The following is a 230,686-nucleotide window of genomic DNA, read 5'->3' on the forward strand; positions in this document are numbered from 1 at the left end:
GCCAACTTCCGGGATAAAAGTCTCCGTGAAGGAGGGTTTTTCCGGGAGCCAAATACCGCTCTCCAAGTGCCTCGATGACCATTTTTAGGTTTTGATCCTGCTTGAATTTCAAACTCAATTTCTGAAGTCCGGGCTGAACGGTATCGAGATCGAAACCATTTTCCTTCAAAAAAGGAAAATTGAAGATATGCTCATGATTAAGCCTTCTCATGGAAAGATTGTCTGGAAAGTCATTTACAGGAAGCGCATGAAGCAAATTCAAGAAATGAACAAGCTGATCCACTTCATTCAAACTCAGTCTTTTTTCTTCGGAATAGATATCAGAAAAATCTTTGCCGATTCCCAAGTCCTCAGTGAGCAACAAGTGATTTTCCGGATCAAAGCCCAAGATCTGTGGAACAAAATCTAGCATAGCCCCGGAATCGTTCAGGACTTGATAGAACAGATGCTCAACTTGGATTCGATCGATCGGAGCGGGTATTTGGGGGAATTTTTTAACAAAAGGTTTGGATTGCTTAAAGATAACAGACCGCTGATTGGTCTTTATCCTGAGCACCAAGTTCATATTTCCCGGACCGGCGATACTGATTTCCTCTACCTTTTCCCCACTCTTCCAGAAGCGGAGATCTTGAATCTCTATTGGTGTACTATGTTCTGATAATTCTATCATAATTCAATTGCAAGGTTTCAAAAGTAAATGCTTTGGCTTCATTTCGAGGCAAATTCTTCAATTTCTTGGCAATTGTCTGAGGAACGGCAAGTATGCCTCTTGACAAAAATCTTATTTTTGAAAACAGAAAAACTAAACCCAAATATGTTCGGACTACACAGATCCCTTTTTACAGAAGAGCACGACCTGTTCAGGCAAAGTGTCAGAGATTTTATCGCCAGAGAAATTGTCCCCAACAATGCCCAGTGGGAAAAAGACAAAATGGTCAGCCGGGAATCCTGGTTGAAATTTGGTGAAAATGGCTTTTTGGGCATGCAGGCCCCTGAGGAACTCGGAGGATTGAATATTCAGGATTTCCGGTACAATGCCATTTTGATCGAGGAAATTGGACTGAGTGGTTGCTCCGGTCCAGCCATCGGCTATCCTTTGCACAGTGATATCGTGATGCCTTACATTCTTCACTATGCGACTGAGGAAGCCAAGAAGAAGTATATACCCAAAATGATTACCGGGGAATACATCGGTGCTGTGGCCATGACCGAACCCGGGGCTGGTTCCGATCTTCAGGGCATGCGGTCTACAGCCGAGGATAGGGGAGATCATTACTTGATCAACGGCTCCAAGACCTTTATCACCAATGGATATCTTTCTGACGTCGTGGTCGTTGCAGCCAAAACTGACCCTTCCAAAGGAGCTAAAGGCATCAGTTTGTTTTTGGTAGACAGGAATATGAAGGGATTTTCCAAGGGAGTTCCTTTCGAAAAAGTGGGACTTCATGCTCAGGATACCTGCGAGTTGTTTTTTGAAGATGTAGTAGTCCCCAAAGAGAATCTCCTTGGGAAAGTAGGTGACGGCTTTAAGTACCTCATGACTGAGCTTGCCCAAGAACGGCTGGTCGTGGCTTTGTCTGCAGTGGCATTGGGAGAGTTTATGCTGATTTCCACCTTGGACTATGTGAAGCAGAGAAAAGCCTTTGGAAAAAGTATTTCTGATTTCCAAAATACCCGATTTAAACTGGCTGAAATGACAGCAGCGCTTGAGCAAGGGAGAATCTATTGCGATTACCTGGTTCAGCTGCACAATGAAGGCAAGCTGGATTCAGCCATGGCCTCAGCGGCCAAATACAACATGACCGAACTCCAGTGCAAGGTGGCCGATGAATGTGTGCAGCTTCATGGAGGATATGGCTACATGTGGGAATATCCTGTGGCCAGAGGTTGGGCAGATGCTCGAGTCCAAAGAATATATGCGGGCACCAATGAAATCATGAAAGAACTCATCGCAAGAAAAATTCTGAAGTAAGTTTCAAACACTTGGTGATACAATGGATTTTTAAGTAATTGATCCTCGTAAAAACCCAAAACCCACCCAAACCAATGAGCGATTACCCTTGGCTTAAGCAATATCCTGCCGCTGTGGATAAAGAAGTCAACTACCAGGCCTATTCCAGTGTCACCGAGCTGTTTGAAGAAAGTGTAAAAAAATATGGTCCAGCTATAGCCTATGAATGTATGGGCAAGACGCTGACTTTTGATCAACTGAACCAGTTGAGTGCAAATTTTGCCAATTACCTCACCCAAGTACTGAAGCTGGAGAAAGGCTCCCGAGTGGCGATTCAGATGCCGAATATCCTTCAGTATCCTGTAGTCATGTTTGGTGCTTTGAGAGCAGGAATGGTCGTAGTGAATACCAATCCACTCTATACTCCTTCGGAGATGAAGCATCAGTTCAATGATTCCGGTGCGGATGTGATTGTAATTGTGGCCAATTTTGCCTCCAATCTGGAGAAAATTCAAAATGAAATCTCAGCCAAACACGTCGTCGTTACCGAATTGGGCGATCTGCTTAGTGGACTGAAAGGAACCATCGTCAACTTGGTGGTGAAGCACGTGAAGAAAATGGTGCCTCCATTTTCCCTGAAAAACTCAGTCACTTTCAAGCAGGCTATCTCCAAAGGATCAGGATTTACCTTCAAACCGGCTACCTGTACCTTGGCTCAACCTGCCTTTTTGCAATATACAGGAGGTACCACAGGTGTATCCAAAGGAGCTGAACTGACCCATGGAAATATTGTCGCCAATATGCAGCAGATTTCCGCTTGGATGAAGCCTCAACTCAGAGAAAGAGAAGAGATCGTTATCACTGCTTTGCCTTTGTATCACATCTTTGCTTTGACTGTCAACTGTCTTGCCATGCTAAAGATTGGTGCTCATAATGTACTGATTACCAATCCGAGAGACATGAAAGCATTCATCGGTGATTTAGCTAAAAAACGCTTCACGGTGATTACCGGTGTGAATACGCTTTTCAATGGCCTACTCAATCAGGAAGCCTTCAAAAGTCTGGATTTCTCCGGATTGAAAATTGCAGTAGGGGGAGGAATGGCCGTGCAGCGGGCTACAGCGGAAAAGTGGAAAAGCATTACAGGAGTACCGCTTGCAGAAGGATATGGTTTGACCGAAACTTCCCCTGTAGCGACTTGTAATCCTATAGACGGCACAGAACGTATCGGTACAATCGGAGTGCCACTTCCCAATACAGAAGTGATGATCGCCGATGATCAGGGCAATCCTTTGTCAATCGGAGAGCGTGGAGAGATCCTCATCAAAGGACCTCAGGTCATGAAAGGCTATTGGAATCGTCCTGAGGAAACCGCCAATGTTATGCACGGGGAGTGGTTCAAATCCGGAGACATCGGGGTGATGGATGAGGATGGCTTCGTGAAGATCGTGGACCGTAAGAAAGAGATGATCCTTGTGTCAGGTTTCAATGTATATCCCAATGAAGTGGAAGATGCCGTAGCTTCTTGTCCTGGAGTTTTGGAAGTAGGGGTAATTGGAATGCCTGACCCTAAGTCAACGGAGAAGGTCGTGGCCTATGTGGTTCAAAAAGACGGTTCCTTGACTGCAGAGAAGGTGATTGCTCATTGCAAAGGTTCGCTAACCAATTACAAAGTTCCTAAGGAGGTTTACTTCACGGATGAGCTGCCTAAGTCCAACGTGGGGAAAATCCTCCGCAGGAAAATCAAAGAAGCCCATATCGAAAAAGTAGGAGAAAACGGATAAACAGAAAAACTAACCTAATCCTAAACTCATAAAACCGCGTTTTCGCGGTTTTTTTGTTTCCTTTGTGCTCTTTGATCAAAAGCAAGTCACTCTAAATCAAATCATACAAAATCTCTAAATCCTATTTTAATTTTTGACTGAATGAACTGGCAGCTTTTTAAAGACGCGATTTTGGGCAAGGAGCAGGATTTTACCCGTCTTTCCCTTCGCACAGCAATTTTCATACTTGCCATACCCATGATTTTGGAGATGATGATGGAGTCGGCCTTTGCAGTGGTGGATATTTTCTTTGTAGCCAAACTGGGAGAGTTTGCCATTGCTACGGTCGGGCTGACCGAATCTGTGATCGTATTGACCTATGCTATTGGATTTGGAATCAGTATGGCAGGTACTGCCTTGGTATCCAGGCGATTTGGGGAAAAAGAGTATCATGAGGCGGGCTCTGCCACTTTTCAGCTTTTGATTGTCGGAGGTGTGATTTCCGTCTTTTTGGGAATAGGAGGCTGGATCTTTGCGTCTGATTTATTGACCCTGATGGGAGCGGAGGAAGCCGTAGTAAAATCCGGAACCAACTACGCGAGGATTGTTTTCGCAGGGAATACAGCCATCATGTTGCTTTTCTTGATCAACGGAGCCTTCAGGGGAGCAGGTCAGGCGCATCATGCGATGCGCTCGCTTTGGATCGCCAATGGGCTGAATATCGTGCTGGACCCCCTTTTTATTTTTGGGCTGGGTAGTTGGGATGGATTTGGACTGGATGGAGCAGCGATTGCCACTACCTTAGGCAGAAGTGTCGGAGTGGTTTATCAATTGTACCATCTTTTTAATGGGAAGCATCGACTCAAAATCATTCGTGAAAACCTGAAAGTGAAGTGGGAAACCATCCGAAAGATCATTGATCTGTCCTTGGGCGGGATGGGGCAATTTCTCATTGATTCGCTTTCATGGGTAGCCTTAACCCGGATGAACGCAGAGTTTGGCTCGGCTGCATTGGCAGGTTATACAATCGCATTTCGGGTGTTGATATTTACTATTTTGCCAGCCTGGGGACTTTCGGGTGCTGCAGCTACCTTGGTTGGGCAAAATTTGGGTGCGAAGAAGCCCAGGCGAGCCGAACAGGCTGTATGGCTGACTACCCGATACAATGTGATCTTTATGGCATCAGTTACAGGGATTTATGTTCTGTTTAGCAAGCAGTTGGCGGCCATTTTCACTGATATTCCCGAGGTGAGGGATGTTGCAGCCCAAGGGCTTTGGGTCATCGCATTGGGCTATGTTTTCTTTGCGGTTGGAATGGTTCTAACCCAGGCTTTCAATGGGGCAGGAGATACCAAAACCCCCGCTTGGATCAATACCGGCGTTCTACTTGGAATGGAAGTTCCTTTGGCTTATTTTCTTGCTTTTCCTATGGGAATGAAATATCTGGGAATATTCATAGCTATCGCATTTTGTCATTCTTTCCATGCTTTGGTTTCTTATTACTTTTTCCGTCAGGGAAAATGGAAGAAAATGGAGGTGTGAAAAAAAAGCCTTCCTGGAACTCAGGAAGGCTTTTTGTTATCTGGTGATCAGGTATATCTTGTGATTGTTGTGTTCAAGAAGAAGCTCTGTTTTCTCCAGTAGGACTCCAAATTCCTTTTGGATATCTTCTCTTTCTCCATAGAATTCGGCTTTTACTTTCAGCTCTTTATCAACCAGGATTATGGTGGGGAATTTCTTATCCAATCCCTCAATTTCTAGCTTGATTTCTACTGATTCGGGTTGGTTGTTGGGTTGATTGGCAAAGGTATTCTGGCTAGTTCCTAAGCTCATTCCCAAAACCAAAAGAGCGAAGCCCATTTTTTTCAGCATTTCGTTTCGGATGATTTTCATGGTTTAATTAAGTTTGAAATAGTTGGTTAGTAATACTAACTACCCAAACGAAAAGAGAACTTCTGGGTTAATTAATTTTACTTATTTTTAAAATAAAATTCTGTTTATTATCAATTTTTCAGAGAAAATATTTAATTATATTGAGATAATTTTCTTAAATAAAAAATAAAATTCTGTTTTTTAAGAAATTCGATTAATTAAAATTTCTTCTCTAATCCGGACTCCAATTCAGAAAAAAGTTTGGAAATCAATCCAAGATTTTCATCTGAAGGATCCTTACCTCGGAAAGGGGCCGATCCTGTCGATTGGTCGGAACGGATGCGATGGAGTCGATTACTTCCATTCCCGAAATGACCTCCCCAAATACCGTGTAACTTTGATCCAAATGTGGGCTTCCCCCCAGTTTGCGGTAGATTTCTTGGTGAGAGTCCGGGATTTGGTAGGCTTCAAAATCTTGGTAATTCTCTGCGATTTGATTCCATTTTGCCTGTAACTGAATCGCAAGGAGCGAATCACGCTGAGTTCTTGCCTGCTCTAGAGAATCCAAGAGCGGTTTGTTTTTCGGATCATTGACTGCATAGTGCCTGGACAAAAACTGATTGATTCTTCCCTGATTATGCTGAAGAAGGCTGTCATTTTGGATTTTTCCCTGGACAATGTAAAACTGAGTACTGCTGGAGACTCTTAGTGGATTATTGGTACGTGCGGCTCCGATAGCCCCTTTCTTGTGAAAATACTCCGGTCTGATTTCCGCCGGGAGCGTGTAGGGTAGGTCCGAACTGCCCAATCGGGCTGTAGAATCCGCACTTTTACTTTGGGTATCACCTGTCTGGATCATGAATCCTTCGATAACCCGATGAAAGAGTAAGCTGTCATAAATCCCTTCATTGACCAGTTTGATAAAGTTGTCCCGATGAATGGGAGTCTCGTCGTAAAGGAGTAGGACCATGGTACCGTAATTGGTCTTCATTTCCACTTTGATCGGGTCAGAATTTATCGGTAGCCATTGAAATTCCAGTACCAATAGTATTAGTAGGCCACTGAGAAAATTTAGAATTGAGGTCATGATTTACTGATTTATATCAGGGAATTGGGTGATCTTCTTTGGGATTATTCTCCGGCAATCTAGCCAACTTGTCTTAGATCTAAAAAGCGAATTGGCGTGGCAAACAAGGAAAATGCTTTTTTCAAAGAGGTAGGAGAAATCGCACGATTTACAGCCCGATTCTTCAAGGAAGTTTCCAAGCCTAAGCAGGAATGGGAGGAATTTATTAACCAATGCTACTGGATTGGTTACAAAACATTTACGCTGGTAGGAATCACCGCTTTTATCATGGGTTTGGTACTGACGATTCAGTCGAGACCTACTTTGGTGGAGTTTGGGGCAGAATCCCTCTTGCCCTCGATGGTTTCTGTGTCCTTGGTCAGGGAGATTGCTCCTGTCATTACAGCTTTGATCTGTGCGGGTAAAATCGGCTCTGGCATAGGGGCGGAGTTGGGATCCATGCGGGTGACTGAGCAGATAGACGCGATGGAAGTCTCCGGTACCAATCCATTCAAGTACCTTGTGGTGACCCGGGTTTTAGCTTCCACGGTGATGGTCCCCATTCTGTCTAGCTTAGCTATAGCGATTTCCCTCTATGGTGGGTATTTGGGAGCCAATCTGAAAGGGGATGTTTCTTGGTCTTTGTTTTGGTATCAGGCGTATAAGGTGCTCATTTATGGAGATTTTATCCCGGCTATGGTCAAGACGATCTTCTTTGGATTTGCCATAGGTATTGTGGGTTGCTACAAGGGATATACTTCCCAAAAGGGTACAGAAGGAGTAGGAAGATCAGCTACCACTGCCGTGATCGTAGCTTCTTTGATGGTATTTATTCTGGATTTGATTGCGGTGCAGATTGCTGATGTATTGGGATTGACATGAGTCCTATGGAGAAGGAAAAAGCTATAATTGAAGTAAAAGATCTCAATAAATCCTTTGGGGAAAATCATGTTCTCCGGGACTTTTCTCTTTCTCTTTTTGAAGCGGAAAATTTAGTGATTCTTGGAAAATCCGGCTCAGGTAAATCTGTATTGATCAAGTGCATCATTCGGCTCATTGAACCGGACTCCGGGGGAATAATTGTATTAGATCAGGATATCAGCGAATTGGATCAGGATGAAATGGACATGCTCCGTGCAGATGTGGGTTTTCTCTTCCAAAGCAATGCGCTCTATGATTCGATGACAGTCAGGCAAAATCTGATGTTTCCTCTCAGAAGACACTGGTCCAAAGAAGAACGGGCAGCTAATGCAGAAACTGCTGTAAAAGAAGCTTTGGAGGATGTGGGACTAGCCCATACGATTGATATGATGCCTGCGGAGCTTTCCGGAGGGATGAGAAAGCGGATTGCCTTAGCTAGGACGCTGATTCTCAAGCCTAAAATCATTCTCTACGATGAGCCTACTACCGGTCTTGATCCCATTACGGCCAGAGAAATCAGCGAGTTGATGAACAGTATACAGGCCAAATACAATACGGCGGCCATTATCATATCCCATGATATGAATTGTATCAAAAAGACAGGAAACCGGATCATCATGCTGATTGATGGGAAAAATTATGCGGAAGATCAATTTGAAAATCTATTGAAACACACCGATCCCAAAGTCAGGGATTTCTTTGAAGGACTATGAAAAGCGATAAAAAAATAGACAACACCAAATTGGGAATAATCGTCATTGCCGGGCTGTTGTTTTTGGTTTTTTCCCTCTACATGATCGGAAGAAATCAGAATATTCTCGGCGCATCCATGAATGTCTACGTGGAGCTCAAAGATGTAAATGGCCTCTTACCGGGCAATAATGTTCGCTACAAAGGAATGAACGTAGGTACCGTGGCGGATATCGAAATGCAGGATCCCGAGCTGATTCGAGTCCGGCTGTTGATTAAGAAAACCATGGCTCCCTATATTCTTGACAATTCCCAAACGACGATCAACACGGATGGACTGATGGGAAACAAAATCATTCATATCCATCCTCAGGAAGGTCACGGAAATCCAATTGCGGAAGGGGTAGTCCTCTATCCTTTGGATCAGGTGGGCACAGAAGATATGCTCAAAAAGCTCAATGATTCGGGTGATTATTTGGAAAGAACCTTGATGAACCTATCTGAAATTACTGACAAACTCAATGAGAATGAGGTGCTTTGGAAATTCATTTCTGATTCTCTCTTAATTTCCGAGGTGAAGAATGCCGTTCGATCATTTACTCAGGCCGGAAGCAATGCCGCTGAAATGGCAAAGGTAGGAAAAGAACTATTGCAGGAGATTGAAAGTGGAGATGGATTGACCTCTGCATTGATTTCAGATTCCTTACTGACTGAAAGTGTTGAACGTACACTCACGCAAATGGAATCTACCACCCATGAAGCTAATGAGGCCCTACAGCAAGTCAGACTTCTCCTCAAAGATGTGCAAGAGGGGCAGGGGACGGTCGGAATGTTGATGAAGGATTCTCTATTCCGGGAAACTTTGATTCAGACCATGATCAATCTGGAGCAGAGTACGGAGAGCTTCAATACCAATATGGAGGCGATGCGGTCCAATTTTCTGTTCAGAAAATATTTCAAAAAGCAGGAAAAGGCCCAAAAAAAGGTCGAGAAGGCCAAAGAGAAATCCAATTAATCAAAAAAAACTCCGGGTTGTGCCCGGAGTTTTTGATTTGGTTAGGGCTAGAAGGCTAAGGCCGCCAGCCCAAGTTTGGATTTGAGTGGGTTGATCCCTTTGAGGACGCTGCCCAGGTATTTATCGGCCAATCCACTTCCCAAAAGATTGGTAAGGAATCCCATGCGCTTATTTTTCAAGTCTAGAATACTCGCTTTTTTCTGATCATCCGATCCGGATCCACCGGTGATTTTGAACAATTGGTCCACAAAGGACTTGTTGTTGGCTTTGAGCTTGGTGGTTTGATCACCGGTCAGATTAAGACCTGAGGTATTATCTAAGATGCCAAGAACCTGCTTGGAGAGGTCAGCTCCACCTACATTGGGGATTTTTGGAACCTGAGCTTGAGCTGAGATTACTACTCCGAAAAGGAAAAGTAAGAGGAAGAGAGTTTTTAAATTTTTCATAGTTAAAACTTTTAAAGAGATTCTAAAATAAGAATTACAATCCAGAAGTAATGATGTCAGTGTTCATATTAGCCAAAATCAAAGAATTATTGGCAGCCTTCCGCATGGTCAATCCATTTGCCATCCAAGCTCAGATAGCCTCCCATGCAATCGGCAGTCATGCAGGAGTGGATAGGTAAAATTCCTATTAAATCCCCAATCTGAACCTGATTCAAGAGGGTAGAAGATGCCTTTACGATCCCGTGTTCTTGGGAAATACCTTTCAGGTAAGACCGTTCAGGCAAAAGGGACCATCCCTTTTCATGAACTGAGACCACTTCTCCAAAATTTTTATTGCCTGAAGAATCCAATAAGACATCTTTGGCGAGATGCACTCCACCTCCATGAACCAATATTTCCCCTCTTTCCCGATTAATATCCACCACAGGCACAGCTAAACACACAGCGATATCTTCCTTGGAGCAGCTACCCAGTTCCGCTTGCATGAGGTCAAAAAAGACAAAATTCCCCGGCCCAAGTTCATCCACATCTCCAAATTCCTCCATGACTGAACAACCCGGAGTATCTCCCAGTCGGGTGACCAAGTCAGGAAATTCGCTGAGGTATTTGGTTTTGAGCATTATCAGTGCATCTATGCTTTGCCTATAAATTTTCTGCTTGTCAGGCGTGTAATAAGTATGGCCCGGGTGGAGATAAAATCCCCGAAATTTCAGCTTATCGCCGGACTTTGCAATCCTCAGGATTTCCTCAATAGTGCCAAAATCAGATACATGTACTCCCGTTCTTCCATACCCAGCGTCGATTTCTATAAAAAATCCGACCTGATTGGTAAGTTGATCAGCTAGTTTCTGAGCGGTGATGGGATTGACGATTTGGACTGAAAGCGCTTGGCCCTCAGCCAATTTATCCAGCTTTTTTACCTCCCGAATATTAAACGGAAAGGCAATATGAATAGTATCCCAACCTTGGCCGCAAAGGTATTCGGCGAGCTTGATGGAGGAGGCGGTGACTTCACTGATCCCATAGTCTTTTGCCCAATTGCCTATTTCATGTGATTGAGCAGTTTTCCAATGCGGTACTAGCCTTTTCCCTTTTGCAGCTGCCTTATCAGCCATTCTTTTGATGTTGGCCCGGGTGATTTTTTCGTCGATAAGTAAAGTAGGGGAAGAGATTTGGTCTAAATAGGACATGGGGCTTGGGTTGAAATTTAATATTAAAGCCAAAAGGTGGTTTTTTCAAAAACAAATACGGCTTCAAGAAAAGAAAACCGAAACCGGTAACAAGACCACTGATTATCCTGCCAATATTCGGTTTCGGTTTATTTGTGAGTTAGTGGAACTTGCTTGTAGATTGCCTTCTATTTGAAAAGCCCTTTTCCCATATTCATCAATCCGCCGAGATCCATTCCCCCGCCTTTTCCACCTCCGAGTAGAGATCCAAGAATATCGGCACCTCCGGAACCTGGACCACCTTTTAGGGCTTTGACGACGGAATTCATGATGTCCTCATTAGCCTGAGGGGCTTCATTTATTCTTTGGTTGAAGAAATTCATAAGCAGCGGCAAAGCTGTTTTAGCCAAACTCATAGCCTGCTCGCTGGAAATCCCAAGCTTGTCCATCAGCCCTGAGGATAAGTCTCCGGCGAGATTTTGAATGACAGGACTCTGAGGGTCTGTGTCATTTCCAGAAAACATTTCCTTGATAGGTGAAAGATCTCCGGATTGGGTTTTATTTTTCAAAAGAGACCCGAAAGTGTCCTCAATTGCACTAGCCGCTCCAGGCGAACTGTTCATTCCTGACTGGGAAAGTAGGTCCTGCAAGGGACCATCAGCCATTTTTAATAATTGATCGATCATAAGTGTAAAAGTTTGTGTCTGATAAAAATGTAAATTCTATAAGCTATATCCAAGTTAAGATGATGATAATAAATTTAAAAACGAGGAGTTTAGTGTTAAGTTTTTTCGGACCAAGAAAAACTTAACATACATTTTTTGGATATTATACAAACATGAACTTAATATTACCGAAATGTTAATAATTAATCATAATTAATGGAATTAGCCTTAATTCTGATCTTCGGTTCTTTGCTATTGACCGAGATGATCAGAAGATGGATGAGAGTAAAAAAATAATGGTAAAAGTTGGTTTATCACCCGGTTAGGTATGATTTCATACCTGACTAAAAAAGCGCAATTTTCTGAATTGCGTTTTTTTTTGGATTATTTCGGGGATTCTTTTCTCCTTAATCAAGATTTTCTTCAAAATTCCAAATGCAATAAATTTTTTCTTTTTGGCCAAAATCCTTTCCTTTTTTATTGTGATCGACGGATTCACCAAATTCTTTTTTTATTCCAAAATATATGTCCGTTTATCCTTCTTTTCAGGATCGGCTCGATCAGGATGATGAATGGTTTTTTGGCAAGGTTTTAGAAAATAGGGCCGGAATGAAATTAAAACTAATTTCTCTGCTTTTGATTCTGACCGCTTGGAATCAAGTTTTTTCTCAGGAACTGAGCGCTTACAAAGGAGGATATACCTTTGAGGGACTTAGGGGAGTGGGTGAATTTACCTATTACCTGACCGATAAAAATGAACCCATCCTTCATGGAGATTTCTCTTTTTCCTATCAAGCGATGGATAGCAGTTCACAGCAAAATCTGATGAAGCTTAAAGTCGATGGTACTTTCCAAGACTACAAAAAGGACCAAACTTGGATCTACGCTGAGGAAAAGCACAGGATCAGGATTCTGGATGTGAAAAACCGGGAATTGGTGGGAGAAATCGAAAGCAAACTTTTGGATTGGAGAGCCAACTATGATCAGGGTATTCTCAACGGACCAGCTTCTTTTCGGGAAAGAATTTGGCTTGGGGAGCGCTATCAGGATATTTTCCTTACAGAAAACCTTCAATTCAAAAAAGACTTCCTTTCCGGCAGGGTGGAATTTAGAAATCTTGACCCTTTGGACACTTACCAAATTCAGGGACAAGTCAACGGAGAAGGGCTGATGGATGGGGTCTGGGAATTTGGTTATCAAGAGGATGGAATCTCCATTAGGGAGATACGGAGATATGAAAAGGGCTTCTTAATCGGCTTGCAGAAGGTCAATGAGCTTTCAGGTGAAAAGATCGATGAAGTGGTCTTTTTTCAGGCGATTTCGAAGTTGGATCAACTCAATCGGGGCGAAAAGGTGGATTTTACCCCTTCAGCTCAGTTTTTTGGATTGACTTTCAATGATGGATTTGTGGAAGAGAGCAAGGAATATCGGCAGCAATACCAAGGCACCCGCCTCTTGGAAGATGCGCTGAAGCGGATTCTAAAATGGGATGAATCCCGCTTTTTTTCCCAAGGAAAACTGATTAAGTCTCCGATTCAGACTCGGCGGTTTCGATACGAAGTAAGTGACGAGGATCAGAAAATCTATCAAAACTCTATCGAAGCCTTTGAGCAACTTCAATCCTACCTTGAACTGATTAAGTCTTCTGACTTTTTGGAACTGAACAAGAATTCCGAAAAATCTCTTGCTGAGGCTTATGCTTACTTGCAATACCTTGATTCTAGACTAAATCAAATGGAGAAGATCATAGAATTGCTCAGGACTGACGAGATTTTATATTTTGATCCTTTATTTTTTGAAGAAGTTCAAGATGAGTTTTTCCCTGATAGCATTCAGCTTGAATACCAGTTCGAAGAAATCGCCCATTCGCAGGTCTTGGACTATACAGAATCGGCTGAAGCAAAAAAACTTTCCCATGCCCTTCAAGCCTACCTAAACAATGAACTGTCTTACTTTAGAAGCTTTGACCAAAAAATCTCCGAAAGTCAACAGAGATTTCGTCAGACCAAGGACTTGACCGGAATTCAGAGGGCTATTTTGAAGGAAAAATCGAAGTTGGACAGCAGCTTCATCAAGTCCGAAGCAACCAATTCCCGCCATCGCCAATTGATGGACCAAGTGTATCAGAATATTGGTAAAAAGCAGTATCAGGAGCTTTTAGATGAGTTTAATCAGGCAGTAAGCTTCGAGGCAAAAGCTGTACAGGGAGACCGATTGGTTGAACTTTTGCAGTTTTTGAATAGAATTCCTGATGACTTGGAAGAGGCCTCATTGCTACAGGAAGAGCTGAAGAGCCTGTTTACAGAAAAGACCTTTGACCCCTTCACTTTTGAGACGGACTTTGAAGTCATCCGGCAAAAGCCAGTGTACGAAGCCCTGCTAGTTCTGACAGAGTTCGAATTGGACCAAATCCAAAATGCCTCAGATTTTGAAGATGTTGAGCAGAATCTGGTTGAGCTCAATGCCTTAAAAATCCAAGCCAGAAAATTACGTGGCTTAGATACCAGAAAACTGGAACGAGAGCTCAATAAAGCAGGCAAAAACATCAACCAAATCAAAAAATTACTTTCGCTATGAGCCACTTCAGTTGGAAAATTGCCTGCCTTGTGGTTGGGCTGGGAATGGTCTTGCTAAGCGCTGGAGAGGGAAAAGTGCATGCGCAAAATGATACGGAAGATCCGGAGCGGGTGATCTCTTCAAGAAGTGAATTGTGGACTGGCCTCTACACCAAGTACCGAATCGGGGAGAAGTTGTATTACTACGGAGAATATCACGTCCGAACCAGAGATCAGTTGGTCCAAAATATGGCGCAAGTATATCTTCGATTTGGGCTTTCCTATATTTTTGATAAAAGTCTGGAAGTCACGGGAGGCTTTGTATTGCCATTTTATTGGGCTCCACCGGAATATCAGGAGATCGAAGAGCCTTTTGATAACATTATTCCTCAGTATCGCCTTTGGCAGCAATTACTTTTTGTACAGTCCATTTCGCGAGTAAAAATTTACCACCAAATCCGAACGGAACAGCGCTGGAGAAGGGACTGGATTGAGGATTCTCCCTTTTTGCTCACCTTCAGATGGAGATATAAGCTTTCGGCATATGTTCCTATAAATAGTACTTCTTTGCAAAAAGGGACGATCTTTGGCTCTTTCAACAATGAGGTATTCATCCAATCCGGAAAGACCATTGTAAGAAATCCCTTTGAAGAAAACCGGACTTTTCTGGGTTTAGGTTACATCCTGAATGAAAATCTGCAGTTCCAAGGAGGCTATACGTTCAGCTTTCAGCAGCGTCCCTCAGGAATCAATTACAATAACAGGGGGTTGGTCAGACTTTCGGTTTACCATACGCTGGATTTGACCAAAAAGAGAAAAAGTAAGGCGCAGTTTCAACCTGTATTCTAAATCATAGATTAATTCCAGCCTAATTTCAGGCGATCAAGGACCTGTAGGGGGAGTACTTTCTCCAAAAAAGGATCCTTGGCATGATATTCCAAAAAGAAAACCTGATCCCCGGAACTGGAAGCTATGAGGGTATTTTTCAAATCAATGTAAAAAAGCCCTGAATCCCGGTCAAAAGCCACTTCCTGACCTTGGTAATTCTGCTGAAAACCCTGGAATAATTCGCGGATTTCCCTCTCTGAATCAAAGAGTTCAGGTGCAGGACGAATCTGCATGATCAGGGAATAGTCTACAGGAATGTAGCTGGTATCCGCATGGATCAATTCCTTTTTGATACTCGTAATCCTCGGCTCTATAAAGGTGATCTGAAGGCCTTGCTGATTGTCCATCTGCCGGTAAACCTGCAGAAGGAGCTCCTTGGGAACCTGTAGAAAATACTTGGGATTGACCATGCTGATCAGCGTATTCCAATCTTTCGTCTCCATGGCCTGGAGATAGCGTAAGGTTTCGCTTTCCACTGCTGTTTTTTCCTGCTGTCCCATACTGGTTAGTGGCAGGTAAATCAGGGCAAATAGAAGCAGCAGGTGATTTCTCATGGATTTTGGGCAGCTAGGCCAGTCTGATTTAGTTAAAATCCCCGGAATAAAGAAGACTTGGAAGAAAATTGAACAGAAAATGGAAGGAATAAGGGGAGATTTTTGGAGTAATTCTTCTAAAAAGCAAGTTTTAAATAAATCACTTTTCAAAAACCTCCCGGATGGCTTCCAAATAATCAAATCCGTGCCCTTCGGTCGGTTCGATATAGTTGCCTTCCAGATACTCGTTCCAGCAGCAGATCATGACCGTGTTTCCATTGGTAGAGCGGTATTTTCTTGAAACTTGCTGGGCTTCCTTCAATTTGGCCGTGAAGCTGGATTTATCACTGTGCACCTTATCCTTGTAGGGCTCGGAAGGGAATCCGCTTTGCTGAGGCCAAGTACCTCCTGCGGGCCGCATATCCCAACCCATGGCTACCGGAACCTGATATTCAAAATCAGGATCAGCTGCAAATTTCTCACTCCACATCTTCCAATGCCCCCGGTAGGTCTCTCGCATATCGGAGTAGGAGCGATTGTCTTTCTCCATAAAGTTGTGATAGACATAAGCAGTCATCCCTTCAAATCCCATTGATTTGAGCCGGGGCACGTATTCTTGGAGCAACATCTTTTTTTGGTATTCTCCGCCTTCCCATGGGCGTGAGGGGTTTTTGGCTTTCCAAAGGGTAGGAAGTCCATAGGTTCGCTCTCGCTCTAACATAGGGCCTGCGGTCACCGCGATGAATTTAATTCCCGGAAGCTTGGCTTTTTTGGCTACAGCTTGGGAAAGGTCCAAGAGATCTTTTAGACCCAAGCCGTAAAAAGCAGCTCTCGACTCGGCATCCTGTGGGAAGTAGAAATAGACTATGGGTCTGCCATCTTCATCTCTTAGGTAATCTCCCCGACTGAAATACTGATCGATCCACAGTTGGGTGATTTTTTCGTGGACTTTCAGATACAATTCTTTATCCGGCTTTTCACCTTCGTAATTCGCTTTTCGGGCCAATTCATCCGGTGCACCCACTTTCAGCCACAGCATCCAGCGCTCATGGCTATCGTCACACCAGTTGATTGCAAACTTCATCTGCTGTTCTTTAGGAAGCTTGGCATTTTCAGCCAAAAGGACTTCTAATTGGTCGCCCCATTCTACCAAACCGGGCACCGCCACTCTTCCGTCCCGATTGGTGTCGATCTTCCATCCTTTGGGGTAATAGATTTTGGATTGGGGGCCAAAGTACAGGTGGTAATAATAGTGCCTTCCAAAAAACCAATCGTAAGCGAAGAAGTCGATTCCATATTCCTTCATGTACTGAAGTTGCTTTCGGGCCACTTCAGGATCGGTTCGATTGTAGAAGCCTTTCAGTTCTTTGATCGGTTTGCGATCCAGGTAGGGTCCTTCGTAGGGGTATCTCGCATTGTATACTCTTCCTTCGGGTCCCCAAATTCCTGTATTCTGGAGGCTAGCGCAGTTTTTAGGATCCTGAAGGCAGGACCAAAAGCTGTCCCGATCCACATTGGGGTCAGGGGAGGTATTCCAAGAGGGCATAAAATAGACGCCTACCTGTTCTCCTGACTCCTTTTGGGGGATTGAAGTTAAATTGGCTATGGGATTGATTCCAGCCGAATGATGAACTGCTTGAAAACTGCTTTGCCTTTGGCAGGAAGCCGAAATAAGGGCAACAAAGAAAAAGGCCGACAATTGAAAAATCCGATTCATAAGACTTAGTTTAAATTACTTAAGCTCAATATAGAAAAATGCAGGAAAAGCTAAAGGTTTACTTTAGGTCTTTCTTCAGAATCAAAATCCTTCTGTATTCAGGGAAAATCCGCTCAAAATCCAGAGTATATGCCAAAACTTTCTGAAATCCCATTTTCTCATAGAATCGTTTGGCCTGTACCTGACAGTCCATCGACTCCAGCCAAATGGAATCCAGTTGGTTTTGCTTTGCAATGGTTTCACAATGGTCCAATAGAGCCTGCGCAATGCCCTGGCCATGGGCTTCCTTGTGCAGATAAAGCCGATGAAGCTTCATCGCATTTGGGATTTCGATTTCTCGGGGAGAAAAGGGAAAGTCATATTTCAGAATTCCAATTTTTCGTTCTTGCCATTCCACAAAGAAATAGTGGGTTCTCTCCCGGGAAAGTTCTTTTCTAAGGGTATGCCGATTGTAAATCAGGTTGACGTACCAATCTCCTCCATCTTCCCAAACGTATCGATAAGGGGCCTTGTATACCTCATCCATAAGCGTAAAAAGCAGGGGTTGATCCTCCGTTTGGATTCGGCTGAGGGAGAGTTGATGGTTGAGAAAAATCGGTTTATCCATCTCCGAAATTAGGAAAAAACTAGCGCAGTTTGTCCACCATTTCTTTGGTCATTTCATCAGCATAGGTGCCATAGGAATTGACCAATACACCCTTGATTTCCCCATCAACAGAGGATATGGCAAAAAGAATGGCTTCATCCGAGGGATTGGTGTTGCCTTCGAATCGAAAGGTTTGGTCTACCTCAAATTGATTGGGCAGCAGGCAGACATCTCCGCAAATCAGGCTGTCAAAGCGGATATTGAAGTCTTCTGTGTAGCCTTCTTTTCTGAGTTTTTCGAGAGTTTCGACTAGAGTGGGTTCGTAGTTGGGCATTGATTTATTGGTTTAGTGAATAAAAAATTTACGAAGAAAAAAGGTGTAAAAAGAAAAAACCACAGACTTTTGGCCTGTGGTTTTACACTTTTAAGATAAGATTTACTTCCTCGCCAAAGCTCTTTTTGCAGCCTTCACGATATTTTCGGCATTCAGACCGTATTTTTCAAGCAGTTGGGTAGGAGTGCCGGACTCGCCAAAGCTGTCATTTACACCCACATATTCAAGCGGTGCCGGATTGTGGCGTGCCAAAGTTTGAGCGATGCTGTCGCCCAAGCCTCCATTGATCTGATGCTCTTCGGCAGACACGGAGCAACCGGTCTTTTTCACCGATTCCAAGATCGCTTCTTCATCCAAAGGTTTGATCGTGTGAATGTTGATGACCTCGGCATGAATTCCTTCTTCGCGAAGCATGGCTTCTGCTACCACTGCTTCCCATACCAAATGTCCAGTAGCAAAGATGGTGATATCCTTCCCGTCGATCATTTTCCAGGCTTTCCCGATCTCAAACTTCTGAACTGCAGGCGTGAAGATAGGCCAGCTTGGTCGTCCAAACCTCAAATACACCGGGCCTTCGTGCTCAGCAATCGCCAAGGTCGCTGCCTTAGTTTGGTTGTAGTCGCAAGGGTTGATTACGGTCATGTGAGGGAGCATTTTCATCATGCCCAAGTCCTCCAAAATCTGGTGAGTTGCACCGTCTTCTCCCAAAGTCAAACCTGCGTGCGAAGCACAGATTTTCACGTTTTTGTCGGAATAGGCGACGGATTGGCGGATTTGATCATAGACACGACCGGTGGCAAAGTTGGCGAAGGTGCCCGCGAAAGGAATTTTTCCTCCCAAAGTCATCCCCGCTGCCAAGCCAATCATATTCGCTTCGGCAATTCCAGTCTGGAAAAAGCGATCCGGAAATTCCTTCTGGAAATCGCCCATTTTTAGGGAACCGATCAAGTCCGCACAAAGGCCGACCACATTAGGATTTTTTCTTCCTGCTTCGAGGAAGCCGTCACCAAAACCGGAACGGGTATCTTTTTTCTCTGTATAGGTAAATTTTAAGTCTAAGCTCATCTTCTTGTCTTTTGGGATAGGAAATCAATAATCACCGAGGGTTTCTTCCAATTGACCCAAGGCCTTGGCCAATTGCTCGTCGTTTGGAGGGGAACCGTGCCATTTGTGCGTGCCGACCATAAAGTCCACGCCATAGCCCATTTCGGTGTAAAGCAGATTTATGACAGGTTTTCCTTTTCCAGAAAGGGACTTTGCCTTTTCCAAGCCTTCCAAAACAGCTTTCATATCATTTCCCTCCTTGATTTCATTGACTTCCCAACCAAATGCTTCCCATTTGGCTTTCAGATTTTTCAGGTCCATCACTTTGGTAGTCGGACCGTCGATTTGCTGACCATTGTAATCTACCGTGGCAATCAAATTGTCCACTCCATAGTGTGCTGCATACATCGCGGCTTCCCATACTTGGCCTTCCTGAAGTTCGCCGTCACCCATTAGAATGTACACAAGCTTGTCGTCTCCGTTGAGTTTTTTGGCCTGAGCTGCACCCAAGGCTACGGAAAGTCCCTGTCCCAAGGATCCTGAGGCTACCCGGATACCGGGGAGATGCTCGTGGGTAGCAGGATGACCCTGAAGTCGGGAATTGATCTTTCTGAAAGTTTTCAGTTCCTCAACCGGGAAATACCCGCTTCTTGCGAGAACGGAATACCATCCTGCAGAAAGGTGACCGTTGGAAAGGAAGAAAAGATCTTCACCCTTTCCGTTCATTTGGAAATCAGGATTGTGGTGAAGCTGATCAAAGTAGAGAGCTACAAAGAATTCTGCACATCCAAGCGGTGCACCGGGGTGGCCGGACTGAACGGCATGCACCATTCTCAGTACATCCCTGCGCAGCTGTGTGCAGATTTTTTGGAGTTGTTCAATTGATTGTTTTTCCATTAGCTGGGGGTTTATTTTAGGATTTGAGCAGTGTGGTTTTTGGTGTCGACTTTGGCGATCACCTCGGCAATTTTCCCCTGCTCATCAATCACGAAGGTCGTTCTGGCTGTGCCCATATACTTACGTCCGTACATGGATTTTTCCACCCAAGTACCATAAGCCTCGTGCACCTTAAGATCTGTATCCGCGATCAAAGGGAAGGGGAGGTTTTGCTTTTCTATAAATTTCTTGTGGGATTTTTCATCATCCGAACTGATTCCCAAGACTACATAGCCTGCTTTCAGTAGGGCATCGTAGTTGTCTCTTAGGTTACAGGCTTGGGCAGTGCAACCCGGAGTGGCATCTTTCGGATAAAAGTAAAGGACTACTTTTTTGCCTCGGTAATCGGAAAGCTTGATGGTTTCGCCTGTTTCAATTTTTGCTTCGAAATCTGGGGCCATTTGGCCTGCTTCTAGTGACATAAAATTTTGATTTTAGAATGGAACAAAGATTTAAGGAATCGTCGATCGATACTCGGCAACATTCCCTGCCATATCGGTGACTTTTAGTAAAACTGCCCCTTTCAGCGGTTGTTTATCTTTTGTTTCAGACCAAATGACGGCCTGTTTGTGTTCGTAGCGCATTAGCACCCATTTGCCATCAACCCAAGCCTCAAAACTTCGGATTCCGGACAGGTTGTCTTTGATGGTAAATCTCATGCCTTGCCCATTGACTCGGATAGGAGTAATCGTCGGATTTACCTTATCCTCAGCCAAAACAAAACTACCAAAATTTCTGGTTTTGAAGCGGATTTGACCGGCTTCCCATTCTCCTCCAGCAAAGGATCGGGAACCATTGGGAGAGCGGAGGTAAACGTGGGTTTTGGTTTTGTCTCCGGTGTATCCGCTCACATCCCACAGCAATTCGATTGGGTTCCAAAGGTATTCGGTCGTTTCTTGAAGCCTCAGTACCGGAGCATTTGCAGGTCCGGAATGAGACGCCCTGAGGTATAAATCTTGGAGAAGGCTGTTTTCTTCAGTTTTCACAGTAAGCTTTGACGTAGCCAAAAGAAACTCCTGACCCAAGGGAATATGCCCGACCAAATCAGGAATGTAAATCTCTGAACACAGGTCAATTTTTTCAGGAATTCCGAATCTCAAGTCCCAAAGGTAAGTTCGGCTTTGTGCATCTTGATAGGCCGGGAGGATTTCGTAGGATTGATTCCCAATGAAATACCTTGCTAATCCACCCTTGTCACTTTGACGAACTTTGATTTTCATCACATTTCGGAAATAGCTGACCTGAGGAGTGGAAGGAGACGCTCCGTCGGCAATGGTCGAATCCAAATCTGCACCGGTGAGCGTCAATTTGACAATTCTGGTATTTTGATAAGCGTCTTTCAGCCGAATTTGGAGATTTTTCTTTTCACCGGAAGCTACTTCAAATACGCCTGTCGCCGGATCGGCAGGGCTGAGGTAATCATACTTCAGCTCAGGCTGGAAATACAGTTTGGTAAAGCGATTTTGATGGGTGTGCAATAAAAATTGACGGGTGAAATTGTAGTCTATTTTGTCCACCAAAAGAGAAAAAAGCGAGCTTGAGTCATCCACCACTTCGAAAAGTGGGAATCCGTTTTGGTTGCTGGCTCCGTCCAGTCGGTCATAGCTTTGGATTTCCAGTCCCACTCGGCCCGTCACTCGAATGGTCTCGGGAATCCGGTATTCCGAACCAGAGAGAACTGGGGTAAGTTCGATTCTTTGATATTTCCCATTGACGCGGCTATCCAGCTCCAGCGGCACAATGGCTATTTTTTGGGGAGTAGGAGGGGTTGTATCCAAGATTTCAGAGAATCCAGCCAAAAGCGGATCCATGGCTCGATCCAAGCTGTCCCGAATTTCAAAGTGTAGGTGAGGGCCGCCGGAGCTTCCGGTATTTCCTCCATAAGCGATCAATTCCCCTTTTTTTACGGGGATTTCACCTATGGCCGGATAGACTTCCAGCTCGTTTTGCTCTGCCTCATACATTTTGGCCACCATCCAGTCATGCAACTTGGGGACAAAATTCCTCAAGTGCCCATACAGCGTGATATGTCCGCTGGGGTGCTTGAGGTAAATAACATTTCCGTAGCCGAAAGAGGAGATTTTGATCCGATGAACCCAACCATCCGCCGCAGCATAAATCGGCTCTCCCTCGGCACCTCCAAACTTAAAGTCCAAACCCGCATGGAAGTGATTGGGACGGAGTTCGGAATAGTTACCGGAAAGGTAATTTCTACCTCCAGGCTTTACCGGGGAGCGGAAATAGCCTTTCTCAATCTGTTGGGAAAAACTAGTGAAAGGAGTGGATATGCTGAGTACAAAAACGAGGAAAATCAGCTTTTTATACATCAATTCAAAGATTGCTTCACTGCGTTCGCAATGATGTTTATTCAAAAAAAGCTTACTTAACTTCAAAATCGAGCATTTTTTCATTTCCGATAAATCCAGTCAGATGATCTCCGATTTTTACGGGACCTACTCCAGCCGGGGTTCCGGTATAGATCAAATCTCCCTTCTTTAGAGTGAAAAACTGGGAGATATAGGAAATAATGGTGGCGAAGTCAAATAGCATCAAGCTGGTGTTTCCTTTCTGCTTGAGTTCTCCGTTAATTTCCAGATGAAAGTCGATGTCTTTGAGGTCGACAAAATCAGAAACTGGTTTGAAATCGCCGATTGGGGCCGAACCGTTGAAAGCCTTGGCAATTTCCCAAGGCAGGCCTTTGGCTTTGCATTGATCTTGAAGATCCCGGGCTGTAAAGTCAATTCCCAAGCCGATTTCTTCGAAATAGCGGTGTGCAAATTGAGGCTGAATGTATTTGCCTTCCTTAGAGATTTTGAGGACAAGTTCGACTTCGTGATGGATATTTTCAGAAAAATCGGGGTGAAAAAAAGGAGCTCCACCTTTCAGCAGTGCGGTATCTGGCTTGAGAAAGACGACAGGTTTTCCGGGTTTTTCGTTTTTGAGTTCTTCGATATGGGCGGCATAATTTCGGCCGATGCAGATGATTTTCATGGATTCAGGTTCAAAAATTCAGGTCTCTATTTGACTGCGTGAAAATAAAAATTCCCTGCCAACAATCGGGATAAATCGTGCAGGGAATTCAATTAAATTATGAATGGTTTAATCCACTGCCTGAAGCATCATCAGGGTCTTTTCCTCCTCATCCAAAAAGTAGAGGAGGCCTTTGTCAAACTTGTACTTTCTGATTTTCTCCAGGGCCTTTCTCATGTCTATTTCGACTTCCATATCCGGACAGGCCATCATCGTGGTAGCTCCGGGACCCAAAGTGATTCTTGATTGGTCTTCCACCACCAAACTTCCTCTTACCGTATTGCAACCCATTTCTCCAAAGTAGGTGCCGGCCGATACATTCAGCTCAAAGGTCAGCGCATTTCCGTTCTTGAAGGATTTGGGGTCCTGAAATCTACCCACATAGACCACTTTCCAGATATTCGTAAGAGCCAATCGCTTGTCCGCTTCTTTGCTTAGGACTTCTACCAGTTTGTAGCTCAAGGAAGAGGCATCTGCGGGAATGGGCTTGGGCTTTTCAGTAATTTCCACTTTCACCCGATACAAGTTTCCGGGTTCGTAGCTGAAGCCCTCGATCTGATCATAAAAAAGCTCCCATTTGCCGCTTTCTATTGTTTCGGTTTTTTGGATTTGAAAACAGGTCATGGGACCTACTCCCATGCAATCGACTTTGGCAGAATTGATCCACCAAGTTTCTGTAGGGGCTGTGTTTTCGACCTCACTTTTTTCTTCAGATTTACAAGAAGCCATAGCTAAAGCTAAGAACTGGAGGAAAATAAGTAAGGTCTTCATGGGCTTAGAAATTGATTTTTTTGACTTCTTCCAAAAGCTTCTCCGTCCAGCGGGTATAAACCAGTCCGGATGGATGCAAGCGATCGACGGCCATCATTTCTTCCTGACCGCCGATTTGCCGGTATTCCTCTGTAATATCGATAAATCTCACCTCATATTTGTCGCAAATCGCCTTTTTTGCCCCATTGTAGGCATCGATTTCTGAGGCTACCTTTACCTGATCTGTATTTCTAGCCTTAGCAAAACCGGTCACTCCCCAGTCTGGAATAGAAAGCACCACGACATGCTCCTGATTTCCTCGGGCAAATGCAATGGCCCGCTGAAGCATGGCTTCAAAGTCTTTCTCATAGTCAGCCACGGGCCTTCCTCGGTATTGATTGTTTACCCCAATGAGCAAAGTGACCAAATCATAGCCTTCGGCTGAGGTCTCGGCAGCCTGAATTCCTGCTTCCAGTTCATCCACAGTCCAACCTGTCTTAGCGATGATCTTGGGGGGAAAGAAATACTGACCTCCGAGGGAATTCAGTCGGCTGACCAACTGCATGGGATAGCGTTCGTTTTCTTCCACTCCTTCACCTATCGTGTAGGAGTCACCCAATGCGAGATAGCTTAGAGTTTTCAGTTCCATGGGTTCGTCGGTTTTGCACTGAAGGAAAAGGAATAAGGAGAAAATGATGGAAATAAGGTGGGGAAACATGCCAATTTGAAATTTAGATTTTCGCAGGTTTTTAGACTTCACTTTTGCTTAAGCAAATACTGATTCAAGTAAAGACAAACTTCCCTCGTCGGCATTGAGTTTGACCTGTGCGCCTACAGGAAGAATAAACTGCCTGGGTACGTGTCCAATCATCGCTCCGGAATAAGCAGGGATATTCAGTGGCAAAACGTATTGATCCAGAATCTGATCTACAGTCAAACTCCCATAGCCTCCTCCCGGATCGCAATCGGTGCATTGCCCGAATACAAATCCCTTTATTTGGGATAGTGTACCATTGAGCTGAAGGGTACTCATCATCCGATCTATCCGATAAGGATCTTCTCCGATATCTTCTATGAATAAAATAGAGTTTTGAAAATCAGGATAATAGATTGTTCCTGATAAAGCTGCTAATACAGTCAGATTCCCTCCCAAGAGTTTGCCTTCTGCTGTGCCTCCTTTCAAAGTTTGAATCCGGTTGGACTTTTGCACCAGCTCATCGCCTTTACTTCCCTCGTTGACATAGCTTACTTTTTCCCGGTTGAAAAATACCTTTTCAAACTGTCGCACATTGAAGCTATTCCAGCTGCCTGAGCCATTAGGCCCATGAAAGGTGATCAAACCAGCCTGACTCTGTAAGGCACAATGCAGTGCCGTGATATCCGAATAGCCCAAGAGTGGTTTTGGATTATTTTTCACCAAATCATAGTCGATCATGGGAAGAATTCGTGCAGCGCCAGAACCCCCACGTATGCAGATAACTGCTTTTACTTCGGGGTCAGCAAACATGGCATTGAGGTCTGCTGCTCGCTCCTCGTCTGTTCCTGCCAGATGTCCAAACCGGTTTTTCAGATTTTCTCCTAATTTGACTTTAAGCCCAAGTCCTTCCATGGCTTCTTTGGCGTAGGTAAACTCCATGCGGTTTGCTGTGGCTGCTGCAGGAGAAATAATGCCTACGGTGTCCCCTTTTTGTATCCCTTTGGGAAAAAGGGTTGGGGTTTGTTTATTGTTTTTGATGTCAAAACTTAGAAATGGAGCTGAAGCCGCCGCGAGGCCGAAAGATTTGAGAAAGCTGCGTTTGTTCATTCGGGTTAATTTTGAGCTGAATTTACTCTGTTTTTTTTAACCGAAGGAGGACGATCCGGTCAATTGGAAATGACTTCTTTCTTTTTTATATCTGAAAGCAATCTTTCCAACTCTTCCATTATTGGTTTGATCGTTCGGTCATATTTTTTCAATCTTCTCCTGATGCTAAAATTCATCATGACCATAATGATAATGGTTAGGGCCAAATGAACTGCTATTCTCATTTCCAAAGAAAAAGGAGCAAGCAGGACGTAATAGGAAACATTCAGCGCTATTGCCAAGAGAAGGGCATAATAATACATGTAGGTTCCGGCTATTTTGTATCGTTGTCGAAGTTTTGCCAGTTGTGTTTCGAGGTACTTTTGGTTGGAAAGGCTTTCTGAGTTGTCACTAGGCATTAAAGTAGACCTGAAACTCAACCAAACTACCCAAAGCATAGCTACTGCTATTACCAATAAACTAAACAGGATGGCTTTGCTTTCTGCCCAAGGCATCGCTATAAACAGAAATGCCAAAGTAACAGGTGTAATTATCGCGATTGAAATCCTCTCTTTTCGCTGTTTTTGTTCCGTTTTTTTAAGTCCGGAAATCAATCCTTGGATATCAAAGTCTTTTGCCTTTTGACTTTGCCAGAGCTGCTGTATATCGTTGAAGTTAGTTTCCATGAGGTTGAGGGTTAAGTTTTTGAGTGAGCGCAGTTTTGATTCGGTTGACTTTTACAGCCACATAGTTTTCGCTAATGCCGCTGATCTCGGCGATTGATTTGTATGGGGTGCCTTCAAGTAGCAGAGTTGCGATGATCCGATCCAATTCAGGAAGTGAGGAAATGGCCTTATAGAGCGCATTAAGTTGATTTTCCTTTTCTTGAGTAAAACTCTCCGGTTCGGCTAGGTCTAGGTTTTCAGGAAAATCAGTCTGCTGAATGGCTTTTTTCTTTTCCTTGGCAGTATGCGTTAATGCCGTATTGTAAGCGATTCGGTAGATCCAGGTGCTGATTTCGCTTTCCCCTTTGAAACTCTCCAAGTGTCTCCAGATTTTGATCAGGATTTCCTGAAAAAGGTCCTTAGCCAGTTCTTTTTCCCGGACAAAGCCAAGACAAAGTCGGTAAATCTTGTCTTTGTGGTCTAGGTAAAGGGACTCAAATTGAGCTTCTTTCTGAGTTTTCATTGAAGAAATGCGCTGAGTTTTTCCATAAACCATTCCGGATTGTCCCACATGATAAAGTGGTGGGCAGAGGGTGCCATTTCAATTTGGACGTTTTCAGCCAATTGGTATTGATCGGAGAAGGTTTTTTTCACGCTTTCTTCGGTCAAGCCATAATTTTTACCCGAGGCCCAAGCTCCCAAGACCAAAATGGGAGTTTTTACTTCCGCCAATTCATCTCTGAAGTCGGTAGTCATCAACTCGTAGAATGCCTCCGCTGTGGTATTTCGGTCGCTTTGCATGGACCACTCTACCGCGAGGGGGAGTTTTTGCTCGTTGATGGTCATCATGGGCATGGTGGTTTTTTGCTGGGCGAGGTACTGTTCCGGACTTTGGGAAAGCATGATTTGCTTCATTTGGGAGGCCATTTCTATCATGTTTTCTTCAGTGGCAGCAGGATTAAAGGCAGCGGAGTAAAAGGGAAAGGAGTCGACGATAATGGTTTGCTGAATGTGGTTGGGGAGGCTCCGGGAGAGCCTGAGCGAGAGAAATCCGCCCAAGCTGTGTCCGATTAGCGTGACTTTTTCTTTTTGTTCCAAAATGTAATCGGTAAGCAGTTTTTCCATGGTTTGCAAAAATCCCTCAGGCATATCCATAGCAGGATTGTTGCCGAATCCCGGAAGGGTAAGGATGTGGCATTCGTAGTTTTGGGAAAGTTGGGCAACGGTTTCCTCCCAAACTTCACCCGAGGAAGCCAAGCCGGGAATCAAAATCAATTTGGGACCTTTGCCCACGATTTGGCTTTGCAAGCCTTGTGATTGACCAGTAGTCAAGGATCCGAAAATCAGCAGGTAAAGAAGAAATAACTTTTTCATGGTTTGTTTTTTCTTCTTTAGACCAGCTCCTCTTTCTTTCCTTACAGTGTTGGAGAAAAATTTTCTAAAAAATGAATATTACATTATATCGATTGGGGTTTTCATTTGCTTTCTTCGGCGTCATTATTCCAGCTTTACGCTTTTACCTCCCTAGCCCCCTTGAAGGGAAAAATAGCCCCGTCAAGTACTTCAGGCCTAACCTTAGAACTTTCCAACTTTACCACTTTCCAACTCCTTTCTTCCCACTCATCGGTCATCTGACATCGGACACCGGACGGACATTACCACTTTCCGACTCCTTTCTTCCTACTCATCGGTCATCTGACATCGGACACCGGACAAAACATTCCACTTTCCCACTCCAGGCTTACATTCTTAAAGTATATCCCTCACCAAAGCCATCACCTTTTCCACCTCAGTGCGAATGGACGATGCTCTTCCGAGAAAATTGGAATTCATAAAGGCAAAAGCATAAATCTTTCCGCTTTTGGTGCGAACCAAACCTGCAAGGCTATAATGATTGCTCATGCTTCCGCTTTTGGCAAAAATGTAAGGCTGGGCCGCCTGAAAAGTGTTTCTAAGCGTTCCGGTTTTTCCGCCTGTCGGCAAAAGGGCGTAAAGTTGATCTTCCGGGACGATGCGATACAGCTTGTCGATCAGTACCACCATGGATCGGGGAGTGAACAGGTTATGACGGGAAAGTCCGCTTCCGTCCACCCATTTGGGTTGGTCAGGCAGGTCAAAGAAATAGGTCTTTTGGATGTATTCGATGGCCCGATCCGTATCCAAGGTCTGAAATAGACGGTCTGAAACCATCCAAATCATCTGTTCCGCTATGAAATTATCGCTCTCAAGCATCATTTCCTGAAGTAGGGGAAAAAGAGGAGCTCCGCGGAAAATGGTAGTGTTTTCAGGCATTGCCTCTTTTTTGTAAATCCAGGTTTTTCCTGTCAATTCCTGAGCGAGTTCTGCCGTGAGCTGACCAGAAGTCAAAAGCGGAATGTAGCGTTCCCGTCCCTGAAAAGTCTCCGAATTGTATCTGAAAGAATTACTGTGGAAATCCCGTTCCAATTCATTGATCGGAAGGGTAGTGGTCGCAATGGATTTTTGAAATCTATAGGGGAAAACCTCAGGCCGATTCCCGACCTTTTTTACTTCCAAGAGATTGCCATAAATGGGTAATGGACTTCTTTCTGCAGAATAATCGTAGTAATAATCGTCCCATTGCCAGCCATAGCCAAATGCGGGGCTGATTTGATTGGCATCCGAAAATTGGATTACCCGATAATTTTTCCAGATTTTCTCAAAATTGGGTTGATAAAAATCCTGATACTTCCAGCTAGGATCCCCGGATCCCCAGATTTTCAATGTATCCCCAGCCGGAAGATATCTTACGGTTTGCGTGCTGTCCTGCAAAATAGCCACCGCAGCAAAGAGGGTAAAAAGTTTGGCAGTGGAGGCAGGAATGAAGTTGAGTTGACTGTTTTTCTCATAGACCACTCGCTGGGAATCCAAGTCGTAAAGAACGAAGCCAGTCATGTGGCTGGAAAAAGTACTTTTTTCCCCAAGGATATTTTCCAAAGAAGAAAATTGAGCTCTGCTTAGCTGCGCTGCTGCTGGCAGTGAGGTGATAAACCAAGCAAGGAAAAAAAGTGCTTTGATTCTCAACGGGCTAGTTGTTTTTAAGTGCTGAATAAGCCAGTCCCAACCAGCCCAATATAAAGCCAACTCCTCCGATTGGGGTGATAGCCCCGAGCCAAGTGATTCCGGTCAGAGAGAGGACGTAAAGGGATCCTGAGAAAATCAGAATTCCAAGAACCATGCACCAAGCAGAAAAGCTAAGGTATTTCCAATCGGGTTTGATCAGGGAAAGTAGGCTGATTCCGAAAAGTGCCAAAACATGGTAGAAGTGATAGCTCACTGCAGTCTCGAAGGTATCCAATCTTCCATTTTTGATCAGTAGCGGTTCCAATCCATGGGCTCCAAAAGCTCCTATTCCAACGGCCAAGGCACCCAAAATACCTGCTGAAATTAAAATTTGATTTCCTTTCATACTCCCGAATAGTTTCTTGCTCCAAAGATCGCCGATCCGATTCTCACCATCGTGCTTCCCTCTTCCTGTGCAATCTGATAATCTCCGCTCATTCCCATGGATAATTCTTCCAGTTGGACGAAAGGAGGCAAATCACGTTTTTTCAATTCCTCGAAAAGATTTTTAAGTCCTCGGAATTCCTTTCTGATTTGATCCGTATTCTCAGTGAAAGTGGCCATACCCATCAGACCTTTAATCTGAACATGGGTCAAGTGTCCAAATTCTTCCGAATTAAGCATCTCTTCCAATTCTGCCTGATCAAATCCGAATTTGCTTTCTTCCTCAGCAATATGAATTTGCAACAAAACAGGAATCACCCGATCGATCTTTTTGCCCTGCTTGTTGATTTCTTTCAAGAGTTTGAAAGAGTCCACTCCATGAATTAGGTGTACGTAGGGAGCAATGTATTTGACTTTATTGCTTTGCAAATGTCCGATCATGTGCCATCGGGTGTCGGTTGGCATTTCCGGCTGTTTGGCCTGGATTTCCTGGACTTTGTTTTCTCCAAAGTCCCGAATACCTGCTGCATAGGCCGCTTTAAGATCCTCCAGAGGTTTGGTTTTGCTGACGGCAATCAACTGACAGGAAGGGTTGACAAATGATTTTTTGACGGCTTCTAAATTGGCTTTGATATCCATTGTCTATTTTTAAGCGTTCATTTTTACATTCATAGGCCTAAACAAAGATATGGCAATCCTCAGCAATTTGCTCAAAAAGGGCATTCGACTCCGGGAAAGTTTGGAGCAGGAAGTTACTCAACCTCTTGACCTTCAGAAAGAACAGCTTAGGAAACTTTTACTCAAAGCAGAGCGAACTGCTATCGGAAAGAAGTACGATTATCATGGGATTTTGAAAGGGTTCAAAAAAGGGCCTGATGAATTCTATAAGCGATATAAGGCTCAGGTTCCCATTTATGACTATAATTCCATTCATGCCGAGTTTTGGTACCAACTGCAGGAAGGAAAGAAAAACGTGACCTGGCCCGGGCGGGTTAAATATTTCGCATTGAGCTCGGGCACATCAGGTGCTGCCTCCAAATACATCCCTATCACCAAGTCCATGGTCAAGGCCATCCGAAGGACTGGAGTTCGTCAGATTTTGAGCTTGTCCAAATATGATTTTCCAGCATCTCTCTATACCAAAGGCATATTGATGCTGGGAGGCAGTACAGATTTGGAGTTTAATGGGACTTATTTTTCCGGCGATCTCAGCGGAATTACTGCGGGCAATCTCCCGATTTGGTTTCAGCGATTTTACAAGCCTGGAAAAAAGATCTCCAAAAACCGAAACTGGGGAGATAAACTGGATCAAATCGTAGAAAATGCCCCGAAATGGGATATCGGAATCATTGTGGGAGTTCCGGCTTGGTTGCAGATTTTGCTGGAGAAAATCATTGAGCGATACCAGGTTCAGCACATTCATGAAATCTGGCCCAATCTGCAGATTTTCGTCCATGGGGGAGTTTCTTTTGAACCCTACAAGAAAGGTTTTGAAAGTCTGCTTGGGAAGCCCTTGACTTACATGGAAACCTACTTGGCATCTGAAGGATTTTTGGCCTTTCAGGCGCTGCCCAACAGGAAATCCATGCGATTGGTCCTGAATAATGGCATTTTCCATGAGTTGGTGCCCTTTACTGAAGAAAACTTTGATTCGGAAGGAAATATTCTCACTACTGCCCAAACATTCAAAATCGATGAAATCGAAGAAGGAAAAGACTATGCTCTCCTGATCACTACCTGTGCAGGAGCTTGGCGATATCTGATTGGGGATGTGATCCGATTTGTTTCCAAAGAAGAATCCGAAATCATCATCACTGGACGAACCAAGCACTTTTTAAGCCTTTGTGGAGAGCATCTTTCTGTGGACAACATGAACAAGGCCATAGAAATGGTAGCCGAGGACCTCAACATCCGGGTTCGGGAATTCACCGTTTTGGGTATTCCTTCCGGAAATCTTTTTGCACACCGATGGTTTATCGGTTCAGATGACGTAGTGGATTCCCAACTTTTCCGGGAAAAGCTGGACTCCTATCTCTGCGAACTCAATGACGACTACGCCGTGGAGCGAAAACACGCATTAAAGGAAGTTTTGGTGGATATTTTGCCTTCGGGGGTATTTTATGATTGGATGAAGGCTCAGGGCAAAGAAGGTGGTCAGAATAAATTTCCCCGGGTCCTGAAAGGGGAAAAGAGCCAGTCCTGGGAAGCCTATCTTCAGCAAAATGGTTACCTCAATGGGTAGTGCTTGGCTGGAAGGAGTCAGCATGGGCCTACTTCTCAGTGTTATTGTTGGTCCTGTATTCTTTACTCTGATTACCAATAGCCTGCAACACGGCTTCCGCTACGCGATGGTATTGGCTTTGGGAATCCTGTGCAGTGATGCACTATATGTGATGATTACCTATTTCGGAATTTCTTTTTTAGCCAATACCGACTTGTTCGAAAAAGTATTGGGTTATGGGGGAGGGTTGATTTTGACAGGTTTTGGGATTAGCTCTTTGGTCAAAAAGCAGGTAGAAAGACCCAATACCGGAGGAATTACTCTCCCGGTTCCCAAAAAAAGAAATGCATTTGCCAAAGGATTCAGCATCAACGGGATCAACCCCTTTGTTCTTCTTTTTTGGATTTCCATAGCCAGTTTGGTCACTTTGAAGGAAACCTGGACCGGTTCTCAAATCAGTCTATACTATGTCGGGATTTTGGGGACAGTCTTTCTGATTGATTTGCTTAAGGCATTTATAGCCAAACAGCTCTCCAGATTTGTGACTCCCCGGCTGATGAGATTACTGAACAAAGGAGTCGGGTTGGTCATGGTGTTTTTTGGCTTGAGAATGCTTTGGACTACTTATTTTTCTTAAACTTAGTCCATATCTACTGGTTTAATGCTTATGAAAAAGCAAACGATTTCTCCATTTGTCCTGTGTTTGATTCTTTTTTTCGCCTCAGCTTCATTGGTTTTTGGACAAGATGTGCCCCAACTCACCGAATTTAACCAAACCCGTTTCGAATATAACAGGCAAGGAATGATGATTTTGGGTACTTGGGCAGTGGGAAATATGATTTGGGGTGGGATAGGAGCGAGTCAGACTGCCGGGCAGACCAAGGCTTTTCATCAGATGAATCTGTATTGGAACTCGGTCAACTTGCTCATTGCAGGTTTCGGATATTGGCAGGCCACTAAAGAAACTCCGGGTTCAGACTTTTGGGAGACGCTCAAAGCACAACAAAGTATCGAAAAAATTCTTTTGGTCAATGCTGCTCTGGATGTAGCCTATATGGCTGGGGGGCTTTATCTGAAAGAAAGAGGTCTGAGAACAGAAAATGACCGATTGATTGGATTCGGGAAATCCATACTACTTCAGGGAGCTTTTTTGATGGTTTTTGATGGAATTATATATGGGTTTCATGTAGCTCATGCCAAAGAGCTACCTAGCTTGATTCAGAATATCAGTTTGGGGCCAACGGGTGTGTATTTCCGGATGAATTTTTGAAATTAAATTGATTTTGAACTACTTATTGAATAATCCGTAAGTTAAGTTGTTTCTCTGATAAACCTTGAATTATGAAAAATGCCCTTCCTCTACTTGCATTGATTTTTATGTTGGTCTCCTGCAAGGTTTCAGAAATTCTCCGAGTGGATACACTAACCAATTCTGAATTGCTGAAAGAATATCAGACCTTTCAAATGATAGAAGAGGATTTTTCTGACAAAAGAAATGAGCGGGTCAAACTAGCCTTCAGAGATAAATTAATCGATTACGGATTTGAAGAGACCACAGAGAACCCGGATTTTTTGATTCAGGGAGTGGTTGTTTCCAGGGATTTCATTGAAACTGTGGATATGTCCACTGATTCTTCTGTCCCAGGTCCGTTCTATGATATATATAATTCCGGAAATAGATTTCCTAGTGGAAGCGGCGGAGGAAGTTCAATTATAAATTCCGGAATGATTGGAAAAGTGATTTTTTTGATTCAAGACTCACAAACCAATGAAATTGCCTGGATGGGAATCAGTTCGGGAGTGGTATATGGAGGTAGTCGTGAGTTTGATTTAGATAAAATGGATCTTGTCCTCCATCAATTATTGACCTCCCTTTACGAATTAGAATAGAGTTCAAAAATCTACCCAAACCCTGATAGTTCATTTTTGAGCCAATGGAAAAAGGGGATATTTCTCTAAAAAGATGATTGGAAATGGGTGACTGAATTTTATAAACTCAAAAGACTCACCAAAAAATCTGTCTGCATTCAAAATTCGAATTTCTACAAATTCTATTTTTTTCTAAGGTCGGAAAGTGATAACTTCTTGAATGTTAAACTCAAACAAAAATTTTTATCATGTTTTTCAAATCCAAAATCAACCTTAGCCTGCTTTTTTTAGCAGTTGTGGTTTTTTCCTGTACTCAGGAAGAACAGCCATCGGTCTCCATTTCGGAGGAAAATCCAGAAGTTCAAAAGATCATTCCTTCATCGGAAATTGACCGGATTATTCTTAATTCCCTTCAGGAAAAAGGGGATTTTATCTGGATGGAGCAAAGCGATGAGCTGCTCTATAGCGCCCTGATTCAGGGTGATTCCATTTTGACTATTGGCTACAAGCCGGTGGGAATGGAAGATCCCAATGCCCGAATCGGACTGGATGATGTAAGCTCGGCCAATTGGGAGGCTGCATCAGAGTCCATCCTGGAAATGATCTCAGCCACGCTTACCAAAAATCAAAGTCCCAATTTCCGCCTTCGGGATCAGGATGCCTTGATTCATGAGCAATTACCCTACCTGGAAGTGAAGGTGGCGGATTTTGAGGTGCTTCAAAATCTCCGAAAGATGCCCGAGGTACGATATTTTGAGCCGGTAGGCTATCAGTTTGATTATTCCTTGCTTAATAGTGATAGCCCTGCTGCACGAATCCAAAGTGATGCAGGCTGTTCGAACAGCGCGGATACAGGACTTTCCAATTCTGATTTTACCACAGTAACCCCCAATGCAAAAGCTTCTTGGAACTACCAGCGGATGGGAATTGCACAAGCCTGGAGTCAAAGTACGGGTTCCGGAATCACTGTTGGAGTCATCGATACTGGTCTTTCTCCAAATCAGCCCCTGCTCAATTCGGGATTCAATTCTGGAGAGTCTTCCGGTAGGTATGTGGCCAAATTTGGGACCTTTAAGACCGGCTTCTGGTTTTGGAAAAGTTATGATGGTCCTGATGACCGATGCGGACACGGGACAGCCATGTCAGGGGTGATTGCAGCACCCAGAAATACGGTTGGGAATAGTGTAGGAGTGGCTTACAATTCCAATTTGATTTCTGTCAGAGGTACAAGTGATGTGATTATCAATTCTTCAGACGAGAAAAATGGGGTAGCTGAAGCACTTGTTTTGCTGGGTAATCGATCTGATGTCCGGATTATCAGTATGTCAATCGGAGATGTTTTCTCCAATTCCAAAGTAGCCGATGCCGTGCGCTATGCTTTTAATAGAGGGAAGTTGATTTTTGCGGCAGCAGGCACTTCCACTACATTCACCAATTGGGTAGGGGTGATTTTTCCAGCCAACATGAGTGAGACTATAGCGGTGACCGGGATTAAGGAAGGAGCGGGCTATCAGCGATGCGATACCTGTCATTCAGGCAGTCAGGTCGAGTTTACTGTTGTGATGCAGCGCTCAGGAAGCGGAACCACAGCTTTGAGCTTGGCAAACAGCAGTGATCAGCCATCCACTGTTGGAGGATCTTCGGTGGCTACTGCTACTGCTTCTGGAATTGCTGCTTTGGTTTGGGCTAAAAACCCAGGATGGTCCAGAGATCAGGTACTCAATCAAATGCGCTCCACCTCGGATCTGTTTCCCAATAGAAGTTCCCAGTATGGATTTGGAAACCTAAATGCAGCAGCAGCTGTAGGCGTAAATTAAAAAAGGGGCGAAAGCCCCTTCTAAATGAATAAAGGTGGCCTTGAAGCCACCTTTATTTTCTTAGATCATCCGGCGTTTTTCTTATTCTGAACTTCAGTTCTGATGTCCTGCGCCAAAGTCTTAAGCTCCTGCATGCCCTTTCTAACTCTGGTACCTGCAGCTTGATTTCCTTTTTCGTAGAACTTTTCGAAATCTGCTTCCAAGCTCATTACAAGATTTTTTACTTCACTAAATCTGCTCATAGTAAAAGTTTGTTTTTTAGGTTGATGATAAGTTAATTGTGATCGAATATAGCCCAAATACATACTAATTCAACCCTGAGGCCGTTTTTTTTGAATTTTTTTTTATTCTCCGAAAGAAAGTGCCAGCTCAGAATTCTTATAAACTCCAGAAACTAACTTATCTTTTACAGCAGCAAAAGCTTTGACTGTCTCGTCTACATCTGAAAGCGAATGAACTGCCGTAGGAATTAATCTCAAGATAATCATGCCTTTAGGCACCACTGGGTAAATTACTACTGAACAGAAGATACCGTAGTTTTCTCTCAAGTCCATAGAAAGTGCTGCCGCTTCGCCCACAGTACCATTCAGTACAACAGGAGTCACAGGAGAATTTGACTTTCCGGTGCTGAATCCGTTCTCATGAAGGCCTTTTCTCAACGCATTCACAATTTTCCAAAGGTTTTCTTTCAGCTGAGGTTGAGTTCTGATCAACTCCAAACGCTTTAGAGCACCTTCCACGAGAAGCATTGGAAGAGACTTGGCAAAAATTTGAGATCGCATATTGTATCTTAAGTAGAGGATGACATCAGCATCTCCTGCGATAAATGCTCCGATAGAGGCCATTGACTTGGCAAAAGTTGAGAAGTAAAGGTCGATTTGATCCTGAACTCCCTGCTCTTCACCGGCGCCTGCACCCGTGGCACCCAAGGTACCAAAGCCATGGGCATCGTCCACTAAGAGTCGGAAATCAAATTTTTTCTTCAATTCTACGATTTCCTTCAGTTTGCCTTGATCGCCGGTCATTCCAAATACCCCTTCGGTGATCACCAAAATCCCACCACCTGTTTCAGCAGCCAATTTGGTGGCACGCTCCAACTGCTTTTCACAGTTTTCAATATCGTTGTGAGGGAATACATATCGCTTGCCCAAGTGCATTCTCAAGGCATCGATGATACAGGCATGACATTCGGAATCGTAGACTACCACGTCTTTTCTGTCCAAAATGGCATCGATCACAGACATGATCCCTTGATACCCGTAGTTCAGCAAGTAGGATTTTTCTTTGCCCACGAAAGCAGCCAGTTCATCTTCCAACTGTTCGTGAAGATTGGTCTGACCTGACATCATACGGGCACCCATTGGATAAGCAGCGCCCCATTTTGCGGCAGCATCAGCATCTGCTTTTCGGATTTCCGGATGATTGGCAAGACCTAGATAATTGTTTAGGGACCAGGTGAGTACTTCTTTTCCTTTGAATCTCATTCTGGGAGCGATTTCTCCCTCGAGTTTAGGAAAAGACCAATACCCGTCGGCAAACCCAGAGTGTTTGCCCAAAGGGCCCATATTCGTTTTTAATTTTGCAAATAGATCCAAAGCTTGTAGAGTTTTAGGTGTATTAGTTTAATGATTGGATTCATTAAAATCCGCCAAAAATAAAACTTAATTGCCTTTGAAGCAAAATTCAGTTTCATTTCTCTGGATCAATCGGCAATAGTCAACATTATTTCCTTATTTCGTCCTCGGACTTCAATCCATGCCCAAAAAACTGTAGAGAACATGCCCAAAATCAATAAACTTTTGGTTGCCAATCGGGGTGAAATCGCCCTGAGAATCATGCGTACTGCCAAGGAAATGGGGATTGCCACGGTGGCCGTTTATTCGGAAGCTGATCGCCTTTCTCCTCATGTGAAATTTGCCGATGAGGCAGTCTGCCTAGGCCCGCCTCCTTCAAATCAATCCTATCTTCTTGGTGAAAAAATCATTCAATGCTGCAAGGAACTGGACGTGGATGCCATTCACCCCGGATATGGATTTCTTTCTGAGAATGCGGACTTTGCCCGAAAAGTGACCGATGCAGGGATCATTTTTGTTGGTCCATCCCCAGAGTCGATCGAGGTGATGGGAAGCAAGCTTGCGGCCAAGCAGGCCGTTTCAAAATATGACATTCCCTTAGTTCCCGGTACGGAAGAAGCCATTTCGGATATTGCCGCTGCCAAAAAGAAAGCTGCAGAAATCGGCTACCCTATTTTGATCAAAGCTTCTGCCGGTGGTGGAGGAAAAGGTATGCGGATCGTGGAGTCCGAGTCGGAATTTGAGGAGCAAATGCAAAGAGCAGTCTCCGAAGCACAGTCTGCTTTTGGCGATGGAGCGGTTTTTATAGAAAAATTTATCACCTCTCCCAGACATATCGAAATTCAGGTTTTGGGTGATCAGCATGGGAATACGGTCCATCTCTTCGAAAGAGAATGTTCTATCCAACGAAGGCACCAAAAGGTGATTGAGGAGGCTCCCTCTGCAGTTGTTTCTCCAGAAATGCGAAAAGCAATGGGAGAAGCCGCAGTAGGTGTAGCCAAGGCTTGCAATTATTATGGAGCAGGTACGGTGGAGTTCATCGTAGATGATCAGTTGAACTTTTACTTTTTGGAGATGAATACCCGTCTTCAAGTGGAGCATCCTGTCACGGAGATGATCACGGGCAAGGATTTGGTCCGCGAACAAATTCTTATTGCCGAAGGAAAGCCTCTTTCTTTTTCCCAAGAAGATTTGAAAATACATGGACACTCCGTCGAGGTAAGGGTCTATGCCGAGGATCCCAAAAACAACTTTCTTCCGGATATAGGAAGACTCAAAACCTACCGCAGACCTCAAGGGCCGGGAATCCGTGTGGACGATGGATTTGAGGAAGGAATGGATATTCCGATCTACTATGACCCGATGATTGCCAAGCTGATCACTCATGGGGAGAACCGGCAGGATGCGATAGACCGAATGATTCGGGCAATCAACGAATACCGAATTACGGGTATTGAAACCACCTTGGATTTTTGTCGATTTGCCTTGCAGCATGAAGCCTTTGTGTCAGGACAGTTTGATACCAAATTTGTCGAGCGATATTTTACTCCTGACAAGCTGGAACCGGTCTTTTCATCTGAGGAAAAAGAGATTTTGGCTGCTTTGGCTGTTGCCTTTTTTGAGCAGGAAGATCAAAAGATCAATCCGAAAAATCCATTGGCATCGGCACCGAGTACCCAATGGAAAAACCGACTTATTTGATGGCGGAAGTATTACCTCTCAGGGCTTGGAGATACAGCGAGGAGTGGACCAATACATTAGAGGATTTGGTAGCACCTCTGTTTGATGTGGTTTCAGAAAAGCAAAGGGAAATGCTTTACCACCATCCTTTTAACAGTATTCATCTATCTGTACCCCAAGGGGATAATCCACCTGTTCAGGCTCAAAAAACCTTGGAAAAGTGGAAAAATGAAGGGATTCTCAAGCAGGACGACCTGCCGGGAATCTATGTGTATTACCAATACTTTAGATTGCCCGGAGAAGGAGAAATGCGATGTAGGAAGGGCTTTATCGCACAGATCAAGGCCTATGATTGGTCAGAAAATCAGATTCTCCGGCATGAAAGTACCATTGTCTCTGCGGTCACTGACCGGATAGATTTATTGGCAGCCACTCAGATTCAGGCCAGTCCGACGCATGGACTCTATGAAGATGAAAGTCAGGAGCTTGAAAAATACATGGATGCCGCTATTGCCTCACCTTTGTACGAAGTGGAGGATTATCAGGGAGTCAGAGAAGTACTTGCAGTCATCCATGATGCCCGGATTATTTCCAGGTTTCTGGAAATAATGAAAAGCAAGCAAGTGATTCTCGCTGATGGGCATCATAGACTGGAAGGAGCGATTGAGTACCGAAAGCAACAAAAGGATTCATTTCCTGAATTGACTTGGAAAGGTTCAGACTTTCATCTGATGTATTTCACCAATGCCCATGGAAATGATCTGAAAATTCTTCCTACCCACAGACTTTATTATGGACTGGACTTGTCTGATGAAGAATTGTTGGAAAAACTTAGCCAATGGTTTGATATGCGGCCTTTTGGAGATGCGGAGGAGCTTGCCACGTACACCTTTCAGCGCAAATGGTCTTTTGGGCTGGTACTGAAAGATCAGGCGTGGATCATTAAGTTTAAACCTGAGCTTTGGTCCCAAATCAAACCTGAACTTCCTGTTTCTCTGAGAAATTTAGAATTGGTGATTTTGCATGAAGTGCTTTTTCACCAAATCCTGGGAATCACTTCTGAGGACCAAAGAAAATCCAAAAACTTGGCTTTTGAACGGAATTTCTCAAGATGCATTCGAGAAGTAAGGGAAGGAAAAGCTGACTTTGCAGTAATCACCCGGGAAATCGACTTGGAGCAGGTCTTGGAAGTATGCAAATCCGGAGCTGTGATGCCACAAAAATCTACTTACTTTTATCCCAAAGCCCTGGGGGGATTGCTTTTCGCCAGTATCCGTCAGGAAGAATTTGAATCGAATTATGAAGCCTTTTTTGAAAAATATTGAGAAGAAAAGCCTGATTTTGGCTTCAGCATCTCCTCGTAGGCAGGAATTGCTCAGAGGTTTGGAATTGGATTTTACTGTAAAGGCCTTGGATATAGATGAGCATGTACCGGCTGATATTCCTGCGGAGTATGTGGCTGCTCACCTTTCCAAATTGAAGTCAGAAAGCTATCCCGACACTTTGAAGGAGGATGAAATTTTGATCACTTCGGATACCGTGGTGATCGAGAATGGGCATATCCTTGGCAAGCCTCAATCTGAGCAAGAAGCCTTTGATATGCTGAAAAGTCTCTCGGGAGCGGTTCATACCGTGATGACTGCAGTGACTTTTCGAGACCACAAGCGGAGTGTGACTTTGGAAGATCAGGCGGAAGTCACTTTCCGGTTTTTGGAGGAGGAGGAAATTTGGCATTATATCCGGGAGTACAAACCTTTTGATAAAGCAGGAGCCTATGGAATACAGGAATGGATCGGGTTTATCGGTATTCAAAGCATTCAGGGTTCCTATTTTACAGTGATGGGATTTCCGCTGCATTTGGTCTATGAGCAGCTAAAAAAATGGACCTAATCAACACAGACTGTAGCATCAGGGAAAAGGGGTTCGTTTCTGATATAAAATGTCCCATGAACCGATTACTATTCCTTCTGTTTTTCTTTTGTCTGTTTTCATCCTGCAATGAAACAGACCCCTTGCTGTATTGCGGTACACAAAATCCAACAGAAGATCTTCCTTGGCTGAATGCTGCGATTGAAGAAGTAGAAAACTCGGAACTCTTGGAATATACCTACTTGATGTCTGGAAGATACGAGGGGCAAACTGTCTTCTTTTTTCAAAATTGTTGTCCCTTCTGCAATTTTGCCATCATTGCACTGGACTGCCAAGGCAATTCATTGGGGATATTGGGGGGTAATGATGGGATTGCTATCGAAAATATTGAAGAGCTGACCCCAGTTTGGATCCCGGAAAACTCGGTCTGTCAGATTACCTCTTAATTGCGTGTCACTTTACCAATCCCACTGACATTCTCCTTGATCACAGTGGGATTCCCGGTGTACTTCACCTCACCGATGCCGGAGACCTCGAGGGATAATTCTCCTGTACAGTGAACTGCCACCCGGCCTATTCCAGAACTGAACAGGCTGACTTTTTCTGCATTGAGTTGAGAAGCGTCAATATTTCCAATCCCCTCATTGGAAATAGTAAGGAGGGGGGATTCACCTTTTAGCTTCATACTTCCCACTAGGTTGAGGTCAGCCGTGATTTGTTTGGACTCGATCTCCAGTTCAAGATTTCCTACTCCTTCTCCCTTGATTGCTGTTTTTTCGGTGACGAAAGCGTTCTTTGTCTGAATATTTCCCACTCCGTTGAATTGAAAAGATTCCAAATCGGAAATGGAGAGTCTTACCTCCAAATCGTCCATTTCAAAAAAACTGCTTTTGACATCCTCTAGCGTCAATTCCAACAAGTCTCCATTTTGGTTGATTTGGAGCTTCTCTGCCAATTTCTGACTTCCAATAATCTGAATGGATTCCTGATCCGATTGGGTAAGAATGAGATTAAAAACCCCTTTTATTTTCAGCTTGGATACTCCGCTGAGTTCTTTTATTTCATCGTATCGGTTGTCAGAGCTTCCGTCTCTTTCCCTGCAAGAGAAAAAGGAGAGGAGAATCAGGGTATAAAAGATTGATTTTGAGAACTTCATAGGGGTGGGGGTAAGAGAATATTTCTACTAATTACAAACCTTCTCCTACTTGTCCAATAGGCTTTGGGAAGATATTTGCGATTTGGATCAAAATTGTCTTTTTCTGAAACACTTGTGTCTTGAATTCGGACAGTATTTGATATAAAGAAGAGAAGTAGTTCCTGTCTTTAAGTGTTTTTGGCTAGAATCCTTTTGACCAATGATCCGATAGTCAATCCTTGGAAAATAATGGAGAAAACCACGACCACGTAAGTCACTGTCAGAAATAAGTCCCGCTCCATTTCTGGCTCAAGAGCTAAAGCTAAGGCAATAGATATCCCACCGCGGATTCCTCCCCAAGTCATAATCAGGTCAGTTTTTGGTATGAATTCCAGCCTTTTGTTGAAAAAGACAATAGGTCCCTTTAAGGCCAAATATCGGGCAATCAAGGTGACCGGAATGGCCAAAAGGCCCAAAAGTATGTATTCTCCATTCAGCGTGACAATCAGCAGTTCAAATCCGATGAGAACGAAAAGAATGGCATTCAAAAAGACATCCATCAGCTCCCAAAATTTATCGACATACAGCTTGGTGCTATCCGACCAAGCTACTTCGGGGGATTTGTTACCGATAAATATCCCGGCCACTACCACAGCCAAAGGACCGGAAAAATGCAATGAAACAGCCAAAGCATGAATTCCCATGACTAGAGCCAAAGTAATCAAAACCTCAGTCTCGTAGTGGTCTATGCTTTTCATGATTTTAAATCCCAGCCACCCCATCAGAAGTCCTAAGGCCAGGCCACCAAAGACCTCCTCAAAAAACAAAAATCCCACATCCTGAGCATCTACTGAGGCAATTCCCCGCTGAGCAATGGAAAGAAGAACGAGAAAAACCACTACACCTACTCCGTCATTGAACAAGGATTCCCCTACAATTTTGATCTCCAACTTTTTTGGAGCCTGAGCATCCTTGAGGATACCCAAAACGGCAATAGGATCGGTCGGAGAAATCAAGGCTCCAAACAAAAGACAGTAGATGTAATCAATGGGATGACCCATCCACATCGCCACATAGTAGAAGGCACTCCCGACAATAAACGTAGAAACAAGGATTCCGAAAGTAGCAAACAGGATGATCGGTCCTCTCTGTTTGGCTAAATCTTCCAGCTTGGTATGAAGAGCTCCGGCAAAAAGCAGAAAGCTCAGCATGACATCCAGCAACAGAGTTCTGAAGTCAATGGATGCAATCAATTCTTTGGACTGGACCAATATCCGGTTTTCAAAATGTCCCAGAATAATAATTGCCAAGGTAAAGCCCATGGCAATAATCATGAGTCCAATCGTAAAGGGTAATTTGAGGAACTTGGTATTGACGTAGGCAAAAACGGCAGATAAGATGGTCAGGACGGTGACGATAGCAAAAATGTCCATGGCTTGATTTTTAAATTGGAGCTTTAAAATAGACACACAAAGTCTATTTCCAAGGGATTAGATCAGGGATACAAAAGGAAATATACGTCATTTGACGTATTCCTAACTCAAGAATTAGGGGGCAATATTGTAGCAACTCTTTTAAAAACTACCCCAAATTCAATGATTATGAAAAAAATCTCATCTACTCTATTAATGGTCCTCTTTGCTGTCTCGACTTTGCCGGCTCAGGACTTGTTTTCTGGTTTTGGTTCCAAGGGACATTACAATAAAATATCCCAAGAAAGTGACATCGTGACCATTCCCCAGCTAAGCGTTAGTTTTGACAAATTTGTCGAAACTAAGGTGGTGGTCTCAGAAGGTAAGCTGAGCAAGCTTCAAAATACCTTTGAGGCTGCTAGTAAAGGTGGTAGCTACGGTGGTGAGGCGAAATCCTCCGCACAGACGATCACCATTCTGGACACAGATATGCAATTGGCTGACTTCCAGGAGCTTGCCAATGATTTTCAATTGATTCTGGAAGAAGAAATTTCCAAAGCAGGCATTAAAGTGCTTCCACTTCAGGACTTTGTAAAGACGGAAGGTTTTCAAAAAATGTCTGAAAAGTATTCCGACAAAACTGCAAACAAAGGGAAGAAAAATTCAGACGAGGATACCAAAAGCAAAGTCAGGATGTTCCCGGAAAACGGAGTATTCATGTTTGACGAAAATTCTTTAGCTAAAGGCGGTGTCCCTTTTATAGGAATGGTAAGAAACATCCAAAAGGAAACCGGAGCCGTTATGCTTCTACAGAACATTGACATCAATTTTGCCACGGTAGAGTTGGACGCCTCGATGGAGGCTAGCACAAAGAGAAAAGTGACTACAGCAGAGACCAAGGTAATTCCCAAAATGAATATCAGCCGAAATACCTTTGATTTTGTGGGAAAAAATGGTCCGGGTGCTTCAGCAGAATTGATCGTAGAATATTTGGCGGACAAAGAATTTGATGCGAAAATCTATCAGGACCCTGAAAAAGGAAGAAGTCTTTTTGGACAGATCTTTGGTGTGGGTATTCCTACCATTGAGTTCGACCCCTTCATTGTAGAAATGGATAAGGAAACTTATAAATCAGCAGCAAGAGATCTATTTAGAAAATATGCTCAGGACTTTGCCAGGACCTATGCTTCAGTAGGGAAGAAATAAGATAAGTCGATTCAAGAAACCAAGCTGTCTCTGGAAAATCCCGAGACAGCTTTTTTTATTTTAAAACTCCCAGCGGGTATAAAGGCCAAAATTGTCCTTGGTAACTTTTTCCGGTCCGTATTGATCCCAATTTGCTCCCAAGCCAAATCCCAAGGGGCCTTTTTTCAATCCCAATCTGAGATAAAGAAAACTCCGATTGTGCTGATTCTCTGCCAAACCCAGATTGTACACAAACTGAACCCGGCTGTAAAGCGACCAAGTATCATTGATCGGAGGTTTGAACTCGTAGAGACCAAACAGTTTCAAATCCCGCTGCTCGTTGATCAGGTAATTAAGCACGGTTATGGCTAGCCATTTTCGATTGGCAAAGCTATGTTCCACCCCCACCAAGGGGCTAAATCCCACCACGGAGTTGCCTTCTCCTCCCGCTGCTACAGCAAATCCTTTTTTCCCGATGCTGTAGTTAACCTGAAAAGGAATGACCACCGAGTTGCCGATTGGGTTTTCCTTATCCCAGTTTTCTGAAAACACCGAAATCACCAAGAGGTCAAATTTGCTGGTAGGGGTAAATTTCTTTTTCACGATCAGCTGGAAATTGAGCTGTTCATGACCAAACATCAGTTCCAAGGGAATCGGTGGTCCGGAGGGAATGGGTTTGGAAGAAATAGCCGATGCCGTTTCCTGTGCTTTTGTTTTCTGGGAAGACAGAAGGAAGAAACCCAAGACTAGAAGAAAGCTGAACGGGAAGTAAGGTTTTGATTTTAAAGTCATTGGAATGAATTTTTATCATTCCAAAAGTAGAGTGGGGAAAATCAGAAAGTTTTGCTCTATAGCAAGACTTTGACTTTACAGCTCGCTTTTCAGCCTGCTTAGCGTGTATTGACTGATGCCCAAATAGGAGGCGACTAAGCGGCTGGGGATACGGCTGAGTATCAAAGGATATTGCTCAAGAAGCCACTTCAAACGATCCAAAGCAGTCATGCCCTGAAGATCATATATTCGGCGCTGGGAGGTGATATAGGCATTCTGAAGGATGTTTCGGTAGATTTTGTTGACTTGAGGGATGGTCTCAACCAGCTGGAAAAAAGTTGCCTTTTTGATCTCAAGAACAAACAGTGGCTCCACGGCTTGAAGATTTTCTACGGAAGGACTGCCTTCGATCATACTCGTCAAGTTGGTTCCGAATTTGTTTTCAAAAGCAAAATAGCGGGTCAATTCCTGTCCGGTGTCATTGATATGGAAAATTCGAAATGAGCCTTTTACGACAAAGTACATGGACAGACAAAGTTCACCTTGACGGAGTAGAAAGCTGTTTTTTGGAAAATAGGAAGGGGAGAAGGAGGGTTTCAGATCTTCAAACTCTGCTACACTGATCGGGGCTATTTTGGAAAAGTAGTCCCTTAATTGATCCCATGTACCGGGAGGAAATTTTGCCATAGTGGTAGAAGGAGGTCTTTGGGTTTAGGAGTTTATCGAAGCGGATAGGAAGAAAGTTTAACCAAATTTTTCAAATTAGGGCTTATCAAAAGAAACTGATTACAAAGTGCTTTGTGCCAATCCTTATCCTTTATGAAACCTATTCTCTCACTCGTCACTCTTTGCATCTTGAGTGTTGTGGGCGTTTTTGCCCAAGAACCTTCTCTGAGTCAATCCAAGGAATGGATCAAGGGCCTACGGGAAATTCACACCCCCAACGGAATAGAAACTCTGGAACAGGTAGAACTGAACGGAGCCAAGCAATGGATCAGCATCCGTGGAAAAGACAGGAATAACCCTGTTCTCTTGGTTTTGCATGGTGGACCTGCCAACCCATTGATGCCTGCTGCTTGGGCTTATCAGACGCCATGGGAGGATTTTTTCACAGTTGTCAATTGGGATCAGCGAGGCAGCGGCAAAAACTGGATTTCCTCCGATACCACTCAGTTGGCTGATGAATTGAGCTTTAGGACTTTGGTCCAAGATGCCTATGTATTGGTTGATTATCTTCTGGAAAAGCTGGAAAAGGATAAAATCTTTCTGATGGGCTATTCCTATGGGTCCAGTTTGGGAATTAGAATGGCAGCAAGAATTCCCCAAAAGCTCCATGCTTATATCGGAGTGGGGCAGATGGCAGGAGGCAATCCGGAGAAAGTCATCTACGATCAAGTCATGCGGCTTGCTGAGGCCGACGGAAATGAAACCGCCCTGAATGAGCTTCGCTCTTTGGCTCCCTATCCCGCGACGGATGGATCCACTCCCATGCGGAAACTGATTGCCGTCAGGAAATGGTCGAGATATTTCAATGGGGGCTGGTACGGCAAGCCGGATTTTTCCCTCTATTATTCACTTCCAAACCTATCTCCTGAGTACAGCGATCAGGAAATCAAAAGCCTGGATGTCAGCATGCCCTGGATCACCCGAAGACTTCTTCCCAATGGACCCGTTGCCGAAATTCCTGAAGAGTTTCAAATTCCTGTGTTTTTTATGATGGGAAGGCATGATCTGCAAACCCCTTATCTGTCTGTTGAAGACTACGTGAAGAGGATAAATGCTCCCCAAAAGAAACTCGTTACCTTCGAATACAGTGGTCATATGCCTTTTTTGGAGGAGCAGGGCAAATTTTTAATGGTTTTAGTGAATCAGGTCTTTCCGCTTTCTCAGGATGGGAAATGATTGATTTTCATTTAGGGAAAAGCCCTCTATCTCCTAAAAAAGAAAAAAAGCCCGATCAACTGACCGGGCTTTAGTTTGTTTTTCTGGTGGTTAACGTTTCAGTAGTCGTACAATTTTTGTCTCCTGACCTTGATTCAGGTGTAGGTAATACAAGCCTCTTTCCATTTGATTTTCAGGGAAATTCAGACTCAATTTTCCATCCACAAACTCAGCTACACCATTGCTGATTGGTTGCCCCCTATGATTGAACAAGACATAGGAGACCTCTATAGTAATCGGCTGATCCAATTCCAGATGGATTTCTGAATCCATTGGATTAGGGAAGAATCGTCTGATTTTGGCTGATTTGAAACCTGGCTCTGGATCTAGGCTGCCTAAAGTCTCACAAGGTATCGTACCACAAGCTCCCAAAGTGGCCCCATTTCTTATCAATGCCGGCACTGCCTGTGGAGCTACACTCGATGTTCTGGTTCTGCCTGAATTGCCTAAAGGTATACAAACCAAAACACGGTCTCCTCTTCTTCCGCTTCTCACATCCACAACACATACGGTGACTTCATCCGTGAATACATTTCCTGCCTCATCGGTGACAGTGAGGGTGTAGGTAGTCGTCTCTGTTGGAGAAACAATGATTTCCTGACCCATTTGACCATCACTCCAAGAGTAGGTGTAGGCACCATTTCCTCCGGTAGCATCGGCAGCACGGAGGGTGATACTCTCCATTGGTTGATATCCCAAGTAGACTACTCCACCTTCACCTGCATCAGATACTAGTGGATCCCCTGCCAAAAGCCTAGCAGAAACCGGCAAATGGTCTGAAGTGGTATTGGCATAGTTTGGAATCAGATTAAATGGAATAAACAGGGTCTCTGAGCCTTCCAGATAATTGTCATACAATTCGTTAGAAAGGGTAATGTGGTCGATCACATTGTCATTGAATATAAATGATCTCAGTCCTGCCTCACTCAAAGAGACGGTGATTCCATCAAAATCCGGATCATTGGTGATGACCTCATAGGTGCTTGGTCCTGATCCGATGGATTCATCCAAGTCGTCATTATAATCGCCAAGAAGAATAATGTTTTCCTCTGCATAGTAGGCATCCAAGGTGTCTTTCAGCGCTTGATTATCAAATCTTCTTCTTTCCAGGTCCTCAGTAGATGAGCCTGACTTCGCGTGGATATTGATGAAGTTGATTTTTTCTTTTACCCCATTGATATCTGCTATGGCAGTGATCAGCCAAGGCAATCGTCCACTGGACCAGAAAGAAGATGGAGTGCCTGTCGGATAGCCATCCAAAAGGTTGTTCAAGCCCATTCTGGCCTCATCATAGATTTGCTCAAACAAGACCTTGGTCTCCAGGATTTCAATCACCTCGGTATTGTAAATCAGACAGAGCTTCTGAGGAGGGAAGGTAGGATCCGGCTCTTCAAAAGATCTGGAGAATCGGTCGGAGCAGATCACCGCATATCCGGGCAATTGGGCTACAAGGCTGGCTAGAAGATCCTCATCACTCACTTCCTGTACAGCGATCACATCAGGCAAAGTAGCTTGGAATACCTGAAGGGCATTGGCGGCCTGAAGTGTGACATCATTTGGACCAAAATTATTGATAGTAGCTCCGAAGAACTCCATATTCCATGTCATCACATCCAAGGTCTCTCCAGCTGGAATATCCGATCCTGCCGGCTCAAAAGGAGTAGTACCCGGCAAATCAGCAATGAACCTTGGGAATAATTGCAAAGTGCCCCGGAAGCTTCCCAATACTCCGGTGATGGTCTGTGCATCAGCTGGGATCACCCTGCCGATCAAACTGCTCACCTGACCGTCGATTCTCAGGTCAATTGTGCCGGTACCGTCAGTGATTACATAGTTACTTTCAGGGAATAAAAGTCCCTTTGGAATAGCAAAGGCAGCTGCGGGAATCTGGATAAACTGTCCTTCCAAACTTGGATTGATCTCTGCAATAATAACTACTCTAGGTGAGATGGGATTACCGGAACTGATCAGTTCGATCTCTGTCACATTTCCGAGTTGGATCTGCTGATTGAAGGCACCTACGCTGGCCAAGATCTGAATCTCGTCTCCGATCTGATATAATCCGGCTCCATGGATCTGGGTATCAAAAATCGGGATTCCTCCCGTTTCATCCTGCAAGAATGCAGGACCGCCAAACTGATCGCTTGCGGTCAAAATACCTTTCACCAATACTTCGGAACCTTGAGGCTTGGTTCTGGCCTCTGCAATGGAAATCAGGACTGGCTCAGGATCGACGATCACGCCACCGAAACTTTGGCCAGTGTTGATCTGATTATACGTGCTAGCAATACTTTCTGACCAAGTGAAGTCCTCGTATTTGTTTCCCGTACCTTGAAGCTGTAGTGAGGTGCCAACAGGTGTACTTGAGACTTGTGATACTCCCACATCTTCACTGCTCAAACCGTTGGCAGGGCCATCTGTAGCTACGAAGTTTCCTTCATAACTCAAAAACTGGATCACATTGCCATCTGGGTCGACTAATGCAAATCCGTCCGGAGAGCCGTTTTGAAGGCCTGGAGCAAAGAAAAAGAGCGTACCGAATCCATTGTCTTGGTTGGGAAGGATCCCTGAAAGAGAGATGGTGCCGTAAGAAGCCCCTCCGTTTCCATTGTAAAGTACAAGACTGTATCCAGCGAGATCCAAACCTGCTGTACCTGCTACTTCGATTCCTTCATTGACGTCCCCTCCGGTATTATCGTAGTGGAATTCATTTACGAACAGGGTAGGCTCTGAAACTAAAGTTTGGCCAGTATTAGCTGCTCCAAAGGTATTGGCTGCTGCTTCTTGCCATGAAAAATCGGAATACACTTTACCATTGCCGCTCAGCTGCAATGAAAATCCAATTGGAGTGGTTCCTGGTTCCTGTACACCAATATCGGTACTGGTCATCCCGGCGGCAGGCCCACCAACCGCAGTGAAGGATCCTTCATAGCTTAAAAACTGAACGACTGTTCCGTTATTCACCAGGGCTATTCCGTCAGGGCTTCCGTTTTGGATTCCGTTTGTTGGATATGTCTGTACCACGAATCCAAAACCGTTTCCTGAGTCAGGTATGGTTCCGTTTAAATTTTTTGTGTCATAAGCGGCTCCTCCGCTTCCATTGTAAAGCACAATAGACCAGCCTGTCAAATCGATACCTGCAGGACCTGCGATTTCGATTGCCTCTCCGGTATCCGTTCCGGAATTATCGTAATGGATTTCATTGATAAACACTTCCTGAGACCAGCCGGAAAACGGGAGAAGACCAAGAAGGATTAAAAAGAGAGAGTAGAAGCTTTTTACCATAAAATTGAATTTAAATAAGTCTTGCAAAGTGCAATAGGATTTCGGGTTTTGGAAAATTATTGGATTACGATTTGGTTAAAAAAAAAATAGCATTCTGGTCTCATTTTGTTTTTTCACCTGAAAAATGAAATGATGGACTAGTAATCGGCTTAAAAAAAGCAAAATTTTCTTTTTTAAAAACTAAATTACCCTGAGATTGCAGAGTAAACGTATTGATCCTTATGCAAATCCGAGTTCTTATTTTGTTCCTTTCATCCCTAGTTCTAGGTGCTTGCGGTTCAACTAATACTGATCCGGACTCGCTACCGACTTCAGGCACTATCTCTGGTTCTGTCTTTCTTTTTGATGAAAGCTCTACCAACCTCAATCCCTCTGGAATGAGAATCACTATTGAAAATTTATCCCCAACCCGTTCATCTTTAACGGACAATGAAGGCAAATTTTCTATTCCTGATGTGCCTTTTGGAACCTATACCCTCGTTTTTGAAAAAGAGGGATATGGAACATTTAAGAAAACAGAAGTCAAACATGAATCTTCATTGACTCCGATTACTGATATTCCTTCTCTGGGTCAGTTGTCTACTACTTCTGTGACAGAGATAACCGCCCAAGTAACAGGAACTGCCATTGAGACTTTTTCAACTACCTCACCGGAAGCCAATAATTCCAATCGGCGGTATATCCGGTATTTTTTCAGTGATAGTCCGGATGTTTCATACACCAATTACAAGGGGTTTTCTCTGGTCTATGTAGTCCAGGATACTCCCTATTACAGGGTTTTTACTCCGGTAGAGCTCAATCAAATCGGAATAGCACCTACCGGGACGATTTATATTCGGGCTTATGGAGATTCATTTCTTAGCAACACCTATGTGGATCCTCAAACTCAGAAAACCATCTTTCCAAACATCAATCCCAACAGTACAGGAGTAGCTTCGGTCACTTTTTGAGAAAGAATTGGGCTCTTTTCACTTGCTTTTCTATCAAGTAGGAATGGGCTTTAGGACTTTTTCTTTTTTTTGGAAGGATTGAGTAAATTCCATTCCTTCTTCAATTCTTATTTCTTCCCATCTTTTTCACCATGAGCCACTTTATTTACACTTTTGGGAAAATACTCCCCGGTTTTGTATTCCCTTTATTGCTGGCAAGTTGTGTCAGTCTCAAAGGAGTCCGTGAATTTGCTGAGACTGCAACAGCCAATGTGGCTCACTACAATGAATTAGGCTATTCCTTTCTGGATCATTGTGAAGACCGATGCAGGGTTGAAGCAATTAGGACCTTGGACATCCAACTGGAATTGTCCTGTTCCTGCGATTTGTATTCAAAAGCTGACAGTGTCACAGGTATCTTTTATACCACCATTTATGACTATCTGAAGGGTTTGGGTGAACTGGCCGGAAAGGACTTAACCTCCTATCAAACAGACCGGGTATTTGAGGCTCTTTCTGCCGAGCAATATGGACCGGTGAGTATCAATGAATCCGAAGCAGGGGCCTATGCAGCTCTTTCAAATCTTCTTTCTGATGTTGCTTTGACAGGATTTAGAAAAAAGAAAATCGCCCAATATCTGGAGGAGGCCAATGCTCCTCTGCAGACTTTGCTTGGGAAGTTTCAAATGCTGATTTCTAAGGATCTAAAAGGAGAGTTGCGTTTTAAAAAAGCCCGTTTGTACAGCCAATATAAGGACATGATGATGGGGAGGACTTTGGATTCTGATTTTGAAAATCAGAGTGCGGTCCGAACCTATTACCTCAGCCTGAAGGAGATTGAGAAAAAGGAAAAACTCTTGGATGTCTATGCGAAAAGTCTCAATGAAATAGCAAAAGGTCATCAAAAGCTTTACGATGAAAGGAATCAGCTCTCCCTCAAAGAATTGACACAGAGTCTGTTGGGCTATTCGGAAGAAATCCAGAAATTATACCAGGAGTTTAATCAACTAAACCGCTGAAACCATGGCAAAACTCACTCCCGAACAAGTTCGGACGCTTTCGGACCAATTTTATTTTTTAGGAATGGCCATTGGAGAGTATCGTTACACCCATTGGGATGATCTCAGCTTGGAGGAAAACAAAGAACTCAGTGATTCTCAATATGCCATTCTTAAATCCGGCGAAGATATGTTGGCCTTTGCTGCCCAGTTAGTCATGGATGAGGCTCAAACCTCCATTCAGCAAATCCAGGGTCTGACCAAGGAAATTCAGGATACGATCAAGGATTTGAAAAATATCCAGAAAGCAATGGATGTGGCAGCAGGAATTCTGGTTTTGGGAGCTGCCATTTTGGAAAAAAATCCCGAAAAAATAGGCAGCAATCTCCAAGGTCTTCTGGAATTGTGGAAGTCCGATTAAATGTTTGGGACAATTTCCGTCTAAACTTCTCTCCAAAGCTGATATTTTTAAACAATGAACAACCTAGGCCTTCCTTTTTCAGTAGGTTAGGCTATGAATACAAAAAGCCAGATTCCTTTTTTTCTTTTACTTCTAGCCATTCTATTTTCTTGTGGCCCCAAAAAACCCGCTTTCTCCCAAACGAGAACCACAGCAGTTACGGTGTTCAAAGTCTCTGACGGGGATACCTTTTGGGTGACGTATCCTTCGGGAAAGGAAGAAAAAATCCGTCTGATCGGAATCAATGCACCGGAATCCAGAAGGACTGGTTCAAAAGAGGTGGAGTATTTTGGGAAAGAAGCCAGCGACTATGCCAAGCGGCTTTTGCTCAATAAACAGGTGACGCTGGAATTTGATGTGCAGAAGACAGATCGCTACAAACGGACTCTGGCCTATGCCTATCTTTCCTCAGGTGCCATGGTGAATGCAATTCTGGTCAGGGAGGGGTATGCCCAAGTAGCTACATACCCTCCGAATGTAAAGTATCAATCCCTTTTTCAAAAGCTGGAGAAAGAAGCCAGGTCTGCGAAAAGAGGGCTTTGGAAATAAGAAGTTTAAACAAAAGGTCCTTTTCTTCCTTTCTATCTTCATGAGCTTGATGAATTGGATTGGGGTATTCTGGGTATCCTTTATTGTAATCGGGATGGAAAAAGAGTTGATTTTTGATTTTGGAGAAGGGAAAAACTTTGGCCGATGGACTATTATCAACGATGGAGTCATGGGCGGGCTATCCCAATCGCAAGCAAGACTTACTGAGGAAGGAATTTTGTTTTCCGGGACCGTGTCCTTAAAAAATAATGGGGGATTTGTATCTCTTAGAGGTCCACTCGGTCGGTATGATCTTTCTGAATTCACTTTTTGCGAAATCCGATTCAAGTCAGATACCGATCGGAAGTTTGAGCTGCTGATTGAAAAGGAAACACCCTTCTACCTTCCCAAGTACCGTAAAAAGTTTGGAGCAAAAGGGGAAGATTGGCAAATCTTTAGATTTGAACTCAAAGAATTGGAAATCAGCCGAATGGGAAATCTGATCGCTCAGGGAATTGATCCCGGTGGACTGAAAGACTTACAGCGGATCGGCTTCATTTTGGCCGATAAGCAGGAGGGAAGCTTCACTTTGCAGATTGATTATCTGAAGTTTTTTTGAGATTCTCTGCAAGTTTTTTTATCTGAGTCCGTCAAATATCCACGCTGTATTTCACCTTTCCATCCTGCCCCCGTGTCGCACGAAGGCACTGTCTCCTTCCTCCCTGAGGATTGAACGAAACGTGTACCCACTGATTAAACTCCTGAATCAATTGATCATAGGGAAGGTCTGAATTTTTGATCCGCTGATAGAGTTGTTCAATGCTGAGATGCCCTGTTTCGATATCTGCTGCATGTCCAGTAAGGTGCTGACTGCTTTTTGATCCGCCTACCGCCTGATTGACGCGGGGACTTCGGTAGCCGGAGTTGACAAATACTGCCCGACCGAGACGGTCTCTTAGTGGCTGTAAGACATGCTCGCAAAGCAGACGGAGATTATCGATGATTACAGGTTCGGGTGAAAACTGCTCCTCATAGCCCCATCGGGTGGCGGTCTGAGAGCGGAGCAGTTCCCGAAGTGGGAAGTTTTTGGTGAGTTGCATGAGAGTGGAATTAAAAATTGGAACAAAAAGTAGTCGTAAACGCTGAAAATTAACTACTTATCCAAAGTAGGAAAAAGTGAGAACTCCTATCTCATTTTTCATTCTAATTTTCAGAGACAATTATATTTCAGTCTTTTCATTCAATACCAAAAGGGGATAGTGTGTGACTGCCGCCATTTCATGAGTAAAATGCCGCTGAAAAAGCCCTCGGGATTCCTTTGATATCATTACTATCAAACCTGTATCCGCATTTTTATCCAGGTAATATTGAATTCCGTCCAAAATGTTGGAACTGAAAACCGTGGCTTTCTCGGCATCCACATCCTGGCCAAAGGAAGACAACAGACTCTTTCTAAGTAGCCTTTTCTCATAGTCTAGTTTGGTATTTTTTTGGCGGATGTTCAGTATTCTTAGCTTGAGCTGGGTCATCAGCTTTACGAATTCATCCAGGAAATCCAGTCCTGATTCATCTTTTATTTCCTCTAGATCAGTGGCCAATACCACCCTGTTTTTTCCCTGATTATGAAAATCAGTGAATCTCGCTATCCCGGGAATCACCAATACAGGTACTTTGATTTCTGAAATGACACGAACGGTATTGCTGCCAATCAAAATCCGCTTCAATCCGCTCGCTCCTTTGGTTCCCATCACAATCAGATCGGCCTTTCCGGAATTTATTCTTGTTTTGATCGCTTCGAGAAGATCCACTGGAGAAAGCTCAACACTACAACTCAATTCCTCCCCAGAGTGCTGTTTGAGCTTTTGCCTGAGTTTATTCAATTTTTCTTCTTCTTGAGCTTTATTTTCTGCTTGACTCCCGGCATGAAGAAGGGTGACATGTGCAAGACTTCGTTTTGCAATTTCTGCGGCAAACCAAAGTGCATTTTCTGCCTCCGGGGAAAAATCGACTGGGACGATTATTTTTTCAAGCATAGTAAATTTTGGCTTTATTGATTTTATAAGTTAAATTTTTCCACTGGTAAAGAGTATAAAAAACCTGAGTTTTCTGTTTTTTTTTACCTTCAAAAATCCTCCATTCCACCTTTCCAATCCTTACTTTTATCAAATGAAATCTTTTCAGCTTATCGTCATTTGTGGATTGCTATTGGGATTTTCCTGCCAAAATCCACAAGAAAACAACTGGAAACCCGAGCCTATTCCCTTTCCGGGAATTCTTACTGCTTCCCTACCTGTCCTTTCAGCCTCAGAGAATCAGCTACTGTTATCCTTTGTTTCCCCAATCAATGACTCAACCTCTGCACTTTTTTATTCCAGTTGGGACGGTGAAAGCTGGTCCACTCCGGAAATCATCACCCAAGGACAGGATTGGTTTGTGAATTGGGCGGATTTTCCAGCTATTGTCGAAAATCAGGGGAATTATCTGGCTCATATCCTGAAGAAGTCCTCCCCAGCTACTTTTTCCTATGATGTTCAGCTTCAGGCTTATTCCAAAAAGGAAAAGAGATGGAAAACCCAAATGCCTCTGAATCTGGATAGCACGTATACCGAGCATGGTTTTGTCAGTTCCATTGCCTACTCGGACAGTAGCTATTTGGTCACTTGGCTGGATGGGAGAAATACCTCGGGAGGGCACGATCATTCCATCCATGAATCAGCCGGTGCTATGACGCTCCGTGTAGCTGAAGTGAACCTGGAAGGAAAAGTTCTTTGGGATGAACTTCTCGATGCCCGCACCTGTGACTGCTGTCAGACCACCACAGCCCTGACCGCCGAAGGTCCGATCATCCTATATCGAAATCGCTCCGATCGGGAAATCAGGGATATTGCGATCACCCGTTTGGTCAGGGGAAAATGGACCGAGCCTAGAATTATTCACCCCGATAGCTGGGAAATCACCGGCTGCCCTGTGAACGGTCCTAAAGTGGCAGCTCTTGGTCAAACGGTACTTGCTTCTTGGTTCACTGATGCAGAGCAGCAGTCTGCGGTGAAAGTAGCTTTTTCTGAAAACAGTGGGGCGGATTTTTCCGAAGCGCAAGTGATCAGCACTTTAGACGCTCTGGGTAGAGTGGATGTAGCCTTGCTCAATGAAGAAGAAGGCTTGGTTTCCTGGATGGAGATGGCCGGGGATTCCACTTTTTTGATGGTGAAAAAAATCAACCGAGAAGGAAAAGACTTCCCAAAGCATAAGGTAGCCCCTATGGATGCAGGCAGGAGAAGCGGTTTTCCCCAAATGGAGATTTTTGGAGATCAGGTCTTCTTTGCCTGGACGATTACCGGTGATCAGCCAAGTATTGGGATTTCAGCTGTATCCATGGATAATTTCTAATCCGAACCCAAGTCAAGTTCCGATCCATGGCATCCAAATCCCGCTCCAAGCAAATAAATTTTCCGCTAAGCAAACGGCTGAAGTTGAATGGAATTCCCGCCTGGGTGCATAGTTTTGCCTTGGGTGGAACCGGACTAGTCCTTTTGATCGCTCTGGTGATTTTTTGGTGGTTGAAAGATGTCCCGGTCTGGTCTGATTGGAAACCCGCAGCGGAATTTCTCTATCCCGAATACGGGGAGCGAATCTATCCGGACAGTGTTTTCCGAACTCGGATGAATACTTGGTCTAATATCTTTTATGTCTGTTTTGGCTGCTATGCGATGACTTTGGCGGTTTACGATTGGAAAAAGAAACTTCCCTTAAATCGGGGCTATCTCACCTTTGCTCCTTTACAAACTTTCCTTTTGGGCATTTCAGGCTTGTATTTGGGTTTGGGCAGTGGATTTTTTCATGCTTCTCTGACACACTACGGACAGCAGTGTGATGTCGGAGCGATGTATGCTACCTTGATTGTATTGGTTTCCTTTGCTCTTGGCAGCTGGCTTCCCAAAATGCGGGTTCCGAAAACCCAAGGCTTGTTCCCAACCTGGCCGGTTTTGTCAGTTTTGGTCGTTCTGGGATCGATTTATTTTACCTACTACAAATGGGAGTATTCCTTCACAGAAATCTCAGGTTACTTAAGTGGCATCCTATTCCTCTTTGCGGGAGTGAGTGCCATTACGCCGGGAAAATACCTTCAATTCCGCTGGTTTTTGGCAGGATTGCTTTGCCTTGTTTTGGGATCCAAAATCCGTGATTTGGACATTTCCGACCAGTTTACTGGTCCGGATTCCCTGCTTCAGGGCCACGCAATCTGGCATGTGCTGACCTGCGGAATGTACGTTTGCCTTTTTCTCTATTTCCGGTCCGAGGAAAGGGAGGCAAAAGGATAAGCCTAGTCAATCCCATTTCCGAAACTTGCAAAAACTGAAATTACATCTAGTCCAGTTTGTTTTTCACTACTTTTCCATCCTTCATAATCACCAGAAATTTTTCCTCCGGTTGGGCTAAAAGGGAAAGGTCTTGTAGAGGATTCCCATCCACCAAAATCAAATCAGCCAAAGCTCCTTCCTTAATCACGCCCAATTCTCCGGGATAAGGACTTCTGTTTCCCGAAAGGGCCAATAGGCGGGCATTGTCGTAAGTGATCATTTTTAGGATTTCAGCAGGAGAAAACCACTCCTGAAGCTTCAAAATGTAAGCGTTCTGTTCTTTGTTCAGCTCAGGTTCAAACAAAAAGTCAGTCCCCCAAGCAAGTTTTACACCGAGTTCCTTGGCTTTGGCCCAAACTCTCTTCTGGCCTTCGAGTACGGGTTTTCGCTTTTCTCTTCTTGCCGGGTCCATATTCGGACTGTCTTCCATCAGATTTTGAAGGCTCAGCCAAATGCCTTTTTCCGGCATGAGTTTTAGCGTCTCTTCGGATACCATCTGCCCATGTTCCACACATTTGACTCCTGCTTGAATGGCTTTTTGTACTGCGCGGTCCGTGTAGGCGTGTACGGTCACGTAGGTGCCCCAATCTTCCGCGGCTTCTACAGCGGCTTGCATTTCCTCCAGTGTGTATTGCGTCACATCTATGGGGTCATAGGCAGAGGAGGTTCCGCCTCCTGCCATCAGTTTGATCTGACTGGCTCCAAAGCGAAGATTTTCCCTGACTGCGGTCAGTACTTCCGGTTTGCCATCGGCGATGAATGTAGCCCCGAACAACTCAGCCCGCGAAGGCTGTCCAAAAAACTTCCGAGATCGCTCTTGAGGCGTACGGAAATCTCCATGTCCGGCAGTTTGGCTGATAACCGCACCTGAGGGCCATACTCTGGGGCCAAGGATTTTTCCCTGATCAATGGCATTTTTCAAAGGAAAAATCGGTCCGCCCACATCCCTCACACTGGTAAAACCCCTGAGGAGCATTTCTTAAGCCCCTTTACCGGATTTATCCAAAATAATCTCTTGATTCAGGCCGGGGGACATCATTTCCACCATACTCAGAGAGCCAAAAACCAGATGAACATGCACATCAATCAGTCCGGGAATCAGAGTTTTACCCTTTCCCGCGATTTGGATGGGTGCATTCTTCATTTCACTTGTCCGGTCTTTACTGACTTGAAGGATGCGATTACCTTCTATCAGCACATGCTGAGGAGAGGAAAGCGACAGGGTGCATTGGTCGAAGACCCGGACATTTTCAAATGCGATCCGCTGGCTTTCCTGACCAAAAGAGGGAATGGAGATCGAGCTCAGGAAAAAGGCAAGATGGATTAACCTGATTTCTTGGAAAAATGAAGAACGCCTGCGCATAGGAAAAGGATTTGGAATGGAAAAAGGGACTGAATCCAGCATAAAGCTTTAAAGTAGATAAAAAGAACTGCTTTACTGAGTATAATCTGAATTAAAGCTTTTGGTTTTTCGCTTCCCCAACTATTTTCAACTTTCTGCAGAAAAAAGGAAAATATCTCCCTTCAGGTAAAAGGGGAGGAGTCAGGGAGAGTTTTGGCCTATATTCGTTTTCCTCCTCTGTAGAGACCTAAATCACCGCCACTTATCATGAACTTGCAAATCCATCTCCGAACTTTCGATCAACTCAGCACCGAAGAACTTTATCAGCTTCTCCGTCTTCGCAGCGAGGTGTTTGTGGTGGAGCAGAACTGTGTCTTTCTCGATATGGATAATAAGGATCAGCAATGCCATCATCTCAGCCTTTTTCAGGAGGGGGAATTGGTCGCTTACTGCCGGATCGTACCTCCTGGACTATCTTATGCAGAGGTGGCTATCGGCAGGGTAGTTTCTGCTCCGGCCTACCGGGGAAAGGGGCTGGGTAGAAAAGTAATGGAAGAGGCGATCTCAGCCTGCAGGCAGCTCTATGGTCAGGTGCCGATTCGCTTGGGTGCTCAGACTTATGCCTTAGAGTTTTATCAGTCTTTGGGGTTTGAAGCAGAAGGGGAGACCTACGACGAGGATGGGATCGAGCATGTTGAGATGGTGAAGAGAAAATAGTTGCTAAAAAGCCATCAAGACCAAAAACGATTCATTTTTAGCTTTTGATCGAATTCACTTCAAGTATCCTAAAGATAATAGACGTTAATTAGCTTTTATTCAACATATTAACCTTATCAAATTCTAAGACTCTTTAAATTTCAAATTCTCAATGAAGGCTACAAGCTGGGCAGAATTTTTCAGACCCAGTTTGTGAATGAGGTTTCTTCGGTGGGTATTGACGGTGAGTTCGCTGAGGAAAAGCTGCTCGGCTATCTCAGCTGAGGTAAATCCTTGAGTTATCAATTCGGCAATTTGCTTTTCTCTTTTGCTTAGGATATTCAGCCGGGATTTGGACTCTTGTACTAAAGGTGGATCAGGGCTAAGTTGTGGAAAGGTAGGAATGTCTTGAATAGCATTTTCGAGGGCTTCGACCAGAGCCTTTTTGCTGATGGATTTAGGCAGGTAAGCAATCGCCCCTTCCCGACGGCATTTTTCCATGACCTCCGGATTGTTTTCCATGGTAAGTAGGATTATCCGGCAATCTGGGTAGGTATCTCTCAGCTTTCGGATCGATTCCACCCCCTTGGAGTCGGGCAGAAAATAGTCGAGCAGGACCAGCTCAGGTTGGGATTTTTTCACCAATTCCAAACCTTCACTGAGCGTCTCGGCATGGACCAAGTTTTGAATAAAGGTTTCGTTACCGATTAGAGAATATACCCCCTGTGCAAATAGCAGATGATCGTCGATATGCACTATGCTGATTTCGGAGAAGTTAAGCATGAAGGGGTAGGGTAATCGTTATGGTGGTACCTGCAGGACTGGATTCCAGTTCCAGGCTACCTTTGAGGTAAGCTACTCGCTCTTGAATATTCTTTAGACCAATTCCTTTATTGCGAAGATCAGGATTTATCCCCACTCCATTGTCTTCTGCCACTAATTCAATTTTTCCATCAATTTCTGAAATACTCAGCAGGGCTTCGGTAGCTTGGGCATGTTTTACCATGTTTTGAAGCAGCTCATTGGAGATCCGGTAAAGCATCAATTGCAGGCTTTGGGGGACCACGGAGTCTAAATGAAAATAAAAATTAATGTCCAAGGGATATTTCTGACGAAGAAGGTTGATTTGTACTTGGAGTACATTTTCCAGCCCATTTTCTTCCAAATGGTGAGGGGTGAGGTTATGGCTGAGTGAACGGGCTTCCTGAATGCTTCGCTCAATCATTTGCCGCAATTCAGCAATGGATTTCTCCGGGCTATTGGACTGAATTGTTTCTGTTTTTAGGTAAAGACTTGCCAGCATACCTCCGATACTGTCATGGAGATCTCTTCCGAGTCGTTTTCGCTCTTCTTCTTGTACCTGAATCAATTGGTCAGCTACCTGCTTTTCTTTTTCCAATATCTCAATGGTCAGTTTTTCCTTTTCCTTTTTGAAAATGGAAGCCCGTCGGGCAAAGGCTGCTGTGATCATTCCTGTCTCACCCATCAGTCCAAAGGCACTGCCATAATCCACCAAATAGGAGGGAAGTCCTAAGGGTAAAATTTTCTGGTTTAGCTGAAGAATGATCCCGAAAAGTGCCAAAAATGCGACTCCAAGCAGGTAGTATCCAGCTAAAGGCACATTCGCTCTCCATTGCTGAAAGGAATAAATCAGGACCAATAGGCTGGAAAGCAGGGATACTACCCCAGTCACCTGTAATAGAAGAACCTTTGAGGTAATGGTTTCCATGACTGTAGGAATAAAAGCTACTCCAATAAGCAAGATGACCTGAAAGATGATCGTTGCCCAAATTATAATCGCCATCTTTTCTCCTCTTTTCTGAGGAGGGAAAAACCGAATCACCAAGAGTAAAATCATCACTTGGGTCAGCAGATTGAAAAAAGGACGGGCCTTTCCTACCCAAGTGGTTTCACCAGGCCAGAGGTATTCAAAGGTCAGACCCCAATGGGTAGCCAACCAAAACGAAATAGCCAAAACATACCCAGCATAAATGGCCCCACTCCAAGATTTGAGTTCTGCTGCAAAAAATAGGGCAAATAGGAAAATGATGCACATCCAACCCAAAATCCAGCCCATCACTAGGGTGTCATCGGACTTTTTTTGCTGGAAAGTTTCGAATTCAAAAATTTTAGGTTCGATATGGAAAGTTTCGCCCACTTTATCCAAACGCAACAAGTATTCCTGTTGGCTGTGAGGCCGCAAGGTAATCGGAATGACTAAGTCCCTATCTAAGAATGGACGCTGCTCAAATGGGAAATTATCCCCCAATTCCAAGAAAGGAGTAGAAGAACCATTGGTGAATACCCGGATTTGATTGATATGTGGGTTGTTGGGAACAAAAATCAACTCTTTTTCAAAATCAGTCTCATTGCTTAGGGTGAAGCTCATCCACCAAGGGGATCGGGTGATGCCGGGGTTGAATAGTGTTCTGTTTTTTTGAAGGGTGTCTGATCGCTCCCAAGCCCAGGTAGGGCTAAGGTTTTCATCAGGAAATACCCCAAAAGGAACTTCAACGCCTTTGTCCGAACAAGCACTCAGTAAAAGTAAAAATAGAGCGCAAGCCCAAAGTGGAATGCGAGTACACAGGACTTTGGCCGGAGTTTTAATCCAAGGATAATGAGTGATGCCCAAGAAGTACAGGTGAATGGGGTGAATTCAAAAGCAAGATAAAGATTGACCCGTATTTAAAACAAGGGTCTTGAAAAATACCAATTTTTAGGTATTGTGAGCCCGGACAAACTCATCGAATATTGGAGTTGAATATGCATAGTCCGATTAGCCGGATTGACTTAACACACCCATTTCATTTACATGAGTTTTCTTTCCTCTAATTTCAAAAGCTCTTACCGATCGATTAGGACATTCTTGCTCGGCATCTTCTTCTTGTTCACTGCGTTTTTCCTTCCCGCTTGCAAATTTTTTGAGACTACCGTAGAGGAATATCTATTGCAGTTTAATTCTTCGGCCGGTACGCTTGAGCAGGTAATTGTAGACGGATATCTCTTGATTGATGGTCAGCGAACAGATATTTCTCTTTCAAATCTATCTGAACTTTCAGTATCTGAGAAATGGATTAGACTTACCATATATGAAGGAAGGGATACCTATTATCTGACTGTGCCTTCCTTTAATAAGGACTTTGATTTAGTGGAAGAATACCTAGACAATGTCATGACATTCGTAAGTGTTTTTCATAACACGCTGGGAGGAATTGGAAGTGTGTCCAATTTCTCAGTAGAAGCCACCGATACTTATGAAGGGGCGGGCAGTTTTCAATTGGCTGGAGTAGGTGAACTTCAATCTACTTCAACTGGTCAAGTTCAGGACTTAGTTTTTGAAATGGATTTTGACTTTGATACCAGTCGCACGGGAGGATCACTGGGCACAGGAGGTGGCAGTTCTGGGGGTGGAACTGGCTCCGGAGGCTCAGGATCCGCTTCGTGTGACAATACCATCCAAATCAGCCAATTGCTCAGCTACTGGCCGCAAATTGGAAAAGGAGATGCTGTGGGTACCGGTAAGAAAGTGGCCGGCAATACCATATTTTCAAATCTGAAACCGACTGACATAGGCCTGGTAGTGGACGGAACTTCCGGTGACACCCGTTATGTAGTCCAAATTCTCCTGACTCCAGGTAATTTGGTGGCCAACAAGAGGCTTGATTTTATTCATGCCGGCAGGGGTGCCCCCCTAACAAGTTCAGGTGCAGTAGGTATTCTAATTGCCATAAAGGGGGGTGTCAATGACGGTTGGCAAACCAATTATGACTACGGGGAAAACAGGGATACCGGAAATCTTTTCATAGAATCTGTCAGCCCACAAATTCGAGGAACCTACGAGTTTGAAGCTTATGGAGATGGTTTTGATAATGTGAAAAACAAGCAATTGGTAAGGCTCAAAGGGGAATTCTGCATTGATCCCTAATCCAGTCTATTTTTTAACTCTCAATGGTCTGCGGCAACGCAGCAGGCCATTTTTTTTATCCTCTAGGCTCTGTTTTGCTTTTTGCTCCAAAAATAAACCGGTAAACCCAAGGCAATTCCACCCATTCCCCAAAGAATAGCCTCCATTCCCGATCCAACAAACAACCAAATGCTGAACAACAAACCCAGAAGAGTAAGGATCACAGATTTTGGATTGATAGAAAAACCAAATCGACGGCGGGTGCAGAAATACCCAAAGGCCAAGGCTGCAAAAAGGTAGAAAAACAAGGAGGTGACCGTGGTCAATCGGATCATAAAGGAATAGATGTTTCCAAAGCTTTCGCTGATGTTGAAAATCAAAACGAGGGAAACCAGCACACTGGAGAAAATCAATCCGTTGCCGGGAATGCCAAATCGATTTTTTTGAGCGAGTTTCTGGGGCAAAAGCCCGTCTTTGGCCATGGCATAGGAGATTTGACCCTGAATCAAAATCCAGGCATTCAAGGCTCCAAAAGTGGAAATACAGGCTCCCAAGGCAATGATGTAGCTTGTGCTTTTTCCAAAAATCAAAGTTCCTGCATCGCTGAGCGGGGCCAAGCTGCTGGCCAATTCGGCCGGAGAAAGTACCCCAAAAAGTGAGAAGGTGCTGAATAAGTACAAAAACACTACAAGGCTTACTCCAATCAGGGTTCCTTTGGGGATGTTCCGCTTGGGATTTTTGATGTTTTCAGCAGGAATGGTCGCCGCCTCGATACCCATAAAAGCAAAAAAGCAAAGCACTGAAGCGGTAGTCAAAGCCTGAAAGTCCGACTCTCCGGACAAATTCATGGGCTGAAAATGACTCCAATCCAAGAAAAACAAACCTCCCAGAGCGACGATCAGGAGAGGAAGAATTTTCAATGCGGTGGTGATCACCTGAAGATTTCCTGAGGATCGAATCGAGTAGCAATTCAGAGCGGTGAGGCTCCATACCGCTCCCAAAGCAGTCAAGCCAAATCCAAAGAGGGAGCTTTCCAATACCGGGAAAAATACACTCAGATACCCCGTGAAGGCCAAAGCAATCGCGGCATTGGTGCTGCAGTTGGACAGCCAATAGCCCCAGGCTACCAAGAATGCCGGTAAGTCTCCAAAGGCCGTTTTGGTGTAGGCATAAGTCCCTCCGCTTTCCGGAAGTGCTTTGCTGAGTCTGCCCAGAATGATGGCCAAAGTATAGGCACCTGATGCGGCCACGATCCAACCCAAAAGGCTGATGGCACCCAATTGACCCAAAACCACAGGAAGGGAAAAAATACCGGAACCGATCATTCCTCCTGATACCAGAGAAATGACGGTGATAAGTCCAAGTTGCCTCGAAGAGGAATTTTTCAAAGGAAAGAGGGGATTGGTGGGTTTTCCTTAATTTGTGATGTCAGTAAGATAAGCATATATGTCCAAAGCCTTCACCGTTCACCCGGATATTACCCAAGCAGAAACACTTCCCTCATCTTTCTATCGCTCACAAGCAGTCTTTAAGGAGTTGATCGAAAAGGTCTTTGCCAAATCCTGGCAATTCATAGGGGACAAAAGTCATGTGGAAATCCCCGGGCAGGTCAAACCTTTCTCCTTCTTGGAGTTTGGGCTGGAGGAACCCATGCTGCTGACCAATGACCAAGGGAACATCCATTGTCTATCCAATGTCTGCACCCATCGTGGCAATATCCTCTGTCATGAGCCCTGTAAAACCAAGCAAATCATCTGCGGCTACCATGCCCGAAGATTCAACCTTCAGGGAGAGTTTCAGTTTATGCCGGAATTTAAGGAAGCCAAGGACTTCCCCAGAAAGGAGGATCACCTCACCCGATTTCCACTCAAAAACCTAGGACCTTGGCTTTTTGCTTCCTTGGGAGAGGAGATTTTTGACTTTGCTCCGGTTTTGGAAGCGATGAACCGAAAGATCGGTTTTTTGCCCTTGGAGGAGTTTAGGGAGGATAAAAGCCGAAACAAAGATTACCTGGTCAATGCCCATTGGGCTTTGTACTGCGACAATTACCTGGAGGGATTCCATATTCCTTTTGTCCACGAGGGGCTCAATGCCGTCCTCGACTACCGGAAGTATAAAACGGTGCTTTTCCCCCATTGCAATCTGCAGGTAGGACATTCCTCAGGAGGGGAGCACGTATTTGATTTGCCCAAGGACCACGAAGACTTCGGACAGCAGATTTCGGCGTATTATTTCTGGATTTTCCCAAATATGATGTTCAATTTTTATCCTTGGGGCTGCTCGATCAACGTGGTGAAGCCGATTTCCCTCAATCGAACCAAGGTCAGCTTTATCAGCTACGTCTACGACGAATCCAAACTCGACACCGGGGCGGGGGCAGCTTTGGACAAGGTGGAGCGGGAAGATGAGTTTGTCGTGGAGGGAGTCTTCAAAGGAATGGCTTCCCGAGTCTACAAAACAGGCCGATTTTCACCCAAAATGGAAAAAGGAGTCCACCATTTCCAGAGTTTACTGTCGGAGTTTTTGGGTAAATAGATTTTTTTAACCACTAAGTTCACAAAGGATTAAATGAGGTCGCAAAGAAGGAAGAAAAATTGATTTTAACGTGACCAATTCCCCCCTCTAGGGGGGGGCAGGGGGGTAACCGCCAAGTTCACCAAGGATTAAATGAGGTCGCAAAGAATGATAGCTTAAATGGCCTTCGGAAAATTCAAAAAAGTAAGGAGGCAGGCTTGATTTTGGGATTGTGTAGATTAAAAATTGATTCTGGATCGTAGCTGGTATTTACTTCTTTGTTCAATCTGATTCGGAAAAGCCATTTCTTTGACTTCTTCCGTCCTCCGTCTTTCAGCACAAAATGACAGAAATATTAACCTCCTAGTCGAATAGCGTATAATCAGATTTCAAAATGTGCTTAGCCGCTTTCTTTCCAGCTGAAGAATTAAACGATTATAATCATTAGAAAATGTCCGATTTAGGCAGTCATCGGTCATCGGTCATTGGTCATCGGTCATCCATTGGGATAATCCTACTTCAAAAAATACATATCCCAGATCCCCCTGTTTTTGATCTCAATACTGCCTCGGTATTCGCAGTCAAACTCCTCCTTGATGATCTCATAGGTCTTGCCGGAAATATTGATCTTTCCTTCTTCGGAATTGCTTTCCATTCTTGAGGCAATATTGACCGTGTCTCCCCAGATGTCATATTGCCACTTTTTCACCCCAACGATACCAGCCACAATAGGACCGGTATGAATCCCGATCCGCATTTCAAACTGGACTATGCCTTCGGGTTTTGGACTTTTGGTAAACTCCATCATCTCCTGTGCAGCTTGGACCACATTGAAAGGATTTCTCTCGGATTCTGTAGGCAGCCCACCGGCACACATGTAGGAATCCCCAATGGTCTTGATCTTTTCCAGCCCGTACTTGTCGGTAATTCGATCAAACTCCTGAAAGTAGTAGTCAATGCTTTCGACCAGCTTTTCGGGAGAGATTTCTTCTGCCATACTTGAAAAGCTCTTGAAATCCGTAAAAAGCACCGTCACCGAATTGAATCGATGGGCTTTTACTTTTCCATGGACCTTCAGCTCATCGGCGATCTCCTCGGGAAGAATATTGAGCAGGAGTTGTTCTGATCGGTTCTTTTCCTCTTCTATGATTTTCTTGGTTTCCTTTTCAAACCTAAAGCGGCGGAATGAGCCCACCGCCAGCAAGGCTACCAAGATCAGCATGACCAAAACCCCATAAAGCAATAAGGTTTGCCTTTTGGCACGAAGCGAAGCAATGGTGGCGGCACTTTCGAGCAGGTCTACCTCAGCCTGCTTTTGGGATACCTCATAGTCGGTGCGGAGATTGGCCATCTCCTGCACCGCCTGAATGTTGTTCACACTGTCCCGGTACTGGATATGCTTTTTGTAGAATTCCAGGGCTTTGGAGGAATTGTTCAGTGCCTCATAGATATGGGAAAGCAAGAGATTGGCTTCGCTGATTTGGTCTTTCAAGCCATACTTGCTTGCCAGGTCCAGACTTCGCTGCGCATAGGCCAAAGCCGATTGGAGATCTCTTTTTTCCAGATAAATATTTGACAGGTAATTGAGATAGGAGGAAATGGGGTAGTACTCCTCGTATTTTTCCAAAATCACAATTGCCTGATTAATTCGTTTTTCGGAGGTTAGCTTGTCTCCGTATTCTGCAAAGATCATCCCCAGATTGCCCAGGCAATAGGCTTGACCCAATTCAAAATCGACCTTTTGAAAAATCAATTGGGCCCGCTCCACATAGAGAAGGGCAGAGTCCAGTTTACCCATTTTCAGGTACTCATCACCCGCATTGAAAATAGCGGAACCCAAAGCAGTGGAATCACTTTCCTGCTCGAGGATTTCTATGCTTTTACGGTAGTAGGAGACTGCATTTTGACGGTTTTCGCTGGCTGAGTAGGTGTCGGCAATGGTCACGTAGGATCTGCCTTGGGCTTTCATGGAGCCCGAACTCTGGGCATATTTTAGCGACTCAAAGAAATACTCCAAGGCCTTGGACAGGTTTCCCTTGTATTTATAGGCATAGCCGATCATATTGTAGGCACTGGAGATATGATACTCCTGAGCCGTTTCCTGCGCTTTTTCCAGATAGATTTCTCCGTATTTCAGCAGGCTGTCCGGATTGGCTTCATAGACCATAAAGCTGGCCAAATAGTCCAGATTTTCCCCTCCGCTGGAGTAGTACAATTCCTTGATGCTGTCTGCCTGGGACCGAATTTTATTCGATTCATCCCCGATCTGAGCCAAAGCCAGATGAGCCAGTAAAAAGCACAGGAAAAGAGAAACCAGATTTTTCAAGGTCAAATCTTTCTAGTTAGGTCCTTTAGGGCGGATGGAATTAGTACAGGGTAGCCCAAAACCTGAGCTACCCTGCAAAATAGACTGAAAATTTGATCTTTTGTTCCCATACTTCGATGAGCGGTAGACTTTTTTCAGTCCAAAAAGACTTTTTAATAATGACTGATCTTACCAAATTACTCGCACTAGGGATGGCTCAATTTATCTCCGACCCGAATCATTTGGGACGGATATCCGGTCTCGGAGAGGAAAAAGGGATTTAGGGTCTGGAAGTGATTCTGATCTTGGGATCGAGTGCAAAGGTGCGCGTCTCACCCGTGCTCATGGACTTGATGGTAAAGCGGATGGTGTATTTAATCGTGCCATCCGGTGCGTTATTCTCGATTTTTGCTTTGGCCTTTTTGCCACCGCCTTGGATGGGGTTTTTTGCAAAGGCTTTCACTTCTCCGGTCCAGGGGAAGTCCAAGAATTTGACCTGATAGTTTCTTGAATCGGAACCCACATTGAAAATTTCCCAATTGACAAACTTGGAAGGGTAGGCGGTAGATTCGAAGTCGGAGGCCCTTCCGTTTCCGCTTTTGCCCCGGTTGTTGTCCGAAAGTTTAGAGTGGTCCTCGACACTTTCTCCGTTGAAGATCGCCTCGGCGTTGATTTCAAAGTTGATCGTGATATCCTTAGCCCCTTGGCTAAAAGCTTGGGTCGATCCCAGTAGCAGGAGGGTAAGTACGGTGAGTAAAAAGCGGTTCCTTTTCATGTTGAAGATTTTTTTGTAAGAATATAGAAAAAAAATAGTTTAAGCCACCTTCAAAATTAAATTTCATATAAAAATTGGACTAAACGGGGATTTTTCTTTTCAGGAGCCTTTGAGGCTGGGACGAAGGGGATTTTCGGAAAGCCGGGATCTTATTCCCGCCTGCTGGATTTTTATTTTTTGCAAAAAATCAAGGATTATTGGATTATTTGTCGGTTTATGGCATTAAAGTCAGCAATAATCTTCTAAAAACCTGTCCAATTCCTTCTCCGAGGAAAAGGAAATTTCGGGTTCAATTCCTTCTTGAAAAAATGCGATCAAACTCAAATAAGAATCAAAAAAGCGGAAATGATTTCCTTCATAGTTGTAAATATGGACCAGTCTCGAATCCTTTTGATTGGCTAATGTTAGAGTTTCAATAGTTCGAGATGGGGAAATGTATTCGGTGGAGAGAAGGAGGATTTTGTTCATGGCTGTTTTGATATGTGGTTGAAATTACGAAACTAAACTCATTTTGTAGACTATAGCCGGTGGTACGATAGGCCACATTTTTTCAGATTGCAATATGGACGTCAAGGCTGAATACGGTAAAAAAGTAAGGACAATCAGGAAAAAAGAGGGTGTTTCACAAGAAAGTTTGGCTGATTTGGCTGGACTAGACAGGACTTATATCTCTGATATTGAGAATGGAAAAAGAAATGTTTCTATCGAAACCATTTTTAAGATTGCCGAAGCATTGAAGACGCCTGTGGTTGAGTTTTTTAAATTTTAACTAATAGAAAATGATTGATGGAGTAATTGATTTTATTGTTGATTGTGCTTTAAAATTTGGTGCAAGACCTGACCTAGAATTTAATAAGCCTTACGTTTTTAGAAAAAATGTAGGACCAGATGCACTTAAGGATAATGGTGCTTTTTTTGGATTTATTCATCCAGAAGAAGAAGCGTCAGGCCCTTTTCACGACTTTTCATTAACAATTTTCCCGAATGACCAAAATAAACCTTGGTTAGTATGTCTTGGAATTGGTTCTAGTGGTTTCAAAAATGATTATGAACTCGCAACTTATCCTGGGCTTAGAAGATTATTCTCAAAACTTACGGACGAAAGAGGCTTTTGTAAATCTGACTTTTCAGATATAGAAACAAGTTTGCCAAAATCAATCACAGGTAATCTGGATTTACAGCATATAAAAAACACGATTAAAACTTACACTAAAGTTTTACCGACTTGCCAAATAGTTGATGACCCTGAAAGCGAAGAAGGGAAACAACTTATTGCAGCCTTTGTCGCAGGTTATGCAAAACTTCGAGACTGGCCTTCCAATAAAGACCACCGAAAAGCAGTTTCAGAAGCTTTAGAGCCATTTTTAAAGTCAGAAACCATTGATGAAGCAGAAGAAGTAAAAAATCTCTTAAACGAAAGAAAGTACATAGTTCTTCAAGGACCTCCAGGAACTGGTAAAACAAGAACTGCAAAAAGTGTTGCAGACAAAATAGGAGCAAAAACCTTCTTCACTCAATTTCATGCAGAAACAAGTTACTCCGATTTTATTTACGGAATCAGACCTGACACAGAAGACGAAGAACTGAGATATAAAGAAAATTTAGGCAGTTTCTCAGAGGCCTTAAAATATGCTATTGATCATACCAATGAAAAAGTCATTTTAATAATTGACGAAATAAACAGAGCTAACCTCTCCAATGTATTGGGACCTATTTTTTATCTATTTGAACATAAAATGGATGTTTCGAATGTTGAAATTGAAATTGCTCCAAATTTCAAAGTAAAAAAACTACCTGAAAACTTTTCTGTCATCTCTACAATGAACACAGCCGACAGGAGTTTGGCAGTTGTTGACTTTGCTTTAAGAAGGCGTTTTGCCTGGTACACTATGAAGCCAAAAATTATAAAATCAAGAAATTTTTTTAATGAAGACTTTATCAAGATTCAAGAAATTTTCGATTGGTATGCCTCAAGCACTGAATTAAACTTACAACCTGGTCAAGGATACTTTATAGCAGAATCCGACGACGAAATGAAAAATCGCGTTCAATATGAAATATTCCCTTTAATAAAAGAATATTTACAAGAGGGCCTCTTGCGAAATGCTAAAGAAGAGTTCAATAACTATTTTTCAAATAGAATAAATCTATCTCTTTTCGAATGACAAAACCCTTAGATGTTTTTTGTGAAATTCCTTGCCTGACTGAACAATCGAAACAGTTAGGTGGAGTTGCCTTGCATAAAAAGTGGTTTAAGTCAGCAGACAAAAGAATTATTGGTCAATACCTTCAGAAATTCATTAATTACAATTCTGAGCAATTTAAATTTCTTGGAGTTCAGCCATATATAATTGGCTCAGACCAAAGCACAGCACTAACATTCCGTTCATCCGGGTTCATTGGCTCTATTCCTTTGAAAGCTTCTGACACGGGAAAGCAAATCGGGGATTTTGTAGTTATGCCTAGGTTTACAGGGCGTGACAGATTTGAAGACTATATTGAAATTCTAAACCTACTGGGTACTGAAATAAGTCCTGAGGTAATTGATAGTTTACCATTGGCATCAGGTAAGAATTTCAGGCCACCGCTGTATTTGGAGGCTGTTAAATTTATAGCAGCTCTTGAAAAGCTGACAATGAGACCGTGGAGAAAGTTTGACAATATTGAAAAGGTTTCAAATCAGCCTACTGGTCAAATCAATTGGACAAAATATATAAACAACAAATTTAAAGTAGAAAACAGGTTAAAATTTCCAGCAAGAACAAATGTGTTGAGGGAATTTCATTCTGAATATTCGGAAATTAGATATGTCTTTGACATTTGTAAAAGTGAAATACTTTCAGCCAATACACCGCAGAGAATTAAGAATTCTTTGCGGACCAATTTGAGCTTCCTTGAAGAACGATTATATTATCATAAACCAAAAGCAACCAATAAAATCACAATCCGATTTTCCGATAGCCCAACTGTCAAAGCCTGCAAAGAACAAGCTAATAGGATATTAAACTTTAACCTTGTTGACAGCACAGCTTGGCGGGTGGATTTTTCAGATGTATTCGAAAAATTTATTCAATATATATTTAAAGAAGCTGCAAAAGAAACTGGCGGACGACTTTATTCAAACTTTAAGTTTCATTCCAGGACTTCAAAGCACTATGCCTGGGAATTAAAACATATCGAGCCGGATGCAATTTTTCGAAAAGAGAATACTTTGGTTTTTATAGATGCTAAATATAAATCGAATTTATATAACAAATTTGACCAAAGTGAAGTACTGAAAGAAGACCACCGACACGACTTACACCAAATAATGGCTTATTCTTCATTTAGTAAGGCTGATCTTAAATATGGTTTTCTGTGTTACCCATCAGACCAAATTGAACTAAAAATCATTAAATATAAAAACATCATAAACGAAGCAATAAATACGATATTGATCTTAGGAGTACCATTAAAACTCAATACAATCAATGAGGTTAAAAAGTTATTAGTGGAAACGTTAAATAGAATTGAGTCCAATTCGTTCGAAAGAGTATTTTGACTCACTTTTTATTAACCATACAATTCCCCTCAAATCCACCATTACCCCCCCCCCAACTAATTGATTATCCTGGACCAACTTTCGCATGGCTACAAAAGCTTTGATAATTTGGATGCTTACTTTGACTGCTATTTCACTTCTGAGAACTGCTGAAAGCATCGCAATTCCCTGTTCAGTAAAGGCAAAAGGGTTGGAACTGGAATGTTTTAAACTCTGGAACCGGTCACATTTTGTGACCAGTTCATCTTTTTCCAGCTTGTTAATCTGAAATCTAAATTCTTCAGGAAATCGATCTAAGTTTCTTTTCACGGCCTGATTGAGGACTTTAGTTTCAACTCCATACAATTCGGCTAAATCCCGGTCAATCATTACCTGATTGCCACGAATTAAAAAAATTCGATTTTCAATTTCTTGGTTGGAAAACAGTAGGTCTTTGCTCATTAGTTGAAAATTAGGTTAAAGAATGACGCAGATGGGTTAAAATAATCAGATTCTGTCTTTGTCTGATTTGAGGATTATAAACAGTAAAGAATTTTATATCAATTAATTTACCTCCTGTATCGATTTTTTTGGGGTCTGAAGGCAAAAAGTGCAATTAACTTTTCTTGGATTTAGCCCCAATTTCCTTCAAATCAAGCCAACCCCTCAAATCCACCGGAACTACCCTCGATACACCCACCTCAATCATCCTAATCCTATAGCTCATTCGTGTTGGCAGTATTGCCCTTGCCCTTGCGTAAAATAAGCAGGGATTTTGATTTTTAAGTTCTTAATTGGAATAAATTCTTTCTGCGGGGAATACCGTTGGATATTTGGGGGATTGCTTTTGGATGTAGGGGTGAGAGAATCCAAATTCAATTGGGCTTAAGCCGAAATAGAAAGGGAACCATTTTTGGAATGGTCTAAAGAGTTGCCAATTTTAGGAGTGACCTAAAGGCATATTCCTATTCAAGAGGAAGGCACATAGTAAGGTGGAATCGGATTAAAATTCAAGCCTTTGAATTGCCTCCTGCCCCGAAGCATCGGGGCTGGAGGCAAAAAATATTCATAAAAACATTCTGGGCTTCAGCCCAATCAACCCTTGAATTTCTGAAAACCATATTTGTACATAAATTCATCATACTCATCCTGAAATGTCTTTTTCTGATGATGCTCCTCTTGATTTTTAATATAATCCCGAGTTTTGTCCAACATAGATTCAGAAACAGAAACAGCAAAATATTCATCCTGCCATTCAAATTTTTCTTTTGTAAGCTTGTTTTTATTAATCCAAAAGGATGATTCGCCTTTCAAAAGCTGGACTGTCTTTTCAATTGTTTGACTGACACCAAAAGAAATCAAACAATGGCAATGATCTGAGTATCCATTGATGAAATCCACGAAAATTTCTTTTTTCTGGGCGTTTTCACGGATATGATTCCAAACAGTTAATCTGAGTTCTTTCGAATTCAAATGAGGTACCCGGTTTTTGGTGCTCCAGACGAGGTGGATGTAGACTTTAACAAATGGCATGGTTGAAAAATTAAAGATGAAGAATTTGGGCTAAAGCCCGATTAAATTCGATTATGATTCAAATTAAATGGCCTAAAGGCCATTCCTATTCACCATTCCTATTCAAAAATCCTATTCAACAATAAGATGGTTGAATTGCCTCCTGCCCCGAAGCATCGGGGCTGGAGGCAATTAGATGCAAATAAGATCCATGGGCTTTAGCCCAATTTCCTTAGATCAAGCCAACTCCCTCAAATCCACCGGAACTACCCGGCTGACACCCGCCTCGATCATTGTAATCCCATAGATAATATCCGTGCTGGCCATGGTGCGCTTGTTGTGCGTGACGATGATAAACTGGCTATCGGTGCTGAACTTCTGGATAATCTGGTTGAACTTGTCAATGTTCGCATCGTCCAGTGGGGCGTCCACCTCGTCAAAGATACAGAAGGGGGCAGGCTTCAGCAGGTAGATGGAGAAGAGTAGGGAAGTGGCCGTCAGGGTTTTTTCCCCACCACTCAGCTGATTGATGGTCAGGGGACGCTTGCCCTTGGGCTTGGCCATGATCTCGATCGGAGATTCCAAAGGATTATCCGGATCGACTAGGGTCAGGTCGCAGTCGTCCTGCTCGGTAAAGAGGGAACGGAAGACTTTCACGAAGTTTTCCTTGATCTGAGCAAAGGCTGTCAGAAAAGTCTCCTTGGCTACCTGATCGATCTCGGAGATGGTGCTCAGCAGGCCTTCCTTAGCCTGAATGAGGTCGTTTTTCTGCGTGGTGATAAAGTCAAATCGGACTTTGATCTCATCATAGGCCTCCATAGCCATTGGGTTGATCGGACCGATCTTTTCCAGCCTTTCTTTTTGCTTTCGGACCAAGTCTCTCAGTTCTTCCTCGGCAAAGTCGGCAAATTCGGGGTCTATGGCCGGATTTTCCTCCATCAGCTCATCCAAGTCCAAGTCAAACTCCACACTCAGTCGCTCCTTCATCCCGCTCATTTTCAGCTTGATCTCGTTGATTGCATTTTGGAGTTCCTGAAGCAGGGTGTCGAAACCTTCCTTGGCCTTTTGCAGGCTGCGGATCCGGGTATCCGTCTCGTCAATCAGGCCACGGGCTCCGTAGTAGTCCTTTTCGGCCTCATTAACTCCTAGTTCGATGCCTTCTTTTTCGGAGTAAAGTTCGATCAGCTCGTCGTCCTTGATTTCGTTGTTTTCCAGCAGGGTTTTGATCTCGGCATCCAGTTGGGCGAGTTCGGCCTGAGACTTCTCAATGCGTTCTTTGGAGCTTTCGAAGGCATTCTGTTTGAACTCAATCTCTTGCTCCAGACTATTGACCCGATTGACCTGCTGGATGTAGGTGATGTTTTCCTGATTGAAGGTTTGGGACTTGTCGGCGAGTCGCTTGTTTTCCCCTTCCACTTCTTCAGTCAGCTGGGCCACTTGCTCTCCCAATCCGTCAAACTCTTCTTTTTCTTCCGCCAATTGGGGTTGAATGGAAGTCAAGCTTTCCTCCAGATTGGCAATCCGCTCCAGAATATCCTCCCGCTTGTTGGCATTGGAGCTCAGCAATTCTGCCAACTGCTCCTTTTTGGTGCGGATGGAAACATAGGCGGAATTGAGTTCGCTGATCCGGGCCTGACTTTCTTCGAGGGTCTTTTTGTAGCTGACTTCCTTGAGTTTGAGGAGATCGCTGAGTTTTTGATCCAGATTGGCTCGGGTGGTGGAAACCTTTTTGCCCAGATCCTTGATTTCCTTGTCCAGCTTTTCCAGGTTTTTGGCCCGGCCTATTCGTTTTCCTTCGAAAAGGCCCACCGAGCCTCCGGAAAGGGAGAATTTCCGCTTGGTGTATTTTCCCGATTCGGAGAGGAAAATGCAATCCGGATCGGTAGGGAAGTCCTTGTAATCCCCCTGCACGAGGTAGACATTGTCCAGAATAAAACTCATCAAACGGCTGTATTTCACATCGTATTCGATGATTTCGGTAGCCGGGATGGCATTGGAGAAAAGTTTGGTTTGGCTGGCTTTGAACCGCTCAAAATGCTCCAAAACAAAGAAATTGGCCTTTCCTCTTGCCGCATCACTCAAAAGTTGAATGGCAGCAATTGCCTGCGCCTCAGTGTCCACCACGTAGTAGTTCATGTAGGACTCGAGGTAGTTTTCGATGGTCACTCGGTACTTCTCGTCGGTGGTAAGCAAGTCGGAGAGGAGAGGGATGTCCTTGCCCCAGGTGGAATTCTTCTTCAGAAACTTGATCGCCTCTGGGAAGCCTTCCAGATTCTCGACAAGGGACTTGGTCAGGTTGTATTCGTTGGTTTTGGAGTCCAGCTTTCTTGAATTGGTCGTCAACTCCTCCCGAATCAATTCTATCACCCGGTTGGTCTCCTCGATCTTCTGATCCTGGTCTTCCTGCTTGTTTTTGATGGAGCTGTACTCGCTTTGAGCCTGGTCCAGCTCTTCTTTCAGCCCGATCAGTTTGTCCTCAAACTCCGCCAAATTGGCTTCCTGTGAGGAATCGTCAGAGGAAGTGCGCTCCAGTTCCTGCTTGAGTGTGCTGAGCTGGATTTGCTTGATTTCGACCTCTTTGCTCAGCTGGTAGACTTTTTCCTTTAGGCTTTCGTAGCGAAGTGAAACCTCTTTTTGGGCCTGCTGCTTTTCCGAGGTGATGAGTTTTTGGGCGTCGTACTCTTCCCGTAGCTGGGAGACGATGCCTTCTTTTTCATTCAGGATTTTCTCCGCCGCCTCTCTTTCCATCTGCAGGGAGCGGATGGAGAAACCCGCGCGGTCGTTTGACTTGCGGTCAGCGTCGATTTGCTCACGCAAAGTCTGGGATCGGTCTTCCAGAAAGCGGAGGCGCTCGTTTTTGATTTTTTTCTCCGACTCAAAAGCCCGGATTTTGTTCACATGCTCATTCAAGGCTTTTTGCCGGGAGGAAAGTAGCTTTTCCTTGTGGATCAAGTCCGCCTTCAATTGGGATAAAAGGGCTTCCTGATCGGCGATTTGAGCTTGAACCTGGAGTTTGCGGTCAGATTCACTCTGGATTTTGGTATTGGCATCGAGCAGACTTTGGGTCTGTTTTTCGATGGACTTTTTAGCCAGATTGATACTGGCCTTGCGGTAGTCTTCCTTGATTTCGAAGTATTTGGCAGCCTGCTTGGCCTGCTTTTCCAGTGACTTCAGGTTTTTATCTATCTCAAAGAGCAGATCTTCCACCCGGGCCAAGTCAGCGTCGGTATCTTCGAGTTTGCGAAGGGTTTCCTTCTTTCGGGTTTTAAACTTATGGATCCCAGCTGCCTCCTCGAAAAGCTCCCTGCGGGAGTTGTTTTTGTCATTGAGCAACTCATCAATCATCTTGAGTTCGATGATTGCATAGGAGTTGGAGTTGATTCCCGTGTCCATAAAGAGGTTGGTGATGTCCTTCAGGCGGCAGGTGACTCCGTTGATCTGATATTCGCTTTCCCCAGTGCGGTAGTAGCGACGGGTGATGGTGACGTGCGTGTATTCGGTAGGGAGGAGGTTTTTGGTGTTTTCAAAAGTCAGGGACACCTCTGCCATGTTTGTGGGTTTGCGGTTTTTGGTCCCGTTGAAGATGACGTTTTCCATCTTGTCCGAGCGCAGCATGCGGGATTTTTGTTCTCCCAGCACCCAACGGATGGCATCGACTACATTGGACTTGCCGCAGCCATTGGGGCCAACCACACCGGTGATTCCCTTGTCGAAGTGGATGACCATTTTGTCCCCAAAACTCTTAAAGCCTTTGATTTCCAGTTTACTAAGCAGCATCGAAAAATCTCCTTACGAATAAGCTTTCAAAATAGGGCGAAAGGATGGAATTGGCAATAATTTATTGAGATACGCTGCGTGAAATAAGCTTCGCGAAATATACTCCGCTTCGCTTCGTGGGATATACCTCCCTGCGGTCGGTGAGATAGGGGTTGGTATAAATAGAGAGATTGAAGTTCAGTTCAGGGTCGTAATTCGTAAATCGTAAATATTGAAATATGCTTCGCGAGATACGCTATGCGAGATACACCTCCCTGCGGTCGGTGAGATAGGGTTTGGTATAAATAGAGAGATTGAAGTTCAATTCAGGGTCGTAAATCGTAATTCGTAAATCTTAAAACTAGAAATATGCTTCGCGAAATACGCTATGCGAGATACACCTCCCTGCGGTCGGTGAGATAAGGTTTGAGTTTAGGAGTGAGGTTTGGAGTTCAATTTAAGGTCGTAAATCGTAATTCGTAAATCGTAAATACTGAAATATGCTTCGCGAGATACACCTCCCTGCGGTCGGTGAGATAAGGTTTGAGTTTAGGAGTAAGGTTTGGAGTTCAATTTAAGGTCGTAAATCGTAATTCGTAAATCGTAAATATTGAAATATGCTTTGCGAGATATACTGCATAAAAAAGCCTCCCGGACTGATCCGGAAGGCTTGGGATAGGATAAGGGGGAAATTACTCCTTGGTGAATTCCCCAGCTTTTACAATGGACATTTTATTCAAATCCAGATGCTTTTTCATTGCTTCCTGAATTTGCTGAGGAGTCAGGGCATTAACTTGATCTTCGAGAATCTGCTCTCGCTCCATCGTTCTGTCCAGGAATAGATTGCCATTCAGGACACTGGAAAGATAATTGTCTGAGGCCCTGTTTACAGTACGGCTTTGCAACCATCCAGCTTTGGCTGCTGCGACTTCTTCCTCGGTAAAGCCTTCATCCAGAACTTTTTGGATTTCCTCCTTGAAAGCAATTTCCAGTTTTTCCAGGTTCTCAGGAGCATAGATTGCGTAGCCCTGGAAAGTACCAATAGGATCAATGCTTCCTGCACTGTATCCCGAACCCACTCCATAGCTTAATCCGTCTTTCTGACGGATTCGGGTAGCCAATCGGGAATTGAGAAAACCTCCTCCAAGCATAAAATTGCCCAAGACCAATGCCGGATGATCGGGATGCTGGTCATTCATTTCAAACTGCTGCATTGCTACAAAGAAAGCATTGGGCTTGTCGGGTGTTTCTATGGCCTCATTGATGGCCGGTCGGTTAGCGATTCGTCCCTGAAGACGTGCGTAATCTACTTTGCTATTCCAGCTTTCGAAGATGTCTTCAAGCAAAGGAAGTATAGTCTCTACCTCTACATCTCCCACAATGGCGCCCGTACCATGATTAGCGCCCAAGTAGTTGGCATAGAAGTCTTTGACCTGATCGATGGTCACTGCTTTTTTTGCAGCGATGTCTTCCTCAAAGGTTTTTGCATATCGAGGATCTCCCTTTTCGTAAGGATTCATATGCTGGGTAAGCCGATTGAAAGCTCTGGATGTAGGATCACTCATGCTGGACTCGATATCCGTCACACTTTCCAGAATCATTTTGTCCAATTCTTCCTTAGGAAATGCAGGTGAAAGAAGGATTTCCTTGAGCAATTTCATTACCCCGGGTAGGTTTTCTTTGGTTGTCTGGCCAAAGATGGATAGGGTACTCGCGCTTCCAAAGATATTCACTTGGGCTTTGAGGCGGTCAAACTCATCCTTGATTTGTTCTCTGGATTTGGTCGCTGTGCCTTTATCCAGCATTTGGGCTGTGAAAGCACCGATTTCTCCTTTGTTTTTCAGGTTTTCCTCACTTCCAAAACGGAGTGTGAAATTAAAGTTGACGGAGCTGCCTCGGGTTTCCTTAGGTAGAAAAGCCAGTTTCATTCCGTTTTCCAGTTCTACGGAGGTGGTGCGGCTATCAATATTGGCTGGACTGGGGTCAAAAGCTTCTCCCATGGCCAGTCCTTCCCCTCCCTTGTAATCCTTGACCAGTGCCATTACATCCACATCCTCTGGGATGGAAGTTCGATCAGGGTTTTCGGTAGGGACAAAAAGTCCAATGGTTCGGTTGTCCTGCTTTAGGTAGTTGCTGGCTACGCGCTTCACATCCTCCAAGGTTGCCTCTTTAATTCGGTCTCTCTGGATAAACATCAATCTCCAATCGCCTGCACCGATATATTCACTGAGTTGAAGACCGATTTGCTCGGAAGAGTTAAATCCCAAATCAAATTGTTTTATCCATCGGTTTCTGGCCCGTTCTACTTCATCGCTTGTAATGGGAGTAGTCTTGATGTTTTCCACGGTTTGAATCATGGCATTCAAAGCCTCGTCCATGGATTTTTCCTTAGGGACTTCCGCGAAGGTCATCATGATACCCGGTTCTTTCCACAGAAAAGTCTGCCCAAAAATAAAACTGGCTAGCTGTGTGTCCACGAGGGATTTGTATATCCTGCCTGAAGGGTTGTCGTTCATGATGGTGGAAAGCAAGACCAAGGGCGCTGCATCCGGATGGGATACCGAAGAGATTTTGTGAGCTAAGCCCACCAATTGCGTGTCTCCGACTCTTCGGATTGTGATTCTTCTTTCCCCGTCCTGATCCGGGTCACGCGTATAAAATTGGGGTAAAACACGCTCAGGTCTTGGGATAGGTCCGAAAAATTCATTGACCAGCTGAATGGTCTTTTCTTCATCAATTTTTCCTGCCACCACCAGGACCGCATTGTCCGGCTGGTAATAGGTCCGGTAAAAGTTCTGCAGGCGCTCGATCGGAACATTTTCCAAGTCTGATCTCGCACCGATGGTAGACTTGCCGTAGTTATGCCAAAGGTAAGCTGCGGAAAGCGTACGCTGAATGACCATACTGTAAGGGGAGTTTTCTCCGGATTCAAACTCGTTTCTCACCACGGTCATTTCGCTTTCCAAATCCTTAGCTGAAATGAAGGAATTGACCATACGGTCTGCCTCCAAATCCAAAGCCCAGCGAAGATTGTCATCAGTGGCTTTGAAGGTCTCGAAATAGTTGGTTCGGTCTGTCCAAGTAGTTCCGTTTGGTCTTGCCCCACGCTCGGTCAGTTCCTGAGGAATATTTGGGTGTCTTGGAGTCCCTTTGAATACCAAGTGCTCCAGAAGGTGCGCCATCCCTGTTTCCCCATAATTCTCGTGCTTGGAACCTACGAGATAGGTAATGTTGACCGTGATAGTCTCCTTAGTTTGATCGGGGAAAAGGAGAACCCGAAGGCCGTTGGAAAGCTGATATTCAGTGATTCCCTCCACTGTGGTCACTTTGACTGGGTCGGGAATCTTCTCTTGGGCTTCAAGCCTGAGTGCTGCGCTCAGGAGCAAAAAGCAAATAATCAGGAATTTAGAAGGGTTTTTTTGCATAGAATTTCTCTTTTATTGAAACAATTAAACCTTTTATGGAATGAATTTAAGATAATATAGGAATAGATAGATAAAAAATAAATTTCATAACAAAATTTAATATTTAAAAAGAAAAGAAGGGAAATATACTACGCTTCGCTGCGTGAGATACACCTTCCTGCGGTCGGTGAGATAGGCTTTGCGAGATATACCTCCCTGTGGTCGGTGAGATAAGGTTTGAGTTTAGGATTAAGGTTTGGAGTTCAATTTAAGGTCGTAAATCGTAATTCGTAAATCGTAAATATTAAAATATGCCACTCGAAATACACCTCCCTGTGGTCGGTGAGATAGGCTTGGCGAGATATACCTCCCTGTGGTCGGTGAGATAAGGTTTGAGTTTAGGATTAAGGTTTGGAGTTCAATTTAAGGTCGTAAATCGTAAATCGTAATTCGTAAATATTGAAATATGCCACTCGAAATACACCTCCCTGCGGTCGGTGAGATAAGGTTTGAGTTTAGGAGCAAGGTTTGGAGTTCAATTTAAGGTCGTAAATCGTAATTCGTAATTCGTAAATACTGAAATATGCTTCGCGAGATACACTTCGTGAGATACACCTCCCTGCAGTCGGTGAGATAGGGGTTGGTATAAATAGAGAGATTGAAGTTCAGTTCAGGATCGTAAACTTTTGCTGAGTTTTTCGAAGGATGGTAATTCGCACTTAACTTTCTTATTTATATCGCGACCGAAGGGAGCTTATTTCCAAGGTATTTCAATTGTATTTCTCTCTTCCTTTTATTTTCAATTCATTTTTCTCCTAACTTAAAGCCATGGATTTCGGACAAATCATCTACATCGTCGCAGTCATTGCCTACTTCATCTACCAAGCTTCCCGAAAAAAGAAGTCTCAAGATCCTGTAGATTCTGGTGATAATCAGCCAGAAAAACCTCAGAAAGGGGTGACTTTCGAGGATCTGCTCCGTGAAATCCGTCAGGCCCAAAATCCCCAGCCTAAACAGCAGGAGCCACCCAAGCCCCGACCTATCCCTACTCCAACTTTTGAAACTCCCCGTGAGCAGCCCAGCAAACCGAGTTTTTTTCCGGAAAGAAAATCCTACAAACCTGAAGTGGTCGAGGAAGTCGACGACGAAGCGAGGTATTACGAAGGAGCTTTTAGAAACAAATACCAAGCAGCTGAAACCAAGGCAGCACCCAAAGTCCTTTCCATCGAGGAAATGGCAAGAGATATCCGACTGAAAGCTCAAAATCCAAAAAGAATCAATCCCTATGCGGAAAAGCTGAAAAATCCTCAAAGTGTCCGTGATGCGATAATTTTGAGTGAAATTTTAAATAGAAAGCACTTTTAGTCTTTTTTTCCAAACAATTCAATCTGGTTTCAATTGTTATTTCGTACATCACGAAACAAACAAAACTTGATACCCATGAAACCAGAATTAGCACCGCAAGTAGCTGGTACTCTGACTGAGTCCAGAAGAAAATTCTTAGAAAAGGCCGGCTTGAGTATGACACTTTCCCTTTTTGGAGTGTCCTTTTTCACTTCCTGTTCCTCTACTGAGGATGCAGACCCGACCACACCTCCGGTAGGGGGAGGAAACGGTAACGGAATTTCTATCTCCGGAAATACCATATCTATTGACCTGAATACCCAGCAGGGATTGCAAAATGCCGGGAATTGGCTACTTATCACCAATGCTAGAACCTTGGTGGCCAATGTCAATGGATCGTTTGTGGCCTTGACCTCTGTTTGTACCCACTCCGGTTGCTTTGATAGCTGGACATTTGGCAACAACCGTTTCACCTGCCGTTGCCACGGCTCGGTCTTTGATCCTTCAGGTCAAGTTCTTCAAGGCCCTGCCAATGCACCTCTGCAGCAGTTCAATACCCAAGTTTCCGGTACCAATCTGATCATCACCCGATGAGGAGGCTTGGATTTCTTGCTTTCCTTTTTCTCCCATTTCTAGGATTTTCTCAAGAATACCTGACCAAAACCGGATCTGTAGTATTTCTGAGCAAGGCTCCACTGAATGAGTTTGAAGGAAAGTCTAAAGCACTAAACGGACTGATCGATCTGGAGAAAAATCTATTGGATTTCTATTTGGATCTGAATACCCTAGACACGGGAATCGGACTGAGGGATAAGCATATGAGGGAGAATTATCTGGAGACGGAAAAATTTCCTTTTGCAGAGTTTACCGGGAAAATGGAACCCATTCCAGCTTTGGAAACAGGAAAAAGCTATCCGGTCAAAGCCAAGGGTAAGTTTAAAATCCATGGGGTGGAGAGGGAAATCACCGTCGAAGGCACCCTTACTCAACGCAACGATCAAAGCTTGCAACTCCAATCCGAGTTTGTCATCCTGCTGGATGATTACCAAATCGACATTCCCAAGTTGGTCTTTTACGAGTTGGCTTCTGAGCAAAAAGTCAGCATCAACGCCACATTAAGTCCTAAAAAATGAGAAAATTAACCCTTTTGGTGGCCTTCCTTTTAGGAATGGCTTTTCCTTCCTTTTCCCAACTGGAAAGACAACTCGCCAATGAAAACCAGCCGGTTGATCTGGTTTTCCATGCACCCAGACATATCAATCTGCTTACGGTAGAGCCTCTGGAAAAGAAATCCATGCACTTTGCCATCATGCACACCTTTGGTACCTTGGATGGGGGTGTAGAAAATCTCTTTGGCTTGGACAATGGAGCAAATATTCAGTTTAGCTTTGAATTTGGGCTAAGCGAAAAGCTGTCCTTGGGTATTTTGAGAGCCAGCAGGGATAAAGTGTATCAGGCCTTTGGACGATATCACATTTTCGAACAAACCCAAAACGGGAAGAAGCCTTTTTCCCTCAGTTTGGCTGGTGGGGCAGGGGTGATCACCAACACGTATAGCTTCCTTCCCGAACCGGAACAGCCGACTTTTGGTGATCGAATGAATTACTTTGGACAGGTGATGCTGGCCAGGAAGTTTTCCGGGAAAATCAGTTTTCAGTTGAGTCCCATGTTTTCCTATTTCACAAATCCGCTTCCGATTTATCAGATCGAAGGAGACCAAAACTTCTACTTTGCTTTGGGGATGAGCGGAAAATGGAAAGTGACTGAAAGATCTTCCCTTACCCTGCAATATATCCCAAATCTAAATTCAGACTTACGTAGCAATTTCGGGATCGGTTGGGATGTGGAAGCCGGAGGTCACGTGTTTCAGATGTACTTTGTTACCTCACAAGCCCTCACCGAGCCTTACCTTTTGGCTGGAGGAAATGGGGTTCCCGGTGAGGAATTCCGTTTGGGATTCAATGTGAACCGAATCTTTGCCTTGGGTCAAAAGAAAAGGAGGTAATCACTTTGCCGATTGGGTGAAAGTCCTGATCCAAACCTTGCTTTCTCTTGTTTCTTTTTGGAGCAAATAGTTCGCTTTGAGCCAAGTCTCTACCGCTTCCACATCTTCCTGCTCCTGAGGATAAGCATGGAGGTAATAGTCGTAAACAAAAACCCGGATTTCTTCCGGCTTTAGGGATTTCAAAGAATCCAGCTTTTCCATAGGGAAGAGCTGGGTTTTTACTTTTTGGTCTTCTGGAAAAAGAACTTCCTCGCTGAATTTTACAAAATTATTTACTACAATAATAGATTGATTTTCAGTTGTTTTTAACTCATTGGATAAAGTTTCGATAAAATCTGAGTAGCTTTTGATTTTTTCTTGGTAAAAAATGGAAGCTAATGCTGGAATAATCAGAAGACCGCCAAGAAAGATGGTTTGAAGCTGTTGATTTTTGATTAAAAAAATCCCCAAAAAAGCGGTCTGAAATAGAACCATTTTCAGGTCTTGCTGGGCAAAGCTGATGAATACTCCAAATGCAATGAGGGAAGCTAAAGTCAGTTTTATTTTTGGGCTTTTTTCCCAACTGCCCCATCCCAAAGCAATCAGAAAAGCAAGTATGGGGACGAGGATGATCAAATGTCGGGGATTGAGGTAAATCGGGTTGTAAATCTTCAAGGTGGAAGACATAAACCAAAACCCCAGAATTAGGCAAAAAGCGGTAAAGGCAAACTCAATTCCCGGACTATGTTTCGCCTTCCAGGCTTTCCAGATTCCCGGCAGGGCCAATACGATCCAAATCCAATAGGAGCGTTCTACCCAAGTGAGGATAGGCAGATAGGTCAATCGCCTAATCATGGCCCAAGTCCCTTTGTCCGCATAGGTGAATTCGGAGATGTAGTGGCCTGCGTTGATCGAGCTAACCCGGAAAAAGGGATCACCGAATTTGATCCAGAAGTAGGCCAGATAGGCCAGACCAAAGAAAAGTCCCCAAACCAGCACACCGAGGTAAAAAGAGTAATTGATCTTTTGGTTTTTTCGGTCCCTAAGAAAAAGGAGGATGGGAAACGGGGCTAGAAAAACGATGGTTTCTTTGGTGATAAATCCCATAAACAAGCCTAAAATCAATCCCAAGGAGGCTGCAAAAGGTTTTTCTTTTCTGAAGGAGGCAGAAAAAGGAACCAGACAAGTCCAGAAAACCAGAAGAGAATCAGGGTAAACCTTGGTCAAAAAGTGGAGCAGATAGACTTGAGTGCTTGCCCATAAGACCAGAATCCAGAGATTTATACCTTTTGGGAGGATTTTCATCAAAAGGTAAAGGCTCCCTACATAACTTAGGAGAGAAATCAGGGAAATTCTATGCGGATCAAATCCCAAAATAAAGCCTATAAATCCGGAGGGAACATAAGCTCCCCAGCGACTGGAGAAGTGGTAGGCATTGACTTCCATGGTACCTTCCCAGAAGCTCTTTCCTGCAAGGAGGTAGTAGACATCATCGGAGAAGGTGATCCCATCAAAGCCAAGCAACCAATAAAAAAACAGAAATACCGACCCAGAAAGAAATGCTGAACGCTTTGGATGATTCTGAATAAATTGGGTCATGGGGTAAAAATAAGGGCGAATGTCTGAAAATCTATTGATTAGGAATTACAATTGGATAGTATGGAGTTTGGGGTTGTTTTAAGGAATATAGGGTTGGAGTTCAAAACAGGGTGACTCCCCCTTGAAAAGGGGGAGTTGGCTTGGTGAAAAGTCTGATTTTTCGTTTTTTTAATTTGACGAAATCAGGTAATTCTAATCTCCTGAAATGGAATACCGGATGGAAAAAAGAGATAAATGGTTGAAGTTCAAAGCAGGTTTACTCCCCCTTGAAAAGGGGGCTGGGGGGATTTGAAATTGGTAAAAATCCCCCTAACCCCCTTTAAGAAAGGGGGAGTTGGCTTGGTGAAAAGTCTGATTTTTCGTTTTTTTAATTTGACGAAATCAGGTAATTCTAATCTCCTGAAATGGAATACCGGATGGAAAAAAGAGATAAATGGTTGGAGTTCAAAGCAGGTTTACTCCCCCTTGAAAAGGGGGCTGGGGGGAATAAAAAAGAATTATTTTTGTTGTATGTACTTTTTACCTTATGACAGAAACTTGAATGAATTTTCTAGAGAATTAAGAAATCATTCTACGCTCTCTGAAATTCTTCTTTGGCAAAAGTTGAGAGCTAGTCAATTTAGAGGCTTCTTTGGTCCAAGTCAGGAGACTTGAACCAGTAAGGTCCAGACAGGCCCGCGGATAGTTCAAGTCTTCAGACTTGGACTTTTTTTCTTGCAGTCTTCAGACTGCTTTTTACAGTTTTGTAAAGATAAACTACTAGGTCCAAGTCGGGAGACTTGAACCAGTCAGTAGACTTGAACCAAATACCGCGAATAGTTCAAGTCTTCAGACCTGTCTGAGGACAAAGGCAGGCTTGGACTTTATCTTCTGGCAGTCTGAAGACTGCATTTAATGATTATTATTTCTTCAAAAGCACTATCTTAAATCTACTTTTTAAATCTTTTTTATCATGAGTAGAAAATATAAAATCAGGGATCAGGATAAGTTTTACTTTGTCACCTTCACCATTGTTGAATGGATAGACCTATTTACCAGGCAAGAATACAGAGATATATTTATTGATTCGCTCAAATATTGCCAAGAAAATAAGGGGTTGGACATAGCTGGTTTTTGTATTATGTCAAGCCATATTCATTTGATTTTAGGCAGAAATAGAGATCAGAAATTGGAAGAAATAATTCGAGATTTGAAAAAGTTTACTTCTATTAAATTTTTAAAAGCAATTGAAACACTTGCTGAAGAAAGCCGAAAAAATTGGCTTTTATATCATTTTCGAATGGCCGGAAAAACCAATCCAAATAATTTAAACTACCAAATTTGGCAACAGCATAATCATCCGATCGAGCTAAATACTCAGGATAGAATAAGAAGGTGCTTAAATTACATCCATCAAAATCCGGTCGTTGCTGGGTTGGTACTTAGTCCTGAGGAATATTTATATAGCAGCGCCAAAAATTATGCAGGACATCCTGACAGACTTATTGATGTGATTTTAATTGATTCATAAAATACGTGGTCCAAGTCAGGAGACTTGAACCAGAGGTGTTTTGTTTGGAGGGTCCAAGTCAGGAGACTTGCACCATTGCTATAATAATTGACAATAACTGTCAAATACAAAAGAGTTTTCCTGCTCTTTCCCTACTTTTAGTCATCAATTGTCAAGACTATGGCCAAATCCTCTCCAATCGAACAGCAGAAAATCCTCAGGGTATTCAAATTGATCAACCTTCTTCAGGGTACTATAGGAAAAACTGTGCATCGCTTGGCCGAACTCCTTGAGACAGACGAGCGAACGATTTATAGGTATTTCAAGCTTTTGGAAGCCTTGGGGTTTGTCGTGGTCAAAGAATTCAGCAAGTATAAAATCCAAGAAAGGCCGGAGTATCTTCCTGAGTCTTCGACTTACAGCACTTTTTCTCAGGAGGAAAGCCAATGGTTACAATCTCTGATCGAAAGTCAGGGAAAAGGTAATCTGCTTAAGGATTCGATTATCCAAAAGCTTCAACTTAAATCCGAGGTCAAAACAGGCACTGATTTACTCTTTAAAGCCAATCTTGGCCGATTTGTGGATTTGATAGGGCAGGGGTTGGCTGCCAGAAAGCAGATTTGGCTTAAGGAATATTACAGTCTCAGCAGTGATACGGTCTCTGATCGCTTGGTAGAACCGGTGGGGTTTTCCCAGGATTATGAAAACATCCATGCTTTTGAAGTGGAGAGCAAGTCCATGAAGGTTTTCAAAATCGAGCGAATCGGGGATGTGGTTCTTTCCTCCAATCCTTGGACTTTTGAGAAAAAGCATGAATTGCCTGAACAGCCACTTTTTGGCTTTTCAGGAAAAAGAGAATTCTATGTCAAGCTCAAGCTGAGCAAAAAAGCATTCCAACTCATGCAGGAAGAGCATCCCAATGCCCGACCTTTTATGGGAGTGAAAAACCGGAATCAGTACTTTTTCGAAGGAAATATCCCTCAATTGCCCGGATTGGGAAGGTTTATCCTTGGCTTACCCGGCGAAATCAAAGTGGAGGAAGGGGAGGAAATGAAGGCTTATTTGAAGGAACAGCTGGAAAAAGGGCTGTTTTGAATTTTCAATGATCAATATCCAATGAATGTCAAACATCCTTGAAAATTGATCATCGAGTTTGGTAATTGAATTTTTTAACCCTGATGCTCTTCTCTCAACAGGTCATTTACAGTTTTGACCGGATTGAAGGTAATCAGGGGCACTTCCACAAAGAGGGTATTCCAACCTGCCATGGCCCCGTTCCAAAGCCCGGGCAGTTCCAAAGCTTTTAACTCCCGTCCGCTTTTGGATTTTTCGGTGATAAAACCGGTTTGCATATCTCTAAACTTCAGCAAATCGAATTCCCGTCCATGATAATCCCGGGTACCGCAGACCAGATCCACCGGATTGAAGTGGGTGGAAGCCATCATATGAGCTTTTGACTGAGGGTCATTGAGGTCGATTTGTGCGGTTTCGAGAATTTGGAGGCTGTAGGAACCGTCTTTTTCCTCGATCCAGAAAGGTCCTCCTCCTGGTTCTCCGGTATTTTTTACCATTCCACAGACCCGGATTGGACGATTGAGCTTGTCTTTCAAATACTCGGCAAGTTCATGCATATTTTCTGAGGAAACGGAAGGAGGGACTTGCCCGCCCAAATCCTCATTGTAGACCTTTATTGCCATCGCCAAAGACTCGTGATTGACGCCTTTTTCCATTGCTCTCAAAGCATCAAAGATTCTTTCCTGCACCTCCAAAAGCAATCCCGCGATGGCCATTTTATAGGTTTTGGTTGGTTCTTTCAGTCGGTCAGGTACTACGTTGTCAATGTTTTTGATGAAAATCAGGTCAGCCTTGATGTCATTGAGATTTTCCAGAAGAGCCCCATGACCTGCAGGTCGGAAAAGGAGACTGCCATCGTCCTCCAAAAAGGCCGTGTTGTCCATATTCACCGCAATGGTATCGGTTGTTTTTTTCTGTTGGGAGTAACTCACTTCAAACTCCAAACCTGAGCTTGCCTTGATGGCAGGCAAGACTTTGGCAATTTCCGCTTTGAATTTGGTTTCGTGCTCGGGAGAAACCGTAAAGTGGATTTTGACCTTTTTTCCTCTTCCTACGGCATATTGAACCCCCTCGATGAGATGCTCATGGGCAGGAGTACGGTTTTCGGAAGGATAGCGATGAAATCTTAGAAGGCCTTTGGGCAGACTTCCATAGTCGAGCCCTTCATGAAGCAGAAGTGCTGCCACGATAGCCCTGTACATACCTGCATCTAGGCATTCCTGAAGGGTGTTTCCTTTGGTTTTGAGTGCTTCATCCAGTTCTTCGGCAAAGGCAAATTTTCGGATGTTTTCAATGAATTTCTTGGTAAAGGCGCTTTTTTCCAGATCTCCATCTCCGTCCAAAAAGGAAAAAAGGTCTTTAAACATCCTCGAAGCCGCCCCGGATGCGGGGACAAACTTGACGATTTCCTTTTTGGCTGCCTGGGCAGGATAGGTTTCTGTGTAATGCTTTAATTCCTGATCACTGAGTACTTTAATCCCATGGCCTGGAGTGGCTGGAGCGTGAATTTTGAGAAAAGGGAAGCCATTTTTGAAATTGTCAATTTGCTGGGCGACTATTTCAGGGTCCATTCCCTGAGCAAGGATCTTTTGGGTTAAGGTGATATCCATGGTTGTATGGGTTTGAAAAGTTTCCGCTTAAGATAGTGGACTTGGAGTCCAAGCTCAAGAAATCTCCTGCTTTTTGTATCAAAAATTAAGTGGAAACTCTTCAATATCCCATCCGCTTCAAAAATTCATCTTTTTTGGAAGGAGAAAGGCTCACCTGCCGTTCATTGCTCATCAGAATGTATCCGCCCTCGGATCGCACATACTTTTTGACTTTGTCCAGATTGATCAAAAAACTATTATGGACTCTCATGAAGCCATGGCTTTGGAGAATATTTTCGTACTCCTTTAGGTTTTTGCTGACCAGAAGCTTTCGTCCATCTTCCAGAAAAAAACTGGTGTAGGCCCCATTGGCTTCGCAAAAGAGAATTTCTCGGGTTGGGATGAATTCTACGCCTTCTGCAGTGGAAAGGGAAATTTTATGATTTTCAGGAGCCGGGGTTTGGAGATTGCTGAGTAGGTTTTCCAGGAGTTTTTGGCGGTTTTCTTGCGCCCTGAGTTGGATTGCTTTCTGTACTGCGGCTTGCAGTTCTTCCATGTCAATAGGCTTGAGCAGGTAATCGATGGAGCTGAATTTGATGGCTTTGATTGCATAGTGCTCAAATGCAGTGGTAAAAATCAAGTGAAAATCCAGATGAATGACCCGCTGTAGAACGTCAAATCCAGTTCCTGTCTGAAGTTCGATATCCAAAAAGACCAACTCCGGCCGTAAAGTTGAGATTTTGCTGACTGCATCTTCCACCTGACTGGCTTCTTCGATGAGCTGTACTTCCGGACAGTAGCTTCTCAGAAACCCTTTTAGAGTCTCCCTGCTGTGAAATTCATCTTCTACGATGATGGCTTTAAGCGGATAGTTCATGGCTTGGGAAATTTAATGGTGATACGAGTGCCTACTGGCAGGTCATCGATCTGAATCTGCGTTTCTTTTTTCTCCCGGTTGATCAGCCGAAGCCTTTCTTCGGTCAAGGCCATCCCTCTGGAAGGTCGATAATCGGCTTTTTTGAGAGCAGCGGCGGCTTTTCTCCCTATTCCGTTGTCTTCTATTTCACAGCGGATGTGGTTTGGTTCTTCGATAAAGCGCACGATCAGTTTTCGCTCTCCCTCCAGCTTGGCCATCAGTCCATGTTTGATGGCATTTTCCACAAATGGCTGCACGATCAGCATGGGTACTTCGAAAAAGCTAAGATCAAAATGGGCTGGAGTCTCGATTTTGTAGCTGAATGCGTGGTCAAATCGGAGGGATTCGAGGTCGAGGTAGACTTTTAGCAGCTCGATTTCCTTGTCCAAGGTCACATGGACATCGATGGAGTTTTCCAAGACCTGACGGACAAACTTGCTGAATTTGCTCAGGTAGGACAGGGCAGCTTCTTTCTGTCCGCTGCTGATCAGATGCTGAATAGAGCTTAGACTATTGAAAATAAAATGGGGGTTGATTTGGGCACGAAGGGCTCCTAATTTGGTCTGAAAAGCCTCATTTTCCACCTTCCGCTTTTCCTGACTGATTACCTTAATTTTGTAGGAAAGCCCAAGGGCAAAAATGATGCTTTCGATAGAGGAGCCGGCAACCATGTAGTCCAAGTCCAATAAAAACATGGTCATCAAGGCGCCTGTGGTGAATATCAAGGTGGCAGAAATCACGAAGTACTTTAGCCGGTTGGGATAGTAGAAAAACAGATAGCCCACCCCAAAGAAGGCGAATGCAGCCATGAAGTAGCGCTGAAAATCCATCAGATAGGCTTGAAGCAAGCTGTAGGGTTTCAAGAATATCAAGCCGGAATTGACTAAAACCAAAAGGATAAGCAATCCTGCAATTCCCAGTACAATCCGGTCAAATCCAGGCATCAGTCTGGGGAATTCCAAAAAGTGCCGGATAAACAGCAAGTAGGAGAGATTGATTAGGAGTTGGGACACGGTAGTCAACCAAAAATATAAGTAGAGGGTGTTGTAGCCGAAACTGGTGGCCAAATAGGGACTGATTTGAGAATAGTAGATGAGTTGAAATAGCAAGAATGCACCATAGTAGATGTATTGCTTTTCCCGCATGTTGAAGAATAGAATCAAATTAAAGATCATCAATACAGCAGCGATCCCCAGAAAGAAAAAGGCCAAAACCTGGCTTTTGAAGGAGGATTCGCTGATGAACTGAGAAAAAATCTCATGGGAGCGGGAGTCGGAAAAGCGGATGGTCCGAACATCCAGGTCAGGAGAAGCCCGGTGAAATTCAGCGCGAATCAAAAGGTAATTTCCTTCGAAAAAATCCTTGGAGGACACTTTTACATATTCCAATGAATGAAGACTGGCTCTCTTCAGATCATTGGGAACCAATCGGGTGATATTCAAAGAGTCAATCGATCCATTGGGGGCATAAAACAACCAGGAAACATCCAGATTTCCCGGATAAATGTACATGGTGTCAGATTCGGCCAAAAGATGGAGGTAAGAAGAAAAATCCAGTTTGAACCAATAGCTTTTTCCTTTCTGAGCAATTCCCACAGAGGGTAGATTAAGAAAAAGACCTTCCTGATTTTTTTGAAGGATATCCTGAATGGTATTGGGAGAGTCTTCCATCCAGATTTCAGGTTTGAGGGGCAATTGAAAATAATATCCCTCTTCCATTTGCCTGGAAAGACCCAAATGTGAAAGGCTAATAAAAATCCAGCAAAGGAAGAAGAGGCAGTGCTTATTCATCGAGGATAGGAAGGATCAAGGTGACGTATTTACAGGGTTTTTGACTTTGTGGACAGGGCTTTTCACCGGTTTCGTATTGGATATGAAAGGGCTTGATTTCATTCATCAATAGGACAAAGTCCTCCCAAGTTCGGGTAGGCTGATTTCCAGTCTTTCTTTTCTCCACAGTTTCTTTTTTATCGGACTGATTGATCCAAGCTTGCATAGAGACCCCATTTTGGGTTTTTTCAAAGGTGACCAGAAGCGAAATAGCCCCATTGGCGGATTGGATTTGTTCTTCGAGAAGGTTTTCCAATAGATTTTGGATCACCATGGAAGGGATTTTGACCCGATCGATTGAAAGTCTTTCTTCTGCCTTGATTTCAAAATGCAGACTATCTCCGTATCTCAGTTTTTGGAGCTGCATGTACCAGGTGAGCATCTGTACCTCCTCCTTAAGGGCTGCTTTCTCGAGATGGAGCTGGGAAAGAAAGTACCTCAGGAGCTTCGCAAAAATGCTCAAAAAGCGAAGAGAGCTCTCTTTGTCGTCTCTGAAGATCTGGTTCTGTATCGAATTCAGGGAATTGAACACAAAATGGGGGCTAAGTTGAGCTGAAAGTGCCTCCAGCTGAAACTGGTAATTTCTCTTTTGCAGCTCCAGAAGCTTATCTTGTTTTTCCTGAAGATGTTTTTCTGCCCGGATTCTTGCTATCTGTCCTGAATAAATCGAGGCTACTGCATTGAGAATCCGTACGTGCTGCTCCGTGAAATATCCAGCCTGTGAGTTTTCGCTGTCTATCACTCCGATGACTTTTCCTTCCAAAAGTATCGGGACGGCTACCTCGGAGAGGCGGTACTGATCATCGGGAATGTAGTCGGGAAATTGCCTCGTGTCCTGGATCAGTAGGGGAAGGCCTGTATTAACTACCTTTCCTGTGACTCCTTTTCCTACCGGAACCCGTATGGCTTGGATGATTTCCCTATTTCCACTGGACTTGGGGCCTAAGGCGGCTTTTTGCTCCAAATATTGACCTGATTCATCCAAGAGGTAAACCACAGCATCTTCAAAGTTCAGTTTGGAAATGCAGTTACCCACCAAATCCCACAATAAATCCTCTTCCGAATCGATCTCGGTCATGGATTGGGAGAAATGAAGCAGGATTTCTTCCAGTTCTTTGGGAGTGATAATATGCACGTCGGCTGGATTCAAGAATGGGATAAGTTAAGCAATGAAGATCGGATTCGGTAGTCAGCCTAAGGACTAAGCTTTACAAAGTACTGCCATTTTCAAAGGCTAACGTCGAGCTATTGATGAAGTCAGGATTTGGATTTACCAATCGGGGTTTTGAATAGATGAATCCGGGTTTTGAGGGATTACTTTCGATTATGAGGCTGATTTACCTTTCTTTCAATCTAAAGTCTGCATTAGTCAATCCTCAACGGGGATGGATAAAACCGGCAAAAATTGCGAAGGGTGTTCGGTCTAAGTTTGAATCGTCCGAAGGGAAGTTCCCTTCACCACACGAAACCAATCAAACTAAATAACAACATGAAAAAGTCAATTTTAATTTTCGGAGCAATGGTTCTTTCAGCTTCAGCTGTATTCGCTCAAAACACATCTACCACCTTTCAATCCGGAACGGAAAACAGTACGGTAGTCAATCAACTGGGAGATCTCAATACTTCCACTATTTTTCAAACGGGTTCAAAAAACCTCGGCGTAGTACAGCAGGGTGGTTTTGGAGACGGCAATCAGCTTTCAAATAATGCGGAGGCCTACATTCAGCAACTAGGCTCTCTAAACAATGCCTCCATCTCACAAACCCAGACCGATCCATCAGGAATGGACCAAAGCTACCATGAAATCATCCAAAAGGGTAGAGAAAACTTCGCTAATCTGACCTCCTATGAAGGTGGGAACTCAGGATATGTCCTTCAGGAAGGTAATAGAAACATAGCAAAAGGGAGTCAGGCTTCTTCTTCACATATACTCAGAATCGAGCAAAGAGGAAATCAAAACAATGGGGAGGTGATCCAGATGGGCCCCTCAGATAATGTTTCTTCAATTTTACAGGTTGGAAATGAAAATCAAGCTAAAACTTGGCAACTGGGAGAGTTTAACCAAAGCTACATTGCGCAGGATGGTGACAGAAACCGCGCTACATCGATAAAGCAGTTGGGAAATTTCAATCTTTTTGACCTGGTTCAAAAAGGAAATGACAATACCTCGGCGATCATGCAGGAAGGAAATTTAAATCAGGGATTAGTGACCATATTTGGAAATGGAAATCAGACCATCCTCAATCAGACAGGGAATGGTCACGTTTCTAACCAAATGATCAATGGAAACGGAAACATTTCCCTTGTGACGCAAAATTAATTTTCTGAGATAGCCCCTGATTTTATTCGAAGGATCAGGGGCTTTTTTTATACCCTCTTATGCCACGGATCCTTACTTTATTTCTATTCTTAAGTGTCTTACTTTGTCATGGGTCAGTTTATCCGCAAGCCCGACGGATTTTCTACGAAGATAGGGTGGCTTTCAAAGAAGAGTATACAAGCAAAACTCCTTCTGGAGCAAGTGAAGCTAGGATAGTGCAGATCCAAGATCAAAATCAATCCCAAATCCTTCAGCAAGGTGAAAACCTCCTCCACCTTCAGCAAATAGGCTTCACCAATCAAACTTTTATAATCCAGTCGGGAATTCAAAATGAGCTGGACCACCTTCAATCAGGTAATTTAAATCAGTCCCTTTTGATAATTAACGGCAGGAAAAATACAGTCCAATCAGCTCAAATCGGGGATTACAATTATCAAACTATAACTCTGAAAAATCTGGAAGCTTATAGTCAAACGGTGAGCCTGTTTCAAAAAGGAAATGAAAATTATCTGGAGCTGGTTTTGATAAATTCCACAACTCCACTGCTGAATGCTCCAAGCGTCCAAATTAATCAACTTGGAGACAGCCACCATTTTTCCGGAACGATTGACTCAAATGCAGTCCCGATTTCCATCACTCAGACTTCAGGATTTGGGGGGCAGGGAATGCGATTGAGAATTACTCATGGAAATTGATTTTTCACCTTTCAATCAGCTTCCGCTTTTTTCTGGTCATTTCATCAGGATAGTTCCCCTTATTAATCTCCAAAAATCCTTTGGTATTTAGCTTATAAAGCAAAAGCATGGGATTTAACTGCGGAATAGAGCACCAATCTCAGCTCAGAGGTTTTCTTATAATTGATCAATCGTCTGTTTGAATTGACCGATTCTTTTTTTGAATTGATTAATTACAAATCGGGGTTCCAAATGTGATTATGGGGCCATTTTTTAGCCTGTCAATTGAAAAGATTTATTCATCAAATCAAGTCATCGATATATAAATACCCTTCAAAATCAATGAATTATAGCATTTAAGTTTGAGTCGTTCGAAGGGAAGTACCCTTTATCACAAGAAACCAATCAAACTTTATAGCAAAATGAAAAAGTATCTTTTAACCATCGGAATCGGGGCTATGTTGATCCAGGTATCGTGCGATTCACTGCAGCAGGATGAGGTTCTTTTGGAGGAAAACCAAGCGCTTCTGGAATCTGAGGAATTGGCTACAGGAGAAGAAAACCTAAGGAAAAAAGGGAATGTGGAGACGACTTGGAAAGTAGAAAAAGCGGAGAGGTTCTACCGAATGACTGAAAATACCTATTACCTGCTTCCTTCCAACCTGCCTTTGGAAAAAGTAAACCGTGCTTACGAAAGCACAAGGTCCGATGATCAATTTGTGGAAGAAATGATCAAAGAATCCCTGAAAGTATTCGATTCCAATATTTTTAATTACGGGAAGTTCTTGAGTCCATTGTCCAGAAGAAATCATCAGGCATTGGCTGCCGATGAGCACGAAGTTGAATATAATATTTTGGCAGCCAAATTCAACGATGAAGAAGAAGCCTTGGCGTCCATGGCTGGATATTTGAAAATCGAAGATATAGATGGAGAATCCACAGAAAGCAAAACCTATCCGATTTTCAAAATCGTGGGCAACCCTTCTACCCAATCAGGAGATGACTGCAAAGGAAAAGGATCTTGGTGCGATAGTGTTCCACCTGTCAGACCGCCTCAGTTGGAGGAAATGGTGGATTTTTTGCCCGTATTAAAAAGATATGGTGGACAGCCCAATCCTACTCAAGCCGCCTTGAATGAATTGAAATCCAATACAGGCTTAGATCCTGTCGCAATTGCTCTTTTGCTACCCGCAGTACAAAAAATCGCAGATCTTCCTTCTCCAAATGCAGATAAGGATCACAGTAAATGGATACCAATTCAGAGTGTTGGAAGGAGATACGGCGTGGATATGACTGAGTCCGTAGGAACATTTCTGGCTTTTGGAGTGGGAGGCTCAGTTTTTGGTCTGATCAATGAAAAATACGATGCTTCCGGAGATATGGACTGGGCGGCTGTTCAGCTCAATAGGAGAAGATTTGAATTTGAGATGTGGTTGTTTTGGAGCAGATGGGCTGAAGCCAAGAAAATTGGTAGTGCAACTCAGGGCAGTGGGTCAGGAAAAGCAAATTAGAATTTAGAAAAAAAAGGATTTATCATCACTGTGGATATTGGATCAAAATCTTTAGCTATTCAGATGTTAAAACTACTAAGTATTAACCTTGGAAAACCGGACCACTTGGCCCGGTTTTTTTTGTGCCAAAATGCTCATAGCCAGATCAGTAAGCTGGAAAATTCTCGGATATCCCCCTGTGACCTGAGCGTCTTGACCTAGAATAATTATTTTCCCACCTGAGGTCAGTTGTACTGTTCCTGGAAATACCGGATTGGTGGGTAATTCCGGAAGAGTATTTTCAATTGTTTCTAGAAGTTGGGCTCCCATCCGATTGGTCAGGGGTGAGATATGAAAACCATGCTCCAATAGGTAGCTCCTTGTTTCATTATCCAGCAGCTTCCAGTCTGGACCGGTATAGACTTCCAAGTCCTCGGTTTCATACCAAGTGTGATCCCACTTGGCTTTGGAGTGCAGAATACCAGAGGATGAGGGTTCATCCCAGTAGCTGATTTTTCCTTCCTTGCTAAAAAAGGACAAGGGAGTTATTTCCTTGTAAAAACTTCTTGACCCCAGTTCAAGCTGGGTTTTGAAACCATATTTTATCCCCAGATAAAGTCTTGCTCCGGTTATAAATTGTCCGATCTCCAGTTGATCTTTGGATTTGATGGCAATAAAGCTGGGATTGGTTACTTCTTTTTCGTTTACCCTCACCAGACTCTGTGCGCCGGCAATGGATATAAAAGTGGGGGCACTGAAGCTGATGACCAGTCCGGGTTGACTGATTTCCAATACTGCCGCATCGCTGGGATTATTGAGTTGGAGATTGACCCAATGAGCCGATTTGGCATCCATGCAGCCAGAAATAGGTATTCCGTATTTTCCATAATCCATCCTGCCCAAATCCTGAACGCTCGTTCCTGGACCTGTTTTTAAGATATGGGCTGTGGATAGGCTTTTACTCATTTTAAATAGGGGCTGGGAGGGTTTTTAAGCAATTTACTCATCTCATCCCCATCGATGGGGACAAATTCCAGGCTTTCTCCTGCCTGAGCCCAAACAGGAGGATCCTTTTCTATATTAAACAAAATTACGGGTGATCGGCCTATGGTATGCCATCCCCCGGGACTCTCTCTGGGATAAATGCCCGTTTGGGCTCCTCCGATTGCCACGGAACCCGGGTCAACGGTGCGGTCTGGGAAGGGTTTTCTTGGTGTATGCAGCAGATCAGGTAGACCGTTGAGGTACATAAAACCAGGCAGAAAGCCGAAAAAGTGGATTCTGTATCGATTTTCTGAGTGGAGTTTGATCAGCGAGTTCAGGGACAGTCTTTTTTCTACGGCCAAGCTACCTAAATCTTTTCCGTATTCAGGTTCATAGCAAACTGGGATCTGCCAGATTCGATCAGAAAGATGAACCCGATTGAACTTGGTCGTCATGTATTGATTTTTGAAACGAGTCTGGAAGCGGTCTTCTTTCCAGAGAACGGCAATGGAAGTAAAGCCTTGCCTGATCGTTTCGATATGTTCCTTTTCATGTTGCTCCAGCCACTGGATTATGCCCAGTTGCTGTGCCAATAGCTCATCAGAGGGTGATTCTTCCCAATGAAGCTCTCCCATCCAAGGAGTGATTTCTATATAGACTGCTTTTATTGCCAATGCTTTGTTCTCAATTGGGGAAGGAACTCCAGAATTTCGGGATTGTCTCCGTGAAAACAAAGAGTTTCTGCCTTTATCGGAAGTTCTTTTCCACTTGCACTGATCAATACCCCTTTCTCCAACAAAGCCAGTAATTGGGACTCTACCTCTGTAAATGTTTTGAGAAGAGATCCAATTATTGTTCTGCTTTGTAAGCGGTAATCATCCTCATATCGTCTGTCAGCAAATACTTCCAGTTTGGTGGGCTGCTTTTGCAGGATGGCTTCTCGGGCGAGTTCAGAATTGGGGGGGACCAAAAGCCAGGTATCAGGATATTCCTTTCTGATCATTGTAATCAGCAATTCAGCAAGATGTGGACTTTTGGCAGCGTCATTGTAAAATGCACCATGAAACTTGATATGCTCCATTTGAACTTGCATTTGCTGAGCCACCTCGGAGAAAAGCTGCATTTGATTCCGCAGGGAAACTATCAACTCATCATCTGTAATTGAAAGACTGATTCGTCCGAAATTTTCTCTGTCAGGATAGGAGGGGTGGGCACCTGCCTTTACTCCGAATTTCTTGCAAAGGGCCAGCGAGGTGGAAATACTTTTTTCATCACCTGTATGTCCTCCACAGGCAATGCTAGCCCGGTCTATCCAAGGGAAAATCTCCTTTTCCCAAGCTACACCTTCTCCTAAGTCACAGTTAATTTCCAGAGGATTTTTAATGTTCATAGTCGGGTAATCCGGGTTAATAAAATTTTACCTGCTTGCTTTTTTGACTCTTTTTTCGCTTTCGTAAATTAGTGCATTGTTAACTTAAATCTGAAAAACTATGGGAAAAGGAGACATTAAATCCAGAAGAGGTAAAATCAGCCGAGGTACTTTCGGAGCTAGCCGACCTAAGAAAAAGCAGAATAAGGAATCAAGGAAAGAAAAGCTAGAGCTGAAAGACTCAGAATAAAAAGAAAGAGGACCCAAAAGGTCCTCTTTTTTTTAAGGTCGGGTTAATTTTTCCACCACTACACCACGAGTAGGATCTACCACTACCCGAATAGGGCCTAGAGTTGCATCCTCGGTAGTTCGGAAAACGACCAAGTAGTATCCATCCACCCAAGCAGTCACCTCTGCAGCTCTAAAATCCTGATCCATCAGGGTTGATTTTTCAGCGACGGTCAGGGAATTATATGCAATTTCCCTGAAGACGTCCAGTGGGTCTTCATCTCCGCTGGAATCGCAGGAAATCAAAAAGCTTATAATCAGGAAAGGAAGTAGGAAATACAGGAGCTGTTTCATGGGTAGTATTTTTTGGTAAACCTGATTTATTTGGAAGTGACAGAGGAAGAACGTCCTTTGTCTCTTAATTTTCAATTTTGGTCTATGGTTCTGTTTCAAGAACGCAGAAGGTAAAGAAAAGCTACAAGAAGCTGAATTAAAAGTGATTTTTCTGAATTGAGAGAGGACTATTACAGATTATTGTAGTGCTTGATCCATTCATTCAGCTTCTTGAAATCCAGTTTGCCTTGAGCTGTCCTTAGATGATGGAGAATAGCCAGTGATTTTCGCATTCGGGATTCCGGATTTTTCACTTTGGTAACCAAATAGATCAAACTTCTTTGCTTTCCAGGGGTAAGTTGCCGAAAGTATTTTTCACCCTCCTCATCTTGGGCAAGGAGAACCTCAAATTCCTCCGGTACCTCATGCCCAAATTCGCTATGGTCTCGCTCGATTTTCACCTGGACTTGGTTTCCCTCTTCCAGTTTTAAGCTTTCTCTCAGTCGCTGATTGACTAAAATATACCAACACTCTTTGGCTTTCATCAGGGCCATGTGATGCGGGCCGTTTCCATCCAGCCAAATCAGCACTCTACGGTGTTTTTCGTCCATCATGGTAGTAGCTATCTCATCCGGCACAGGGACATGGTAATGCCAATGATTGAAGTCAAATTTTTCCAAAGGGCTCCGAAATTCTATGGGCATGGAATTGAGATTTTTAGAAATATAGCCAAAATGGCGTATTGGGATGGAATCTTTCCTATTTTGGAAGGGTGTTTTTCTTTTGATTTTAAGCCTGATTAGCCCAATTATTTCCCCATGGAATCCAAACTGCCCCATATCGGTACTACGATCTTCACAGTCATGTCCAAGCTTGCCACGGATGAAGGGGCCATTAATCTATCCCAAGGCTTTCCCGGGTTTGGCGCCGATCCTGAGCTGCTGGAACTCGTAGGAAAATATACCCTAAAGGGCTATAATCAATATCCTCCCATGGCCGGGATCCTCGCACTCAGGCTAAAACTGGCCGAGAAGACCCAGCTCACTCAGGGGTATTTTCCTGATCCCGAACGGGAAGTTACCATCGTTTCTGGAGCTACAGAGGCCCTTTTTGCGGCAGCATCAGCTGTGGTGAGAAAAGGAGATGAGGCGATTGTCCTTGAGCCAGCTTACGACAGCTACGAACCTGCCATCACCCTAAATGGAGCAAAGCCCATCTATGTGCCTCTGAATGAGCAGGACTTTTCTCCAGATTGGGAAAGAATAAAAAAAGCCATAACGGATAAAACAAGGGCTATTTTTGTCAATTCTCCTCATAATCCGAGCGGATATGTCTGGAATGAAACTGATCTGCAGGAACTGGCGCAAATCACCAGAAACAGGGAAATCTATATCATCAGCGATGAAGTCTATGAGCACATTACTTTTGACGGAAAAAAACACTTTTCTCTTGGAGCTCATCCAGAGCTTCGCGAAAAAACCTTTGTCTGTGGTTCCTTTGGAAAGACCTTTCATGTGACAGGCTGGAAAATCGGATATTGTATCGCCCCACCTGAAATGACTACCGAGTTTCGAAAGATCCATCAATACCTCACTTTCACCACAGTCACGCCTATGCAATATGCCTTGGCGGAGTATTTGGAAAAGCCAGATCGCTACCTTTCCATTCCTGATTTTTACCAGAAAAAGCGAAACTTATTCAACTCTGGGCTTTCTCAGACTGACTTTCAATTTCGTCCTTCCGCAGGAAGTTTTTTCCAGCTAGTCAACTATGGGCATCTGTCCAAGATGCCAGATCGTGAACTGGCTACACGTATGACCAAAGAGCTCAAGGTGGCCTGTATCCCTGTTTCGGTCTTTTATTCCGATAAAAAAGATAATCAGGTCCTTCGTTTTTGCTTCGCAAAAGAAGAGGCAGAGCTTTTGGAAGCCTTAGACAGACTGAAGGATTTGAATCATATTCTTGCCTAATTCCTATGAAAAAACTGCTGTTCACGTTCCTTTTTGTACTGTTTTCTTCCTTGGTTATTGCCCAGAATCCTGCTTATGAAGCTTGGAAAAAGCAAAGGGAATCCGAACTGTTGGCAGAAGATGGGTGGCTGAATCTTGCCGGATTGATCTGGATCGATGAAAAGAAGTCCTATTTGAACGAATGGAGTACCGATAGCTTGGTAGTTGCTGTTGCACCTTCGTCCAAAAACATCGGGAACTTCCAATGGATAGGGGACTCAGTTTGGTTTTTTTTCAACCCCAAAGCTTCTCCAAAGCCAAAATCTCAAAAGACCTTGGTCTATCCCCTGGAATATGGAAAAGGGGGTGGGGCTTTTTTTGATCATTGGAAATGGACCGTCATCGAGCGGGGAGGGAATTTTGCACTTCGGCTGAGAGACTTAACCCATCCTGCATTGAGAGCTTTTGAACCTATTCCTGTTTTTGACTATGATTCAGCTTTCAGGGTAAATGCTTTCTTTCGTCCGAGTTTCAATCAGACCATGGAAATTCCCAATGTGTTGGGACAGGTAATCGAATGGAAGGTGATGGGGATATTGGAGTTTGAGCTAGAGGGAAAGTCCCGGCAATTGACTGTATTGGATGAATTTGGGAAGTTTTTTGTGATTTTTTCAGATTGGACGAATGAAAAGAGCACCTATCCCACGGGAAGGTACCTCTATGTGGACTACCCGGATCGCAGTGGTAAAACTGTGATTGATTTCAATTTTGCCTATAATCCTCCTTGTGCTTTCACGCCTTACGCAACTTGCCCAATTCCTCCCAAGGTTAATCGCTTGGATGTTTCTGTTTTGGCAGGAGAAAAATTACCCAAAGGGCATTAAAAAAGCTGCCTTGGATAAGGCAGCTTGAATGGAATGCAATGAATTTTAGCCCAAAGCTTTTCTGCAAAACTCCAAACACTTCTGCACTTCTTTGACTGCATCTGAACCTTCAGGAACCTGATATTCCAGTTCGATGGTCGCAGGAAACTTGTATTTATTCTTTCTCATGAGCTGAAGGATATCACCGATAGGAGTATCACCTGTGCCCCAAGCTAAGTTTCCTTTCCCATTGGCAGGAGTTTGTCTGTCCTTGGTGTGCATGCTGAGAATACGTTTATGCTGCTTTTCGATCAAGGGAATCAAATCGCTGTGGCCTGCTGCGATATAATGTCCGGCATCCAGATTCAGCCCGTTTTTTGGACTTTGGGCAATTGCTGTATCCCAAAAGGTAAAAGTCTCCTGCTCGTGACCATGGTAGCCCACTGCCATACCGTGTTGCTCTCCGAGCTTTCCAAGGCGAAGAGTCTGCGCATCGTCTGATGGATGCTCCAGAGTCACGTGGGAAGCTCCGAGAGCCTTTGCAGCTTTCATTCCATAGGCTACTTCCATATCTGAATTGTTCGCTCCAAAAGCATTGGGCTTGAAGGCATAGATGCTCACTCCAGCGTCTTTGTACATTTTTCGGATCTGCTCAAACTTCTCCATGGGTGCATTAGCTCTCCATTGGGCTACGTTTTGGTTGTAAGATTCCGCTTCGGCTTGCATCTCTTTCAGCTCTTTGGCTTCGTCTTCTGTGAGCGTTTCTCCCCGTCTTTGCTTTCCTCCCAACTGAAACATCCGGCTTCTGTTGATCGGGGAGGCAGGCTTTCCTGCAAAGGACTCTGCCGGGTCTCCCATTAGTTCGATGGAGGAAATCCCCGATTCCACCACATATTGAAGAGTGGCTTCGGCACTTTGGTCTGGTAGAGATCGGAAGGAGTAGGTGATGCATCCGATTTGGACTCCGTTGATGACAGAATTGGGCTTATTCAGGGATTTGATCAAGGCAGGAGCGCCTTGGAGCCAAGCTGGAGCTGTGACAAGTGCGGCTGCTCCCAAGGCTGTTTTTTGCAGAAATTCCCGACGTTTGTTCATGGTTAATGGGTTTGAAGGTTAAGTCTTGGAAGTTAGCTTTTTTTGGGGAAATAGGACCTAAAATGGGTTTAAGGCTGTCTTTTCGGTTATTTTTGGCATTTTCCTCTTTTGAGTAGGAGTTAGAAGAATAATTCTTCTTCATTTATCCCGTCTAACCTGCATTGATGGATAGGAAAGCAGGGATATTTTTTAGATTCACTGATCTTTCGACTACCAATCAATTTTATCGACCATGAACAACGGAATGAAACTCAGGTTTTTCTTTGTATTTCTGCTTCTATTGGGCCTAAAGGCACAGCTTGCAGCCCAGGAAAGCTCTCTTCTTTGGAAAGTCAGCGGGAATGGCCTATCACAGGATTCCTACCTTTTCGGCACCATTCATATCATCTGTGCGGATCAGTTTGTGATGGATCAGCGGATTCAGGAGGCTTTTGACCGAAGCAGTCAAATCATCCTGGAGCTGGACATGGATGATCCTCAGCTTCAGGCTCAGATGCAGCAGCTATCCATCAATCCCCAAATGAAAAATATCAGCCAAGAACTCAGTGAAGAAGACGCAGGAGTTATCGATGCTTTTCTCATGGAAAAATACGGTGCTGGACTTCAGCAATTGGGAATTTTAAAACCATTTGTGCTCAGCTCTATGGTCTTGCTCAAAAGTCTTCCCTGTCAGCAGATTGAGAGCTACGAGAATTTCTTTACCACCCGTGCTCAGGAAGCCTCCAAACCCTTGGTTGGCTTGGAGACAGTGGCCTTCCAAATGGGGATTTTTGATCAGATTCCCCAAAAACTCCAGCTGGATGAATTGGCCAAGATGATCAAGGAGAAAAGTGCTGAAGAGGAATTCCGAAAGCTCATGGATGCCTATTTGAGTGAAGATATCGAGGCTTTGTTTGAGGCGATGAACGAGGATGGATTTATGGTAGAATACCGAGATTTGATTCTGGATAGCAGAAACAAGGCTTGGATTCCGATTCTTGAAAAGGAAATGTCCAATAAGTCCGTATTTGCTGCGGTAGGTGGAGGACATCTTGGCGGAGAGAATGGGGTGATAGCTCTACTCAGAGAGCAAGGATATACTGTCACTCCAATCAAATAGAATTTAGATTCATGCCTTGGATCAAAGACATAGCAAAAAACAGGCTGTACTGGCTCCTGCAGATTTCCGGATGGGGAATGATCATTTTCATCGAAACGGTCAATTACACTTTCTTCATCGTCGGTGAATTTAACTGGGAATACGTTCAGCAGTTTGTCGTATTATCTTTCTGTGGTTTGTTAGTGTCCCATTTTTACAAAAAACTCTTTATCAAACCCAGGGTGTTTGATCGGAGATTGTCCACCATTTGGTTCAAGGCATTGCTGGATGTTATCTTGATTACCTTTCTTTTAGTATCGGTGATTTATATCCCTTTTCTTATTGCTGATCCTTCCCTGATGGGCTTGAAGCAAACATGGATTGGTATAATGGGGCAGTTCATGAATTTGAGCCGATATGTGATCGTCTGGATTATCATTTATTACCTCTATCATATTCTCAAAAAGAATGCAGAGATCGCCGAGCAGAAACTGACCTATCAAAATGTGGCTAAGTCCACTGAACTGGAATTACTAAAGACGCAATTAAACCCTCATTTCCTTTTCAATGCCTTAAACAGCATCAAGGCCTTGGTACTGATAGATCAGGAAAAAGCCAGAGATGCCATCATCAAACTGTCAGAACTGCTCCGATTTACCCTCAATTATGAAAAAGCGCCCTTGATCTCACTTAATGAGGAAATCAATGAGGTGATCAAATACTTGGAACTTGAAAAAATCCGCTTTGGAAAAAGGCTGGATGTACAAGTGAGGATGCAGGAAGAGACTATGGAGATGAAAGTGCCTCCAGCTATGGTTCTGACCTTGGCTGAAAATGCCATCAAACATGGAATCACCCTGATTCCGGAGGGTGGGCAAGTAAGTATAGAATCCAAGTTGATAGACAAAAGGCTGGTGCTTGAGGTCATCAATGACGGAACTCTGCATCTCAATGGAAATATGGGGATAGGACTTAAGAGCCTTGAAAAAAGGTTGGAAGCCTTGTTTCATGACAAGGGAGAATTTGAGATTCTTCCTTGGGGAGAAAAGAAGGTAAAAGCAAAAATCAGTATCGGTTAAAGATTAGAATACTATTACCAAATGAAAAAAACAGTCTATTTAGTAGATGACGAACTTTTAGCCTTGGAAGAGCTCAAGACGCTTTTGAGGCCCTTTGAACAGCTTGAGGTAGTTGGCGCCTCCGACCATGTCGATCAGGCGATCCGGGAATGCAACGAGCTTCGTCCTGATTTGATCTTTTTGGACATCAATATGCCCGGCAAAAACGGGTTTGAATTTCTGGAAGCTCTGGATGAGGTCAAGGAAGTAATCTTTGTCACGGCCTATGATCAGTTTGCGATCAAGGCATTTGAAGTAAATGCTTTAGACTATTTGCTTAAACCATTAAATCCCAGTAGGTTAAATGATGCCATTCAGCGGTTTTTGCAAAAAAGCAAAAAAGAAGAAGCAGAGGTAAAAGACAGGCTTAGTCCTGATAAAAAGATCTTTATCAAAGACGGAGAGTCGTGCCATTTTGTGCCTGTATCCAAGATTTTCCTGATGGAAAGTGTGGGAAACTACGTCAGGGTTTTTTACGAGGACCAGAAGCCTCTCCTGCATAAATCGCTCACTTACCTGGAGCAGAAGCTTCCTGAAGATCTCTTTTTCCGGGCCAACAGGCAATACATGTTCAATCTGGATTTTGTCACACAGATCGAGCCGTATTTCAACAGTACCTTGCTAATCGTATTGAAGTCAGGGCACAAAATCGATTTGAGTCAGCGTCAAAGTGTGAAATTCAGGGAGATTACGGGGATTTAGTGATTGGGTCTAATTCATTCCGAGAGTTTTTCCTGGGGCGTCTTTAACCAAGCGGAATCCCACATTGGAAGTACCGGAGTCAAAAGCTTGGCCTTGACGGGCTGAGGGACGATAATTCACACAATAATTGGCCGCACAAAGGAAAGAACCTCCCTTAATAACCCTTTCTTGGGCATAAGGATTATCCGGATTGTAGCATGGGTTCATTCCTTCATCAAGCTTCGGGGCCTGACCGGCAATTCGGGCATATTTCAAAGCATCGTACCAATCGGAGGTGAGTTCCCAGACATTACCGATCATGTCGTAAAGTCCAAATGGATTGGGAGCGAAAGACTTTACAGGACTGGTACCCATAAATCCATCACTGCCGAGGTTTTCATTAGGGAAATTGCCTTGGAACGTATTGGCCAGATATTGACCCGATGGAGTCAGCTCGTCACCCCAAGCAAATCGCTTTCCGTTTACTCCTCCTCGGGCTGCAAATTCCCATTCAAATTCCGTGGGCAGCCTTTTCCCAGCCCATTGGGCGTAGGCTTGGGCATCTTCGAAAGCAATGTGCACCACGGGATGCTTCTCCAAGCCTTCTATTGAGCTTCCGGGTCCATAAGGATGTCTCCAATTAGCACCAGTCACCCATACCCACCATCTTGAGATATCATTTAGAGGTACTGGATAGGGTGGAGGGGAAAAGACCATAGATCCGGGCTGAAGCTGCTCATCCGGAATTTTCGGAGTTCCGGGAGGAAGCTGTTTTTTCAGTTCTTCCCAGTCAATGGGTCTTTCAGCTACAGTTAGATATCCCGTTTCCTCGGTAAATTTTGCGTATTCTTCATTGGTGACCTCATGCACATCCATCCAAAATCCTTCTACCCGTACGTTTACAGCAGGTTTTTCGGCAGGATAGGCATCCATCTCATCAGTCCCCATGATAAATTCCCCTCCTGGTATCCAAGCCATACCCGGTTCTTTTTGGGGTGGTTCCGGTTGGGAGAATTGGACGGAAGTAGAAGTTTCTTCCGTAGAAACTTGCCCCTCAGGTTTGGAGCAAGAAAAAATCAAGAGGAAGGAAAATAGCGGTAAAAGGAAGCTTTTATTCATTGTGAAGGGTACTAGGAAATTAATTCTTTGACTTTAATTTTTCCCTAAGTTAGACTTCTGATTGGACCAAAGCCGCTTTTGCCTGTACTTTTTTGCGAAGTTTGTTGAAAAACTGCTTTCTTTCCTTTTCTCCGGTACCACTGATGAGCGTTGACTTTTTCATCAGATTTTCCAGATTTTTAAACATCCCCTCATTGAATCGCTGGTCAGTCGAACCCACGAAATACAGCACGCTGTGATTTAGGTAGGTGATTTTGTTTTCTCCGATTTCAGCCATGAATGTATTGTCTCCGAGTACTATTTCATTCAGATAGAGGCGATATTCTGCACTTTCCTCAGATGGAGGATGGCCGAGCATTGATTTTCTACCCGTCTCAGCCATTTTCTCCAGATGATCTATTACTTCCAGTACACATTGGTAGAGTTGTAGAGTTGTATCTGAAGTGTCAATAAGTCCCATTTCGTGATATACCTCGATTTGCCTCAATGTGGTATTGAGTCCTTCTTCGTTCCATATTTCTGAGGTAGGAACTTTGTTATACACTCTCAGAATTTTTTGGGTCAGGTCTTGATAGGGGGCAAAGTAGTTTTTGGAAGCAGAGAATTTTTCGTTTTTCAGGTTCTCATAGTATAGAATTGACTTTTTCCAGAAGAAAAACTTGAATCCTGCAAGCAAGGGATGATAGTAATGATGAAAAGGAGGCATATCCTTTACCAAAAAGTACACGTGCTTGTGACTGAAGCTGTTGACCAAATTAAGCTGTGCAAGGACATCCTCCATCCACCTGCCAAATGCGTTTTCATCATAGGTGTTGAGGGAACCATGGAATAAAATGGCATTGGATGTCGCGCTGAAAAATCTGTCCACAGAAATATTGAACCGTTGACAGATGATCTTCAGCTCATCAAAATCGAGAAGTTTCTCGCCTCGGATTCTGCGATAGGCACTATCCATGCTTACTTGAAGCAATTCTGCGATTTCATCTACAAGTGATGCGTAAGGAGGAATAGATGATTTGAGTTCCTGAAAAAACCTCGCCTGAAGGTTAGTTATTGGGTTGGTCATAGCTTGGGCATATTCTTGGAAAAATTTAACAACTCTTAGAAAATTAAAAAAAATATCGAAATAATGAATTTTTAAAAAATTAAAATTTGAATACCTCTCAATTCTTAAAATATTATTTTGAAATAAAAAAAAGTTATTTTTTCATTTAAATTAGATTATGTTGAATTTTTCTGATTCAATATCCATTGACACTTGAAATGGCTAATTTCAAATTGGACAAGTAAAATTTTTTGAAATTTGTCGGATAGAATCTCATTTTTTTAGTTTTTGAGGGCCTTAAAAAGTGACATCAACAAAAAGAGATTTTTGAACTCCATTATGGAGAAGTTTTAAAGCGAACCAAGAAAAATGAGTACAAAAAAAAATCGGCCCGTTCCAAAGCCGATTTTTAAAGACGTACATTTCAAATTTTAGGCACCTGAACCTTCACCGGCAGCATGGAGCTTGCCCAGTTCCTGATCAATAGTCCAGAGTCCAATACCTTCCTCACCGATGATATCAAACAGCTCAAGGGCTCTTCTTGACATAGTTTCTTCTTCCCGCTGCTCTGTTACGTACCACTGCATAAAGCTGAAGGTGGCAAAATCTTTCACCCCAAAGGCATGGTCCACAATGTTGTTGATGGATTTGGTGACTTTGATCTCGTGCTCCAAAATCAACTCGAAAACCTCTCTGAGCGAATTGAAATGGTGACGGATTCCGGTGATCTCTGGCTGGATCGCATGTCCACCAGCTTCATTCACATATTGAAAGATTTTCATCATGTGCATTCTTTCCTCGTCCGCATGGGTATAAAGGTATTTGGCTGCATTTTCATAGCCCATCATATGGCACCAAGAAGCCATGGAGAGGTAATAAGCTGAGGACTTGCCTTCCATTTCAATCTGCTGATTGAGCAAGGCTTCTGTATCGGGAAGTAAAGAACGCTGAAGCGTTACGATTTCTTTCTGTTTCATTTTTGGTTGCATTTAATACCTAAACTTAACTAAATAATGGGGCATTTGGGTTTCCGAGTACCCTATAATCTTCAAAATTTAGAACTGGTTTAAGTAAACCTATCGAGTCAGAGGAGAGGGGAAAACTGGAAGGCTTTCTTCACCTCCTTCGGTCACAGACTGCACAGCAAAGAAATAATTATCCTTGCTGTAGGGTAGGGTTAGGTTGGTTTCAGTAGTGAAAAACTTCTTTTCCCACATAGAAGAAGAAGTCTCTCGCATTAGGACATAATATCCTTTGACTTTTCCGGTTTGGGGAGCTTTCCAAAGCAAAATAGAATGGTTGCTGAGTCCACGTACATCAATTTGTACGTCCTGTGGCATATAAGCAGAATTAGCCAAGGAAGCAGCAGAAGCCAGGTTGACCGCTGAGACTTTTCTCAAATATTCAAAATCCATGAATTCAGGCAGGTCACCGTATTGAATACCGTCTTCAATACGGACATTTTCATGCTGATGGATAAAATTTTCATTCATTTCGGACATTCTCACGGCAGTGTATCCATTTCTCATAAATGGAGTTTGGTCTCCACCTCTAAGGAATCGGTCGCTTCTGTAAATCAGTTTGACTTCCATTTGGTCCACGTAGCGTTCTCCAACTTCTTTGATGTACCGGGCTAGTTGTCTGGATTTGCTGTCGTTGTCGGCATTGGTGTACCGTCGGATGGAGGCAGCTCTTTCGTCCTCTGCAAGGGGGATGGTTTCAGAAAACACCCGCATTTGCGTGTTGTTCTTGATCAAAGTGCCGGAAGACTCACTGTTACCCACAATGTCATTGTTCAATACTGCTTCGATATTCCATCCCTGTTCTTTGGCTTTGTCAGCAAGGTAGGTAGCACCTTTGAGCCCTTGCTCTTCTCCGGTGAAAGCAACAAAAAGGATAGTAGCTGAAAATTCAGTCTTGGCCATGATTCTGGCCAATTCCATCACAAGAGCCACACCGCTACCGTCATCATTGGCGCCGGGAGCAGCTCCATCGGCATCCATCACGTCTCGGTTTCTGGAATCCAAATGTGCAGATACAATAAAAACCCGATTATCGTTTGGATTGGTGCCTATTAAGGTAGCTACAACATTGGCAACTTTGGCATCTTCTTTTATTCTTCGACCATCTCCAGGAGTGACAAATTCTTCGATTTCAGCACTCATTCTTCCTCCTGAAGCTTTTGCCCATTCCTGAAACTTACTCAAAACATAGCGCTGAGCGGCTGGCATTCCATTTTCAGTATTGGTGTTCAGGGTATGCCTGGAATTGAACGAGGTTAATTCATAGATGTATTTTTTCAGAGAATCAGCAGAAACTTCTTCCACCATTTCAGCGATTTGGGGGTTTCTGATGATGGCTTGTTGGGAAAACAGATTTAGGGAAAGGAATCCCAAAAGGAGGGTGAATAAAATTTTGCGCATCGTAAGGTTGTTTTTAGCTTAGGCCTAAATTTATCCCATAGCACCCGATTCGCTAAACAGTTTTACATGAATACCTTCTCATTGCCAAACAAAGGAGATTATCCGGTTTTTTTTGAAACCTACATTTCCAAGCTTTCTCAGGAAAACTACTCCGAACTGATTCAAAAACAGTTGACTGAGCTGAAAACTTATTTTTCAAGCAAACCGGAAGGCTGGGAAGATAGAGGATATGCTGAGGGTAAGTGGACTCCAAAGGAGGTCTTGGGACATATTATCGATACAGAGCGGATTATGCTATTTCGTGCCTTGTGCATCGCACGGGGTGAAAAGCAAATGCTTCCCGGGTTTGATCAGGATCAATTTGTGGTAGAAGGGAGATTCGCCTCGGTTTCTTTTTCGGATTTGATCCGCGATTTTGAGATGCAAAGACAGGCTTTGCTGAGTTTCATTCCGACTCTTTCGGAGGAGGTATTGGATTGGGTGGGTTCTGCCAATGGCAACCCCATTTCTCCCAGAGCATTACTTTGGATTATCCCAGGTCATTTGGAGCATCATTTACGAATCTTTAAAGAGAGATACTGATGGGAAAAACACTGAAAATAGCGGTGATTGATGCATTTACGGACAAACCTTTTTCCGGCAATCCTGCTGCAGTTTGTCTTTTGGAAGAATTTCTTCCCAAAGAAACCATGCAATCTATCGCCATGGAAATGAATCTAAGTGAAACTGCTTTTGTGGAGAAAACTGAGGAGTCAGGATATTTCAACCTTCGCTGGTTTACCCCAACTTTGGAGATTGATCTTTGCGGACATGCCACCTTGGCCTCTTCCCATTGGATGCTACTTTCAGGATGGGCTGCAGAAGGGGAGCTTATTCATTTTTCAACCAAAAGCGGTGAGCTGAGAGTCAAAAGCGAGGGAGGATATTTGCAAATGGATTTCCCATTGATTCCTACCTTCACTGATTCTCATCCGGAATTTACCGATCAGCTCTTTGGAAAGAGGATTTTGCATGCCGCTCAGCTGCGCAAAAACTGGATTTTTGAATTAGAAGATGCCCAAGCTGTCCGAGACTTGGATCCGGATTTTGGAAAAATAGCTGCAAACAGTGAGGAGGGATTTATCATCACGGCTGAAGGAGATCAGGAATATGATATTGTCAGCAGGTTTTTCGGTCCCAATGTCGGAGTGCCTGAGGATCCTGTCACTGGATTTGCCCATTGTGCTTTGATGGATTATTGGAATCAAAAGACAGGTAAAACCCAGCTCAAAGCCTTCCAGGCCAGTAAAAGGGGAGGGGAGTTATTTCTTGAAAAGCATGATGACCGGGTTCTGATCCATGGTAAAGCAGTCAAAGTCTGGGAAGGAGAACTCACATTTTAAATTATGGAGCAAACGACAAAAAGGAGGGTTGGGGTGAGGAGGTTAATGAAGCACCTCAGTGATTATTGGCTGAATGACTTCAGTTTTGTGACACTGCTGGTTGCATTGGTATTTACTGTATTTATCTTGCCGGTATTGATTGAGTATGGTCATGTCAGTCTCCTGTTTGTCAATTTGGTGTTTGTATTTCTGTTTTTTACAGGGATTTGGTCTTCAGACAATCGGTTTCTAATTTTTTTGACCACCAGTTTGTTTGTATTGCAATTGGGGCTGAGGATTTTGAGGTTCAGTGATCTTCCGGTGGAGTTTTACTTATGGGAAAGAGTTGTCGGATTGGTCAATATGGGGGTATTTATCTTTGTCAATATCCGGCTGCTGTTTAGAAACAATGAGGTAAATCTTTACCGGGTGATCGGTGCTGTGAATGTTTATCTATTGGTTGCTATTTTGGGTGCTTTTGGTTTTGAAGTAATTCATTTGCTGATCGGTTCCTCCATAAGCGGGGTAACAGACCTTTCTGTCGCAAACAAGCTGGTGGGACTGGATGAGGACTTTTCTACCTACATTTATTTCAGCCTGGTTTCCTTGACTACAGTTGGCTTTGGTGACTTTACCCCGGTGAATATCATGTCTAAAATGTTGGCTGTCTTTCTGTCCACCATCGGGATACTTTATCCCGCAGTAGTTATTGCAAAATTGGTTGGATATAGCACCAATAAGTAAAAACTGTACTTTTCCACTCCTGTAAATTTCCTCCTCAAAGACGATCAAAACCTGTTATTTACTATCGTATTTAACCTGATCTATCTATGAGAAAAATTTACCTTAGCTTCTTGCTGATTTGGTGTGTGAATTTGGCCTTTTCACAGACAGAGCGCAAAATCGAGGTGGAATCCAATGTAGAAACCACCTCTGATGTCACCATCAAAGGCAAAAGAGTTCCATACAAAGCGACTGCGGGTACCCAGCCTGTGTGGGATGCCAACGGGGATCCCATTGCCTCCCTTTTCTACACTTATTATGAGCGTACCGATGTCACCGACAAAGCCAAAAGACCCTTGGTCATCAGCTTCAATGGGGGCCCGGGGTCTGCTTCTATTTGGATGCATTTGGCTTACACCGGACCTGTATTGCTGAATATAGATGATGAAGGCTATCCGGTTCAGCCCTATGGGACAAGATCCAATCCTCACTCGATCTTGGATGTTGCAGACATCGTCTATGTGGATCCGGTCAATACCGGTTACAGCCGGATTGTAAAGGAGGATACGCCAAGAAGTACCTTTTTTGGAATCAATGCAGATATCCAATATCTCGCCGATTGGGTCAATACCTTTGTGACTCGACAAAATCGCTGGGCTTCTCCCAAATACCTTATTGGAGAAAGCTACGGGACCACCAGGGTAGCCGGCTTGGTTTCCCGCCTTCAAAATTCCCACTGGATGTATTTTAATGGGGTGATTCTGGTGTCGCCTACCGATATGGGTATTGATAGAGGAGGCCCAGTGAAAATGGCCAATTACTGGCCGTATTATGCAGCCACTGCATGGTACCACAAGGCACTGCCTGCCGAGCTTCAGGCCAAAGATTTGGATGAAATCCTTGCTATCGTAGAGCCCATGGCTGTAAATGAGATTCTCCCGGCCATGACTAAAGGAGGCATGCTCTCTGAATCTGATCGAGAGGCTATTGCTACCAAAATGGCCTATTATTCCGGATTGAAAAAAGAAGCCATTCTTCAGTACAATTTGATGGTACCAACCAGCTTTTTCTGGAAAGAACTGCTTCGTGAACGGGATGGAATGACCGTGGGCCGACTGGACAGCCGCTACAAAGGATTTGACCGAATGGAGGGAGGAGAACGATATGATTTCGATCCGGCGCTTACAAGCTGGAATCATGCTTTTGCTCCTGCCTTTAATCACTATGCCAAAAACGTCCTCAAATTCAACACTGACCTGACTTACAATCTCTTTGGTCCGGTCAATCCTTGGGATAGAAGCAACGAAACTACCGGCTATGACTTGGGTACAGCGATGAGACAGAATCCTTACCTGCATTTGATGGTTCAATCCGGATATTTTGACGGAGGCACAGACTACTTCAATGCCAAATACAGCACTTGGCATATCGACCCCAATGGCAAAATGAGGGATAGAATTGACTTTAAAGGCTACAGGTCAGGTCACATGATGTACCTACGGGCAGAAGATTTGGAAAGATCCAATGAAGATATCCGACAGTTTATCCTCAAATCTTCCGTGGCTCCGGGAATGCCAGCAAAGTACGAGTAAGTCGGAACTCTTTGATTTAAGAACTCCGGAACTTATGTCAAGCGATCTGCTTGGTTTGGGTTTCGGAGTTTTTTTATAGGGTTAAAAAAGAAGCCTTGAACTCCTCAAATGTGCTGATTGGGACTTTTTTGCCGGCCCATAGACCCAATAAACCAAAAATGTCCTTCAGGCTTTTACCTTCATTTCTGAGGTAATGAATAGACGTGGAATCAGCAGACTTGCTCAGTTTCTTCTGGTCGGGTCCCTTTAGCAGCTCATGATGGAGAAAAAGAGTCTTGGAAAATGAAGTATCTCCCAAAAGTCTGGCAAGATCCATTTGAGCAAAGGTCGAAGGCAAAAGATCCATACCCCGTACTATCCCGTCTACCTCAAAATGAAGGTCATCCACCAAACTACTGAGATGATAGGAGGGGACTCCGTCTTTTTTGCGGATCATGTAAAATGCGCTTTCCTCAGGGATCAGGTCTGTAATTTTTCGGTCCGGGTATTCATTGATTTCGATGAAATCCGAATCCAAGGTATCCACTCTCCAGGATGTTTCTTTTCTGTCCAAGGGAATCCTGCGATCCAGGCATTGTCCCAAATAATAGCCCTGAGGGCTCATTTGCTGAATTATTTTTCGGGAGCAATCGCAGGCAAATACTTTTCCGGAGGTCCTGATTTTTTCCAAGGCTTCCTCGTACAAGGCCATTCTATGTATTTGGGACCATTCCGACTCAAACTCCCCAAGGTTTTTTGGCCCGCGGTCAATTTGTATTTCCAAAAAGTCCAAGGTATCAAAAATGTCTTGAACATACTCGGTTCGGTATCGCTCTCTATCCAAATCATCGATCCGAAGGAGGATTTCAGCCTGGTATTTTTCGGCAAATGCTTTTGTCATCAGGAAGGAAAAAGCATTGCCGAGGTGCAAATATCCGCTGGGTGTAGGGGCTATCCGGGTGAGTTGGAGTTTCATGTGTTTGTAATTAGTTTTTTAAATGCCACATGCCCGCCTGTCGTCGGACAGGGAATCTTCGCTTGTGTATTAATCATCCCTCTGAGTGTCTATTAGGGTCAGGCTCGATTTCATCCGCCGAAATTAAGTAGATTGCCAAGAAAAAAGGGATGCGTTTATTGACTTATTTGGCCATTTGGACTCTGCTTTTTTCCTGTTCTTCTTATGACCCAGCTCCGAAAACAGGAAAGGAATGGATTGAGCAATCCATCAAATACCATGATCCTCAGGGTAGGTGGGCCAATTTGCAGGCTGTATTTTATGTGGAAGACAGTTTGCCAGCGGGGAGAGAGTCCAGATCGTATTTTTTTACCCTGAAAAATCCGGTTTCCCATTTTTCCTATCGATTCAGGGATTTGGAATTTGAGGTAGTCGGGGACTCAGTGAAAATCAATATTGGAGAGGTTGAAAATGAAAGGGCGCTCCGGCTTCGGAATTATTACTCCTATCTCTGGGGCTTACCTATGAAACTGATGGATCCTGGCACGCTTATCGAAGACTCGGTAAGAGAAGAAACCCTATCCGGAAAAACCTATAAAGTGGTCCGTGTTCCCTATGAAAAAGACATTTGGTACTTCTACCTTAATCCTGAAAACTACAGGATGGAGGCTTACAAATTCTATCAGGATGAAGCAGCAGGCAAGGGAGAAATCATCTATCTGGAAGGTCAATATGATTTTGAAGGGATGAAAATACCTATGAATCGAACGTGGTACCGAACCGAGACCCCTGAATTTTTAGGAACAGATATGCTCAAGTCGATCCAAGGAATTGATTAAGTTTCTTTAACCGGGAATATTTCCTGATAAAATCTCCTCGGGTTAGCTTTGTTTAGAATGAAGCAGCTTTCCTTATTATGTATTGCTTGGTTGATTTCCGGGTGGGTTCAGGCTCAGGTGAGCTACTCCGGAAATGTGATTGATGCCATCGACAAAAAATACATGAAAGGGGTAGAGGTAAGGGTAGGAAACAATGAACCTGTCCTCACCAATGAGCGGGGACACTTTAGTATCCGAGCCAGCGCTGGGGACACATTGAGAATAAATTTTCCGGGCTTCGTTGCCAAACGAGTGGTTTTGGGTTTGGAAAGAATGTTATTGATAGAAATTCAGGATCAGGCAAGGCTTCTTCCGACTTTTGAGGTTCGGTCTGAGCTTTTTCGCTATCGCTTCAAAGACGGGCGTTTGGTTTTGGTGAAAGATGAACCTGAGGGAGAAAAGCCGCTGAGCAGACAAGCTACCACCGCTTCGGACAAATCCTCACTTTATCCCAATTTTTCGATTTATGGGCCTATCAGCTATTTCACGAGAAGAAACAGGCAGCTCAGGAAATATGAAGAACAGCTGGATATTGAGCGCAGAAGGGCAGGATATTTGGCTGTGATTGATTCAGATTCGATTCGCATCAGTCTGATGGAAAAATACCAAATGGATCGGAAGTCCTGGGACGAAATGATTATTCGATTTAATGAATTTCACCGTGCTCACCAGTTCTTGGACTGGTCCAGTCAGCGGGTTTTGGCCCAACTTTCTGAATTTATCCGATTGGAAACCTATCTGGAGGATTAGCTTTTTTTCTTAAAAGACCAAGTCACATAAAACTTAGCTACGATCTCATCTGAGGTATTTTTTCCAGTGGAAATCATAGTCAATTGAGCTGTGTCTCCGGGCTTGAGTCCCTCGATGAGCTCAAACAATTCAGCCCCTTGATCGCAGGAAAAGGAGATTTTGGTATTCGCTTTTTTGAAATATTCGGCCCGAAAGTCCACTACCAACATGCTAAAACTCCCTCTGCCGGCCAGTGCCAATTGGCAAAGAGCTCCTGTACTCAACTCCGCTGCACCAGCCAATGCAGCGAAATAGATGGACCTGAAAGGATTCTGTGTACTCCAGCGATATGGGATGGAAACCTGACACTTTTCTCGGTCTAGGGAAAGCATTTTAAAGCCCCAAAAAACAGCTGAGGGCAGTTTGGAAAGCATAGCCATTCGAAATACCGCCGGGTTTAGCATTTTCTTTCTGTAATCCTCTGCAGCAGAAGAAAGAGAAGTAGTGGTGATTTGGGTTTCCATCTTTTTTCTTTTTTGAAAAATAGAAAATTAGAAGCGAAATCAAGTCTTCCCATTGGTTTTTGTACAAAAGTTAAAGGAGAATTTCCTGGGTTTCCAGCCTATTCGGATGATGAAAAAGGAGATTTTTTATTAAATGAAGATTAAAGGCTGGAATTTGAGATGGATACTTTCAGGAAATTAATCCTTTGAGAAAATAGACCGGTTCCGTTTTGCCAACATGGATAAGAAATGATAGTTTACATTATTGGTTTGGTACCGGATTTGATTTAAACAGAGAAATTCAACTGACTTATGAAAAAGACGATAGCAATACTGACACTCGGATTGATGGTGTATGCATGTGCCAAAGTTCCTCTGACCGGGAGAATGCAGTTGGCAGCCGTGTCCAATGAGGAAATTATGCCTCTTGTCAATGAGGAATATTCCAAAATCAAGAATGAATCGAAGGTTTTGACCCAAACTCCTCAAGGTCAGCAAGTAGTCAATGTAGGAAAGCGGATTTCCAAAGCTGTTGAAGACTTTTTGCTCCAAGAAGGGTATCAGGATTTGGTGGCAACTTTCAATTGGGAATTTAATCTATTGGAAAGCGAGCAGGTCAATGCCTGGTGTATGCCCGGAGGAAAAGTAGCATTCTACACGGGGATTATGCCGATTTGCCAGGATGAAACGGGCATTGCGGTAGTAATGGGCCATGAAGTAGCTCATGCTGTGGCTTCTCATTCCAGAGAAAGAATGTCAAACGGAATGTTAGCTAACCTTGGGATTTCAGCCATTTCAGTGGCTATGGGACAAAATCCAACCTTAACGGAGCAGATTTTTTTGCAGTCTATCGGAATGGGTTCTCAATTGGGCATGTTGAGTTTTTCCAGAAAGCATGAACTGGAGGCCGATGAGTTAGGATTGATTTTTATGGCTATGGCTGGGTATGACCCAAGACAGGCCCCCATATTTTGGGAAAGAATGGCTAAAGTAGGAGGAGAAGCACCTCCAGAATTCCTTTCCACTCACCCAGGCCCTGACCGAAGAATTGAGCGGCTGAATGCCAATATGGTGAAAGCGCTGGAGTACTACAATAAGTAGTCAGTAGCCAGTAGGCAGATAACAGTTCGCAGTAGGCAGTGGGCAATCGGTAATTCCGATAGCTAACGGGACTGCCTACTGATAACTGCCTACTGAAACTCACATTCCTCCAAACCCCCTTAGCTTGATCTGAGTTAGCTTTCGCTTGGTGTCCAAGGGGAAGTCACCTTTCATCATCCAGTCGTAGTAGGAGGGTTCTTCTTTTAAGGCTTGCTCTACCGTTTTGCCCTTATGCTTTCCAAAGTTGAAAATTTCCTGGCCCTGGGAGTTAAACACAAATCGACCAGCCAAATCAACCATCTTCTCGTTGACCATTTCGTGGATTTTTTTCATGTCATTCTGAAAAATCCCCACCCGGTTCCCCTGTAGATCTTCAATTTCCTCGCCCTGATAGCGTTCTACCTGTGCCTGAAATACATCCAAAGTGGCTAGAGTATCTGCTTCGGCACTGTGGGCATTTTCCAAGGTTCGGTTGCAGTAGAATTTATATGCCGCGGTGAGATTTCTTTTTTCCATCAGGAAAAAGATCTTTTGGGCATCGAGGAGATTCCTGTTTTCCAGATCAAAATCAATCCCTGACCTTAAGAACTCTTCCACCAACAGAGGAATATCGTATTTCAGCACATTGAATCCACCTAAATCTGCTTTTCCGATAAACTGATGAATATCTTTGGCTATATCCTTGAAGAAAGGTTCGTTTTTCACATCCTTGTCGTATATCCCGTGAATGAGGGAAGCTTCCAAAGGAATCGGAATGCCGGGATTCACTTTTCGGGTGTAGATTTCCCTTCCTTCATCCGGAAAAAGCTTGACAATGGAGATTTCTACAATCCGGTCTGTACCAACATTGGTTCCGGTGGCTTCTAGGTCAAAAAATGCAATGGGGTTTCTTAGGTTCAATTTCATTTTACTTGAATTTGGCTTTCAAAGGAGCTAGGTCCAGGTTGTCATAATTTCCCGAACTCATCAAAAGCAGATTGGTGTTTTGGTAATTCAGACCCAAAAGGTAGTCTTTTAATGCCTCACTTTTGGTAAAAACTTGAAGATCGGCTCTCTTAAATCCCTCCCAAAGTGTTTTTTCATCCATCAGTTCCAGCTTTTTCAAAGCGACTGCATGCGGATTCAAATAGACGATCGCGACATCTGCCTCATCCATAGAGTGGGCATAATTGGGCAAAAAGGCCTTGTTGAGGGATGAAAAAGTGTGGAGTTCCTGCACCGCTATCAATCTTCTGTCTGGAAACTGATTTTTGACGGCATTTACTGTGGCTTTCAATTTGGAAGGAGCGTGGGCGAAATCCCTAAAGAGAATTCCCGAATCATTCTTAGCCAGAATTTCCTGCCTTTTTGCAGCACCTTTAAATGTCCGAATCGATGCATAAAACTGCTCAACTGTGACGCCTAAATCCTCACAGATGTAAAGTGCACCCTGTAAATTTTGAAGATTATGCTCCCCAAAAATCTCCAATTCAACCAGCCCTTGTTCTGTTTTCAGGTGGGTTTTTCCATTGGAAATTTGAGCAGGATGGGCTTGGTACGGGATTTTTTGACCTTGAGTTAATGCCTTCTCAGCCGCTTCCTTGACCAAAAGATCCGAAGCGCAATAGATCAATTTCCCATGCTTGGGAGTCATTTCCATAAGTTGGGCAAACTGGGCTTTATATTCTTCAAAATCAGGAAAAACATTGAAATGATCCCAAGCAATGCCGCTGACCAAGACCACCTCATGGTGATAGTGGAAAAATTTGGGAGTACGGTCAATCGGAGATGTGAGGTATTCGTCGCCTTCGATCACGATTACAGGAGGATCCGAAAGCCTTACCATCAGATCAAACCCTTCGATCTGAGCGCCGACTAGGTAATCAAAATCCACTCCCTGATCTTTCAAGACGTGGAGAATCATGGAGGTTATGGTAGTCTTTCCATGAGATCCTGCGATGACCACCCGCTTTTTCTTTTGGCTTTGATTGAAGATGAATTCCGGAAAGGAATAGATGGGAATCCCCAATTCCTGCGCACGAATGAGCTCCGGATTGTCTATTCGGGCGTGCATCCCCAAAATGACCCCATCCAATCCCGAATGGATTTTTTTAGGAAACCAACCCATTTCGGAAGGAAGAATTCCTGCTTTTTCCAATCTTGTTTTCGAGGGTTCGTAGATTTCATCATCGCTGCCGGTGATTTGGTCTCCTTTTCGGACGAGGGCCAGAGCTAAGTTGTGCATCACAGCACCTCCGATGGCGATGAAATGGTAGTGTTTCATAGTTGGGAAAAGTCAATTGAGATTCGAAATCCAAACTTATAAAACTCCCGACCCGATTAAAACCTAATTTTAGAAGGAATATATTTTTTGTGGCTTTGGCTTTTGTCTATTTTCGCCCCAATCTTTTTTAAGTCCATGGTTGACGATAAATATGCCTATCTGACTCTCTCCTTGCTCTATCTTCTAGCTTGGTTGGTGGTATTTGACAAAAGTCCCTGGAAAAAAGGCATGATATAGGTAGGTATAGTCGGAGGCATAATGGGCATTATTCCTGAGCTTTGGTACTTTCATGACTATTGGCGACCTCCCATGATTTGGAAGACGGGCTGGCCGGGGATTGAGGATTAAATTATTGGCTTTGCCATGTTTGGAGTAGGATGCTATATTCTTTCAGCTTTTACCAAAAGGGAGATAGATTTTGAGCGGCAGACTGGTGCAAAAAATCGGGATTTATTCATCCTTTGGCTGATTGGTTGTGCCAGATTGACCTTTTTCAGTTTGGGTTTAAAAATTCATTCAGGCTATATTACTTTTCTGACCTTTATGGGATTGGCGATTTACATCTGGATTCAGCGTTCGGATTTGATAGGGCTTTTTTTGATATCACGGTTTTCGACCTTGGCGATTGTAATAGTGATCTATTACTTCACCTTTGGGATCCTGTTTCCCCACTTTTGGGATACCTATGTGATGCTGAATGACGAACCTATTTTAGGCTTTAAAATTCTGGAAACCCCCGTTTCTGAGATGTTATGGCATTTTGGCGGGGCAGTACTTTGCTCGATGTTTAGAGGATATCGGGATGGAGTTTATTACCTTACGACATGAAAAAGTTTTTTCTCTTTACGTTACTTCTTGGACTGATGGTTTCCTGTATTGAGGAAGAGACCCCTAATGAGACCCTATGTACGGATTTTGACGAATCGATTCTAAATTCCGATCAAATTGATTTTTATCAGATTGTTTTTGGAAGTGAGTTTTCTAACTCCGTCGACCGAGTTCGGAAATGGGATTCTGAAGTAAGAATTTTTGTTCCAGCAGGAGCTCAGGATAGCTGGAAATCAGAACTTGCCCAAGTGGTTGGAGAAATAAATAGTCTTAGTGAAAGTGTTTTTTTGAGAATTACTGAAGATGAGGAGTCTGCTAATTTGATTTTCTTTTTTGGTTCAGGCGAGGACTACGTTAGATTGTATAATTCCCAAGCTGTAAACCTTATCGATACTAACCGCGGATTATTTTCTATTCAATTTCAACTTACCGATTTTCAAATAATTGGAGCCACTTGTTGGGTGGATGGTGAGGCTATGTTAAGTGATTCTTGCAGGCAACATTTGATTCGCGAAGAGTTGACTCAAGCTTTGGGGATGGTTAATGACATTGATACAGATGATCAAAGTATCTTTTTACAAAGATTTACCTGCACCCCGTTCTATTCTAAAAGAGATGAAGATTTTATTCGTTTTTTTCTTTCAGAAAAAATAAAACCCGGCTTGTGTAAAAGCCAGGTTTTTGAATTTTTAAAATTTTAATTGTAGCGTCTTATTCTACTCCAATAATTCTTGGCGCACCATCTCCAAAATAGGGATTTCCCGAGAAAAGACGGGCATTGATTGAAGTACCTCTTTGCTGAAGATCCACGTTGTTTGCACCATTTAGCGGATTTACATCCAAAATTTTGTTTCCTACAGCGACTCCAAACTGAAGAGCCCCATCGCCTCCGATAGAGAAGTCCACAAATTCATTTGCAGAATATCTGTTATCTATATCTCGATTTTCTTGGAGTTTTGTCCAGTTTTTATGGGTGCCCACAAAGACATCGATGTCTCCATTTTTCCCTTCACCTACCACGACATATTTGTCATTGGCCGCATTGTATTGAACAGCAAAGGCCCGTACCAGATATTCATCCCCATCTTCAATGGCTTCTGGTCTACCATCTCCAAAATAAGGTTTGTCGTAGAATTCTCTACAATTGATGGAAGTAGCTCTGGGTGCTGTTTGTCTAAAGCCAATGGTATAATTTGGAATATTTCCGATTCCTATTCCGAAGTTTCCTCCTTGACCTCCAAATGCAATTCCAACAAACTGGCTAGGGCTATAGCGGTTGTCAATATCTCGGTTTTCCTGAAGTTTTGTCCAGGCTTTATGATATCCTACATAGACATCAATTGATCCTTCAGGACCAACTCCCACTGCAATATAGTTGTCATTGTCTCCATCATATTCGATAGTTAAAACTTCTACCAATGTTCCAATTTGTTCAGGTCTGCCATCCCCAAAGTAAGGCTTATCCGAAAATAGCCGGCCATTTATACTGGTGCCCATACCATCTTTGTTCCCGTAGCCCAAGGCGATATTATTTCCAAACTTTCCGGTATTTGCTCCAAAGGCAATTCCTTTGAATTCAGTTGGCGAATATCGGTTATCGATATCCCTATTTTCCTGAAGCTTTGTCCATCCTGCTCCTTGACTTCCATAATAAACGTCAATGTCTCCTGATGGACTTGCCCCTACGGCGTAGTAATTGTCATTGGCCAGATCGTATTCGATAGCTAATACCGAAGCAAGAACCACGTCTGTGCCTCCACCTCCCATGTCATTTTGGGTCAAAGGTTGCTCTTCTTCCAGAGACTGGCAACCAAAAACTAAAGCAAGGGAAACTACTCCTAGAGCAGTCCTTCTCAGAATTTTTTTTGTTTTCATAAAATAAGTTTAAAACCGTTGGTAATATACATTAAAATGTATTTTGGAGTTTTTTTGAACTAAGGAAAATAAATTATTTTTTAATTTTTCTTTGGTTACCCCAATAGTAAATAGGAATGCTTCTATAGTCTCTTAAGAATTATTCTAAGGGCATTATACCAAAAGAATGGGATTGATTTTTGCTCTGTCCTGTTGATAAGTTTTGGAAAAGTTGTTCAAAACTCCTGCACATTTGCTGATACATTTGTTTTATGACCGAGAATACCAACCAACCTAGAACCACCCGAAAAAAGCCCATTTACGAAAATCCAACTAATTTTCTGGGAAAATTGCCCCCTCAGGCAGTAGACTTGGAAGAAGCCGTCCTTGGAGCACTCATGCTTGAAAAAGATGCTCTGACCAATGTCATTGACATCTTGAAAGTGGAGAGTTTTTACAAGGAATCCCACAAAGTAATTTTTCAGGCAATTCTGGATTTGTTTACTGAAAGTCAACCCATAGACATGCTGACTGTTACTTCCCAACTCCGTAAAAACGGGGCCTTGGAAGTAGCAGGAGGAGCTTTTTACATCGCAGAACTTACCTCAAGGGTCGCTTCAGCCTCCAATATTGAATACCATGCCCGAATCATCACCGAGCAGGCCATCAAAAGGGATTTGATCCGGATTTCCTCGGAAGTGCAAAAGGATGCCTTCGAGGATACCACTGACGTTTTCGAACTGTTGGACAAAATGGAGCAGTCTCTTTTTGAGATTTCTGAGAAAAATATCCGGAAAAACTATTCCGATATGCGATCCATCATGCGGGATGCGATAGCGGAGTTAGAGGAACGGAAAAATCAAAAAGATGGCCTTACAGGAGTTCCTTCGGGCTTTACAGCCTTGGATCGGGTCACTTCAGGTTGGCAAAAGTCCGATTTGGTCATCATTGCGGCCCGACCTGCGATGGGTAAAACGGCCTTCGTTCTTTCGGTGCTTCGAAATGCAGCTGTGGACCATACTCGTCCGGTGGCTATCTTTTCTCTGGAAATGTCCGCCGTTCAGTTGGTCAACCGTTTGATTTCCTCGGAAGCCGAACTCGATTCGGAGAAGATCAAAAAGGGCTCTCTCGCCGATCATGAATGGGCGCAGCTGGTTCACAAGACGGCAAAGCTATCCAAGGCTCCTTTGTTTGTGGATGATACTCCAGCTCTGTCCATTCTTGAGTTGAGGGCCAAAGCCAGAAAACTCAAAGCTCAGCACGATATCCAGATGATTGTGATTGATTATTTGCAGCTGATGTCTGGAGATTCCAAAAGCGGTGGACCGGGTGGAAACAGAGAGCAGGAAATCGCGAGTATCTCTAGGGCATTGAAAAAAATAGCCAAAGAATTGAGTATTCCTGTTATCGCACTTTCCCAGCTTTCCCGTGCGGTAGAGACTCGGGGAGGAGATAAGCGTCCTCAGCTATCCGACCTTCGGGAATCCGGTGCTATAGAGCAAGATGCCGATATGGTGATGTTCCTCTACCGTCCGGAATATTACGGAATCACCCAAGATGAAGACAACAATTCAACAGCTGGTGTTGGTGAGGTCATTATTGCCAAGCATAGAAACGGTTCCTTGGATACAGTTAAGCTTCGATTTATCGGACGCTATACAAAATTCACCGATTTGGACTTTGGGGCAAATTTCCAGCCTAATCAGCCCATAGAAGCCTCGTATCAGAAATTCACATCCGGAGCCTCTGGTGCAGCAAGTTTTGACACAGGTAACATGATGAAATTGCCCAGCAAGGCCAATGACGATTTACTTCAGGGTGAGGGAGGTTCAGTAGATTTTTAATTCATGAAAGCAGTAGTTCTTAATCAGGTTTCTGAGGCTAAAATACAAATAGTTGATCTTCCAAAGCCTTCAGTTGGTGAAGGTGAAGCTTTGGTTCGGATTCATGCGGCTGCGCTCAATCATAGGGATGAATGGAGCCGAAAGGGCCTTTATCCTAATTTGAAAGATGGAATTATTTTGGGTTCCGATGGTGCAGGTGTAGTGGAAGCAGTCGGGTCTGACCAGGATTCAAAATGGCTTAATCAGGCGGTAATCATCAATCCGGCACTTTTCTGGGGCAATGATCAAAAAGCCCAAAGCAGACAGTTTGAGATTTTGGGCATGCCCCGAAACGGGACTTTTGCGGAATATGTCGCAGTGCCTGTAGATCGATTGGTTCCCAAACCTAGTCACCTTTCTTGGGTGGAAGCCGCGGCACTTCCATTAGCTGGACTAACTGCCTATCGGGCCTTAGTCTATCAGGGGCAAGTAAAAACCGGTGAGCAAGTGTTAGTGACCGGGATAGGAGGCGGAGTAGCTCAATTTGCTGCTCAATTTGCCCACGCGCTAGGTGCCCAGGTTTTTGTATCAAGCAGCCAATCCGAAAAGCTTCAAATGGCAAAGGAATTGGGTTTTCGGGGAGGATTTAATTATCGGGAAAAGGATTGGGTTTCTCAGGCTCTTGAGCTCACAGGAGGCTTTGATCTGATCATTGATGGAGCTGCGGGTGACGGGATAAATGATCTGATTCAGGCTTGCAAACCGGGGGCAAGAATCGTGTTTTACGGAGCCACAGCTGGAAATCCAGGTAAATTGGAAGCCAGACGAATTTTCTGGAACCAACTGAAAATCATGGGATCTACCATGGGTTCGGACGAGGATTTTAGATCCATGATTGACTTGGTAGAGTCGCACCAGCTTCACCCTACAGTGGATCAGGTTTTTCCACTGAGTCAAGCCGTGGATGCTTTTGATCGCATGAAAGCCGGAAAGCAGCTTGGGAAGATTATCCTAAAGCCCTGAATCTAATCTTCAGTTTCGAAAAGAAAGTTTTGATAGGCATTGTTTAGCTCTTGCTGTGCTTTCAAGTTGTTTTGGGATTTTGCAAGGCTTATTCCTTTTTCAAAAAAGTCTTTTGCGGAGTCTAAATCCCCATTTTCCCAATGAAAATGAGCTCCTGCAAAATACATAGGCAGGTATTCTTCATGGTTTTTGCGAAGAAACATAAATAGGTCTTGAGTCTCCTTGGGATCAATTTGCTGAATCTCCAAGGCCAAAGCATAATAGTTGAAAGGGTTTTCTGCTTCTTCAAGAATAAATTTTCTCAGCGCCTCAATCCGGGCCAAATTGCTCATGAATTGTTTTTTTAATTAGCCTTTGCCTGTTATTTTCACGCAAAATAAATCTAAAATAATCTAACTCTAAACCAATGAAGATTCTTGTTTGTATCACCCACGTACCGGATACGACTTCCAAGATTCAGTTTACTGCCGACAATACCAAGTTTGATACCACAGGAGTGCAATTCATCATCGGACCTTACGATGACTATGCACTGGCAAGAGCCGTAGAGCTCCGAGACCAGACCGGTGGAAAGCTGACCGTTTTGAATGTAGGTGAAGCTGAATCAGATCCTACCCTTAGAAAAGCATTGGCGATTGGCGCTGATGATGCTATTCGGGTAAACTCTTTCCCAAAAGACTCTTATTTCGTAGCGCAGCAAATCGCTCATTATGCCAAAGAAGGTGGCTATGACCTGATTTTGATGGGAAGAGAGTCTATTGATTTCAATGGAGGAATGGTCCATGGAATGGTTGGAGAGCTATTGAATATGCCTTCTTTTTCTCCGGTGATGAAGTTGGATGTCGAAGGAAATACCGTAAAAATGGCCCGTGAGATCGAAGGAGGAAAAGAGTATTTGGAAGCACCGCTTCCACTTATTGCAGGCTGCCAGGAACCTATCGCAGAGTGGAAAATTCCAAACATGCGAGGAATCATGTCTGCCCGAACCAAGCCATTGAATGTGGTGGAACCGGTATCACAGGATACGCAGGCTGAAGCCAAAAAGTACGAATTGCCGCCGGCAAAAGGATCTGTCAAATTGGTAGATAAAGACCAGGTAGGAGAATTGGTGAAGTTGCTGAAAAACGAGGCAAAAGTACTTTAATTTAATTTATTCAAAATATTATAAATCAAGATATTATGTCAATTGTAGTATATATCGAGCACGCAGAGGGGAAAGTAAAGAAAACCAGTTTGGAGGCGGTGTCATTTGCTAATGCTTTGGCAGCCCAAACCGGAGAAGGGGATGTGGTAGCCGTAGCTTTGGGAACTATAGCATCTGAGGAACTGGCTGCTGTAGGAAAGGCTGGAGCTGCTAAAGTACTTCATGCAGGAGACGACCGACTCACCGCTGGAGTGATTCAAGCCCATGCTTCTGCTGTGGCACAAGCTTTTAAATCTGTAGGAGCAAAAACCTTGGTTTTGGCCAAATCCTCTCTCGGGGATGCTGTGGCAGCTCGCTTGGCAGTCAAACTAGGAGCAGGATTGGTTTCCAACGTTGTGGAATTGCCTCAGACCTCTGGTGGATACACGGTAAAAAGAAGCATTTACACAGGAAAGGCTTTTGCACAGACTGAGGTGACAACTGAGAATAAAATCCTTGCTATCAAAAAGAATGCAATTGACCTTAAAACCGACGGGGCGGATGCAGCTGTAGAAACTTTTGCAGTGGATATCCCTGAATCTGACTTTGCTTCCAAAATTACCTCTACTGACCGAGCTACAGGAGAAGTCCTTCTTCCGGAAGCGGATATTGTAGTATCAGGAGGCAGAGGAATGAAAGGTCCTGAAAATTGGGGAATTATCGAAGACCTTGCCAAAACATTGGGGGCGGCCACAGGTTGTTCCAAGCCCGTTTCTGACATTGGATGGAGACCTCATCACGAGCACGTAGGTCAAACCGGTGTAAAAGTTGCCCCAAGTTTATATGTCGCTGTAGGAATTTCAGGAGCGATTCAACATCTTGCGGGGGTTAACTCTTCGAAGTGCATCGTGGTAATCAACAAGGATCCTGAGGCGCCATTTTTTAAAGCAGCCGATTACGGAATTGTGGGAGATGCTTTTGAAGTGGTACCAAAACTGACCGAAGCACTTAAAGCCGAACTTTAATTTTTGTGGAAAAACACATAGAACTGGAGATTCTCGGACTTTCGTCCAATCATTCCCAATCAGGGTCATTTACCTTGGTTATGGGGGAAGTCGAAGGCAATAGAAGATTGCCTATCGTGATAGGAATGTTTGAAGCTCAGGCCATTGCCATTGAGATTGAAAAGATCATTCCCAATCGTCCCATGACCCATGACCTTTTCAAATCCTTTGCAGAAAGCTTTCATTTTCAGATCGATAGAATCTTGGTCTCAGATATGAAAGAAGGGGTTTTCTACGCTAAAATCATCTGCAAAAGTGAATTGACTGTGGTCGAGATCGACAGCAGGCCTTCTGATGCGATTGCGATTGCGGTTCGATTCAATGCTCCGATTTTCTGTGCTGAAAAAGTAATGGCTGAAGCTGCTATTGAATTTACTGAAGAAGATCGAAAGATTGCTGAGAAGGAAGAGGCTAAAGCCCCTGCTCAAAAAGTGACCACTCAAAAAGAAAGTTCCCTCAAAGATTTTAGCTTGGACAAGTTGAATCAGATGCTGGAAAAGGCAATTAACAATGAGGATTATGAAAAAGCAGCCCGGATAAGGGATGAAATCAACAAAAGAAACTAAAAACGGAAAGTCCTGAGAAATCAGGACTTTTTTTTGGTTTGGCTTTCGCCTATTTTTAGCCCTTCGATTCAAAAAATACCCGATGGATTATTTAAGAGGGGCCTTTGGCTTAGCTATAATTATTTTCCTTGCCTTTATTTTTTCAAACAATCGCAGAAAAATAGACTGGAGGCTAGTCATCATTGGAATTTCCCTTCAATTGGTTTTTGGTTTTCTGATCACCAAGGTGGAGTTTGTCAAAGACGGATTCCAACTCCTCTCAGAGGGATTTGTAAAGTTTTTGAGCTTCAGTGAAGCAGGTGCAAGATTTATCTTCGGTGATCTGGCAGGTGATAGTTTTGGGTTCATTTTTGCCTTCAAAGTTCTCCCTACCATTATCTTCTTCTCTACCGTTTCTTCAGGGCTTTACTATTTGGGCATTTTGCAAAAAATCGTCTACGGCATCGCTTGGGTGATGGCTAGAACGATGCGGCTTTCTGGTCCTGAGTCACTTTCAGCTGCAGGAAATATCTTTCTTGGTCAGACAGAAGCCCCTCTTTTGGTGCGTCCCTTTATCCCTCAGATGAGTAAATCCGAATTGATGTGTCTGATGACCGGGGGGATGGCTACCATTGCTGGGGGAGTTTTGGCAGGGTATGTTGCTTTTTTGGGAGGAGATAGCCTGGAGGAGCAAAGTAAGTTTGCAGCATATCTGCTTGGAGCATCCATTATGAATGCACCGGCAGCGATTGTTTTGTCCAAAATTTTCATCCCAGAGACAGAAAAGGAAATCAAGCAAGACAAACTGGAAGTCAATGCTGAAGCTATGGGGGTCAATCTTATCGATGCCATGTCGATCGGAGCAGCGGAAGGCTTAAAGTTGGCTTTGAATGTGGGAGGGATGCTTTTGGCCTTTATTGCGGTCATTGCCGCCATCAATTATGGGCTAAGCGGATTGATCGGTGAATATACCGGACTGAATGCGTGGGTGGCAAGTACAACTGGAGGTCAGTTTACCGGCTTCTCTCTGGAATATATCTTCGGTCAGATTTTCAGAGGATTCGCTTTTGCCATCGGGGTAGAATGGACAGATACCTTGCAGGTGGGCAGTTTGCTGGGACAAAAAACCGTGATTAATGAATTTGTGGCTTATCTGAACCTTTCTGAAATGAAAGCTGCAGAAAGCCTCAGTCCAAAATCGATCGTAATTGCTACCTATGCCCTTTGCGGCTTTTCCAACTTCAGCTCCATTGCCATCCAATTAGGTGGGATTTCCATCATTGCTCCCAATCAGCAGGGGAATCTAAGCCGTTTGGGCTTAAAGTCACTGATGGCTGCTTCTTTGGCTTGTCTAATGACGGCTACGATAGCTGGGATGCTTTTTTAAAATAGATATTAGACACAAGACACAAGACGCAAGACAAAAGAAATAAGACTCGGACAGAATGTTGGAACTTAGGTGACTAGATCTAACTCGATTCTATGGTGCATTGTGGTAATGTGGTCAAAAATAGTTGGTGACTTTGATCGAAAAATTTCATAACATGCCGCGCAGGTTTGAAGAGGACGTAAGCTCTGCTGAGGAGCAACTTACCAGCAATAGAATCTGCCAAGTGGAATGAAGGGGCTTCGTTTTTCGGAGCCCTTTTTTCATGCTTCATTCTTCTTGTTCTATGGCTAAGAAAACCTTTTTCTTCCGGAGTTTTTGAAGTACAGATACCACCTCAGAAAGCTTTTTCTGTTTCCGGTTGAAAGACCTCGGTGGATATTCAAATTGGTTTTTAAATGTCCGAAAAATGACTCCAGCCCATTGGTGGATTTTGGGATTCTGGGGTTGTCCAGGTAGGCAAAAAGGTTGGGCAAGGCGCTTTTCAAAACCGAGAAGGAACGTCTCAACAGTTTGTGTTTATACCAAAACTTTCCCGTAATGGGATTGACCGTTTTTTCATGGACAAACTCATGGTGTCGATGATCCCAGTTAGCCAGTTCGAGCAGCCAATAACTGAGTTCCTGTTTGGACTTGATCAGATGTAGGGTAGAGACAATTTTCCGAAGTTCCTGACCGGGAATACTCTTTGGACGGCTGGAAAGCCATATTCTACACATTCGCTGCACATGGATCACACATCGCTGAAGGGTGACTTGGGGACAAACTTTGCGGATCGCTCTGAGCAATGCGCGATGTCCATCACAGGTAATTGACTCGATCTGGACTCCAAGAAGCAGTAGATTTTCCAGGTCTTCTTTGAGCTCTTCGTATCGTTCTCCATCGCTGAACCGATAGAGCTGGGTGAACTTGATCGTGTTGTCCCGGTACAAAATCAAGCATAAATCCCTGCTAAAATACGTGCCGTCAATGAGTAAATTCACCCGCTCGGAAGGGTAGACACTCAGCATCGGCGGTTCTTTCAGATAGCCTCTGAAAAGTCGCTGAATCGTGCTTTTGCTCAACCCAGTTTCAACAACCAACTGTTCAAAAGTACGTTTCCCGTCTATCCACTTTTTGAACCAAACAAACTGGTTGCTTTTGGCTACAGAAGGGTTCGAACCCGTGAAAAGAATGCCGCAATTTTTACACTTATACCGCTGCTTGCCAGCCTGCTTTCCCCACTTGATTGAGTCAAGAAACCCACAGGCCCAACAACGCTTTTTTTGAAGTTTTCATGAAACAAAAAAACCTTATTGAAATCGGTTTCAATAAGGTCTTTGTAATTAATTAAATATCAGGACATTAGGAGGCTTTTCACCAACTATTTTTGACCATTAGATCTGCATTGTGCAATTAAGGAAAAAGCCAGAATCACTTCTGGCTTTTATCTTTTAATCACTTAATGTTTGATTTTATCAAAGTCTATTGTCTTATGTCTAGAATCTAGTGTCTCCAATTCTACTTTCCATACAACTGCTTTCCTGCTTCCTCATACTTGTCGCCTTCTTTCCACTGAGGTTGTTGGTCCCAATTGGCGATCTTTTGGGCAGCTAGGATATAGGATTTCCAGTAGGTCTGAGCGTAATCCAAATCAAAATTATCCACCTGATCTCCTGGCTTGTGGTAATACTTATTTATTTGATCGTCAAAAGCCGTAAAACCCAAGGAAAAAGTAGGTGCTGGAATTCCCTTTCTGGCAAAGTTCACGTTGTCTGAACGGTCATATAATCCCTGCTCGGGAGCAGCATCGGCAATGGCTTTTACTCCAAACTCAGCCACAGCCTCCTCAATCAGAAAATCAGCTGTAGTTCTGCCCAAACCGATCACTGTGATAACAGAGGTATCGTTGTACCCTCCATTGTCAATATTGAGGTTGTACACAATTTGATTTAAAGGAATCAGGGGGTTATTGGCAAAATAAGCACTTCCCAAAAGGCCTTTCTCCTCGGCAGTCCAAAGCGCGATAATAAGTGATCTTTTAGGTGGATTTTTTGCAAAATACTTGGCTGCATTCATTACCGCTACTGTTCCCACAGCATTGTCCCGAGCGCCATTGTAGATCGAATCGCCTTCTGCATCCGGAGTACCTACGCCCACATGGTCATAATGAGCCGAAAGAAGCACGTATTCATTTTTCAAAACCGGGTCTGTTCCTTCGATCCAAGCCAATACATTTTTACCTTCCACAGACTTATTTACTTTCCCTTCTACTTGTGCAGTGGTGGTTTGAAGCGCATCACCAGTCAGGGTATTTTTGGAATCTTCCACCCATACATAGGGAAGATCACTTGCAGCACCCTGATCCAAGGTCATTTGGGTTCGGTTCAGAAAGTTGGAAAGCAATTGCCAAGGAATAGAAGGAATATTAAATCGCTCAATTAGGGCAATTGCACCGGCTTCCTGAGCACGCTTGGTCTTTTCTCCACCCAAAGCGAAAAGATCGGCAGGGGCCATACGATTGGGAGCGCCTACATTGGCAATGGCAATTTTGCCATTTAGATCTTTTCCCTGAAAATCTTCCTCCAATCCAAAGCCTACATCAACCAGCTCATAGGATCCTGAAAAGGATTTTCCATCCAAGACCAGCATATTTTGCCCTTGAGTGAAAGTCTTGTCTCCAATCTGGATCGAACCGCTTTTGGGAGGAGAAGACATTCTAAATGGAATGTTTTGGTAGTATCCGTCAGCACCGGGTAGGGGCATGGCTTTGTAGCTTTCCAACTGCTCAGCGATATACGTGTAAGCCAAGGCCATTTCCGGTCTGCCCGGGTCACGTCCCATCAATTCATTAGAAGCCAAGTAGGTAAAATGCCCAATCGCTTCTTTTGGCTTAAAATTTTTCTCGATCTCTTTCTTTTGGGCAAAAGTCAAAGTGCCGAAAGTTAAGACCAATCCTAGGGTAATTAAGGGTTTTAGCATATTCGGATAGTTAAACGTCGGACGAATCTAACCAAAATCCGGGCTTTATTTTGTTACCGTTAAAATTTCATTTGGATTCCAGTCCAAAATCTTCATGATTGTTCGGAAATGTACAGGAGGAGGGCAGGAAAGGCTTATTTTTTCCAAAGAAATGGGATGGACAAAGCTAAGCTTCCAGGCATGAAGAAGGAGGTTTTGGAGTCCAAATTGCCTTTCGAAAAAGATGTTTTGCTTATTGTCGCCGTGTTTTTTGTCTCCGATAATGTAATGGCGGATATGGGCCAAGTGTCGCCTGATTTGATGGGTTCGACCGGTCAACAACTCCACTTCCAGAAGACTGTATCTGCTAGTGGGGTATCTTCCTGTGGAATTGAAAGGGATTTCAGCCTTTGCCTTGACCTTGTATTTGGATTGAGCCTCCTGAAGTTTTTTGGATCGTTCACTTTCCAGAGGATGGTCGATTAAACCTTCCTTTTCTTTGGGAATTCCCCTGACAATAGTCAAATAGGTCTTCTGAACCTCTCTTTCCATGAATTTGGCTTTGAGCTGAGGCAGGATTTCTTCATTTTTTGCAAAAAGTAAAACCCCGCTTGTCGCTCGATCCAATCGATGGACCGGGGCAACCCAAGAACCGATCTGATCCCGAAGCTGAATCAATGCATTCTCTTCCTCACCAAATGCCTGACGGGTGCGGTGAACCAGCAATCCTGCAGGTTTGTCAATGATTACCAGATTTTCGTCTTCAAAGAGAATATTAAGCATTAGGTTCTAGCCACGGTGGTGCAACGAAAGAAAGGAAGAAGAAAAAACTATTTCCCACAGATATTCACAGATAAAAAACACAGTTCAAACAGATTTAAATATCCGTGAAAATCAGTGATTTTTTCTGTGCGAATCTGTGGGAAAATATTCAAAAGATGGTCCCTGAACCGATACATTCTTCTCTCTGATACCAAGCCACAAATTGACCGGAAGCAATTCCCTTTTGTGCATTTTCGAAGATCACATACAATCCATTTTCCTTCCGTACCAAAGTTGCTTTGCTTAGAGCTTGCCTATAGCGAATTCGGGCTTCGTATTCTGCAGATTCTCCTGGATTTAGGGCCAAATCTTCCCGAATCCAATGGATTTGGTCGGTTTTGACAAAAAGTCCAAAACGATTCAGTCCAGGATGGTCCTCACCCAATCCGGTGTAAATGACATTTTGTTGTGTATTGGTTTCGATGACGAATAAAGGCTTACCTGTTCCGCCCACTTGAAGTCCTTTTCGCTGACCCACTGTGAAATAATGTGCGCCATTGTGCTCTCCCAATACTTTTCCCTGCTCTGGCTGGTAGTGGATCGGCAGACAAATTGTATCCAGTGTTTCCTGATCCCAATCGGGTGGTTCGATCCCTGCTGGAACTTTTACCTGATCATATACCGGGAGGTTTTCTGGGATTTGAATGATTTTGCCCTTTTTGGGCTTGAGTTGTTGCTGAAGAAATTCAGGAAGCCGTACTTTTCCAATAAAGCAAAGGCCTTGAGAATCCTTCTTTTCGGCAGTGATCAAATCAGCCTCCTTGGCGATTTCCCTTACTTGTGGCTTGTGCAAATGACCGATGGGAAATAGGGCTTTGGCCAATTGCTCCTGAGAAAGTTGACAGAGGAAATAGCTTTGGTCTTTGTTAGGATCTGCTCCTGCAATCAATTGATAAACGGGTTTTCCATTGACTTCAATTTCCCGCTTTTGGCAATAATGACCTGTCGCTACAAAGTCTGCCTTGAGCTTTTGGGCTGCTTTTAAGAAGATATCAAACTTGATTTCCCGGTTGCAGAGAATGTCAGGATTGGGAGTACGCCCGGCCTCATATTCTGAAAACATGTAGTCCACGATCCGCTCCCGGTATTCTTCGCTGAGATCGATGGCTTGGAAGGGGATTCCGAGTTTTTCGGCTACCAACATGGCATCTGTGGAGTCCTCCATCCATGGGCATTCGTTGGAGATGGTGACGGATTCATCGTGCCAATTTTTCATAAACATGCCGATGACCTCATAGCCTTGGTCGATGAGAAGTTTGGCAGCTACACTGCTGTCTACACCGCCGGAAAGTCCGACGACTACTCTAGGTTTTGTCTTCATAGGTAATAATTAATGGATTCAAGGTCCATTAGGTTACGGGAAGGAAACGATTCCCGGGGTGGGAAAAGTTCGTAAAGGTAGTTTAAAACAGTTGGAAGGTTGCAAAGTGGAATAGTTGTAAAGTTGTTGGTTAACTTTGCCACCTTTCTACCTTACAACTTTTAACCTCATGTATTCCCTCGATCACCGAATCCAAAACGGCTCATTCTTACCAGAATTGCAGTTTCAGACTGCGAGAAGCAGTGGACCGGGTGGGCAAAATGTAAACAAGGTCGAAACGAAGGTTCAGCTCAAGTTTGATGTAAATAACTCTCAGGTTTTGAGTGAGGAGGAAAAATTGACTTTGCTTCAAAAAGCTTCCAATAAGATCGATCAGGAAGGATTTCTAAACCTTTCCTCTCAAGAAAAACGATCCCAGATCCAAAACAAGGAACTAGTAATCCGCAAGTTTTATGATTTGCTGAAGACTGCTTTTCACAAAAAGAAAATAAGGAAAGCCACAAAGCCGAGCAAAGGAGCAATTGAAGGTCGGCTAAAGGCTAAAAAAGCCCAAGCGGATAAAAAGGCCAATCGGGGCTGGAAATGGTAGTTAATAACATTGAGGAGCGTTCTCTCCGTCATTGGTACGGAAATATCTTTCTCCATTAAGAAAGAGTTTTTCATCTTGGTATCCTAATCGATATTCTCTCGTTTCTCCAGTTGAGAAAGTTAATCTTAGCGTTGGGCTTCCATCAGAACCGACCACTATATCCCAATTTCCATTTCCTTGAGATCTTCCGGGATTGGTTTCTAGACCATCCATTACCACTATATCAGATCCGGAATAATTGAAAAATCCCTGCGGACATAAGTCTATAGTTCTTTTGGTAGAGATCCCTCCAGATATACCACCTTCCACATAGCTTGGGGAATTGTAGCTATAGATGTAGCTCAATCTCCAGCCTGAGAGGAAGGATTTCCATTCGGCCAACTCGGAAGTACGATCCACCTTGGTGAATTCAAAGGAATCTGCTAACTGCTTTCCAGCACTTTTAAGTGATTCCGAAAACTGCTGGGGTTGGGCAGCTACCAAGATGGTAACTCCCAGACCTCCGGTGGGGTTTTCCAGTGCGATAATGTAGGTTTTGGCGGGATTACCCTCAAGCGTCCCTTGATAATTGCCGGCGATGGAATGCGGTCCGATGTTTTCCAGATTTCCGACTAACTGCAAAGAAGTCCCCTGACCATCATTGATTCCCTGACTGCCCTGTGCCCTCAACTCGGCCATTTTTTGATTATGGGTGGAAATCAAAATAATCCCGGGGATACTCAGACTTTGGAGAAGTACACCTTCTCCATATTCTTGCCCTTGCCAACCATCAGGAATAATAAATGCCAAGCCAAGTTGATCGTACTTGACTCTGTTGTTTTGCTGCGAAAAGGACATAGTTAAACAGGTTAGGTAGAAAAATAAAAGGAAAGTATATTTCATATCTTTCTGATTTATAAGTATATAAAAGATAAAAAAAAGAATTTTCTTATAAAAAACTCGAAAAAAGAAAAAATATAAATCCCTCATGAATTATCAAGAAAAGGTTATTTGGAATCAATTTCAAAATATAAGTGGTAATGCTTACTGCAGCCTGGGTTAAATGCCGACTGGCAGTGAGGACAGGTATTGTTGGAATCCATGTAACCTTGGATCGTTAGTTCATTTCCACAGACTCCGCAAAGAATGGCCTTTTGGTCGAATTCTTTTTTTGTCCAAACTTTATGCTCGTGATCTGCTTCTTCTTCATGGCAGGAAAAGCAAGGATAGTACTTGTCACAGCATTTGAATTTGATCGCTATGATATCCAAATCCGAATGCCAATGCACACAGCGGGTTTGGTTGTCCACCGGCTTGCCAAAGACGTTGATTCCCTGAATTTGGGAGACTTTGAGGGGTTCTAGCACTTTCTCCTGAGCTTTTGCTACAAGTCCAAAAACCAAAAGAAAAGATAGAATGAGAGTGATTTTGAGTTTCATTTGGTAAAATTAAAGGGCGAATCCAAATCTTGGATTCGCCTCATTTTTTTATTTCATGGAAATTGTTTCTTCCACTCGACCACAGGTCAACATGGAACTTCCAAATAAAGGATTTTTGATGTCTTCATTGGCGCTCAGCCACATTCCGCCAGTATTGTTTTTATACATGGGGCAATACTGATGGTAGAGTGTCCGGTCGGTTCCGGCGATTTTCAAGAAATCCTTCAGCGTCACACTCAAAGCCTGAAAGCTCTCCCTCTGGGCTATTATATCCTCAGTAGCCAGTTTTTCTGCAAAAGCAGTGGCTTCCACTTGCAGTCTTTCCAATTCTTCCGAATCTTCCGCTTCTGTTCTGGAAATATCAAATGACTTTAGCGCCGAGACTAAGGTTTGGCTTTTGGAAGCGGCTTCTGAAGCATTATCACTTACCAATGCATCTTTCACAGCGAGGTAGGAATCAATGATAGGAGAAGAGGCAGCCGAACTAACCCCAGCACTTGTGGAAGCTGCAGAAGCATCTCCAGAGGCATGATCCATGGTGTGTTCCTCGAGGTTTTCCTCTGTTTTTCCACCGCAGGAGAATAGAATAACTGAGAGGGCGAAAGCAAATAAAAGGGACTTTTTCATAGGTATTTATTGAATTGATTTGAATTAATGATTATGTGCTGATGCTGGGTTTGATATGTTTTGAGACAGATTCATCACCTGTTGGCCTTTCAAGTAAGTTTGTTTGACTTCTCCACATGTCAGCATGGAAGCCCCGAAATAAGGGTTGGTAATGTCTTTTTTCTCCGAAAGCCAATACGCTCCTTGATCTCCAAAGGCCATCGGGCAGTAATCTTTGTACACTACCTCTTTATTGATTCCAAAGGATTCGGTCATTTCCAGAATATGGTAAGAAAGCATGGAAAAGTGTTTTCTGGCTTCCTCAATCTCCTTGGCTGTTCCCATTTTGGCTCTGGCATCTTTCATTCCTTGGAGGATTTCCATCCAGCGTTCATGGGCTTGGTCTTTTACTAAAGTCATATTCACCTTTGAAAGACTTAGATCCAAGTCAGATAAGGCTTTTTGTGCATCAGTTAATTGGTCTTCCACTAGCTTGTTTTTCACTTGGAAGTAAGAATCAGCCACTGCGGTGATTTGATATCTGAATTCTTCCGAAACCTCCATCGACTTCGTTTCCGGACGATTCATCATGCTAAACTGCCCCGAAAGCTGAGCTGCTGCATCTATGGCAAAAGCTCCGTTGGTTACTATTTCCTCCCCGGTTTGCAAGCCGGATTCGATCAGGTAGTTTTCCCCCATTCTCGCTCCCAAGCTTACCTCCCGCATTTCAAAAGAAGGCCGTTCGGCTGCAGGTACTTTTACATACACCACAGAACGCTTTCCTGACCAAAGTACAGCCGTACGGGGAACCGTTATCTCAGCAGTTGATTTTCCTGCTTTGGTTTGAATCTTTGCCGTGACAAACATTTCCGGCTTGAGTTTTTGGCCTGTATTGCTGATTTCAGCACGAACGGAAGCTGCCCGGGTATCGGGATTGAGTAGAGGATCAACGAATGAAACCCGAGCTTTGAAGGTTTCCCCCGGCAATCCTGCAACGGTAAAGTTGATCTCATTTCCAACCTGAATGAAGTTCAAGTCTGATTCGTAGGCATCCAAAAGAACCCAAAGTGAATTGAGATTCACCACGTTGAAAAGCACCTGACCAGTGGAAACATAGTCTCCTACAGAGATATTTCGTTGCGTCACCACGCCACTTTGGTCCGCCAATAAATCGATTTGGTCTTTGACTTGTCCACCCTGTTCGATCTCCTGGATTTGATTTTCAGTAAGTTTCCAAAGGCGGAGTTTTTCTTTTGCGGCTTGGTACAATTCTGGAAAACTGCTCTTGCTTTTGGCAGCTTCCAAAAGTTCTCTCTGTGCGGTAAGTAGTTCTGGCGAATGCAAAGTGGCCAATTTTTGTCCGGCTTTGACTTGTGCACCGGTAAAGGTGACAAAGAGTTTTTCTATTCTTCCCGGGAATTTGGCAGTCACAGAAGCATTTTCACGCTCATCTGCCTGGATTTTTCCAGTAAGGAAAATCTCTCTGGAGGAATTGGCCCCACCGACTTTGGTCGTGTGGATCTGAGCCAAAGCTACAGCCTCAGGAGTCATTTCATAGACCAAGGGGTTTCCTGAACCTGAAGGCATTTGCGATGCAGGAATCAAATCCATTCCGCATATCGGGCAGTCTCCGGCTTCACCCAATTTGATCTGGGGATGCATGGAGCAGGTCCATAGGGTAGATGCACCGGATTCAGCATTATGATCGTGTGTTTCCTCTTGGCGAGATCCTGAGGGCTTCAGAATCCAGCCAATCAATCCTCCCAAAATCAGCATGGAAAGGATCAGCACCAGTTTATTTTCAAATAGACTTTTCATCGGATTTCTTAATTAAGCGGGATTGAACTGGCCGAAAGCATTTCCAGCATTGCCAAGCTTTGGTATTGAAGGTTAATCGCGTTGAGTTGCTTCAATTGATAATCCAGTAGTTGCTGCTGGGTTCGCAGGACTTCTTCAAAGTCCTGACCGTTTGCGGTATAGTCGGTAATCAATAAGTTAAGGCTTTGTTGAGTTAAGTCTGTTTGTTCGGAATAAAGCTTGATTTTTCGCTCGGCATCTTCCCAATCCCGAAAGGCATTGGCCCATTCCATGGCGAGTAGGTTTTCGGTTTTCTGCTTTTCGAGCAAAGCTGCTTCCTGAAGGAGTTCTGCCTCTTTGATTCGGGAGTTGACCTTTTTACGATAGATCGGCAAGGTCATGGTCACCATTGGCATGACCATGTCATTTCCTCCCATACTCATCCCATTTTCTTGTCGGGCGGTAAATGGCATATAATTCACACCTGCTCCCAACATGGGCCGCCCATCCAATCGGGCCATTTTGGCTTGCTGTTCGTAGGCAGATAGTTCTGCATCGTACATGGCAAGCATGGGATTTTTGCTGCGAATGCTGTCCAAAACTTCCAATTTTCCCTTTTCCAATTGGATTGGGGAAAAGCTACTTGGGATATTGATTTCTGCCCGGATTTCCCGATTGAGCAATTGATTGAACTTGATTTGCAGAGGCTCCAAGTTGGCTTCTAATTGAGCAATTGAGTTTTCCAGTTCCCGCATGGATATCCGGATTTGCAATACAGCCCGCATGGAAGAACCTGAAGAGGTCATGGAATTTCCTCCCATGGAACTGGCAGAGGATGAAGGAGAACTCATGGTTAAATTTCCGGATCCTCCCATATTCCCCATGCCTGTAGCTCCTGAGGAGGTAGAGGTGGACGAAGGTGTGGAATTCATAGAGGAACTACCAGAAATGCTGCTGGGATTTCCTCCTGCTGCCTGAAATTTGATTAAGGCAATTCGCTCGTATTTTCCCAGAAAGACAAGGTTCTCTTTGGCAATTTGGATTTCTTTGTTCAGGCGGATAAACTCATACCAAGTGGATTTTACCTGGAAAAGCAATTGATTCCTTTCTTCCAGAAAGAGCCAGTATTGTGCTTGAGCCATGAAATTGGCTTCTTCTTTTTGGGTTCCGATCATGCCAAACCAAGGAAACATCTGCATCAATTGAAGGTCTGCCTGCTGATTGCCCATAAATCGCTCCATGGGGCGAAAGAAGAATCCGGCGCGTAGTTCAGGATCAGGTAGTCCAGGTTGGTTGATTCGCTCCAAAGCTGCTTCATATCGAGCGTAGGATGCTTTTAGGCCGGGATTGTTTTCCGCGGCAAGGATCAGGTATTCATCCAGGGTTTGGGCTTTTGCTTTTTCTGAAAATGAGTTTAGGGAAAGGAGGAAAGCCAAAGCCAGAAATCGGAAGTCAGCAATCTGAAATCTGAAATCCGAAATCCGAAATCCCAAATGGTATAGGGTTCTACTTGTCATGACTTTATACGTTTGAATCCTCGGTGAATACCTCGGAATTGTTTTTCAATTTTCTTTCTGCCCACCAGCAATACAAGGTAGGCACCAAGAATACGGTGGTAATCTCCAGGACCATTCCTCCCACAGAGGGAATCGCCATCGGGATCATGATATCGGATCCTCTACCTGTAGAAGTCAGTACAGGGACCAAAGCCAAAAGAGTAGTGGCCGTGGTCATCATACAAGGAAGCACACGTCTTTTCCCGGCTTCTAAAACTGCCTCTCTAACCTGTTTCACTGTTGTAGGTTGGTTTTCCTTGAAGCTTTGATCTAAGTAGGAAGCGACTACAACCCCATCGTCAGTTGCAATTCCGAAAAGGGCGATAAATCCCACCCAAACTGCCACACTGAGGTTGTACACTTTCATTTGGAACAAATCACGAAGGTTGGTCCCGAATAAATTCCAATCCATAAACCAATCTTGTCCAATCAGCCAAATCATGATAAATCCTCCGGAAAAGGCCATGCCAATGCCCATGAATACAAACAATGAGGTGGATACCGCGCGAAATTGGAAATAGAGAATCAGGAAGATCAGGATCAAGCAGAGGGGGACTACGATACCGAGACGCTTTTCTGCCCGAACCTGATTTTCATAAGAACCGGAAAAAGCAAAGCGAACTCCATTTGGAACCTTTAGTTCTCCCGAGTCAATCTTTTCCTTGAGGTAGTTTTGAGCATCCTCCACCACCGTCACTTCTGAGAATCCGGGCATTTTGTCCAAAAGGACATATCCCACCAAGAAGCTGTTTTCCCCGCGAATCATATCCGGTCCCTGGCGATAGGTGACCTTAGCCACTTGACCCAAGGGAATATAATTGCCCAATGGGGTAGGAATCTGCAGGTTTTCTATGGCATAAGGGTCGTCCCGGAATTCCCGGGCATAGCGAACTCGAATCGGAAAACGCTCTCTGCCTTCAACCGTCGTGCTGAGCTTCATTCCCCCTATAGCTGTCTCGATAAACTCCTGCACATCGACCACATTCATCCCATATCTGGAGATTTGATTTCGATCGATGTCCAATTCCAAGTAGGGTTTGCCTACAATTCGATCTGCAAAAACGGCTTCCTTTTTGACGGAAGGAACCTCTTTTAGATATTTTTCCAGCTCTAAGCCAAAGCTTTCAATAGTTTGAAGATCAGGGCCATATACCTTGATTCCCATTGGGGCTCGCATCCCGGTTTGCAGCATGACGAGACGGGTTTCAATTGGCTGTAGCTTGGGGGAAGAAGTTACTCCGGGGATTTGAATCACAGATACGATCTCCTCCCAGATATCGTCGGGGGATTGAATTTGATTTCTCCACTGTCGGAAATACTCCCCATCCTCATCTTCGATCAAGTCCTGAACTCGGATTTGATTGGGGGTCATGGTTTCGGGGTCAAAAAAGGAACCGTCTTTCAGTTCATATTTTCCATCTATCACTTTAAAGCGAAGGCGATTTCCATTGATGTCTGTGGCGTATTCGCTTTTGTAATTGATGGTATTCTCAAACATGTTGATCGGAGCGGGATCGATGGCCGTTTCTGCCCGTCCCGCCTTTCCTACGACCATTTCCACCTCAGGAATGGCTGTCACTAACATGTTCAGTTGTTTCAATACTTCCTGATTTTCCTGAACTCCGGCATGAGGCATGGTGGTAGGCATTAGGAGGAAAGAGCCCTCGTTCAGGGACGGCATAAATTCTTTGCCCAATCCGGGGAAAGAATGGCTAAAACCTGACCATAGCTCTGTGTTTCGGATGTTGATGCCTATGAGATCAAAAGTTTTCGGGACGATTCCAAAGACTCGATTGAAACCCAACCATACGCTGGCACCTGTCAGCAGCACCACGATAGGAAAGAGGATAAACTTGCCTTTGTTGTTTAGGCACCAAGTAAGGATACGGGGGTAAATCCGGATAAATCCCGCAAATCCACCCAAAACCAAAACTAGGAGTAGGGCGATAAACCCAAAATTGCCCACTTTGCTCACCGAAACCCCCAAAGGCATCCAAAGACCTGTCAATAGCCAAGTAATGAATAGGAGAGTGATTCCTATGACCGCGGTGTTTTTGTGAGGGTTTACCTTTTCAGGAAACTGTTCCGCCAAGACATTCAGCAAGGCAAAAGCAAAAAGGAACCAACCCGCCCAAGACCAAAAGGTGAAGGCGATTATTGGTCCTAGAATAAGCATTCCCCAATTCAAATATTTTCCCACTTTTCCTCTTATCTCTCTAATGGAGAAAATCCAATGAGAAAATGCTGGCATGATCAGCAAGGTGAATATCACTGCCGAAACAAGCGCGAAGGTCTTGGTGTAGGCGAGGGGACCAAAAAGCTTTCCTTCGGCTGCCTGAAGGGTAAATACAGGAAGGAAACTGATGATCGTGGTACTGACTGCTGTGATGATAGCGCCAGAGACTTCTGCTGTGGCTAGGTAAACAGTTTTTAGCTTAGCCTGTCCCTTTGGAGCCATTTCCAAATGTCGAAGGATATTTTCATTGAGAATAATTCCCAAATCCACCATGGTCCCGATGGCAATGGCAATCCCGGAAAGGGCGACAATATTTGCGTCCACTCCAAAGTATTTCATAAAAATGAAACACATCAGGACAGCTAAGGGAAGCAAAGCAGAAATCAGGATGGAAGCGCGGAGGTTGTATACCATCACGATGATTACCAAAATCGTCACCAAAATCTGGAGATTGATCGCTTCGTAAAGCGTCCCCAAAGTCTCGTAAATCAATCCGGTACGATCATAGAAAGGCACCAAAGTGACTTTGGAAACGGTACCATCAGCGAGAGTTTTGGTCGGAAGGCCCTGAGATAGTTTTTCGATCTCTGCTTTTACTTCTTCGATTACCGCCAATGGATTGTCCCCATAGCGGGCAATGACTACGCCTCCTACTGCATCCGCCCCAGCCTTATCTAAAATCCCACCCATATTTCTGGGTTGAGGGCCGATATTGACCCGTGCCACGTCTTTTATTCGGATAGGAACGTTGTTGGTAACTTTGACTACCGCTTTGTCCAAGTCGGACAGTTCTTCAACATAGCCTAAACCTCGGATAAAATAATCCACTCGGTTGACTTCGATGGTATTGGCGGAGACGTCCAAGTTGGATTTGCGAACGGCTTCCATCACATCCATCAGGCTGACCCCGTTAGCTTTTAATGCCCCAGGATCCACGTCTACTTGGTATTCTTTGACATATCCACCTACGGAAGCTACTTCTGCCACGCCTTCCACTGCAGTCAAGGCATAGCGAACATAGTAGTCTTGGATGGTCCGGAGTTCATGGATATCCCAGCCTCCGGCTGGATTTCCATTCTCATCCCGTCCTTCCAGCGTGTACCAAAATACCTGCCCTAGAGCAGTAGCATCCGGTCCCAGTTTGGGTTGAACGCCTTCCGGCAACAGTCCGGCAGGGAGAGAATTGAGTTTTTCCAAAACCCGGGATCGGCTCCAGTAAAACTCGATGTCCTCGTCGAAGATGATGTAAATGCTGGAAAAGCCAAATGCCGAGCTGGAGCGAACACTTTTTACCCCGGGGAGACCCAAAAGGGAAGTGGTGAGAGGATAGGTGATTTGGTCCTCCACATCCTGAGGAGATCGGCCCATCCATTCGGTAAAGACAATCTGTTGGTTTTCGCCGATATCCGGAATTGCATCGACGGGAACTGGATCTCTTGGTAGGAAATCCACATTCCAATTGAATGGTGCAGTAACGATTCCCCAGCCAATAATGAGCAAGAGAAAAAGCACCGTGACCAGTTTGTTTTCTAAGAAATACTTGATGATTCGATTAAGCATAAATCAAGGGATTAAAATACAAATCACTGAGCCAAAATGAATTAGCTCAAATGGATTCATGCAGGGAAACCCTGCAACCCTGGATTTAGATCAAGAAGGATTGATGCAGCACCTGAAGGTCCTGCTTAATCGGAGGAGGGGAATAATCGGGTAGAGGGGTGTTTTCGGCAGTAGTCAGGTCCAAGCTAAAAACAAAGACTTGGATAAGTGCCACGGCGAAAGTCAAATTGAATTGGATTTCTGCCTTTTTCAGGGAAACCTCATCATCTACCTGAAGTTGGGTGGTGACGTTTTCACAACATGACTTAGGGTCATGCTGATTGTCAGAATCATTTTCACTGTGATCCATTGGCATGTTCATGCCGCAGTCTACGTGTTTCTCTCCAAAACCTAGCTCAGATTTCATTTCCATACCCATGCAAAAGTGAGTCGTCTTCGCCATCCCAACGGAAGCAAAGAAAACCAGCAGGGCCATTAATATGGAAAATGTAGCTTTCACCGATTCAAAAGTACGGAATTTAATTTGGTAAGTTCAAATATAGACGCAAGACAATAGATAAAAGAATCAAGACTTGGCGTCCGTGTCTTTTGTCTAAAGTCTTGCTTCTAGAGTCTTTACTTAACATTCGCGATAAATCCAGCCTTAAGTACCGCTTTCTTGATGTCTTCCGGCTCGAGGTTTTCTGTTTTTACCGTTAGGGTTCTTTCAGGATCCGTTAGATCTACTTCCCAAGATTGGATGTCAGATTGCTCGTTGAGTTTGGGAGTAACTTTTGCCAAACAGTTACTGCATTGAATGTTGGTTTTGAATTTTAGGACTTTCATCGTTTAATGCTAGTTTTTAAAGTTTATGATAAAGAGATATTTGGTTTTGAATGGAGGTTTGGAGTCCTTTTGAGCGTCGTAAATCTATACTGAGCTTGTCGAAGTATCGTAATTCTGAAATGGTAAATTCAAATCAAACTTTCGAATTTTTCAATCTTAAACTATTCATCACGACCGAAACCGAGGAAAATGCCATCGCTCCACCGGCGATCATCGGATCCAAAAGAAATCCATTGACAGGATACAATACTCCTGCGGCAATCGGAATCCCTATCAGGTTGTAAATAAAAGCCCAAAAGAGGTTTTGTTTAATGCCATTGACGGTCAAGTGTGACAAGTTGAATGCCTGAGGAATCTTTTCCAAATCGGAAGTGATCAAGGTGATTTTGGCCACATCCATAGCAATGTCCGATCCATGCCCCATAGCAATACTTACATCAGCCTGAGCCAATGCTTCCGAATCATTAATCCCGTCACCCACCATCGCGACTACTTTTCCTTTCTCCTGAAGTCGCTTGACATACTCAGACTTATCAGAAGGCATGACTTCAGCCTGAAAATTGGAAATTCCAACTTCCTTGGCCACGGAAGCTGCTGTTTCGTGATTGTCTCCTGTAAGCATGTATACTTCCACTCCTGACTTTTGGAGTTTGGAAATGGCAGACTTTGAACTCGGTTTAAGCTGATCCTGAATGCCCAGAATAGCCAAAGCTTTCTCATGATCTGCAAACCAAATCACGGTTTGAGCTTGTTCACTCCAGGTTTTAGCAGTTTCTTTTAAATCGGCGGGTACGGATATTCCATTTTCCTGAAGGAGTTTGAGATTTCCTACGAAAAAGGATTTTCCGTCTTTGCTTCCTTTTACACCCCGGGCCGTTATGCTTTCGAAATGGTCCAAACTGGTGACTTCAACATTTTCTTCTTTCAGATGCCTGACCACTGCCTCGGCCAGAGGGTGCTCGGATTTGGATTCCAAGGTGTATAAAATCTGTAAATAGTGAGAGGTAAGTGGTAAATGATTTGCCGATCCACTACTTACTATTGACTGCTTACTACTTACTTCGTAATGACTGCCTACTGCCAACTTCCCACTGTCATCTTCCCACCGCAAACTGACTACAGTCGGCTTTCCCTCTGTAATCGTACCCGTTTTGTCCAGAATGATGGCATTGACTTGATGTCCCAATTCCAGACTTTCAGCATCCCGAATCAGAATATTGTTTTCGGCACCTTTGCCTACACCGACCATGATGGCCGTTGGTGTGGCCAATCCCAAAGCACAGGGACAGGCAATGACCAAAACGGAAACTGCCGCCAATAAGGCATGGGAAACGGCATTTTCCCCTCCCCAAATCATCCAAGCCCAAAAAGTCAAAAGAGCGATTCCCATCACCACAGGCACAAAGATTCCGGCGATTTTATCCACCAACTTCTGCACAGGTGCTTTACTTCCTTGGGCTTCCTGCACATGCTGAATAATCTGGGAAAGCAGGGTAGAGGCTCCTATTTTTTCGGCTTCGATCTCCAAGCTTCCTTTTTGATTTATTGTTCCGGCAAAAACCGTATCGCCAGCTTTCTTTTCCACAGGAACAGGTTCTCCGCTGATCATGCTTTCGTCCAGAAAGGAGCTTCCTTCCAGTACTTTTCCGTCCACAGGAATTTTTTCACCCGGTTTGATCAGGATTCGATCGCCGACCTGTACTTCCTCGATTTTGATTTCCTGAGGTTTACCGTCTTGGATTCGGGTCAAAGTCTTGGGTTGGAGACCCATCAGTTTTTTTAGGGCGGATCCAGTCTGGGATTTGGCTTTTTCCTCCAGCATTTTCCCAAAGGAAATAAAGACTATAATCACCGTCGCAGCCTCGAAATACACATGGGCATGGATGCCCCGCTGATGCCAAAATTCCGGAAATACCGTGTTGAAGACCGAGAAGATAAAGGCAATCCCGGTACTTAGGGCCACAAGCGTGTCCATATTTGCTTTGCAATGTTTTGCTTGCTTCCAAGCGTTGAGATAGAAGTTTTTCCCGAAAAAGAATAAAACCGGAATGGAAAGTCCCATACTGATCCATTTTCCGGGTTCCCATTCCATAAAGAACATTCCCAAAATAAAGACTGGCAAGGTCAGCAATGCTGCTCCTATGGTTTGCTTTTTGACCGCTTGGAATTTCTTTTCCTGCTCCTCCTGAACGCTTTCCTGTATATTTTTAGAACCGATGACCAATCCGTATCCGATATCGGTCAGGGCTTCATTTAGCATTTCTGGGGAAGTGTTATCGTCAAACTCGACTTGAACTGTATTCGTAGCAAAATTTACGGCTGCAGACTTTACCCCGTCGGTGTATTGCAAAATTGTCTCCACACTGGAGGCACAGGCCGCGCAGGTCATGCCGGTCACAGGAAAGGTTTCTTTGTGGAGTTTTCCGCTCGTTTGTGTGGGATTTTGGCTTAAAGTTTCCATGGCAAAGGATTCACGATACAAATTTGCCAATGGTTTTGCTGAAAAGTCTTACAGGATTTTGGGAGAGATTTATAAGATTTTGGGGTTCGCAGATTTTCAATGTCTGTTTTTACCGCCGCAAAGACACTGAAAATGAAAAAAAGCGTAGAAAAACTCTACGCTTGAAAGGTGTCTGTTTTTAATTTCCTCCGGAGGGAATATTCAATCCCCGCATGGATTCGAGAATCGGAAGATTGGCTTCGGTCGGAATGTAGATGACTGTTTTGTCATTTAGATTGCGCTGCTGACGTACCCAGAGGTACTGGATGTACTTTTCTGAAATGGCCCCATTTTCTATGGCAATGGCTTCTGAGGCTCCCCGCGCTCGTTCGACTTCGGCTTGGGCATTTAATTTTTCAGCTTCCAGATTTGCTGCTGCTTCCTCGATCAAAATTCGTCGGTTTTGTTCTGCTTTGGCGAATTCCGCTCGCCCGGACATTTCCTGTTGCCAGACATTGTAAGTAGGGCATCCCCAAAGTCCAAAACCGATAAGTGCAAATAGAAACCAAGAAATCATGGTTCCGAGAAGGGCTCCTTTGTAGTTTCCGTTCACGGTTTGTTAGAAGTTTAGTTTGGCTAAAGATAGGCGAAAAAGAGAATACGAGGACAGAGTACCTAAAAGATCCAAAGTCAATATTCAATGCAGAAATGTCGAATTTATGAACTACTTGATATTGGGAAGATGCTTCGAAGCTGCATATAAAAAAAATTGAACTTTCTCGAGAAAAACTAAATCCCATCCAAACTCCTTCTTTTCGCCAGCCCATTCTTTTTGAATTCACTGGGGGTCATGCCGGTTTCTTTTTTAAACTGGGCGCTGAGATAGGCCACGGAACTATAGCCCATCTGGAAGGCGATTTCGGAAAGGCTGAGTTCGTCGTAAAAAAGGTATTCTTTGACTTTCTCGATCTTTTGCAGGGTGTAAAAGCGCTCAATGGTGATGCCTTCCACTTGGGAGAAAAGTTTGCTCAATCCGCTGTATTCATGATTTAGCTTTTCGGACAAGTAGGTGCTAAGGTTTTCGTGCAAGTGGTTGTCCTGATGGTGCACCAGATCAATTATCCCGGTTTTGATTTGGGAGATCAGGGCAGACTTGCCTGATTCCAAGAGTTCAAAACCTCGATTCTGAAGCAATTGGGCCAGTTTTTCTTTTTGCTCCTCAGAGATGGATTTTTCCAAGCGCACTTTTCCCAATTCCACTTTGGCCTCCAGTCTTTCTCCGGAAAAAATCTCCGACACCGCCTCGATGCAGCGGGGACATACCATGTTTTTGATTAAAAGGGTGGTTTGCATTCTATTATAGTCAACGGTCCACAGTCGACAGTAAACAGACATCTGTTAACTGTTCCTGGGAAAGTAGCGAAAAGTGGTATTTTTTTGATGTACTTCTATCTGATATCTCCGAAATTCGAAATCTGAAATCCCACATCCTAAAACTCCTTTTCTCCAAACTCAGACTTCACAAACTTCGCTCGGTTTTTAGAACGATTGATTGTGTAGGATAAGTTCAGAATCAGCATGTCCACCTCGTAGATGTAATTGGTGGTGGTGTAGAATTCACCCGTTCTCCAGGTGGTAATCCGCTGTTCGTTGGACTTCAGTAGGCCCATATCGATATTTTGCCAGAGCAGATTCAGCGCCAATTGCCCATCCAAAAAAGTCTTTCTGATATTTAGGGAAGGCTGGTAGAATCGGCTGTCTTCCCCTTGAGCCGTGACCCGCTTTGAAAGGTAATTCAGCGTAAACTGGGAACTCAAGGTTTTGGTGAAATTGTAAGTGGTGTTGAAATTATAGGAATAGACCCAAGCAGCCTGATTTACTGGTCGCTTATCAAATTCTCCTTGAATTGAGTAGCGGTACACATTTCCGCCAAAATACCCCTTCCATTTTTCGGTAAAGAACAGCTCAGTTCCCAGTTCCACTCCGATGGATTTTGCCGTTCCCACATTGGAATAGATCCGGTTGAGAATCGTGTCATTGTAGACCGTATTGACCCGATTAACCAGATTTTCCACCTGGGTGTAATAGGCGGTGGCGAAGAAACTGTTGTCTTTCCAAGTCTTGATCATCCCAGCTTCCAGAGTGTTGATAAATTCAGGTAGCACGGTTGGATCGCCCTGTTCCAAAGTCTCGCTGTGCTCTCGTTCCGGGAAAGGGGTCATTTTGAAGGTGGTTTCCCGCTCTACCCGCTGAGTGAAATTGAGTTTCCAAGTGAGGTCTTCGTTTTTCTTATAAGAAATATTCCCGCTGAAAAATGGCTGGATATAGTCGTACAAATAGGTGGTGTCGATCAACCCGGCCTTGTCCTGCAATTCGAAAGTACGATCCATGAATTCCGTGCGGACCCCAGCGCTGTAGGACCATTTGTCCTTTTTCTTGTTCCATTGCAAATACCCCGTATGGATGATTCTTTTCAGATCTACTTCGGAAGAAAACTCGGGTACGATCTCCCAAATTCCGGTTTCGTTGTTTTTTCGCTCGTAAAGAAAATCCCCAAAATGATCCAGAAAACGGTATTGGTAACCGATTTGAACATCTCCTAAAGAGCTAGGCTTGAATGTATAATCCAAATTGTAACGGAAACCATTCAAGGGATTGTCGTTGGTATTGTACTCGTCTTGGTAGACGATAGAAAGGTCAGGATAGCCCAAGTTTCGGTTGGTCGTCGGGCCACCCAAAAGGGAATATTCATACAAAAATGAAGTGCTTAATTTCCCTCCATTGCCAAAGGAATGGGTATAGTCCAAACTCCCCAAGGCAAAATCTCCCCGTCGGTTTTGGTCATTGGCATTGAAGTATTGGAAAGGGGGAGATTCACCTCCCTGATATTCCTGGTGATTGTCGTAATAGAGAATATCTGCCGTTCTCACCCGATCCCGAACTCCTGCATAAACCCCAAAACTGAAGGAATTAGCGGCATTTGGATTGTATCCTAAAGTAAATCTCCCAGAATAATTGAGTTCGTCAATGCTCCTTTCTCCATCTGAAGGAAAATAGGTAGTGGTGTCCCCGTCGATGGTGTACACATTTCCGACGCGGCGACCAGATTGGTCATTTCGCTGATAGCTAGCACCCAAGGAAAAATCCCATTTTCCCTTTTGGTAATTCAGGTTAAAATCTGCTCCGTAGCGTTGCTGACCGGCTTTGTTGTCGTAGTTTTCAATGGAAGGAAAACCCAAACGTCCGTTCATTTGTAGGTAAAGTCCATCGGTAGCGCCTTTTTTGGTGGAAATGTTGATGATTCCGGCTTTTCCTTCCGAATCGTATTGGGCTCCCGGAGCGGAAAGCCATTCCACTTTTTCGATGCTATTCGCAGGCAATTGCCCCAGGAGCATCATCGGATCACCTTGGGTAGGACGGCCATTGATCATCACGACGTATCCAGAACTTCCCCGAATGGAAAGCGTTCCTTCTCCGTTGATACTGACTCCGGGGAGGTTTTTCATTACGTCTGTGGCGGTTCCTCCCTGAGCGGATTCGAAGTTTTCGGCCGAAAAACTCTGCTTTTCCGGTCGGAAATCAGTGGAAATTCGCTGTCCCTGCACATCCACTGCCTGAAGATTTTGGGCATCTATTTCTAAGGAAATGGTTCCTAAATCCAGCTTTTGGTTTCTTTCTAACTGGATTCCTGAAAAAGTCCGGGAAGAATAACCCAAAAAGCTGGCAATCAAATAGTAGGTTCCCGGGGATAATTTCTCCACAGAAAAATTCCCATCCAAATCGGTAATTCCTCCATCGACAAGCGAACTGTCGGATGCCAGATAAACTGCCACTGAAGCAAACTCCAAAGGGGTTCCTTGAGCTTTATTCAGGATCTTTCCTTTGATCTGGGTTTGAGAAAACGCAGGAATAGAGAGGATTAGCAGAAGGAAAAGGGGGAGAAGCGCTTTCATTGATTAAAAATATTCCCTTCCGAGTCATGATTTGTTTTTCTTTGATCAGTGGTCATTTTTTTCAAAGATCTCCAACTTTTTTCCACCATAATAGCCCACGATTGGCATCAGGATAGGATAGAGCATGTAAATGAATCCTGAAACCATAAAAGTGTAGGTGCCTCCCAATTCAAAATAGGCAAACAAAGCTGAAAGGAAAGGGATTAGCCCTGCTGTGGCATTGAGTCGGATGCTGTTTTGGGTGAGGACTTTTTCCACAGGGCTAAGTGAGAGCTGGTCTGCCTTTTTAAGGGCTCGGACATTGAGCCAAACAAAAATCAAGAATATAGCAGTGGCTCCTAATCCATAAATAACCATTAACTCCGGAGCGTCTTGCAGTCTTATTTTTTCTTCAAAAATAGAATTCATTAAAAATTGATTTCCAGTAAGTAAAGCCCTGTAAATTTCAATTAAAACCTGAAATAAAAATTTGAGAGGATACGTGTAGAATAAGACCAAAAAAAGAAGGGCAGTATTAATGGCTGTGGTCCCTGCGTCTCGCAACCCAAACCGGATGAAAAACAGGTAATGCTGATACCAAATCGCCATCAGAATGGAAATGGTCCCTGCAAAAGGGATAAAATCCTTGATGAAAACCCGGAGTTCCTCATAGGTTTTGGGAGGACTGCTGGATAGGAGCAGCAGGCCGATTGCAATGGCAAAAACTCCGTCACTGAGGGATTCTATCCGGGTATTTTCCAAACCCCTCAGGGTAAACCCAAGATTGGACTGCTTCGATTGGATTTTTGATTTCATGCCTTTGGATAAAAATAGCCAAAGAAATATAAGCTAAAATGCTAGAATACATTACTTTATTCTCTTCAAAAATACATTTCATTTAATTTCTTCCTTATTTCTTAATTGAGATTGAAAGCATTGTCCAAACTCAGGCTATTCGGAATATTGGCAGCTTTTTTGATATTTTTGAAATGTAAAAAACCCAAACCTTACCCAATCATGAAAAAAGTTAAATCTACCCTAGTCCTATTCTTGGCCTTGGGATTTCTTTCGGCAACTCTTTTAACTTCTTGCGGAGGCAAAAAGGAAGAAGCATCAGAAGAGGCTACTGAGCAAATGGAAGGAGAACATCCCGATGAAGGTGGTGAGCACCCTTCAGAACATCCTTCAGAGCATCCATCTGAAGATTCTACAGCTACTGACAGCACTGCTTCAGCTTAATTTCAAAAAGACAAAAATTCAAAAGGTTGCCATTTGGCAACCTTTTTTAGTTTATGACTTTCTCTGGAAAGTAAATCGGGTAGGGGCTTTGACTTCTTTTCCTTTAATCTCCAAATACGGATAAGCAAGGAAATTAATCGGTCCGGAAGCAGGGGAAGGACTTACCTCCAAGTCTCTGCCTCGGGTAAGTTCAATTCGATTGGCAGGATGCCTTCCAAAATAGTAAGTAGCCAAAGCCGTGTATTTATTGGCCTCGCTGATATCTACAGGCCACCATTTTCCATCCGCATAGAATTCCGCCCAGCAATGATACCCGTCAATTCCTCCTTCATTTCTATCAGAAGGTATGGAAGCACCAATAGCAAATCTTGCAGGAATCCCTACAGATCTGGCTAGGGAAATGAAAAAGGAGTGGAATTCCGAGCAGTTTCCTGTTTTGGAATCACAGGCATAGTTCGAATCTCCTCTTCCAAAATCTCCGAACTTCATATACCGCATGTTGTCAATTATATAGTCATACAAGGCTCTTGCCTGAATCAAATTGGATTCATTGATCTTAGGTCCCAAGGCTTCTTTTGCTATTTCCTCAAATCGGCCACCTTTAGGCATAAGGATATTGGAGGCCAAGTCTACAGATGGATTTGGTGCAGGAGCTTCATAAGGCCCTTTTTCTTTTCGATTGACCGAATAGGCAATCTCGATATGTTCTCCGCTTTGCTCTGGGCTGAGTTCCAGATAGAGGATGGTATTCTTATTTACCGGATCATTGAGTTTTTTGGCCTTTACTGGTGTGGAAATTTCCATCACCTCCACTGTTTGAAATGGATCAGATTCTGCCAAAGGAATCCAAAGTTTAGCCTTTTCGGTCAAAGGAGGTACCGTAACGGTATAATAAAACTCAAAGCTGTCCTCACCTTCGATCACGCCTAAAAGGGAATTGTCGGTTTGTTCCATAGGGACTCGATACCAGGTCTTATCTGCTTTTTGTTTCCAACTGTAAAAAGGCTTTCCATTGAGTTTGTGAACGGTGGTTTGGGTGACTTTCATGTCTCCAGGCTTTCCCTCCATGAAAAAGTCTACATCAAAAACCTCCCCGCTTTCATCCACTAAATCCACGCAAGCAAAATGACTGTTAGGTCCGAGGTTGGAAAGGTATTCGGTATGGACTCTTACCAGTTTCATTTTAAGGTCGTGGTTTTCGTCCTTCACGGGAAAAATACCCTCATTTTCAGCCGAAACCTGGGCAATGTAAGTCTTGATTCCTTCCTCAATTTCAGCAATGGAAATACGTTCTTTTGGTGCTTCCACCACCGTTTTCTCTTCCTGTTTTTGGCAGGAGGAGAAAAATAAGGCAGTCAAAATCAAGGTGAAACTTGAAAGTCTTAAAGCATTTTGGATCATCATTTTGGGATTGGTCAGCTAAGCAAAGCTGAAATTAACAAGTAAAACAGGGAAGGACAAAGCAGACATCCTAAACCCGTGAAAAAGGTTGCGGTCACCGCTCCATAAGGGACCAATTTGGGATCAGTGGCAGCCAATCCGGCAGCTACCCCGCTGGAAGTGCCCATGATTCCTCCAAAAGCCATAGCTGAACCCGGACTTTCCAACCCGATTTTTTTGGCAAAAACGGGAGTGAAAATAGTTACTGCGATAGTCTTGACCACTCCCGTGCCGATACTCAAGGCAATGACCTCCGAGCTAGCCCCCAAAGCTCCTCCGGTAACCGGTCCCACGATGTAGGTACATGCTCCTGCTCCGATGGTGCAAAGGCTGACCGCATCCCGATAGCCCACCACCCAAGCCAAAGCAACTCCTGAAAGGAAGAATACACCAATTCCCAAAATCAGGGAAATGAGTCCGAGTAGTCCACTTTTCCGTATCAGCAGAAAACTGGCTCCAATCGCTGTAGCTACAATGGCAAAGTCCCGAAACATGGATCCGCCCAAGACAGAAAGACCTTTGAATAAGGTGACATCTGCCAATCCTTTTTCTCCTCCTGCAACTACTCCTCCCAAATAGCCGAAGAAAAGGGCCAAAAAAATGGCTATTGCCGATCCGGGAATTCGCGACTTAAGGACTTTTTTGGAGAAAAGATCCGTTAGCCAAGTCAGCAGTCCCACCAGAAGAAAGGCGACAATCAATCCGTTTTTGTCCAAAACCTGAGTCAGCTCATTCATGGGAGGTGGGGAAGTTTTTGATCAGAATTTTGAATACCCAGAAAGCCAAAAATACCGGGATGATTCCAGCCAAAATGGCCAAGGTCCCCGAGGAAAGAGCGGATTTGACATTCAAACTGGCCGCCATGGCAATGACCACCGGGATGTAAAGCTTATTCCAGAATTCTATTCCAAATTCCAAATCGAATTTCCACCAGCCTTTTCGGCTTAGGTATTCTTTGGTAAGCAAAAGGAAAATCATGGCAAATCCTACGCCTCCCACATTGGCATTGATTCCCAGCCAAGAACCAAGCAATTCTCCGGACCACATGCCCAGCAGAAAGGAAAAGGAAAGTATGGCAAGTCCCTGAATCATTTTTACTCTTGATTAAAAAGCTTCTTCAATTCGTTTTTGACAACTTTTCCCATGGCATTTCGGGGGAGTTCATCCACGATCAAATACTTTCGGGGAGTTTTATATGAGGGCATTTGTTCCCTCATCCATTGGTTGAGAACCTTTAAATCCATGGGTTCTTGGGTTACCAAGGCCGCTGAGACCAATTCTCCCCATTCCTCATCCGGTATTCCGACTACTCCACAGTCCTTGATTACAGGATGCTTTCTCAAAACTTCCTCAATTTCCAATGCAGAGATTTTATAGCCTCCGGATTTGATGATATCTACTGAATCCCGGCCTAAAATGCGGAAATATCCCTCTTCTATCACTGCCACATCCCCAGTTTTGAACCAGCCGTCTGAGGTGAATGATTTCGCTGTGGCTTCCGGTTTTCCCCAATATTCCTTGAAAACTGAAGGGCCTTGGATCTGGATTTCTCCGGGTTGGCCTGAATCCACCGGTCTATTTTCCTCATCGACTAACCGGGTCTTTACTCCCGGAAGTGGTTTTCCAATGTATCCGGCTTTTCTTGGGGCCTCGTAGGGATTGCTGATTGCCATGCCGATTTCAGTCATCCCGTAGCGTTCCAAAAGGTAATGTCCGGAGATTGCTTTCCATTTTTCCATGACAGAGACCGGTAAGGCTGCCGAACCAGACACCATCAATCGGAATTGCTTCATGCAATCAAATAACGCTTCTTTTTCCTTTTCTGAACTTGATTCAAATTCAGAGACGAGCTTGAAATAGATCGTCGGAACAGCCATGAAGACATTGATCTTTCCTTCCCGAAATTTTCCAAAAACCTGCTTGGCATCAAATGGATGAAGGAATTCCACCGTAGCTCCTGACCAAAGGGCACAGGAAACCACATTGATGATTCCATGTACATGGTGTAAGGGGAGAAGGCAAAGGGTGTGGTCTTTTTCTGTCCATTGCCAAGCTTCAATAAGTGTGGAAATCTGAGACTCGATATTAGCGTGAGTGGTTAAAACCCCTTTGGGAAGGCTAGTAGTCCCTGATGTGTAAAGAATCATAGCTCCACGGCTACTTTCTATTTCCGGAAGAATTGGACTGGAACCGGAAGATTCTAAATCAGAGAGAGGCAAAAAGCGAATTCCCCTTTCCTTTGCGTATTTCGAAAGCAATTCCACATATTCTGGACCTGCGATGATTATTTCAGCTTGCGTGTCTTCAATGACATATGCCAAGGAGGGAAGTGGGTAGGTAATACAAAGTGGAACGGCGATTCCTCCGGCTTTCCAGACAGCCCATTGAATTTTCACGTAATCAAACCCCGGATTGACCATATAGGCCACTCGCTTCTCATTCAAATCCGGATTTCCCTGAAGAAGGAAGGAAGCGATTTGGTCGGAATAAGTAGTGAGTTTTTGATAAGAATGGCTCCCTTCTGAGTCGATAAGGGCGGTTTTCTGAGGAAGAGAAAGTGCTTTGTGGAATAGGTTGAGCATTTTGGGCAATTTTTTGAAAGATAGCCAAAGATGCTTTTCAAAAAAAAAAGCCTTCCAGTCAAAGGGAAGGCTGATCAATTTTTAAAGTAAATCAGTCATCAGAACTGCCTGATCTTGACTGATTTTGCCAGCTGGAATTTCGAGGTCTTTATTCAGCATCCTTACTAGCATTTCCTTTTTTTCATCACCAGTGATCAGCCAAAGGATGTTTTCTGCCTGATTGATCAAGGGGAAGGTCATGGTCATTCTTTGTCTTCCTTGATAAGGCTGGTCAGTAAGTGCTATCATTTGATTTTCCACTTCGCAGACTTTGTCTCCTGGGATTAATGAAGCGGTATGTCCATCTGCGCCCATTCCCAGGTGAACCAGGTCCAGCTTGCCATTTCCAGTAACTTCCTGAATATGCTGATTATATTCTTCACAGGCATTTTCCATATTTTCGGAGATGACGTGCATAGGGAAAATATTCAAGCGAGTCATCAATCGGGTCCCCTGAAGAACCTGAAAAAGTTGAGTGAGATTTCTATCCTTGTGCCCTTCCGGAGCAATTCGCTCATCTACCTGAAAGAGGAAGATTTTTTCCCAAGGCAAATTTTCTTGGGCCAGTTTGGCTAGCATTTCCCATGGTGTCCTTCCACCGCTGATTGCAAATGAAAAAGAGCCCTTACTTTCAATCTTACTTTTTGCTAAGGAAGAGATCCATCGGGCTGCTTCATGGGCCACTTCTTCTGAGGAAGAATAAACGTTTATTTGCATAATTTACTTTTTTGAAACAATTGGATTTTTCCAGCCTCCGGGAGGTAATATTTGCTTGTTCGTTATTTCAGGACCCCAAGATTTTGGTTCATAGGGATATACGGGATGATCCTCAGCCAAGTAGTCATCGACTATTTTCCAAGCCTCTTCCACATAATCCTGTCGTGCAAAATGGGTAGGGTCACCCGCCATGGCATCGGTTAGGACCCTTTCATAAGCTTCTTTTTCGTTAGGGAAAGGAGTCGGATTGCCCTGCACCTCGCTCAATACCGAAGCCATATCTTCTTCAGGTGCCATAATGAGCATTCCAAATCCCACAGAAACATCCGGGCTGATTCTAAAACGAATGTGATTGGGTTGGGTGGCAATAGAGGAGTAGGCAGAAGGTAAATGCTTGAATCTGACCAGGATTTCGGTACAGGTTACCGGCAGATTTTTTCCGGCTCGGATAAAGAAAGGAACCCCTTTCCACCGGGGAGAATCAATATGTAGCCGAATGGCTGCAAAGGTCTCTGTTTTGGAATTGGGGTCTACTTTATTTTCCTGCAAGTAGCCTTCATATTGTCCTTTGACCACATCTTCCGCTCTGAAAGGCGCTATAGCTTTGAGCACATTGACTTTTTCATCCCGAATTGACTCGCTATCTAGTGCCTTTGGTGGCTCCATGGTCAAATTGCAAAGAATCTGAAATAGGTGATTCTGAACTACATCGCGGATGGCACCGGTATTGTCATAGAAAGCTCCCCGGCTTTGAATTCCAAAATCTTCGGCCATGGTAATCTGCATGGATTCGATGTGGTCTCGGTTCCACACAGGTTCCAAGAGTGAATTGACAAATCGAAAGAATACGATATTGTTGACCGGACGCTTGCCTAAATAATGGTCAATCCGATAGATTGACTTTTCCTCAAACTTGGATAAAAGTATGGAATTCAGTTCTTTGGCTGACTTAAGGTCTGTGCCAAAAGGCTTTTCTACGATTACTCTTGCCCCCTCTGCACATCCGGAGGCTGAGAGCTGCTCGATGATTTTTGGAAAAAGAACTGGTGGGATTGCTAAATAATGGGTGGGATTTTTGGCATCACCCAAAGCGGTACGAATCCTCCGGAAGGTTTCAGGGTCTGTATAATCACCGCCCACGAATTGAAGTTTTTCACAAAACTTTCGGAAAGTCTCTTCTGAGAACTTGCCGTGTTTTTGAATGCTTTCCTTGGCTCGTTCTCTGAGTTTTTCCAAATCATAATCCCCCCTTGCCACACCGATGATCGGGACGTTCAGGTTGCCACGAATCACCATTTGATTCAGAGCAGGGAAGATCTTTTTGAAAGCCAGGTCTCCCGTAGCTCCATAAAATACTAATGCGTCAGATTTGACTTGTGTCATGTTGGAAATAATAAGGGAGTAGGTGCAGAATCAGATTTTAAACTCTCTTTCCCAAAGTCTGAAACCTCCGGTGAAGGCATTTTTGTTTGATCCTAATCGGCATTTCTCCGGAATTTCTTCCAAGTATTTGGAATTGCCGCCTCCGAGGACGATTTCATCAGGCTGGAAACAGTGTCTGAAATGCTCGATGGTTTGATAGACGAGCTCTTTCCACTTTTTCTTTCCCACTTTCTTCATCGCAGCATTGCCCACATGGGTTTCAAAAGTACCCTGTTTAAAAGGCAGATGACCACCTTCCAGCGGAAGGATAAGGTCTTCGAATACCATGGCTGTTCCCAAGCCCGTCCCAAAACCCATAAAAAGAAGTTTTCCCCCTTCATAACTTCCCAAAGCCTGCATCGCAGCATCGTTGATAATTCGTACTGGTATTCCGAAGGCTTTTTGGAAATCAAAGCCCATCCAGCCTTTTCCCATATTGACTGGATCTGCGGCAATTTCACCATGTTTTACCACACCCGGAAATCCTATCGAAATGGCTTCATAAGCCCACTCCTTGGTGGCATCCTTTACCAATGGAATTAGATCATTCGGTGTAAAATCACTCCCTGAGGGGATTTTTATTCTTTCGGGCTGACCCGTGGCCAAAAGCTTGATGTTAGAGCCTCCTATGTCAATTACAAGTACGTTCATTCAATAAGGGAAGTCGCTTATTTATTTCTCAAATATGGTTTTGAAATTTAGAAGGATGAAATTATTTATGATATTGTTTTCAAATTTTTATTCCGAAGGCGAACTCAGTTTTAGAGATAAATTTTATTTAATTCTGAATTCTTGATCTTGGTAAAATAAAAATTGGCTTTTTTCTCAAAATCAGAATCTTTATCCATTCATTAATCCTCTTCAAATAGGCTATAGGCTTTCTTTTAATTCAGAATTGCAGACCTAAAAATTAAGCGAAGTATGTCCTTGAGAAATCAATCATTTTTAGTTGGATAAATCCAAAAAAAATGGTGGAACCAAAGCTCCACCATTCGGGTGACTGGAAAAATAAGGTTTACACAGATACCAGCTTAAAATGAAGATTAGACTGGTCTTTTTTATTCCATGAAATCTCTTTGCTCAGATGATAAAAAGCCTCCAAAAGGGGAGCATTATCTATTTGACCTGCATCTATAGCTTTAAAACCTATAAGTTCAATAAGTCTTTTTATTCGGATTTTATCGGGAATATTTTCTCCACAATAGTAGGTTTCCTTGATAATTCCCAAGTGGTCCGATTTGGGATAATCTATCCCCAGATTATTAAAGGCTTTGAATAGGAACGCTTTAGGCGCAGCCTTTTTTAGATGTTTGGTGGTGGACACAGCTAATTTTTTGTCGTAATGGGCATTGGTGCAGTCTACGATCAGCTTTTCGGAAGTATCCACGCTTCTGATAGCTTTGAATATTTCCGGGAGAAACTCATTTTCCGCACAGATCAAAACGATTTCCGATTGGATGATCGCTGACTCATAAGGACAAATTCGGTTGTAAAGCCGATTGAGGACTTTCCAATCGGGGGCATTTACATCAAAATCTGATCGTACTCCGAAGACAGGATTCAGCCCAGCTTCAATGCATTTTTTTCCAAGGGTTTGTGCGAGAGAAGTCCCGCCTAGAAATCCGATTTTCATAAAGTCAGCAATTCGTTAGGTGAATGTTTTCTGTTACGAATTAGAGTATAAACAGCTGAATATTAGAATGAATTACCTATTTATCCAAATTAAATTTTGAAAAAAATGAAAAAACAATATATTATTCAATAAAGATGTTTCGAAATGCAAAAAATAGATTTTCAAATAATTAACTCTCTCCGTGGTTTAGAAGGTATTGCGGGCTATAATTTGAAAGTCTACCTGATGAACAAGCTTTTTAAGGAAATACCAGATGGACTTGATGTAGGGAGAGTTTGATGTACCTATAATTTAAAAATGGGTTAGAAAAAACACTTAAATAATTATAAAAATTAAAATAAAGCCAAATTAAGGTTTTCAAAACAATCATAATTATTGCATATTGTGTAAAATTTGAATTTTCAGGTAAAAAACTGAGCTAACCCAAAATAATCTGGCCGAAATTTTCTCCACATATCATTTGTGGTATGATTTCGATCTTTTTCCAGTAGCAACCAAACCTATCAACAATCATGAATAAATCTTTCTCCAGAAGAGATTGGCTTAAATCCAGTCTTCTCGCTACCTCAGGCTTCTTGGCTGCGCCGGTATTTTCTGCAATTCCTGAAAGAAACCTAGTTCAATACAATGCAAAAAGCACATTAAGGGAGTTTTTGCCAGATGTTCATCTAGCCGAAACCCGTCTGATTGCCCGGCTTAATGCCAATGAAAACCCCTATGGTCCTTCACCAGAGGTGGTTCAGGCGATAGCCAATTCGGTAAGTGAAGGAAATCGCTACGGTCATAGTGACGCCCAGACACTAATCAGGATGATTGCAGAAAAGGAAGGAGTAAAGCCCTCCAATATCATGCTGGGACCGGGTTCAACAGATCTTTTGGAGAAAACAGCCATTACCCGATTTCAAAATGGGGGAAATATTGTATCTGCAGACCCTTCTTACATGTCGGTCATGAATACGGCCCAAGCCATGGGCGGTACATGGAAGCCAGTGACATTGGCGAAGGATTATTCCCATGATTTGGAGGGAATGAAGGCCGCCATAGACTCAGAAACCAAGCTTGTGTATATCTGTAATCCCAATAATCCAACCGGTTCCATTACCGATGCTGCGGCTTTGAAAGAATTCTGTAAAACAGTTTCAACTCAAGTTCCCGTGTTTGTGGATGAAGCCTATTTGGAATTCTTACCTAATCCTGAAGATCAAACCATGGTGGGTCTGATAGCTGAAGGCAAGGATGTGATCGTAGCTCGGACATTCAGCAAAATCCACGGAATGGCCGGCTTGAGGATAGGATATATCGTGGCTACAGAGGAACGGATAGAGAGCATCACTTCCAAAGTGCGAAGTACCATGGGACTTTGTCTTACGTCTTTGAAAGGAGCTATTGCCAGTATGCAGGAGAAGGAGTTTTTGGCAAGCTGCAAGGCACAAAATACAGACTGCAGGGAGTTTATCACCGCTGAAATAGTCAAATTGGGATATTCCCCGATTCCTTCCCATACCAGTTTTTTGATTTTTCCCATCCAAATGGAAGGCAAGCAATTTATGAATGCCATGGTTCAGGAAGGGGTAGGAATCCGTACTTATGAAATGTATGATAAGCCTTGGTGCAGGGTGAGTATGGGGACTCATGAGGAGTTGGAGATTTTCGTGGAGACGTTTAAAAAAGTAACCCAAGCCTAAGTTCAATTCATGTTTTTGGGATTAGAAAAAACGCTCTCCATTCTTCTTTTGATTCTTTTGGGTTATTTCCTAAGGGGAAAACTAATCCAAGAGGATCACAAGAAGGGACTGAAAGTAGTCATTCTTGATTTGGCTTTGCCTGCAATGATTTTTGTAGCGCTGCTAGGAATCCGAATGGATTCTGAGCTTCTTCTGCTTCCCGTGGCAGTATTGGCTTGGAATGGAGTGATGTTGGGAGTGAGTTACTGGATTCTTCCTTTGCTTGGAATTGATTCAAATTCTTCCCAGCATAGAACCTGGATGTTGCTTTTTCCTTCTTTAGCTCCCGGATTGTCTTGTTTTCCATTTATTATTGAGTTTTTGGGAGAAGAGGCCTTGGCATGGGCAGCGATAGGTGATGTGGGGAATAAGCTTTTTGTTCTCGTTATTTCTTATCTGCTAGCCATGTCTTTGTATTATCGGATTCAGCGCTTAGGTGCTCAATCAAATAAAGAAAAGGTGAAATCCCTTCTCTTGGCAATGCTGAAAGAACCCATCAACTTGGTGATGATTTCCTCAATTCTGCTTTTGTCATTTGGATTTAACCTGAGCTCACTTCCTGAATTTTTGAAAAGTCCGGTCGTGATGCTAAAGGATATGATGACTCCTTTGATTCTGTTATTCATCGGTGTTTCGGTCGTTTTGAAATGGAAATCCATTCAAAAAATCTTTTCCATTTTGATGTTTCGTTCAGGTATTTCCTTGTTAATCAGCGGGATGATCTTGACTTTTTTCCCGGTTTCAAATTCGACTGTTATTCTGTTTTTGCTGGTTTTTCCCTTATCCAGTGCGTCATTTTGGCCTTTTGCCCATATGGCAGGGATAGCCAAACTGGAAAAACAGACCCAATCTGCCAGAAAGACCTTCGATTTGGAATTGGCTATCAATATTTTGGCGGTATCCCTTCCTTTCAGCACGATTTTGATTTTATCTATTCTGACAGGAGGGGAGTATTTTCTTTCTCCCATGCCGGTATTGACTTTGGGAGGAATTCTCAGTGCTTTACCTTTTCTTCCCCGGATTTGGGCTCAGTTAAGAAGTTTAAGCATTGATTTTGAGACAGAAAAAAGGCCAAATTTAAAAGATAGTCCGAAGTAGCAGGGAAGGGGTATTTCTTGGGTTTACTTCCCGATACAAAACTTCGAAAATATATTCGCCAGCAGATCGTCCGTAGTCACTTGCCCGGTAATCTCACCCAAATAATGCAGAGATCTTCGGATATCCATCGCCAGAAAATCATTGGTTACTTCTTGGTCTAAGCCAGTCAGTACATCGAGTAGGGATTCTCGTGTTTTGGTTAGGCTATTGTAGTGGCGAACGTTGGTCACAATGGTATTTCCGGTGCGGAATTTATCCAGATTGACCAGCTCCAAAATTCGGGATTTTAGTCCTTCGAGGTTCTCTTTTTTTCCTGCGGAAATAAAAATAGTATCTGGATGTTTTTCCTTTAACTCATTGATAATATTTTCTTTAGCCTTATCCGTTTTGTTGGCCACTTTAAGAAAAGGTACCCCAAGGTTTTCCAGTTTATTGATATCCCGATTGATTTCAACCAAGTCTGTATCACTCAAATCAAACAGGTAAAGGATCAGCGATGCAGTCTTCATTTTCTCCTGTGTCCGGCTTACACCGATAGCTTCAATGGTGTCGGTTGTCTCCCGTAGACCTGCTGTGTCGATAAACCTGAAAATGACACCTCCTATACTGATTTCATCTTCGATAAAGTCCCGGGTGGTTCCTGCGATATCCGAAACGATGGCTTTTTCCTCGTTGAGCAGGGCATTGAGGAGAGTGGATTTCCCGGCGTTTGGCTTGCCGGCGATGACCGTGGGAACTCCGTTTTTGATCACATTGCCTAAGTCAAAGCTCAGGATCAATTCTTCGACGATTCTTAAAATCCGCTCAACCAAACTCCTCAAATCATCCCTACTCGCAAACTCTACATCCTCCTCGACAAAATCCAACTCTAACTCAATCATGGAAGCAAAGTGAATCAGTTGATTTCGCAATTCTTGAATTTCGGAGGAAAAACCGCCCCGCATCTGATTCAAAGCGGCTTGGTGGCTGGTTTCTGAGTCGGCATGGATCAAGTCTGCCACAGCTTCTGCTTGGGCCAAGTCAAACTGCCCATTGAGAAAGGCTCGTTGGGTAAATTCTCCGGGTTTGGCCAGTCGCACTCCTTTCCGGACAAAGAGTTTTAAAACCTGATTGATAATGTAGGAGGAGCCATGCGTGGAGATTTCCACTACATTCTCTTTGGTAAAGGACTTGGGAGCGATGAATACAGATACTAGAACTTCATCGATTATCTTTTCCCCATCTCGAATTGTTCCTAAATGAATGGTATGAGAGGGGACATTTTCCAGGTTTTTTCCAAAAAAAACAGAATTGGTGATTTTGATGGCATCTTTTCCAGAAAGTCGGATCACCGCAATAGCTCCCACACCTTGAGGTGTGGCAAGGGCGATGATGGTGTCATCCCGCTCAGCAAGTGAAAAACTCATAACTTAGGCTTGAAAGCTTTCTCGATCAATTCGTCCAAACTGGTCAAAAATTCTGAGGCAGGACGATAGCCCGGCATTTGGGCAATGTTTTGAAGTTTGGGCTCGATAATCACAAAATTGGGGTAGGATCTCACCCTCATGGCAGCGGCCATTTGGGCTTCATTGTAGGTTTTCCCCATAAATTCGAAGGTTCTTTTGGTATCCTCTGCGTTCAGCTTGACTGCATAAAAGTTGGAATTGATGTATTCGACTACTTTGGTGTCGGTAAAGGTTTCCTTATCCATCTTTTTGCACCAGCCACACCAATCGGTGTAAACGTCCACAAGGATCATTTTTGGATTTTGAGCATTGGCTGCAATGGCTTCTTCAAACTTCAACCACTCGATTTGACCTTGGGCCAAAGCAGAAGTGCTGAGAAGTAATCCGAGAAGAATAATGCTGAAATATTTCATAGGTGACGATTTCAAATTCCAAACGACTGCGGTAGAGGAGAAGTTCCGCTTTTGCTGCTGTTCCTTTTTCTATTAAGCAAAACGCTTGCCCCAAAAAACAAGCCGGCTACGGTGACCATCATTCCAGCAATTGAACTATCCAACCAGTAAGCAAGATAATAGCCAAAGAAGGAAATCAAAACACCCAAAATCACAGTAACCTTAAGTAAAGGAATCAGACTCTTGGTCCAAAGAAAAGCAGTGGCAGGAGGGACAACCAGCAAAGCCACGACCAAAATGGCACCCACTGATTCAAAGCTGCTGACAGTAGTGTAGGAGACCATACTCATCAGGGCGAGATTGATTCCTTTAGAAGGAATTCCAATAACAGAGCCGAAGCTTTCATCGAAGCTGGTTAGGGTTAACTCCTTAAATAATAGATAGATAAATCCTGAGACAAAGAAAAAATTCAGCCCGGCAAGCCAGGTAATTCTGGGGCCTAAATTCAAACCGCTTTTGGTAATCCAAAGGTCAATGGGCAAATAAGCAATCTCTCCATACAGGACACATTCCTGATCCAGATCTACTTTGTAGGCGAAAAGATTGATTAAAATAATACCTATAGCGAAGAGTAGGGTAAAGGTGATACCGATAGAAGCATCCAATTGAACCCTGGCTTTTTTGCGTAGCCAGTCAATCATTAAGGTAGCCAATATCCCTAGCAGTCCGGCTCCAAGGATTACCTCTAGGCTTCTCTGACTTCCTGAAACGAAAAATCCGATGACTATTCCCGGTAAGACGGCATGGGAAATGGCATCTCCTGTCATGGACATTTTGCGCAGCATCAGAAATACCCCCAACATCCCGCAGGAGATGGCGATCAGGGAGCCGGTGAAAATGATCAGAAAAGCGTTAGAATCGAAGGTCATGGTCGGTCTCTGGGGATTGTTTCTTGATGGGGGTCCAATGCAGGGTAGTTGAGCCGTTTTTCCAGCAGAGCCTCCAGTTCGGGAGTTAGCAAATGCTCCAGCTGCTCGGCAGAATCGTGAACGTGATCCGGTGCGATATTCATGGACTCATTGAGATAGAGTTCCCAAAGGCGATGAAGTCTAACGATCCTCATGGCCTCTGAAATTCCGGATTGGGACAGTTCTATAAACTCTTGATTTTGATTGATATAATTATTTTGTTTTAAATCTTTGATACCAGATTGTGTTTGAGGCTTGTGGTAAGGGTAGAGCTCATAGATTTCTTCTATGGGGAGAGATTTTCTCCCTTCTTCCAAGGCCTTGTAAAGTGCTTTGAGCAAGTGTTCCCGATGGGTTTTTCTCAAGTATTTCTTTCTGGCAAAAAAACGAAACAGCATCCCGCTTTTGGGAGAAAAAAGAAATGAAATCAAGGCGATCAAAGAAAGAAACACCACTACCCATGGCCCGGTGGGCATTTGTGGTAGGACAAAGGAAATATAAGTTCCCATCACCCCAGAAATCACTGAAAACAAAGCGGCCAAAATCAGCAAAGTCCCTAATCGATCTGTCCAGAATCGGGCTGCTGACCCCGGAGTAATCAATAAAGCTGCCATTAGAACTACCCCAATCGCCTGTATCCCGATCACTACGGCAAGAATCATCAGGACATTGAAAGAAAAGGAGATGGATTTCATCGGAAAACCAATCGAATCCCCAAATTCCCGATCAAAAACCATCAGGCGGAATTCTTTCAAAAAGAAGGTCAGGACCAATATGATAAACAGGGCCAATCCTCCATATAGCATCAGGTCCTTTTCTGAAATGCCGATGGCATTGCCAAAGATGAAGGTGTTCAACCCGGCAATTTCGGGATTCCCTGATTTTTGAAGGGCGGTCAACATAACGATCCCTATTCCAAAAAAAACTGAAAGAATGGTTGCGATGATCGCATCTTCGCTGAGCTTAGTGTTTCTTTTAAGCCATGTACTCAAAAAAGTGGCTATACCTCCCGAGACAAATGCTCCGGTGACGATGTAAACCGGGTTCTTTTCTCCTGCCAGAATAAAACCCAGACAAATTCCCGGAAGTACAGCATGGGAAATGGCATCTCCCAAAAGGGCCTTTTTATCCAAAAAGGAAAAAGTCCCCACGTAAGCTGAGCCGATTCCCAATAAAGTAATGCCGAGCACAACCCATAGTATACTGGGATCCTGGAAGGTGAAGAAATAGACAAAATCCTCCATATCAGCTTTTCAAAGGGTTAAATTCTTTTCGCTTGATCAGGTCGGTTACTTTGGTCAGCAAGTTAAGCTTACCTCCGTAGGTTTTGCGCAGCAGCTCTTCGGTCATCACGAGGTCTTTGGGACCGGAAGCGACCAGATGGAGGTTGAGCATGATGGCCCAGTCAAAGAAATTCATAGCGGAGTGGATGTCATGATGCACCACAATGACCGTCTTGCCGGTGTCGGCCATTTCTTTCAGCAACTGGAAAATGGCCGTCTCCGTTGCCATATCTACTCCGGCAAACGGCTCGTCCATCAGGTACAGATCTGCCTGCTGCGCCAAAGCTCTTGCAATAAACACTCTTTGCTGCTGCCCTCCGGACAATTCTGAAATCTGTCTTTTGACGAATCCACTCATGCCTACTTGCTCAAGACTATGGAGAGCGAGTTCCTTTTCCTTTTTTCCGGGCCTTCGGAAAAGCCCCAATTTCCCATACGTACCCATCATCACCACATCCAATACCGAAGCAGGAAAATTCCAATCAACGGATTCTCGCTGGGGAACGTAACTTATGCGAGTTCTGACCTCATTTAGAGGTTTGTCAAAAATTCTGATGTATCCTGAAGTAGGAGGGATCAGTCCCATAATGGCTTTGATCAAGGTGCTTTTCCCGGCACCGTTAGGCCCAAGGATCCCCACCAGTTTTCCTTTGGGCAGGCTGAGGTCCACATTCCAAAGCACGGGATTCTGATCGTAGCTGACTGTTAGGTCATGAATTTCCAATATGGGCTCTTCGACTTGTGTGATCATGGGAGGAGGTTTTCGTAAATGGTGTTCAGATTGGTTTCAAACATGCCTAAATAGGTTCCTGCAGGAGTGCCAGGTGCATCCAAGCTATCAGTGAAAAGAGGGCCAGCCAGCTTTACGGTTCGGTTTTTATTTCTGACTCCATTGGCTACCGCCTGAATAGCTTTTGGGGAGATGGTTTGCTCAGCAAAGATAGCTTTGACCTGATAGGTTTCTATGAGTTGTATCAACTCAGTTAGGTCTCTCAATCCAGGCTCACTCAGCGTGGAGAGGCCTTGGAGGGCATGCACTTCCAAGCCGTATGATTTTCCGAAATAGGCAAATGCATCATGGGCTGTGACCAATACCTGATTTTTTGACTTTAGTTCAGAGACTTTCATTTCAGCTTCTCGGTCCAGCTGAGCAAGTTTTTGGAGATAGGAATCCGTGTTTTTCTGAATTTCCTCCTTCCATTCGGGCTTCCATTGGGAAAGTTTTTCTGATGCAAATGTCAAAGCTTGAGTCCAAAGCTTCACATCAAACCAAATATGGGGATCTACGCTATGTGCCTCTGGTCCGGAGCGGATCAATCGGTTTTTATCTACTCCTTCCGACACATTGATCAGCTCTTTGGTAAGAGCGAGTTTTTCGAAGATCTCAGTCATTTTCCCTTCCAAAAACAATCCATGATAGACCACCAAGTCAGCTGAAGTCAATAAGTCCAAATCCCTAACTGAGGCTTTGTACAGGTGAGGATCGACTCCTGCGGGCATGAGGGCTACGACCTCAGCTTTGTCTCCGACAAGGTTCTGAACTCCATCTGCCAAAATACTTGTCGTAGCCACAATTCTTGGCTTTTCTCTTTGGGTTTCCGCCTCAGGCTTGCAGGCGGCCAGAACCAAAAATGAAAGGAAAAGAAATAATCTCAGGGGATTCATAACTGAAGAACCAGGATATTGCTCGCTACCTCCTTGGACATGAACAGATTCTTTTTTTGATCCACGAGGATTTCCAATGAACCGTCAAATTCGACTTTGTCCAGAATTTTAATTCTGGCACCGATGTATGCTCCGACTTTGTCCAAATACCGAAGAAAAGCCGCAGAGGAATCCTTGACGGCTACGATCTGCCCGGTTTGGTTGATTTCCATTTCTGCCAATTCTACCCGTGGTCGGGAGCGTACATCTCCAAACTCATCCGGAATCGGATCTCCGTGGGGATCAAACTTTGGAAAGTTGAGGTAAGCATCCAGTCTTTGAATCAAAAGAGGGGAGTGGATATGCTCGAGTTGTTCAGCTACTTCGTGGACTTCATCCCATGCAAAGTTCAATTTCTCCACCAGAAATACTTCCCAAAGGCGATGCTTTCGGATGGTCTGAAGAGCCAGTCTTTTTCCGGATTCGGTGATCTGCAATCCATAATATTTTCTGTATTCGATGACTTCCTTTTCTCCCAGCCTCCTGAGCATATCACTGACGGAGGCTGGTTTATTTTTCATTTCTGCTGCCAAGTCATTGGTGGATACACTTTTTTTCCCTGCATCTGAGAGGTGATAGATCGCTTTGAGATAATTCTCTTCCGCTACAGTCAATTCCATGGTTTGTGATTTTATAAGCCAAAGGTAAAAATTAATTTAGATAAATCTAAATAAAAATTTGATAGATCCTAAATCGACTGTGGAAAACCTCAAAATAGCTGTGATCTATAATTTAGATAAGGCTTAAATTAATTTTAGATTAGATAAAAAAATATAATAAATAATTGATAACCAAATATTAATGATTTTGATATGCTCTGAAATTGGGTAGAAAAGAGGTACAATGCCCAGTTTCCGTTTGAATGAAATGAGTGTAAATTTTGGGGTAGAGGTGGATAAGTTTTCCGGGTTTTGGTGGAAAACTGATTTTGAAAAGGGGGCCTAAGAAAGAAGCTGATCGATAGCTTGTTGGAAGTCAGATTTTTGAGAGTCCCAAAGCACATCTCCAGGAGCAGGTGTGGAAAAGTAGGTTTGGCGAATCGCCTGTTGAAACATGGGGACGGCTTGCATCAAATCAGAAAAATCAATTCCAAATCCTCCTTTGAAAGGTGCTAGAAAATTTTCCCATTTGGGATTGGGGGTAATCAATACCGGAGTACCAAGAGCTGCACATTCAAATAGCTTGCTGGGCATCTTATCCGCAATCGCTGCGTGCAGGGAGTAGGGAAGCAAGGAAAAATCAGCCGCTGCAATGGTGTTAATCAGCTGCTCATGAGGAATCGGTGTCTGAGAAATCATCCAATCCATCCCATGAGATTCTTTTTCAATTCCTTTAAGCTTTTGAAAAAATTCAGGAACAGGAGCATGACCGATCACTGAAAGCCTGGATTTAGGATAGACTTTTTGGATTTCCTGAAACCAGCGGATTGCCTGCACTGTCCCAAAGGCCGGAGTGAGTGTCCCAGTAAGACAAAATCTGAATTCGGTTCGGGTTTTGAAATCCTTAGGAGCCGAATTGTAGGATTTTCCCTGAAATTTGTTTTCCAAAACCAGAAATGGCCATTTCTCCGGCATTTCCTCTTGGTAGCATTTTTCAGCCAGCAGGTATAAATCTACTTTGGCTTTTTTTTCTGCCCAACCAATCCAAAAAGCCCTTTTTCGTTTCTGCTTTTCATTCAACTCAGGGTTCAGGTCCAGATTGGAGATGTAGTTTTCCTGAACGTCATAGACCAGCTTGAATCCCAAAATGGATTTAAATAAGCTCAAAACAGGCAAAAACTCCCAAGTGCAGCAGACGACCAATTTGGGTTTGATTTTTATTAAGCATCGGAAAAGGCGGATTTGGGAGCCGATTCTTGACCAAAAAGAGGAATCGCCCATAGAAGAAAAGAATCGGAAATCGATCGTGTTCTTTAGCTTTTTGGAAGAAAAGCCTATGATGTTTATTTGGTATTTATTTGTTTCGCCAAGCGAAAGCGCCAGCTTGCCAAAAGCTCTTGGGTCCTGAATGGGCTTCAGGGTAGAAGCAATCAGGACAGGTATTCGTGGAGCTGGATTATCACTCATAGAACTAAATAAAGTAAAAAAATGGAACTTCGAACTATTGTAGAAAATGCCTGGGAAAACCGGGAATTGCTGAAAGAAAAAAACACGGAAATCGCCATAAAAACCATAATTTCTGACTTGGATGCCGGAAAAATCCGAGTAGCCGAACCTCTTGAAGACGGCAGTTGGCAGGTCAATGATTGGGTGAAAAAAGCTGTTATTCTATATTTCCCGATTCAGAAGATGCAGACCATCGAAGTCGGACCATTTGAATTCCACGATAAAATGGCCCTCAAATCCAACTATGCCAAGCAGGGCGTTCGGGTGGTACCGCATGCCGTAGCCCGATATGGAGCCTATTTGGCCTCAGGTGTGGTGATGATGCCAAGTTATGTTAACATCGGTGCTTTTGTGGACAGTGGCACGATGGTTGATACTTGGGCTACAGTCGGTTCGTGTGCGCAAATCGGCAAAAACGTTCATTTGAGTGGTGGAGTAGGGATTGGAGGCGTATTGGAGCCTGTTCAAGCAGCTCCTGTGATTGTAGAAGACGGTGCATTCATCGGCTCTCGTGCAATTATCGTAGAAGGAGTCAGAATCGGAAAGGAAGCCGTTATTGGAGCGGGAGTCACACTTACCGCAAGTTCCAAAATCATCGATGTGACCGGTTCAGAACCTGTGGAATATAAAGGATATGTCCCTCCCCGGTCGGTTGTGATTCCAGGTTCCATCTCCAAGAATTTCCCAGCAGGTACTTATCAAGTCCCTTGTGCTTTGATCATCGGTCAGAGAAAGGCCTCCACAGATTTAAAAACTTCACTCAATGATGCGTTGCGAGAGAATAATGTAGCAGTCTAAACCAACGATTATGAGATTACGAGTAAAAATGATTTTGGTCCCGGTGCTCGCCGGGACTTTGTTTTCATGTGCTGAGCAAAAAGCCAATCCCGCCGATAGGTATTTTGAAAAAGGTCAATATGAACTTGCGGCTCAGACCTACACGGAAAATCTGAAAAACAAGCCATCAGATGTAAAAATTCTTTACAATAGAGGTCGCGCTTATCAGGAAATGGGTGATTTCGAAAAAGCCCAACAGGATTTTGAGACCGCTTTAACTATTGAACCCAGCAATTTTCAGGTTTTGCTGAGTTTGTCCAGCGTTCAATTGCAGCAGAATAATTACGCTTCGGCACTTTTATATGCAACCAAAGCCGAAGAAATTCCGGGAGCTCCGGCAATGGCTTCTTTTTTGAAAGGGCGGGCTTTGCACCAGTTAGGTATGCCTGAGGATGCACTCAAAGCCTATGGAAATGCCATTCAACTGGACAAGGACTTCGGACAGGCCTATTTCAACAGAGGACTGCTGAAGATCGCTTTGAACAGAAACAAACAAGCCTGTGAAGACTTAAAGCTAGCCTCAGTCTTGGATTATCCGGGTGCTAAGGAGTCACTGGCCAAGTATTGTAAATAAGACTTTGAAGGCTTGACTTAAATTCAAAAAGTAAGCTTAGCTTTTTTGTTGGATTAAAATCAATTTGCAGGTTTGGCATCGTGGACGTGTTCCTGATGATCACAAATAAGGTCTGAGGTAAGTTTTCCGCTTCCTTGGCAGGTTTTGCAGTCGCTGACTTCTTTTCCTGAGCCCTGACAGGTTGGGCAAGTCAGCCGGCCCTTTCCGGAGCATCGCTCACATTCATAAAACTCGGTAATATTAAAGACATTTGTCTTTTTGATCATCCCTGTGGCTGCACATCTGCTACAGCCGACTACCCCCTTTGATTTGCAATAGGAGCAATTTTGCTCTATTTGCTTTTTCCCCTCGCAGGTAAAACAAGTGCCAAATCGATAGCCTTTGGAATCGCAAAATGAGCAAGCCCGGATTTCAGCAATAGGACCCGCTAATTTTTCTTTAAGCTCTACTGCTCCCTTATAGTTTTGGCCATTAAATCCGGTTATTTCAAGGTATTTGTTTAAGAAATTTTGGCTGTTGTCGTATTGGCCTAAGTGGTAAAGCGTTTCCGAAAAGTAATAGGGCATCTCCTCCGGAAGGGGAAGTCCTGAATCGATCAGATTTCGAAAGATTGAATTGGCAGTCTCATAATCTTTTCGCTCCAAGGCAGCCAATGCTCCTTTCATCCATCGGTCAGTCTGACCTAAATTGGGTATCCCTTGGGCGAGAGAGAGGCTTTTAAACAGCAAAATCAAAATCAGAGAGAATACTATTTTTCGCAAGGGATAGATATTTAGATTCATCGCAAATACGTAACAAGAAATCAGATGCCCAAGTTAAAATTTTTCAATTCCATCAGGTTTTTTGCATTTAGACTTTGAAAAATCGGATTACTGAATAATTTTATCGATCTCAATCTCATTTTCGGATGGGATTTATTTTGAATAACAATCATAAACTCAAAAAAAATGGCGAAAGCAATTACCACCATTCAGGGCATAGGTGAAGTCTTCCAGGGGAAACTTGCCAATGCGGGCGTGAAAACTGTAGAAGGTCTTTTGGAAAAAGGGGCTACCAAAGCGGGTAGAAAAGCCCTTGCCGAGGCTTCCGGAATCGATGAAGGAAAAATTTTGGATTGGGTAAATATGGCTGACCTTTTCCGGATTAATGGAGTAGCAGGCCAATTTGCCGAATTGCTAAAAGCCGCAGGTGTTGATACAGTAAAAGAGCTTAGAAACAGAAACGCTGAAAATCTACATGCTGCATTGACCAAAACCCAAGAAGAAAAAGGCTTGACAAAGGTGGTTCCGTCTTTGGATAAAGTAACTGATTTCATCCAGCAGGCTAAAGATCTTCCACCGGTAGTTACTTATTGATTAAAAATCGCAAGTATCACTGAAGAAAAAACCTTGAGGAGACTCAGGGTTTTTTTGTAGTTTGAATTCTCAAAGAAAACACATCATGGCAAGCAAAGAACAGTTTATTCAGCACATGGCTGATGGACAGGTATATAAAAACGATTACATCATTTTGGGAACAGGGATTTTGGATGGAAGTCCGGTATCAGGGGCCCAAGTCAAGGTTCCGCTCAAAACGCTGAATCGTCATGGATTGATAGCAGGTGCTACTGGGACGGGAAAAACCAAAACGCTGCAGGTGATTGCAGAACAGCTTTCATTAAAAGGAGTTCCTTCGGTTTTAATGGATTTAAAAGGTGATCTTTCTGGCTTGGCTATGCCGGGTGAGGCTTCTGATTTTATCATGAAAAGGTCAGAGACCATCGGGGTTGATTATGATCCTCAAGGTCTTCCTGTTGAGTTGATGACCTTGTCCAATGAGAAAGGAGTGAAGTTGCGAGCTACCGTATCGGAATTTGGACCGGTTTTGATTTCTCAAATTCTGGAGCTCAACGATACCCAAAGAGGAGTCGTAGCTTTGATTTTTAGATATTGCGATTTGCATCACCTTCCTTTGGTTGATTTGAAGGATTTCAAGCGAGTCCTTCAGTACGTCATAAAAGAAGGAAAATCTGAAATTGAAAAAGAATTTGGTGCAGTTTCCTCTGCCTCCGTCAATACGATCATGAGAAAGATCATTGAGCTCGAGCAGCAGGGCGCAGATCGGTTTTTTGGTGAGCTTTCCTTTGATGTGAATGATTTTGTCCGAACTAAGGATGGAAAAGGGGTTGTTTCGATCATCCGTCTCACTGATATTCAAAACAAGCCCAAGCTATTTTCCACTTTTATGCTCAGCTTGTTATCAGAAATTTATGAGACATTTCCTGAGCAGGGTGATGCCAAGCAGCCCAAGCTTTGTCTGTTTATCGATGAGGCCCATTTGGTTTTTTCCAATGCTTCCAAAGACTTATTGGAAAAAATCGAGGCAATAGTCAAGCTTATCCGATCCAAAGGAGTAGGCGTTTATTTCTGTACCCAAACCCCAACCGACGTTCCAGACTCGGTATTGGGTCAATTGGGTCTCAAGGTGCAACATGCCCTGAGAGCATTTACTGCCAAAGACCGAAAAGCTATTACGAAAACAGCCGAAAACTATCCGGATTCTCCATTCTATAATACTTCCGAAGTTTTGACTTCCATGGGAATCGGGGAGGCTTTGGTTACAGCCCTTAATGAAAAAGGGATTCCAACCCCTTTGGCCCATACTTTGGTGCGGGCGCCTATTACACGAATGGACATCCTCTCGGATGAAGAGATTGATCAAGTAGTAAGAGCAAGTTCTTTGGTGCCTAAATACAATCAAGACCTGGACCATGACTCTGCTTTTGAGATATTGGAGCGGAAAATGAATAAAATACAGGAAGCCCAGGAAAAAGCAGAACTACCCGGACCAGCACCAAGGACAACCACCCGAACACCCAAAGACGAATCGCTTCTGGAAGAATTGAGTAAGAATACCATGGTAAGACAGATGGGAAGAACCTTGTTTAGAGAGCTGGCAAGAGGTATTCTTGGATCTTTTAGCAGTAGTAAAAGAAGATAGGCCTAAGTCATTGATATTAAACAGGATAAATTATTGAAAGTTGCTGTAATTGGAGGTGGAGCTGCCGGGTTTTTTGCTGCGATTCACGCAAGTAAACCCGGTGTAGAAGTTACGATTTTTGAAAAATCCCCCAAGTTGCTTTCAAAAGTGAAAGTCTCCGGAGGCGGCCGCTGCAATGTCACGCATCGGCCTATGGAAATTTCCAAATTGGTAAAAAACTACCCCAGAGGAGAAAAATTCCTAAAGCGGGTATTCCGGCACTTTTCCATACCGGATACCTTTCAATGGTTCGAATCCAGAGGGGTAAAATTGAAGGTTGAGGAAGATGGTAGGGTGTTTCCTGTGACCAATTCTTCTCAAACCATCATAGACACTTTGTTGCGGGAGGCCCAAAAGAACAAAATCCAAATCCTAACTTCCACTGGAATAAAGGAAATCAACCTTGCCAAGGGCTACTTCGAGCTGATTACTGAGAAAAAGGTTTTTCGTGCTGATCGGGTGGTGGTAGCAACAGGAGGATTTCCAAAAAAGGATGGATATTCCTTCCTTAAATCATTAAATCACAAGATTGTAGATCCTATCCCTTCTCTTTTTACTTTCAATACTCCAGGTGAGCCAATTAGGGATTTGATGGGTATTTCGGTGCCCGATGCAGAGGTCAAGATCGAGGGAACCAAGCTCAACTACCGCGGTCCTGTTTTGATTACCCACTGGGGAATCAGCGGTCCTGCTGTGTTAAAACTATCAGCTTTTGGCGCGGAGTGGCTCCATGACCATCATTACAAGGGAAGGGCTATTATTAATTGGGTAGGAGATCTTCGTGAGAACGATTATCAGCAACAGTTGAATTCTTATGCTTTGGCACATCCGCGAAGAAAAGTGATTTCCCATCCTCTTTTTGGACTGCCTTCAAGGCTTTGGGAGCACTTTTGTACTCAGGCAGGCATTTCTGAGGACCAAGTCTTTGAAAATTTTCCAAAAAAATTGAATAATAAGCTAGTTCAATGCCTTTTTTGCTATCTTTTGGAGATTAATGGAAAGACTACTTTCAAAGAGGAATTCGTCACAGCAGGAGGCATTTCCCTTCAGGAAGTCAATCCAGAATCGATGGAAAGTATTTATCACCCAAATCTGTACTTTGCCGGAGAAATTCTTAACCTCGACGGAATTACCGGTGGCTTTAATTTTCAAGCTGCCTGGTCTACGGGTTTCTTGGCGGGAAAATCTTTAAACATTAGCATATGATTCTATTTTACCCTGAATTATCCCAGAGAATTGAGGAAATGGCAGAAGGGGATGAAGATTTTAGAGCAGAATTGACCAAAGCTATTTATGATGGCTTAGTCGAACTCAAAGCTAAATATGCTGAAGGCTTGATGAAAAAAGATCAGGTAATCATTCAGCAAGTGCGGCATAAATTAAAGCCAACCTTAGCTATGTTTGATTTGATTTTGTTGTCTGATTCACTTCAGCAGGGAAAGGAAATTTTGGAATCGGAGGGTTTTTCTCAAAAATTCGGTGTGCATTACCGTGATTTTGAGGTAAAGGTAAGTTCAGCCATTGAAGAAGTTGGAAAAATGGTGGTTTAAAAATAAAAGTGGATCTTTTTCTTTCTAGCAGATTTTTTCCAATCTAGGTTTGGTTATTGAAAGATCTACCTTCTTTTCACCAATGTAGCCTTTCTCTGTAATTCTTTAGACTCATGCCAATTCTTACTTCTGACTATTCCCGTCCACCAAGATTTCTGTTCAATGGACACCTGGAAACCATCCTGCCCAGCCTTCTTAGAAAAATCGATGGAGTAAACTATACCCGGGAGAAAATCGATACTCCTGATGGGGATTTTTTGAATTTGGATTGGTCCAAAGTCGGAGGTGAATCATTACTGATTATATCCCATGGTTTGGAAGGAGATTCCAAAAGACATTATGCAATGGGCTTGGTAAAGCTTTTTAATGCAGCCGGGATAGATGTATTGGTTTGGAACAATCGGACCTGTGGGGGTGAGATGAATCTAAAACCCATCTTGTATCATCATGGGGCGAGTTATGATTTAGATACTGTGGTCAATCATGTTTTGAAAAGCCATGACTATTCATCCATTTTTTTGGCAGGAATAAGCATGGGAGGAGCGCAGACCTTGAAGTATTTGGGAGAAAAGGGAAAGGATTTGCCAAAAGAAATCCGAAAAGCAGCGGTCTATTCCACCCCCTGCAATCTTCCGTCCAGTGCGGCTACCTTGAAATTGAAATCCAATATTTTCTACAAAAAGCGCTTTTTGAATAAGCTTAAAGAAAAAATCCGGCAGAAAGCGATTCAGTTTCCCGAATTATTTGATTTGGACTTGTTGGAAACAGTGGAAGATTTTGATGCCTTCGACACGCATTTTACTGCAAAAATTCACGGATTTGCTGATGCAGCAGACTTTTATCAAAGTGTCAGTGCTGATAATTGGATGGGGCATATTGCCATTCCTACACTAATTGTCAACGCACTCAATGATCCGCTGCTGGGAGAGGCCTGTTACCCTGTGGATTTGGCGAAAGCCAAACCAGAAATCCTGCTTGAAATGCCCAAAAGGGGTGGACACACAGGATTTACGCTGAAAAATGAGGAGTTCAACTGGGTGGAAAGAAGGCTACTTCAGTTTTTGAAAACCTCAGATTAATCGATTTAAAACCGCTTTAAGACCATTTCGGCAACTGTACCTCCGATTGACAAAGAGCTAGTAGCTGCTGGACTTGGGGCATTGAGGACATTGATTGCATGGACAGATTCCCGGATGGCGAAGTCATCCAAAAGACCACCAGTCCGGTCACAGGCCTGAGCTCTCACACCTGCACCGCCATCGACCAGATCGGATTCCTGAATTTCCGGAATCAACTCTTGTAGAGCTTTGGTAAAGGCTGCTTTGGAAAAAGATCTATAAAGCTCCCCAAAACCTGTTTTCCAGTATTTCCCAGCCACTTTTTGGAAGCCCGGCCAAGCCAAGGTCTCTACCAGTTCCCCAAGATGGATTTGAGACTTTTTGTATCCTTCTCTACGAAAAGCCAAAACCGCATTGGGCCCAGCTTCCACGCCTCCTTTTTTCATCCGGGTAAAATGCACCCCCAAGAAAGGAAAATTAGGATCTGGAACCGGATAAATCAGATTTTTGACTAGGTATTCTTTTTCCTTCTTCAACTTGTAATATTCTCCCCGAAAGGGAATGATTTTCACGTCCCGAATGGCTGAGTCATTCATCAGTGCCACCTTGTCCGAATAGAGACCTGCGCAGTTGACGACCAATTTGGATTCAATGGTTTTTCTTGAAGTTTCTATGTAGTTGATTCCTTCTTTCTGATTTATTTTTAAAGCTTTATGATCTAAGAAAATTTCACCCCCCAACTGTAGAATCCTTCTTCCAAAAGCCAAGGCCACTTGGTAATAATCCACGATTCCCGTCTGGGGAACGTGAATGGCCGCGACTCCTGTGCAGTGCGGTTCGTAGTCTTTAAGCTCCTCCAACGTGATTTTCCGAGTGCCGGTCAAGCCATTTTGAAGTCCGCGGGTGAGGAGATTGTCCAATAGCGGTTTTTGCTCTTCTCGGGTAGCGACTACGACTTTTCCTGTGATCTCAAAGGGAATTTTCTCCTCTTGGCAGAATTGCACGAGTTCATGGTAGCCATTAATGCAATTGGTGGCTTTAAGAGAACCAGGTTTGTAATACAATCCGGAATGAATCACCCCGGAATTGTTCCCGGTTTGGTGCTTAGCCAGCTGATCTTCTTTTTCCAAAACCGCTATTTTCAAGTCAGGACGGGCTTTGAGCACCTTCAATCCTGTGGCCAAACCCACGATTCCACCTCCGATAATTGCTACATCATATACCATTCGCACTTCAAATTTTGCCCAAATATAAGAGCGGAAGAACCAAATCGCAGGGGAGGAGGTTTGAAATCGGAGAGAGTTTTATCCAAAATTTATACTTCTCCATAGTCCAAAGCCGTTTCATAGTCACTTAATTTGCGGAAGTTTTCATCGTCGTGTTCCAAACCTTGATCCTACGGGTAGTACTTTCCTGTTTTTTTCTAGCCTTTTCCCAGATTTCCTTCGCCCAGTATTCTATATCGGGCAAAGTGACTGATGCCGAGACGGGCGATCCGATTGCCTTTGCCAATGTGATTTTGGTAGGGACAACGGTTGGGATCACTACTGATTTTGAAGGAAATTTCCTGATCCAAACGCGCACCCTGACCGACTCCATCAAAGTAAGCTATTTGGGCTATATCGCCCAAAGCAAGCCGTTGCAGGACTTGGCAGACCAAAAAATCAATTTTCAGCTGAGGCCTTCCTCTTTTGAATTGGAAGCTTTTGTTTTCGAAGCAGGAGAAAACCCGGCATTCGAAATCATCAGAAAGGCTTCTGAGCGGAGAAAGGACTTTGACAAAAGAAGTCTGGAAGCCTACGAAACGAAGAATTACACCAAAATAGAGATCGATATTGATCACCTTTCGGAGGAATTCAGGCAGCGAAAATCGGTTCAAAAAGTCACTTCGGTTTTGGATAGCATCCAGCAGCTGACTAATGATGAAGGAGAAAAGATTCTACCCGTTTTCTTTTCGGAGACGGTATCTCGGTTTTACTACAGAAACAATCCCGAACTCAGAAAAGAAGTCATCGAAAAAACCAAGGTGACTGGGGTAGGGATTACGGATGGTTCTACGACCTCTCAGATTACCGGTTCGGCTTTTCAGGAATACAACTTTTACAAAAACTGGCTGAATATTCTCGAAAAGGAATTCATCTCTCCGATAGCCGATGGCTGGAGGACATTTTATGATTACGACCTGCTGGATTCGGTCTTAGTGGGGCAGGATTCCTGCTACAAGCTTCAGGTGTATCCTAGAAGAGAGCAGGATTTGGCCTTTTCAGGGACCATCTGGATCAATTCCAAAACCTATGCCCTCAAGCAGGTAGATTTGACCATACCCAAGTCAGCCAATCTCAACTTTATTGAACGGATCAAAATCCAGCAGGAACTGGAACCTACGGCAGCAGGACCCTTGATTCCTTCCAAAACTAGGGTTCAGATCAAAATAGGGCAGGTGACTCCGAAAACGGCAGGATTATTGGCTAAATTTTACACCGCTACTGACAGTGTCAGGCTGAATGACCCTCAACCTACCCGGTTTTTCAATCAAGCGGTGGAGCTCCTCCCGGATTTCGGGACAGGTACACCGGACTTTTGGAGTAAAAATCGAAAAGATCCGCTCAGCAGCGAGGAGATGGCCGTGCTCCAAATGGTGGATACGCTGAAGACGATTCCCATTATCCGCTTTTATTCGGAAGGTCTTAAGTTTTTCGCTACCGGTTTTCTGCCTGTGGGGAAAATTGACTTGGGACCTTGGACGGAGTTTGGTAATTACAACAATGTTGAAGGCATCCGGTTGGGGATGGGTTTTCGCACCAATTACAAGTTTTCCAACAAATGGGCCTTCCAGGGCTATTTGGCCCATGGTTTCAAGGATGATCGGTTCAAATACTCCGCTTCAGCTACCCGAATTTTGGATCGGGCCCGATGGACTACCTTTAGGCTGAGTGCTTCAAAAGAAATCGATCAAGTAGGTTTGGAAATGGAAAGCCTTCAGGGCAATAGCATTTTCCTGGCTGCCAGTAGGTTTGGCACCTTGAGAAGGCCATTCATTGCCACGACCCAGAAGCTGACTTTTCAGAGGGAGTTTTTCAAGGGTTTCTTGTTCACAGCTGGGCTGAATCTGTTTGATTTTGATCCGCTGTATGACTTTTACTATCTGGAAAAAGATACTCGAGAATACAGATCTGAGTTCCAGACCACAGAAATCCGTGCGGGGCTCCGCTACGGAAGGGATGAGATCATTATCCTCAATGACAACGAAAGAGCATCATTTGGTCCTTCCCGATGGCCGATTTTTGAGGTGAACTACACCCGGGGAATCAATTTTTTGATTGGAGATATCCGCTACACCAAGCTGAGCTTTTACCTCTATCAGAGGGTAAACATGGGATTGTTTGGAGTCTCTCGATATGAAGTGGATGCCGGTCAGGTATTTGGAGAGGTGCCTTATCCGATTTTGAAAAACCATCTGGGCAATGAGACCTTATTTTATACCACAGCGGCCTTCAATACAATGAATTTCAACGAATTCGCCTCTGATCGATACCTAAGTCTGAGGTATAGGCACTTTTTCGAGGGATTTTTGCTCAACAGGATTCCCTTGATGAAAAAGCTGAAATGGAGAGCTGTGGCTAATGCCAATGTTCTTTTTGGCTCTGTGAGAGACGAAAATATTGCCAATGCCCCCGTTTTTGATCCGGAAGGGAATCCGATTGAAACCTTTGGACGATTGGATTTTGGTGTGCCTTATGTGGAGCTAGGGTATGGAATAGAGAATATTTTCAAGTTTTTCCGGGTGGATTTCTTTCATCGGATGACCTATTTGGATAATCCGGGAGCAAAGCCTTTCCACGTAAAAGTCAGTGCTCAGATTATTTTGTGATCAAAGATTTAAGAATCATCTCCCCTAAATTTTTCCTTTGCGGCTTGGTTATGCATATTTGCACCCTGATTCACCTGCCTGTTTGTATGGGCAGAATAACAAAAACACATGTCACAACAAATAAAAATTACCCTTCCCGATGGCTCGGTGAGGGAGTATGAAAAAGGAACTACCGGACTACAGATTGCTGCCAGTATCAGCGAGGGTTTGGCCCGGAATGTTCTTGCTGCCAAAGTCAATGGTCAGGTTTGGGATGCTACCCGAGCGATTGAACAAGATTCAACACTTCAGTTGCTTACTTGGAATGATGTAGAAGGAAAAAATACCTTTTGGCATTCCTCTGCTCACCTGATGGCTGAAGCCCTCGAAGCCCTTTATCCCGGAATCAAATTTGGAATAGGACCACCCATTGAGACTGGATTCTACTACGATGTGGACTTTGGTGACCACAAACTGGAAGGAGAGGAGCTCGAAAAGATCGAGGCCAAAATGATCGAGTTGGCTAAGCAGAAAAGCGAATTTATCCGAAAGGAAATATCCAAAAAAGACGCGGTGGCCTACTTCCAGGAAAAAGGAGATGAGTACAAGTTGGACCTTTTGGAAGGATTGGAAGATGGGTCGATCACTTTTTATGAGCAGGGTAATTTCACCGACCTTTGCCGTGGACCGCATATTCCCAATACCGGTTTTGTCAAGGCTGTGAAGCTGACCAATATCGCAGGAGCCTATTGGAGAGGGGATGAGAAGCGCAAAATGCTGACTCGTATCTATGGAGTCACTTTTCCCAAAGCGCAAGAGCTGAAGGATTATTTGACCTTGCTGGAAGAAGCCAAGAAGCGTGATCACCGAAAGATCGGCCGGGAATTGGAACTTTTCACATTCTCAGAGAAAGTAGGAATGGGACTTCCTCTTTGGCTACCCAAAGGTACTTTGCTCAGAGAGCGCTTGGTGGCTTTTATGAAAAAAGCACAAGATAAGTCCGGCTATCAGCAGGTAACTACTCCCCATATCGGTCATAAAGTGCTTTATGAAACATCCGGTCACTATGAGAAGTATGGGAAAGATTCTTTTCAACCCATTACCACCCCAAATGAGGGAGAGGCCTTTTTGCTGAAGCCGATGAATTGCCCGCATCACTGCGAGATATACAAACATAAGCCTAGGTCTTACAAGGATCTTCCTATACGCTATGCTGAGTTTGGTACTGTGTATCGCTACGAGCAAAGTGGTGAATTGCATGGCTTGACCCGCGTTCGAGGATTTACTCAGGATGATGCGCATATTTTCTGTCGTCCGGACCAGGTGAAGGAGGAGTTTATCAAAGTGATTGATTTGGTGCTTTATGTATTCAAGGCGCTTGGATTCCAGGATTATACCGCACAGATTTCTCTTCGTGATCCCGAAAAGCGGGAAAAATACATTGGTACTGATGAGGCCTGGGAAAAGGCAGAGGCGGCAATCATTGAAGCTGCTGCAGAGAAGGGATTGGAAACAGTAACCGAATTGGGAGAAGCAGCTTTCTATGGTCCAAAGCTGGACTTTATGGTAAAGGATGCCTTGGGAAGAAAGTGGCAGCTGGGAACTATCCAAGTGGATTATCAGCTTCCTGACCGATTCCAATTGGAATATATCGGTTCTGACAATCAGAAGCATCGTCCGGTCATGATTCACAGAGCTCCTTTCGGCTCCTTGGAGCGATTTGTGGCGGTGTTGATCGAGCATTGCGCAGGTGAATTCCCGCTTTGGCTAGCCCCTGAGCAGATCAATATTCTTCCGATTTCTGAAAAATATGTTTCCTATGCAGAGGAATTGAAAGGATTGTTGGAAGATGCTGGAATTACTGGATCCATTGATAATAGAGATGAAAAAATCGGCCGCAAAATCAGGGATTCCGAGGTAAGAAAGGTACCTTTCATGCTCATCGTAGGAGAAAAGGAACAGGAAGAAGGCAAAGTTTCTGTCAGAAAACATGGACAGGGTGACTTGGGAAGCCAAACAATCGATGAGTTTATTCATTATTTTCAAGGAATTATTTCTCAATCTCTAAGCAAAGACTGATTACGTATTCTTTCATTCAGTTTTTTGAATTGGAAATAATTCCGATATTTGCAGGCAATTTAAAATTAACCACTTAGCAAACTTGAGTCAAAGACCACAACAGCCCAGAGGAAGAAGAGAAGAACCATATCGGGTCAACGAGAAAATACGCGTACGGGAAGTGCGCCTAGTAGGAGATTTCGTAGAGGGAGGAAATGCAGTCCTTTCGATCGAAAAAGCCCTAAAGTTGGCCCAGGAAAACGAGCTAGATCTCGTGGAAATCTCTCCCAACGCCTCACCTCCCGTATGTAAAATCATCGATTACGCGAAGTTTAAGTACGAGCAGAAGAAAAAGCAAAAGGAGATCAAGGCCAATGCAGCTAAGGTAGTTTTAAAAGAAATCCGCTTTGGGCCTAACACTGACGATCACGACTTCAACTTCAAGTTGAAGCATGCGATCAACTTCCTGAAAGAAGGAGCGAAAGTAAAGGCTTACGTTCACTTTGTGGGACGGTCTATTGTATTCAAAGAGAGAGGAGAGATGCTCTTGCTGAAATTCGCTCAGGCTTTGGAGGACTATGGTGCAGTGGAGCAAATGCCAAGATTGGAGGGTAAACGAATGAATATCTTCATTGCCCCCAAGGCACAGAAAAAGTAATTTCAACCAACTAAATACAGTAAAATGCCAAAAGTAAAAACTAAATCCGGTGCAAAAAAGCGGTTTTCCCTAACAGGAACCGGCAAAATCAAGAGGAAGCACGCTTTCAAAAGCCACATCCTCACCAAAAAATCCACCAAGCGTAAGAGAGAATTGACCAAGACTGGTTTGGTTCACACTTCCGACGAAGGTAGAGTAAGAGACATGTTGAAAATCTGATTTTCGACTAGTTTCAAAAATTAATTAAGGTTTATTTATTCACCAGATGCTTCGGTAAACAAGATTCCGGTCAAACGGAACACCGAGTGTCAAAAAACAAAAAATCATGCCTAGATCAGTAAACGCAGTAGCGTCAAGAGCAAGAAGAAAAAAAGTGCTTAAGGCCACAAGAGGATACTTCGGAAGAGGTAAAAACGTGTGGACTGTAGCCAAAAACAAGTACGAGAAAGGTCTTCAGTACGCGTACAGAGACAGAAAAGCGAAGAAAAGAGAATTCAGAGCTTTGTGGATCCAGCGTATTAATGCCGGTGCAAGAGAGCACGGGATTTCCTATTCTCAATTCATGGGGATGTTGAAAAAAGCTGACATCGAGCTAAACCGTAAGGTACTGGCTGATTTGGCTATGAATCACCCTGAGGCATTCAAAGCTGTAGTTGAAAGAGTAAAATAAGGTCGGCACATCCTTATTTTGCGGAAAGCCTTCCTTGATGGGAAGGCTTTTTTATTTAAAACAATTTGAATATTCCGTATGCTGAAACCAAAAGAATTGAAGCAGTACTGAGCCAAAACATGATTTTCGAAAGAGGACCATTGAATAGCCCAAGGTGAAGGTTTTTTCTATAAAATTTAATCCCTCCCAATACAACAATCAAAAGCATCACTGACCCGATTACCCCGCCTGCCAGGACCATAAATCCGGGCTCCTTGATGAAAATGAAAACCATCACCCACAAAATCGGGAAAATTACCGAAAGCCAGGTTACTGTTTTTTTCCAGGCTTTTTCTGATTTTTCTATCCAGCCAAACTGCCAAAAAACATCAGGAAACAGCCTAGTCCAATAGGCTAAAGTGGCAAAAGCACTGGAATACAAGGCAAAAAAGGCTCCTAGAAGATAGGCAAGGCGTGCATTTGGCCCCAATACCTCAGTGTAAATTGAAGCCAAAGATTGGATCAAATCCAATCCATCAGGAATCCCTTGTTTTCCATACAGAATGGCGGAACCCAAAAGATAAAAAGAGGCGGTAACCAAAGTGTATATAAACATGGCAACAAATGCATCCAAATACATGATTTTAATCCATCCCTTGGCTCTTTCTTTCCAATCTTCGGACCCATCATTTTTTCCCACATAATTTGAATATCCTTTTTCCTGGCACCAGTAAGTGTAGGCAATAATTTCATCGCTAGCCACTCCGGTAATTCCAAAAGCACCAATAGCTACAAAAATCAATTCTGAGGGAAGTTTGAACACCAGACCCGAAGCCACTTGATTCCAAGTGAAACTGTATGGGGTAGAAAAAAGAGAAATCAAAGAAACCAGGGTGAGCAAAGTGAACCCAAAAACGAGAAAGGTGGATGTCTTTTCAATTACAGGATAATAGTTTTTCAGAAAGAAAAGAATTAGGCTTAGCCCCAGAAATGAAACTATCCAAGGCAATGAAAAACTTGGGAAAATCAAATGGATGGTGATCGCAGCGCCTCCAAGCATACCTCCTAGCTGGATGATTTTTAGAAGAGTCAATATGAAAATTGACCAAACAGCCCAATTGCCTCTTCCTAATTTTGGACCTCGGAACTCATTGAACTCTGCCATTAGTGGTTTGCCGGAGATGATGGCATTTTTACCAAATTCCAATTGAATAGCGACCTTGACAAAACAACTCACAAGAATCACCCAAAAGGTGATAAACCCAGCTTTAGCGCCGAGAACAGTTGTAGCAATTAACTCCCCGGAACCTACAATGGAGGCACCAAGGATAAATCCCGGTCCGAGGAATTTTAACTTTCCGACAAAAGATTTTGGAGCATTTTTTACAGCAATCGATCGACTACTTTCTGTCATTTTTGAAGATAGGCAAAAAGTGTTTTTCTGAAAAAAGTAAATCTTCCCTTATGGCTATTCGACAAAGCTTTAATGATCAAAAGATAAATTCATCCTGATTCCAATTTGGATCGAGAATTTGATTGAGTTATTTGCCTGAGGTTAATTTTCAGGAAAAGTAAATAAAAAAAGGCTTTCGTTTCCGAAAGCCTTTGTAGCGAGGACGGGAGTTGAACCCGTGTCCGCCGCGGCGGATATGAATCCTTCGCTGTAACTAACTGAGCTACTATTTCATATGATCTATTGGAATTTTGGAATCAGCCTATGATTCTGAGATCCGGGAGTATTTTGACAAAATAAAATTCCTGACCCAATCCCGGCCTTTTCCAGACTTTAGTTCCAGTTCCCTTTCGAGAGCTTGCTTTTTGGATTGAAAGAATTCAACATGGACAACGATCCAAGGACGATACTTGATCGTGAAGCCTTTGGTTGATTTTTGATTATGAAAGTGGAACCTGGTAATAAGATCAGAGGTCATTCCCGTGTAGGTCTTACCAGTGGAGGGCGAAAAAAGGATATAAACCACGAAATCATCCATAATTAAAAGTAAAAAAGGCTTCCGTTTCCGAAAGCCTTTGTAGCGAGGACGGGAGTTGAACCCGTGACCTCAGGGTTATGAATCCTGCGCTCTAACCAACTGAGCTACCTCGCCAGAATTACTGTAATCAATATTTCAAATTTATCAGGGAGTTGAACCAGTGTCCGCCGCGGCGGATATGAATCCTGCGATCTAACCAATCTACGATAGCTATCGGGACTCCCTAGCAAGATTTTTTTAATAATTTATTTAGGGTATTGAAAGTTGGAATTAATACCTATATTAAGACACAATCACTGCTCAATATCGGGTTTGGAAAATCGTTTATTTTCTTTGAAACCCTCCTTTTCAAATGGGAATGCAAATATGAGTTCTTGTACTTTGAAATCCAAGTTGAGAAAAAAGAAAAAGTGGGAAAAAAACTCCCTAAACCGATTAAGTCATGGTAAAAAATAAATTTATTGCTGATTATCAAATAAATGCGTCCAAGAAGATTGTTTTTCAATATTTGAGTACGGCAAGCGGGTTAGAGGAGTGGTTTGCTGACAATGTCCGAATCGATGAGGATAAGAATTATATCTTCAATTTTGACAATGAGGATCATTACGCTCGACTAGCCTCCTTACGTTCTAATGCCCATGTGAAATTTGACTTTTTTGACCCTGAGAATCCCGACGAAAGAGATCATTCCTACATCGAGTTTAAATTGGAAGAAAACGAGCTTACTCAATCTCTGTTTTTGAAAGTAATAGATTACTCTAATGAGTACGAGGAGGATGAGCTTGAAGCCATTTGGGAAGGACTGATTTATAAATTGAAAGAAATAATTGGTGGGTAATTTGATTTCAAATCCCCATTTTTGAACTCCCAAACCAAAAAATGCGTAGGCATCTGGAGGGATTTGCTTTCATGAAAAAAATAGATAAACTCATCCTTGGGTCGTTTATCGGGCCATTTATTCTCACTTTTCTTGTGGTTGACTTCATTCTTTTGATTGTCAACATGCTTAAATATTTTGATGAAATCTTTGGCAAAGGATTGAGTTTTGGCATTTATGCTGAATTGATCGGGTATTTCGTGATCAGTATTTCTCCCATGGCGCTACCATTGGCCGTTTTGCTTTCCAGCCTGATGACTTTTGGGAATTTGGGTGAGCATTTTGAATTGACAGCTATAAAGAGCAGCGGGATTTCTTTGGTGAGGGCCTTGCGACCCATTGGAATATTTACCGTCGCCCTGACGATTGCTGCCTACCTTTCGAATAACTACCTCGTGCCTAAAGTCAATTTGAAGACTTTCAGCCTTCTTTATGATATCCGGACCAAATCTCCTGCATTAGATATCAAAGAGGGTGTCTTTTACGCAGGTATTCCAAACTACAGCATCAAGGTCAATGAAAAATTGGATGATGTTCGACTTCGGGATATCATCATTTACAATCATGCAGAAGGCCTGGGAAATTTAAGTGTGACCCTTGCGGATTCGGGAAGGATGGAGACTTTTATGAATGATGCCTATATGAAGCTAACACTCTTCAATGGGCAAAATTACAAAGAGGCACGTTCCAGCAGGGGAATCGCCGAACCTCCTGTGGAGTTTTCTAGGACTAAGTTTTCCGAGAATGTAATGGTATTTGACCTTGCTGCATTTCAATTGAACAGAACTCCTGAAGATCTTTGGTCCACCAACAGAGCTATAAAGAATATTCCCGAAATCAAATTGGGATTGGATTCCATTTATTCTTTAGTCAATGATCTCAAATTTCAAAATTTCAAAACAGCAGAAAGTATTTATCCTTTTTTTACCAGAAATAGAGCGATGACTCCAAGTGAAGAAATTCTGGAAAGGAAAGCTTTGGATGATACCTTGCGAAAGCAGAAGATTCTTCAGCAGAGGGAAAAAGAAGCACTGGACTCTTCACAGGTCGAAATCAAATTAAATGACACTGTTTCGATTAGAAATTCTGATCAAAGTCCTAAAAAAATCACATTAGAAACCACCATTGCTTCCAGTCCAGCCATCGACTCTTCACTTTTGAATAAAAAAGGGACGCCGTTAGGTTCAAATAAAGGGACAAGATTGAGAAAACCACCGGTTATTACCACGGTAGATACCTCCGGAGTAGGGGAGATCAAGAAAAAGCCGGTCCGAACTTCACCTCTCACAGAGGAAGAGAAAAACCTGATCGATTCCATGATGTATAAAAAGGGATATTTCTCCAATGCTATTACCATGGCGCTCAATAATTCCCGGAATCTGAAAAATACATTTAATGTCAAAGCGACCCAAATCGACGGTCACGAGCGGGAATTCAGAAGATTTGAAATAGCTTGGTACCAAAAATATACTCAGGCCATTGCGTGCTTCATGATGTTTTTAATCGGGGCACCTTTAGGAGCTATTATTAAAAAAGGCGGCTTGGGGATGCCGGTACTAATCTCAATTACTTTCTTCATTCTCTATTACATCCTAACTATCACCGGGGAAAAATGGGCAAAAGAAGGACTGGCAGATCCGCTTTTCGGAACATTTTTCTCCAACCTTTGCTTGATTCCATTTGGACTGTTCTTTTTAAGACAGGCTAAAAAAGATGCAAGACTATTTGAGTCAGATTTTTATTCAGGGTTCCTGAAAAAATTCAAAGGCCTATTTAAAAAATGAAAAAGCGCTCTCTCTTTTAAAATTGGATTATAAACTCTACCTTTGTAGCTGTTTTATTTAATTTAGCTAAACATGTATTTAACATCAGAGAAAAAACAAGAGTTGTTTAAGAATCATGGACGGTTAAAATCTGCTACAGACACAGGATCTCCTGAATCTCAGATTGCCCTCTTCACTCACAGAATCCAGCATTTGACCGAACATTTGAAGTTAAATAAGAAGGATCACTCCTCAAGACTGGGTTTGTTGAAGCTGGTAGGTAAGAGAAGAAGTTTGTTAGATTACCTCCATAAGAAAGAAATCGAGCGATACAGAGCGATCATCGCAGAGCTCGGAATCAGAAAATAATCCTTTTAGTAAGGTTCTCCTAGTTCGAGAACCTTACTTTTTTCTTTTTAAGCTGGATGCCTTCACTTTTAAGACGAAAGAAAAAATATCAACCATAATTTATGTTACCAAATTTGATCACCAAGTCCATCACTTTGGAAGATGGCAGAGAAATTATCATTGAAACCGGAGCATTGGCCAAGCAGGCGGACGGTTCTGTTGTAGTGAGGATGGGAAAAGCAATGCTTTTGGCCACTGTAGTTTCAAAAACTGAGGCAGGTGAAGGTGTAGACTTTTTGCCTTTGTCTGTTGATTACCAAGAAAAATTTGCAGCCTCCGGAAAAATCCCGGGTGGCTTCCTTAAAAGGGAGGGAAGACTCTCTGATTACGAAATTTTGATTAGCCGTCTGGTAGATCGAGCGATTCGTCCAATTTTTCCGGATGATTACCATGCTGATACTCAAGTGGCAATCACTTTGATGTCCTATGATGAAACTGTTCTGCCTGATGCACTAGCCGGATTGGCCGCATCTGCTGCACTTGCCGTTTCAGATATTCCATTCAACGGCCCTATCTCTGAAGTCAGAGTTGCCAAAATCGATGGTAAGCTTGTCATCAACCCAAGCCCTTCCGAACTGGAAAAGGCTTCTTTGGAATTCATCGTTGCGGGATCTTTGGATTACATCTTGATGGTAGAAGGGGAGGCCAATGAAATCTCAGAAGATGAAATGGTCGAAGCTTTGCAGTATGCCCATGAAGAAATAAAGCGTCACTGCCAGGCTCAAATCGAATTGACCAAGCTTGTAGGCAAGGAGAAAAAGCGCGAATACAACCATGAAAAATCCGATTCTGCCCTTTATGATAAAATGAAGGCAGAATTGTATGATAAATTATACGCTGCCGTTAGCAAGCAGATCGCCAATAAATCCGAGCGTTCGGAATTGGTGAAGACTATAAAAGAAGAATTTGTGCAGAACCTAGGTGAGGAGCATGAGTTTGAGGCTAGCCTGATTGGTCCTTATTTCCACAAAATTCACAAAGAAGCTGCAAGAAATCTGACGCTGAACGAAAAAAAGCGTCTAGATGGAAGAAAGCTGGATGAAATCAGACCCATATGGTCGGTAGTGGACTACCTTCCTTCAGCTCATGGTTCTGCAGTATTTACCAGAGGTGAAACTCAATCCATCACTACCTGTACCTTGGGAACCAAGATGGACGAGCAGATGATTGACGGTGCTGTCATTTCTGGATATAATAAATTTTTCTTGCACTACAACTTCCCCGGCTTCTCTACCGGCGAAGTAAAGCCAAACAGAGGACCAGGCAGAAGAGAAGTAGGACATGGAAATTTGGCTATGAGAGCACTTAAAAAGGTTCTTCCTGCCGAAAATGACAATCCCTACACTATCCGTGTAGTATCTGATATTTTGGAATCTAACGGGTCCTCATCTATGGCAACTGTTTGTGCGGGTTCCTTGGCATTGATGGATGCAGGTGTTCAAATCAAAGCCCCGGTTACAGGAATTGCCATGGGAATGATTTCCGATGCCAAAACAGGAAAGTATTCCATTCTTTCTGACATTTTGGGAGATGAAGATCACTTAGGCGATATGGACTTCAAAGTGACTGGTACCGAACAAGGAATCACTGCATGTCAGATGGACCTAAAGGTAGAAGGTCTGGACTATTCAGTTCTTAAAGAAGCTTTGTATCAAGCCAAGGAAGGCAGACTTCATATTTTGAAGGAAATCAGTAATACTCTTGCAGCTCCTAAGCCTGATCTCAAGCCACATACTCCAAGATCATTCATGATGTGGATTCCTAAGGAACTGATCGGTGCAGTGATTGGCCCTGGAGGAAAGGTGATTCAAGAGATTCAAAAAGATACAGCTACTACTATTGTGATCGAAGAGATCGACAATCAAGGTAAGATCAATATTTTCTCTGCCAATCAAGCCAATATGGACGCGGCTATTCGTCGGGTAAAAGCGATCGTTGCTCAGCCTGAAATCGGTGAGACTTACACAGGAAAGGTGAAGAATATTCAGCCTTTTGGTGCATTTGTGGAATTTATGCCAGGCAAAGATGGTTTACTCCATATATCCGAGATCAAGTGGGAGAGATTGGAAAGCATGGACGGAGTTCTTGAACCGGGAGAGGAGATCATGGTTAAATTGATCGATGTTGACAAAAAAACCGGTAAATTCAAGCTTTCCCGAAAGGCTCTTCTTCCAAAACCAGAGAAACCTGCTGTCAAAGAATAATGCATCGCGGGTAAATCTTAAAAACTATAAACATTAATTTCTCAAACATAAAGACTGAATGAGGCAGCTAAAAATTAGCAAGCAGATTACCAACAGAGAGTCCCAATCCCTGGATAAGTATCTTCAGGAAATTGGTAAAGTAGATCTGTTGACAGCTGATGAAGAGGTAGTTTTGGCCAAGCGAATCAAAGAGGGCGATCAATTGGCCCTTGAAAAGCTGACCAAAGCCAATTTGCGATTTGTGGTGTCTGTAGCTAAACAATACCAAAATCAAGGCCTTTCTTTGGGTGATTTGATCAACGAAGGAAACTTAGGATTGATCAAGGCCGCCCAGCGATTTGACGAAACGAGAGGTTTTAAATTTATCTCTTACGCCGTATGGTGGATCAGACAGTCCATTCTTCAAGCTTTGGCAGAACAGTCCCGAATCGTTCGGCTTCCACTCAATAGGGTAGGATCTTTGAACAAGATTTCTAAGACTTTCAGCGAATTGGAGCAGAAGTTTGAGCGTGAGCCTTCTCCCGAGGAACTAGCCGAAGTATTGGAAGTGACTGCTTCTGAAGTCGTGGATACCATGAAGATTTCTGGAAGACACGTTTCCATGGACGCTCCGTTTGTTCAGGGTGAAGAAAACAGTCTTTTGGACGTATTGGAAAATGATGGAGACGAGAAGCCTGATGACGGCTTGATGACTGACTCTCTTCGTAAAGAGGTTCAGCGTGCTCTTTCTACACTCACCCAAAGAGAAGCTGACGTGATCACCCTCTATTTCGGTCTAAATGGAGAACACGCAATGACTCTTGAAGAAATCGGAGAGAAGTTCAACCTCACCCGTGAACGTGTAAGACAAATTAAAGAAAAAGCCATCCGAAGATTAAGGCACACCTCAAGAAGCAAAACCTTGAAGCCCTACTTGGGATAATAAATTGAAATGGGGTTGTAAAGCCCCTTTTTTATTATCTATCCGGGAAAAAATTGCCTGAAATTTTGTGACCAAACATACCTTAAGGAATTTTAACCTTCCCGATTTTTGTTTCAAATTCCCAATTGACAAAATTTGAACCGTTTAACGACAGCGATTGATGAATCCAGAAGTTGAAAATGTAAAAGTATTGATTATCGGTTCTGGTCCTGCCGGATATACCGCAGCTATCTATGCTGCAAGGGCTGGAATGAATCCTGTTCTCTATACTGGAGGACAGCCAGGTGGTCAGTTGACTATCACCACCGATGTGGAAAATTATCCAGGCTATCCCGATGGAATCATGGGGCCTGAAATGATGGAAGATTTCAGAAAACAAGCTGAAAGGTTTGGCACCCAAGTAAGGTATGGCTTGGTGACGGCGGTGGATTTTTCAAAAAGACCGCATCTAGTCACTGTAGATGATCAAGTTCAGATCAGCGCAGAAACAGTCATTATCTCCACAGGTGCATCTGCAAAGTGGCTTGGATTGGAAAGTGAAACTCGTCTAAACGGAAAAGGGGTTTCGGCTTGTGCTGTCTGTGATGGATTTTTCTTCCGTGGTCAAGAAGTGGCGATTGTTGGGGCAGGGGACACTGCTTGCGAAGAAGCCTCCTATTTGGCAAATATTTGCTCCAAAGTTTACATGATCGTTAGAAGGGACGAAATGCGAGCTTCTCAAATCATGCAAAAGCGAGTTAAAAATAATCCCAAGATCGAAATTTTTTGGAATACTGAGACTGAGGAAATTCTGGGAACCGATGAAGTTACTGGGGTAAGATTGGTCAATAATTTATCGGGAGAAAAAAGAGAAATCGCAATTTCTGGCTTCTTTGTTGCTATTGGTCATCAGCCAAACACCTCCATCTTCCAGGACTTTATTCACATGGATTCTTCCGGATATATCAAAACTATACCGGGAACCACCCGTACCAATGTGGAAGGAGTTTTCGCTTGCGGAGATGCACAGGATAATGTTTACCGTCAGGCCGTGACTGCAGCCGGAACAGGATGTATGGCAGCCTTGGATGCAGAGCGCTTCCTAGCCGAACAAGAATAATCCTTAATCCAATAAATGAGGAAAAAGTATTTACAGATAATTTTAGTCTTTTTCTTGAGCATTGGTTTCATTGAAGCCAATGCTCAAGTTTTTCCTAAGATTATCAAGAAAAACAGCCAGACCGGAGTACCTACTGAGAGGAGGAATATTGAGCTGCGTCAGTTTGATCAAGAGGCCTATCTCCGTAATCTTTCCACTCAAACTGATTCTATCCTTTTCCAAAGCGAGGTGAATCTTGCCCGGATGCAGTCCATCATCAGTGAGGATCCTCTGGGCTTTATTTGGGCACCGACCAATCAATTAATTCAAATTTCGGAACAAGTTCAAATCGACAGTATTTGGGTCACTGCCTTCGAACATTACTCTAATTGGGATAGCAAGAAGGTAGATATTTACAATCTTGATATTCGAAATTTTCAGGATAGTCTCTCACTAAGACTATATGATCCTCGATTCGGTATGAACTGGCAAATGCCAGTGGATTGGAATCCGATTGAAGTAAACTCCAGGTTTGGACCCAGATGGGGACGGATGCACTACGGGATTGATTTGGATCTGAATACAGGAGATTTGGTTTTCTCAGGATTTGATGGGATTGTCCGGGTGCGCTCTTATGATCGCTACGGATATGGATACTTCTATGTAGTCCGACATAAAAATGGTCTTGAAACTGTCTATGGCCACCTTTCCAAGCATATTGCCCAAGTAGGTGATGAGGTGAAAGCAGGAGACTTATTGGGAAGAGGGGGGAGTACTGGGAGAAGTACCGGCGCCCATTTGCATTATGAGTTGAGATATAAGGGGCTTCCATTTGACCCTGAATTGGTCTATGATTTTGAGAAAAAAGAGCTTACAAAACAAGATTTGATCATTTCAAAAGAGCTTTTTGGTCATGTTGCCAAAGCCAGAGAGGCTGCTTACCACCGAGTCAAAAGAGGAGATACTTTGGGAAGTATTGCCAGAAGATATGGGGTTCCAATCAATCAGATCACGCGCTTGAACGGAATATCCACACGAACTATCCTGCGAATAGGACAAAACTTAAGAGTGAAATAATAGAAAGTAGATGAAACTTGATATTCTAGTCATAGCAGCTCACCCAGATGATGCAGAATTGGGTTGTTCCGGCACCATAGCCGCTCAAGTAGCTAAAGGTTACAAGGTTGGGATAGTAGATCTGACCCAAGGTGAAATGGGAACCAGAGGAACTCCCGAAATCAGACTTCAGGAATCAGCTGAAGCGGCTAAAATCCTTGGGCTTGCTGCTCGTGAGAATATGGGCTTCAAGGATATTTTCTTTAAAGATGATGAAGCTCACCAGTTGGAGTTAATCAAGGTTATTCGTAAGTATCAGCCGGAAATTGTACTTGCCAATGCCATTACCGATAGGCATCCTGATCATGGAAAAGGGGCTTCACTCGCTACTAATACCTGCTTTATGAGTGGTTTGAGAAAAATTGAGACCCAACTCAATGGAAAAAATCAAGATCCATGGAGGCCCAAATTTGTCTACCACTACATCCAGAACAATTACATCAACCCGGACTTTATCGTAGACATCACCGATTACTGGGACACGAAAGTGGCCAGCATTATGGCTTTTAAATCCCAGTTTTTTGATCCTGAAAGTAAAGAACCTGCCAGTTTTATTTCTTCTCCTGATTTCTTGCCCTTTATTGAATCCAGGTCAAGAGAGATGGGGCATAGGATTCATACTAAATACGGGGAAGGGTTTACCATCGAGCGCTTTATAGGGGTGAAGGATCTTTTTGACCTGAAATAAAGAGCTCAAGGAGCCAGCCGAAAGATTTCCCATTTTCCCTCACCATCTAACTCATAACCGATTCGATCATGAAGTCGGCTTGATCGTCCTTGCCAAAATTCAAATTGCTTTGGCTTTAACCTGTAGCCTCCCCAATGAGGCGGTCTGGTTATCTGCTCTTTGGAAAATCGCTCTTCCAGCATTTTATTTCTTTCTGAGAGCACTTCCCGATTTTCAATTTTTTGGCTTTGAGGGGAAGTCCAAGCACCGATTTGAGAGCCAATAGGTCTGGAAAAAAAATACTCATCAGATTCCTTTTCTGATATTTTCTCAAGATCTCCCACTATTCTTACCTGTCTCTCCAATTCTGCCCAAAAGAAAGTTAACGATGCTTTTGGCATTTCTTCGATTTCTTTTCCTTTTGTGCTGGAATAATTGGTGAAGAAAACAAAACCCTCATCCACCCCTTTCAAAAGTACAATCCTTCCGGAAGGATAGCCATCCAAGCCCAAAGTAGAAAGGCACATTGCATTGACTTCCAGAGCTTCTGAGTCTACCGCTTCATCAAACCAAAGAGAAAACTGTCTGAAGGGATCTCTGCTTACATCACTGATATCCAGGGATTTGAGAGTGTAATCTTTTCTGATATCTGAAAGTTTCATGGAATCTGTTGAGTAATAATAATTTTCATGTTAAAAGTACACCTGCCTTTGGATTATTAAAATTATGCTCTATATTTTTCCTTCAATGTGATTCAAATATCATGTCCGAAGATCCTAAAAACGAACCGATAGCTGGTAATCTGCTGATTTCAGAACCCTTTTTGCAGGATGAAAATTTCATTCGGTCCGTGATTTTACTTTGTGATCACAATGAGGAGGGGAGTTTTGGTCTGGTATTGAACAAGCCTTCTATTCTCCATTTGGGAGATTTGGTTGAAGAATTGGCTTTTCTGGATAATGAAGTATTTGTAGGAGGACCCGTTGAGCAGAATACCCTCCATTTCATTTATTTTGGGGAAAAGGCTCTGGAAGGTAGTATTTCCATTGGAAAGGAAATATGGTGGGGAGGTGACTTTGAATCCTTGGTTGAAAATTTAAAACTAGGAAGATTTGAGCCTCAGGATATCATGTTTTTTATCGGTTATTCCGGTTGGGGAGCCGGCCAATTAGGTGAGGAGCTTCAAACAAATACCTGGATTATCTATCGAGATCAAATTTCTCCAGAAACACTTCAAAATACTCCTGAAGAGTTGTGGAAAGGACTTTTAAAAAACATGGGAGGGGAGTTTAAGGTTATTGCAAATTATCCCCTTGACCCAAGATTAAATTAGGCAAAATCCCTACTTTTGCCCATATTGCCTTGAAATTATAGTGAGTGTATGACTGATAGAAGTAACGATTTGTCCGACAAGGACAAGGTGACCAAAGCTTCAGCTGAAGAAGTGACTGGTAAAGAAAAGTTAGAAGAAAATGTCCAAGAATCAGAGAATTCCGATTCCTCCGAGTCTGTAAAAAGTGAATCAACTCAGGTGGATGCAGCAGAATCTGCCTCCGAAGCGGTTGAATCTGCAAATTCTGAGGCTTCAAAGCCAGAAACTGGATTAAATAGTCAGGAGGAGCAAGTAGAAGATTCTAAAATTGAATTGGTTGTAGAAAATAGCTCTGAAGCTGAGATCAGCGAGGAGGCTGAGCCAAAGGAAGAAATCCTTGAAAACAGTGAAACTCATTCGGCTACTGCAGAATCTTCTTCTGATTCAGTTACCTCCGAGACAGAAGACTCCGAAAATGAAGAGGAAGAAGATCATGATGAGCATTTGGATTTGTCATCACTCACTAAAATCCAGCTTTTAAAATTACTCAAAGACAAGCTTCATGGCGGTAATATTCTAAAACTAGATAAGCTAGCCCATGAGATTAAAGATGCTTTTGAAGAAATCGTCAGCAAGGAAAAAGAAGAGGCTTTAGCCAAATTCAAAGAAGAAGGAGGTACAGAAGACGATTTTGAATATCGGCAGCATGAAGAAGAAAGGGAATTTCACAAGGTTTTCAATGATTTCCGATATCAGCTGAACTCCCTAAGAAAGGAAACCGAGCGTCAGAAAGAAAAAAATCTGGAAGCCAAAAATCAAATCTTGGATCGATTGAGAGAATTGGTGGACGGAGAAGAGACTACCCTTTCTATGAATGTGATCAAATCTATTCAGGAAGAGTGGAAGTCAATTGGTCCTGTGCCTGCTGCTCAAAATCGTAGTCTTTGGGCGAGCTACAATGCCCTGATGGATCGATTCTATGATAATAGAAGCATCTACTTTGAGCTAAAAGAACTTGACCGAAAGAAAAACCTTGAAAGTAAACTGGAACTTTGTGAAAAAGCGGAAGCCCTTTCTGAAGTCAAGGAACTAAAGGATGCGATCAAGCAGCTGAATGAACTCCATGAGGAATTCAAGCATATCGGTCCAGTACCTAGAGAGGAGCAAGAGGCGCTATGGCAAAGATTCAAAGCCGCTTCAGATGCGGTCTATGACAAGAGAAAAGTCTATTTTGAAGGACAGAAAGAAGAGTTCAAGGCCAATCAGACAGCCAAAGAACAACTCATTGCTCAATTGACTGATTTTGCCTCATTTAGCGGGGAAAGAATCAAAGAGTGGAATTCCAAGACCAAAGAGATTTTGGATATCCAAAAAGCCTGGGAGAAAATCGGTCCTGTCCCAAGAGAGACTGGCCGGGAAATAAACAAAAACTTCTGGTCTTTATTCAAGCAGTTCTTCCATAATAAAAATGCTTTTTTTAAGCATTTGGATGAGGTCAGAGCTACCAATCAACAAAAGGCAGAAGAACTGATTGCAAAGGCTGAAGAACTGAAGGATAACACGGATTGGCAGTCAACTGCAAATCAATTGATCCAGTTGCAGCAGGAATGGAAGAAATTGGGTCCGACTCCGGAGAAACATAGGGATTCTTTATACAAGCGATTCAAAAATGCATGCGATACTTTCTTCGAAAACAGAAGAAATTCCAATAAGGAAGCCAATTCAGAATTTGATAAGAATCTGAAGGAAAAGCTTGAGCTCATTCAAAAGATCAAAGCGGCAGCTTCTCAAGAGTCCAAATCAGAGGAAGAATTGACCCAATTTGTGGAAGCTTTCAATGAAATAGGTTTTGTCCCAAGAAAAAATATCAAGGAGATTCAAAATCAATTCAAAGAAGCCATTGATTTCTATTTGGATCAATTGGATTCTACAGAGGAGGGAAGAGAGGACTTCCTGTTCCGATTGAATTTGAATAAGATTCAAAGCGATCCTAATGCGATCAAAACGCTCAACAAAAAAGAGCATGGCATCAGAAAGCAAATCGCCGACTTGGAAAACAACATTTCGCTTTGGAAAAACAACCTCGAGTTCTTTGCTTCATCTAAGACAGCAGATAAGCTCAAGGACCAGTTTGACGGAAAAATCCAAAAAGCAGAAGAAGAGATTGAAAAGCTGAAAAAGAAACTTTCCATCTTACGGGAATTCTAAATTTTTCCCGCTCAAAATCTGAGAGATAGATGTTTTTATGAAATTTATCAGGTTTTGGGTTTGCAGTAAAGTAGAGTAAGTCTATATTTGCACCACCTATAAGGAACGCCTCTTTAGCTCAGCTGGTAGAGCAACTGACTTGTAATCAGTAGGTCGCTGGTTCGATCCCGGCAAGGGGCTCAAAAAACCACTCAGAGTTGAGTGGTTTTTTGTTTTTAGCCGAAATGAATCCTTATGGTTTCTCTTTTTTCAGTCTTAAAAATGGCTTTTTCATTTATAGGTCCAATTCAGAACACTTGAACCATTGCCAGCCTTACCTAACTTTCCCATCTTACCGCTTTCTCACTTTTCAACCTTAGAGGAAAATCAAAAGATTTAAATGAACAGGTTTTTAATTTGAAAAACTCCTTTTCTGATTCTCTGATCTTTTGCTAATTCCAAAGAATGGTTAACTTCCAGAGTGAATTTTAACCCTTTATCCAGATGAAAAAATTATTTACTCTGGCCTTTGGACTGCTTATTGCCCTATCGGCCACTCTTTCTCTTTCCAGTTTTACTCAACCAAGTCCCGAATATTTCGAAGGCAAGTGGGCAGTGACTGTTTACGATACCCCACAGGGTACGGCAACCATTCCCATGCGATTTGAAACTGTCGACGGAAAAACCATGGGCTACTTCGTCGAAGATCCTTCCGGTACAGAAAAGGAAATGTCTTCAGTAACTATTGCCGATGATGTATTGACTGCCTACTTCAATATTACAGGTTACGATGTCTACTTGAGCATCAAAAAAGTGGATGACGACAGTGCTTCCGGTTCGCTGATGGATATGTTTGTCACTGAGGCCAAAAGAGTAAAGTAAGCGAATAGCCATTATTTAAACGAAATAGGAGGCAAATCCTAAGTCAAAGAGAAAAAATGCAAGAAGGCCTGGAAAAAATTCCAGGCCTTCTGTTTTAAGCTTTGCTAAGGGTAAAATCAGGCAAGTATTTAATTTTCCCCCCTTCCATTGCAGATTCATGGGCCAAGATACCTACACAGTTGATATTGGCGGATTGTCTGGCATCAGGGTAAGGAGCTCTGCCTTCTGCCAAAGCGGTTAAAAACTCATGAACCAAATGTGGGTGAGACCCTCCATGTCCAGACCCTTGGGTAAAAGATAAGTGCTGGTTTTCATCCGAATCATAAACTCCCTGAGTCGTGAACTTCTGAATTCCTTCCGGCAAAAGATGTGCATAATCGGGAATCTTGACACGGTCAGGAACTTCACCGGTATGAATCACCGAATCCTCATGCTCGATCAGTGTCCACTCGAAGGACTTTTTGGAACCGTACACGTCAAAGCTTTCCCGGTACTGTCTAGCCGTATTGAACAGCGAGCGGGTCACCTCTGCTGCCAAATCGGAATCCTTCAGTTTGATGTGGCAAGTTTCAATCGCAAAAGGGGAACCGTACTTCGGAATCAGGTTTTCGTCGATTCTGCCCGAACCCAAACAGGATACATATTCACCCTGTCCTTTGGGCAAAGCCAAAACGGGCCCAACACAATGAGTAGCATAATGCATAGGAGGGAGTCCTTCCCAATAGCCCGGCCAGCCAGCCATTTCCTGCTGATGAGAAGCGCGGAGAAACTGGATTTTGCCCAATTCTCCTTTTTCATACATCTCCTTCACGAAAAGAAATTCACGGCTGTAAATCACCGTTTCCATCATCATATAAGTCAGCCCTGTTTGTTCGCAGAGCTCTACAATTTGACGGCATTCTTCTACAGTGGTGGCCATGGGAACTGTACAGGCCACGTGTTTGCCTGCTTTCAGGGCTTTGATGGACTGTTCTGCGTGATTTTGAATTGGGGTATTGATATGAACCGCGTCGATGTTGGGATCTTTTAGTAATTCATCATAGTCGGTATATACTTTTTCGATGCCAAAAGCCTTCCCGATTTCTTCCGCTTTTTCTTTATTTCTTTGACAGACCGCATACATATTGGCAAGTGGATGCTTTTGGTAGATCGGAATAAATTCGGCGCCAAAGCCCAAGCCTATGATGGCGATGTTGATTGGTTTTTTGCTCATGTGTATGTAATGTTTTGGGTTTTAAAAGTATGTGAGATGTCAGATTTTGATGTCACCCTGAGCGGAGTCGAAGGGTCCTCGACTCCGCTCGGACTGACATAACCTTAGTTATAAACGGCTTGGTTTATTTAGCTGCCCATTTTTTGAGAAATTCAAGACCCTCTTTGGCAAAGCCATCTTGAGAAGGCACCAAGGGCTTCCAAATGCAGACTGCTCCTGCCAATTCCTTGACATTGGGAGTAAAGCTTTCGATGGAAATGGCACCTCGATAATCGATCTTTTCCAGCCCTCGCTTCCAAGCTGCCCAGTTGGTTTGACCTGTTCCAGGAGTGCCCCGGTAGTTTTCGGATACTTGAACGTGAATCAATTTATCCCCAACGGCTGCAATTGCATCCTCAATACTTGGCTCTTCAATGCTTAAATGAAAACCATCCAAAAGTGCCTTGGCCTGAGATTCGTTGATATCTGAAATCAACTGTTTGAGCTCAGCAGCAGTATTGATTAGGTCTGTTTCGAAGCGATTCAAGGTTTCTAACGCAATGTCCAAACCGAATTCACCAGCACGTTTACAGACTTTTTGGAGATTGGTGACTGCACGGTTCCACTCCACTTTTCTTTGTTCAAGAGAGATCAGACGGGCTTTTCCCACCGCTGAATACATAGGTCCGGCAACAAATCCGGCTCCCAATTCAGATGCGATTTCAAAGCAAGCATCCAAGTATTCAAAACAGGTCTGGTGGAAAGAGGGATCTTCGTGGGTCAAATCCCGGGTAGGTCCGAAAGCCCCGCAGATGATAGGTTTGAGAGCGTTTTCTGCGAGTGCTTTCTTGACCCGGTCTATGTCAATCAATTCGGGGTCCTCAACCGGTATTTCTACTGCATCGTAGCCGAATGATTTGATTTTCTCAAAAAGAGAAACAGTATCAGAGTTAAATGGTGAGGTCCAAAGCCAGGTACTCACGCTGAAGGTTACGTCCAGTGCCATTCTTATTCCACAATCATGATTCCGTTCATAATTCTCCAGTGACCCGGTACGGTACAGACAAACGGATATTCACCAGGTTCGGTAGGAGCTACAAAAACGAGGGATTCCCGTCCTTCCGGATCTACCAATCGAGTAGCGGCTATGACTTGTGGTATTTTGGGAACATAATTTTGCTCCGCACCTTTTGGATCTCGGGCCAGTGCGTCTGCAGCTTCTCCAATGGCATCAAATGAGCCTTTTTGACCAATGACAAAGTTATGCTGCATGAAGTCAGGATTTTCGAAGTCGATGGTTACCTGTGAACCAGCCTTGACTTTGAAAGAAGCCTTATCGTACTTCATCTCATGTGGAATAACGGCAAGTTTGACTAATGTGGTGCCATTGGCTGTACTTGATGTAGCAGAACCTTCCATCATATCGATATTGGCACCCGGCTTTTTCAAAGCTAAGGTAGATTTGTTGCTTATTCTTCCAGAGAACATCCAGCCTCCCACATATTTTCCAACTTGATTTCTGGAATCATTTTGGCCTACACGAACTCTTCTCGGAGAAAGTTCTTCCGTGAACAGGCCTTTGGTTTTGGCCTTGCCGATTTCTTCGCCATTGATTTTCAAACTCATGCTTCCATCTTCCACCAAGGTGGCATCAATGATGAATTGCTCCTCAGGAAGTGGTTTTTTAGTACTGATGATTGTCAATTTTTCATCCTGTGCTACTGCAAAGTGAAGAGCATCCTCGAAGATGTACAAACTGTATCCATTCGTATTGTTGCCAGAAGCCACCAAAATTCCATCCATTGGATTATTGCCTTTGGAAACTATCATTCTAATTTCAATTTCTTTTCCAGCTATATCCGGAGGAAAGAGGATGGAGTTTCTTGAATCCAAAGGATATTGCTCGGCTACCAAGCTTCTACTGATCCGATCTGCCAAAGACATCTCTGAGTCTCCTGAAGCCTGAAGAGCTGCTGTATTATCCCGCTTAGCAAATTCGATAGGATGGGAGAGTACTGCTGCAAATACAGCCTGAGGTAAGAAAGGATCATTTCCGTTTTCGGATTTCTCAGCAGCTTGTAGTAAAACCTTTGCTGCATCTTCCGAAAATGGCATTTCAGAAAGTGCCAGAAAAGCAAACTTACGGGTGTGCATATCCGGATCATCCAAAACTCCTGAACCCAGAATCGCCCGGAGACTTTCTTGGTTTGAAGGAAGGACTCGCAGAGCATTTTTTCGGACAGCTGCTGAAGGATGTCGTAGTGCTTTCTCTACTACCATACTTGCTTCCTTATTGCTTCCATCCAGCTGTCCAAGTCCATGAAGTGCCCAAATGGCATTTACAGCAGGAGCATTTAGACCAATTTTATCAACGGATTGATCAGCAATGATTTTGTAAAGGTCTGGAAGCACATTTGTGTTTTGCTGCTCGACGATCAAGCGCTGAGCTGTCAATCTCCAGAACATGTTCTCACTTTTCAGTGCCTCAATCAGTTCGGAATTGCTTGCATCTTTCAGATCAAAGGTTTTGGAGTCCTCACCGCCTTTATAGCTGATTCGATAGATTCTTCCGTGCTGACTATCCCGTAGTGGATTGATGTAGGCATTTCCGGCTCCGTTTTCAAAGCCTCTAGGAGTAGGGTTGTGCTGAATGATGAAATTGTACCAATCGGCTACCCAAAGGGCTCCATCAGGTCCAACTTCGGCATGGACTGGAGAGAACCACTCGTCTGAACTTGCCAGAATATTGAATCCGTTTTTCTCAGTATATCCAGACCCGTTTGATTCGATGACAGCATTGTGAAGTACTCTTCCGGTGGGTTCAGCAACGAAAGCTATCCGATTCCAGAATTTCTCAGGGAAGCTTCTTGCTGTATAGAAATTATGTCCTGCAGCTGCGGTGTAACCTCCATGCCAGTCCACCTGGCGAAGGAAAGGTGTGAGGTGAGGCATATCGTAATGGCTATCGATGCCGTGTACGGTATTGGCAGAACCTTGGAATACAGGACGCTTGACGTATTTATTTTCCATGGAAAAATACACGCTGTGCTGCCCGTTTGCAGTGGAAATGAAGGTTTCGAAGTCTTCGGTAAAAGCCAAGCCCCAAGTGTTATTGGAGGTATTTCCCAAATATTCCAAGTTTTCTCCATTAGGCTCAAAGCGATAAACACCTTGGCCAAAGGAATGCTCTTTTCCGCTGACAGTACCCCTGAAGCCGGAGTATCCTAAAACACCCCATATTTTATTGTCAAAGCCATATTTCAAGTTGGAAGGACCGGCATGGGTATCGCTTTTTCCCCAACCCGTCATGATGACTTCGCGCACATCGGCTACATCATCTCCATCAGTATCTTTCAGGAAGACAAAATCAGGAGCCATGGAGATCAGAATTCCTCCATTCACTGCCATGATAGAGGTTGGGATGTTCAGGTTTTCTGCGAAAACAGTCACTTTATCCGCTTTTCCATCTCCATCCGTGTCTTCAAGGATTTTGATTTTATCATTTCCTCCTTCTGTTCGGACTTCATTGGGGTAATCGACCGTCTCTATCACATAAAGCCGTCCTCTTTCGTCCCAAGTCATGGACATAGGATTGATAATCATGGGCTCCGAAGCAAATAGAGTCATTTCAAATCCCACCGGAAGCTGAACAGTCTTCATGCTTTCCTCAAGAGAAAGAGGCAACTGATAGCGAGGGGCAGGATCTTTTCGTTCGTAGTTGGGAATTTCAGCATCGCGGAATTCAGGCTGAGGGATTTCGTAGGCGGCCAAAAGTGCGTTAACTTCATCTCCTACAGCCCATAATACGCCATTGGCTACGAGTTCCTGAAATTCGGGTTGTTTCCATGTTTCCTCATTGTGTCCATAGGCAGTGTAGAAAATTCTTCCCTTTCCTTCCTCCAAAGTCCAAGTGTAGGGTTCGCGATGATCTCCATCTACCCGCTCCATTAAGACATGCATATCAGGATTGAGTTGGGAGTGCACATAGGTTTCATCCCAAGTTTCGAATTCTTCGATTCCCTTCATGATCGGATGCGAAGCATCGACAATACTTGCCGTAAAGTTGCCTTCACCGTGAGATTTAAACTGTCCACCAACGGTTTTTACATACCAATCGGAATTGCGGAAACACCAGGAAGCACTATGGATGGGAATTAGCGCTTTTCCGCTTTGGACATATATCTTGAGGGCCTTTTCCTGATCTGCTGTGATTTCATCATGATTGGCATAGATCATCAGCCCATCGTAATTATAGAGTGTTTCCTCGTTGAGATCCTTGGGATCAGAGGTGTAGGTCAAATTGATTCCTTTTTGGAATAAAGGAATCCCCAGGTACTGCATGAGCTTTTCGGAATTGTGATGCTCGCTTTCATGGCCTAGCACCAAAATTTCCACCCTTCTGGGTTCGGTCATGGAGAGGAAACTCTCTTTTTTCCCGCAGGAAAAAACTAACAGAACCACCATTAATAAGGAGGCAAAGGTCAGATTGGATGATTGTAATCGGGTCATACTTTGGGCTTACAGTTTTACACGGTAATAATCCAAAATTTCTATGACGAATTCTCACTGTTTTTTCTTGAATTCTGACTTTATTTTGTCAAATTGAAATCATATAGTTCAAAAAAATGATTTAAAACAGTGAAAAATCCGGTAAAAAAGACAAGGATTCCTGAGGGAAAAGCCTTTGTGATTCAGGAATTGATTGCTCCTTTTTTTGATGTCAACTGGCATTTTCATTCTGAATACCAGCTATTTGTGGTGTTGAAGGGTAGGGGAACCCGCTTCGTCGGAGATGATATGAAGGCTTTTAAAGAAGGAGATATGGTGCTTACCGGACCCAATCTGCCTCATCTTTGGAAAAACGACAAGGACTATCATCAGGCTAATATGGGGCTGGAAACTCATGGGATTGTTATTTATTTCCCTGAAAACTTCCTCAATAATTCAGTTTTCCAGATGGAAGAAATGGAGGGTATTGCACAAATGCTGAAAAAATCCGAGCGGGGAATAGAGGTCTTGGGAGACACCAATCAAAAAATCACCCAAATGATGCAGGAAATGCTTCAAATGAGAGGTGCAGCTTCCTTGATTCAATTTCTGAAAATCCTAAACCTAATGGTTGATTCTCCGGATTGCAGACTTATCGCCAATGCCGGATATATCAATACCAACAAGGAGTCGGAAAAGGACCGGATGGGGAAGGTATATGCTTACGTGATGCAGCATTTTCAGGACAAAGTCAGCCTGGAGGAGGCAGCCAAAATCAGTAATCTTTCTGTTTCTGCCTTTAGTCGGTATTTCAAATCAAGGGTAAATAAGTCCTTTTCTGATTTTTTGACCGAGGTTCGAATTTCCCATGCCTGTAAGCTTCTCCATGAAACAGATTTGAATATCAGCGAAATAGCACTGGAATCCGGATTTTCCACCTTATCTAATTTCAACCGCCTTTTCAGAGAAAGAGTAAAAAAAACACCTTTGGAGTACCGAAAGGAGTTTTTGAATTCATTTGTGACTGTTTCCTGATTCAGTCCTTTTTGATTTTTTCAAAAACCTCATCCATATACGTTGAGCTCACAGGTACATGGAATTTTCCTAGAGTTAATTGATGTCGTTCTGCTTTTTGAATTTGTTTTTGATTGGCCAAAAAAGATCTGTGTGTACGGATAAAATGGGAGGGAAGCAGCTTTTCAGTTTCGGAAAGGGTCATTCTGCTAACTATTTTTTCGCTTTCCAGCTGGAAAATGACATAATTTCCCTGAGCCTCACAGTAAAGCAACTCGGTGAAATCCACTTTGGACAGGCCTTCGTTGGTTTTGACAAAAATATAAGCGGTCTGCTGATTTGGCTTTAACTCCAGCCATTCTTGGGCTTTTTGGCAGGCCTTAAGAAAACGACTCAGCGGAAAAGGCTTAAGCAGATAGTCCAAGGCATCCAATTCAAACCCTTTGACTGCATAGTCAGAATAGGCGGTGGTAAAAATGACCAAGGTTTCCTTCGGAAGCAGGGTAGCCAAGTCAATTCCTGAAATATCCGGCATATTGATATCCAGAAAAACCAAGTCCACAGGATTGTTTTTGGCATATTCCAGACCCGCGACCGCATTGGTAAAGGTCTGCTGCAGCTGTAGAAAAGGAACTTTGGAAGCGTGGGACTTGATCACTTCCAAAGCAAAAGATTCGTCGTCAATGGCAATAGCCTGGATCATGAATGGGCAAATTGAACAGAAAGATGCACAAAGAAATCGGAATCATTGGCGATAAGGCTCAGCTGATGCTGTCCGGGATAGAGCAGCTCCAAACGCTTTTTCACATTGTCCAAACCTATTCCTGATTCTTCCCGGGACTTTTCGCTTTGGGGTTTTTCCGGATGGATGCTGTTGACGAGATCGAGATGGACTGAGCCCGAGATACATCGCAAATTGAGTCGGATCCAGGATTTTTCTTTGGAAGAAATGCCATGCTTAAAGGCATTTTCTACAAAGGGAATGATCAGCATGGGCGCTATTTCCCCTTGACAACTCCCTTCATTGATCTGAATATCCAAGTCCAGATTGGTTTGGGAACCAAAACGGAGCAATTGCAAATCGAGGTAGTTGCGCAGGTAGTCAATTTCCCGAGATAGGGGAATTCTAGGCTGCTGGTTTTCATGAAGCATGAAGCGCATCATGTCACCAAGCTTTTGGATGCCGTCAGAGGTTTTTTCTGCATTTTCCATCAAAGCGCTGGCGTAGAGCGTATTGAGTGCATTGAAAAGAAAATGAGGGTTGATCTGAGACCGGAGAAAATCAAAATTTGCATTTCCTTGGTCCACTTGGAAAGAAAGGTTGTGGATTTGACCGACAAAGGAATCGTATTTTTTGAATACCAGAGAAGTGAGCGGGAAGAAGATCAATTGGATAAAGGCAACCGTCCCCAATCCCCCGATAAAGAATATTTCTTCCTGATTTTCTTCGACAGAAATAATGAGGAAGACCAACAGTAAAACTGCCACCAAGCCCCAATTGAAAAATCGGGATTGTTTGATTTTACCCTTTTTCCTTTTGCCATACACCAAAAAGAAGTTATAGAGGCTGGCAATCATGATCACCGGAATGAAAACGCCAAACAGAATCGCCGGACCTTGGCTGCTGATGGGCTCTACCTGGATAAGGAAAAACAGCGTAAACAGATAGCCCAAGATCAATCTGGAGATATTATACAGCTGATAATCCCGGATTTTTGGAGGTGTCAGGGCTTGCGTGAAGAGATGCGAACCAATCAGGTAGCAGGCATAAAGCACCAAAATTCCCAAAAAGAAGGCAGGAAAGGGAGTTTTGACCAATTCAGCTTGGTAGCCAAACAAAGCGCAGATTGCGAAGGTGATTAGACCAATTCCAAAAATCCAAAGGATGCTGGGCCACTTTTTGGATTGACTTTGAAATTTGGGAATCAGCACCATGTGGATCAGATGAAATGCACCATATAGTGCAGCAAGAATAACCAGCCGGCTAGCAAACTTGAAAATGGCAAAGTCTGAATCGTTGTAAAACTGGGGTCGATACCCAAACAGAATAAACAGAAATGCGATCAGGGTGGCACTGGTGACGATCCACCATTCGATCTGACGGAAATCAAGGGCTTTGGATTTCATAGGTAAGTTTAGGATAAAGTTGGCTTAGTTTTCAAATAAGTTTGAATTCATTGGGTTTAATCAAAAAAAGATCAAAACCAGATTATAAATCAAGGCGACTAATAGTATTAAGAGGAAAGTTTTTCTCGTGTCCATTCGAAAGAAGAGATCAAAGCGATTTATGGGACAAGATTAGAGTCCTGAACAGGAGCAATCAAAAAATTGGGACGAAATGAGGGTTTCCTGGGATGGAAAAAGGTTGGAGATACCCAAGGCGGGAAAAAAGGAGCACGAAATCCTTGAAAAAACACCTAGTCCAAAAAGACCTTGCTATTAAAAAGGATATTCCATTAGGTCAATGCCCCAAAGCCAAGGAAGAATAAAGTAGACCATGGCGGTAATGATCAATATGGATAGGATATTCAGCCAAAAACCAGCTTTGACCATGTCTTTCATCTGCAGATAGCCCGAACCAAAAACCACGGCGTTTGGAGGTGTGGCTACCGGAAGCATGAATGCACAGCTTGCCGCCAAAGTAGCGCCTACCATCAATCCAAAGGGGTGTAAATCGAGCTTGACCGCCACTGAAGCCAAGATTGGCAGAAGCATGGAGGCCGTGGCCACGTTGGAAGTCACTTCAGTCAGAAAATTGACAGAAGCAATGATGACGAGCAGGAGAAGAAAATAGCTTACTCCTTCTAAAAGCGTGAATTTCTGTCCGATCCACTCCGCTAGTCCGGTACTTTGAAAACCCTCAGCTAAAGCCAAACCTCCTCCAAAAAGAATCAAAACTCCCCAAGGAATCCGCTCGGCTGTTTTCCAGTCCAAAATTCGTTTCCCCGGAGTGGAAGAGGGGAGTAGGAGGAGTAAAACGACACCTGTGAGGACAATGATAGTATCGTCTAATCCCGGAATAATCGGAGCCAACAAAAAGCTCCTCGTGATCCAGGCAAAACACACTAACCCAAAGACAATCAGTACCGTTTTCTCTTCGAAACTGATTTTGCCTAAAGATTTTAACTGGTTGGAAATGACAGATTTACCACCGCTCAGTTCAAATGTTTTTGGAAGGTGATTTCCAAAGCTTACCAAGTAATACCAACAAATAAAAAGAAGGGCCAAGGCAAAGGGAAACCCAAATAGCATCCACTCATTAAATGGGATCTCATAATTGTAAAGTTCTTTTACGACTGCATGCAGGATGGCATTGGTGGGAGTTCCGATCAAAGTCGCCATGCCACCGATAGAGGCAGAATATGCGATGCCAAGCATGATGTTTTTTCCCAGTTTATCAGCAATTAGACCATTATTTTCACCCAATTGAGCTTTGAATTGGGAGACCACTGCCAATCCGATTGGGAGCATCATCAAGGATGTCGCGGAATTGGAAATCCACATGGACAGGAATCCTGTAGCTAATATGAATCCTAAAACAGTGGTGCGAAGGTTAGTGCCTAATAAATTTATTATGTTAAGTGCAATTCTTCGGTGAAGATTCCATTTTTCGATCCCTGTAGCCAAAAGAAAGCCTCCCATATACAATAGGACCGTTGGATGCATGTAATTGGCAGAAACATCTCCGATTTTCAGTAAACCCAGAGTCGGCATAAAAATCAACGGTAATAGTGCGGTACCTGCAATCGGCAAAGCTTCTGAAATCCACCAAATCGCCATCCAAGCCGTTAGTGCGAGCATGGCTTTAGCCTCAGGATTTAAACCTGGTGCTTGTACAAAAAACAAGATGGTCAGGAAAGCTATAGGTCCAAGGAATAGACCGATTCTTGAAAACCAATTATTCATGGGGGAGATGAATCTTCACTGATGGTGGATGATTGGGCCAAGATAAGAAATGATTGATTCTTTGGATTCAAAATTTATATTTAACATAATATAAATTATAGAACAAAAAACACTTTAAATTTATCGCTTAATTTTAGGAAATGCAGCTTATCTACTTATTCCACCTCAAATTCTGCCTGTATAGCTTCAAAAGACAGTTTACGGAAGGTAAAGAAATAAAGAAATCGATTGAACGTGCCAAATTTGAGGTTTTGATGAGGTGAAATGAAAGAAATGATGTAGTGAATTTTTTTGGATTACCCCTGATTTTATGATAACTAGAAGTGTCTTTTGATAGCTTAGTCTATTCAAAGTTTTTGCAATTTCTGTTTTTCAAATCCAAGTGCAATGAAACACTTCTATTTAACAGCTTTGGCTTTATTGCTAGCTACCGTTTTTGTTGAAGCTCAAAGCAATCGGGTAAGTGTAGTTCAGAATGACAGTGGAATGAAGCTCCAGGTAAATGGAAAAGATTTCATGGTCAACGGGATGAATTGGGATTATTTTCCGATTGGGACCAATTTCAACTACAGCTTATGGAAACAGCCAGATGATATCATCATGGCTGCGCTCGATTCCGAAATGCCTCTCCTTAAGAATATGGGAGTCAATTCGGTCCGTATTTACACCGGAATACCTGCCAAATGGATCAAGTACATCTATGAAAAGTACGGGATCTACACCATGCTAAATCATTCTTTCGGTAGATATGGTCTCACAATCGATGGAGGGTGGATGGCCAATACGGAATATGCTGATCCTAGGGTACGAAAGCTACTTTTAAATGAAGTGGTTCAAATGGTGAAGGAATATCAGGGTACACCTGGTCTCCTACTCTATCTTTTGGGAAATGAAAACAACTATGGATTGTTCTGGTCAGGTGCTGAGACAGAAGACATCCCGATAGAAGACCGGGAATCCACCACTCGTGCGATTGCGATGTATAAACTGTTCAATGAGGCCACTTTGGCTATGAAAGGCATCGACACTAGTGTTCCTATTGCGATTTGTAACGGTGACTTGTTGTTTTTGGAGATTATCAAAGAAGAGTGTCCGGACATAGACATTTTTGGAACCAACATGTACCGAGGAGTATCATTCGGTGATGCCTTCGAGCGTGTGAGAGACGAACTCAATAAACCCATTTTGTTTACCGAGTTTGGTGCAGATGCTTTCAATGCAGTAGAAAATGCGGAAGATCAGGAATCTCAGGCCTACTTTATGGTAAATAACTGGCGCGAGATTTATGAAAATGCAGCAGGCTTGGGCAAGGCTGGAAATTCATTGGGAGGATATACTTTTCAATTTAGTGATGGATGGTGGAAAACGGGTCAAACTGTAGACTTAGACCTTCATAATTCGGAGGCTTCCTGGGCAAACGGAGGTTATTTCCATGATTTTGTAGAAGGGGAAAACAACATGAATGAAGAGTGGTTTGGCATCGCCGCAAAAGGTCAAACTACCCCAAGAGGTCTTTACACTCTCTATCCGAGAGCTGCCTATTACGCACTTCAGGAAGCTCATCAAGTCAATCCTTACGAGTCTGGGGTTACGCTTGAATCCATTCAAAATCATTTTGCCTCCATTGATATGGTTGAATCTGTGCTGAAGGCAAGAGGAGATAAAGCCGCTTTGATGGGTGAGCAAGCCGGATTGCTTTCTGTAAGTGAATTAAGAGCGCAATTTACCACTTTCAATACAGGAGGGTATTTGACCACGACTCCTGAAGATCCAGATCCGGACCAAGTGACTTTCCCCAATCAGCAGGGCTTTGATCATATGCAATCCTTTTTTGTGGGTGTGGAAGCCAATCCATCTTCCAATGTACGCGCAAATGTGGTTTTTAACGTTTTAGGTAATGTAGCCCTGAATCCCATTGATGAGATTTTTTACGAAAACAGAGGTCGTCCGGTGAACATTCAAACCCAAGCAGGAACCCAGGTGGTAGAAGCACTGGGCAGAGTGGCCGTCTATCAGGCAGAATATACCTGGAAGCACAAGTTGTTTGATCTCAATGGCTTTTACCGTACAGGACATTACCATTGGGGATATGAAGGAGACTTTTTTGGCCTTTATCCGGAAGCTAACTACGGGCCTAATATTGATATATACAATGCCTTGGCTCCTTCCGGGATGGAAATTACCGGTAAAAAGCAATTGAAAGGATTGAAACTTGCTTTCGGTAGAGAGCTTTGGTGGGGAGCTAACCCTGCCCTATTGGTGAAGTATCGCAAAGAGCTAGGCAAAACTGCAGTAACGGGGATTTTCCATGAAGACTTGGACGATCCTGCGGTGGCAGTCAGCTCCATTGCTATTCCTCAACCAAGAACCAGAAGATTTACCTTTCAGACAGAAACCAAGTTTTCAGATCATCTGAAAGTTGAATTGGGAGGAATCTGGGCCGGTCAGCCGTTGGTAGGACGGGAATTCCAGATTGTCAGAGGTGAAGAAGGAAATTTTGAAACGTTTACCGACAGGATCCGAAGTACGGATTTGTGGGGTGGAAAAGTGAAGCTTTCCTATTCCAGTGGAAGGATCAATTGGTACGCACAAGCTTCTTCCCAAGGTTTGGTAGCCAATGGCGGAGGAGATTATACAAGGACTTTCACTGGTTGGACACTGAAGGATAGCGGAAGCGGGAACAAGAACAGCATCTTTACCGGAGCGACTTATACAGCTGGAAATCTTCAAATTGCCCCAAACTTCATGTGGCAAAAGCCTTTGGTTGACCCAATTCCAACAACAATAGGTGGACCAGCTAGACCTAGAAACATATTAGAAGATCCGTTTGTAGTACGATCCAATCGAGAGACTATCGGCGGAGAGTTGCTGTTGACTTTTGATCCTACACCGGGTACTTGGATGTATGAATGGGACAATGACATGCAGGAAGACGCGCCTTTTGCAGCGAGTTTGGGTTTTGTCTACCGTCACTTGCCTACCACCATGGATGCTGCCATTATTTTCCCGGGTACAGGCCGGGTCCCTGTAGCGGCAGATGGTGCTCCGCCTGCATTGGATCTGTGGGAGGTTAATACCCGAATCGTCTCCAAAATTAATTCAAGATTTGGAATTATCGCCAATATCTATGGTGGAAACGGACAGGCAAATGGACCTGATCCCAGAACTGTGGAAAGATTTGGCGGTGATGTAAGAATGATTTACAAAGACCTGAAGGTGGCTTCTTTTGTGAAGTTCAATGATTGGGGACCCTTCGACTTTCACAGGGATTTCAACTTGACCTTCCCACTGCAGGTCATGGCGGATATCTCTACCTCAGTAGGAAAGCAAGAGTGGTATATGCTGCCAAATACCACCATGGGTGTGCGCTTTACCTGGAGATCTCTTGATCAGTATTCGCCCCGATATAATCCTGCTCAGACTGTAGATGTGAGCGGAAATGTGGTGCCAGATCCCAAAGCCATCGGTTTTCCTAACGGAAACGAGTGGGAATTAAGAACCTATATCCATATCCATATCGGTAGATGATAATCATTAACAGTTTGAACAGAATGGACATGAAAAATATAAATATATACCTTTTTAGTATCCTGTTGATTTTTAGCACAATAGGATGTGTAAGAGAAGAGTTTGAAGATCTCCCAAGGGCGAGATACAGCAGAACAGCCGATATTTTCACAGATAATTTTGTGGGATTGGGTACCGATTTCTACTTTCCTTACCAAGGGGCAAAGCCAAATGTATTTTCGGTAGATGACAACGAAAGATATAAAGGTACCTCCTCCATACGAATCGATGTCCCTGATGCCAATGATCCTGCTGGAAACTTCGCAGGGGCAATATTCCGAATCGATGGTGCAGGCAGGGATTTGCAGGATTTCAATGCTTTGACTTTTTGGGCGAGAGCTAGTCAGGCGGCCACTATTTCTGAAATAGGTTTTGGTCAAGACTTTATAGGTGATACCTACAGGGCTTTCAGGACAAATGTCCAATTTTCTACCAATTGGCAGAAGTTTGTCATTCCTATTCCAGATCCATCCAAGCTTTTGGAGGAAAGAGGGGTTTTTCAGTTTGCTGCTGGAGGAATCGGTCCAGAAGGTGAAGAAGTAGGTTTTTCATTTTGGATTGATGAATTACGATTTGAAAACCTACCCTCCTTAGCTCAGCCCCTACCCAGAATTTTGAATGGAGAAAATCAAACCGTCAACTCCTTCAATGGGGTTACTTTTCCAGTGACTGGAACCAGCTTAATCATGAATAATGATGGGACAGACCTATCGGTGGTAGCTGCCCCCTCCTATTTCAATTTTAGATCTTCCAATTCCAGTGTTGCCACAGTCAATGCCTTTGGAGAGGTTGCTGTTCTTAGTTCTGGAAGTTCTACAATCACAGCTACTCTTGGATCATCAGACACTCCAATAAACGCCCTCGGTTCACTAACTGTTATTTCCGATGGACCATTTTTGGGAGCTCCTATCCCACCGGCAAGGAATTCAGGAAATGTAGTTTCCATATTCAGCGATGCCTATACCAATGTGCAGGTAGACAATTACAATGGCTTCTTTCAGTTTGCGACTACCCAAGGAGGGCTTACCTCGATAGCAGGAGAAAATATTCTGAGCTACACCAATCTCAATTTTGTAAGTGTGAACATGTTTAATTCTCCGGATGTGAATGCCTCAGCGATGACTCATTTGCATCTGGATATCAATGTGAGGGAAAATGTAGATCCGGGAGATTTTATTCGTGTTCAGATCATCAATAACAATGGTCCGGGTGAAACTTCAGGAGCAGTGAATTTGGCGAACTACAAACCGCTTTTGTCTGAGGAGTGGGTGAGTTACGATATCCCTCTAAGTGATTTTACCGGTTTGGGAACTCCCAACGATGTGGACCTGATCTTTTTCGTATCAGACGGGACCATTTCCAACATTTTTATAGACAATATTTATTTCTATAGATAATCAGTTCTATAGCTAAAATAAACCAAGAAAGATCATGAGTAAAACACATAAACTAGTAAAGGCAATTCTCTTCCTTTCTGTGGGGATGATCATGTTAAGTGCCTGTACGGAAACCAATGAATTGCCAGACAGAGGCTACACTTTGGTCTGGTCGGATGAGTTTGACGGGACTACGGGAGATCCGCCTAATCCTGAAAACTGGACTTTTGATATTGGAACAGGAACGGATGGCTGGGGAAACAACGAACTCCAATATTACACCGACCGGACAGAAAATATACATATTGACGGTCGTGGGAACTTGGTTATCAAAGCGATCAATGAACCCTTTGCAGGCAGAAATTATACTTCTGCCCGGATTACGACCAAAGGTTTGAGAGAATTTCGTTTTGGCAGAATTGAAGCCCGAATTAAGACTCCATTCGGGCAGGGACTTTGGCCGGCATTCTGGATGCTGGGATCAAATATTGATGGCGTCGGGTGGCCTCAAACAGGCGAGATTGACATCATGGAGCTCAGAGGACAGCAACCCAGTACAGTTTTGGGTTCCGTTCATGGTCCAGGTTATTCGGCAGGAAATGCAATTACCACAGCCTTCCAGCTCTTTGATGGAAGATTTGACACTGAATTTCATGTCTTTGCGATCGAATGGGGTTCTGATTTCATCGACTTCTTTGTAGATGATAGACTTTATAAAAGATTGACTCCTGCAGATATTCCTGCTGGTTCAGAGTGGGTTTTTGATAGGCATTTTTTCCTTCTATTGAATGTGGCAGTAGGCGGAAATTTTGTGGGTTCTCCTTCTCCAAATACTCGTTTTCCACAGACCATGCTCATTGACTATGTCCGAGTATATCAGTAATTAATCACATTAAACCTAAATGAAAATGACTAGGAAATATAGAATCGATCTTTTACTAAGTTTTTTGGTACTCGGATCATTGATCTTCACTTTAGGCTGTACGGAAGATGAATTAGTCATCCCGCCACCTACTGCAGGCTTTACTTATGCCATTGATTCAGAAACTGGTGGGATTGTTACTTTCAACAATACCTCTGAGGATGCGGAAACTTTTCAGTGGGATTTTGGTGATGGCACGTTTTCCACTTTAAGTAATCCTCGGAAAATCTACATGGAGAGCGGAACCTATGATGTCAGTCTGGTCGCCACCAATGCAGGAGGTTCTGATGAAGACAAACAAACCATAACTATTGAGCTAAAAACTATCATCACTGACGAGGACCCTCCGGTGATTACTCTCTTAGGAGAATCATCCATCGAACTTGAAATTGGAGATGAATTTACCGATCCGGGAGCTACCGCAAATGATGAAGTGGACGGGGATGTTTCGGCAAATATTGTCGTGACCGGTGAGGTAAACCGCTTCCAGCCGGGTGAATATGTGCTAGCCTATAATGTGACCGATGCGGCAGGAAATGTGGCCGAAGAAGTGACCCGTACAGTAAAAGTCAACTATGATCAAGGCGTGCTGGTCAACGGTGACTTCGAAAACGGCACAACCGGTTGGATAGGCAATGGTCTTGAAGTCAGAGAAGAAGGAGGAAATTCCTTCTCATTTACCAATGTAACAACAGCAGGCAACCCATTTGATGTCAATATCAGTCAAGTATTGCCAATCAGAGCTGGAAACAAATACAGACTTTCTTTCAATGCGGTTACAGACCAAGCAGATGGAAGAACATTGCTGGCAGGAATTGGCTTGAATGAAGCCCCATTTACCAATGTCACTCAGGAATTTGAGCTAACGAATGAAATCCAGCGATTCAGCGCCGAGTTTACTGCCAATTTTGACAGTGACAATAGCCGGGTGATTTTTGATATGGGTGCCGATGTGGGTGTGGTTGTTTTGGACAACGTCTCCTTGGAGCTCCTTTCTCAGAGCATCACCGCGCTACCAATCGATTTTGAAAATGTAGAAGTTCAAACTACCGCTTTCAACGGTGCAGCCTTTGCAGTGGTCAATGACCCTACGAATGCCAACAACAAAGTGGGAAAAATCACCAACTCTGGGGCAGAATTTGAAGGCATGTTCTTTTCGCTCTCTACACCGGTTAATTTCAGTAATGGAAAAATAATCACTATGCGGTTCAACACGGCTACTGCTGGGGTTCCGGTATTGATGAAGTTTGAAAGCGGAACTGCTGACCCTATAGAAATTTCTGTAGAGGCCACAGAGACTGGCTGGCAAGAACTTACTTTTGATTTTGGCAATGCTACGGGCACTTATTCCCAACTTACACTCTTTGTGGACGGACCTGGAACCGCTGCAGGGGATTTCTTTATCGATGATATTGCCCAGTCTGATGGTGGTGGTTCTGGAGGTGGATCGGGTTGCGATGGACCGGCAGTAGCTGCAGTTGGCTTCCCAGTTACTTTTGAAACCTGCGAATCCTTCATCAGTACCTTCTTTGGCGAGGGTAGCTTGACGACAGAACTGGCTCCTAACCCATCCAAATCCGGCACCAACAATTCAGACAATTCACTAAAGGTTGTAAAGGCAGCCGGAACGAACCGTTGGGCTGGATTCCAAAATGCTTTTGCTGAAAACTTCAATACCAGCCAAACTTTGAAACTCAAGGTCTATTCCTCCAAGCCTGATGCGGTGATCAGATTTGAGTTGAATAGTGAGCCTCAGCCGCCAGGTTCTGGCAATCCTCCTCCACAGTTCCGAACTGTAGGACCGGCAAATACTTGGGTGGAACTAGAAGTGGTCTTTACCGACATTCCGGGCTCAAATACGGGCTTGAATCAATTGGTCATCAAGCCGGACAATCCTGAGGGTACAGATGGAACCTTGACCAGTGCCACCGAAACCTACTATTTCGATGATATCCGATGGGAAGGAGCTGGTGGACCGGGCGGAACGAGTGATGCGTTTTTCATTGATGAGTTCAATTCTGAAAATGCGCTTGAAAAATGGGCCCGCTTGGCCAATGCAGATAACAATCCAAACGCCACCGTGACCTACAGTGCTGATGGCGGAGTCGGAGGTTCGGGTGCCATTTTACTCACTTTGAACGATCCTGCTGGAGGAGCATACATTTTCAGGTACACCAATCCAACGGTTGACTATGAAGGCAATGCCAATATCCGCGTAAGCTATGATGCCAAAGTGGTGACTCCTGTGACAGGTTCGGCCTTGCACATGCAAACTCAAGTACCAAATCCCGGAGGAGGTGTAATTACCACCAATACATTTGATACACAGAATTCGATTAATAACACCACATTTACTACAATTGTCCAAGATATTGATGCTATTGACCCGGCGGGTACTTTGTTTATCCTTGACTTCAATTTTGCTACTGGCGGAGGTGGCGCGGGTGCAGTTTTGATCGATAATGTGCGGATAGAAAAAAGGTAATAAGCTAATTATTCGATTTCATTGGCGAACCGGATTGCAAAGTCCGGTTCGCTTCTCATAAATTCAATTGACACCCAATTTATGCAACAAAGCAACAGTGTTTCTGATCCTTTTCAGCAGGATGTACTTGAGACAGTCACGATCAATTCTGAAAAGTTTCTCAAAATCACCCATAGTGATCGGCTTCTCCCCTTTTTCATGAGTATCATCAGCCCTTCCAACCATTGGCTTTTTATTGGAAGTAATGGGGGAATCAGTGCTGGAAGAAAAGATCCTGAAAACGCCCTTTTCCCCTATTATACCGATGACAAAATCATCGAATCAGCTGAAATCACAGGATCCAAAACCATCATTCAGGTAGACAAAGACGGTAAACTTCAGATTTGGGAGCCCTTTTCCATTCACTTTGCCCATCAATACCGATTGAAAAGGAATCTTTACAAGAGTGTGTATGGAAACAAAATTCTGTTTGAAGAAGAGAATCTCGACCTCAACCTCAGCTTTCAATACCAATGGTCAAGCAGTGAGCAATTTGGGTTTGTAAAAACCAGTCGAATTATCAATACCTCTGAAAATCCGGTAAAAATCTCCTTTTTGGATGGGATCCAAAATATCATGCCACATGGCGTGGGCAGTGCCCTTCAAACTATGCGAAGCAATCTGGTGGATGCCTATAAACGAAACGAACTGGAGCCGGAAAGCGGAATCGGGATATTTGCCCTTAGTGCGATTATTGTTGATAAAGCCGAACCAAGTGAAGCACTCAAAGCCAGTGTTGCTTGGTCTTTGGGATTGGAAAAACCAACTCGTCTCCTCTCCTCCTCCCAGGTGGACGCGTTCCGAAAAGGAGGAGCACTTCAGCAGGAAGTGGATATCAAAGCTAAAAAAGGAGCCTATTTTGTGTCCTCGACGTTGAATCTGCAGCCCGGAGGGGAAAAGGAATGGATCATAGTAGCGGATATCAATCAGAATGTCTCTCAAATCCGAGCTTTGGCTCAAGCCATCAAAACTGACTCAGACCTGATTTCCAAAGTCAAAACTGATGTGGAGTTAGGCACCAAGGAGCTGATAAAGTTAAACGCAGCCTCGGATGCATTTCAGCTTACAGCTGATCCACTCAAAGATATTCGACACTTTGCCAATTCGATGTTTAACATCATGCGGGGCGGGATTTTTGACAATAATTACCTGATTGAAAAAGCAGACCTAAAAGGGAATATTCAAAATGCCAATCGGGAAGTGTTTTCCCGTCACCATGGAAGCTTGGATGCCCTGCCAGCACAATTTCCCATAGCTACGGTAAAGCACCTCGCTCAGCAATCCCATGACGCGGATTTCAGACGACTCTGCTTAGAGTATTTACCGTTGAAATTCAGTCGAAGACACGGAGACCCAAGCCGGCCTTGGAATCATTTTTCGATCAATACCAAAAATGAAGCCGATGGCTCCAAAGTTCTGGACTACGCCGGAAACTGGAGGGATATTTTCCAAAACTGGGAAGCCTTGGCCCTCTCCTATCCCGAGTTCATCGAAGGGATGATATTAAAGTTCCTAAATGCCTCAACATTTGATGGTTATAATCCCTACCGGATTACCAAAAACGGGATAGATTGGGAACGAATCGAGGCAGATGACCCATGGTCTTACATCGGCTATTGGGGAGATCATCAGATCATCTACCTGTTGAAATTCCTCGAATTTGCGGAGAATTACGCCCCCGGTAGATTGGCCCAGTACTTCAGCGAGGACATTTTTGTCTATGCGAATGTCCCTTACAAAATCAAACCCTATGAGGACATTCTGAAAAATCCCAAGGACACCATTGACTTTGACCATCACTTGGATCAAAAGATTCAGAAGCGTTGGTCCACCTTAGGTTCGGATGCTGCCTTGATCCAAAACCAAACCGGAGCCATTCATCAGGTCAACTTTTTGGAAAAAATCCTGGCCTCTGTACTGGCCAAAATCTCCAACTTCATTCCTGAAGGTGGTATCTGGATGAACACGCAACGGCCTGAATGGAACGATGCCAACAATGCCTTGGTAGGAAATGGCGTCTCCATGGTGACTTTGTATTATTTGAGGAGGTTTTTGAGCTTTTTCAGCGAAATACTTAAAGACAGTCCTGCCAAGGAGACTCAAGTCTCAGCCGAATTGATGGATTTTTTCCAGGAAACAGTCCAAGCGCTTCAATCCCACAGCCATTTGCTTGCAGGAAAATTTACCGATAAAGACCGAAAAAGAGTCTTGGACAAATTGGGAATGGCTGCTAGCCGATACCGTGCAAAAATCTACCAAAACTCCTTCAGCAGCGAGAAAAAGAAGCTTTCCACTCAGGTCTTGATTGACTTTTCAATTTTGGCCAATAGCTATCTCGAGCATACCATCGAAGCCAATAAGCGTGCAGATGAGCTTTATCATGCCTATAACTTGATGACGGTGGAGAATGAGGAGGAAGTTTCCATCTCCTATCTACCCGAAATGATTGAAGGGCAAGTTGCCGCGCTGAGCTCGGGATACCTGAGTTCGGAGCAGGTGTTACGGACTTTGGATGCACTTCGGAGCAGCAAACTTTATCGGGAGGATCAAAACAGCTACCTGCTTTACCCGAATAAGGAATTGCCGGGATTTTTGGAGAGAAATACCATTCCAAAAGAAGATGTTCAACAATCAACCCTTTTGAAAAGCTTGCTAGAAAAAGGAAACAAAAGCATCATTGAACAGGATGTGGATGGAAATTTCCATTTCAACGGCAATTTCAAAAATGCCTCAGACCTGACCAGGGCCTTAGAAAATCTGGATTCTCGTGAGTTTTCAATTACCGATTCAGCTAAAAAGGAATCCCTTCAGATTTTTGAAAAAGTGTTTAATCACAAAGCCTTTACCGGCCGTTCGGGTACTTTCTACGGCTATGAAGGACTGGGGTCAATTTATTGGCATATGGTCTCCAAGCTTCAGTTGGCTGTGTGGGAATGTTGTGAAAAAGCCTATGCCGAAAACGCCTCCCAAGAGATTCTAAACGGACTCATTGATCATTATTATGAAATCAATGAAGGCATCGGGGTGCACAAATCTCCAAGCGTTTATGGTGCTTTCTCTACAGATCCCTATTCACACACACCGGCGGGAAAAGGTGCTCAGCAGCCTGGAATGACAGGACAAGTCAAGGAAGATATCATTTCAAGATTTGGGGAACTGGGAGTACATATTCAGGATGGAAAGCTTGTATTTCAGCCTTTTATGTTGAAGAGATCTGAATTTTTAACCGAGGGTCAAGTTTTCAAATACGTGGATTTACATGGGCAAATGGCTGAATTTCCGGTCTCAGAAAATTCCCTTTGCTTTACCTTCTGCCAAGTTCCGGTAGTCTATGAATTAGCCGGGAAAAAAGGAATCGAAGTCATTTCAGCGAATGGAGCAAAAACCGCTTTTGAAAACACACTAACCCTGGATAAGGCGACGAGTGGGAAAATTTTTACCCGAACCGGGGAGATTCAAAGAGTGAACGTATTCCTCAATCACGACTCAATTAAGTAACCGACCCATAAAAATCGGATTATGGCAAAAAAATTCAATCTGGATCCTGAAGTAGAGGAGAAAATCGAGAAGCTGATCAGTCAGATGACCTTGGAGGAGAAAATCGGTCAGATGTCTCAGGTCCGGCATTTTGATGATATCAGCCCCGAGGATATCCAAACCAAATTCATTGGTTCGGTGATCCATACCCAAGGTCCTGTGCCCGGAAATACGGCTGAAGAATGGCAATCAAAATTCACCGAACTGCAAAAGCAAGCGCTTTCTACCCGACTTGGGATTCCGCTCATTTTCGGAATAGATGCTGTGCATGGACAGAATACCTTTGAAGGGGCGACTATTTTCCCTCACAATATCGGTTTGGGAGCTGCAAGGAGTACCGATTTGGTGACAAAAGCCGCTGCCATCACAGCCATTGAATCCAAGGCCACTGGTTTCAATTGGGTTTTTTCACCCTGTGTTGCTATTCCGATGAATGAAAAATGGGGACGGGTTTACGAAGCTTTTTCTGAAAGCACCGAACTCACCACCGAACTAACTCAGGCCTCTGTGATCGGCCATCAGGAGAAAATCGGAAATATGGGTGTCATGGCCACGGCCAAGCACTTCATTGGCGATGGAGCTACTGACTTCGGTGTGGAAGGAGGAAATACTTCCTTAAGTCGGGAAGAAGTGGTGGACCGTTTACTCCCACCCTATCAAGCTGCCGTGGATGCCGGAGTTGCTTCGATAATGGCTTCCTTCAATACTCTAGATGGGCTCCCCATGCATGCGCACAAGGCTTTGATTACTGATTTGCTCAAAGTCCAACTCGGATTTGAAGGTATTGTCGTCTCAGACTGGAAGGCGTATTCCCGCTTTGGTCAAAATGATATCATCAATGCCGGCATCGACATGGTCATGGCCGTGGATGGTGATTTGGATGGGTTTCAGGAGGGAGTAAAAAATGGAGTTTTGGACGGAAGCATTGCCGAGGAGCGAATCAATGACGCGGTCAGAAGGATTTTGAAACAGAAATTCCGCTTTGGTCTCTTCGAAAATCCCTTTCCTGACAAAAGCCTAATCAATGCAATCGGGATTTCTGAACATCGGTCAGTAGCAAGGCAAGCTGTCCGAGAATCTCTGGTTCTTTTGAAAAATGAAAATCAAGCACTCCCCCTCAAGCGAACCTCCAAAATAGTCGTCGTTGGTGAGTTTGCGGATAATTCGGGTCTGCAATCCGGTGGCTGGACAGTCAACTGGCAGGGTACTACCGAAAATTACCAAGGCGCAACCACCATTTTGCAAGGCATCAAAAAGTTTGCACTGCATGAGGTAAAATACGATCCGGACGGAACAGCAGAAGCGGAGGATGTGGATGTGGCGGTCATCGTGGTCGGGGAAAAGCCCTATGCAGAGTTTTTCGGGGATATCGGAGGAGAAATGAACCTCTTTCAGCTCACGCTCACCGAAGCCCATCAGCAATTGATTGAGACCTATACTAAAAAAGGAATCAAAACCGTAGTGGTCCTTATATCCGGTAGGCCTTTGGTCGTTACCCCACAATTAGAGCAAAGTGACGCCTTTGTGGCAGCCTGGCTACCCGGGTCCGAAGGTGACGGAATTGCCGAGGTGCTCTTTGGATTCTTTGATTTCAAGGGAAAACTGCCTCATTCCTGGCCAAAATCAGCGGAAGACTACCAAGGAAAATTTGGTCCGAATCATTGGGATGAATCCATATCCCCCCTCTTTCCCCTTGGATTTGGATTGACTTATAAACCAGATAATCAAATCAATAGTCAATCTTTCTAGACTATACTAGCCATGAAAAAATCTCATTTACACTTATTGAGCATAGGAATAGCCGCTTGGGCAGCTTTTTCCTGTAATGAAAAATCAACAGAAGATCAATCAACTAACAGTAAAGAAGTGACAGCAAAAGAAATTTTAGGAAATCCCGAATACCAAGCCATATCCTATGAAGGCTATCGTGCCAAATCCAGAGAGATCCAACCCAGCATTGCCCAGCTAAAAGAGGATTTGAAAATTCTTTCTGCCATGAATATTAAGGTTCTCAGAACCTACAATGTCCAATTTGCGCATGCCTCCAATCTTTTAAAAGCGATCAGCGAGTTAAAATCGGAGGATAAATCCTTCGAAATGTATGTGATGCTGGGAGCATGGATTGATTGTCAAAATGCATGGACAGATTTAGAGCCAAACCATGAGGTAGAGAGTGAGCAAAATGCCGGAGAAATAGACCGTGCAGTGGCTTTGGTCAATCAGTATCCGGACATTGTAAAAGTGCTAGCAGTAGGAAATGAAGCCATGGTTAAGTGGGCCACAAGCTATTTTGTTCAGCCTGCAGTAATTCTTAAATGGGTAAACCACCTTCAATCTCTCAAAAAAGAAGGAAAACTTCCCAAAGGCCTTTGGATTACCAGTTCGGATGATTTCGCCTCTTGGGGTGGTGGGGATCCTCTTTACCATACGGAAGACCACGCTAAACTGGCCAAAGCAGTAGATTACATTTCAATGCATACCTATCCGTATCACAATTCTCACTACAACCCCAATTTCTGGAGAGTGCCAATAGAGGAATCCAAATGGTCGGAAATAGAAAAAGTCGACGCTGCGATGATCAGAGCAGTAGACTTTGCCAAATCTCAGTACGATTCAGTAAAAAATTACATGAAAAGCATTGGGGTGAATAAGCCTATCCATATTGGAGAAACGGGCTGGGCATCGGTTTCGGATGGTCTCTACGGACCGGAGGGCTCTCATGCCACAGATGAATACAAGCAAGCCCGCTACTACCAGCTAATGCGAGAATGGACCAATGAGGCAGGCATATCCTGTTTTTATTTCGAAGGATTCAATGAACCTTGGAAAGATGCTAACAATCCTATTGGCTCTGAAAACCATTTTGGCCTGTTCACCGAGACAGGTCAGGCAAAATATGTTCTTTGGGATTTGGTCGATCAAGGAGTCTTCAAGGACCTGACCCGCGATGGAAATCCAATCACCAAGACCTTCGATGGAAACAAAGAAAGCATGCTAAAAACTGTTTTGGCCCCGCCTGCAAATTATTAATCAACCTATTTTCAAACCAATTAACCACCAAAACCCAAAACTATGTCAACCAAGACCACTACTGTGCCGATGGGGCAAAAGATCGCCTTCGGCGTGGGTATGTTAGCCAATCAAATGTTTCCTGCGTCCCTTGGAATTTTCATGGTGGTGCTTGTGCAAAATCTTGGCTTTCCCGGCTGGATGTGGGGAATCGTATATTTCCTTCCCAGAGTCCTCGATGCCGTAACCGACCCGATCATGGGTTTCATCTCTGACAACACCAGATCCACCTGGGGAAGACGAAGGCAATACGTTTTCCTAGGTGCCATCGTGATGGGAGTAACCTTCTCCGTCATGTGGCAGCTGTACGGAGAAAATAGCGTGAATTACAATTTCATCTATTTCCTTTTGGGCTCCTTCGCCTTCTATATCGGCCTGACCATATTCAGTGTTCCCTATGTGGCCATGGGCTATGAGATGAGTGAGGATTTTCATGAGCGAACTCAGATTATGGCAATTGCGCAGTGGATTGGACAGTGGGCCTGGGTAATAGCCCCTTGGTTTTGGGTGATCATGTATGAACCCAGCTGGTTTCCGAGTCCGGAGGCGGCTACCCGTCAACTGGCCGTTTGGGTGGGTATCATCTTCGCGATTTGTGCCATGGTGCCGGCCATTTTCATCCCCAGCAAATCTACCAAAAACGAGAATTTCTCTCCCCTCACTTTCAATGCCATCGGAGATAGTGTTTCCCAGATTGTCAGAGGGTTTAAAGAGGCTTTCTCCTCGACTCCGTTCCGAAAGCTGTGTATTTCTACCTTCTTCATTTTCAATGCATTCAATACGGTAGCGGGCTTCGTGTTCTTCATTGTGGTTTGGCATTTGTTCAATGGAGATGCAGGGGCAGCTGGATATTGGACCCCGATCTTTGGCAGTGTAGGTGCTTTGGTCACCACCTTTATCGTAATTCCTATTGTAGCCCGGATGTCCAAGAAGATCGGGAAAAAGAACGCCTTCATGGTATCTCAGGGGATCGCTTTGATAGGCTACACTTCGCTTTGGTTTTTGTTTGTACCGGGCAAGCCCTGGATGTTTATCTTTTCTCTGCCTTTCCATTCCTTCGGAATTGGAAGTTTGTTTGTGCTGATGATGTCCATGACTGCGGATGTCATTGATCTGGACGAATTGAACTACGGTGTGCGCCGGGAAGGGGTATTTGGGGCTATTTATTGGTACATGGTCAAGTTTGGTTTTGCAATAGCCGGCGGTTTGAGCGGGGTGATTTTGACTGTAGTCGGATTCGATGGCAATGCTGCCGTACAGCCGGAAGGGGCAGTAACTGGACTGAGATTGTTTTTTTCCGGTCTGCCCATGTTAGGAACCATCATAGCCATGTATCTCATGCATGACTACGATGTAGATGAAGCCCGAGCAAATGAAATACGCGCTGAACTTCAAAAACGCAAAGCTGAAAAGCTCAGCCCCAAACCGGTTTATGCGTCCTATCAGGAAGGAAAATCCATCACCTTGGAAGATGCTGATAAGCAGGCAGTATCCGCTTTGCAAAGCAGGTTTGCAGGAAAATCAAAAGCTGAAATCAAATCCATCTTTGCTCAGACCTTAGATCAAGGGCTCCACGGGCTTTGTTTTAGTCCGTATCTCGAGGGTCAAAATATTGGAGATGCGCTATCGGCAGAGCAAATTCGACGTCGGATGGATATCATCTCTCCCTAT

General features: G+C 43.6%; 208 protein-coding genes and 2 tRNA genes (2 of these 210 only partly in view). 99 read left to right on the forward strand and 111 right to left on the reverse strand.

Translation table 11 applies throughout. The annotated features are described in order from the left end of the window. Nucleotides 1-670, reverse strand: partial view of a phosphotransferase gene (locus AAA942_RS01455; protein ID WP_338218444.1) — the 5' portion only. It extends 293 nt beyond the left edge of the window; 670 of the gene's 963 nt are visible here — the first part of the coding sequence; its start codon is at nt 668-670; its stop codon lies beyond the left edge, outside the window. A 144-nt stretch (nt 671-814) separates the two neighbouring features. Between AAA942_RS01455 and AAA942_RS01460 the strand changes: the two genes are divergently transcribed. The 3 genes from AAA942_RS01460 (at nt 815) to AAA942_RS01470 (ending at nt 5,256) form a co-directional block, all read left to right on the forward strand. Further along, on the forward strand, nt 815-1,972 hold the full coding sequence (locus AAA942_RS01460; protein WP_338218445.1) for an acyl-CoA dehydrogenase family protein: 1,158 nt from the start codon (nt 815-817) through the stop codon (nt 1,970-1,972). A 74-nt stretch (nt 1,973-2,046) separates the two neighbouring features. Beyond that, nucleotides 2,047-3,735 carry an AMP-binding protein gene (locus AAA942_RS01465; protein WP_338218446.1) on the forward strand — a complete coding sequence of 563 codons (1,689 nt, stop codon included), beginning with the start codon at nt 2,047-2,049 and terminating at the stop codon, nt 3,733-3,735. 141 nt (nt 3,736-3,876) lie between these two features. Next, nucleotides 3,877-5,256 (forward strand): MATE family efflux transporter, encoded by a 1,380-nt coding sequence (locus AAA942_RS01470; RefSeq protein ID WP_338218447.1) that lies wholly within the window; start codon nt 3,877-3,879, stop codon nt 5,254-5,256. A gap of 36 nt (nt 5,257-5,292) precedes the next feature. Here the strand turns inward: AAA942_RS01470 and AAA942_RS01475 are convergent, their stop codons facing one another. Together AAA942_RS01475 and AAA942_RS01480 are read right to left on the reverse strand one after the other, a co-directional pair. Beyond that, a complete protein-coding gene (locus AAA942_RS01475; protein ID WP_338218448.1) occupies nt 5,293-5,607 on the reverse strand; it encodes a hypothetical protein in 315 nt (104 codons plus the stop codon). A 247-nt stretch (nt 5,608-5,854) separates the two neighbouring features. After that, nucleotides 5,855-6,673: a peptidylprolyl isomerase gene (locus tag AAA942_RS01480; RefSeq protein ID WP_338218449.1), complete on the reverse strand. Its 819-nt coding sequence runs from the start codon at nt 6,671-6,673 to the stop codon at nt 5,855-5,857. A gap of 96 nt (nt 6,674-6,769) precedes the next feature. Here AAA942_RS01480 and AAA942_RS01485 point away from each other — a divergent pair, with 96 nt between their 5' ends. Genes AAA942_RS01485 through AAA942_RS01495 form a run of 3 tightly spaced genes read left to right on the forward strand, consistent with a single transcriptional unit; the run spans nt 6,770 to nt 9,278 of the window. Continuing rightward, nucleotides 6,770-7,534: an MlaE family ABC transporter permease gene (locus AAA942_RS01485; protein ID WP_338218450.1), complete on the forward strand. Its 765-nt coding sequence runs from the start codon at nt 6,770-6,772 to the stop codon at nt 7,532-7,534. A gap of 5 nt (nt 7,535-7,539) precedes the next feature. Next, nucleotides 7,540-8,286 (forward strand): ABC transporter ATP-binding protein, encoded by a 747-nt coding sequence (locus AAA942_RS01490; protein ID WP_338218451.1) that lies wholly within the window; start codon nt 7,540-7,542, stop codon nt 8,284-8,286. Next, nucleotides 8,283-9,278 carry an MlaD family protein gene (locus tag AAA942_RS01495; protein ID WP_338218452.1) on the forward strand — a complete coding sequence of 332 codons (996 nt, stop codon included), beginning with the start codon at nt 8,283-8,285 and terminating at the stop codon, nt 9,276-9,278. Before AAA942_RS01490 ends, AAA942_RS01495 begins: the two co-directional genes overlap by 4 nt. A 47-nt stretch (nt 9,279-9,325) precedes the next feature. On the opposite strand, the gene AAA942_RS01500 is transcribed toward AAA942_RS01495, so the two are convergent. The 3 genes from AAA942_RS01500 to AAA942_RS01510 all read right to left on the reverse strand — a co-directional run bounded on the left by AAA942_RS01500 (nt 9,326) and on the right by AAA942_RS01510 (nt 11,579). Beyond that, nucleotides 9,326-9,724 (reverse strand): hypothetical protein, encoded by a 399-nt coding sequence (locus tag AAA942_RS01500; RefSeq protein ID WP_338218454.1) that lies wholly within the window; start codon nt 9,722-9,724, stop codon nt 9,326-9,328. An 86-nt stretch (nt 9,725-9,810) separates the two neighbouring features. Then, nucleotides 9,811-10,914 (reverse strand): alanine racemase, encoded by a 1,104-nt coding sequence (locus AAA942_RS01505; RefSeq protein ID WP_338218455.1) that lies wholly within the window; start codon nt 10,912-10,914, stop codon nt 9,811-9,813. 167 nt (nt 10,915-11,081) lie between these two features. Next, nucleotides 11,082-11,579, reverse strand: a complete 498-nt coding sequence (locus tag AAA942_RS01510) for a hypothetical protein (protein ID WP_338218456.1) — start codon at nt 11,577-11,579, stop codon at nt 11,082-11,084. 588 nt (nt 11,580-12,167) lie between these two features. Here AAA942_RS01510 and AAA942_RS01515 point away from each other — a divergent pair. After that, nucleotides 12,168-14,135: a hypothetical protein gene (locus tag AAA942_RS01515; RefSeq protein WP_338218457.1), complete on the forward strand. Its 1,968-nt coding sequence runs from the start codon at nt 12,168-12,170 to the stop codon at nt 14,133-14,135. Continuing rightward, on the forward strand, nt 14,132-14,962 hold the full coding sequence (locus tag AAA942_RS01520) for a DUF2490 domain-containing protein (RefSeq protein ID WP_338218458.1): 831 nt from the start codon (nt 14,132-14,134) through the stop codon (nt 14,960-14,962). The genes AAA942_RS01515 and AAA942_RS01520 overlap by 4 nt, the downstream gene beginning before the upstream one ends. Nucleotides 14,963-14,970: 8 nt before the next feature. Here AAA942_RS01520 and AAA942_RS01525 read toward each other — a convergent pair whose 3' ends face one another. From AAA942_RS01525 to AAA942_RS01610, 18 genes are all read right to left on the reverse strand, one after another. Then, nucleotides 14,971-15,555, reverse strand: coding sequence for a hypothetical protein (locus AAA942_RS01525; protein ID WP_338218459.1), 585 nt, complete (start codon nt 15,553-15,555; stop codon nt 14,971-14,973). Between the two features lie 139 nt (nt 15,556-15,694). Then, a complete protein-coding gene (locus tag AAA942_RS01530) occupies nt 15,695-17,251 on the reverse strand; it encodes a glycoside hydrolase family 99-like domain-containing protein (RefSeq protein ID WP_338218460.1) in 1,557 nt (518 codons plus the stop codon). Nucleotides 17,252-17,309: 58 nt separating this feature from the next. After that, nucleotides 17,310-17,858: a GNAT family N-acetyltransferase gene (locus tag AAA942_RS01535; RefSeq protein WP_338218461.1), complete on the reverse strand. Its 549-nt coding sequence runs from the start codon at nt 17,856-17,858 to the stop codon at nt 17,310-17,312. A 19-nt stretch (nt 17,859-17,877) separates the two neighbouring features. Further along, complete coding sequence (locus AAA942_RS01540; RefSeq protein ID WP_338218462.1) at nt 17,878-18,171, reverse strand: phosphoribosylpyrophosphate synthetase; 294 nt, start codon at nt 18,169-18,171, stop codon at nt 17,878-17,880. A gap of 102 nt (nt 18,172-18,273) precedes the next feature. Beyond that, the gene (locus tag AAA942_RS01545; RefSeq protein ID WP_338218463.1) at nt 18,274-19,236 is read right to left on the reverse strand and encodes a transketolase family protein; all 963 of its coding nucleotides are present in this window, start codon (nt 19,234-19,236) and stop codon (nt 18,274-18,276) included. A gap of 24 nt (nt 19,237-19,260) precedes the next feature. Continuing rightward, nucleotides 19,261-20,112 carry a transketolase gene (locus tag AAA942_RS01550; protein ID WP_338218464.1) on the reverse strand — a complete coding sequence of 284 codons (852 nt, stop codon included), beginning with the start codon at nt 20,110-20,112 and terminating at the stop codon, nt 19,261-19,263. Nucleotides 20,113-20,123: 11 nt separating this feature from the next. Further along, a complete protein-coding gene (bcp, locus tag AAA942_RS01555; RefSeq protein WP_338218465.1) occupies nt 20,124-20,573 on the reverse strand; it encodes a thioredoxin-dependent thiol peroxidase in 450 nt (149 codons plus the stop codon). 30 nt (nt 20,574-20,603) lie between these two features. Continuing rightward, on the reverse strand, nt 20,604-22,478 hold the full coding sequence (locus AAA942_RS01560; protein WP_338218466.1) for a M23 family metallopeptidase: 1,875 nt from the start codon (nt 22,476-22,478) through the stop codon (nt 20,604-20,606). A gap of 52 nt (nt 22,479-22,530) precedes the next feature. Next, the gene (locus tag AAA942_RS01565; RefSeq protein WP_338218467.1) at nt 22,531-23,142 is read right to left on the reverse strand and encodes a fumarylacetoacetate hydrolase family protein; all 612 of its coding nucleotides are present in this window, start codon (nt 23,140-23,142) and stop codon (nt 22,531-22,533) included. Nucleotides 23,143-23,250: 108 nt separating this feature from the next. After that, nucleotides 23,251-23,952, reverse strand: coding sequence for a DUF4377 domain-containing protein (locus AAA942_RS01570; protein WP_338218468.1), 702 nt, complete (start codon nt 23,950-23,952; stop codon nt 23,251-23,253). Nucleotides 23,953-23,956: 4 nt separating this feature from the next. Beyond that, on the reverse strand, nt 23,957-24,580 hold the full coding sequence (locus tag AAA942_RS01575; RefSeq protein WP_338218469.1) for an SGNH/GDSL hydrolase family protein: 624 nt from the start codon (nt 24,578-24,580) through the stop codon (nt 23,957-23,959). Nucleotides 24,581-24,697: 117 nt separating this feature from the next. Then, nucleotides 24,698-25,735 carry a S66 peptidase family protein gene (locus tag AAA942_RS01580; protein ID WP_338218470.1) on the reverse strand — a complete coding sequence of 346 codons (1,038 nt, stop codon included), beginning with the start codon at nt 25,733-25,735 and terminating at the stop codon, nt 24,698-24,700. A gap of 59 nt (nt 25,736-25,794) precedes the next feature. Continuing rightward, nucleotides 25,795-26,400, reverse strand: coding sequence for a hypothetical protein (locus tag AAA942_RS01585; protein WP_338218471.1), 606 nt, complete (start codon nt 26,398-26,400; stop codon nt 25,795-25,797). Next, complete coding sequence (locus tag AAA942_RS01590; protein WP_338218472.1) at nt 26,390-26,902, reverse strand: RNA polymerase sigma factor; 513 nt, start codon at nt 26,900-26,902, stop codon at nt 26,390-26,392. Before AAA942_RS01590 ends, AAA942_RS01585 begins: the two co-directional genes overlap by 11 nt. After that, nucleotides 26,899-27,753: an alpha/beta fold hydrolase gene (locus tag AAA942_RS01595; RefSeq protein WP_338218473.1), complete on the reverse strand. Its 855-nt coding sequence runs from the start codon at nt 27,751-27,753 to the stop codon at nt 26,899-26,901. Before AAA942_RS01595 ends, AAA942_RS01590 begins: the two co-directional genes overlap by 4 nt. Before the next feature lie 375 nt (nt 27,754-28,128). Further along, nucleotides 28,129-29,421, reverse strand: a complete 1,293-nt coding sequence (locus AAA942_RS01600; protein ID WP_338218474.1) for a D-alanyl-D-alanine carboxypeptidase — start codon at nt 29,419-29,421, stop codon at nt 28,129-28,131. A 4-nt stretch (nt 29,422-29,425) separates the two neighbouring features. After that, a complete protein-coding gene (locus AAA942_RS01605) occupies nt 29,426-29,806 on the reverse strand; it encodes a DUF423 domain-containing protein (protein WP_338218475.1) in 381 nt (126 codons plus the stop codon). Then, nucleotides 29,803-30,483: a YggS family pyridoxal phosphate-dependent enzyme gene (locus tag AAA942_RS01610; RefSeq protein WP_338218476.1), complete on the reverse strand. Its 681-nt coding sequence runs from the start codon at nt 30,481-30,483 to the stop codon at nt 29,803-29,805. Before AAA942_RS01610 ends, AAA942_RS01605 begins: the two co-directional genes overlap by 4 nt. Nucleotides 30,484-30,532: 49 nt before the next feature. Here AAA942_RS01610 and AAA942_RS01615 point away from each other — a divergent pair, with 49 nt between their 5' ends. The 5 genes from AAA942_RS01615 (at nt 30,533) to AAA942_RS01635 (ending at nt 35,751) form a co-directional block, all read left to right on the forward strand. Continuing rightward, the gene (locus AAA942_RS01615; RefSeq protein WP_338218477.1) at nt 30,533-32,086 is read left to right on the forward strand and encodes a GH3 family domain-containing protein; all 1,554 of its coding nucleotides are present in this window, start codon (nt 30,533-30,535) and stop codon (nt 32,084-32,086) included. Then, nucleotides 32,067-32,702, forward strand: a complete 636-nt coding sequence (locus AAA942_RS01620; protein WP_338218478.1) for a LysE family translocator — start codon at nt 32,067-32,069, stop codon at nt 32,700-32,702. The genes AAA942_RS01615 and AAA942_RS01620 overlap by 20 nt, the downstream gene beginning before the upstream one ends. Nucleotides 32,703-32,732: 30 nt before the next feature. Next, nucleotides 32,733-33,335, forward strand: coding sequence for a DUF6992 family protein (locus tag AAA942_RS01625; protein WP_338218479.1), 603 nt, complete (start codon nt 32,733-32,735; stop codon nt 33,333-33,335). 71 nt (nt 33,336-33,406) lie between these two features. Then, on the forward strand, nt 33,407-33,955 hold the full coding sequence (locus AAA942_RS01630; RefSeq protein WP_338218480.1) for a DUF4136 domain-containing protein: 549 nt from the start codon (nt 33,407-33,409) through the stop codon (nt 33,953-33,955). Nucleotides 33,956-34,182: 227 nt separating this feature from the next. Further along, nucleotides 34,183-35,751: a S8 family peptidase gene (locus AAA942_RS01635; RefSeq protein ID WP_338218481.1), complete on the forward strand. Its 1,569-nt coding sequence runs from the start codon at nt 34,183-34,185 to the stop codon at nt 35,749-35,751. Nucleotides 35,752-35,816: 65 nt separating this feature from the next. On the opposite strand, the gene AAA942_RS01640 is transcribed toward AAA942_RS01635, so the two are convergent. After that, nucleotides 35,817-35,993: a histone H1 gene (locus tag AAA942_RS01640; RefSeq protein ID WP_338218482.1), complete on the reverse strand. Its 177-nt coding sequence runs from the start codon at nt 35,991-35,993 to the stop codon at nt 35,817-35,819. Between the two features lie 102 nt (nt 35,994-36,095). Then, nucleotides 36,096-37,346 carry an aminotransferase class I/II-fold pyridoxal phosphate-dependent enzyme gene (locus tag AAA942_RS01645; protein ID WP_338218483.1) on the reverse strand — a complete coding sequence of 417 codons (1,251 nt, stop codon included), beginning with the start codon at nt 37,344-37,346 and terminating at the stop codon, nt 36,096-36,098. A 183-nt stretch (nt 37,347-37,529) separates the two neighbouring features. Between AAA942_RS01645 and accC the strand changes: the two genes are divergently transcribed. Genes accC through AAA942_RS01665 form a run of 4 tightly spaced genes read left to right on the forward strand, consistent with a single transcriptional unit; the run spans nt 37,530 to nt 41,320 of the window. Then, the gene (accC, locus tag AAA942_RS01650) at nt 37,530-39,026 is read left to right on the forward strand and encodes an acetyl-CoA carboxylase biotin carboxylase subunit (RefSeq protein ID WP_338218484.1); all 1,497 of its coding nucleotides are present in this window, start codon (nt 37,530-37,532) and stop codon (nt 39,024-39,026) included. After that, a complete protein-coding gene (locus tag AAA942_RS01655) occupies nt 39,026-40,330 on the forward strand; it encodes a DUF1015 domain-containing protein (RefSeq protein ID WP_338218485.1) in 1,305 nt (434 codons plus the stop codon). Before accC ends, AAA942_RS01655 begins: the two co-directional genes overlap by 1 nt. Then, the gene (locus tag AAA942_RS01660; protein WP_338218486.1) at nt 40,305-40,895 is read left to right on the forward strand and encodes a Maf family nucleotide pyrophosphatase; all 591 of its coding nucleotides are present in this window, start codon (nt 40,305-40,307) and stop codon (nt 40,893-40,895) included. Before AAA942_RS01655 ends, AAA942_RS01660 begins: the two co-directional genes overlap by 26 nt. A gap of 56 nt (nt 40,896-40,951) precedes the next feature. Continuing rightward, complete coding sequence (locus tag AAA942_RS01665; protein WP_338218487.1) at nt 40,952-41,320, forward strand: hypothetical protein; 369 nt, start codon at nt 40,952-40,954, stop codon at nt 41,318-41,320. Here the strand turns inward: AAA942_RS01665 and AAA942_RS01670 are convergent. Next, a complete protein-coding gene (locus AAA942_RS01670) occupies nt 41,317-42,030 on the reverse strand; it encodes a GIN domain-containing protein (RefSeq protein ID WP_338218488.1) in 714 nt (237 codons plus the stop codon). The genes AAA942_RS01665 and AAA942_RS01670 overlap by 4 nt on opposite strands. Nucleotides 42,031-42,197: 167 nt before the next feature. After that, nucleotides 42,198-43,442 (reverse strand): cation:proton antiporter, encoded by a 1,245-nt coding sequence (locus AAA942_RS01675; RefSeq protein ID WP_338218489.1) that lies wholly within the window; start codon nt 43,440-43,442, stop codon nt 42,198-42,200. A 168-nt stretch (nt 43,443-43,610) separates the two neighbouring features. On the opposite strand from AAA942_RS01675, the gene AAA942_RS01680 reads away from it, so the two are divergent. Next, nucleotides 43,611-44,627, forward strand: coding sequence for a hypothetical protein (locus tag AAA942_RS01680; protein ID WP_338218490.1), 1,017 nt, complete (start codon nt 43,611-43,613; stop codon nt 44,625-44,627). A 60-nt stretch (nt 44,628-44,687) separates the two neighbouring features. Here AAA942_RS01680 and AAA942_RS01685 read toward each other — a convergent pair whose 3' ends face one another. Both AAA942_RS01685 and AAA942_RS01690 read right to left on the reverse strand, forming a co-directional pair. Next, on the reverse strand, nt 44,688-45,398 hold the full coding sequence (locus AAA942_RS01685) for a hypothetical protein (RefSeq protein ID WP_338218491.1): 711 nt from the start codon (nt 45,396-45,398) through the stop codon (nt 44,688-44,690). A 75-nt stretch (nt 45,399-45,473) separates the two neighbouring features. Next, complete coding sequence (locus AAA942_RS01690) at nt 45,474-46,064, reverse strand: Crp/Fnr family transcriptional regulator (RefSeq protein ID WP_338218492.1); 591 nt, start codon at nt 46,062-46,064, stop codon at nt 45,474-45,476. 132 nt (nt 46,065-46,196) lie between these two features. Here AAA942_RS01690 and AAA942_RS01695 point away from each other — a divergent pair, with 132 nt between their 5' ends. Beyond that, nucleotides 46,197-47,279 carry an alpha/beta fold hydrolase gene (locus tag AAA942_RS01695; protein ID WP_338218493.1) on the forward strand — a complete coding sequence of 361 codons (1,083 nt, stop codon included), beginning with the start codon at nt 46,197-46,199 and terminating at the stop codon, nt 47,277-47,279. 90 nt (nt 47,280-47,369) lie between these two features. Here AAA942_RS01695 and AAA942_RS01700 read toward each other — a convergent pair whose 3' ends face one another. Further along, a complete protein-coding gene (locus AAA942_RS01700) occupies nt 47,370-50,603 on the reverse strand; it encodes a DUF5689 domain-containing protein (RefSeq protein ID WP_338218494.1) in 3,234 nt (1,077 codons plus the stop codon). A gap of 221 nt (nt 50,604-50,824) precedes the next feature. On the opposite strand from AAA942_RS01700, the gene AAA942_RS01705 reads away from it, so the two are divergent. The 5 genes from AAA942_RS01705 to AAA942_RS01725 all read left to right on the forward strand — a co-directional run bounded on the left by AAA942_RS01705 (nt 50,825) and on the right by AAA942_RS01725 (nt 54,137). Next, nucleotides 50,825-51,553, forward strand: a complete 729-nt coding sequence (locus tag AAA942_RS01705) for a carboxypeptidase-like regulatory domain-containing protein (protein WP_338218495.1) — start codon at nt 50,825-50,827, stop codon at nt 51,551-51,553. Nucleotides 51,554-51,684: 131 nt separating this feature from the next. Then, entirely contained in the window at nt 51,685-52,551 is an 867-nt protein-coding gene (locus AAA942_RS01710) for a hypothetical protein (RefSeq protein WP_338218496.1), read from the forward strand. A 4-nt stretch (nt 52,552-52,555) separates the two neighbouring features. Further along, complete coding sequence (locus AAA942_RS01715; protein WP_338218497.1) at nt 52,556-52,951, forward strand: hypothetical protein; 396 nt, start codon at nt 52,556-52,558, stop codon at nt 52,949-52,951. 93 nt (nt 52,952-53,044) lie between these two features. Further along, the gene (locus AAA942_RS01720) at nt 53,045-53,539 is read left to right on the forward strand and encodes a thermonuclease family protein (protein ID WP_338218498.1); all 495 of its coding nucleotides are present in this window, start codon (nt 53,045-53,047) and stop codon (nt 53,537-53,539) included. A gap of 40 nt (nt 53,540-53,579) precedes the next feature. Then, nucleotides 53,580-54,137, forward strand: coding sequence for a CIA30 family protein (locus AAA942_RS01725; RefSeq protein ID WP_338218499.1), 558 nt, complete (start codon nt 53,580-53,582; stop codon nt 54,135-54,137). A gap of 31 nt (nt 54,138-54,168) precedes the next feature. On the opposite strand, the gene AAA942_RS01730 is transcribed toward AAA942_RS01725, so the two are convergent. Further along, nucleotides 54,169-54,618 carry a D-Ala-D-Ala carboxypeptidase family metallohydrolase gene (locus tag AAA942_RS01730; RefSeq protein WP_338218500.1) on the reverse strand — a complete coding sequence of 150 codons (450 nt, stop codon included), beginning with the start codon at nt 54,616-54,618 and terminating at the stop codon, nt 54,169-54,171. 120 nt (nt 54,619-54,738) lie between these two features. Beyond that, entirely contained in the window at nt 54,739-55,551 is an 813-nt protein-coding gene (locus AAA942_RS01735) for a universal stress protein (RefSeq protein ID WP_338218501.1), read from the reverse strand. A 133-nt stretch (nt 55,552-55,684) separates the two neighbouring features. Here AAA942_RS01735 and AAA942_RS01740 point away from each other — a divergent pair, with 133 nt between their 5' ends. After that, nucleotides 55,685-56,905 (forward strand): hypothetical protein, encoded by a 1,221-nt coding sequence (locus AAA942_RS01740; RefSeq protein ID WP_338218502.1) that lies wholly within the window; start codon nt 55,685-55,687, stop codon nt 56,903-56,905. A gap of 26 nt (nt 56,906-56,931) precedes the next feature. Continuing rightward, complete coding sequence (locus tag AAA942_RS01745) at nt 56,932-57,837, forward strand: ceramidase domain-containing protein (RefSeq protein WP_338218503.1); 906 nt, start codon at nt 56,932-56,934, stop codon at nt 57,835-57,837. 46 nt (nt 57,838-57,883) lie between these two features. Here the strand turns inward: AAA942_RS01745 and AAA942_RS01750 are convergent, their stop codons facing one another. Then, entirely contained in the window at nt 57,884-58,852 is a 969-nt protein-coding gene (locus tag AAA942_RS01750) for a metal-dependent hydrolase family protein (protein WP_338218504.1), read from the reverse strand. A gap of 3 nt (nt 58,853-58,855) precedes the next feature. Then, nucleotides 58,856-59,239, reverse strand: a complete 384-nt coding sequence (locus AAA942_RS01755) for a hypothetical protein (protein ID WP_338218505.1) — start codon at nt 59,237-59,239, stop codon at nt 58,856-58,858. A gap of 246 nt (nt 59,240-59,485) precedes the next feature. On the opposite strand from AAA942_RS01755, the gene AAA942_RS01760 reads away from it, so the two are divergent. Further along, nucleotides 59,486-59,935: a GNAT family N-acetyltransferase gene (locus AAA942_RS01760; protein WP_338218506.1), complete on the forward strand. Its 450-nt coding sequence runs from the start codon at nt 59,486-59,488 to the stop codon at nt 59,933-59,935. 123 nt (nt 59,936-60,058) lie between these two features. On the opposite strand, the gene AAA942_RS01765 is transcribed toward AAA942_RS01760, so the two are convergent. Both AAA942_RS01765 and AAA942_RS01770 read right to left on the reverse strand, forming a co-directional pair. Beyond that, nucleotides 60,059-60,697 carry a response regulator transcription factor gene (locus AAA942_RS01765; RefSeq protein ID WP_338218507.1) on the reverse strand — a complete coding sequence of 213 codons (639 nt, stop codon included), beginning with the start codon at nt 60,695-60,697 and terminating at the stop codon, nt 60,059-60,061. Then, on the reverse strand, nt 60,690-62,546 hold the full coding sequence (locus tag AAA942_RS01770) for a sensor histidine kinase (RefSeq protein ID WP_338218508.1): 1,857 nt from the start codon (nt 62,544-62,546) through the stop codon (nt 60,690-60,692). The genes AAA942_RS01765 and AAA942_RS01770 overlap by 8 nt, the downstream gene beginning before the upstream one ends. A gap of 180 nt (nt 62,547-62,726) precedes the next feature. Here AAA942_RS01770 and AAA942_RS01775 point away from each other — a divergent pair, with 180 nt between their 5' ends. Next, nucleotides 62,727-63,839 carry a hypothetical protein gene (locus AAA942_RS01775; RefSeq protein ID WP_338218509.1) on the forward strand — a complete coding sequence of 371 codons (1,113 nt, stop codon included), beginning with the start codon at nt 62,727-62,729 and terminating at the stop codon, nt 63,837-63,839. Nucleotides 63,840-63,901: 62 nt separating this feature from the next. Here the strand turns inward: AAA942_RS01775 and AAA942_RS01780 are convergent, their stop codons facing one another. Next, complete coding sequence (locus AAA942_RS01780) at nt 63,902-65,206, reverse strand: APC family permease (protein WP_338218510.1); 1,305 nt, start codon at nt 65,204-65,206, stop codon at nt 63,902-63,904. 58 nt (nt 65,207-65,264) lie between these two features. On the opposite strand from AAA942_RS01780, the gene AAA942_RS01785 reads away from it, so the two are divergent. Next, nucleotides 65,265-66,353, forward strand: a complete 1,089-nt coding sequence (locus AAA942_RS01785; protein ID WP_338218511.1) for an aromatic ring-hydroxylating oxygenase subunit alpha — start codon at nt 65,265-65,267, stop codon at nt 66,351-66,353. A 493-nt stretch (nt 66,354-66,846) separates the two neighbouring features. Here AAA942_RS01785 and AAA942_RS01790 read toward each other — a convergent pair whose 3' ends face one another. The 3 genes from AAA942_RS01790 to AAA942_RS01800 form a co-directional block, all read right to left on the reverse strand. Continuing rightward, complete coding sequence (locus AAA942_RS01790; protein WP_338218512.1) at nt 66,847-68,658, reverse strand: adenylate/guanylate cyclase domain-containing protein; 1,812 nt, start codon at nt 68,656-68,658, stop codon at nt 66,847-66,849. Between the two features lie 259 nt (nt 68,659-68,917). Next, complete coding sequence (locus AAA942_RS01795; protein WP_338218513.1) at nt 68,918-69,412, reverse strand: hypothetical protein; 495 nt, start codon at nt 69,410-69,412, stop codon at nt 68,918-68,920. Nucleotides 69,413-69,640: 228 nt separating this feature from the next. Continuing rightward, complete coding sequence (locus tag AAA942_RS01800; protein WP_338218514.1) at nt 69,641-69,880, reverse strand: hypothetical protein; 240 nt, start codon at nt 69,878-69,880, stop codon at nt 69,641-69,643. 94 nt (nt 69,881-69,974) lie between these two features. Between AAA942_RS01800 and AAA942_RS01805 the strand changes: the two genes are divergently transcribed. Genes AAA942_RS01805 through AAA942_RS01815 form a run of 3 tightly spaced genes read left to right on the forward strand, consistent with a single transcriptional unit; the run spans nt 69,975 to nt 72,953 of the window. Beyond that, nucleotides 69,975-70,181, forward strand: a complete 207-nt coding sequence (locus AAA942_RS01805; protein ID WP_338218515.1) for a helix-turn-helix domain-containing protein — start codon at nt 69,975-69,977, stop codon at nt 70,179-70,181. A 10-nt stretch (nt 70,182-70,191) separates the two neighbouring features. Then, complete coding sequence (locus AAA942_RS01810; RefSeq protein WP_338218516.1) at nt 70,192-71,577, forward strand: McrB family protein; 1,386 nt, start codon at nt 70,192-70,194, stop codon at nt 71,575-71,577. Further along, entirely contained in the window at nt 71,574-72,953 is a 1,380-nt protein-coding gene (locus AAA942_RS01815) for a hypothetical protein (protein ID WP_338218517.1), read from the forward strand. The genes AAA942_RS01810 and AAA942_RS01815 overlap by 4 nt, the downstream gene beginning before the upstream one ends. Here the strand turns inward: AAA942_RS01815 and AAA942_RS01820 are convergent. The 4 genes from AAA942_RS01820 to AAA942_RS01835 all read right to left on the reverse strand — a co-directional run bounded on the left by AAA942_RS01820 (nt 72,912) and on the right by AAA942_RS01835 (nt 81,625). Continuing rightward, nucleotides 72,912-73,394: an ORF6N domain-containing protein gene (locus tag AAA942_RS01820; protein WP_338218518.1), complete on the reverse strand. Its 483-nt coding sequence runs from the start codon at nt 73,392-73,394 to the stop codon at nt 72,912-72,914. The two genes, AAA942_RS01815 and AAA942_RS01820, sit on opposite strands and share 42 nt — an antisense overlap. Before the next feature lie 633 nt (nt 73,395-74,027). After that, a complete protein-coding gene (tnpA, locus tag AAA942_RS01825; RefSeq protein WP_338218519.1) occupies nt 74,028-74,465 on the reverse strand; it encodes an IS200/IS605 family transposase in 438 nt (145 codons plus the stop codon). Nucleotides 74,466-74,681: 216 nt separating this feature from the next. Further along, the gene (gene smc, locus AAA942_RS01830; protein WP_338218520.1) at nt 74,682-78,221 is read right to left on the reverse strand and encodes a chromosome segregation protein SMC; all 3,540 of its coding nucleotides are present in this window, start codon (nt 78,219-78,221) and stop codon (nt 74,682-74,684) included. 671 nt (nt 78,222-78,892) lie between these two features. Beyond that, a complete protein-coding gene (locus AAA942_RS01835) occupies nt 78,893-81,625 on the reverse strand; it encodes a M16 family metallopeptidase (protein WP_338218521.1) in 2,733 nt (910 codons plus the stop codon). A gap of 807 nt (nt 81,626-82,432) precedes the next feature. Here AAA942_RS01835 and AAA942_RS01840 point away from each other — a divergent pair. The 4 genes from AAA942_RS01840 to AAA942_RS01855 all read left to right on the forward strand — a co-directional run bounded on the left by AAA942_RS01840 (nt 82,433) and on the right by AAA942_RS01855 (nt 84,953). After that, nucleotides 82,433-82,969, forward strand: a complete 537-nt coding sequence (locus tag AAA942_RS01840) for a hypothetical protein (RefSeq protein WP_338218522.1) — start codon at nt 82,433-82,435, stop codon at nt 82,967-82,969. A gap of 75 nt (nt 82,970-83,044) precedes the next feature. Further along, nucleotides 83,045-83,542, forward strand: coding sequence for a QcrA and Rieske domain-containing protein (locus AAA942_RS01845; protein ID WP_338218523.1), 498 nt, complete (start codon nt 83,045-83,047; stop codon nt 83,540-83,542). Beyond that, nucleotides 83,539-84,081 carry a YceI family protein gene (locus tag AAA942_RS01850; protein ID WP_338218524.1) on the forward strand — a complete coding sequence of 181 codons (543 nt, stop codon included), beginning with the start codon at nt 83,539-83,541 and terminating at the stop codon, nt 84,079-84,081. The genes AAA942_RS01845 and AAA942_RS01850 overlap by 4 nt, the downstream gene beginning before the upstream one ends. Further along, nucleotides 84,078-84,953: a DUF5777 family beta-barrel protein gene (locus AAA942_RS01855; RefSeq protein WP_338218525.1), complete on the forward strand. Its 876-nt coding sequence runs from the start codon at nt 84,078-84,080 to the stop codon at nt 84,951-84,953. Before AAA942_RS01850 ends, AAA942_RS01855 begins: the two co-directional genes overlap by 4 nt. Here AAA942_RS01855 and AAA942_RS01860 read toward each other — a convergent pair whose 3' ends face one another. Further along, on the reverse strand, nt 84,954-86,531 hold the full coding sequence (locus AAA942_RS01860) for an ArnT family glycosyltransferase (protein WP_338218526.1): 1,578 nt from the start codon (nt 86,529-86,531) through the stop codon (nt 84,954-84,956). It lies immediately after the preceding gene. Nucleotides 86,532-87,483: 952 nt separating this feature from the next. Here AAA942_RS01860 and AAA942_RS01865 point away from each other — a divergent pair. Both AAA942_RS01865 and AAA942_RS01870 read left to right on the forward strand, forming a co-directional pair. Further along, the gene (locus AAA942_RS01865) at nt 87,484-88,041 is read left to right on the forward strand and encodes an REP-associated tyrosine transposase (protein WP_338218527.1); all 558 of its coding nucleotides are present in this window, start codon (nt 87,484-87,486) and stop codon (nt 88,039-88,041) included. 159 nt (nt 88,042-88,200) lie between these two features. Further along, the gene (locus tag AAA942_RS01870) at nt 88,201-89,115 is read left to right on the forward strand and encodes a helix-turn-helix transcriptional regulator (protein WP_338218528.1); all 915 of its coding nucleotides are present in this window, start codon (nt 88,201-88,203) and stop codon (nt 89,113-89,115) included. A 74-nt stretch (nt 89,116-89,189) separates the two neighbouring features. On the opposite strand, the gene AAA942_RS01875 is transcribed toward AAA942_RS01870, so the two are convergent. The 4 genes from AAA942_RS01875 to AAA942_RS01890 form a co-directional block, all read right to left on the reverse strand. Further along, nucleotides 89,190-90,704 (reverse strand): DUF4301 family protein, encoded by a 1,515-nt coding sequence (locus AAA942_RS01875; RefSeq protein ID WP_338218529.1) that lies wholly within the window; start codon nt 90,702-90,704, stop codon nt 89,190-89,192. A gap of 100 nt (nt 90,705-90,804) precedes the next feature. Continuing rightward, nucleotides 90,805-91,560, reverse strand: a complete 756-nt coding sequence (locus AAA942_RS01880; RefSeq protein WP_338218530.1) for a LytR/AlgR family response regulator transcription factor — start codon at nt 91,558-91,560, stop codon at nt 90,805-90,807. Next, a complete protein-coding gene (locus tag AAA942_RS01885) occupies nt 91,557-93,269 on the reverse strand; it encodes a sensor histidine kinase (RefSeq protein ID WP_338218531.1) in 1,713 nt (570 codons plus the stop codon). Before AAA942_RS01885 ends, AAA942_RS01880 begins: the two co-directional genes overlap by 4 nt. A gap of 112 nt (nt 93,270-93,381) precedes the next feature. Beyond that, a complete protein-coding gene (locus AAA942_RS01890) occupies nt 93,382-94,578 on the reverse strand; it encodes a histidine kinase (protein ID WP_338218532.1) in 1,197 nt (398 codons plus the stop codon). Nucleotides 94,579-94,917: 339 nt separating this feature from the next. On the opposite strand from AAA942_RS01890, the gene AAA942_RS01895 reads away from it, so the two are divergent. From AAA942_RS01895 to AAA942_RS01905, 3 genes are all read left to right on the forward strand, one after another. Further along, on the forward strand, nt 94,918-95,748 hold the full coding sequence (locus tag AAA942_RS01895) for a hypothetical protein (protein ID WP_338218533.1): 831 nt from the start codon (nt 94,918-94,920) through the stop codon (nt 95,746-95,748). Nucleotides 95,749-95,807: 59 nt separating this feature from the next. Further along, nucleotides 95,808-96,443 carry a hypothetical protein gene (locus AAA942_RS01900; RefSeq protein WP_338218534.1) on the forward strand — a complete coding sequence of 212 codons (636 nt, stop codon included), beginning with the start codon at nt 95,808-95,810 and terminating at the stop codon, nt 96,441-96,443. 401 nt (nt 96,444-96,844) lie between these two features. Further along, complete coding sequence (locus AAA942_RS01905; protein WP_338218535.1) at nt 96,845-97,933, forward strand: hypothetical protein; 1,089 nt, start codon at nt 96,845-96,847, stop codon at nt 97,931-97,933. 75 nt (nt 97,934-98,008) lie between these two features. Here AAA942_RS01905 and AAA942_RS01910 read toward each other — a convergent pair whose 3' ends face one another. From AAA942_RS01910 to AAA942_RS01920, 3 genes are read right to left on the reverse strand one after another with little or no spacing between them, the layout of a single operon-like run. Then, on the reverse strand, nt 98,009-98,878 hold the full coding sequence (locus tag AAA942_RS01910) for a 5-oxoprolinase subunit C family protein (protein ID WP_338218536.1): 870 nt from the start codon (nt 98,876-98,878) through the stop codon (nt 98,009-98,011). Beyond that, the gene (locus AAA942_RS01915) at nt 98,875-99,570 is read right to left on the reverse strand and encodes a 5-oxoprolinase subunit B family protein (protein ID WP_338218537.1); all 696 of its coding nucleotides are present in this window, start codon (nt 99,568-99,570) and stop codon (nt 98,875-98,877) included. Before AAA942_RS01915 ends, AAA942_RS01910 begins: the two co-directional genes overlap by 4 nt. Next, complete coding sequence (locus tag AAA942_RS01920) at nt 99,561-100,286, reverse strand: LamB/YcsF family protein (RefSeq protein WP_338218538.1); 726 nt, start codon at nt 100,284-100,286, stop codon at nt 99,561-99,563. Before AAA942_RS01920 ends, AAA942_RS01915 begins: the two co-directional genes overlap by 10 nt. A gap of 100 nt (nt 100,287-100,386) precedes the next feature. Between AAA942_RS01920 and AAA942_RS01925 the strand changes: the two genes are divergently transcribed. Further along, nucleotides 100,387-100,515: a 30S ribosomal protein THX gene (locus AAA942_RS01925; RefSeq protein WP_338218539.1), complete on the forward strand. Its 129-nt coding sequence runs from the start codon at nt 100,387-100,389 to the stop codon at nt 100,513-100,515. Between the two features lie 32 nt (nt 100,516-100,547). Here AAA942_RS01925 and AAA942_RS01930 read toward each other — a convergent pair whose 3' ends face one another. After that, nucleotides 100,548-100,847 (reverse strand): hypothetical protein, encoded by a 300-nt coding sequence (locus tag AAA942_RS01930; protein WP_338218540.1) that lies wholly within the window; start codon nt 100,845-100,847, stop codon nt 100,548-100,550. 170 nt (nt 100,848-101,017) lie between these two features. Further along, a complete protein-coding gene (locus AAA942_RS01935; protein WP_338218541.1) occupies nt 101,018-101,530 on the reverse strand; it encodes a YdeI/OmpD-associated family protein in 513 nt (170 codons plus the stop codon). Between the two features lie 114 nt (nt 101,531-101,644). On the opposite strand from AAA942_RS01935, the gene AAA942_RS01940 reads away from it, so the two are divergent. Further along, a complete protein-coding gene (locus AAA942_RS01940) occupies nt 101,645-102,796 on the forward strand; it encodes a methionine aminotransferase (protein WP_338218542.1) in 1,152 nt (383 codons plus the stop codon). Between the two features lie 5 nt (nt 102,797-102,801). Next, entirely contained in the window at nt 102,802-103,659 is an 858-nt protein-coding gene (locus AAA942_RS01945; protein ID WP_338218543.1) for a DUF1684 domain-containing protein, read from the forward strand. Between the two features lie 45 nt (nt 103,660-103,704). On the opposite strand, the gene AAA942_RS01950 is transcribed toward AAA942_RS01945, so the two are convergent. Next, on the reverse strand, nt 103,705-104,733 hold the full coding sequence (locus AAA942_RS01950) for a sugar phosphate isomerase/epimerase family protein (RefSeq protein ID WP_338218544.1): 1,029 nt from the start codon (nt 104,731-104,733) through the stop codon (nt 103,705-103,707). A 232-nt stretch (nt 104,734-104,965) separates the two neighbouring features. Between AAA942_RS01950 and AAA942_RS01955 the strand changes: the two genes are divergently transcribed. The 3 genes from AAA942_RS01955 to AAA942_RS01965 are packed head-to-tail and all read left to right on the forward strand — an operon-like array spanning nt 104,966 to nt 107,631. Further along, on the forward strand, nt 104,966-105,832 hold the full coding sequence (locus AAA942_RS01955; RefSeq protein WP_338218545.1) for a TraB/GumN family protein: 867 nt from the start codon (nt 104,966-104,968) through the stop codon (nt 105,830-105,832). Nucleotides 105,833-105,843: 11 nt separating this feature from the next. Next, nucleotides 105,844-106,890 carry a sensor histidine kinase gene (locus AAA942_RS01960; RefSeq protein WP_338218546.1) on the forward strand — a complete coding sequence of 349 codons (1,047 nt, stop codon included), beginning with the start codon at nt 105,844-105,846 and terminating at the stop codon, nt 106,888-106,890. A 21-nt stretch (nt 106,891-106,911) separates the two neighbouring features. Continuing rightward, complete coding sequence (locus tag AAA942_RS01965; RefSeq protein WP_338218547.1) at nt 106,912-107,631, forward strand: LytR/AlgR family response regulator transcription factor; 720 nt, start codon at nt 106,912-106,914, stop codon at nt 107,629-107,631. A 9-nt stretch (nt 107,632-107,640) separates the two neighbouring features. Here the strand turns inward: AAA942_RS01965 and AAA942_RS01970 are convergent, their stop codons facing one another. The 4 genes from AAA942_RS01970 to AAA942_RS01985 all read right to left on the reverse strand — a co-directional run bounded on the left by AAA942_RS01970 (nt 107,641) and on the right by AAA942_RS01985 (nt 112,197). Further along, the gene (locus AAA942_RS01970; protein WP_338218548.1) at nt 107,641-108,588 is read right to left on the reverse strand and encodes a formylglycine-generating enzyme family protein; all 948 of its coding nucleotides are present in this window, start codon (nt 108,586-108,588) and stop codon (nt 107,641-107,643) included. Between the two features lie 190 nt (nt 108,589-108,778). Further along, nucleotides 108,779-109,795: a hypothetical protein gene (locus AAA942_RS01975; RefSeq protein WP_338218549.1), complete on the reverse strand. Its 1,017-nt coding sequence runs from the start codon at nt 109,793-109,795 to the stop codon at nt 108,779-108,781. Nucleotides 109,796-110,205: 410 nt separating this feature from the next. After that, nucleotides 110,206-110,751 (reverse strand): ferritin, encoded by a 546-nt coding sequence (locus AAA942_RS01980; protein WP_338218550.1) that lies wholly within the window; start codon nt 110,749-110,751, stop codon nt 110,206-110,208. A gap of 99 nt (nt 110,752-110,850) precedes the next feature. Further along, nucleotides 110,851-112,197 (reverse strand): M28 family metallopeptidase, encoded by a 1,347-nt coding sequence (locus AAA942_RS01985; RefSeq protein ID WP_338218551.1) that lies wholly within the window; start codon nt 112,195-112,197, stop codon nt 110,851-110,853. A gap of 66 nt (nt 112,198-112,263) precedes the next feature. On the opposite strand from AAA942_RS01985, the gene AAA942_RS01990 reads away from it, so the two are divergent. The 4 genes from AAA942_RS01990 (at nt 112,264) to AAA942_RS02005 (ending at nt 115,873) form a co-directional block, all read left to right on the forward strand. Further along, nucleotides 112,264-112,779 carry a DinB family protein gene (locus AAA942_RS01990; RefSeq protein ID WP_338218552.1) on the forward strand — a complete coding sequence of 172 codons (516 nt, stop codon included), beginning with the start codon at nt 112,264-112,266 and terminating at the stop codon, nt 112,777-112,779. Then, on the forward strand, nt 112,779-113,579 hold the full coding sequence (locus AAA942_RS01995; RefSeq protein ID WP_338218553.1) for a PhzF family phenazine biosynthesis protein: 801 nt from the start codon (nt 112,779-112,781) through the stop codon (nt 113,577-113,579). Before AAA942_RS01990 ends, AAA942_RS01995 begins: the two co-directional genes overlap by 1 nt. 3 nt (nt 113,580-113,582) lie before the next feature. Then, nucleotides 113,583-114,302 (forward strand): potassium channel family protein, encoded by a 720-nt coding sequence (locus tag AAA942_RS02000; protein ID WP_338218554.1) that lies wholly within the window; start codon nt 113,583-113,585, stop codon nt 114,300-114,302. Nucleotides 114,303-114,388: 86 nt separating this feature from the next. Beyond that, on the forward strand, nt 114,389-115,873 hold the full coding sequence (locus AAA942_RS02005) for a S10 family peptidase (protein ID WP_338218555.1): 1,485 nt from the start codon (nt 114,389-114,391) through the stop codon (nt 115,871-115,873). A 73-nt stretch (nt 115,874-115,946) separates the two neighbouring features. Here the strand turns inward: AAA942_RS02005 and AAA942_RS02010 are convergent, their stop codons facing one another. Beyond that, a complete protein-coding gene (locus AAA942_RS02010) occupies nt 115,947-116,828 on the reverse strand; it encodes a glutamate--tRNA ligase family protein (RefSeq protein ID WP_338218556.1) in 882 nt (293 codons plus the stop codon). 149 nt (nt 116,829-116,977) lie between these two features. Here AAA942_RS02010 and AAA942_RS02015 point away from each other — a divergent pair, with 149 nt between their 5' ends. Together AAA942_RS02015 and AAA942_RS02020 are read left to right on the forward strand one after the other, a co-directional pair. After that, a complete protein-coding gene (locus tag AAA942_RS02015; protein WP_338218557.1) occupies nt 116,978-117,646 on the forward strand; it encodes a DUF6503 family protein in 669 nt (222 codons plus the stop codon). Nucleotides 117,647-117,703: 57 nt separating this feature from the next. Continuing rightward, entirely contained in the window at nt 117,704-118,435 is a 732-nt protein-coding gene (locus AAA942_RS02020) for a hypothetical protein (RefSeq protein WP_338218558.1), read from the forward strand. On the opposite strand, the gene AAA942_RS02025 is transcribed toward AAA942_RS02020, so the two are convergent. Next, nucleotides 118,432-118,938 carry a DUF4442 domain-containing protein gene (locus tag AAA942_RS02025; RefSeq protein ID WP_338218559.1) on the reverse strand — a complete coding sequence of 169 codons (507 nt, stop codon included), beginning with the start codon at nt 118,936-118,938 and terminating at the stop codon, nt 118,432-118,434. The genes AAA942_RS02020 and AAA942_RS02025 overlap by 4 nt on opposite strands. Nucleotides 118,939-119,229: 291 nt before the next feature. On the opposite strand from AAA942_RS02025, the gene AAA942_RS02030 reads away from it, so the two are divergent. Beyond that, nucleotides 119,230-120,018: a M48 family metallopeptidase gene (locus AAA942_RS02030; RefSeq protein ID WP_338218560.1), complete on the forward strand. Its 789-nt coding sequence runs from the start codon at nt 119,230-119,232 to the stop codon at nt 120,016-120,018. Nucleotides 120,019-120,117: 99 nt separating this feature from the next. Here the strand turns inward: AAA942_RS02030 and AAA942_RS02035 are convergent, their stop codons facing one another. After that, nucleotides 120,118-120,924, reverse strand: a complete 807-nt coding sequence (locus AAA942_RS02035) for a 3'-5' exonuclease (RefSeq protein ID WP_338218561.1) — start codon at nt 120,922-120,924, stop codon at nt 120,118-120,120. 1 nt (nt 120,925) lies between these two features. Beyond that, a complete protein-coding gene (locus AAA942_RS02040) occupies nt 120,926-122,281 on the reverse strand; it encodes a UDP-N-acetylmuramate--L-alanine ligase (protein ID WP_338218562.1) in 1,356 nt (451 codons plus the stop codon). Between the two features lie 363 nt (nt 122,282-122,644). Here AAA942_RS02040 and AAA942_RS02045 point away from each other — a divergent pair, with 363 nt between their 5' ends. Together AAA942_RS02045 and AAA942_RS02050 are read left to right on the forward strand one after the other, a co-directional pair. Further along, the gene (locus tag AAA942_RS02045; RefSeq protein ID WP_338218563.1) at nt 122,645-123,109 is read left to right on the forward strand and encodes a lycopene cyclase domain-containing protein; all 465 of its coding nucleotides are present in this window, start codon (nt 122,645-122,647) and stop codon (nt 123,107-123,109) included. After that, nucleotides 123,106-123,810 (forward strand): DUF2927 domain-containing protein, encoded by a 705-nt coding sequence (locus AAA942_RS02050; RefSeq protein WP_338218564.1) that lies wholly within the window; start codon nt 123,106-123,108, stop codon nt 123,808-123,810. The genes AAA942_RS02045 and AAA942_RS02050 overlap by 4 nt, the downstream gene beginning before the upstream one ends. A gap of 10 nt (nt 123,811-123,820) precedes the next feature. Here AAA942_RS02050 and AAA942_RS02055 read toward each other — a convergent pair whose 3' ends face one another. After that, nucleotides 123,821-124,984 (reverse strand): hypothetical protein, encoded by a 1,164-nt coding sequence (locus tag AAA942_RS02055; RefSeq protein WP_338218565.1) that lies wholly within the window; start codon nt 124,982-124,984, stop codon nt 123,821-123,823. 251 nt (nt 124,985-125,235) lie between these two features. On the opposite strand from AAA942_RS02055, the gene dnaB reads away from it, so the two are divergent. Both dnaB and AAA942_RS02065 read left to right on the forward strand, forming a co-directional pair. Continuing rightward, on the forward strand, nt 125,236-126,807 hold the full coding sequence (dnaB, locus tag AAA942_RS02060) for a replicative DNA helicase (protein ID WP_338218566.1): 1,572 nt from the start codon (nt 125,236-125,238) through the stop codon (nt 126,805-126,807). A gap of 3 nt (nt 126,808-126,810) precedes the next feature. Further along, the gene (locus tag AAA942_RS02065; RefSeq protein WP_338218567.1) at nt 126,811-127,809 is read left to right on the forward strand and encodes a zinc-binding dehydrogenase; all 999 of its coding nucleotides are present in this window, start codon (nt 126,811-126,813) and stop codon (nt 127,807-127,809) included. A 2-nt stretch (nt 127,810-127,811) separates the two neighbouring features. Here the strand turns inward: AAA942_RS02065 and AAA942_RS02070 are convergent, their stop codons facing one another. After that, complete coding sequence (locus AAA942_RS02070; RefSeq protein ID WP_338218568.1) at nt 127,812-128,141, reverse strand: tetratricopeptide repeat protein; 330 nt, start codon at nt 128,139-128,141, stop codon at nt 127,812-127,814. A 74-nt stretch (nt 128,142-128,215) separates the two neighbouring features. Here AAA942_RS02070 and AAA942_RS02075 point away from each other — a divergent pair, with 74 nt between their 5' ends. The 4 genes from AAA942_RS02075 (at nt 128,216) to AAA942_RS02090 (ending at nt 131,928) form a co-directional block, all read left to right on the forward strand. Next, the gene (locus tag AAA942_RS02075) at nt 128,216-128,953 is read left to right on the forward strand and encodes an electron transfer flavoprotein subunit beta/FixA family protein (RefSeq protein WP_338218569.1); all 738 of its coding nucleotides are present in this window, start codon (nt 128,216-128,218) and stop codon (nt 128,951-128,953) included. A gap of 35 nt (nt 128,954-128,988) precedes the next feature. Further along, nucleotides 128,989-129,957, forward strand: a complete 969-nt coding sequence (locus AAA942_RS02080) for an electron transfer flavoprotein subunit alpha/FixB family protein (protein ID WP_338218570.1) — start codon at nt 128,989-128,991, stop codon at nt 129,955-129,957. 5 nt (nt 129,958-129,962) lie between these two features. Further along, nucleotides 129,963-130,562, forward strand: a complete 600-nt coding sequence (locus AAA942_RS02085; RefSeq protein ID WP_338218571.1) for a bifunctional nuclease family protein — start codon at nt 129,963-129,965, stop codon at nt 130,560-130,562. Nucleotides 130,563-130,644: 82 nt separating this feature from the next. Beyond that, the gene (locus AAA942_RS02090) at nt 130,645-131,928 is read left to right on the forward strand and encodes a NupC/NupG family nucleoside CNT transporter (protein ID WP_338218572.1); all 1,284 of its coding nucleotides are present in this window, start codon (nt 130,645-130,647) and stop codon (nt 131,926-131,928) included. A gap of 290 nt (nt 131,929-132,218) precedes the next feature. On the opposite strand, the gene AAA942_RS02095 is transcribed toward AAA942_RS02090, so the two are convergent. The 4 genes from AAA942_RS02095 to mnmA form a co-directional block, all read right to left on the reverse strand. After that, nucleotides 132,219-133,157, reverse strand: a complete 939-nt coding sequence (locus AAA942_RS02095; protein ID WP_445083330.1) for an IS256 family transposase, variant Zn-binding type — start codon at nt 133,155-133,157, stop codon at nt 132,219-132,221. 271 nt (nt 133,158-133,428) lie between these two features. Continuing rightward, nucleotides 133,429-134,889, reverse strand: a complete 1,461-nt coding sequence (locus tag AAA942_RS02100) for a M28 family peptidase (RefSeq protein WP_338218574.1) — start codon at nt 134,887-134,889, stop codon at nt 133,429-133,431. A 45-nt stretch (nt 134,890-134,934) separates the two neighbouring features. Beyond that, entirely contained in the window at nt 134,935-135,651 is a 717-nt protein-coding gene (locus AAA942_RS02105; protein WP_338218575.1) for a pseudouridine synthase, read from the reverse strand. 148 nt (nt 135,652-135,799) lie between these two features. Beyond that, complete coding sequence (gene mnmA / locus AAA942_RS02110; protein ID WP_338218576.1) at nt 135,800-137,011, reverse strand: tRNA 2-thiouridine(34) synthase MnmA; 1,212 nt, start codon at nt 137,009-137,011, stop codon at nt 135,800-135,802. Between the two features lie 169 nt (nt 137,012-137,180). On the opposite strand from mnmA, the gene arfB reads away from it, so the two are divergent. After that, nucleotides 137,181-137,600, forward strand: a complete 420-nt coding sequence (arfB, locus tag AAA942_RS02115; RefSeq protein WP_338218577.1) for an alternative ribosome rescue aminoacyl-tRNA hydrolase ArfB — start codon at nt 137,181-137,183, stop codon at nt 137,598-137,600. On the opposite strand, the gene AAA942_RS02120 is transcribed toward arfB, so the two are convergent. The 13 genes from AAA942_RS02120 to AAA942_RS02180 form a co-directional block, all read right to left on the reverse strand. Then, entirely contained in the window at nt 137,601-138,437 is an 837-nt protein-coding gene (locus AAA942_RS02120) for a hypothetical protein (protein ID WP_338218578.1), read from the reverse strand. Between the two features lie 149 nt (nt 138,438-138,586). Further along, on the reverse strand, nt 138,587-139,018 hold the full coding sequence (locus AAA942_RS02125) for a CHY zinc finger protein (protein WP_338218579.1): 432 nt from the start codon (nt 139,016-139,018) through the stop codon (nt 138,587-138,589). A 48-nt stretch (nt 139,019-139,066) separates the two neighbouring features. Continuing rightward, the gene (locus AAA942_RS02130) at nt 139,067-139,645 is read right to left on the reverse strand and encodes a DUF3347 domain-containing protein (protein ID WP_338218580.1); all 579 of its coding nucleotides are present in this window, start codon (nt 139,643-139,645) and stop codon (nt 139,067-139,069) included. A 24-nt stretch (nt 139,646-139,669) separates the two neighbouring features. Further along, the gene (locus tag AAA942_RS02135) at nt 139,670-141,442 is read right to left on the reverse strand and encodes an efflux RND transporter periplasmic adaptor subunit (RefSeq protein WP_338218581.1); all 1,773 of its coding nucleotides are present in this window, start codon (nt 141,440-141,442) and stop codon (nt 139,670-139,672) included. 8 nt (nt 141,443-141,450) lie between these two features. Further along, nucleotides 141,451-142,938 (reverse strand): TolC family protein, encoded by a 1,488-nt coding sequence (locus tag AAA942_RS02140; RefSeq protein WP_338218582.1) that lies wholly within the window; start codon nt 142,936-142,938, stop codon nt 141,451-141,453. A 4-nt stretch (nt 142,939-142,942) separates the two neighbouring features. Further along, on the reverse strand, nt 142,943-146,773 hold the full coding sequence (locus tag AAA942_RS02145; protein WP_338218583.1) for an efflux RND transporter permease subunit: 3,831 nt from the start codon (nt 146,771-146,773) through the stop codon (nt 142,943-142,945). 85 nt (nt 146,774-146,858) lie between these two features. Continuing rightward, the gene (locus tag AAA942_RS02150) at nt 146,859-147,272 is read right to left on the reverse strand and encodes an HYC_CC_PP family protein (RefSeq protein WP_445083317.1); all 414 of its coding nucleotides are present in this window, start codon (nt 147,270-147,272) and stop codon (nt 146,859-146,861) included. A gap of 116 nt (nt 147,273-147,388) precedes the next feature. After that, nucleotides 147,389-147,598 (reverse strand): heavy-metal-associated domain-containing protein, encoded by a 210-nt coding sequence (locus AAA942_RS02155; protein ID WP_338218585.1) that lies wholly within the window; start codon nt 147,596-147,598, stop codon nt 147,389-147,391. A gap of 133 nt (nt 147,599-147,731) precedes the next feature. Further along, nucleotides 147,732-150,059 (reverse strand): heavy metal translocating P-type ATPase, encoded by a 2,328-nt coding sequence (locus tag AAA942_RS02160; RefSeq protein WP_338218586.1) that lies wholly within the window; start codon nt 150,057-150,059, stop codon nt 147,732-147,734. 178 nt (nt 150,060-150,237) lie between these two features. Further along, nucleotides 150,238-150,651: a hypothetical protein gene (locus AAA942_RS02165; protein ID WP_338218587.1), complete on the reverse strand. Its 414-nt coding sequence runs from the start codon at nt 150,649-150,651 to the stop codon at nt 150,238-150,240. A 176-nt stretch (nt 150,652-150,827) separates the two neighbouring features. Continuing rightward, nucleotides 150,828-151,391, reverse strand: coding sequence for a helix-turn-helix domain-containing protein (locus AAA942_RS02170; RefSeq protein WP_338218588.1), 564 nt, complete (start codon nt 151,389-151,391; stop codon nt 150,828-150,830). A 137-nt stretch (nt 151,392-151,528) separates the two neighbouring features. Then, complete coding sequence (locus AAA942_RS02175) at nt 151,529-153,991, reverse strand: TonB-dependent receptor domain-containing protein (protein WP_338218589.1); 2,463 nt, start codon at nt 153,989-153,991, stop codon at nt 151,529-151,531. A gap of 45 nt (nt 153,992-154,036) precedes the next feature. Further along, entirely contained in the window at nt 154,037-154,786 is a 750-nt protein-coding gene (locus tag AAA942_RS02180; RefSeq protein WP_338218590.1) for a TMEM175 family protein, read from the reverse strand. A 201-nt stretch (nt 154,787-154,987) separates the two neighbouring features. Between AAA942_RS02180 and AAA942_RS02185 the strand changes: the two genes are divergently transcribed. After that, nucleotides 154,988-155,209, forward strand: coding sequence for a hypothetical protein (locus tag AAA942_RS02185; RefSeq protein WP_338218591.1), 222 nt, complete (start codon nt 154,988-154,990; stop codon nt 155,207-155,209). A 51-nt stretch (nt 155,210-155,260) separates the two neighbouring features. Here the strand turns inward: AAA942_RS02185 and AAA942_RS02190 are convergent, their stop codons facing one another. The 8 genes from AAA942_RS02190 to AAA942_RS02225 all read right to left on the reverse strand — a co-directional run bounded on the left by AAA942_RS02190 (nt 155,261) and on the right by AAA942_RS02225 (nt 163,042). Then, complete coding sequence (locus tag AAA942_RS02190; RefSeq protein ID WP_338218592.1) at nt 155,261-156,610, reverse strand: transglutaminase-like domain-containing protein; 1,350 nt, start codon at nt 156,608-156,610, stop codon at nt 155,261-155,263. Between the two features lie 14 nt (nt 156,611-156,624). Next, nucleotides 156,625-157,386: a malonate transporter subunit MadM gene (gene madM / locus AAA942_RS02195; RefSeq protein WP_338218593.1), complete on the reverse strand. Its 762-nt coding sequence runs from the start codon at nt 157,384-157,386 to the stop codon at nt 156,625-156,627. Further along, on the reverse strand, nt 157,379-157,741 hold the full coding sequence (locus AAA942_RS02200; protein ID WP_338218594.1) for a malonate transporter subunit MadL: 363 nt from the start codon (nt 157,739-157,741) through the stop codon (nt 157,379-157,381). Before AAA942_RS02200 ends, madM begins: the two co-directional genes overlap by 8 nt. Nucleotides 157,742-157,743: 2 nt before the next feature. After that, nucleotides 157,744-159,231 carry an acyl-CoA synthetase gene (locus AAA942_RS02205; RefSeq protein WP_338218595.1) on the reverse strand — a complete coding sequence of 496 codons (1,488 nt, stop codon included), beginning with the start codon at nt 159,229-159,231 and terminating at the stop codon, nt 157,744-157,746. 81 nt (nt 159,232-159,312) lie between these two features. Beyond that, nucleotides 159,313-159,987 (reverse strand): 6-phosphogluconolactonase, encoded by a 675-nt coding sequence (pgl, locus tag AAA942_RS02210; RefSeq protein ID WP_338218596.1) that lies wholly within the window; start codon nt 159,985-159,987, stop codon nt 159,313-159,315. 3 nt (nt 159,988-159,990) lie between these two features. Beyond that, on the reverse strand, nt 159,991-161,370 hold the full coding sequence (gene zwf, locus AAA942_RS02215; RefSeq protein ID WP_338218597.1) for a glucose-6-phosphate dehydrogenase: 1,380 nt from the start codon (nt 161,368-161,370) through the stop codon (nt 159,991-159,993). Nucleotides 161,371-161,400: 30 nt separating this feature from the next. Then, the gene (locus AAA942_RS02220) at nt 161,401-162,060 is read right to left on the reverse strand and encodes an ROK family protein (RefSeq protein ID WP_338218598.1); all 660 of its coding nucleotides are present in this window, start codon (nt 162,058-162,060) and stop codon (nt 161,401-161,403) included. 364 nt (nt 162,061-162,424) lie between these two features. Further along, entirely contained in the window at nt 162,425-163,042 is a 618-nt protein-coding gene (locus AAA942_RS02225) for an NAD(P)-binding domain-containing protein (protein WP_338218599.1), read from the reverse strand. Nucleotides 163,043-163,554: 512 nt separating this feature from the next. Between AAA942_RS02225 and AAA942_RS02230 the strand changes: the two genes are divergently transcribed. Together AAA942_RS02230 and AAA942_RS02235 are read left to right on the forward strand one after the other, a co-directional pair. After that, nucleotides 163,555-164,727 carry a pyridoxal phosphate-dependent aminotransferase gene (locus AAA942_RS02230; RefSeq protein ID WP_338218600.1) on the forward strand — a complete coding sequence of 391 codons (1,173 nt, stop codon included), beginning with the start codon at nt 163,555-163,557 and terminating at the stop codon, nt 164,725-164,727. 9 nt (nt 164,728-164,736) lie between these two features. Beyond that, nucleotides 164,737-165,864: an AEC family transporter gene (locus AAA942_RS02235; protein ID WP_338218601.1), complete on the forward strand. Its 1,128-nt coding sequence runs from the start codon at nt 164,737-164,739 to the stop codon at nt 165,862-165,864. 23 nt (nt 165,865-165,887) lie between these two features. Here the strand turns inward: AAA942_RS02235 and mnmE are convergent, their stop codons facing one another. The 8 genes from mnmE to AAA942_RS02275 all read right to left on the reverse strand — a co-directional run bounded on the left by mnmE (nt 165,888) and on the right by AAA942_RS02275 (nt 173,722). Beyond that, on the reverse strand, nt 165,888-167,270 hold the full coding sequence (mnmE, locus tag AAA942_RS02240) for a tRNA uridine-5-carboxymethylaminomethyl(34) synthesis GTPase MnmE (RefSeq protein ID WP_338218602.1): 1,383 nt from the start codon (nt 167,268-167,270) through the stop codon (nt 165,888-165,890). Next, nucleotides 167,267-167,722, reverse strand: a complete 456-nt coding sequence (locus tag AAA942_RS02245) for a thioredoxin family protein (protein ID WP_338218603.1) — start codon at nt 167,720-167,722, stop codon at nt 167,267-167,269. Before AAA942_RS02245 ends, mnmE begins: the two co-directional genes overlap by 4 nt. A gap of 11 nt (nt 167,723-167,733) precedes the next feature. Continuing rightward, nucleotides 167,734-168,630: a metal ABC transporter permease gene (locus AAA942_RS02250; protein ID WP_338218604.1), complete on the reverse strand. Its 897-nt coding sequence runs from the start codon at nt 168,628-168,630 to the stop codon at nt 167,734-167,736. Then, entirely contained in the window at nt 168,627-169,913 is a 1,287-nt protein-coding gene (locus AAA942_RS02255) for a metal ABC transporter permease (RefSeq protein ID WP_338218605.1), read from the reverse strand. The genes AAA942_RS02250 and AAA942_RS02255 overlap by 4 nt, the downstream gene beginning before the upstream one ends. Nucleotide 169,914: 1 nt before the next feature. Further along, on the reverse strand, nt 169,915-170,703 hold the full coding sequence (locus tag AAA942_RS02260; protein ID WP_338218606.1) for a metal ABC transporter ATP-binding protein: 789 nt from the start codon (nt 170,701-170,703) through the stop codon (nt 169,915-169,917). Beyond that, a complete protein-coding gene (locus tag AAA942_RS02265) occupies nt 170,700-171,617 on the reverse strand; it encodes a metal ABC transporter solute-binding protein, Zn/Mn family (protein ID WP_338218607.1) in 918 nt (305 codons plus the stop codon). The genes AAA942_RS02260 and AAA942_RS02265 overlap by 4 nt, the downstream gene beginning before the upstream one ends. Then, nucleotides 171,614-172,276, reverse strand: a complete 663-nt coding sequence (locus AAA942_RS02270) for a metal-dependent transcriptional regulator (RefSeq protein ID WP_338218608.1) — start codon at nt 172,274-172,276, stop codon at nt 171,614-171,616. Before AAA942_RS02270 ends, AAA942_RS02265 begins: the two co-directional genes overlap by 4 nt. A gap of 321 nt (nt 172,277-172,597) precedes the next feature. Next, the gene (locus AAA942_RS02275; protein ID WP_338218609.1) at nt 172,598-173,722 is read right to left on the reverse strand and encodes a glycosyltransferase family protein; all 1,125 of its coding nucleotides are present in this window, start codon (nt 173,720-173,722) and stop codon (nt 172,598-172,600) included. Nucleotides 173,723-173,743: 21 nt separating this feature from the next. On the opposite strand from AAA942_RS02275, the gene AAA942_RS02280 reads away from it, so the two are divergent. Further along, nucleotides 173,744-174,559 carry a 2,3,4,5-tetrahydropyridine-2,6-dicarboxylate N-succinyltransferase gene (locus AAA942_RS02280; protein ID WP_338218610.1) on the forward strand — a complete coding sequence of 272 codons (816 nt, stop codon included), beginning with the start codon at nt 173,744-173,746 and terminating at the stop codon, nt 174,557-174,559. Between the two features lie 10 nt (nt 174,560-174,569). Beyond that, nucleotides 174,570-175,172, forward strand: a complete 603-nt coding sequence (locus AAA942_RS02285) for a tetratricopeptide repeat protein (RefSeq protein WP_338218611.1) — start codon at nt 174,570-174,572, stop codon at nt 175,170-175,172. 59 nt (nt 175,173-175,231) lie between these two features. Here AAA942_RS02285 and AAA942_RS02290 read toward each other — a convergent pair whose 3' ends face one another. Beyond that, nucleotides 175,232-175,933 (reverse strand): molecular chaperone DnaJ, encoded by a 702-nt coding sequence (locus AAA942_RS02290; RefSeq protein ID WP_338218612.1) that lies wholly within the window; start codon nt 175,931-175,933, stop codon nt 175,232-175,234. Between the two features lie 186 nt (nt 175,934-176,119). Here AAA942_RS02290 and AAA942_RS02295 point away from each other — a divergent pair, with 186 nt between their 5' ends. The 5 genes from AAA942_RS02295 to AAA942_RS02315 all read left to right on the forward strand — a co-directional run bounded on the left by AAA942_RS02295 (nt 176,120) and on the right by AAA942_RS02315 (nt 180,819). After that, the gene (locus AAA942_RS02295) at nt 176,120-176,527 is read left to right on the forward strand and encodes a DUF4332 domain-containing protein (protein ID WP_338218613.1); all 408 of its coding nucleotides are present in this window, start codon (nt 176,120-176,122) and stop codon (nt 176,525-176,527) included. A gap of 85 nt (nt 176,528-176,612) precedes the next feature. Continuing rightward, a complete protein-coding gene (locus AAA942_RS02300) occupies nt 176,613-178,151 on the forward strand; it encodes a helicase HerA-like domain-containing protein (protein ID WP_338218614.1) in 1,539 nt (512 codons plus the stop codon). Nucleotides 178,152-178,184: 33 nt separating this feature from the next. Next, complete coding sequence (locus tag AAA942_RS02305) at nt 178,185-179,396, forward strand: NAD(P)/FAD-dependent oxidoreductase (RefSeq protein WP_338218615.1); 1,212 nt, start codon at nt 178,185-178,187, stop codon at nt 179,394-179,396. Continuing rightward, a complete protein-coding gene (locus tag AAA942_RS02310; RefSeq protein ID WP_338218616.1) occupies nt 179,393-179,740 on the forward strand; it encodes a hypothetical protein in 348 nt (115 codons plus the stop codon). The genes AAA942_RS02305 and AAA942_RS02310 overlap by 4 nt, the downstream gene beginning before the upstream one ends. A gap of 113 nt (nt 179,741-179,853) precedes the next feature. Continuing rightward, nucleotides 179,854-180,819: a YheT family hydrolase gene (locus AAA942_RS02315; protein ID WP_338218617.1), complete on the forward strand. Its 966-nt coding sequence runs from the start codon at nt 179,854-179,856 to the stop codon at nt 180,817-180,819. Nucleotides 180,820-180,824: 5 nt separating this feature from the next. On the opposite strand, the gene lhgO is transcribed toward AAA942_RS02315, so the two are convergent. Continuing rightward, on the reverse strand, nt 180,825-182,024 hold the full coding sequence (gene lhgO / locus AAA942_RS02320; RefSeq protein ID WP_338218618.1) for an L-2-hydroxyglutarate oxidase: 1,200 nt from the start codon (nt 182,022-182,024) through the stop codon (nt 180,825-180,827). Nucleotides 182,025-182,188: 164 nt separating this feature from the next. Between lhgO and AAA942_RS02325 the strand changes: the two genes are divergently transcribed. The 5 genes from AAA942_RS02325 (at nt 182,189) to rplT (ending at nt 188,034) form a co-directional block, all read left to right on the forward strand. Beyond that, nucleotides 182,189-184,669 (forward strand): DUF5686 and carboxypeptidase-like regulatory domain-containing protein, encoded by a 2,481-nt coding sequence (locus AAA942_RS02325; RefSeq protein WP_338218619.1) that lies wholly within the window; start codon nt 182,189-182,191, stop codon nt 184,667-184,669. A 108-nt stretch (nt 184,670-184,777) separates the two neighbouring features. Further along, a complete protein-coding gene (gene thrS, locus AAA942_RS02330) occupies nt 184,778-186,727 on the forward strand; it encodes a threonine--tRNA ligase (protein WP_338218620.1) in 1,950 nt (649 codons plus the stop codon). Nucleotides 186,728-186,809: 82 nt separating this feature from the next. Further along, nucleotides 186,810-187,364, forward strand: a complete 555-nt coding sequence (gene infC, locus AAA942_RS02335; RefSeq protein ID WP_338218621.1) for a translation initiation factor IF-3 — start codon at nt 186,810-186,812, stop codon at nt 187,362-187,364. A 24-nt stretch (nt 187,365-187,388) separates the two neighbouring features. After that, nucleotides 187,389-187,583, forward strand: a complete 195-nt coding sequence (rpmI, locus tag AAA942_RS02340) for a 50S ribosomal protein L35 (RefSeq protein WP_338218622.1) — start codon at nt 187,389-187,391, stop codon at nt 187,581-187,583. Nucleotides 187,584-187,689: 106 nt separating this feature from the next. Continuing rightward, nucleotides 187,690-188,034 (forward strand): 50S ribosomal protein L20, encoded by a 345-nt coding sequence (gene rplT / locus AAA942_RS02345; RefSeq protein ID WP_297337729.1) that lies wholly within the window; start codon nt 187,690-187,692, stop codon nt 188,032-188,034. Nucleotides 188,035-188,089: 55 nt separating this feature from the next. Here the strand turns inward: rplT and AAA942_RS02350 are convergent, their stop codons facing one another. The 3 genes from AAA942_RS02350 to AAA942_RS02360 form a co-directional block, all read right to left on the reverse strand. After that, nucleotides 188,090-189,427, reverse strand: coding sequence for an Nramp family divalent metal transporter (locus AAA942_RS02350; RefSeq protein WP_338218623.1), 1,338 nt, complete (start codon nt 189,425-189,427; stop codon nt 188,090-188,092). A 301-nt stretch (nt 189,428-189,728) separates the two neighbouring features. Continuing rightward, entirely contained in the window at nt 189,729-190,004 is a 276-nt protein-coding gene (locus AAA942_RS02355) for a GIY-YIG nuclease family protein (protein ID WP_338218624.1), read from the reverse strand. 40 nt (nt 190,005-190,044) lie between these two features. Next, a tRNA-Met gene (locus tag AAA942_RS02360) sits at nt 190,045-190,118 on the reverse strand. 328 nt (nt 190,119-190,446) lie between these two features. Between AAA942_RS02360 and AAA942_RS02365 the strand changes: the two genes are divergently transcribed. The 8 genes from AAA942_RS02365 to bshB1 all read left to right on the forward strand — a co-directional run bounded on the left by AAA942_RS02365 (nt 190,447) and on the right by bshB1 (nt 199,060). Next, complete coding sequence (locus tag AAA942_RS02365; RefSeq protein WP_338218625.1) at nt 190,447-190,842, forward strand: START-like domain-containing protein; 396 nt, start codon at nt 190,447-190,449, stop codon at nt 190,840-190,842. A 71-nt stretch (nt 190,843-190,913) separates the two neighbouring features. Beyond that, complete coding sequence (locus AAA942_RS02370; protein WP_445083331.1) at nt 190,914-192,665, forward strand: LptF/LptG family permease; 1,752 nt, start codon at nt 190,914-190,916, stop codon at nt 192,663-192,665. A gap of 72 nt (nt 192,666-192,737) precedes the next feature. Next, a complete protein-coding gene (gene rpsO / locus AAA942_RS02375; RefSeq protein ID WP_338218627.1) occupies nt 192,738-193,013 on the forward strand; it encodes a 30S ribosomal protein S15 in 276 nt (91 codons plus the stop codon). A 101-nt stretch (nt 193,014-193,114) separates the two neighbouring features. After that, entirely contained in the window at nt 193,115-195,256 is a 2,142-nt protein-coding gene (gene pnp, locus AAA942_RS02380; protein WP_338218628.1) for a polyribonucleotide nucleotidyltransferase, read from the forward strand. Between the two features lie 58 nt (nt 195,257-195,314). Continuing rightward, nucleotides 195,315-196,178, forward strand: a complete 864-nt coding sequence (locus AAA942_RS02385) for a sigma-70 family RNA polymerase sigma factor (protein ID WP_338218629.1) — start codon at nt 195,315-195,317, stop codon at nt 196,176-196,178. 160 nt (nt 196,179-196,338) lie between these two features. Next, nucleotides 196,339-197,277 carry a thioredoxin-disulfide reductase gene (trxB, locus tag AAA942_RS02390; protein ID WP_338218630.1) on the forward strand — a complete coding sequence of 313 codons (939 nt, stop codon included), beginning with the start codon at nt 196,339-196,341 and terminating at the stop codon, nt 197,275-197,277. A 54-nt stretch (nt 197,278-197,331) separates the two neighbouring features. Next, nucleotides 197,332-198,333: a M23 family metallopeptidase gene (locus AAA942_RS02395; RefSeq protein ID WP_338218631.1), complete on the forward strand. Its 1,002-nt coding sequence runs from the start codon at nt 197,332-197,334 to the stop codon at nt 198,331-198,333. A gap of 10 nt (nt 198,334-198,343) precedes the next feature. Next, nucleotides 198,344-199,060 carry a bacillithiol biosynthesis deacetylase BshB1 gene (gene bshB1 / locus AAA942_RS02400; protein ID WP_338218632.1) on the forward strand — a complete coding sequence of 239 codons (717 nt, stop codon included), beginning with the start codon at nt 198,344-198,346 and terminating at the stop codon, nt 199,058-199,060. Nucleotides 199,061-199,065: 5 nt separating this feature from the next. On the opposite strand, the gene pdxH is transcribed toward bshB1, so the two are convergent. Next, nucleotides 199,066-199,701 (reverse strand): pyridoxamine 5'-phosphate oxidase, encoded by a 636-nt coding sequence (gene pdxH / locus AAA942_RS02405; RefSeq protein ID WP_338218633.1) that lies wholly within the window; start codon nt 199,699-199,701, stop codon nt 199,066-199,068. Nucleotides 199,702-199,802: 101 nt separating this feature from the next. Here pdxH and AAA942_RS02410 point away from each other — a divergent pair, with 101 nt between their 5' ends. The 4 genes from AAA942_RS02410 to AAA942_RS02425 all read left to right on the forward strand — a co-directional run bounded on the left by AAA942_RS02410 (nt 199,803) and on the right by AAA942_RS02425 (nt 203,420). Next, nucleotides 199,803-200,372: a YqgE/AlgH family protein gene (locus AAA942_RS02410; RefSeq protein ID WP_338218634.1), complete on the forward strand. Its 570-nt coding sequence runs from the start codon at nt 199,803-199,805 to the stop codon at nt 200,370-200,372. 48 nt (nt 200,373-200,420) lie between these two features. Beyond that, on the forward strand, nt 200,421-202,559 hold the full coding sequence (locus AAA942_RS02415) for a DUF349 domain-containing protein (RefSeq protein ID WP_338218635.1): 2,139 nt from the start codon (nt 200,421-200,423) through the stop codon (nt 202,557-202,559). Nucleotides 202,560-202,666: 107 nt separating this feature from the next. Beyond that, nucleotides 202,667-202,739: transfer RNA gene (locus AAA942_RS02420), tRNA-Thr, on the forward strand. A 303-nt stretch (nt 202,740-203,042) separates the two neighbouring features. Then, the gene (locus tag AAA942_RS02425; RefSeq protein WP_338218636.1) at nt 203,043-203,420 is read left to right on the forward strand and encodes a hypothetical protein; all 378 of its coding nucleotides are present in this window, start codon (nt 203,043-203,045) and stop codon (nt 203,418-203,420) included. Nucleotides 203,421-203,514: 94 nt separating this feature from the next. Here the strand turns inward: AAA942_RS02425 and AAA942_RS02430 are convergent, their stop codons facing one another. From AAA942_RS02430 to AAA942_RS02440, 3 genes are all read right to left on the reverse strand, one after another. Further along, nucleotides 203,515-204,633, reverse strand: coding sequence for a Gfo/Idh/MocA family protein (locus tag AAA942_RS02430; protein WP_338218637.1), 1,119 nt, complete (start codon nt 204,631-204,633; stop codon nt 203,515-203,517). Between the two features lie 124 nt (nt 204,634-204,757). Further along, nucleotides 204,758-205,618 (reverse strand): sugar phosphate isomerase/epimerase family protein, encoded by an 861-nt coding sequence (locus AAA942_RS02435; RefSeq protein WP_338218638.1) that lies wholly within the window; start codon nt 205,616-205,618, stop codon nt 204,758-204,760. A 2-nt stretch (nt 205,619-205,620) separates the two neighbouring features. Beyond that, nucleotides 205,621-209,121: a PVC-type heme-binding CxxCH protein gene (locus AAA942_RS02440; RefSeq protein WP_338218639.1), complete on the reverse strand. Its 3,501-nt coding sequence runs from the start codon at nt 209,119-209,121 to the stop codon at nt 205,621-205,623. A gap of 129 nt (nt 209,122-209,250) precedes the next feature. On the opposite strand from AAA942_RS02440, the gene AAA942_RS02445 reads away from it, so the two are divergent. Then, nucleotides 209,251-210,135 (forward strand): AraC family transcriptional regulator, encoded by an 885-nt coding sequence (locus tag AAA942_RS02445; RefSeq protein WP_338218640.1) that lies wholly within the window; start codon nt 209,251-209,253, stop codon nt 210,133-210,135. Between the two features lies 1 nt (nt 210,136). On the opposite strand, the gene AAA942_RS02450 is transcribed toward AAA942_RS02445, so the two are convergent. From AAA942_RS02450 to AAA942_RS02460, 3 genes are all read right to left on the reverse strand, one after another. Continuing rightward, nucleotides 210,137-210,817: a LytR/AlgR family response regulator transcription factor gene (locus AAA942_RS02450; protein WP_338218641.1), complete on the reverse strand. Its 681-nt coding sequence runs from the start codon at nt 210,815-210,817 to the stop codon at nt 210,137-210,139. Next, complete coding sequence (locus tag AAA942_RS02455; RefSeq protein WP_338218642.1) at nt 210,814-212,241, reverse strand: sensor histidine kinase; 1,428 nt, start codon at nt 212,239-212,241, stop codon at nt 210,814-210,816. The genes AAA942_RS02450 and AAA942_RS02455 overlap by 4 nt, the downstream gene beginning before the upstream one ends. Before the next feature lie 312 nt (nt 212,242-212,553). After that, nucleotides 212,554-214,020 (reverse strand): SLC13 family permease, encoded by a 1,467-nt coding sequence (locus tag AAA942_RS02460; RefSeq protein ID WP_338218643.1) that lies wholly within the window; start codon nt 214,018-214,020, stop codon nt 212,554-212,556. A gap of 387 nt (nt 214,021-214,407) precedes the next feature. Here AAA942_RS02460 and AAA942_RS02465 point away from each other — a divergent pair, with 387 nt between their 5' ends. The 8 genes from AAA942_RS02465 to AAA942_RS02500 all read left to right on the forward strand — a co-directional run. Next, a complete protein-coding gene (locus tag AAA942_RS02465) occupies nt 214,408-217,548 on the forward strand; it encodes a glycoside hydrolase family 2 TIM barrel-domain containing protein (RefSeq protein ID WP_338218644.1) in 3,141 nt (1,046 codons plus the stop codon). 29 nt (nt 217,549-217,577) lie between these two features. Next, nucleotides 217,578-218,984, forward strand: coding sequence for an Ig-like domain-containing protein (locus AAA942_RS02470; protein ID WP_338218645.1), 1,407 nt, complete (start codon nt 217,578-217,580; stop codon nt 218,982-218,984). A 34-nt stretch (nt 218,985-219,018) separates the two neighbouring features. Continuing rightward, the gene (locus AAA942_RS02475; protein ID WP_338218646.1) at nt 219,019-219,846 is read left to right on the forward strand and encodes a glycoside hydrolase family 16 protein; all 828 of its coding nucleotides are present in this window, start codon (nt 219,019-219,021) and stop codon (nt 219,844-219,846) included. Between the two features lie 25 nt (nt 219,847-219,871). Continuing rightward, nucleotides 219,872-222,370 (forward strand): immunoglobulin-like domain-containing protein, encoded by a 2,499-nt coding sequence (locus AAA942_RS02480; RefSeq protein WP_338218647.1) that lies wholly within the window; start codon nt 219,872-219,874, stop codon nt 222,368-222,370. An 81-nt stretch (nt 222,371-222,451) separates the two neighbouring features. Continuing rightward, nucleotides 222,452-225,907 (forward strand): hypothetical protein, encoded by a 3,456-nt coding sequence (locus AAA942_RS02485; protein WP_338218648.1) that lies wholly within the window; start codon nt 222,452-222,454, stop codon nt 225,905-225,907. A gap of 21 nt (nt 225,908-225,928) precedes the next feature. Further along, complete coding sequence (locus AAA942_RS02490) at nt 225,929-227,695, forward strand: glycoside hydrolase family 3 protein (RefSeq protein WP_338218649.1); 1,767 nt, start codon at nt 225,929-225,931, stop codon at nt 227,693-227,695. A gap of 12 nt (nt 227,696-227,707) precedes the next feature. Further along, nucleotides 227,708-228,976: a glycosyl hydrolase family 17 gene (locus tag AAA942_RS02495; RefSeq protein WP_338218650.1), complete on the forward strand. Its 1,269-nt coding sequence runs from the start codon at nt 227,708-227,710 to the stop codon at nt 228,974-228,976. Between the two features lie 42 nt (nt 228,977-229,018). Next, nucleotides 229,019-230,686: the 5' portion of an MFS transporter gene (locus AAA942_RS02500; RefSeq protein WP_338218651.1), read on the forward strand. It continues 678 nt past the right edge of the window; the window shows 1,668 of its 2,346 coding nt (coding positions 1-1,668); it begins with the start codon at nt 229,019-229,021; its stop codon lies off the right edge, out of view.

The organism is Algoriphagus sp. oki45 (assembly GCF_036245605.1).
GTDB lineage: Bacteria > Bacteroidota > Bacteroidia > Cytophagales > Cyclobacteriaceae > Algoriphagus.

What these genes read in the sequence shown, in the direction of transcription:
- AAA942_RS01460 (WP_338218445.1), top strand. Translation starts at nt 815, where the DNA reads ATGTTCGGACTACACAGATCCCTTTTTACAGAAGAGCACGACCTGTTC.
- AAA942_RS01465 (WP_338218446.1), top strand. Translation starts at nt 2,047, where the DNA reads ATGAGCGATTACCCTTGGCTTAAGCAATATCCTGCCGCTGTGGATAAA.
- AAA942_RS01470 (WP_338218447.1), top strand. Translation starts at nt 3,877, where the DNA reads ATGAACTGGCAGCTTTTTAAAGACGCGATTTTGGGCAAGGAGCAGGAT.
- AAA942_RS01475 (WP_338218448.1), bottom strand. Translation starts at nt 5,607, where the DNA reads ATGAAAATCATCCGAAACGAAATGCTGAAAAAAATGGGCTTCGCTCTT.
- AAA942_RS01480 (WP_338218449.1), bottom strand. Translation starts at nt 6,673, where the DNA reads ATGACCTCAATTCTAAATTTTCTCAGTGGCCTACTAATACTATTGGTA.
- AAA942_RS01490 (WP_338218451.1), top strand. Translation starts at nt 7,540, where the DNA reads ATGGAGAAGGAAAAAGCTATAATTGAAGTAAAAGATCTCAATAAATCC.
- AAA942_RS01495 (WP_338218452.1), top strand. Translation starts at nt 8,283, where the DNA reads ATGAAAAGCGATAAAAAAATAGACAACACCAAATTGGGAATAATCGTC.
- AAA942_RS01500 (WP_338218454.1), bottom strand. Translation starts at nt 9,724, where the DNA reads ATGAAAAATTTAAAAACTCTCTTCCTCTTACTTTTCCTTTTCGGAGTA.
- AAA942_RS01505 (WP_338218455.1), bottom strand. Translation starts at nt 10,914, where the DNA reads ATGTCCTATTTAGACCAAATCTCTTCCCCTACTTTACTTATCGACGAA.
- AAA942_RS01510 (WP_338218456.1), bottom strand. Translation starts at nt 11,579, where the DNA reads ATGATCGATCAATTATTAAAAATGGCTGATGGTCCCTTGCAGGACCTA.
- AAA942_RS01515 (WP_338218457.1), top strand. Translation starts at nt 12,168, where the DNA reads ATGAAATTAAAACTAATTTCTCTGCTTTTGATTCTGACCGCTTGGAAT.
- AAA942_RS01520 (WP_338218458.1), top strand. Translation starts at nt 14,132, where the DNA reads ATGAGCCACTTCAGTTGGAAAATTGCCTGCCTTGTGGTTGGGCTGGGA.
- AAA942_RS01525 (WP_338218459.1), bottom strand. Translation starts at nt 15,555, where the DNA reads ATGAGAAATCACCTGCTGCTTCTATTTGCCCTGATTTACCTGCCACTA.
- AAA942_RS01530 (WP_338218460.1), bottom strand. Translation starts at nt 17,251, where the DNA reads ATGAATCGGATTTTTCAATTGTCGGCCTTTTTCTTTGTTGCCCTTATT.
- AAA942_RS01535 (WP_338218461.1), bottom strand. Translation starts at nt 17,858, where the DNA reads ATGGATAAACCGATTTTTCTCAACCATCAACTCTCCCTCAGCCGAATC.
- AAA942_RS01540 (WP_338218462.1), bottom strand. Translation starts at nt 18,171, where the DNA reads ATGCCCAACTACGAACCCACTCTAGTCGAAACTCTCGAAAAACTCAGA.
- AAA942_RS01545 (WP_338218463.1), bottom strand. Translation starts at nt 19,236, where the DNA reads ATGAGCTTAGACTTAAAATTTACCTATACAGAGAAAAAAGATACCCGT.
- AAA942_RS01550 (WP_338218464.1), bottom strand. Translation starts at nt 20,112, where the DNA reads ATGGAAAAACAATCAATTGAACAACTCCAAAAAATCTGCACACAGCTG.
- bcp (WP_338218465.1), bottom strand. Translation starts at nt 20,573, where the DNA reads ATGTCACTAGAAGCAGGCCAAATGGCCCCAGATTTCGAAGCAAAAATT.
- AAA942_RS01560 (WP_338218466.1), bottom strand. Translation starts at nt 22,478, where the DNA reads ATGTATAAAAAGCTGATTTTCCTCGTTTTTGTACTCAGCATATCCACT.
- AAA942_RS01565 (WP_338218467.1), bottom strand. Translation starts at nt 23,142, where the DNA reads ATGAAAATCATCTGCATCGGCCGAAATTATGCCGCCCATATCGAAGAA.
- AAA942_RS01570 (WP_338218468.1), bottom strand. Translation starts at nt 23,952, where the DNA reads ATGAAGACCTTACTTATTTTCCTCCAGTTCTTAGCTTTAGCTATGGCT.
- AAA942_RS01575 (WP_338218469.1), bottom strand. Translation starts at nt 24,580, where the DNA reads ATGGAACTGAAAACTCTAAGCTATCTCGCATTGGGTGACTCCTACACG.
- AAA942_RS01580 (WP_338218470.1), bottom strand. Translation starts at nt 25,735, where the DNA reads ATGAACAAACGCAGCTTTCTCAAATCTTTCGGCCTCGCGGCGGCTTCA.
- AAA942_RS01585 (WP_338218471.1), bottom strand. Translation starts at nt 26,400, where the DNA reads ATGGAAACTAACTTCAACGATATACAGCAGCTCTGGCAAAGTCAAAAG.
- AAA942_RS01590 (WP_338218472.1), bottom strand. Translation starts at nt 26,902, where the DNA reads ATGAAAACTCAGAAAGAAGCTCAATTTGAGTCCCTTTACCTAGACCAC.
- AAA942_RS01595 (WP_338218473.1), bottom strand. Translation starts at nt 27,753, where the DNA reads ATGAAAAAGTTATTTCTTCTTTACCTGCTGATTTTCGGATCCTTGACT.
- AAA942_RS01605 (WP_338218475.1), bottom strand. Translation starts at nt 29,806, where the DNA reads ATGAAAGGAAATCAAATTTTAATTTCAGCAGGTATTTTGGGTGCCTTG.
- AAA942_RS01610 (WP_338218476.1), bottom strand. Translation starts at nt 30,483, where the DNA reads ATGGATATCAAAGCCAATTTAGAAGCCGTCAAAAAATCATTTGTCAAC.
- AAA942_RS01615 (WP_338218477.1), top strand. Translation starts at nt 30,533, where the DNA reads ATGGCAATCCTCAGCAATTTGCTCAAAAAGGGCATTCGACTCCGGGAA.
- AAA942_RS01620 (WP_338218478.1), top strand. Translation starts at nt 32,067, where the DNA reads ATGGTTACCTCAATGGGTAGTGCTTGGCTGGAAGGAGTCAGCATGGGC.
- AAA942_RS01625 (WP_338218479.1), top strand. Translation starts at nt 32,733, where the DNA reads ATGAAAAAGCAAACGATTTCTCCATTTGTCCTGTGTTTGATTCTTTTT.
- AAA942_RS01630 (WP_338218480.1), top strand. Translation starts at nt 33,407, where the DNA reads ATGAAAAATGCCCTTCCTCTACTTGCATTGATTTTTATGTTGGTCTCC.
- AAA942_RS01635 (WP_338218481.1), top strand. Translation starts at nt 34,183, where the DNA reads ATGTTTTTCAAATCCAAAATCAACCTTAGCCTGCTTTTTTTAGCAGTT.
- AAA942_RS01640 (WP_338218482.1), bottom strand. Translation starts at nt 35,993, where the DNA reads ATGAGCAGATTTAGTGAAGTAAAAAATCTTGTAATGAGCTTGGAAGCA.
- accC (WP_338218484.1), top strand. Translation starts at nt 37,530, where the DNA reads ATGCCCAAAATCAATAAACTTTTGGTTGCCAATCGGGGTGAAATCGCC.
- AAA942_RS01655 (WP_338218485.1), top strand. Translation starts at nt 39,026, where the DNA reads ATGGCGGAAGTATTACCTCTCAGGGCTTGGAGATACAGCGAGGAGTGG.
- AAA942_RS01660 (WP_338218486.1), top strand. Translation starts at nt 40,305, where the DNA reads ATGAAGCCTTTTTTGAAAAATATTGAGAAGAAAAGCCTGATTTTGGCT.
- AAA942_RS01665 (WP_338218487.1), top strand. Translation starts at nt 40,952, where the DNA reads ATGAACCGATTACTATTCCTTCTGTTTTTCTTTTGTCTGTTTTCATCC.
- AAA942_RS01670 (WP_338218488.1), bottom strand. Translation starts at nt 42,030, where the DNA reads ATGAAGTTCTCAAAATCAATCTTTTATACCCTGATTCTCCTCTCCTTT.
- AAA942_RS01675 (WP_338218489.1), bottom strand. Translation starts at nt 43,442, where the DNA reads ATGGACATTTTTGCTATCGTCACCGTCCTGACCATCTTATCTGCCGTT.
- AAA942_RS01680 (WP_338218490.1), top strand. Translation starts at nt 43,611, where the DNA reads ATGAAAAAAATCTCATCTACTCTATTAATGGTCCTCTTTGCTGTCTCG.
- AAA942_RS01685 (WP_338218491.1), bottom strand. Translation starts at nt 45,398, where the DNA reads ATGACTTTAAAATCAAAACCTTACTTCCCGTTCAGCTTTCTTCTAGTC.
- AAA942_RS01690 (WP_338218492.1), bottom strand. Translation starts at nt 46,064, where the DNA reads ATGGCAAAATTTCCTCCCGGTACATGGGATCAATTAAGGGACTACTTT.
- AAA942_RS01695 (WP_338218493.1), top strand. Translation starts at nt 46,197, where the DNA reads ATGAAACCTATTCTCTCACTCGTCACTCTTTGCATCTTGAGTGTTGTG.
- AAA942_RS01700 (WP_338218494.1), bottom strand. Translation starts at nt 50,603, where the DNA reads ATGGTAAAAAGCTTCTACTCTCTCTTTTTAATCCTTCTTGGTCTTCTC.
- AAA942_RS01705 (WP_338218495.1), top strand. Translation starts at nt 50,825, where the DNA reads ATGCAAATCCGAGTTCTTATTTTGTTCCTTTCATCCCTAGTTCTAGGT.
- AAA942_RS01710 (WP_338218496.1), top strand. Translation starts at nt 51,685, where the DNA reads ATGAGCCACTTTATTTACACTTTTGGGAAAATACTCCCCGGTTTTGTA.
- AAA942_RS01715 (WP_338218497.1), top strand. Translation starts at nt 52,556, where the DNA reads ATGGCAAAACTCACTCCCGAACAAGTTCGGACGCTTTCGGACCAATTT.
- AAA942_RS01720 (WP_338218498.1), top strand. Translation starts at nt 53,045, where the DNA reads ATGAATACAAAAAGCCAGATTCCTTTTTTTCTTTTACTTCTAGCCATT.
- AAA942_RS01725 (WP_338218499.1), top strand. Translation starts at nt 53,580, where the DNA reads ATGAGCTTGATGAATTGGATTGGGGTATTCTGGGTATCCTTTATTGTA.
- AAA942_RS01730 (WP_338218500.1), bottom strand. Translation starts at nt 54,618, where the DNA reads ATGCAACTCACCAAAAACTTCCCACTTCGGGAACTGCTCCGCTCTCAG.
- AAA942_RS01735 (WP_338218501.1), bottom strand. Translation starts at nt 55,551, where the DNA reads ATGCTTGAAAAAATAATCGTCCCAGTCGATTTTTCCCCGGAGGCAGAA.
- AAA942_RS01740 (WP_338218502.1), top strand. Translation starts at nt 55,685, where the DNA reads ATGAAATCTTTTCAGCTTATCGTCATTTGTGGATTGCTATTGGGATTT.
- AAA942_RS01745 (WP_338218503.1), top strand. Translation starts at nt 56,932, where the DNA reads ATGGCATCCAAATCCCGCTCCAAGCAAATAAATTTTCCGCTAAGCAAA.
- AAA942_RS01750 (WP_338218504.1), bottom strand. Translation starts at nt 58,852, where the DNA reads ATGCTCCTCAGGGGTTTTACCAGTGTGAGGGATGTGGGCGGACCGATT.
- AAA942_RS01755 (WP_338218505.1), bottom strand. Translation starts at nt 59,239, where the DNA reads ATGCGCAGGCGTTCTTCATTTTTCCAAGAAATCAGGTTAATCCATCTT.
- AAA942_RS01760 (WP_338218506.1), top strand. Translation starts at nt 59,486, where the DNA reads ATGAACTTGCAAATCCATCTCCGAACTTTCGATCAACTCAGCACCGAA.
- AAA942_RS01765 (WP_338218507.1), bottom strand. Translation starts at nt 60,697, where the DNA reads ATGCTTAACTTCTCCGAAATCAGCATAGTGCATATCGACGATCATCTG.
- AAA942_RS01775 (WP_338218509.1), top strand. Translation starts at nt 62,727, where the DNA reads ATGAGTTTTCTTTCCTCTAATTTCAAAAGCTCTTACCGATCGATTAGG.
- AAA942_RS01785 (WP_338218511.1), top strand. Translation starts at nt 65,265, where the DNA reads ATGTCCAAAGCCTTCACCGTTCACCCGGATATTACCCAAGCAGAAACA.
- AAA942_RS01795 (WP_338218513.1), bottom strand. Translation starts at nt 69,412, where the DNA reads ATGAAAAGGAACCGCTTTTTACTCACCGTACTTACCCTCCTGCTACTG.
- AAA942_RS01800 (WP_338218514.1), bottom strand. Translation starts at nt 69,880, where the DNA reads ATGAACAAAATCCTCCTTCTCTCCACCGAATACATTTCCCCATCTCGA.
- AAA942_RS01805 (WP_338218515.1), top strand. Translation starts at nt 69,975, where the DNA reads ATGGACGTCAAGGCTGAATACGGTAAAAAAGTAAGGACAATCAGGAAA.
- AAA942_RS01810 (WP_338218516.1), top strand. Translation starts at nt 70,192, where the DNA reads ATGATTGATGGAGTAATTGATTTTATTGTTGATTGTGCTTTAAAATTT.
- AAA942_RS01815 (WP_338218517.1), top strand. Translation starts at nt 71,574, where the DNA reads ATGACAAAACCCTTAGATGTTTTTTGTGAAATTCCTTGCCTGACTGAA.
- AAA942_RS01820 (WP_338218518.1), bottom strand. Translation starts at nt 73,394, where the DNA reads ATGAGCAAAGACCTACTGTTTTCCAACCAAGAAATTGAAAATCGAATT.
- tnpA (WP_338218519.1), bottom strand. Translation starts at nt 74,465, where the DNA reads ATGCCATTTGTTAAAGTCTACATCCACCTCGTCTGGAGCACCAAAAAC.
- smc (WP_338218520.1), bottom strand. Translation starts at nt 78,221, where the DNA reads ATGCTGCTTAGTAAACTGGAAATCAAAGGCTTTAAGAGTTTTGGGGAC.
- AAA942_RS01835 (WP_338218521.1), bottom strand. Translation starts at nt 81,625, where the DNA reads ATGCAAAAAAACCCTTCTAAATTCCTGATTATTTGCTTTTTGCTCCTG.
- AAA942_RS01840 (WP_338218522.1), top strand. Translation starts at nt 82,433, where the DNA reads ATGGATTTCGGACAAATCATCTACATCGTCGCAGTCATTGCCTACTTC.
- AAA942_RS01845 (WP_338218523.1), top strand. Translation starts at nt 83,045, where the DNA reads ATGAAACCAGAATTAGCACCGCAAGTAGCTGGTACTCTGACTGAGTCC.
- AAA942_RS01850 (WP_338218524.1), top strand. Translation starts at nt 83,539, where the DNA reads ATGAGGAGGCTTGGATTTCTTGCTTTCCTTTTTCTCCCATTTCTAGGA.
- AAA942_RS01855 (WP_338218525.1), top strand. Translation starts at nt 84,078, where the DNA reads ATGAGAAAATTAACCCTTTTGGTGGCCTTCCTTTTAGGAATGGCTTTT.
- AAA942_RS01860 (WP_338218526.1), bottom strand. Translation starts at nt 86,531, where the DNA reads ATGACCCAATTTATTCAGAATCATCCAAAGCGTTCAGCATTTCTTTCT.
- AAA942_RS01865 (WP_338218527.1), top strand. Translation starts at nt 87,484, where the DNA reads ATGAGTAGAAAATATAAAATCAGGGATCAGGATAAGTTTTACTTTGTC.
- AAA942_RS01870 (WP_338218528.1), top strand. Translation starts at nt 88,201, where the DNA reads ATGGCCAAATCCTCTCCAATCGAACAGCAGAAAATCCTCAGGGTATTC.
- AAA942_RS01875 (WP_338218529.1), bottom strand. Translation starts at nt 90,704, where the DNA reads ATGGATATCACCTTAACCCAAAAGATCCTTGCTCAGGGAATGGACCCT.
- AAA942_RS01880 (WP_338218530.1), bottom strand. Translation starts at nt 91,560, where the DNA reads ATGAACTATCCGCTTAAAGCCATCATCGTAGAAGATGAATTTCACAGC.
- AAA942_RS01885 (WP_338218531.1), bottom strand. Translation starts at nt 93,269, where the DNA reads ATGGAAGACTCTCCCAATACCATTCAGGATATCCTTCAAAAAAATCAG.
- AAA942_RS01895 (WP_338218533.1), top strand. Translation starts at nt 94,918, where the DNA reads ATGAAAAAGTCAATTTTAATTTTCGGAGCAATGGTTCTTTCAGCTTCA.
- AAA942_RS01900 (WP_338218534.1), top strand. Translation starts at nt 95,808, where the DNA reads ATGCCACGGATCCTTACTTTATTTCTATTCTTAAGTGTCTTACTTTGT.
- AAA942_RS01905 (WP_338218535.1), top strand. Translation starts at nt 96,845, where the DNA reads ATGAAAAAGTATCTTTTAACCATCGGAATCGGGGCTATGTTGATCCAG.
- AAA942_RS01910 (WP_338218536.1), bottom strand. Translation starts at nt 98,878, where the DNA reads ATGAGTAAAAGCCTATCCACAGCCCATATCTTAAAAACAGGTCCAGGA.
- AAA942_RS01920 (WP_338218538.1), bottom strand. Translation starts at nt 100,286, where the DNA reads ATGAACATTAAAAATCCTCTGGAAATTAACTGTGACTTAGGAGAAGGT.
- AAA942_RS01925 (WP_338218539.1), top strand. Translation starts at nt 100,387, where the DNA reads ATGGGAAAAGGAGACATTAAATCCAGAAGAGGTAAAATCAGCCGAGGT.
- AAA942_RS01930 (WP_338218540.1), bottom strand. Translation starts at nt 100,847, where the DNA reads ATGAAACAGCTCCTGTATTTCCTACTTCCTTTCCTGATTATAAGCTTT.
- AAA942_RS01935 (WP_338218541.1), bottom strand. Translation starts at nt 101,530, where the DNA reads ATGCCCATAGAATTTCGGAGCCCTTTGGAAAAATTTGACTTCAATCAT.
- AAA942_RS01940 (WP_338218542.1), top strand. Translation starts at nt 101,645, where the DNA reads ATGGAATCCAAACTGCCCCATATCGGTACTACGATCTTCACAGTCATG.
- AAA942_RS01945 (WP_338218543.1), top strand. Translation starts at nt 102,802, where the DNA reads ATGAAAAAACTGCTGTTCACGTTCCTTTTTGTACTGTTTTCTTCCTTG.
- AAA942_RS01950 (WP_338218544.1), bottom strand. Translation starts at nt 104,733, where the DNA reads ATGAACAAACGTCGGGAATTTCTGCAAAAAACAGCCTTGGGAGCAGCC.
- AAA942_RS01955 (WP_338218545.1), top strand. Translation starts at nt 104,966, where the DNA reads ATGAACAACGGAATGAAACTCAGGTTTTTCTTTGTATTTCTGCTTCTA.
- AAA942_RS01960 (WP_338218546.1), top strand. Translation starts at nt 105,844, where the DNA reads ATGCCTTGGATCAAAGACATAGCAAAAAACAGGCTGTACTGGCTCCTG.
- AAA942_RS01965 (WP_338218547.1), top strand. Translation starts at nt 106,912, where the DNA reads ATGAAAAAAACAGTCTATTTAGTAGATGACGAACTTTTAGCCTTGGAA.
- AAA942_RS01970 (WP_338218548.1), bottom strand. Translation starts at nt 108,588, where the DNA reads ATGGCTTGGATACCAGGAGGGGAATTTATCATGGGGACTGATGAGATG.
- AAA942_RS01975 (WP_338218549.1), bottom strand. Translation starts at nt 109,795, where the DNA reads ATGACCAACCCAATAACTAACCTTCAGGCGAGGTTTTTTCAGGAACTC.
- AAA942_RS01980 (WP_338218550.1), bottom strand. Translation starts at nt 110,751, where the DNA reads ATGAAACAGAAAGAAATCGTAACGCTTCAGCGTTCTTTACTTCCCGAT.
- AAA942_RS01985 (WP_338218551.1), bottom strand. Translation starts at nt 112,197, where the DNA reads ATGCGCAAAATTTTATTCACCCTCCTTTTGGGATTCCTTTCCCTAAAT.
- AAA942_RS01990 (WP_338218552.1), top strand. Translation starts at nt 112,264, where the DNA reads ATGAATACCTTCTCATTGCCAAACAAAGGAGATTATCCGGTTTTTTTT.
- AAA942_RS01995 (WP_338218553.1), top strand. Translation starts at nt 112,779, where the DNA reads ATGGGAAAAACACTGAAAATAGCGGTGATTGATGCATTTACGGACAAA.
- AAA942_RS02000 (WP_338218554.1), top strand. Translation starts at nt 113,583, where the DNA reads ATGGAGCAAACGACAAAAAGGAGGGTTGGGGTGAGGAGGTTAATGAAG.
- AAA942_RS02005 (WP_338218555.1), top strand. Translation starts at nt 114,389, where the DNA reads ATGAGAAAAATTTACCTTAGCTTCTTGCTGATTTGGTGTGTGAATTTG.
- AAA942_RS02010 (WP_338218556.1), bottom strand. Translation starts at nt 116,828, where the DNA reads ATGAAACTCCAACTCACCCGGATAGCCCCTACACCCAGCGGATATTTG.
- AAA942_RS02015 (WP_338218557.1), top strand. Translation starts at nt 116,978, where the DNA reads ATGCGTTTATTGACTTATTTGGCCATTTGGACTCTGCTTTTTTCCTGT.
- AAA942_RS02020 (WP_338218558.1), top strand. Translation starts at nt 117,704, where the DNA reads ATGAAGCAGCTTTCCTTATTATGTATTGCTTGGTTGATTTCCGGGTGG.
- AAA942_RS02025 (WP_338218559.1), bottom strand. Translation starts at nt 118,938, where the DNA reads ATGGAAACCCAAATCACCACTACTTCTCTTTCTTCTGCTGCAGAGGAT.
- AAA942_RS02030 (WP_338218560.1), top strand. Translation starts at nt 119,230, where the DNA reads ATGAAAAAGACGATAGCAATACTGACACTCGGATTGATGGTGTATGCA.
- AAA942_RS02035 (WP_338218561.1), bottom strand. Translation starts at nt 120,924, where the DNA reads ATGAAATTGAACCTAAGAAACCCCATTGCATTTTTTGACCTAGAAGCC.
- AAA942_RS02040 (WP_338218562.1), bottom strand. Translation starts at nt 122,281, where the DNA reads ATGAAACACTACCATTTCATCGCCATCGGAGGTGCTGTGATGCACAAC.
- AAA942_RS02045 (WP_338218563.1), top strand. Translation starts at nt 122,645, where the DNA reads ATGTTTGGAGTAGGATGCTATATTCTTTCAGCTTTTACCAAAAGGGAG.
- AAA942_RS02050 (WP_338218564.1), top strand. Translation starts at nt 123,106, where the DNA reads ATGAAAAAGTTTTTTCTCTTTACGTTACTTCTTGGACTGATGGTTTCC.
- AAA942_RS02055 (WP_338218565.1), bottom strand. Translation starts at nt 124,984, where the DNA reads ATGAAAACAAAAAAAATTCTGAGAAGGACTGCTCTAGGAGTAGTTTCC.
- dnaB (WP_338218566.1), top strand. Translation starts at nt 125,236, where the DNA reads ATGACCGAGAATACCAACCAACCTAGAACCACCCGAAAAAAGCCCATT.
- AAA942_RS02065 (WP_338218567.1), top strand. Translation starts at nt 126,811, where the DNA reads ATGAAAGCAGTAGTTCTTAATCAGGTTTCTGAGGCTAAAATACAAATA.
- AAA942_RS02070 (WP_338218568.1), bottom strand. Translation starts at nt 128,141, where the DNA reads ATGAGCAATTTGGCCCGGATTGAGGCGCTGAGAAAATTTATTCTTGAA.
- AAA942_RS02075 (WP_338218569.1), top strand. Translation starts at nt 128,216, where the DNA reads ATGAAGATTCTTGTTTGTATCACCCACGTACCGGATACGACTTCCAAG.
- AAA942_RS02080 (WP_338218570.1), top strand. Translation starts at nt 128,989, where the DNA reads ATGTCAATTGTAGTATATATCGAGCACGCAGAGGGGAAAGTAAAGAAA.
- AAA942_RS02090 (WP_338218572.1), top strand. Translation starts at nt 130,645, where the DNA reads ATGGATTATTTAAGAGGGGCCTTTGGCTTAGCTATAATTATTTTCCTT.
- AAA942_RS02100 (WP_338218574.1), bottom strand. Translation starts at nt 134,889, where the DNA reads ATGCTAAAACCCTTAATTACCCTAGGATTGGTCTTAACTTTCGGCACT.
- AAA942_RS02105 (WP_338218575.1), bottom strand. Translation starts at nt 135,651, where the DNA reads ATGCTTAATATTCTCTTTGAAGACGAAAATCTGGTAATCATTGACAAA.
- mnmA (WP_338218576.1), bottom strand. Translation starts at nt 137,011, where the DNA reads ATGAAGACAAAACCTAGAGTAGTCGTCGGACTTTCCGGCGGTGTAGAC.
- arfB (WP_338218577.1), top strand. Translation starts at nt 137,181, where the DNA reads ATGTATTCCCTCGATCACCGAATCCAAAACGGCTCATTCTTACCAGAA.
- AAA942_RS02120 (WP_338218578.1), bottom strand. Translation starts at nt 138,437, where the DNA reads ATGTCCTTTTCGCAGCAAAACAACAGAGTCAAGTACGATCAACTTGGC.
- AAA942_RS02125 (WP_338218579.1), bottom strand. Translation starts at nt 139,018, where the DNA reads ATGAAACTCAAAATCACTCTCATTCTATCTTTTCTTTTGGTTTTTGGA.
- AAA942_RS02130 (WP_338218580.1), bottom strand. Translation starts at nt 139,645, where the DNA reads ATGAAAAAGTCCCTTTTATTTGCTTTCGCCCTCTCAGTTATTCTATTC.
- AAA942_RS02135 (WP_338218581.1), bottom strand. Translation starts at nt 141,442, where the DNA reads ATGAAAAGTCTATTTGAAAATAAACTGGTGCTGATCCTTTCCATGCTG.
- AAA942_RS02140 (WP_338218582.1), bottom strand. Translation starts at nt 142,938, where the DNA reads ATGACAAGTAGAACCCTATACCATTTGGGATTTCGGATTTCGGATTTC.
- AAA942_RS02145 (WP_338218583.1), bottom strand. Translation starts at nt 146,773, where the DNA reads ATGCTTAATCGAATCATCAAGTATTTCTTAGAAAACAAACTGGTCACG.
- AAA942_RS02155 (WP_338218585.1), bottom strand. Translation starts at nt 147,598, where the DNA reads ATGAAAGTCCTAAAATTCAAAACCAACATTCAATGCAGTAACTGTTTG.
- AAA942_RS02160 (WP_338218586.1), bottom strand. Translation starts at nt 150,059, where the DNA reads ATGGAAACTTTAAGCCAAAATCCCACACAAACGAGCGGAAAACTCCAC.
- AAA942_RS02170 (WP_338218588.1), bottom strand. Translation starts at nt 151,391, where the DNA reads ATGCAAACCACCCTTTTAATCAAAAACATGGTATGTCCCCGCTGCATC.
- AAA942_RS02175 (WP_338218589.1), bottom strand. Translation starts at nt 153,991, where the DNA reads ATGAAAGCGCTTCTCCCCCTTTTCCTTCTGCTAATCCTCTCTATTCCT.
- AAA942_RS02180 (WP_338218590.1), bottom strand. Translation starts at nt 154,786, where the DNA reads ATGAAATCAAAAATCCAATCGAAGCAGTCCAATCTTGGGTTTACCCTG.
- AAA942_RS02185 (WP_338218591.1), top strand. Translation starts at nt 154,988, where the DNA reads ATGAAAAAAGTTAAATCTACCCTAGTCCTATTCTTGGCCTTGGGATTT.
- AAA942_RS02190 (WP_338218592.1), bottom strand. Translation starts at nt 156,610, where the DNA reads ATGATCCAAAATGCTTTAAGACTTTCAAGTTTCACCTTGATTTTGACT.
- madM (WP_338218593.1), bottom strand. Translation starts at nt 157,386, where the DNA reads ATGAATGAGCTGACTCAGGTTTTGGACAAAAACGGATTGATTGTCGCC.
- AAA942_RS02200 (WP_338218594.1), bottom strand. Translation starts at nt 157,741, where the DNA reads ATGATTCAGGGACTTGCCATACTTTCCTTTTCCTTTCTGCTGGGCATG.
- AAA942_RS02205 (WP_338218595.1), bottom strand. Translation starts at nt 159,231, where the DNA reads ATGCTCAACCTATTCCACAAAGCACTTTCTCTTCCTCAGAAAACCGCC.
- pgl (WP_338218596.1), bottom strand. Translation starts at nt 159,987, where the DNA reads ATGCAAATAAACGTTTATTCTTCCTCAGAAGAAGTGGCCCATGAAGCA.
- zwf (WP_338218597.1), bottom strand. Translation starts at nt 161,370, where the DNA reads ATGACACAAGTCAAATCTGACGCATTAGTATTTTATGGAGCTACGGGA.
- AAA942_RS02220 (WP_338218598.1), bottom strand. Translation starts at nt 162,060, where the DNA reads ATGAACGTACTTGTAATTGACATAGGAGGCTCTAACATCAAGCTTTTG.
- AAA942_RS02225 (WP_338218599.1), bottom strand. Translation starts at nt 163,042, where the DNA reads ATGAAAATCGGATTTCTAGGCGGGACTTCTCTCGCACAAACCCTTGGA.
- AAA942_RS02230 (WP_338218600.1), top strand. Translation starts at nt 163,555, where the DNA reads ATGAATAAATCTTTCTCCAGAAGAGATTGGCTTAAATCCAGTCTTCTC.
- AAA942_RS02235 (WP_338218601.1), top strand. Translation starts at nt 164,737, where the DNA reads ATGTTTTTGGGATTAGAAAAAACGCTCTCCATTCTTCTTTTGATTCTT.
- mnmE (WP_338218602.1), bottom strand. Translation starts at nt 167,270, where the DNA reads ATGAGTTTTTCACTTGCTGAGCGGGATGACACCATCATCGCCCTTGCC.
- AAA942_RS02245 (WP_338218603.1), bottom strand. Translation starts at nt 167,722, where the DNA reads ATGAAATATTTCAGCATTATTCTTCTCGGATTACTTCTCAGCACTTCT.
- AAA942_RS02250 (WP_338218604.1), bottom strand. Translation starts at nt 168,630, where the DNA reads ATGACCTTCGATTCTAACGCTTTTCTGATCATTTTCACCGGCTCCCTG.
- AAA942_RS02255 (WP_338218605.1), bottom strand. Translation starts at nt 169,913, where the DNA reads ATGGAGGATTTTGTCTATTTCTTCACCTTCCAGGATCCCAGTATACTA.
- AAA942_RS02260 (WP_338218606.1), bottom strand. Translation starts at nt 170,703, where the DNA reads ATGATCACACAAGTCGAAGAGCCCATATTGGAAATTCATGACCTAACA.
- AAA942_RS02265 (WP_338218607.1), bottom strand. Translation starts at nt 171,617, where the DNA reads ATGAATCCCCTGAGATTATTTCTTTTCCTTTCATTTTTGGTTCTGGCC.
- AAA942_RS02270 (WP_338218608.1), bottom strand. Translation starts at nt 172,276, where the DNA reads ATGGAATTGACTGTAGCGGAAGAGAATTATCTCAAAGCGATCTATCAC.
- AAA942_RS02275 (WP_338218609.1), bottom strand. Translation starts at nt 173,722, where the DNA reads ATGAGTGATAATCCAGCTCCACGAATACCTGTCCTGATTGCTTCTACC.
- AAA942_RS02280 (WP_338218610.1), top strand. Translation starts at nt 173,744, where the DNA reads ATGGAACTTCGAACTATTGTAGAAAATGCCTGGGAAAACCGGGAATTG.
- AAA942_RS02285 (WP_338218611.1), top strand. Translation starts at nt 174,570, where the DNA reads ATGAGATTACGAGTAAAAATGATTTTGGTCCCGGTGCTCGCCGGGACT.
- AAA942_RS02295 (WP_338218613.1), top strand. Translation starts at nt 176,120, where the DNA reads ATGGCGAAAGCAATTACCACCATTCAGGGCATAGGTGAAGTCTTCCAG.
- AAA942_RS02300 (WP_338218614.1), top strand. Translation starts at nt 176,613, where the DNA reads ATGGCAAGCAAAGAACAGTTTATTCAGCACATGGCTGATGGACAGGTA.
- AAA942_RS02310 (WP_338218616.1), top strand. Translation starts at nt 179,393, where the DNA reads ATGATTCTATTTTACCCTGAATTATCCCAGAGAATTGAGGAAATGGCA.
- AAA942_RS02315 (WP_338218617.1), top strand. Translation starts at nt 179,854, where the DNA reads ATGCCAATTCTTACTTCTGACTATTCCCGTCCACCAAGATTTCTGTTC.
- lhgO (WP_338218618.1), bottom strand. Translation starts at nt 182,024, where the DNA reads ATGGTATATGATGTAGCAATTATCGGAGGTGGAATCGTGGGTTTGGCC.
- thrS (WP_338218620.1), top strand. Translation starts at nt 184,778, where the DNA reads ATGTCACAACAAATAAAAATTACCCTTCCCGATGGCTCGGTGAGGGAG.
- rpmI (WP_338218622.1), top strand. Translation starts at nt 187,389, where the DNA reads ATGCCAAAAGTAAAAACTAAATCCGGTGCAAAAAAGCGGTTTTCCCTA.
- rplT (WP_297337729.1), top strand. Translation starts at nt 187,690, where the DNA reads ATGCCTAGATCAGTAAACGCAGTAGCGTCAAGAGCAAGAAGAAAAAAA.
- AAA942_RS02350 (WP_338218623.1), bottom strand. Translation starts at nt 189,427, where the DNA reads ATGACAGAAAGTAGTCGATCGATTGCTGTAAAAAATGCTCCAAAATCT.
- AAA942_RS02355 (WP_338218624.1), bottom strand. Translation starts at nt 190,004, where the DNA reads ATGGATGATTTCGTGGTTTATATCCTTTTTTCGCCCTCCACTGGTAAG.
- AAA942_RS02365 (WP_338218625.1), top strand. Translation starts at nt 190,447, where the DNA reads ATGGTAAAAAATAAATTTATTGCTGATTATCAAATAAATGCGTCCAAG.
- AAA942_RS02370 (WP_445083331.1), top strand. Translation starts at nt 190,914, where the DNA reads ATGAAAAAAATAGATAAACTCATCCTTGGGTCGTTTATCGGGCCATTT.
- rpsO (WP_338218627.1), top strand. Translation starts at nt 192,738, where the DNA reads ATGTATTTAACATCAGAGAAAAAACAAGAGTTGTTTAAGAATCATGGA.
- pnp (WP_338218628.1), top strand. Translation starts at nt 193,115, where the DNA reads ATGTTACCAAATTTGATCACCAAGTCCATCACTTTGGAAGATGGCAGA.
- AAA942_RS02385 (WP_338218629.1), top strand. Translation starts at nt 195,315, where the DNA reads ATGAGGCAGCTAAAAATTAGCAAGCAGATTACCAACAGAGAGTCCCAA.
- trxB (WP_338218630.1), top strand. Translation starts at nt 196,339, where the DNA reads ATGAATCCAGAAGTTGAAAATGTAAAAGTATTGATTATCGGTTCTGGT.
- bshB1 (WP_338218632.1), top strand. Translation starts at nt 198,344, where the DNA reads ATGAAACTTGATATTCTAGTCATAGCAGCTCACCCAGATGATGCAGAA.
- pdxH (WP_338218633.1), bottom strand. Translation starts at nt 199,701, where the DNA reads ATGAAACTTTCAGATATCAGAAAAGATTACACTCTCAAATCCCTGGAT.
- AAA942_RS02410 (WP_338218634.1), top strand. Translation starts at nt 199,803, where the DNA reads ATGTCCGAAGATCCTAAAAACGAACCGATAGCTGGTAATCTGCTGATT.
- AAA942_RS02415 (WP_338218635.1), top strand. Translation starts at nt 200,421, where the DNA reads ATGACTGATAGAAGTAACGATTTGTCCGACAAGGACAAGGTGACCAAA.
- AAA942_RS02425 (WP_338218636.1), top strand. Translation starts at nt 203,043, where the DNA reads ATGAAAAAATTATTTACTCTGGCCTTTGGACTGCTTATTGCCCTATCG.
- AAA942_RS02430 (WP_338218637.1), bottom strand. Translation starts at nt 204,633, where the DNA reads ATGAGCAAAAAACCAATCAACATCGCCATCATAGGCTTGGGCTTTGGC.
- AAA942_RS02435 (WP_338218638.1), bottom strand. Translation starts at nt 205,618, where the DNA reads ATGGCACTGGACGTAACCTTCAGCGTGAGTACCTGGCTTTGGACCTCA.
- AAA942_RS02440 (WP_338218639.1), bottom strand. Translation starts at nt 209,121, where the DNA reads ATGACCCGATTACAATCATCCAATCTGACCTTTGCCTCCTTATTAATG.
- AAA942_RS02450 (WP_338218641.1), bottom strand. Translation starts at nt 210,817, where the DNA reads ATGATCCAGGCTATTGCCATTGACGACGAATCTTTTGCTTTGGAAGTG.
- AAA942_RS02455 (WP_338218642.1), bottom strand. Translation starts at nt 212,241, where the DNA reads ATGAAATCCAAAGCCCTTGATTTCCGTCAGATCGAATGGTGGATCGTC.
- AAA942_RS02460 (WP_338218643.1), bottom strand. Translation starts at nt 214,020, where the DNA reads ATGAATAATTGGTTTTCAAGAATCGGTCTATTCCTTGGACCTATAGCT.
- AAA942_RS02465 (WP_338218644.1), top strand. Translation starts at nt 214,408, where the DNA reads ATGAAACACTTCTATTTAACAGCTTTGGCTTTATTGCTAGCTACCGTT.
- AAA942_RS02470 (WP_338218645.1), top strand. Translation starts at nt 217,578, where the DNA reads ATGAAAAATATAAATATATACCTTTTTAGTATCCTGTTGATTTTTAGC.
- AAA942_RS02475 (WP_338218646.1), top strand. Translation starts at nt 219,019, where the DNA reads ATGAGTAAAACACATAAACTAGTAAAGGCAATTCTCTTCCTTTCTGTG.
- AAA942_RS02480 (WP_338218647.1), top strand. Translation starts at nt 219,872, where the DNA reads ATGACTAGGAAATATAGAATCGATCTTTTACTAAGTTTTTTGGTACTC.
- AAA942_RS02485 (WP_338218648.1), top strand. Translation starts at nt 222,452, where the DNA reads ATGCAACAAAGCAACAGTGTTTCTGATCCTTTTCAGCAGGATGTACTT.
- AAA942_RS02490 (WP_338218649.1), top strand. Translation starts at nt 225,929, where the DNA reads ATGGCAAAAAAATTCAATCTGGATCCTGAAGTAGAGGAGAAAATCGAG.
- AAA942_RS02495 (WP_338218650.1), top strand. Translation starts at nt 227,708, where the DNA reads ATGAAAAAATCTCATTTACACTTATTGAGCATAGGAATAGCCGCTTGG.